This window comes from Streptococcus cristatus (assembly GCF_003943815.1).
Taxonomy (GTDB): domain Bacteria; phylum Bacillota; class Bacilli; order Lactobacillales; family Streptococcaceae; genus Streptococcus; species Streptococcus cristatus_F.
Map to the genome: position 1 here is coordinate 1 of NZ_RJNA01000004.1, position 171170 is coordinate 171170.

Here is a 171170-nt window from a genome sequence, read left to right on the forward strand (position 1 = left end):
TCCTAAAATCCCCGAATAAAAAATGCTGAAAATATTACCAACTAAATACTTTCCTAATCTTAAACTATAAAATTTGTGCCATTCTGAAAATGGTTTCCTTTTCCGCCGAAAATGTTTGTTCATCAGAATTGTATTATTTAACTCAATATGATTGAAACTTTCACGTGGAATTATAGGTAAGTAAATACCGAAATCTTTTGGAAGATTTTCTTTAAAGAAATCATCTGCTGTAGTAGGAGCAACAAAATACATATCATCATTTAACAGTATAAAGTTCTCACTTAACTCTTCGATTCTATGTAAATTCAATTCAATCACATTAGAATTATAAGTCGGAAGATATTCCAGAGGTATATAATCACTATGTTTTACAATTTTTAATTTTGGATTCTTTGTATTCAACCATTCTGGTACATGCCCGTAAGTTATAAAGAAAATTCGGTTAATCCAACCTGCATAGCGTTCAACTGCCCGAAACCAGTACTTGAAATTCTCTGATGGTCTGTAACGATTTGCATTATTTGATTCTGGCCATTGAGCACCAGATTCGTATAACCTCTTTTCTTGTAACCATTCAGGGTCTGTACCATCAACCCAAGTAATCACAAGATCTATTTTATTATTCATATGTTTCTCCAAAGAATTTATTCAATTATCTTATTTACTGCAGATTTTAAATAATATCCTTCTTTAAGCTTTTTCATAATGTTTTTAGCATTAGTGACTAGTTGCAGATATTCATCCTGACTGAGTTTTTCCAGTCTTTCAGATAATTCAAATAGACTATTAACTGCTAAACCAACTCCATTTTTTTCAACAAAGTTTGCTTCTGCTGAATCTTTCCATACAATAACAGGCAATCCCGAAGAAAGATACAAAGATAACTTATGAGGATTATTATATCTTAAATAATTTCCTGTCACTCCATCGCAAGTATCTAAACTTTCTCCATCCCATACTAATCCAAATCCACCATTTAAATGATTAGGAACTTCTTCTGGAGCAAAAGCACCTAAATAAGAAACATTAGAAACATCTTCTGTAGGATGATATCCAATCCCCATCAATTGAAAACGAATCCTAGGAACCTTATCCAACTGATACAAATATGGACTCTTATCAGGTGATAGATTCCCAGCTACTGTAACTGTTTTTGAATATTCAATTGATGATGATACGCTCTTATCATTTAAATAATCAAATATTTCTAAAACAACTAGTCTCTTTTCATCTACTCCATACTTAACAAACCAATCTTTCATTTCTTCATTATGAACAATGATTGAATCAGCAAAAGATAGCATTTCATCAAACTCTTTCTGATAAAATGGATCATCATAAATTCCTCTGATCAATTCAACATCATGAACCAATGAAATTATTTTCACTTGTTTTTCCTTCAATTTTAAAAGACTTGGAGTTCTACCAAAGTGATTTCTGCGATAGGGATGTTGTAATAATAAAACATCTCCTTCAGACAATTTATTTAAAACCTTATTCCACTGTTTATAAAAAGAAAGTTGTCTTATTATTTTAGAAACAGGTGATTTATCCTCAGGCTTATGGCGTACAATTTCTATTTTTTCGAATCCTATTTCCTCCAAAATATTAACACAATCATTAGTGGCTTTACTACCAGCGTGCATGTGTGTCCCATACGATTCAACAATCTGATACTTTTTCATTCATTTCTCCTAAGAGTATATTCTGTAAGGTTAATATTTGAGTTTCAATTTCAAATCCTTTTAATTTAAACATCTTCTCAATCTCAGACTCAGTGGCTCTAGGTTTTTCCAATAACTCAAGTATAGCTTTTGCCCAAACAGTAATCGAGGCATCTAGAGATAGGTAACGGATTGAATCTAATATTTTCAATTCTGTCGTAACTGCATCACTCACCAAAACCGGCAATCCATTCGCTTGAGCTTCTACAGCAGATAGAGGTAACCCCTCAAATATTGAAGGCAAAACAAATAAATCTAAGGAGCTTAACCATCTCTTCATATCCTTCTGACTTCCTGCCAACAAAACTTCATCTTCAATTCCATAAGATTTTATCTTTTCTTTGATTAAATCTACGGTTGAATTTGCACCTGCAACTTTACCAATAATTACTAAGCGAAGATTAGGATTTTTCTTGTAAGCTTCATAAAAAACATCTATTAAGAATGGTTGGTTTTTTTGGATATCTAGTCGGCCGACATTCCCAATAACTCTACAATCATTCCATCCTAACTCTGTTCTAAGATCAAGTCTATCCTTTTCTGAAAATGAAAAGTTATCTACTTCAATAGCATTTTGTATAATTTGCGCACCTGATCGGATTTTATCGATGAACATATAATCCGCAGCTATCCCTGAACAGGCAAAAAAATGAGTAGCTATTTGAGGCAATTTCAAACGATTCAGATTGTGTAAAATTTGTCTTACTTTATTCCCCTTGAACATTGAACTATGACTATGGATGATTCGAGTTTTTATACCATATTTTTTTGCATATTTTAACAGATCGAGATTGGGAATTGCCATCGCATTATACCAAATCGCATCATATTTTTTTCCTTCCGTAGCAAAAAATTCTCTTAATTCTCTCATATATTTAAGAGGATTTTTTCCTTTACGAGGTAAATAATACACTCTTGATCCTTTTGAAATAATCTCGTCTTCAAATACAATCGGTTCTCTAGTTCTTTTAATAAAATCGACTTGAAACTTAGATGGATCAAGATGACGATAATAGTTCATTATAAATGTTTCAGTACCAGCAAGAACAGGAGACATTCCTGTCATTAAAATTTTATAGACCATTACATCTCCTTTGTTAACTCAATAACCAGTTTCTTCGTTTGCGGATATTTCTCAATATCAAATTTTCTTGAAAATAGGTATCCCTTTTGTGCAGCATCTCTCAATTCATGTAAATCTTTTTCACTATCAGTCCATGTATATGGTTTTCCATCCCACCAATTAATATAGCGTAAGTTACCTTGAAACTCTTCTTTATAGCCATGGTTAATTGATGAATCGAACACACTATAGTCTGTTCGTTCTTTATTTAAAATCATTGGTAAAAACACTTCGTCATTGAGAAAAGATTTCCTAAACATCTTCTCAATATCTGCTTCTCTATCTATCAATAATTGCACAATATCGCTTGGTAATGAGACCCACTGACTGGCTTTCATAGGACTAACATTAAATAATTTATACCGATCAACTCTGAGTAGTTTTTGAATCCATACCTCTAAATTACGATAAATCTTGAATGCAAGCTTACCTATGGCACCAGGTAAAGTGCGATAGGTAAAACTCTCAAAAAAGTGATAATATTTAAATCTATTTATATCCTCACCGTTCTCCTCTATATTCATAAAAGTAAGGAAGGAATAATTTGGATAATCATCAAAGAAATTATGGATTCTCTGTTGAGAACTCAATGGTAAGTCTACACCACTTATTAAATGATAAAAATAATAAGATTCTCTCCTAGACGCTGCTTTAAATAAAAGCATTTCAGCTTCAATTTGTGAATATCCACCCCAACTAACTGCAACTCTTTCTGTAAAATAAACATTTGATAGATTGGCACTAGATTCAATAAAACTCTTATGAGAGTCATTAAAATTTGATTTTTTATCAACATGAATAAAAATATCGTTATTTTGATGATCCAATAAAGAAACTAAAAATGCTAGTTGTTTAAATTGACTGTGTGCTAGTATTAGATATGCGTGCTTATGCACCATAATTTTTTATCCTTATCATAGTATTTATTGCATTTGCAAATAAGTTGTACGAAGTTGTAAAAAGTATGATCAGTATTTTTCTACTAACAGGAATGGCCTGTCTTAGTAAAATTTTCTTATTTTTCTTCAATTCGTCTATCATAGACTTTATTTGAACTTTATGTACTATACGAATATTTTTATAATCTAAAGAAAGAGCTATTTCTGTTAAAAGAGCTAGGTCTGCTCTATAACGATTAATTTGAGCCCATTCTTTATACCTATCATTATTACTTGCTTTAGCATACTGGCATACTAAATCCCAACCCTTTAAAACATCAAAATGTTTAGACGTGAATTTAGCTGTCAAACCTGAGTTATTGATAAAATAATTGTATACAATTTTATCAGTAACAACTATTGTTTGAGAATTTAAAATGTATCGGAACGTTGTCGGAACATCTTCTGCAAAGAAACCTAAGGGAAATTCAATTCCTTCGACAACTTTTCTTCTATACAATTTATTCCAAACGTAATATTCAATAGTCTGACTTTCAATCTTAAAATATCGTTTTGCGTATTCTTCTTGTGTTAATAATTCTGAAGTATGGAAACTTTTTTGATGATTCACAACATCTGAAGTCCTATATACCCCACCAACAACCATATCTGCATTTTGTTTTATAGCTTGTTCCAACAAAAATTCGACGGCATCCAATTCTAGCCAATCATCCGAATCTACAAACATGACAAAATCACCTGATATATATTTCAAGCCAGTATTTCGCGCCTCAGACAACCCTGCATTCTTTTGGTGGATAACCTTTGCTCTAATTTCCTTGCTAACAAACTTTTTACAAATTTCCCCTGATCCATCAGTCGAGCCATCATTGACCAAAATAATTTCTATATTTTTATATGTTTGATTCTTTACAGATTCTAGGCAACGTTCTAAATATGATTCAACATTATAAACTGGAATAACCAAACTAACAGTTGGCATAAGAGTTATTTCTCCTTTACATTATTATCTCACTTTCTGAGTATCTATATTTTCTATAGATTAACGAACCGATTAAAATCCAAAAAATATTATAATAGATATTCAATATCAAATCGTCAATCAAAGCATGGAAACTCAGGGAAATTAGAATAATACTTAAGACAATTTGTCCCTTTTTCAAAAGCTTTACTAAAGTTGCAGTCAGTAAAGTTAAAATAATAATTAAAGCTATCAGCCCAAAATGTTGAAGAATCTGAATATATAGATTATCTACATATAAATATGCATCCGTACTACGCTCTCCTTGCATACTCAAACCATTCCCGACCCAAGCAATTCTCTGCCCAAGCATCCCATAACCATATAAACTTAACGAACGATTTGATAAATAAATACGCCCCCCTAGGAATTGATTTGCTTGATGGAAGAAATGATTTAAGAAAGCATTTGAGGTACTTAAGTAATTTTTTGAAATCCAATAACTTAAATAGGCATTAACAAAATAGGTAAGCGTGAAAAGCTTTAATAAAAGACTAATTTTCTCAATAACAGTCGGGATTAGCTTCATGGCTAAATTAGCTAATAGTAACAAACAAGAACTTATAAAAGCCAGTCGTGAATCAGTTTCTAAATATAGGTACATTGAAACTAAAAATAATATGAGAAGACGCTGATACGACACTGTTTCTTGCTTTAAAAAAAAAGATATGGCTATGATATTCAGCATAATTGTCGATGGAAATAGCGAATATCTAAAGCCAAGATAGTGCCGAACTCTAGTTGCTGAAAACTCGATGTAATCAGGAATTAAACCTAGCTTACTACTCAATATCACAAGGAACAACATAGCAATACTAATGATAAAAGCTACTTTGACTACTTTTGAAAAAGGGATATCCCTCAAGCTATATATCAGAGATAACCCTAAGACCATAAACGAAGTATAGCTCGTTACACTCCCTATGATAAAGTAGAGCGTAGCTCCCCCTAGCAAACCCAATAGAGACTCAAAGCTATTACTCCCAGATATAAATTCTTTCAAGAGCATTAACAAAATTATCAAAAAGATCGCAACATTATATAGCATAGGGGATATAAACTGAGCGTAAAGACTTACATTCAATAGCGAAAATAAGAGGAATATAGCTAATGCTACTAGTCCTAAAATTTCCGGCAGTGAATACCTTTTGATAGTGATTTTCATATTCCCTCCTAGAAACTCTGTCCATACTTCTTTCCGAAAAATTTAGCCATTAAGAAAGATTTCCCTTTTTCAAACAAATCTATCTTCTCCATATACATAAATGGCACTTCTTCAGGCGTTATTCCTTTTTTATCTAACCAAACATTAAACAACAGCTCACTAACGCGCCCAAATAAGCGTGACTCAAATGGGGTATAATTCGTTAAGTCCATCTGTTCGTACATAGTATCTAGAATTAAGAAAAGCCACGGTAAATAATCGTCTAATAGTTCTTTTTTCATAATAAACATATTAAACATATAACCGCTTCTCTGTTTCATAACTTTATCGAATGAGGAAAGATATTCTGGACTCTTTTTCTCAATAATTTTCCTAGCAAGATCCAGATGTTCTCCGTTAAGAGTATGGTCATAATGAGAATAAAGAGTTTCAATATAATACTTTCGTTTCTTTGGAACTATTATATCGGATTTCTCTAATAATGTTTCAATGTTAGAACGAGACAAAATGACATCATCCATATTTATATTTTCATTATATGCTTGAGATTTATTTGTAAAGTAACGACGATAATGGACTAAACCTAAGTAATCGTAATCAAGATTCTTCCATGCCCAATAAAGTCCCGTCAACTCACAATAAAATGGGTTTAGAGAGGATATATTATCGCCGGTATTATCACCTATAAAACCAATATCTGGTTTACCCTCGCTCCCAACATGGATTGGAAAGTATAGACTACCGTCTTGAGGCATTTTAACCTCTTTATGTGTTGCCACAATGATTTTTACATCTATCACTCTATTTCGCTCCATCTTTCATTAATACAACTTTAACAGTCTTTAGTAAAATTTTAATATCTGACCAGATAGTCCAATCATCAATATAGGACACATCTAGCTTTACAACATCATCAAAATTCGTGATTTCACTGCGGCCACTGACTTGCCAGAGGCCTGTGATACCTGGTTTGAAACTCAAACGTTTTTTCTGTTCAGGCGTGTATTTCTCATACTCATCCACAGTAGGAGGACGCGTACCGACCAGACTCATATCGCCTTTGAGGACATTCCAAAACTGAGGCAGCTCATCCAGACTTGTCTTGCGGATAAAATGTCCAATCGGCGTGATACGAGGATCATTATCGACCTTAAACATACCATCTGACATCGTATTTTGCGCCATCAGCTCTTTTTTGCGCTCTTCCGCATCCACAGCCATAGAGCGGAATTTATAAAATTTAAAGATACGACCATTCTTTCCAACTCGATCTTGAGAGAAAATAGCTGGACCACCATCTTTTTTGATCTGAGGCACTAGGAAAATAGCGGCTATCCCACAAAGCAGTAAGCCAAATAGGGCACCAACAATGTCCAGAAGTCGTTTCAAAAGGACATGGTAGTAACTATAGAAGCGGGTCGAAAATGTCACGATATTAAAACCAGCCACATTGCGAATGCGCTTCTCTCCATTGGTTGGGAAATCTAGGGCATTGATATTAACATTGACATCGATTCCCATATGCTCAAACTGAGAAATCAAATCTTCCAAGCGATAGAGGTCACTAGGTAGGTTGATAAAAACCTCATCCACTACCGACCGGGTTGCGTACTCAATCATATCTTTTTCCAGCACCACATCAAAAACAGAGCTTGTAAAAGAAGGATCATCCACTACTGTTACTGCCACTATCTGACCAGCAAAGTCTTGTGCTTTTTCAATTTGAGCAAAAAATTTTCCTACCCTAGCGCTTGTAGTAATGACAAAAACTTTCGTACTGTTCTTTGATCTAGCATGAATAGAAGAATAGTAGTTTTTGAACAAAATATTGGCCGCATAAACTAATAGACCATTTAGTAAGATGAAATAAATCAGCCCCCGGCGCGAGATAGAAAAATGTTCCTCCATAATAAAGGAAGCAAAAGTGACAAAGAGGGCATAGAAAGCACTGTATTTTAAAGTTTGGATGAACTCTATAAAGTAACCTCTACGGAAAAAATGATGAAAATAATTACTAATATAAAAAGCAAGAATATGAAGCAAAGAGAGAATAAAGACACTTGTCCTTGTCAAGTCAGAATTAGAAATAAAGCTTACTAAAACAGCTGCTAGCATAGACACTAGCAGTTCCAATACAGCTACTCCTAACTCTTGGATTTCCCTTTGCTTTCTAAACATACATTACTTCTCGCTTTTCTTTTCTTCTCTCAAACGATCTCCATAGTTTCCGTAGGAACCATAGAAACCGTATTTATCTGCTTCGACATTATATTTATTTAAGATTACACCAAGGAAAGGAGTAGAGGACTGCTCCAGCTGGGTCTTAGACTTTTGAACCATTTTCCGTTTCACTACATTACTAGCAACGACTAACATGCTTGCATCACAAAACTTGGAAATAAGAGTCGCATCTATGACCATACCGATAGGAGGAGTATCCACAATAATATAATCATAATGGCGACGGAGAACATCCATCATTACCTCAAACTTTTCGCTCTGCACAAGTGCCGTTGGATTTGGTGAAGCTTGCCCTGAAGTGATAACAAAGAGATTTTCCTCATCCGTTTCACACAAGCCTTGCGATAAGTCTGTATTTCCAGACAAGTACTCTGTTAGACCTGTGATTTTCTCACTACTCCTAAAAACACCACCAAGCATCTTAGAATTTCGAATATCCGCATCAATCAAAAGAGTCTTGTAACCCGCATTAGCAAAGGTCAGGGCCAGATTCGTTGATGTTGTCGTCTTTCCCTCTCCCGGGAAGGTAGAACTCACAGCAATCACCTTGATGTTCTCGCCACTAAGTTGGATATTGGTTCGAAGAGCATTGTAATACTCCTCTACCCTCGAAATAGAAAGTTTTTTCTTTTTTGCTAACTCTAGTATTGGCATTGTATCTCCTAACCTACCTTACTCATATCTGGGATGACACCAAGCAGGGTCATTCCTAGGGTTTCTTCGATATCTTCTGGCTTCTTGACACGGTCATCAAGGATTTCCACGCTCACTACTACAAGCACCATCAAGACACCACCCGCAAGCACTCCAATGATAGTATTGCGACGGATATTTGGAGAAGACGGTGTTTTCGGCGTTTCCGCCTCTTCCAGCGTTGTAACATCAGAGACCTTGGTAACAGCGATGATTTTCTCAGCAGCAACTTCACGCAAGGTATTGGCAATACGGCTTGCTTCTGCTGGATCCGCATGCGTCACTGTAATAGACACAATCCGAGTATCTGTCGGTACAGTCACCGTTACCTTAGACGCCAAGTCAGATGGCGAACCTGACAGTTTTAATTCTTTAATGACGGATGCCAAGACATCTTGTGACAGGATGATTTCCTTGTAGTCCTTTACCAGATAAGAACCAGCCTGCAAGTCTTGGTTTGTCAAGGTAGGATTTTCGCCCTGCTGACGATTGACAACGTAGATACGCGTCGTGCTCTTATAGGTAGGTTTGGCAATAAAAACGCTATAACCTAGGGCTAAAATACCTGTCAATAAGGCAGTTAAGATGATTAAAAATTTCCGTTTCCAAAGTATCTTTAACAAAGACAACACATCGATTTCGATTATTTGATTTTCTTGATTCATGTATTTACTTTCTCCAGAGTTTGATTGATTAAATAAACTCGTTACTTAATAAAATTTCTTGGTTTGTCTTAAAGAGTTCTTCCGCACGCGCTGCTCCATATTTTTTCGCGACAATCTGATAAGCCTTTTGCATATAAGGTGGCCTGTCATCGAGATTGTGCATATCGCTGGCAACGAAATGAACCAAGTCCCGTTCCAGAAAGAACTGAACACGCTTTTTCATAAATTTGTAACGATCACCAAAGAGCTTAGGTTTCAAAACATTTGAACTATTGACCTGCATATAGCAGCCCATATTGATCAATTCACTGACCTTGTCTTCGTCATTTTCCAGACAGTGATAGCGCTCAATATGTGCCACTACAGGAGTCATACCGAGGCGAATGACATTGCCCAAGGCGGAATGAATATCCTTATAGGGTGTATTCATACTAAACTCGATCAAGACATACTTGGTGCCACCTAGACTGGGAAATGTTCCCTCTTCTAGCTTTTTCAAAATATCACTAGTATAGTAAATCTCCGCTCCATATAGCACGGTCAAGTCGTCAGCAACTTGCTTGGCCAACTCCTGCACTTGCTTGAAGTTTGCTGCAATCTTTTCTTCAGGCGTTTCAAACATGCCCTTTCGGCGATGAGAAGTAGAAATAATGGTGCGAACGCCCTGACGATAGCTTTCTTCGAGCAGACGTCGGCTATCCTCTAGTGTTTTAGGACCGTCATCCACATCAAAAATGATATGCGAGTGAATATCAATCATGCTTTACTTTCCTTCCATTACTTCTTGGATCGCCGCTTTGGCCGCTGCCAAGCTATTTTGATCAATTTCCATCATGTAGAGATTAGCTTCTGGCATCGCATGGGAAGGCAGACCTGTATTTCCAGTTCCGGTCAAGGCCTGAGAAGTCACGTTATAACTTCCGCCTGACTCCAGTTGAGTATTGATCAGATTCATCATCGTCTCCAAACTCATATCGGTCTGGACAGAGTCCTGCAACCCTGAAAGAATGGCGTTGTAATTTTTCAGTGCATCTGTCGAAGTCAGTTTCTTAATGACTGCTGCAATAACCTTTTCTTGATTCTTACCACGATCATTATCTCCACCATTTAGAGAATAACGCTCACGGACGAAGCCTAGAGCTTGGTCAGAGTTCAGATGAACCTTACCTACAGGGAAATGGTAATTACCGTGCAGACTAGTAAAGTCTTGGTCGTTCTCAATATCAATCCCACCCAGCAAGTCAATCAACTTGAGGAAGGAAGTGAAATTTAGCCGCACATAGTAGTTTAAATCAATGCCGTAGAGATTTTCCAAGGTATGAACTGAAGCGTCCACTCCGTAAATACCTGCGTGAGTCAGCTTATCCGGCTGATTAAGGCCACCGTCCGCAATTGGAACATAGGCATCGCGTGGTGTCGTCGTCAGCAAGACTTTCTTGGTCTTACGGTTGACTGTCATGATGATATTGACATCAGAGCGTGACACAGAAGAAATTGGTCCATAAGTGTCAATACCACTGACATAGATATTAAAGACCTCTGCATTTGGATCTTGCTTGCCAATGGCTGTATCAATCTTCTTGCTAATCTTGTAAGTATAGATTTTTTTTATTTTTGAAGCATAGTCAGGATCTTCACCACGAATCGTATCTTCAAAGACGCTATTCAGGACCATAGCCTTGGCTTCACCAGAAGTCAACGACTTATAGGCGGCGAGATAAGAAGATGCTGTGTCCACTGTTATCTCATGCCCTTGTGTCTGACTGATATTTTTCATCAGCGCTTGGATATTGTCTTGGTCATTGCCTGACGGTGCTAAGACATTTGTCAACTGCTTGAGGTCCTTAACATCACTATCCGCCGGCACCACGACACTCATTTCATACTCAGAGTAGTTGGAAGTGGAATTAACGCCAGCCGACAAGTCAACCAAACCTTTTACAGCATACATAGACACAGACCCCACAAGCAGGGCTACTATTAGGATAGCACTAGTTGTCTTGCCTGCCTTACCCTTTAAAATCAGGAATCCTGACAAGGCTGCCACTGCTAGGATGAGGACTGCCACTAAGATATTCACATAGCGAAAAGCTAGAAAATGATAGCGAAAAATTGTGAAAATCAAGAAGGCCGCTAACAAAGTATAAACACCCAAGAGGGTGCTATTAACTATTTTTAATCGATTGCTTTTCTTTTTAGATTTCTTTGTTCTCTGATACATTTCCCTTACTACTTTCTGTATGAAATTACTCTATTCTATTGTAGCATAAAAATATGATTTTTTTAAGAAATTCTTAAGAATATTGCATAATTGTAAAAAAATCCTATTCTTTTGTCAACGACTTCAACTTTGAAATCGAATTCAAGCCAAAACACAGAAAAATAAAGCGATACCAAGGCATTGACACTACCTTATTCTGGTAGATAAGATAGATCTCCGCTCATGAAATTCAGAGAGCTACTGGCATATAGTAAGCATATTTGAAAAATTGTAGACAAAATTGAACCAAAAGTCCTATTTTTATGCTGAAAGTTTTGCTCCAATCTAGACGATTATAACAAGCCATCTCGGTCCACTTGCTCATAGGCTTGGAGGCCATCATTGAGCTTGTCCCAGATGACTACCTGTCCTGACTGAAGGGACTTCTGCACATCAATGATGCGCTGATTGGAGGAACCGCGGAACTGCAGCATGAGATTCTTCTTGCTAAGGTCAAAACGGCCGTCCACTAGAATGTCAATCAAACTCAGCAGCTCCAGCTTATCCTCCGTTTCCAGCATCATCTCCTCCCAGGTGTAGCCAGTCCAGGACCAGATATCCTTGTCCGGAAGCTCTCTCCGAATCCGCTTGACCAAGGGCAGGAGAATACCTGTATTGAGAAAAGGCTCGCCCCCTAGGAGGGTAAGCCCCTGCACATAGGGTTCCGCCAAGTCTTTCATAATCTGCTCCTCCAGTTCTTGGGTATAAGGAATGCCAGCGTTGAAGGACCAAGTTGCTGCATTATAGCAGCCCTCACAGTGAAACATACAGCCACTGACATAGAGGGAGTTGCGGACACCTTCGCCATCCACAAAGTTAAAAGCCTTATAGTCAATGATTCGCCCCTTACTCAGCTCCTCACTTTTCCATTCTTGAGGTTTGGGATTGTTCATCTTCATCCTCCAAATCAATCCAGTAGCGCTGACTTCTGTCGATTGTATTTTCGTAAACACCGCCAGCAGAGAGAATGGTGCGACGGCTGGCTTCATTGTCTTCATCGCAGGTAATCAGCACTCGTTCCAGTCCTTGCTTGCGAGCCTCTGCTAGCCCTAGCTCTAGCTGCAACTTGGCCAAGCCCTTTCTGCGTTTGCTGGGCCGGATAGAATAGCCAATATGCCCACCTTCCACAAATAATTTGTCATTCAAGGACAGGCGCAGAGCTAAAAAGCCCAGAGGCAAGCCGGTCTCATCAAAGGATAAAAATTGGATGGCAGGAACCCAACCTGCTGGCAAGTTTGCCACATCTTCCTTCCGTTCTACAATTTTCAGCCAATCCTCATAATCCTTTGCTCGTTTCCAAGTAGAGCCCATGCCGCCGTGCATGTAGGATTTTGCAGCATCAAACTCCGCAATCATCTCTAAAATCGCGTCTTTATCTTCCAAAGTTGGTCGTCGTAACTTCATAAACTATCCTCAATCTACATCAATCCAATAGCGCTCTTTACCAGCTCGAATATCCTCTAACGCTCCGCCATTAGCCAGAATCACTGCCCGACTGGCAGCATTATCACAATCGCAAGTCACTAGGACTCGTTTGATATTTTTACCTTTAGCTACTTGCAAACCTTGCCGCAACTGCTCTTTGGCCAATCCTTTCCCACGCGCAGACGGACGGATACTATAGCCGATATGCCCGCCTTCTTGGAGCAAATGGTCATTGAGCCGCAAACGCAAATTAAGAAAGCCCACTGCCTGACCATCCACAGCAAAAGCGACCAGTTGAATATAAGGCACAAAACCTTCTGGCAAGCCTAGACCTGCTTCAGCTAGCTGAATCGTCTCCAGCCAGTCCTCATAAACAAAATCCGCTCCGCCAAAGAAGCCATCCTGTCGGCTACCAGCCGCTTCAAAGTCAGCCAGCATCTCTAAAATCTTTTCCTTGTCTTCTAGTTTCGGTCGTCTCAGCTCCATAGTTCCTCCTGATACGAAGAGAGTGAGACCGCCTTGCGCCCCACTCTGACTTCTATTATTTCTTGTTTTTTTCTAAAAATTGCTGACGCAGTTTGGCTAATCGCTCTTTTTTGCCATTGCCTCCCCGCGAATGTTTTTCATGGAAACGCTGCACCTGAGCCTTTCCTTTATCATCCAATTGATACTTTCCCATCTTAATTTCCTTCGTACTTAATAGTTGAGCCATTCATGTGCTTGACTCGAGCTGATATTTCCTTGTGGCGGCCATTGACCATCGGACGGGCTTGTGGATTTCCTAAGTAACCGCAGGTCCGCTTGACCACGTCAACCGTCTTGGGATCGCTGTTGCCACAGTTTGGACAGGTGAAGCCCCGCTCGGTTGGCGTAAAATCTCCCTCAAAGTTACACTTGTAACAGCGGTCAATCGGTGTATTAGTTCCCAGATAGCCGACTCGGTGATAGGCATAGTCCCAGACAGCTTCCAGCGCCTTGGGATTTTGCTGCAGCACAGGATATTCACAATAATGGATAAAGCCGCCTGAGGCTCCTACTTCAGGATAAATCTTCTCAAAGTCCAGTTTCTCAAAAGGCGTTGGATTCTTGCGCACATCGTAGTGGAAGGAATTAGTATAGTATTCCTTGTCAGTAATGTCTGGAACGATGCCAAACTTCTCTGCATCCAAACGGCAGAAACGGTCGGTCAGACTTTCAGATGGCGTCGAGTAAACAGAGAAATGATAGTCATACTGCTCGGACCACTCTTCCACCCGACGCTTCATATCTTTGACAATAGCAACTGTAAAATCCTTGGCTTCTGGATTGGTCTCCCAATTACCGCCGTAAAAGACTGCTGCCACTTCATAGAGCCCGATATAACCTAGGGAAACCGTTGCCCGACGGTGAGTAAAGAGCTGGTCTACCTGATCATACTTGCCCAAGCGTTTGCCAAAAGCCCCATACTGATAAAGAATCGGTGCATTGGCTGGACTGGCTTCCTTGGTCCGCTCCACGCGGTAAACCAAAGCATCCTCAGCGATATTCATCCGCTCGTTAAAGATTTCCCAGAATTTATCCAGATCCCCCTCGGACTCAAGCGCAATCCGCGGCAGATTGACAGTAACGACGCCTAGATTCATACGGCCGGAGTTGACTTCCTGACCATTTTCATCCTTCCAGCCTTGTAGGAAAGAACGGCAGCCCATCGGTACCTTGAACGATCCAGTCAAGTCGATAATCTTGTCATAGGAAAGCACATCTGGATACATGCGCTTAGTGGCACACTCCAGAGCCAGTTCTTTGATGTCGTAGTTAGGCGTTCCCGGCTCGAGATTGAGCCCACGCTTCAGGGTGAAAATCAGCTTAGGGAAAATCGCTGTGCGGTGCTCGCTTCCCAACCCCTTGATACGGATATTGAGAATGGCCTTCTGAATTTCCCGCTCAAAACGATTAGTTCCCAGACCAAAGCCCAGCGAAGTAAAAGGAGTCTGACCGTTAGAGGTAAAGAGCGTATTGATCTCATACTCTAGCGACTGCATGGCATCGTAGATGTCCTTCTTGGTCTTCGCCCAGGCGTACTCTTCCTGCTTATCCGGCAAAACCCATTGCTCTGCATCCTTGAGGTGCTTTTGGTAATTAAGCTCAGCATAGGGCGCCAAGACCTCATCAATCCGATCAGCCGAACAACCGCCGTACTGGCTGGAAGCTACATTGGCAATGATTTGCGAGATTTGCGCTGTCGCAGTCTGAATAGACTTGGGACTCTCTACTTCTGCATTGCCAATCTTAAAGCCATTTTTCAACATGCCGTCAAAGTCAATCAGACAGCAGTTCGTCATTGGCGTATAAGGGCTGTAGTCCAAATCATGGTAGTGGATGTCCCCCTTCTGGTGGGCATTGGCCACATGAGGCGGCAGCATCTTAAGTCCAATGGACTTGCCAACAATCCCTGCGGTCAAATCCCGTTGGGTATTGAAAACATCGCTGTCCTTATTAGCATTCTCATTGACCACCGTCCGATCTTTGTTGAGAAGCTTGTCAATGGTAAAGTTGATATCAGTCGCTTTTGAGCGCTCAAAATCCCTTTGGGTGCGGTAAGTGATGTAGTTCTCCGCAATGGCATACTCCTTGGCATTTAAAAGCTCATGCTCAACGATGTTCTGAATCTCATAGATTTTGACATACTTAGCGAAGCGACTAGAAATCTCGGCCACAACACGGTCTGTGATGGTTTCGAGCTTAGCTTCCAGCATAGGCGTCATGGGACCAAGGTCCTGAGCCGCTCGTACCATAGCCTTATAGATCTTAGTCACATCAAAAGCTACTCTCCGGCCGTCTCGCTTCTCAACGTAGATGGTAGGCGCTGTATCAAATTTTGCTTCTCTTAAAATCATCACCAACACTTCCTCTTCTCAATTAATCATCTACCAAACATTATATCACTCCAAAATAAAAAATCAATATGTTGTGGTGAAATTGTTATTTTTTTATTTTACACACAACATATTGATTTAATTACTTGATTTGATAAAGCTTGAAGTGATTGAGTTTTAGGTTCACTTCTTCATAATCTTGAGAAATCTTCTTTTTCACATCCGAAAAGAGTTTCACATCTTTATTGACTAAGATAAACTTTGGACTTGCCTCGTTTAAAGCATTACGCAAGAAAATGCGATTTTCCTCCGTTCCTGTATAAAGCGACGGACTCAGTAGAGAAACAGCGGATAAACGCTGCGATTTTTTATAGAGGCTAGCTGTACTGTCCCAAGCATAAATGCTATCCTTGCTAGTGCTGTTTTCACGAATATGTTGGGCAGCCAGATTTCTCTCTGCTGAAACTCCGTTGGATAGAATATACTCATTTACAAACGGATAAGCTACGAGATAAAGCATCACAAGCAAAGGTAGAAAGAGTTGCTTGCCCAAGTAACGATTCCAGCTAGAAGCCTGGGTAGGCTTACGGTGGCGTCTTTCATGTCCATCCCTGTCTCCACCTGTATCCAGCCACAAAGCCAGTAACAGCAAGGCAAAAGGCAGAGTCGTCAACAATTGATAAGCACCCTTCTCTGGCAGACCCAGAACACCAACAAAGCTGATAGGAAGACCTAGCAAACCAATGAAGCGCATGCCACGTGCAGCAGTTGGTTCTTCTTTGAAAGCAAAAGCCGTCATCAACGCTGTCGCAAAACCTAATCCTAGGAAAAGCAAACCATAATAAAGCAAATGATCGAATATATAGCTGCCATTAAGACGAAAAGCCTCTAGAACATAAGTAGCTTGGCTAATCGCTACACCAAAAGAACCATTCAAAACTGTATAGTAGCCCAGTGGATAAAAGACTAGAGAAAAACCTAATAGACCTGCCAGCAATTGATAAAAGCCACGCGCTTTTCGCTTGTCAGCGATATTGTACAGAAGCAAAAACAGCGTCGTCAATGAGTAAAAGAGCAGACTAAAAGCTGGCTCGATTAGAAAAGCCAAGGCTCCAACCATCCCAAAACGAATAAAAGACTCATCGCGGACACGCCCTTGTAAGTACTTCACAAGATGGTACAAACTCCGAAAGATAAATGGGAAAGCAAAAATAATAGAATAGGTTCCGCCAAATCCCAGTGTCAGTACAAACAAATAGAACAGGATTGTAATCTGGCGAGCTAGACCACTTCTAACCGTTATTTGTGAAATTGTCTGGAAGAGATATATTCCTGCCAAGGTCAAAGCCACTACTTGGAAAAGTAAAAACAATAGCTGACCCAAAAATAAATTCCCCAACCAGCTTACCAAATAGTAGAGAAGACCGCTAGTTCCATAAATATCTGCATAGGCAACTTCTCCCTGAGTCAAGGCCCAGCCAGCATATAGATTTTGCGATTGCAAATTGGTGGCTAAGTTGGTTAGTAGAGGATTGATGATACTGGTCAAACTGACCAAGATACTCCAAAAAAATAGTTGTAAGGAAGGAAGCGGTTCGATTATCTTCTCTAACCGCCGTCTCTCACTCGTATTTTGCCAAGTTTCTGCGGACATAGATACTAAAATTTCCACGTTTTCCTGCTGATTTCTATCGTTCATAAAAGTTCTCCTTGATTTCCATACTCTATAGTATATCAAAAAGCACTCTTTCTGTCAGCCTTATCTTGGCTCCCTTTCTTTTTCTGGCTCTTCTTTGCCAAGCGCTCCAAATCGCGGAATCTTAGGTAAACTAGCCGCTCTTCTGGACAAGAAAGCCGATAAATTATTTTTGCTATTTCCATCTATAATCCTCCTTTGATTCTCTATCCCCTATTTACTATTCGTAAAATAAAGACAGTAATCACAAGAAAGCAGGATTTGTAGCTAATGTCTCAGCAAAAGACAGAAAAAAGGGGCTGGGACAAAAGTCCTAGCCTCTCAATTGTCTTTGGATTGTCAAGCAAGACGCAGGGGTTGAGTGGGCTCTACTACGCTGATTTCATCAGCTTTTACAGCCCTACTCAACTGTGCGGAGGTGGGACAACGAAATCGAATTCTAACGAATGACCGATTTCTGTCCCACTCTCTTTAAAGTAGCGGAGCAAATAATTGCATGATTTCCTTTAGCAAACGCTGGTACCAGCTATTCTGGAGGGTTTCAAGGGAGATTTCTTTGGAAACATCAAACAAATCTTCAAAATCCTGCTTAATATCCGCAATCGTTTCTGTCTGATACATAAGGACGGCATTTTCATAATGATGCACCAGACTACGGTAGTCAAAATTAATAGTTCCGACCACGGCTAACTCATCATCCGAAATAACGTTCTTACTGTGGATAAAACCAGGAGTGTACTCATAAATCTTAACACCAGCCTCCAGCAAGTCTGGATAGGCACCACGAGTGACTATCTGAATCAGCTTCTTATCAGGAATAAATGGCGTCACAATGCGAACGTCCACCCCTCTCATGGCTGCATTTTTGATATCCTCTGTCAAATCATAGTCAATAATCAAATAAGGGGTCGTGATATAGACATAATCGATGGCTTGATTGATAATATTCTGGTAGACGGCCTTACCCACCTGTTCCTTGTAAATTGGCTTAGGCCCGCTCCCGTAAGGAATATAAAGCCCCTTACCTTCCACTCGCTGGCTGTCAAAATGATAACGGTCAAAATCCGTAATTTCCCCGCGATTGATGTACCAATTCATTAGGAAAAGACGTGTCAAAGCCTTCACTGCTCGACCTTCCAAACGGACACCGCCATCTTTCCAATGCCCGAAGCGCACGATATGGTTGATATACTCGTCTGCCAGATTGATTCCGCCCGTATAGCCGACTTGCCCATCCACCACCAAAATCTTGCGGTGGTCACGATTGTTATAGGCTACCGTCATCCGCGGAATCACCTTATTAAACTTATGGGCATCAATTCCCATCTTGCGCAGCCTTTTCGTATAATCTCCTGGTAGAGTCGCCATACAGCCAATATCATCGTAGAGCAGCTTGACTTCAACTCCCTGCTGGACCTTATCTACCAAAATCTCAAGGACACGATTCCACATCAAACCGGGATCAATGATATAAAACTCCAGAAAAATGAATTTCTTGGCCGAACGCAAATCATCCAGCATGGCCTCAAACATCTCTTCACCAAGGAAGAAATACTGCGAAGCCGTGCCATCGTAGACATCAGCATTGTGGTCCATACTCAGCAAGGACTTGACAATGCCAAAGGCTGATTTATTCTCCTGCTTGAGTTCGACTCGCAGGTCATAGCTGTTGTCCTCTCGAAACTTCATTGAGTCCATTTTTTCCAGCTGCTGAATTTCTTTTTTGGAAAGGCGCCGCTCACCAATCATCAGATAAAGCAAGAAGCCAAAAACGGGCACAACTGCAAACAAGAGCCAAGTCACCTTGCTTTCGGGAGGCATATTTCGATTGACAATGGTCAAAATAGTCCCAATGTATAAAGAAACAATGACAAGGGCTGACAACCAATTAGGCACCAAAAGATTAAAATAGAAAAAGGCCGCAAAAACAAGAAATAATTCTAGTAACATGATAATGATGCTGAAACCATACTTGGACATCAGCAAACGAAACTTGCCTAGATCCATCTCAATCCTCCCTCGTCTCATATTTCATCTAGTATAACAATAATTAGCAGCAATTTCAAAACTTTTTAAAAGAAAATAACCTCTAGTCTAAGATTAAAGAAAGCCCTAGCACTCCGATATTTACAAACGCAAAAAGCTGGAGCGTCTGTCCAGCCTTTTGTAGGATATTCCTTTTTGAAAATTATTGCTTGGTGAAGATGATTGTGTCGTCATCATCGTTTTCCTGCGATAAATCTTCCAGAGTCAGTTGTTTTCCCTCTACTCGATAACGCTTAACGTCATCTCCAACGATCATAGTTTGATTAGTTGGATCAACTTGCACCTGTTCAATTTCCTGCTCACCGTCGCGTTCGACTTTGGTCAGGGTTCCTTTATTTCCAGAAACTTCTAGAGTTAGAGCATCGCCTTCATGAGTGGCCTTATAGGTCCCATCTAAGTCACTAGCAGCCGTTTGACTAGAGGTAGAAGCCTCTGAACTACTAGTATTTGCGCTATTGTTTGTATTGCTACTTGCCTTGCTATTTGATGACACTGTCTCAGATGACTGAGAAACAGAGGAACTCGCTTGAGATTGAGCAGCCTGATTGGATGGATTTTGACCAGAATTGCCACAAGCTACCAATACAAAAGCGGTCATAGCCGTAAGGGCTGAAAGAACTAATTTTTTTGAAACCTTCATATCGTTTCTCCTTTCTTTGTTCCACTTCTATTTTACCAAACAGGGCTTTCTATGGTCAACTTATACACTCTGGAGGTAGGCTCGAACCTCTGCAATAAAATAAAGCGAGCCCGTTACAAAAAGAACTTGGTCAGCCGTCTGCTCTTGTTTGAAATTCTCGATAAAGGCTCTATAATCCGCCACATAATCAAAGTCCGCAGCTTCTGCCTGCCCCACAGATTCCCCATAGTCAAAGCTAGTCACCGTCACCTGAACCTCTGGCAGAGTCTCCTGCAAATAGGCCAGCATACCGCTATAATCCTTGCGCTTTAAAGCTCCAAACAACAGGCTGCATGTCTTGCCCTTATGCCCCTTGATAAACTCGACCAGACGCGCCAAAGCTGGTAAATTATGGGCACCGTCCAGATAGATATTCGGACGAATTTCCTCTAGCCGCCCCGCCCAATGGGTCTTCCGCAAAGAAGAAGGAAGCAGAGAAAAAGCAATTTCCCAGCCCATTTGCTTCATAAAAAGCAGAAAGGCCTGCAAAGCCAGCGCTGCATTTTCTTCTTGGTAAGCACCCTGCAGTCCCAAGGTTACATGCGATAAAAGAAGATCTTGATTCTTAAAAGAACCATCAGAAAACGAAAAATCTCGCCCGTATTCATACAAATCCAAGTCCAAACTTGCTGCCCGCTGCTCACAGACCTGACGAGCCTCCTCCGGCAAGGGGCCAATGACTGCTGAACGACCTTTTTTGAAAATGCCAGCTTTCTGCTCCGCAATCGCTGTAAGCGTCCGCCCCAACGTCTCCTGATGATCCAAGCCCACCGATGTGACCACTGCAACTTGCCCATCCAAGACATTGGTCGTATCCAGAAGTCCGCCAATCCCCACCTCGATAAGAGCCAGATCAACCTGCTCCTCTCTGAAATAAAGAAAGGCCAGCAAGGTCAAGATTTCAAAATAAGATAGCTGGTCGTGAGTCTTGACCAATTCTCTCTCCATCTCCTTAATCTGCCACCCCAAGCGAACAAAATCAGCATCCGAAATCGGCAGCCCATTGATACAAATACGGTCATGAACGCTGATCATATGCGGAGATGTAAAGCTAGCTACCTTTTTCCCCTGATCGGCAAATAAATTCCGCATAAAAGCAATAGTAGAGCCCTTGCCATTCGTTCCCGTCACATGAATGACGGGGTAAGCCCCTTCAGGATTCCCCAGCAAATCTACCGCTCTCTGCATCCGTTCCAGACCTGAACGAAAATTTAGGCCAATACGACCATTCAACCATTTTTCAATCTCATTCATCATTTTTCCTACATAAAAAGAGAAGCGAAGCGGACTTCAAATGTGAATCACCACTCGCTTCTCTCTTTTCTATTCTTTGTAAAGAAACTAGCTGTGGCCAAGCCGTGATAAGTTCTCCAACTGGCTGATTTTCTAGTTTCTAGTTGCTATACTCAGGCTAAAAAGGTCTCCCAAACCTTCCTCGCTCTCTGGTTTTCAAGCTCAGGCTAAAAATGTCCCCCGGACCTTCCTCGCTTTCTAGTTTTCAAGCTCGGGCTAAAAAGGTCCCCCGGACCTTTTTACTCCTCCATAAAGCTGTTGAAGACTTCTTCAATCATATCCCACTCTGCATCAGAGTCTTCTGGAATTGGTTCCAATTCGCCTTCTGTGCCGTCTTCATTTTCAGTAAATGAGTAAGCTTGGATTTCAACTTCGCCGTTCTCATCTTCTTCAGCATTCACTGGTACCAAAAGTACGTAATTTTTTCCGAACTCTTCCTTACCATCAATGGTCAGAAGAATTTCAAATAAATTCTCGTTCCCTTGCTCATCTACCAAGGTAATCAATTCAGGCTGTGCCTGTTCGTGGTCATGATTATGATCGTGTGCCATAATTGTTTCCTCAATTCTTTCTAAAAGTTTCTATCTAAATAATTTTGTAAAATTAGCTGAGCCGCCAATTTATCAATCACTTTTTTGCGCTTGCTGCGGCTGACATCTGCCTGTTCAATCAGCATGCGCTCAGCAGCCACTGTCGTCAGACGTTCGTCCTGATACTCGACTGGAATTTGGAAAAGCTGGGCAATCTTCTCACCATAAGCCTTACTCGCTTCCACTCGTGGACCGCTGGTATTGTTCATATTTTTAGGGAGGCCAAGCACAAACTTGTCCACCTTATATTGCTCGACAAGCTCCGTCAAACGCTCAAAACCGAACTGCTCTTTCTCTTCATCAATCTGAATGATTTCAAGTCCCTGAGCGGTGAAGCCAAGTGGATCGCTAATTGCGACTCCCACTGTTTTCGAGCCAACATCTAGTCCCATAATTCTCATCAGAGGTCAATGCCTTGCCCTTTCAGATAATAACGCACCAGTTCCTCTACGATTTCATCGCGTTCGTATTTACGAATCTGATTTCGAGCATTATTATAACGAGGCACATAAGCAGGATCTCCACTCAGCACGTAACCTACGATTTGATTGATTGGATTGTAGCCCTTATCATTGAGTGACTTGTAGACATCGGTCAAAGTCTCGCTAATTTCTTTTTTGTTTGAATCATCAAGATTAAAACGTACAGTTTCGTCTGTAAATCCCACAATTACACCCTCTTTCTTTAAGAATACCATCATTATAGCATAATTACAGCAGTTTCACAAACTTAATCCATGTAAATTTTCTACTTTTTCGACATTTTTTCAACTATTTACCGCTCCTTCCCATCAAAAAACTAGCCCTTTTCAAAGGCTAGTTTTCATCAGAAATATTAGGACGGATTGCTAATTTCCTTGCCCCCTTCATCTTGGAAGGACTTGATAAATTCTTCTGGAGTCTGAGACTTCATTTGGCTAAAGATTGGCCCATAGGTCGGTACTTTAGAAGCCGCATCATAATCAAGATTTGTCGGATCAATAATAAAATCAATATCAACAGTGCCTTTTTCAGTCACTTTAACATTCACTTGAATACCTTTTACTTGTTCAAGTTTATCCACTCCTGAACTTTGCTTGAAGCTCTTGCTCACCTCTTCTTGCAGAGAGGACAAGTCTTGACCAGCCAAGGCAGACTTAGCTTCTTCTGGCAAATTTTGTGAAATAGCAATATTCACTTTTTCATACTTCTTGCCCGCGTAGGTAACTGTCAAGGTCATCGTTTGATCGAGCCCTTGTACCTTTTGATTTAACTGATAAGACTTGGTAACCGATTTATCTTTTGCCTTGCTTTGAACAGACTGATTGCTACCAGCTTTTCCACTATGTGATTGTTGTCCACAAGCCGTCAACACCGCCAAGCTAGCCATTAAAAGTACTACTGATTTTTTCATTTCTTTCTCCTTTTTGGTTTTCTATGATTGACAAGAAGCTTCCTTACTGTTGCTCCTCAGCCCCGTTCATCAATAAATTATTGATATATTCTTCAGGTGGCATCTTTGTCATTTCTTTTAGATTGCTATTTTTAAAATAATTTAAAGTGAGTGCCTTTTCAATATCCAAATTGTCAAAATCATAGGTTGACGTGATTTTCATTTCATTTTCATTAAGAATCTGAACGGTTCCAGTGAAACCAGCAACAGTTTTTGCCTGAGTATAGTCCGTATCCTTTTGCATTGATTCATCCAAGAGTCGCTGAGTCTCCTCCAGCCCCACTTCTTTAATCGCATTTTTGATACTATCATCCGTTGGAGTAATTCTCTCCATAATCACCTTGATAAAACGTTTCCCTTGATAAGTGATAATTTGACTAGATTGAATTCCTTGCTCATCTTTGGGGAAAACTAGCTTTTTGGTGATGACTTCCTGCTTTTCAGCCTGACTGATAATGGGAAGATTAGTTGTAATTTCCTCTTTTTTCCCCTTTGGCTTGTCTGCTTTCTTATGAGCGCAGCCAGTCAATATCACAGCTGCTAAGCCAAAAATTAGTAAAAATTTCTTCACGTTCTGTCCTCCTCAGAGATATTGTATCATAGTTTAACCGCTTGTCAATCATTTTTAGGTAATGAGACAGAAAAAAGGCAGCCTAAAAGGCGCCTTTCCTTATCTAATTATAGAGCTGCTCGTAAGCGAGCTTCTGTATTCTCAACATTGCGCACTGCACGAGGTAAGAAGGCACGGATATCATCTTCCTTGTAACCAACTTGGAGACGCTTGTCATCCACCAAAATCGGACTTTTCAGAATCCGCGGTGTTTCCATGATAATGTCAATAACTTCGTTCACACTCAAATCTTCAATATCAACACCGAGTCCTTTTGCATAACGGTTTTTTGAAGATACAATGCTAGCAATGCCATTTTCAGTTTTTGCTAAAATATCAAGAATTTCTTCTTTGGTAATTCCTTCCTTACCAAGGTTTTGCTCCTTGTAAGTCAATTGATGGGCGTTTAGCCAGGTCTTTGCTTTTTTGCAGCTAGTACAACTTGAAACCGTATAAATTGTGATCATGCAAGTACTCCTTTCGCTACACGATACTACTATCGTAGTATATTATACCACAAAAACCATCGGTCTTGCGACCTATTTTGAAAAATTATTCCTCAATATCAAAGGCATCGTCTAGATCAAGAGTCACTTCTTCTAATTTTTCAAGAGAAGCCTCAGCCTTACCCTTCACTACTTCTGCTGGCTCATCATCTTCAATCAAGCCGTAACGTACACGGACTTGACGGTCGATTTCATCAAAGACTTCTGGATGATCAGCCAAATATTTCTTCGCATTTTCAGAACCTTGACCGATTTTTTCATCATTGTAGGAGTACCAAGCACCCGCTTTTTTGATGATATCCAAGTCAGTTGCAATCTTAATCAGCTCGCCTGTCTTAGAAATACCTTCTCCGTACATGATTTCCACAAAGGCTTCCTTGAATGGTGGAGCCACCTTGTTTTTCACAACCTTGATTTTGGTTTCCTTACCGACATTGGTATCCTTCGCATCACCCGTACCCTTGATTTGGGTATTGCCACGGACATCCAAACGAACAGAAGCGTAGAACTTCAACGCACGTCCACCTGGTGTTGTTTCAGGATTTCCAAACATAACACCAACTTTTTCACGAAGTTGGTTGATAAAGATGGCAATCGTCTTGGTTTTATTGATAGAAGCAGACAATTTGCGCATCGCCTGGCTCATCATTCGAGCCTGCAAGCCGACGTGGCTGTCACCGATATCCCCATCGATTTCCGCACGTGGTACCAGAGCTGCAACTGAGTCAATGACGACCAAATCAACGGCACCAGAGTCAATCAATTTACCAGCAATTTCAAGGCCTTGCTCGCCAGAGTCAGGCTGAGACAGCAGCAACTCATCAATATTGACACCCAGAGCTGCAGCATAGGACGGATCCAAAGCGTGCTCTGCATCGATAAAGGCTGCGATGCCGCCTTCTTTTTGAGCTTGAGCCACTGCGTGAAGGGCAACGGTTGTCTTACCAGAAGACTCTGGGCCGTAAATCTCAATAATCCGTCCCTTAGGATAGCCGCCCGCACCGAGGGCGATGTCCAAAGCCAGAGAGCCTGAACTCATGACTTGAACCTTTTGCTCAGCTCGCTCGCCCAGACGCATAATAGCTCCCTTACCGAAGTCTTTTTCAATGTTTTTTAGGGCATTGTCCAAAGCTTTTTGGCGTTCATCTCCAAATTTCTTTGTAATTTCATCCAAATTTTTCTGTTTTTTTGCCATTTATTTCTCCTATTTTTTTCTAAAATGTCTTTTGGCCATCTGTTCATTATACCAAAAATCAGTCCTTTAATAAAGTTTTTCGTACGAGGTTGAAGGCATGCATAACGGCAATCTTCCGCACATCCCGTCGGCTACGACCAGCAATATTGACCTCAATAATTTCCGTTTCTGATTCACTCGCTAAGCCGATAAAAACCGTTCCAGCTGGATGACCTTCCAGTGAATCTGGACCTGCCACACCTGTCAGACTGACAGCCAAGTCACTCTGAGTCAGCTTTCTAGCCTGCTCTGCCATTTTCCCAGCTGTAAAGGCCGAAACAACGCCGTGCTTCTTCAGCTCTTCCAGCGGAATATTTAACATCCGGCTCTTTTCTTCCATGCTGTAGGTGACAAAGCCACCTGAAAAAATAGCTGAAGCTCCAGCAAAATCAGCCAAGGTCGCTTGAAAGAGGCCAGCTGTCAAACTCTCCGCCGCCGAAATCGTCTTCCCTTGACTCTTGAGCAGATCAAAGGCCACCTGAGCCAAGGAATTGTCATCTCCATAACCATAGAAAATCTCTGACAATGACTGTTCCTCAAAAGTCTTGTGTGCTAAAATTTCCTTTTCCACAGCCTCAAACTTGGTGTCAGCTTCTGCCTGACTCAAGGCCTTGGTGGACAATCGCAAAGTAACTTCCCCTGTCTTTGCATAAGGAGCAATTGTGGGGTCACTCTGCTGCTCAATCATCTCTGACAAAATAGTCACTAGCTGACTCTCGCCGATACCAAAGAAACGCAGCACCCGTGAGTACAATTTCTGACCTGTGGATAAGAGGGGAACCAGCTCATTATTGACCATAGGTTTAAGCTCGCTAGGCGGGCCAGGCAAGACTACATAGGTCACTCCGTCTGCTTCTAACAATCCTCCGACAGCTAAGCCAGTCGCATTTGGTAGCGGAGTCGAGCCTGTCACCAGCTGGGCCTGACGTTCATTGTTGGGCGTTCGGGCATAGTCTGGTCGGCTGGCAAAAAAACGATCCAACTTTTCCACAGCCTCAGGGTCGAACCTCAAATCTCGACCGACAAACTTAGCCAAGGTCTGCTTGGTCAAATCATCCTCTGTTGGCCCCAAACCTCCTGTCAGGATAATTAAATCACTGCGCTCTTTGGCAATTTCTAGGACAGAGAGAAGACGATTTTCATTGTCCCCCACTGCTGTCTGAAAATAGACATCAATTCCTAGACTAGCTAGCTTTTCAGATAAAAATTGGGCATTGGTATTGACAATCTGACCTGTCAGAATCTCGGTGCCCACAGCAATAATTTCTGCTTTCATAGAACCTCCTACCTTACTATTCGGAATTGGCTTTATTTTATCACAAAAAAGAGTAAAAAAGTTGATTTTCTTTTCAGGAAATAAAAAGAGCTGTCAACTTGATTGACAAAGTTGTCAACATCCTGTGGATAACTTTTGAAAATCTGTTTGTTATGGAGAATAACTGGATTGTTAGGCAGATGCTATTGGAAAAGGAACTTTTTCTTTTTATAATAAATATGAAAAGGATGTAAAGAAGAAACTTATTTATTTTACTAGAAAAGAGAGGGAATCATCATGAAAATTTCTCAAGTTCTCAAAGACATTCGTCAACATCATCAGCTCACTCAGGAAGCTTTAGCAGAAAGACTCAAGGTTTCCCGCTCTGCCATTGCCCGCTGGGAAAGCGAAAAAGGTATCCCTGATATTGGAAATCTCATCGCTATCAGTCGGGAATTTGATATCAGTCTGGACACACTCATCAAGGAGGACGAGCGTTTGGAGAAAAAGGTCATCGAAGACAGCAAGGCTAAAAAATGGCATTATTTAGTTATCCTCTACCTTTTTTCCATCTTGGTTTACATTGGTGTCTCTGCTTATTTGCACCATATCTTTATGGCTGGCTTCCTCATCTCCACCCTCTTTATGCTCTTCTACGAACTGCGCATCTTTATCAAGGAAAAGATTTGGATGCAGAATGAGGAGTAATAATATTCACACTGTACAGAAAAGGCTTAGACAACTATCTTGTCTAGGCCTTTTTTTCGTCATTCTTTAACTGACTTTCATAGCGGAGACGGATGGTTGGCTCTCCGCGAAGGCTCAATCCCTCCTTTTCCCACATCAGTGTCATCCCAATTTTTTCTAAAACTCCTTGACTAGCAAGATTGGGCTTAGTCGTGTGGGCAAGAAATATCTTTATCCCCGGCATGTTCTGAGCCAATTCTTTCAAGGCTAAGGCTGCTTCAGTAGCATAGCCTTTTCTGTGGTAGTTAGCATTGACTGTATAGCCTATTTCCGCCGTTTCTTGTTCCGTATCTATTCGAAGGGAGATATTCCCAATTAATTTGCCTTCAGATTTCAACTCGATACCGTAGCGGCCCAAAGGAGCACTTAAATTATATAAAACAAGGCTCTCTCGGCTCTCTTCTATGCTTTGGTGCTCTGGATAATCATATTTTAATAATTCTCCATCTGAAGTATACTCATGATAATCCAACAAATCATCCATGGTCATGGGACGTAGGAGGAGACGCTCCGTCTCCAAGATACGATTCTCCGCTAAATATACTAAAGCTTTATTATCCATCCTTCATTTCCTTTATTAAAAATCTTCAAAATACTTAAAAAGTAGCCACTAGACTTTCGCTTTATTTACTTACCGCTCTACTGCTACATTAAAAAAATTGTTACCACAAAAGCAATGATATTATTGCAACAATGAAGGGCAATTGGATACCAGATATTTTTATCCTTTCTCAGATACAGGAGCGAGAGAAGAAGACCTGCGGCAATATAGGAAATAGCTGTCACCCACTCTGATAAGTCCCAGCTGTGCATATGAAGGGTGGCAAATAGAAAGGTTGTTAACACAATACCGAGCCCGTCAGAGAATTTTGCCAAGAAAGTGCCTAGGAAAAAGCGACGGAAGAAAAACTCTTCAACAATTGGCCCGATAAAGCAACCGATAACCAAGATTAAAAATGGATTTTTCAACAAGGCACCTTGAATATTGGCTTCATTCTGTCCCTGCAGTGGCAAGCCTAGACTGTGTTTAATCAGAGCTGAAAGCAAGTTGCAGGCAATGGACAGGAGGAAAACGAAGACCATATACAAGGAAATCGTTTTTAGAAATTCCTTCTTTTTAGTCAGAATCAAGGCCAGCTGCTCCTTTAATTCTTCACGATAAGCTAAAATTCCCAAGATAAATAAAAGGAAATAAACTGGGTAAATCAACCAATTTATCCCAATCAACTGCAAGCCTCTACCTAGGAATAAGATCGTATAGAGGGTGATAAAAATAAGGAGAAATTTTCTTGTTTTCATTGTTCTACTTCCAATCACAATTATTTTCATGGTCATTGATAAGGCCAGCTGCTTCTAGGAATGAATAGACACAAACTGGACCGACAAATTTGAAGCCTTGCTTTTTCAGCGCCTTGGACATAGTTTCTGACAGCTCTGTCTTAGTAGGGGCTTCCTTGTAGTTCGTAATTTGATTGTCAATCGTTTTGAAATCGACAAAGGACCAGATATAGTCGTTAAAAGAGCCAAACTGCTTTTGAACAGCCAAAAAAGCTTGAGCATTATCCCTGGTCGCATAGATTTTCATCTTATTGCGAACGATATCAGGATTGTCCAAAAGAGCATCCAGATCCGCATCCGTCATCTGGGCAATTTTCTGGGCATCATAGAAATGAAAAGCTTCCCGAAAAGCCTGACGTTTATTGAGAATGGTCTCCCAAGAAAGTCCAGCCTGATAGGTCTCCATGCAAAGCAATTCAAATAATTTTTGATCATCATGGAGGGGCTTGCCCCACTCCTCATCATGATAGGCCACATACAAAGGGTTATTCATTTTTACCCAGCCACAACGTTTGGTCATATCTTCCTCCTATTTCACCAACATCTTAAGGGCAGACTTGATATAGTTTTCCGCCGTATCAGTCGTGCCTTCAAAGAATTTCTTGATTTTCTTAAGTTCCGCGGCTTTGTAGCCCAGAGCCAGCATGACTTCCATGGCTTCTTCCAACTCTTGGTTTTCATTGCTAGCTTGCACTGCAGCCTTGGCAGGAAGTTCGTCACCAGCTACTGCCACTTTGCCCTCCAGATCCAGCACCATCTGCTGGGCTGTTTTCTTACCAATCTTAGGAAACTTGGTCAGGTAGGTGATGTTTTTCTGCTCAATGGCTTGCACTAAACCAGCATTATCATCTGCGGCAATGATAGCCAAGGCAGACACTGGCCCAATACCTGAGACTGAAATCAAGCTGAGAAAGAGTTGCTTCTCCTCCTCGGTCGCAAAGCCGTATAAGAGCTTCGCATCTTCTCTCACCACTTGGTGCACATAGACCTTGGCTTCCTGATTAAGATGTCCTGAGTATGCATAAGGATTGGCCACATGAAGAATATAGCCGATCGAGTTGACTTCCAATACAATGTATTTGGCTGTGATTTTACTGATGATTCCTTTAAAATATTCGTACATAATCTTCCTTCTTTTGGTATCGTTTTGCCCATCTAGTATATCATATTTTCTGTCTGGAAACTGCAAATAGAAGTGCAACCGGTGGTTGACAAAATGTACAGGAAGCTGTATTCTCAAGATATCTAAAAGCTGTTAGGATAGAGTTAGCAAAGAAAAGGAGGCTGCGATCATGAAACTCGCTGATAAATTATTTGAACTAAGAAAAGAAAAAGGCTGGTCACAAGAAAAGCTAGCTGAACAAATCAATGTCTCTCGCCAAAGCATTTCCAAGTGGGAATCTGGCCAAGCGCTGCCAGAGCTGGAAAAAATTGTAGAGCTGAGCAAAATTTTCCAGGTGACGACAGACTATCTGCTTTTAGAAGAAAGCGACAGGCCGGAAAGGAAACCCATCCTCTCAGAAGACGAAAAAGACCACTACTATAAGGAAGTGAAATCTTATGGCTTCTGGCAGGTTCTGTATATTTTTGTATCAGCCCTGGCTATCTTTCTCTTTTTCGCAGGTTCTAGCTTTCCAGCAACATTCAATGCGCTGGTCTGGTTAACCTTCTTCCTCCTAGTTGCATCAGCAATGGCTATTAACAAGGCGCTAAAGATTAAGGAAAAGTATCTGGACAAGGTTATCGGCTTTGATGAGGATTCTAAGAAGGAAGATGCTAAAGATGAAGCTAAAAACTGACAATCCCATACCTGTCAAAACTCGTCTGAAAGAGCTGTTTGGAGACTGGCTCTTCATTTCGGGCTACCTCATTGCTCTTTTTTTACTAGCTATGGGCTTTTACAATCTGGTTCTAGGAGGCATTCCGGCATTCACTGAAGCTCAGAGCCAACTTCTGGCTTTTTCTACCTCAGTCCTGCCTCTAACTATCATCTTTGCTTGGCTAGACTATAGAAAAGGCAGTTTTGGCAAGCGCTGGGCAGGTTTACAGTTGGTTTACAAACATAGGAGCTTTGCTCACAGCCTTTTGCGCTCTGCTATCAAGTTTTTCCCTTGGCAGCTGGGACATATGGGAGCTAGCCGTAGTGCTTATCAAGCAGATACCCTGTCAATTTTCTTGTCAACTTCAGCAGGTATTCTCTTCTTGATCTTTCTGCTGATGGGATTGCTTCGCAAGGACAAACGCCATCCAGCTGATTTGATAGCTGGAACGCAAGTTCAGCTCAAAAATTCAAAACAGCTCTAGTTCCATGACTAGGGCTGTTTGATTTTCTATAGAGTTTAGTATTTCCCCAACTCCCGCAGGCTAGTATGATTTTCCTGAATGCGGCGGAACATTTTTTCCATATCCGACTTGGTAAAATTGACCAAAACCGGCCGGCCGTGTGGGCAGTTGTAAGGATTGTCACACTGGGACAGCTGAAAGAGCAAGTCGCGCGCAGAGTAGTCATCCAGACTGTGATTGGCCTTGATGGAGCGTTTGCAGCTCATCATAATGGCTAGCTCTGCTCGATATTTCTTGATAGAAACTTCCTTGGTCAGGAGAAGCATGTCACACATCTCATAGATGCCAGCCTCAATCTCCTCTTCCTTGAACCAAATGGGATGCTCACGGAGGATAAACTGGTTGGCTCCGTACTCTTCTAAAAAGATGCCAGCATCTTCTAATAGCTCCATCCGCTGCTTGATTCGCAGCATATCGTCCGCTGGAAATTCAAAGATATAGGGCACCAAGAGCTGCTGCTGGCTATTGTCCACATCCCCAATCTTCTCCCGATAATACTCATACTTGACCCGCTCTTGGGCAGCATGCTGGTCAATAATGTAAAGACCACCCTTGCCCTGAGCAAAGAGATAGGTACCATGCATCTGGCCGAAATATTCTAACTCTGGGAAGCTTGACTTCTCTTCCTGTTCCAACTTATCCACAGCCCGCTCCAGACTAGCCTGGTCTAGCTCTGGATGGTCTAGTTGGTCATAGCTAGCCGGCTTTCGCTCTGCAAATTTGACCGAAGTTGATTGTGGCGGTTCTGCTTTTTTGTCAGTATTTGCCTGAAAAGGCTTTGCTGACTCTTCGAAAGATAACTGCTGCTCTGCCACCTGTGACTTGAGGAAGAAGTCATTCTGCTCCTTATCGTAGTAGAGGCGATTTTCTTTAAGTGGGAGGCTGGTCTGTTCGGGCTTAGCTGCGCGCTTAACAGTTGATTTAGCTAGATTTTCCAAAGCATCAGGGATAAGGTCCTGCTCCTTGAGACTGGTCGCAATGGCTTGCGAAATCAAGGTCATGAGTTCGCGCTCTTTAGAAATGCGCACCTCTTGCTTGGTCGGATGGACATTGACATCGGCCAGATAGGGGTCAATCTGAATATTGATGACCGCTAGTGGAAAGCGGCCTACCATAAGCTTGCTGCCGTAGCCGTCCAAAATAGCACGATTAAGCAGGAAATTCTTAATGTAGCGGCCGTTGATGAGAATCGTAATATAATTCCGATTCGCACGAGTCAGTTCAGGCAGGCTGACATAGCCACTCACTTCAAAATCCAAATCTGAAGCAGAGATTTCCACCATTTTCTTGGCTGTTGCCAGACCATAGATGCCTGCAATAGCCTGACGCAGATTGCCACTGCCGGCAGTCCGTGTCATTTCGCGGCCGTCGCTGATAAGGGTGAAAGCCACTTCTGGATGGGCCAGACTAAGTCGATTAATCACATCAACGATATGGGACAGCTCAGCCTGCTGGCTCTTCATATACTTGAGCCGGGCCGGAGTATTGAAGAAGAGATCTTCTATCTTGATTTTCGTTCCCACTGGACTGCTGGTAGGCTCATGCTCTTCGATCTCACCGCCTTGGGCAACTAGCAGGGTCCCGTGCTGGCCAGCTTCCGTCGCTGTCTCAATGGTAAAACGCGAGACAGAAGCAATGGAAGGAATGGCCTCGCCACGGAAACCCAATGTCCGAATCCGAAAGAGATCCGCCTGCTTCTTGATTTTGCTAGTAGCATGACGTCGGAGGGCCAGAGGGACATCTTCGTGGTCTATGCCCTCGCCATTATCCGTTACCTGAATGCTCTTGAGTCCGGCCTCCTCGATTTCGATGGTAATCTGACTGGCACCCGCATCAATTGAATTTTCCACCAGCTCCTTGACCACGCTGCTAGGCCGCTCAATGACCTCACCGGCCGCAATCTGATTGGCTAGAATTTCTGGAAGTTCGATAATTTTTGACATCTTTTTCTCCGTATTTGTTCTGCTATCTATTATAACACATTGGGCCCTTTCTAGCAGAGGGCAGCCTTGTCTTGACCATTCTGCTCACAAGACCAACCAGATAGACTCAAATAGCTGCCACATAGACAAAAGGGCTTGTTTTCGCTGCCATGTTGCGGTTTAATAAAGGTGAAAGGAGGAAGTTATGAAAGTTAAGCTAAGAATCGATTCTCAAGTCACCGAAGACTCCGTCAGCATTGAGGCTCGCCTCATGACAGAAAGCATCCAGGAATTGGTCCACTTTGCTCAACATCTAGGCAAAGAAGACAAGATTCATGTCAAGAAAGAGGACGAAATCTATTTGCTGGATGCTAAGGAAATTCATCGAGTCTATACAGAAAATCGTCAGGTTCAGGTTCGAACAGCAAAAGACGGCTATCGAGCTCAACAAGCTCTTTATCAGTTGCTGCAGGTCCTGCCGGAGTATTTCCTGCAGATTTCTCAGTCGGAGATTATCAACAGCCGACAAATCAGCCACCTCAAGCTGACTCCAAATGGCCTGATTCAAATATTTCTGAAAAACGGCGACCAGACTTACTCGTCCCGCCGTTATCTCAAATCCATCAAAGAAAGGTTGCAATTATGAAAAGTCGTCTTAAAGAACTCTTTTTCGGAGGGATTGGAGGGATTTTCATCGGTCTCTTCTTCTCCATGATTGTTTCTTATTTTTACAATCCAGCTTATCTACCGCTGCACCCTCGCTCTACTACCGGCCACTTCTTTTTGAGCCAGCATGTCCATGTTTCCCTCATCATGCTCTACTGCATGCTTATCTGGTTTATCATGGGAGCTATTTTCAGATGGAGCGGAAGCTTCTTCAAAAGAGACTGGAGCATTCTGCGCTCCATCATCAGCCACTATGGTGTGATGATTCTGACCTTTGCACTTTTGGCTAATCTAGCTGGATTTTTCCCAAGAGAAAAAATACTCAGCCTGACACTGACTGCCGTCGGGGAATTCACCCTCATTTATCTGATTATTTCAGGCGTTATTTACTACCGCACCTACCGCAACATTCAAAAAATCAATAGCGGTTTGTCTAGCAAATCGTGAGAAATAAAAAGAGAGTGGAACAGAAATCGGTAATTCGTTAGAATTCGATTTCGTCGTCCCACCTCCGCACAGTTGAGTAGGGCTGTAAAAGCTGATGAAATCAGCGTAGTAGAGCCCACTCAACCACTGCGTCTTGCTCGACAATCCAAAGACAATTGAGAGGCTAGGACTTTTGTCCCAGCCTCTTTGTTTTTACAACTTCTTCTTGAGCTCGGCCACTGCCGCCATGACTTCTAGTGGAGTCATATTGTAGATGTCCAAGTCTCGTAGTTCAGTCAGGACTGAATTTTCCGTTCCTTCTGCGAAAAGAGACATCTGCTCCGCAACTTGTGACTGCTTCGGTCTGGATGCAGCAGGAAGCTCTGAGCCTAGTCCTGTATCCTGACTCTCCAAATGACTCAAAATGCTATCCGCCCGCTCCAGTAATTTCTCAGGAAGTCCGGCAATCTTCGCCACGTGAATCCCGTAGGACTTGTCAGCCGGACCCGGCTCAATCTTATGCAGGAAAGTCACCTGTCCGTCCCTTTCCAAGGTTGCCACATGGACATTTTCCAAATGCTCCAAGCTGTCCTCTAAGGCTGTCAGCTCATGATAGTGGGTGGCAAAGAGGGTCTTGGCTCCAGTATAATGATGAATATGCTCAATAATAGCCTGAGCCAGCGCCATCCCATCGTAAGTCGCTGTCCCACGGCCCAGCTCATCAAAGAGGATGAGCGAACGCTCGCTGGCCTGTCGAATGGCCCGATTGGCCTCCATCATCTCCACCATAAAAGTGGACTGACCCGACACCAGATCATCCGCAGCACCGATACGAGTGAAAATCGCATCGAATAGCGGCAGACTGGCAGACTGAGCAGGCACATAAGAGCCCATCTGTGCCATAATGACGATAATAGCCAGCTGGCGCATATAAGTTGATTTCCCGCTCATATTCGGCCCGGTAATCAGCTGGATGTCCGTTTCCTGGTCCAGCAGAATACTATTTGGAATATAGCTCTGGGCTCCCATGACCTTTTCCACAACAGGATGGCGGCCTTTTTCAATCTGCAGACGGCGCTCCGCAGTAAAGACAGGGCGCACCAAATGCTGCTGCTCTGCCACCGTAGCAAAGCTCTGCAGGACATCTACAGCTGCCAGGGTTTGTGCCAAGGACTGCAAGCGCTGGATGTATTTGCCAGCTTCCTCGCGAATCCGCATGAAAATCTCGTATTCCAGATTAGCAGATTTTTCACGCGCCTCCAGCATCTCTCCCTCAATCCGAGCCAGCTCCTCCGTTCCGAAACGCTCCGAATTTTTCAGGGTCGCCTTGCGGAAGAAATGACTAGGCACATGAGCCAGCTGAGAATTGGTCACGTGGAAATAGTAACCATCTTTTTTGTTGTAATCAATCTTCAGATTGCTGATGCCGCTGTTGGCACGTTCTTTGACTTCCAGCTCTGCAATCCATCCGGTCCCCTCCCTCAGCACAAGCCGATACTGATCCAAGGTCTCATCAAAACCGGTCTGAATAATATTTCCCTCGGTGATGATATGAGGTGCATCCGGCGAAATAGCCGAGCTAATCAAGCCCGCCAACTCTGGAATAGGATCCAAGCCCTCAATCAAACGAGCTAGATGCTGACTGCCGATTCCTTGCAGGATAGCCTTAATCTGAGGCACATTTCCCAATGTAGCTGCCAGCTGCAGTAAATCTTTAGGATTGGTCTTGCCAAAAGACACCCGACTAGCCAGCCGCTCGATATCGTAGACTCCCTTGAGGCTCTCCGTCAAATCACTCCGCTCAAAGAAATGTTCCAGAAAAACCTCGACGACATTCTGCCGCTGGATAATTCGCGCTTCATCAATCAGCGGACGCTGAATCCAAGAGCGCAGCATACGGCCGCCCATGGCCGTCTTAGTCTCGTCCATCAGCCAATAAAGACTGCCGTGCTTCTTGCCCGAGCGAGCATTTTCTGTCAAATCCAAACTCGCCTTGGTGGCATAGTCCATTTGCAGAAAGTCCTTGATTTCATAATGCTGGGCCTTCTTCAAATGATTGAGCTCTCTCATCTGGGTCCGGTGCACATACTCCAGCAATTTCCCTGCTGCCTGACGCTCCATAGGAGACAGCTCCTCGCCCAGCAGCTGGACATCGTCCAAGGCCGTCTGTACACAGGATAGCAAGAGGTTCATCTGTCCAGCCAAGACTTGCTCCTCAGCTTCTGGCAAGGCATAGCCCAGCACCACTTCCCTAGCTTTCAAATTGCGGATTTCCCCGCAGACCAAGGCAAAGTCCTCTAAACTAGTCACCTGAAACTCACCGGTCACCAAGTCCATATAAGCCAGACCATAGAGCCCCTCTGAGTAATCCAAAGCCACCAGAAAGTTATTCGCAGAGTCCGGCTTAGTAGAGTCCACCACCGTCCCCGGCGTGATAACCTGAACAACCTCCCGCTTAACAACCCCCTTGGCTTCCTTGGGATCTTCCATCTGCTCCGCAATTGCTACCTTATAGCCTGATTCGACCAAAACATCAATATACTGCTGAGCCGAATGATAGGGAACTCCGGCCATGGGAATTGGATTTTCAGCATTTTTATTGCGGCTTGTGAGAGAAATCTCTAAAATCTGGGCCGCATTGACCGCATCATCATAAAACAACTCATAGAAATCCCCCATCCGAAAGAGCAAGAAAGCATCTGGATAGTCCTTTTTGATATCCAAATACTGCTGCATGCCTGGCGATAACTTTTCTACTGCCATCTCTATCCTTTCTAAAAACAAACGAGGTCAGGACTTGCGTCTCAAACCTCTCCGTCAATTCTAAGCTTTTGGCTATTCCATACCTTCTTTGACACTCGTCTCGATTTCTCTAGCCGCTTCCTGATCCCGGCAAATCACGAGCAAGGTATTGGCCCCTGCAACGGTTCCTAAAATCCGACTATCCAATGAACCATCTACCACATTTGCCAAGACCGTCGCTTCGCCCAGTCCTGTACGGAAAACCAGCGTGAACTCCGCTCTAGAAACAGCCTGAACATGACTGGCCAGAAATCCAGCCAGATCCAATTCCTCTGCTTCATGAGCCAGCACATAGTAGACTTGCCCGTCTTTCTTCAGCTTGGTCAAGCCAATCTCTCTTAAATCCCGCGAGAGGGTTGTTTGGGTCACAAATATCCCCTCGTCTTCCAGTCTTTTTTGAATATCCTTTTGTGTTCCTAACTTTTCTTCCTTGATCATCCATTTAATAAGCTGATGACGCTCACTCTTTCTCATACTCGACCTCATTGACTGAATATTTATACTCTCAATTATATCAAAAAATCTATCTTATACCAAAAAAATTGAAGATTCCTCATAAAATATGATAGAATAGTAACAAAAGACCCAAAGGAGCAAATATGGATAATAAACAATTAATCGCTAGCGAGTTGGCCAAAGTTATTGACAGCTTGGACCAAAGCGCTATCTCTAACCTACTAGAGCAACCGAAAAGTTCCGATCTTGGAGACATTGCCTTCCCAGCTTTCTCACTTGCAAAAGTAGAACGCAAGGCTCCTCAAGCTATCGCTGCGGATATTGCTGAAAAGATCGACCCAAGTCATTTTGAAAAAGTTGTCGCAACTGGACCTTATGTCAACTTCTTCCTCAACAAAGCTAAAATCTCTGATCAAGTTATCAAAGAAGTCATCAAGGAAGGCGCTGACTATGGTCAACAGAACGAAGGTCAGGGCGAAAATATTACCATCGACCTTTCCAGTCCCAACATTGCGAAACCTTTCTCTGTCGGTCACTTGCGCTCAACTGTTATCGGAGATGCCTTATCCAATATCTTCCGCAAGATGGGCTACAATACCATCAAGATAAATCACTTAGGTGACTGGGGCAAGCAATTCGGTCTCCTCATGGTTGCCTACAAGAAGTGGGGCAACAAGGAAGCCGTTGAAGCCAACCCAATCGATGAACTCTTGCAACTTTACGTCCGCATCAATGCTGAAATCGAAAACGATCCAGCCTTGGACGACGAAGGCCGCCTCTGGTTCAAGAAATTGGAAGATGGCGATCCAGAAGCAACAGAACTCTGGCAATGGTTCCGTGACGAAAGTCTTGTTGAATTTAACCGCATCTATGAATTGCTCGGCGTTGAATTCGATAGCTTAAACGGAGAAGCCTTCTACAATGACAAGATGGACGAGGCCGTGAAAATTCTGGAAGACAAGAGTCTCCTGAAAGAATCAAAAGGTGCTAGCATTGTGGACTTGGATGATGTCAACCTTCCACCAGCTATGATTAAAAAATCAGACGGTGCTACGCTTTACATTACCCGTGATATTGCCACTGCTATGTACCGTGCACGCACTTACAACTTCGTCAAGAATGTTTATGTCGTTGGTCAAGAACAATCAAACCACTTCCGTCAGCTCAAAGCTGTCCTTAAGAAGATGGGATTTGACTGGAGCGATGATATGATCCACGTGGACTTTGGTCTGGTTACGAAGAATCGCCAAAAACTTTCAACACGTAAAGGAAACATCATCCTTCTGGAACCAACTCTGCAAGAAGCGATCAGCCGGGCAAAAGCTCAAATTGAAGAGAAAAATCCAAATCTGGAAAACAAAGAAGCTGTTGCCCATGCAGTTGGTGTTGGTGCCGTTAAATTCTACGACCTTAAAACTGACCGTCGCAATGGTTACGACTTTGATTTGGAAGCAATGGTTTCCTTTGAGGGTGAAACTGGACCGTATGTACAATATGCCTATGCACGTATCCAGTCTATCCTGCGCAAAGCAGACTTCAAGCCAAGTCTTGATGCCAACTACAACCTCAACGATGCTGAAAGCTGGGAAATTATCAAACTGATCCAAGACTTCGCTCGCGTAGTTAAACGTGCATCTGATAACTTTGAGCCATCTCTGATTGCCAAATACGCGATCAGCCTAGCTCAAGCCTTCAATAAATACTATGCTCACACTCGCATCTTGGATGAAACTCCGAAACGTGACAGCCGTCTAGCTCTCAGCTACACCACTGCTGTTGTACTGAAGGAAGCTCTCCGCATGCTTGGTGTAGAAGCACCAGAAAAAATGTAACCCTACACAAACCTTCCAGTTTTGGGAGGTTTTCTTAGGAAGAGATATTTTATGAATGAAACTGCTTATATTTTAGTTGCCCTTAGCTTGGTCATTCTCTTTTTGTACAACAAAAGAGAAAAGGTAAAGTTGCAGATTTTGCTGCAGCAGGAACTCCTAAAAAGTGATCATTTTAGACAAGAACTCCAAGAAAAAATGGCCACTAGCGAAAACCAAAATGACCTTATCGCTTACATTAACAAAAACTACCGTTTAGGAATTTTATATTCAAAAGAGCTGGTCGAAACTATCGCCGGCGAGCATGCAAGTCAAGAATAGAAACAAAAGCCGTTCGATCAAAAATGTTGATCGAACGGCTTCTTACTTATGCTTTTATTTCGTACAATTCCTCGATAATGCCAGCTATTTTTTTAATATCGCCTAACATACCACGCATTTCAAAATCAGCTAAAACGGGGAAACCAAAACGTTGGCTGTATTGCTTAGCAGTCAGACAGTACTGGTTGTTAAAGTTACGGTTGCCACTTCCGATAACTCCAAAACACTTGCTAGCATTCTGTCCATAAGCTATAAAATCGGCCACATCTGTCGTAAGAATCTCGACATCGCCATTATCTACACCATTGCCACCTTCCAGATAGGTCGGTAGAAAGGTAATGAAAGGGTTGGTCATTTCAAAGAAAGGCCGCCCCTCTTTCACTAAGTCTTTGATATGGATTTTCTCAATCTCTAGACTCGGATGCTGCTCTAACAAATAGTCGCTCAAACGACGGACAAAACTCTCTGTATTGCCACTCAAGCTGATATAAACTAAGGAAACTTTCATGTTTATTTGCTCCATTCCCAAAAAATAACATTTATCCGCTCATCTAGCTTATCAGCAGTAAATGTTATTTGTCAAATCTTATTCTTCTTCAGCTACTTCTACACTCTCAGCTTCCTTTTGCTGCTTTATCAGCTTAAAGATAACGATGGAAAGGAAGATAAGACTAACAACAACAGAGAAGCCAATAGTAAAGTTCAACCCCAGCATCTGAGATGAGAGTAAGGATGGATCTGAAAAAGAAGACGTTGCAATCCCTTTTGCTACCACATAACCGTACGCTGTTCCAATCAAGCCAATAAGAACGTTCGTGATGTAAATAAGATTTGCTTTGAAAATATCTTTCTTAAAAACAAAGAACCAAGCTGCAATCAAAAGAAGCAAGCCAACATAAAAGAAAATATTATTTATTAGCGAACCTGACAGTTCTGCGCTCTTGCTAAAGTAAGCTGCATACTGAGATTTTGCTGGCTCATTGATCCCCTTTAGTAAGGTTTCCACGGCATCATTTGAAGAGGAGAACTTCGAAAGAAGTTCCCACAAAGTACCTACTGTTTCTAACCCCAGTAAGACATAGAGATAAATTGGTTTCTTTTTCATAACAACCTCCTGTAAAGAAATACTTTTTCTTATTATACACCCAAAAGAAAAGACTGACAAGAGACAAGATCTGATACGATTTTAAAAGCTCTATCTACTAGAAAAGCTTATCCTCCAAGGCTACTCACTCTAGTCTTCTAACAAGAGAAAAGCCAAGACAGGACTGTCTAGGCTTTTTCACTTATTTAACAATTAGTTCTCCAAATGCCATACTTCATCATTGTATTGTTGGATTGTACGGTCTGCTGAGAAGAAGCCAGCTTTCGCAATGTTAACGATCACTTTATCCAACCATGCATCGCGATCTTCGTAGTCCGCAAGCATTTGCTCTTTCACCTTGATGTAGTCTTCCAAGTCAAGAAGCGTCATGAACCAGTCTTTGTTGATCAATTCATTGTAAAGACGTTCCAAGCGTTCTTTCTTACCTACTGCAAGAACAGCATCGCTGATGATAAAGTCAACCAACGGTTTGATAGCTGGACGAGCGTAAAATTCGCTTGATTTGTAGGCTGCTTTTGCGTAAAGGTCGATAACTGTTTCTGAATCTTCACCAAAGATGTAGATGTTGTCTTTGCCAACCAACTCAGCAATTTCCACGTTAGCACCGTCCATGGTACCAAGTGTCAAAGCACCGTTAAGCATGAATTTCATGTTACCAGTACCTGAAGCTTCTTTAGAAGCAAGTGAAATTTGCTCAGAAATATCACCAGCTGCAATCAAGAAGCTTGATGCTGTAACGTTATAGTTCTCAACCATAACCACTTGCAAGTGTGGTGCCACTGCTGGGTCATTCGCGATGATTTCTGACAAGCAAAGGATCAAGTGAATGATGTCTTGGGCAATTGTATAAGCAGGAGCTGCCTTACCACCAAAGAAGACAGTGATTGGACGAGCAGGGATGTTACCAGCCTTGATGTCCAAGTATTTGTGGATCACATACAAAGCGTTCATTTGTTGGCGCTTGTACTCGTGCAGACGCTTGATTTGGATATCAAAGATAGAATCTGGATTGATTTCTACACCTTGAGCTTCCTTCAAGTGACGAGCCAATTTACGCTTGTTGTGAGACTTAATGCCTTCCAGCTTTTCTTTCACTTCTTGCTTGCCAGCGAAGTCAAGTAGACCTTCCAACTTAGCAGCATCATGGTGCCAATCGCGACCAAGAAGTTCATCTAAGTAGCTAGACAAACGTGGGTTAGCGTGCATGAGCCAACGACGGAATGTGATACCGTTTGTCTTGTTGTTGAATTTCTCTGGATAAATATCGTAGAAAGCTTTCAACTCAGAGTTCTTCAAGATTTCAGTGTGGAGTGCTGCAACCCCGTTAACGCTGTATCCATAGTGGATATCCATGTGTGCCATGTGAACACGACCGCTCTCGTCAATGATTTGAACAGCTGGATCTTTGTATTCTGCTTTGACACGACGGTCCAATTCTTCGATGATTGGTACCAAGTGAGGAACCACTTCTTGCAAGAATTCAAGAGGCCATTTTTCAAGGGCTTCAGCAAGGATGGTGTGGTTTGTGTAGGCAGTCATGCTACGAACGATTGAGATTGCTTCATCAAGCTCGATACCACGCGCAGTCAAAAGACGGATCAACTCAGGAATAACCAGTGATGGGTGAGTGTCGTTGATTTGTACAACTGCATAGTCTGCAAGGTCATGCAAATTGCTTCCTTTTTCGATCGCTTCGTCGATGATCAATTGTGCACCGTTTGAAACCATGAAGTATTGTTGGAAGATACGGAGCAATTCACCTTGCTTGTCGCTATCATCTGGATAAAGGAAAAGAGTCAAGTTGTGAGCGATATCTGTCTTGTCAAATTCGATTCCCTCTTTGATGATGGAAGAATCAACTGAATCTAAGTCAAACAAACGCAAACGGTTTTTAGTAGCTGTCTTGTAACCAGGCACATCAATATCGTAAAGAGTTGATGTCAAGGTAAAGTGTGCAAATGGCACTTGGTAGCTACGACTTGAGCGAACCAACCAGTTTTGCTCAGTCAACCAGAAATTTGGAATAGTTGTTTGTTCATTGTTTTTAAGGACTTGTTGGAAAAGACCAAAGTGGTAGTTTAGTCCAACACCGTCACCATTGAGACCCAAGGTTGCGATAGAGTCCAAGAAGCAGGCTGCCAAACGGCCCAAACCACCATTACCAAGAGATGGTTCCAATTCTACTTCTTCAACTTCGATCAAGTCTTTACCAGCAGCGGCAAGTTCTTTTTTTACATCGTCGTAAAGACCAAGGTTAATCAAGTTGTTTGACAAGAGTTTACCAATCAGAAACTCAGCAGAGATGTAGTAGAGTTTCTTTTTACCAGTATTAACTGGCTTTTGAGCGCTCGCTAATTTTGTGTAGTTCAAGAGAGCCAAATAAAGCTCTTCATTGCTACAATCAGCAATTTGCTTTTGATAAGTTTTTTGGATATATGTTTGTAAGTTTGACATGATTTCTCCTAGTATTAGAAAGTATTGAAATTTATTGTCTTATGAAAGTAAGTCCGTATTCAGACGACGATAGACCTTAGTCAAATGATAAAGCTGACCTTCTACGATAGGGTTTAGCTCTTCAGCTGTCATCCGCCATGCCCAGTTACCACCAATTGTAGAAGGCAGGTTCATGCGGGCAGAGCCATCTAGCTCTAGCAAATCTTGCATCGTCGCGATAGCCATGTAGCTAACGGAAGCAAAGATTGTACGAAGCATTGCATGTGGCACCGTTTCATATTCTTTGCGGTTGGTGTACTGAGCCATGTATTCACGGGTTGGATCATCAATCTCATCCTTATACCAGCCCAATACAGTATTATTGTCGTGAGTACCAGTGTACATCACAGAATTATGTGGCGCCAAGTGTGGACTATCGATGCTTTCATCATCTGGATTGAAAGCGAATTGCAGAATCTTCATACCTGGGAAGCCAGTTCGTTCACGCAATTCAATGACTTCATCCGTCATGAATCCAAGGTCTTCTGCAATGATGTTCAAATCACCCAAAGCTTCTTTCACTGCGGCAAACAGCTTATAACCTGGACCTTTGACCCAGTGACCAGTAGCCGCTGTGTCAGACTCAGCTGGCACTTCCCAATAAGACTCAAAGCCACGGAAGTGGTCAATCCGAACAATGTCGTAAATCTTGAAGCTTTCGCGCAGGCGCTCAATCCACCAAGCATAGCCATCTTGATCCATGGCATCCCAATTATAAATTGGGTTACCCCACAATTGGCCAGTCTCTGAAAATTCATCTGGTGGGCAGCCAGCAACCTTGACTGGGCGACCTTGCTTATCTGTCTTGAAGAAGTGAGGCTGAGCCCAGACATCTGCACTGTCAGCAGCTACATAGATTGGCATGTCCCCAACGATTTCGATGTGATGGTCATTGGCATATTTCTTGAGTTCTAGCCATTGTTTAAAGAAGAGATATTGAGTTACACGATGGTACTCCAGCTTGTCTGCCAATTTCTCACGATAGCTAGCCAAGCTTTCTGGTTGGCGACGACGAATTGCTTCATCTGGCCATTCTGTCCAAGCTTTCAGATCAAAATGCTCTTTAACAGCCATGTATTCCGCAAAAAGCTCCAACCAAGCTGCATTTTCTGCAACAAAATGACGGAATTTATCAAGATCGCCAACTTTAAGGAAACGAGCAACCGCTTTTTCCAAAAGAGGACGACGTGCTTCAAATACTTTTGCATAATCCACAGCTTTTGGATCATCACCAAAATCAACACCTTTTAGATCTTCTTCTGCCAACAGGCCTTCGTCAATCAAGAAATCCAAATCAATAAAGTGAGTATTCCCTGCAAAGGCTGAGAAAGACTGGTAAGGAGAGTCCCCGTAACTAGTCGTTCCCAAAGGCAAGATTTGCCAATAACGTTGCTTCGTTCTAACTAAGAAATCCACAAAATCATAAGCAGACTGACCAAAAGAACCAATCCCGTACTTGCCTGGCAAAGAGGAAATGTGCATCAATACACCACTTTGTCTCGCTTTCATATGTAACACCTCAAAAATTTTTTCATGCTTGTTTCCTACTTTATTTAGCGAAAACGTTTGCGTCGCTTGAATTATAACCTATTTTTTTTTCAAGTGCAAGCTTTTTAAAAAACTTTTTTATTTATTATACCATAGATTTCCATTTTATTTCATTATATATCATCTAAATTAACATTCTTTCCTTAAAAATTTTTTAAAATTTTCTTAAAAACGCTTGCAAGCGTTTACCTTTTGTGCTAAAATTATTTTAAGTTCGAGAAAACGTTTGCGCTATGCAAGCGTGTTCTTAGATGGTATTATATTTTTATTCTTTAGGAGGAATAATCATGAAAAACAAAATGTTGAAGAGCGTTGCTGTTCTCGGTACTGTTGCTTTAGCAGGTTTTATTTTGACAGCCTGCGGTAGCAAATCTTCTAAAAAAGAAACTGCTGCAAGCAACGAATTGACTGCTTATGTAGACCCAGGCTACAAGAGCTACATGGAAGAAGCTGCCAAAGCTTACGAAAAAGAAACCGGAACAAAGGTCACTATCAAAACTGGTGATGCTCTTACAGGTCTTGATAACCTTTCACTTGACAACCAATCTGGTAAATCTCCAGATGTCATGATGGCACCATACGACCGCGTAGGAAGCCTAGGTGCTGACGGACAACTTTCAGAAGTTGAGTTGGGTAAAGATGCAAAAGCTGACGATACTACTAAATCTTTGGTATCAATCGACGGTACTACTTACGGTGCTCCTGCTGTTATCGAGACCTTAGTAATGTACTATAACAAAGACCTGATCCAAAAAGCTCCTACAACATTTGCTGAACTTGAAGAATTGGCTAAAGATAGCAAGTACGCTTTTGAAGGAGAAGACGGTAAAACAACTGCCTTCCTTGCTGACTGGACAAACTTCTACTACGCTTACGGTCTCCTTTCTGGAAACGGTGCTTATGTCTTCGGTAAAGATGGGACAGATCCTAAAGATGTAGGTTTGGCTAACGAAGGTGCTATCAAAGGAATTGAGTACGCTAAAACTTGGTATGCAAAATGGCCTAAAGGTATGCAAGATACAGAAGGTGCTCCTAACTTGATCCAAACTCAATTCCAAGGTGGAAAAACTGCAGCAATCATCGACGGTCCTTGGAAAGCTGCATCTCTTAAAGAAGCTAAAGTAAACTACGGTGTAGCAACTATCCCAACACTTCCAAACGGCAAAGAATACAAAGCCTTTGGTGGTGGTAAAGCTTGGGTCATCCCTGCTGGTTCTAAGAACGTTGACGGCGCACAAAAATTCGTTAACTTCCTTGCATCAACTGCACAACAAAAAGCTCTTTACGATGCAACAAACGAAGTTCCTGCTAACACAGAAGCACGTGAATACGCTGTAAGCAAGAAAGATGAATTGACAGATGCGGTTGTTAAACAGTTCAAATCTGCAGAACCAATGCCAAACATCTCTGAAATGAGTACTGTTTGGGATCCAGCTAAGAACATGCTCTTCGATGCTGTAAGCGGCAAGAAAGATGCTAAAACTTCAGCTGAAGATGCTGTTAAATTGATCAAAGAAACTATCGATCAGAAATTCGGCAACAAATAAGCAAGTTTAAATAAAGGGGTGGGAATTTTCCCTACCCCTTGTTTGATAGAATAAGGATTTACTCTATCTTCTAATAAGAAAAACTCGGATTAGGACTTGTACTTACTGCAATTCCTCAATCTTTCTCGTATCTAAGGAGACTACAATGACAAAAAAAGATCCCAAACAAGCCATGTTGCGCTCCCTCATTCCAGGGTTGGGGCAAATCTATAATGATCAAAAAGCCAAAGGATACATCTTTCTTGGGGTTACAGTTGCATTTTTAGCTTATTTCGCAGCTATTGCCCTACCAGAAATTGAAAATCTCATCACTCTTGGTGAAGTCCGTGGGGACAACTCACTCTTCATGCTGATCCGCGGTGCCTTCCACCTCATTCTCGTGGTATTTTTCCTGATTTTCTATGGATTTAACTTGAAGGATGCTCGGACGGTTGCTAAACAGTGGAACAACGATTATCCTGTTCATACTACTTTGAAGGAAATGTTTGATGGAATCTATGAAAATGGCTTCCCTTACTTACTCATCATCCCTTCTTATCTGGCAATGACCTTTGCTATCATTTTCCCTGTATTGGTAACACTCTTGATCGCCTTTACCAACTATGATTTCAAACACCTGCCACCAAATAAACTATTGGATTGGGTTGGCTTTACCAACTTTGCTAACATTTGGCAATTGAGCACCTTCCGTGCGGCCTTTGGTTCTGTCTTGACTTGGACTATCATCTGGGCACTGGCAGCCTCTACTTTACAAATCGTAATCGGTATTTTCACTGCTATTATTGCCAACCAACCATTCATCAAAGGAAAACGCATCTTCGGTGTTATCTTCTTGCTTCCTTGGGCAGTTCCAGCCTTTATCACTATCCTGACTTTCTCAAATATGTTCAACGATAGTATCGGGGCCATCAATACTCAGGTTATCCCACTTCTCGGCAAGGTTCTCCCTTTCTTAAATGGACATCTGATTCCATGGAAGACTGATCCGACTTGGACTAAGATTGCCCTTATCATGATGCAAGGTTGGCTTGGATTCCCTTATATCTACGTCCTGACCCTAGGTATCTTGCAGTCTATTCCAAATGACCTTTACGAAGCAGCCTACATTGACGGAGCCAATGCTTGGCAGAAATTCCGCAACATCACTTTCCCAATGATCTTGGCAGTTGCGGCACCAACTTTGATCAGTCAATACACCTTTAACTTTAATAACTTCTCAATCATCTACCTCTTCAATGCAGGTGGTCCTGGTAGTGTCGGTGGAGGAGCCGGTTCAACCGATATCCTTATCTCTTGGATTTATCGTTTGACCACAGGTACAGCACCGCAATATTCAATGGCGGCGGCCGTTACCCTCATCATCTCCATCATCGTCATCTCTATCTCTATGATTGCCTTCAAGAAACTACACGCATTTGATATGGAGGATGTATAAGATGAATAGTTCTGTTAAATTTAAACGTTTTATCAACCACAGTTTGACCTATCTCTACCTTGTAGTGCTTTCCATTATCATTCTCTACCCGCTCTTGATCACGATCATGTCTGCTTTCAAGACGGGGAATGTCGTGGCCTTCAAGCTAGACACAGACATCAACTTCAGTCTGGAAAACTTCTCTCGTCTCTTCTCAGAGACTCTATATGGTACTTGGTACTTTAACACTATTATCATTGCCGTCTTGACAATGATTGTCCAAACCAGTATAGTTGTACTTGCAGGTTATGCATACAGCCGTTACAATTTCATCGCAAGAAAGCAAAGTTTGGTCTTCTTCTTGATTATCCAAATGGTGCCAACTATTGCAGCTCTGACCGCCTTCTTCGTTATGGCGCTGATGCTCAATGCCCTCAACCAAAGCTGGTTCCTCATCTTCCTTTATGTGGGGGGTGGTATTCCAATGAATGCTTGGTTGATGAAAGGATACTTCGATACCGTTCCTATGTCTCTGGATGAGTCAGCTAAATTAGACGGTGCTGGTCATTTCAGACGTTTCTGGCAGATTGTCCTGCCTCTCGTTCGTCCAATGATTGCTGTGCAAGCTCTCTGGGCCTTCATGGGACCTTTCGGAGACTATATCCTCTCTAGCTTCCTTCTTCGTGAAAAAGAATTTTATACGGTTGCAGTTGGTCTTCGTACCTTCGTCAGCGATGTCAAGAATCAAAAAATTGCCTTCTTTGCTGCCGGTGCGATTCTCACTGCCCTTCCAATCTGTATTCTCTTCTTCTTCCTGCAAAAGAATTTTGTATCTGGTTTAACAAGTGGTGGAGACAAGGGATAATCTTGTCCCACCCTGTTTTTGATTTAAAGACAATTATAGTTATATGGCAGCCAATAAGTTCTTTATTGGCCACCACCTGATTATAATTTTAGAAAGAGGCAGCTATGTTACCTTATCCTTTTAATTATTTTTCGAGCTTGATTGGTTTTAGAAAAAACTTCGCCAATCGTCGCATGCTTAGCTGGTTCCAGCTCATCTTTACCAGCATCTTTTTGATTTCTCTGTCTTTGATTCCCGTGGCCATTCAGACAGCGTCTTTGACGAGCTATGCTCTGGATACTTTTGTCGATAAGGCTTTTGACACTCTGGATGAAGACGTGATGATTGACTTTGACCATCATGCCCAGATGAAAGACCATGTGCTGACCACTGAAAATCCTGAAGGCATTCATCACAATACCGCTGGGACTGTCATTATCGGCCATCACGATGAGCTCAAATTAGGCAAGGAGCTGACCCTTTACTTCGACAAAGAAAATCTCAAAATCACTAAAGAAGGAAAAGAACTGGCCAATATCCGCTACCAAGCCATTGACCAGAAGGCTCTGAAAAGCAAAGAAGCACTGACCAAAGCCATTTCTAAAGACTGGTTCCAGCAAAACCGCTTGGTGATCAGCCTCTTTCTAGTCCTTTCCGCAGGCTTCCTCTTTAGCATCAACTTTGCCTTTCTGGCGCTCGGTGCCTCCTTCCTGCTCTATCTGACCAAGAAATCACGGCTATTTTCTTTTAAAACCTTTAAAGAATGCTATCACTTTATCCTCAACTGCTTAGGATTACCAACGATTATCGGCCTTATCTGCGGTTTATTTGGACAAAGCCTGCCTACGATTATCACCGTCCAAAATATCTTGTTTGTTCTTTATTTGGTGATTATTTTCTACAAAACACATTTCCGTGATGAGGATTTCAGAAATTAGGAGGTTATTATGCGCGTTACGATTAAAGAAGTAGCGAAACTAGCGGGTGTGTCTCCCTCGACGGTGACACGCGTCGTACAAAACAAGTCAACCATCAGCGATGAAACTAAAAAGCGGGTTCGCGCTGCTATGAAAGAGCTGGACTATCATCCAAATCTCAACGCTAGAAGTCTGGTCAGTCAGTCTACCCAAGTCATCGGTCTAGTGCTGCCCGATGATTCGGATGTTTTTTACCAAAACCCATTCTTTCCAACTGTCTTGCGGGGGATTTCGCGCATCGCATCTGAACATGACTATGCCATTCAGATTAGCACTGGACAGGACGAGGAACACCGCTTAGAAAATATCAAACAAATGATTTTCGGAAAACGCGTTGATGGTTTGATTTTTCTCTATTCTAAGCCAAACGATCCGCTGGTTGACTTTGCGATTAAAAACCAGTTTCCTTTCTTGATTTTAGGGAAAGCAGTGTCACCATTTGTTTCTTTGGTCGATAATGATAATATCAAGGCTGGCTACGATTCAACCAAATATTTCCTAGATCAAGGTTATAAAAAAATTGCCTTTCTGGCTGGGAATAAAGAGCTTGTCGTATCCCAAGACCGCTTTGCCGGCTACAAACAAGCCTTGGAAGAAGCAGGCATCCCTCTCGATGAAAATATCGTCAAGTTTTCTTTCGGTTTCCTCTTGGAAGATAGCAGCTATAAGATTATGGAAAAGATGCCTATTCAGGAAATTGAGGCCTTTGTGACATCGGATAGTATGGTTGCCGAAGGGGCTCTCCACTATCTCAAAGACATTGACTACCGTTTCCCGATTATCACTTTTGACTCTATCAAGCCACGCATCGACGTGGATGCCTATATTGATATCAATACCCTCGAGTTGGGTAGGGAATCTTTCCGCACCTTGCTCCAAATCATTAAAGATAATAAGGATGACAAGCATACTTGCTATCGCAAAGTCATCTCCCACAGCATTCTTACCCGTTAGTTAAGGAGAAATTTTATGGTTTATCGTATTTTCCAAGCCTACTTAGATGATGAAAATAGCATCACTATCGAATTGGAAAAGTCCTTTGACGCTTATTCTATCCACTTCACTCTAGAGGACAAGCATAGCTCCAGTCCTTTGACCATCAAAAAAATTGAGAATCAAGAACATCAGATTGTCTACACCCTTTCAGTCAATGATCCGATTGATTTGACCGAGTCCTACACAGTCTATGATCAGGATCGCAATCACACCATTCTCCAGTATCGCCACATTGTCCAGAAGCCAATTTTTGATGAATTATTTAGCTACCAAGAAAGAGATCTGGGAGCTAGCTATAGCCCTCAGGCAACAGATTTCAAACTTTGGGCTCCTATTTCAGAAAAAGTCTTGCTGCATCTGGAAGAGCAGGTCATTCCCCTCCAAAGGCAAGATAAGGGTGTCTGGCATACGCAGGTCCTTGGAGACTTAGAAGGCAAGGCCTACTACTATATCCATAAGGTGAACGGAAAATGGGTAGAAGTACATGACCCCTACGCCCTCTCTTCAGATGCCAACTCTGGTCATAGTTATGTCATTGACCGCAAAAAGATTAGCAAACCTATTCAGCGCGCTGCCAGCCAAGTAAAACCAACAGAAGCCGTTATCTATGAAATGAGCGTGCGAGATTTCTCTATGCAAAAGGAAGCTGGTTTTTCACAGCCTGGTAAATTCGCTTCTCTATCCGAATCTCCAACCGTACACGGTCATACTTTTGGTCTCAAATACTTGCAAGATTTAGGCATTACACACGTTCAGCTTATGCCTGTCTATGACTTTGGTAGCGTTGACGAAAAACACCCCGAACTCGTTTATAATTGGGGCTATGATCCCGTCCAGTATAATGTTCCTGAAGGTAGCTTGTCAAGCGACCCACACGATCCCTATAGCCGTATCTTTGAACTACAAGACGCGATTGCAGCTTATCACCAGGCTGATATGAGCGTTATCATGGATGTCGTCTACAATCACGTCTATGAAGCAGATGCCTATGCTTTTGAAAAAATTGTCCCAGGCTACTTCTATCGTCTTGATGAGCAAGGCCTACGGACAAATGGTACCTTCTGCGGAAATGATGTAGCCAGCGAAAAAGCTATGGTGCGCCATTATATCCAACAATCCGTCCAGCAATGGGTTAGCCTCTACGGCTTTGACGGTTTCCGCTTTGACTTGATGGGCATTCTCGACATAACCACCATGACGCAAATCGCTCAAGAACTAAAAACTATCCATCCCAACATCTACCTTTACGGAGAAGGTTGGCAGATGCCTACTGGTCTTGATAGTGACCTTCTGGCTCATCAGTTCAACGCTGAACAACTACCTGCGTATGGATTCTTCAGCGATCATTTCCGTGATACGATCAAGCAAACCATCGTCCAAGGTAGCCGACTGGACAAAGAGCATGCGACCAGCTGGCTAGAAAATGTCCTGACAGCCAATGTCGGCCTGACAGGAGAGCTTCATTTCCTAGCGCCTCATCAGGCGATCAACTATGTAGAATGCCATGACAACGCAACGGTATTTGATTATTTTGATATTCAAAATCCAAATATCAGCCTCCGTCAGCGCCTAGCAAACTCTCGTCTAGCACTGCATATCGTTCTCTTAGCACAAGGGGTTCCTTTTCTCCACAGCGGGCAGGAATTTTATCGGACCAAGAATCTGATTGACAACACCTACAACCTGCCTGATGATGTCAACAAGCTAGACTGGCTACGCTCACTTCACTACACTGAAGACATTGAATTTTTGAAACAACTCATTGCCTTTAGAAAGGCTCATCCGCTTCTGACTCTGACAACTAGCTCTGCTATTCAAAAAGCTTGTCAGGTCAAATGGCTCAGCCCTAGCCTCGTTGAATATAAGATTCAAAAAGATAAACAAGCGCTGACCATTTTGATTAATTTTGGTACTGAAGCAGTAACTTATGAAAATAAAATGAAGCAAAGCATTCACCTTCAGTATCCGCACATTAACGCTAAAAGACCAATCGCCCCGCTAGCAGACTCTTATACAGTTCCTGCTAAGCAAGTCTTGGTTTTGAAATAAAGTAATAACTATAAAAAGGAACAGGTTCATTTTGGATGGAAAAACATCCCGCTGAACTTGCTCCTTTTTTATGTATAGATGGAAGCATTGCGTTTGAGTAAGATCCACTAACAATGCCGATAATCGAGACTACTCTTCTACAAATCTTCCTAAAATATGTACGTTGTCAGATACGGAGACAAAGGCGGTCGGATCCGTCTGTTTCATGATGTACTTAAATTCGCTAAATTCAGCACGCGTAATGACTGTAATCAGCACCGCCTTTTGCTCGTGATTGTAAGTTCCCTCCGCTCCATTGATAATGGTTGCACCACGGTGGAGCTTGTGGTGAATCTTGTTAATCACTTCGTCAGGATGACTGGTGATAATCATGGCCTGCATCCGCTTTTGCTTGGTAAAGACGGCATCCGTCACACGGCTAGATACAAAGATGGTAATCATCGAGTAGAGAGCGTATTCCCAACCGAAAGTCAGACCAGCAATCAGCATAATAATCCCATTGACAATCAGGGAGATACTGCCTACATTACGGCCTGTTTTCTTGCGAATGGTCAAGCTAACAATATCTGTCCCTCCACTTGAAATGCTTGACTTGAGGGCAAAGCCGATCCCTGTCCCCATGACAATTCCCCCGAACAAAGCATTGATAATGGGATTGGTCGTCAATGTCACTTCTGGCACAAAATGGATAAAAAGCGAGCTCATCGAAACAGTGATAAAAGTAAAAACAGTAAACTTATGCCCGATTTGGTACCAAGCCAAAATCATCAGTGGAATATTGATCGCATAAAAAGTAATGGAAACTGGAATGGTAAAGCCGATAAAGCGGCCACTCAAAGCCGAGACAATCTGCGCCAAGCCTGTTGCCCCGCTTGAGTAAACATGCCCTGGCTGAAAGAAGAAATTGACCGCTACTGCTGAGAGAAAGCCATATACCAGAGAGGCTGAAAATTTCTCATCATATTTTTCACGCGAAATACTTTTCAGGACTTCTAGCAACTTGACATGATAGGCAAAGCGATGAAGATAATAGCGAAAAAGTTTCCGCAAACTAGTCTTTTTCATGTGATTCTACTTGTAAACTTAATTCCTCTAATTGTGCAGGAGCAACCAAGCTTGGTGCTTGCGTCATTGGGTCAGAAGCCTTGTTATTCTTAGGAAAAGCAATGACTTCACGGATATTTTCTTCACCGGCCAAAAGCATGACGAAGCGATCCAGACCCAAAGCCAGACCTCCATGTGGTGGGAAACCATAGTCCATGGCTTCTAGAAGGAAGCCGAACTGGTCTTGCGCTTCATCAGCTGAAAAGCCTAAAGCCTTAAACATCCGTTCCTGCAGATCTTTTTGGTTGATCCGTAGGCTACCACCACCTAGTTCATAGCCATTGAGTACGATATCATAGGCAATCGCGCGAACCTTGCTCAGGTCTCCTTCCAGCTCCTGCTCAGAATCCTTTTGAGGCAAAGTGAATGGATGGTGGGCACTCATATAGCGGCCTTCTTCTTCAGACCACTCAAACATTGGCCAATCTACTACCCACAAGTAGTTAAACTTAGCAGGGTCAATCAAACCTAATTCCTTGCCTAAACGGACACGAAGAGCTCCTAGAGCTGCGTTGGCAACATCCAAAGTATCTGCCACAAAGAGAACCAAGTCGTTTTCTTCTAATTGTAAAGCAGTTGTCAACTCACTTGACAAGCCTGTCAAGAACTTGGCAACAGGCCCAGCCAGCTCCCCATCAACTACTTTCACCCAAGCAAGTCCCTTAGCTCCATGCTGCTTAGCTTGCTCTGTCAGCTTATCAATGTCTTTGCGCGAGTACTTGTCAGCAGCATTTTTCACTACAATCGCCTTGACAGCCGGTGCCTCAGAAAACACTTTGAAGTCAACACCCTTGACAAGCTCTGTCAAGTCCTGCAATAACATGTCAAAGCGAGTATCTGGCTTGTCGCTACCATAGAGAGCCATAGCATCGTCATATTTCATCCGTGGGAAAGGCAAGGTCACTTCAATACCCTTGGTTTCCTTCATGACACGGGCAATCAAACCTTCTGTAATGTCTTGGATTTCTTGCTCAGATAGGAAGGAAGTTTCCAAGTCCACCTGTGTAAACTCTGGTTGACGGTCTCCACGTAAGTCCTCGTCTCGGAAACACTTGACAATCTGATAATAACGGTCAAAACCAGCATTCATCAAAAGCTGCTTGGTAATCTGTGGGCTTTGAGGCAGGGCATAGAAATGACCTTGGTTGACCCGGCTCGGTACCAAATAGTCACGCGCTCCTTCAGGCGTTGACTTGGTCAAAAATGGTGTCTCTACATCGATAAATTCCAGCTCATCCAAATAATTGCGGATGGAATGAGTCACTTTGGCACGCAACTTAAGATTTTCTAGCATTTCTGGGCGACGCAGATCCAAATAACGGTAGCGCAAGCGCGTATCATCATTGGCTTCAATCCCATCCTTAATCTCAAAAGGAGTGGTTTTAGCAGTATTCAGTACCATCAGACTGTCCACGTGAAGTTCTACACTTCCTGTGGCCAGCTTGTCATTGGCCTGCTCACGCGCAGCTACCTTACCAGTCACTTCAATGACAAACTCGCTGCGCAGGCTCTCAGCTGTCTTCATGACCTCATCTGAAACACTCTCAGGATTAATAACTAGCTGCATAATACCTTCGCGGTCACGCAGATCAATAAAAATCAAGCCTCCCAAATCGCGACGGCGGGCAACCCAACCTTTCAAAGTAATTTCCTGACCGACATGCTCACTCCGAACACGTCCCGCATACATTGAACGTTTCATCTTTACTCTCCAAAATTTTAATTCTGTTACTATTTTACCACAAAGAGCCTAGGAAAGCCCCCCTACCTGTCCTTTTTCTGAAAAAAATTAAAAGTCTTTATTCTAGTGACCACTTTTATAAAAAAGGTCTGGAATCAATATTCCCAGACCTCCTAATTTTATATAGACTATTCCTTTTTCTTCCCATCCTCATAAAGACTGGGAGCCAGCGTTTTCGTCACCATGGCTGTCAAGAAGCGAAAGGCCCCAGCTGCCAGACCAAAAATCGGCGCCAAAGCACGGAAGAAAAAATCCCCTCGCATAAAATAACAGAGCAGACCCGTTATCACAAATAAGGCCACTCCCTGCACCAGCGCTACAAACCATACTTTTTTCATCATTCCCTCGACTTTCTGTAGACTATTATAGCATAGACGAGATACAAACGATACTTATATCAACAATTTCTTCGATCGTAGTCCCCTATCTTTCACCAAGCCATAAAATCCAACATACACTTCCTCTTCATAGAGTCAGCATAAATCCGCGCCGTACGGAACCTCAAAAATTTCCAGCATAACTGGGGCAATCTTACTATATTATTGCTCCTAAGATTATGCTTTAATTTTACAACTCAAACCTTAAAACGAATAACAGCAATGCAGTCCTAACAATTAATATCTATAATTTCAAGTATTTAGATAAAAATAAATACATTTTTGTATAAATACTAATAATCTACAGATAATTTAAAGCCTAATTGTAACTTGATTTACTGGGTTCAGCTTAGTTTTCCAGCTTTAATAAATTGGTTATTTAAATCTAAAAGTCTATTAACAACCCAATTCTTCGAGGACAGCCTGATAGTTTTCTTGAACTTGATCCAGTCCAACCACCACTTCTTGACGAGTTTCATTATTCTTCACAGTGACTTGGCCGCTTTCGATTTCACTTTCGCCTAAAGTAATGATGGTCTTGGCTCTGAAAGCATCTGCTGACTTGAATTGTGCCTTAAGCTTGCGGTCCAAATAGTCTCGCTCGGCCGCAAATCCTTGATTCCGGAGAGTTTGCACCAATTCCAAAGCGCTGCGATTGGCAGCTTCACCCAAAACAGCAATATAGGCATCCAAGCCTGTCTCAAGTGGCAGAGCTGCTCTCTGTTTTTCTAAAATCAAGAGGAGACGCTCCATTCCCATACCAAAACCAAAGGCAGGGGTTTCTGGCCCACCGAAATAGTCAACCAAGCCATCATAACGGCCACCCGCACAGATAGTCAGTTCGCTACCTGCCACATCAGTCGTAAACTCAAAAATCGTGTGATTGTAGTAGTCCAGTCCGCGTACCATATTGGTGTTAATGACATAGGGAACATCCAAAGACTCTAGCATTGAGCGGACAGCCGCAAAATGCTCCTGGCTCTCCTCGTCCAGAAAGTCCAAAATCGAAGGAGCCTGCGCAACGGCTGCCTTATCTTCTTTTTCCTTCGAATCCAGCACCCGCAGCGGATTTTCCTCCAAACGACGCTGACTATCCTTAGAAAGACTGTCTTTCAGCGGAGTCAAATAATCAATCAGGGCCTGACGATAGGCACCTCGACTTGCTGCATTGCCCAAACTATTCAGCTGCAGCGTCACCTGCCCAATTCCAATTTCCTTGAAGAATTGAGCCGCCATAACAATCGTTTCTGCATCTGTCGCTGGATTTTCAGAGCCGAAGCACTCCACCCCGATTTGGTGAAATTCGCGCAAGCGACCAGCCTGAGGCCGCTCATAGCGGAACATAGAGCCCATATAATAAAGCTTAACTGGCTTTTGAACCTCTGGCGCAAAGAGCTTGTTTTCGACATAAGAACGAACGACTGGCGCAGTTCCTTCTGGCCGTAGCGTAATATGACGGTCCCCTTTATCGTAGAAATCATACATTTCCTTGGTCACGATGTCTGTCGTATCTCCAACAGAACGACTGATGACCTCATAGTGCTCAAAAATCGGTGTCCGAATTTCCGCATAGTTGTATTTTTTAAACGTCTTACGAGCAAACTCCTCCAGATACTGCCATTTAGCAGATTCCTGAGGGAGGATATCCTGAGTTCCTTTAGGTTTTTGTAATTTCATTTTCTAATCCTCTGCAACTATATAATATCTATTATTTTACCATAAATCAGATGTTTTGAGGAGTTAGAGCAGAAAAATTCCCTCCGAGAGACTAAATCCGTTTTCATTCGCCAGAATTTCTTGAAAAATTGTCAGAATTATGAGAAAATAAGACCACCATTCTATAGAGAAAGAAGGATTGAAGATGAGAGACGATATCAAAATCAATGACCGAGCCGCAGCTATCCAAGAAGAATTAATTAAAAAACTCGAAACGATTTACGATCCAGAGGTCGAGCTTGATGTCTACAATCTCGGGCTCATCTATGAAATCAATCTTGACGAGACTGGCCACTGCAAGATTGTCATGACCTTCACAGACACAGCCTGCGACTGTACCGAGACCGTTCCTATTGAAATTGTCGAGTCCCTGAAGCAAATCGAGGGCATCGAAACGGTCTCCGTTGAAGTCACTTGGTCGCCCGCGTGGAAAATCACTCGTATCAGTCGCTTTGGACGGATTGCGCTAGGTATTAGTCCTAGATAAGAAGATAGAAATTCATCCAAATTAATAAACCCGCTAGAAAAACTAGCGGGTTCTTTTGTCATATATAGGCTATTTTTTACCTGTTTCTTCTGGCTTCCAGAAGTCGGTAACAGCACCTTTAGCAGCAGAGGATACCATATGGGCATATTTACCAAGTACACCGCGGCTATAAAGCGGTGGAATAGTTGTTTCTGCTTTACGTTTTTCAAGTTCTTCTTCAGAAACTGCCATGGAAATTTCCTTGGTGTCTTGGTCAACCGTGACCATATCGCCTGTGCGAAGGTAGGCAATCGGGCCACCATCCTGAGCTTCCGGAGCGATATGTCCGACAACGAGACCGTAGGTACCACCTGAGAAGCGACCGTCTGTCAAGAGAGCTACCTTATCTCCTTGGCCTTTCCCTACGATAATAGAAGAAAGTGACAGCATTTCTGGCATACCAGGGCCACCCTTTGGACCAACATAGCGAACCACGACAACATCGCCATCGACTACTTCATCAGCCAGCACCGCATCAATAGCAGCTTCTTCTGAGTCAAAAACCTTAGCAGGTCCGACGTGACGACGCACCTTGACACCTGATACCTTGGCAACCGCGCCATCTGGTGCTAGATTACCATGCAGGATAATCAATGGACCGTCCGCACGTTTTGGATTTTCAAGCGGCATAATGACCTTCTGACCTGGCGTCAAGTCAGCAAAGTCAGCCAAGTTTTCCGCCACCGTCTTACCTGTACAAGTGATGCGATCACCGTGCAGGAAACCGTTAGCCAAAAGATATTTCATAACGGCAGGCACACCACCGACATTGTATAGGTCTTGGAAGACATACTGGCCAGATGGTTTCAAATCCGCCAAATGCGGCACCCGCTCTTGAATAACATTGAAATCATCCAAAGTCAGCTCCACATTGGCCGCATGAGCAATGGCCAACAAGTGCAGAGTGGCATTGGTAGAGCCGCCCAAAGCCATGGTCACTGTGATCGCATCTTCGAAGGCTTCGCGAGTCAGAATGTCAGACGGCTTGAGCCCCATTTCCAGCATTCGGACAACTGCTCGGCCAGCTTCCACGATATCATCCTTCTTATCTTGAGATTCTGCTGGGTGAGAAGAAGAACCTGGCAAGCTCATACCTAGGACTTCAATAGCTGTCGCCATAGTATTAGCTGTGTACATACCGCCACAGCCACCAGGGCCAGGGCAAGCATTACACTCGATGCGGCGCACTTCCTCAGCAGTCAAATCGCCATGGTTCCACTTCCCGATACCTTCAAAGACAGAAACCAAGTCAATGTCTTTGCCATCCAGATTTCCAGGTGCAATGGTTCCTCCGTAAGCGAAAATAGCTGGGATATCCATATTGGCGATGGCAATCATGGAGCCAGGCATATTCTTATCACAGCCCCCGATAGCGACGAAGGCATCCACATTATGTCCGCCCATGGCAGCTTCGATGGAGTCTGCGATGATGTCGCGTGAAGTCAGAGAGAAGCGCATGCCCGGTGTCCCCATGGCAATCCCGTCTGCTACAGTAATCGTACCGAACTGAACAGGCCAAGCACCTTGTTCTTTTACTCCTTCCTTGGCTAGTTTACCAAAATCATGTAGGTGAATATTACAAGGCGTATTTTCTGCCCAAGTCGAAATCACTCCGACAATCGGAGTCTCAAAGTCCTTATCCGTCATCCCTGTCGCACGAAGCATGGCACGGTTAGGAGATTTGACCATACTATCATAAATCTTACTTCTGTGCCGTATATCTAATTTATCTGTCATGTCTTTCCCTTTCATTGTAGTCATCTTTGTGCTTTATTATACCACACTTATGCTCTGTTGGACAGAAGAAAATTTTTAAATTTTCAGAATATTGGAATAATAATCTAAAATATAGATGCAACGGCTAAAAAGCCTTACTATTGTCCAAAAGAAAATCAAAAATTTCTGTCAAGTAACTTTACTTTACAAAAAAGTTTTGTTATACTGTTAAAGTTGATGAAAATCATGAGATTGCATCGAATTACATTCTAAAAGGAGAAACAAACAATGGCAGTACCTGCACGTCGCACTTCAAAAGCGAAGAAAAACAAACGTCGTACACACTACAAAGTAACAGCTCCATCTGTAAACTTTGACGAAACTACTGGGGATTACTCACGTTCTCACCGCGTATCACTTAAAGGATACTACAAAGGACGTAAAATCGCTAAAGCTGCTGCAGCTGAATAATAGAAGGGAGATACCATGCGCGTAAATATTACACTTGAACACAAAGAATCTGGTGAACGCTTGTACCTTACTTCTAAAAACAAACGTAACACTCCAGACCGTCTTCAATTGAAGAAATACTCACCAAAACTTCGCAAACACGTTGTGTTTACAGAAGTGAAGTAAGCATTCAATACGAATCAATACAGAAGAAAGACGCTGATTTCAAGCGTTTTTTCTTTTTGTCAAATTCAGTACATCGCAATATAAATCAAGCGAATCACTACTTTTTTCACTACCTTTATTGAAATGAGAATATCGATTCGGACAATCAAAAGTAAGAGGAGCTTCATTACGAGGTTCCTCTTTTTTTATATGCTTGCTCCAATATCTATTTTATTATTTAACTATAATAAAATAGTACATGAATTAATGTATCCAGCTTTATTTAGCTCGATAAGCTGGAATCTGTTTACTTACGGTATTCCTCTACTTTAGATTCATACTTTTTTAAAAGTTCCCGTGAGTAAACTTTTTCATGTATCGAGCTTCTAACTTCTTTCCAGAGAATAGCCGCAACTTTTAACTTATTAGAATAACAATCGCTCAATTCATCTAAACAAAAGTCTTTTAGAAACTGATTCCATTGGCAAGCCGAACTATCATACTTGGCATAATCTGACTCACCATAATATATTTTAATCATATCTTGAATAGTGAATGTTATATCTTTATCCCTTTTTACTTTTCGCCAAGCCGTCGCCATATTAGCACTAAATTTAAAGGGACTAATGCCTGTTACAGCTGAAAAATAATCTCGAAATTTTTGGTTAAAAGAAAAACCACAGTTAAGTAACGGAGTCTCCAAGGTGATAACTTCGGCTTGACTTTTGTTTCCTTTACTCAAAAATTTTTCTATTTTATTTCCCTTAAAATACTGTTCGATAATATAGTTCAATTCTTGCTTCGTACATCTATACTCTAATCCAAGGGACTTACAAATTTTTGAAAGTTCTTCTCGATACCAGTAGTATCTATTAAATTCTTCAAATGATTTTATATCTCGAAAATCAGGTCTTTTTTCTCCCATATGCATACCTTAATAAATTCAAATTTGTCAGACAATCAATTGACTTGCTAACTTGTAAACCCGTCTTATCACTTTACTTTCTAAGTTCCAGCTATCAAGCTTAATTTTAATCAGCTAAAAATCTATCCGAAGTTTTTATGATATGTGCTGTTTCTTTGACGTCCAAATCATCTGTATACAGCAAATGATTTTTCTCAATATTTTTAACTAAGAACTCATTTCTTGACTGGATAGATAAATCGCCTGTTCTTTCAATTTCTTTTCTAGAAGAATCTCGATCTCTAAGCGTTTCTTCTTCTGCTAGCAAAACGCAGTATTTTAAGTTTATCTGTTTTGCCTTTAAGAATTCTGCGATTTTCTTCAGTTGTTCCTCAAATATGACGTATTCTATGATGACTGTAATGCCTCGGGCCATGAAATTATCGGTCAGACTGATGACATTATCCCAGAATAAATCCATGTAATAACCATCATCCTCCCAAGGAGCTACTAGGCCGCTTTTAATCATCAAGTAGATCATGTCGCCTTCTATCACCGCACTTTTGTCAAAAGAGTAGGCTAATTCTTTGCTGACCGTGCTTTTTCCAACGCCTGGAGGACCAGAAACAATATAAACACAATTTTCCAATTTATACCTCTATCAATTCTAACGATTCTGAGAATAACTTCTCATATTATATCATTATTTCGAAGATATTATTTCTATCGACTTCAAATCCTTCAAAAAAGAGGGCAAAGATGGATAAAATTCGGCGAAAAACTCTTATAAAATTCCAAGAAAACCCTTACTTTTAGAAATCTTCATTTTAATGCAATAAATTTTGACAGATGCTCTACTAGCCTTTATAATAGTATTATTACTAAAATTANGGAGAGTATGTCCATGCCAAATAATGATGAGAACAAAGGTATGTTTCGTAATTTTTTAGGTGGCTTTAAGCGTCTTATAAAAGGAGAAGAGGACGAATCATCCACTTCTGCGGTTCATAACAATGAAGTAAGTAACTCACAAGTCAATGTGAACCCAGAAGATAGAGAAAATTTCCTCATTGAGAAAGCTTTGGAATCGATCCAATACTACGACCGCTTGGATGTTATGAATATCGGTGGAGAAGAAGTAGACGAATCTCCAGCTGTAGAAAGCGAAACTAATCTGGAGCAGGAAAAAATGGCAGCGAAAAGCCAGGCAGCTAGCACGACAGAATCTGCTGAGACAAGCATTTCTTCAGATTCTATGAAAAAGAGGGGCTTGAAGAGCACAGCTGATTCAATATCTCTATCATTAAGTATAGAAAGTAAAAAGGCTTCTCGTAGTTTAGAAGTAACCGAATCACAGACACAAAGTTTGGAAGTTGGGCAATCTGACAGCAAGGAAACGGATACTTCTGCTAGCTTGTCAATTGCGCAAAGTCATGCCTTCGAGCAATCAATCCTTGAAGAAAATAGAGCGTCACTGAGCTTATCAATTTTTGAGTCAGTTTCTCAAAGCATGGCCGCTGAAGAGTCTCTCAGTGCGGACAACGAAGCATCGCTGAGCCTATCTGTAGCAGAGTCAGTTTCGCAAAGCATTGCCATCCAAGAATCGATTAGTGCGGAATTCGAAGCATCTACAAGCTTGTCTATCGCTGAATCTGTGTCTCAAAGTATCGCGATTCAAGAATCTATCAGCGCAGAAATCGAAGCGTCTACCAGCTTATCTATAGCAGAGTCTATTTCTCAGAGCGTTGCCATCCAAGAATCGATTAGTGCGGAATTCGAAGCATCTAACAGTCTATCTGTAGCAGAATCTATTTCGCGAAGTATTGCTATCCAAGAATCCATCAGCGCGGAAATCGAAGCGTCTATCAGCTTGTCCGTAGCCGAATCTATTTCGCAAAGCATCGCGATTCAAGAATCTATCAGCGCGGAATTGGAAACGTCGTTGAGCCTATCCGTTGCTGAGTCTATTTCTCAAAGCCTTGCTATCCAGGAATCCATTAGCGCAGAATTGGAAGCATCTACCAGCTTGTCCGTAGCCGAGTCTATTTCGCAAAGCATTGCTATCCAAGAATCTATCAGCGCGGAAATCGAAGCGTCTAAGAGCCTGTCTGTGGCGGAGTCTATTTCTCAAAGCATTGCTATCCAAGAATCTATCAGCGCAGAAATCGAAGCATCTACCAGCTTATCTATCGCTGAATCTGTATCTCAAAGCATTGCTATCCAAGAATCTATTAGTGCAGAATTGGAAGCATCGCTAAGCTTATCTGTAGCAGAGTCCGTTTCTCAAAGTATCGCGATTCAAGGATCAATCAGCGCGGAAATCGAAGCATCTAAGAGCCTGTCTGTGGCGGAATCGGTGTCACAAAGCATTGCTATCCAAGAATCAATCAGCGCAGAAATCGAAGCATCTACCAGCTTGTCCGTGGCGGAGTCTATATCTCAAAGCATCGCGATTCAAGAATCGATCAGCGCTGAAAGCGAAGCATCTACTAGTCTGTCGATAGCTGAATCTGTGTCTCAAAGCATCGCTATTGAAGAATCAATTAGTGCAGAGAGCGAAGCGTCTAACAGCTTGTCTGTAGAAGAGTCCCAAGTCTTAGATAGAGCTATTGAACAGTCTATTATGACGGAAAACGAAGTGTCTACGAGCTTATCTATCGTAGAGTCTGAAGCACTAAGTAAAGCGATCGAGTTATCAATTAGTGCAGAAAACGAAGCGTCTATCAGCCTGTCTGTAGCGGAATCCCAAGCCTTAAGTCGAGCAATTGAACAGTCTATCAGTGCTGAAAACGAGGCATCGCTAAGCCTATCTGTTACTGAAAATGAAATTCAAAGCATCGCTATTGAACAGTCTATCAGCTTGGAACAAGAACAATCCCTTAGCCTGTCTATCGCGGAATCACAAGCGAAAAGCGTAGCCGTAGAGCAGTCTATCAGCTTGGAACAAGAACAATCCCTTAGCCTGTCTATCGCGGAATCACAATCACAACATGCGGCGGTGGAACAATCCCGCAATCTGGAACAGGAATATTCATACAGTTTAGTAGCTGCGGAATCTAGAGCGAAAAGAGATACTATTGAGCAGTCTACCAGCTTGGAGCAAGAACAATCATTTAGTTTATCTACTGCAGAATCTAAAATCCTCAGCAGAGCTGTTGAACAATCAATCAGCGTCGAACAGGATCATTCATTCAGCATTTACCTTGCCCAATCTGAAGCCCAAAGTAAGATCATTGAGCAGTCTATCAGCTTAGAGCAAGAACAGTCACGCAGCCTGTCTATCGCGGAATCACAGTCACAAAGTATCGCTATTGAGCAATCAATGAGCGTGGAAAGAGAGCGTTCAATCAGTCTATCTATCGCTGAGTCACAATCACAAAGAATGATTATTGAACAATCAATCAGTGCAGAGAGAGCCCATTCGATCAGTCTGTCTGCTGCCGTATATCAATCGCAAAGCATGGCTTCTGAGTTTACTACTGTCACACAGAATCTATCAACCTTAGCCATGATTACTAAGAGACAGAAAAAATAAGCTCAGAACAAACAGCGAATGAATACTGAAAGGAACTAATATGATTAGAAATATTCTATCAAGTAATGGTAAAAGTCTAGGAATCACCGACATTCTACCCCAGTATGGTGAAGGCTATCGTCTCTCTGTCATGGACGGAACAGTTGATTATCGAACAATTCCCTTAGGAGCCTACGATCTATTCAAACAAGGCTATAGCAAACAGGATTATCTGGCAGACATTGAAAAAATTAAAACAATGGGCTTCAATACCTACCAGCTGTCCTTTTCATGGACTCGCCTCTTCCCAACTGGAGAAGAGCGGAGACCCGATGCTAAGGTCCTTGCTTTCTATGAGTCAATTATCGATGCACTGCTAGAGAATGACATCGAACCAATTGTAAGCCTATCTCATTTTGATTTTCCGCTTCATTTGTATGAAAAATACGGCGCATGGAAAAGTCGTCAAATGATTGCCATGTACGAAAAGTATTGCGAAGCCGTTTTGACCCACTTCAAAGAAAAAGTCACTTACTGGATTACCTTTAAAGAAATGAGCGCTCTGTCTTATTTGCCATTCTTAGGCGCTGGGCTACACTTTGACAGCACAGAAAACCAGGAACAACAAATTTGGCTGGCTGCCCACCATCAGCTAATCGCATCCGCAAATGTGGTTAAGCTCGGTCAAACCATCAATCCAACCTTCCAATTTGGTAGCTTGATTACCATCAATAGTGACTCCCACCAAGAAAATCACTCAGCTACCGATGCCTTGGGCCATGAGTTGAACAGACGTAAAAACTACATTTTTACAGATGTGCAGACCAAGGGCCACTATCCAAACCACTTCCTTCGCTACATTGAGCGAAATCAGCTGGATCTGGGCATTACGGAAGAAGATGTCTTCGCCTTAAGAGAAGGCATCGTGGACTTTGTTGCTTTCTCACATTATGCGGCGGAAAATATCCAAGATTTGTTTACCAACAAATATGTCCGCAAAAATGTAGAAACTTGCCTTGCACAACCTGTTCTTCTTCGGATTGCCATGTCTGAGCTATACGAGCGCTACCACAAGCCTCTGTTGGTCATTGAGACTTGTTCTGAGGTCTCTGACCACCAGCAATTAGCTAAGAACATTCAAGACAACGTTCAAGAAATTATTAAATCCGTTGAGATTGACGGGATTGAGTTGCTTGGCTACACGCCATTTAGCTGGAGCGATGTAAACATCTAGGATCCAGTCCCAAGTTCAAAACATAGAAAAAATCTCCCTAAGAAAGTGGATAGCCACTTGCGGGGAGATTTTTAATGTTTTAGAATAGAATCAAATCCTTACTCTTTTCCTTTGCTACCTCTAAAAATCCGATAGCTGGTCTCAGCGACAGGCAGGCCGATGATGGTGTGCATATCGCCTGTAATTGAGCGAATAAAGCGAGGATCCAGCTCCTGAAAACCATAAGCACCTGCCTTGTCTAGCGGACGCTTCTCATGCAGATAGGCCTCGATGATAGGCTCTAATTCTGGGTAATAATCTACAAAGTCCACCTGCGCCACGGTGTAAAAGACTTCTAGAAAATCCTGCATACGTAGGCAGACCGAGGTCACTACATGGTGGCTCTTGCCAAAGTAAGAGCGAAACATCCGACTGGCTTCACCTAAATCCTGTGGTTTATTGTAAATCTGACTATCCACCACGACGATGGTATCAGCCGAAATATAAAGAGTCTCAGTTTCCAAGTCCAAATCGGACTTGGCTTTGGAAATCTCGCAACAAATCTTGGCTGCCTTGGTCAGAAAATCCTGATCATCGATGCTTGCCATACAATGCTCTTCGATAGCTCGCTCGTCCACTTCTACAGCCTGAATCTCTGGATTCAAAAAGCTCAGCAATTCCTTGCGTCTGGGCGACGTAGATAGCAGGACAAAGCAGCGAATCTCTCCTTTTTCACCTTCCCTTTGGTAGTCAAAAACCGTCTTCATGATTGTCCTCCTGTGTCCTTTAATTGAAAGAGTTCTTCCACCCGCAAATCAAAAATCTGAGCGATTTTTAAAGCCATCTCTAGCGAGGGATTGTAACGATTATTTTCTAAGTGCAAGATCGTTTCGCGCCGCATTCCAATACGGTCAGCTAACTCCTGCTGGGTCATGCCTCTGGATTCACGGACAGATTTGAGATTGGTGATAATATTGCTTTCCTTGGCCATTTTTAACCCCTCTTTTCAAATAAAAAGAAGACAAATCCAAAGAGCAAAACCAAGATACCAATCATGATGAAAAATATTCCGGCATTGACTGTGATGGAACCTACATTAGCGCTAAGGCCTGCAAGTACCAGTAAAGTTGCTATACAAATGGCAAACATCAAAGTAGCTGCTTTTGCTAGATTGGCATAGAAACGCTCGTCTGCTCTCTCCTTGACCTTTTTCAAGGCAAAAAATAACAGAAAGAGAAACTGGATAGCGAGGAAGCCTCCCAAGGCAATGTACTTTATAAAGGGCGGATTGGTGCTCGGAGTCCACAACCAAATTCCGACAGTATAGATAGAAGTTGCCGTAAGCGTCAGTAGATTATAAAATTTCATGGTCAGATCATAGACCTGCTTTTCTTGAAACTCTTTCATCTTCTCAGGCCGTGGTTTCATGTGAAACCAAGACCAGATACTTACAAGCTGACCTATACTTACCAAACCGACAATCATCCACTTGGCTGACCAGCTAAGATTACTGGGAGCAAGGAAAACTGTAAAATCAATAAAGAGAGCGGTGGCGATCAACAAAATGAGACCACCCATTTTTTGACTTTTTTTCATGATAGACTCCTTTCGTAGTGTTAGAAATATTTAACACCTTTATGTTATAAATATATCACATAAAAGAATAAAAGACAAGCATTTATGTACTATTTGGGAATTTTTTATTTCCGCAAACAAAAGCCCCAGAATTTTTCTGGGGCTCTAAACTACTCTTTACCAATACAACATTCTTGGTGTTCTTGCAAGCTTTCATCGGTCTGAATGGTCACTTTGGAAATGCCATAAGCTAAAAGCTTTTGGCGTAGGACAATCTGCGTTTCAGGCAGCAAATTTGGGTTTTCCAAACAGATATGAAGCATGGCAAATTTTTCCAAGCCATCCGTCGTCCAGACATTGAGCTGGGTGATGGCTCGCACGTTTTCCAGCACTGCTAATTCCTGATAAAGCTGACCGAGGTCCACATCGCTGGGCACATGGTCTAGGAAAATCTGGATATTTTCCCAAAATTTTGGCAGAGCCTTACTGAGAATAAAGCCTGCGATGACAAGAGAAAGCAGCGGATCTAGGAAATACCAATCGGTGAAGCGCAAAATGAGGGATACGAGGATAACCGCTAGCCAGCCCAAAATATCCTCAAGAAAATGCAGGCTGAGAATGGATTCATTGTGGCTATGCCCATGACTGACCACTCGGCTGGCTACTGTATTGACGACGATGGCGACAATCCCCAAAATCAACATGCCATCATAATTTACCTTCTCAGGAGCAAATAGTTTAGGGACATTTTCCACGATTACCAAGGTTGAACCGACCAGCAAAATCACCGAAGTCAAGAGAGCACCCAGCAGGCTGTAGCGTTTATATCCTAGGGTATAGTTGCGGTCTTCTTTTCTAGTGGAAATCTTTTCAAAAAGAGTCGATAGACCAATAGCTAAAGCATCTCCCGTATCGTGAATTGCATCCGCTAAGACAGCGCTAGAATGAAAGAGAAGCCCAAAGATAAATTCAATAATAGCAAAAGAAAGGTTCAAGAGAAAGGCAATGGTCATATTTCTACTGGATTTCATGTCAACCTCCTTATTTATTTTCCTGAAAAAATACGATTTATGGTATAATCTAATCAATACCGAACACTCTGTTCAATTATATTATCCACTATTATCAGAAAGGAAACAAGAGCCAGTTCATGCCCTTTGTCTCTTAGCAGACAAAAAGCTCTTTTTGTACGGAATTTCCATGGATAGACGAGTAAAAAAATCACGCGCAGCTATTTACCAAGCCTTTATCAGCCTGCTCAATCAGAAAAGCTACGAAAGCATCACTGTTCAGGAAATCATTGATCTAGCAGATGTGGGCCGCTCCACCTTCTATAGCCACTTTGAGACCAAGGAAACCCTACTGGAGGAACTCTGCCAAGATCTCTTTCAGCATACCTTTATTGAGCGTTCTGAAGGACGCGATTTGTTTGAAGCGACAGCCCATATTTTCCATCACTTTCGGAAAAATCAGGATCGGATAGCCACCCTCCTCTTGGCTAAAAATACTTATTTCATCAACCGCTTGAAAATCGAGCTAGAGCGCTATCTCTTTCCCATGATTGAGCAGACATTATTGCAGAAAAAAAGTCATCTGCCGGACAACTTTTTAAAAAATTATGTGACATCAACTTTTGTGGATACGGTCAGCTGGTGGTTGCAGCAACGAAATCAGGTTGACGAAGACACGATTTCTCACTATTTTCTGGACTTGATGGACTAAGCCACAATTCGCCTATCATTTTCTAAAAAGATATGGTATAATCGTTCCTTGACGTACGAAAGGAGATTGACTATTTATGAAAAAAGAACACTCACCATTTTTAATTCCAGGTATAGTGATGATCGGGATAGCACTACGGGCTCCTTTTACTGTTTTGCCTATCGTTCTGACAGATATTGCAGAGGGGCTACAGGTCCCAGTTAGTTCCCTAGGCCTCTTGACTAGCCTGCCCTTGATCATGTTTGCCCTCTGCTCGGTCTTTGCTCCGCGCTTGGCGCAAAAGATGAGCTTGGAAAAACTGTTTGCTCTTGTGTTACTCGTGCTAACTCTAGGCTCACTGATTCGCGTGTTTAATCTTCCCTTACTCTATACGGGGACTATTATTTTAGGAGCAGCTATTGCTGTCTTAAACGTCCTTCTTCCGAGCTTGATTCAGGCCAATCAGCCGCATCGTGTCGGTCTTTTGACGACTCTTTATATCACATCAATGGGGCTGTCGATTACGATTCTGTCTGCTTTGGCTGTTCCCATCGTTCAAATGGGCTCTTGGCAAGGTCTCATTTGGATATCAACCTTGATTTGCTTTGTGATTCTTCTGGTTTGGCTACCCAATGTCAAATATAGCCATCGCTTGGCAGCTAAACAGCAAGGAAAGCAAGAGCAAGGAGCTCTTCTAAAAAATCCAAGAGTCTGGGCCTTAATTTTATTTGGTGGCTTACAGTCACTACTCTTTTATACCAGTATGACTTGGTTGCCAACCTTGGGACAACAAGCTGGCCTTTCTACTGATACGACCGGACTACTAGCAGCGGTCTTTTCTCTGATTAGCCTGCCCTTTTCGATGACAATTCCTAGCTTGACAGCGCGCTTGAAGGCTCGTCAACGTCTGATTATGATTAGCTTGGTTTCTGCGGCAGGTCTGATCGGCATTACCATGCTCTTGATTCGGACAGATGCCTTTGCTTACTGGCTGGTTCTTAATCTCCTCATTGGTATGTCTGTCAGCGCTCTCTTCCCCTATCTCATGGTGACCTTCTCCCTCAAGACCTCTACGCCTGCGCAAACGGCCCAATTATCCGGACTGGCTCAAACTGGAGGATATATCCTAGCCGCCTTCGGCCCTAGCCTCTTTGGCTACAGTTTTGATTTGTTCCATTCTTGGACACCAGCCATCCTCATCCTCCTCGGACTGACCGTTATCATGACCATGAGCCTCTTTTACATAGAAAAATTTGATAAGATTCTATAAAACTTCTGATTCTCCATCAGGAGTTTTTTACTGCCAAATTTCTTGTAATTTCCGAAATTCGCTTGAAATCATCTTTCCTCATCTTACTTGCTTGATTTTTTTGCTTATAACATAACTTTTAAACGACTTTTTTATATTCGACAAAATAACTTACATTTCATTATAAAAACTTGCATATGCTTATTAAATGAATTATAATGAACTTATAAAGTAGCAGAAAGGATGAAAAAGATGTATCAAGAGCAGCGGCTTTCAAAGATGCTGGAACTTTTAGAGGACAAAGGACAACTGGCAGCTAAGGACATGGTGGCTTATTTTCAGGTTTCTAAGGACACTATTCGCCGTGATTTCTCGATTTTGAGCGAGCGAAAACTGGTCCAGCGTACCCATGGCGGGATTATTCCTTTGGAAACTAGTCGGCAAATTCCTTCTTTCAACGATCGTGTAGGCCAACTAAACCAAGAAAAAAAGGCCATTGCTCACAAGGCTCTGGACTTTCTCAAACCCAATCAGGTCAATTTCTTTGATGTATCAACGGTGGTTCTCAAGCTGGCTCAGCAAGTTCAGCAACCGATGACGATTTTTTCTCATTCTTTGGATAATGCCATCATGCTGAGTGGTCAAGAGCAGGTTGCTTTCCATCTTTTAGGTGGAAAGTTCTATCCGAGAAATCGTTTTTACTACGCCCTCAATGAAGCCGAGTTGCTCAGAGAAATTTCTTTTGATCTAGCCTTTATCGGAGCTGCAGGTCTGAAAAATGGCCAAATCAGCTTTGAAGATCAGGAAGATGCCTATCTGAAGAAGCTAGCTCTCAAGCAGGCCAAGACAAAGATTCTGCTGGCCGAGCAGGCTAAAGTTAAGAAAGAATCAACCTATATTTTAGGAAATATCAGCGATTTTGACTACTGGATCACCGATCAAAAACCTAGCCCTGAGCTAGAAGCTCTTCTGGCTGGGAAAGTCACCATTATTTACTAGTTTCATTTTATAGCTTATGGAGGAAGAACCATGACCAAGCACGATATTCGTTTGATTATCAGCGACATTGACGGCACAATTCTCGATGACCAGCACCAAGTAGATCCGCAACTGAGGGAGCAGATTCCCTTGCTGAAAAAAGAAAACATCCCTTTTGTTCTAGCCTCTGCCCGCTCTCCTCTGGGCATGGAGCCAATTGCGCGTGAGCTGGGACTGGGGGATAATCCTCTAGCCTGCTACAATGGTGCACTAGTCATCAAGGGTGATCCGCAAAATTACGAGACCATTATCGAGCATCCATTGGATAAAAAAGAAATTCGCACTTTTCTGGAGTTGGTCAAAACTAAGTTTCCTAGTGTTTCCAGCAATCTCTACTCTGGCAAAGATTGGATTGCTGACCGTTTGGATAGGTGGGTACAAATTGAAGCTGAGATTACAGGTGAGCAGCCTTTTATTCAAAATGTTTTGCTGCCTGTTCTGGATGTGCTCATACCAGTCCATAAGTTGCTGTTGATTGATGAGGCAGCTGTTATCCAGCAACTCCATGCTTACTTACAAACAATGGATTTTCCAAATACAGCCTTCTACCTGTCCAAGGACAACTATTTGGAAGTCACACATAAAGAAGTGTCAAAAGAGCAGGCTCTTCTGGAAGTGGCCAAACACTACCAGATTCCGCTGGAGCAGGTCATGACAATTGGAGATAACTTCAATGACCTTCCGATGCTGCGGCTGGCTGGTCTGGGAGTCGCTATGGGCAATGCCCCTGAAGCAGTTAAAGCCGAGGGAACAGTCGTCACTAAAAGCAACAACCAACATGGGGTCGCCAAAGCTATTGAGGAATATGTTTTACTATAATGCAAAAAAATGGCTCTATAATTTCTGTAGTGGGTAAACCACTGTAAGAGTTATGAAGCCTCTTTTGTTGTAGAAAAAAAAGTCCCATAAGACTTATAATGAAAAGCGACCAAACTATCATTAGAAAGACTCTTATGGAACAGTTAAATTTTATCACAAACTTACTCGGAATAAAAGACCCTAACATCACTATCTTGAATGTTCTAGATGCTGGAACTCATAAAGAAATCATCGCTAAGCTAGATTATTCTGCTCCTGAATGCTCCCACTGTCAAGGACAAATGGCTAAATATGACTTCCAGAAAGAATCCAAAATCCCCTATCTAGAGTGTGCGGGATACAAAACGCTAATTCGGTTAAAGAAACGAAGTTTTCGTTGTAAATTCTGCAGGAAAATGGCTGTCGCAGAAACGTCATTAGTAAAAAAGAATCACCAAATCTCAACGATTATTAACCAGAAAATCATTCAAAAATTGATCGAGAAAGTCCCTATGACGGCTACCTCAGAGAGTCTATCTGTATCTACTTCGACAGTCATTCGTAAATTGAAAGAATTCAAGTTCAAGACTGACCTTAACTGCCTTCCAGAATACATGAGCTGGGATGTGGAAACAGTCAGGGAAGTGACTGTTTCAATCGGCAGATAGAGATGAGCTTCATTGCACAGGATTTCGATTCAAGAAAGATCCTAGCTATCTTAGACGGACGGACCCAAGCAACGATTCGCAATCACTTTCTCCGCTATCCCAGACAGGTCCGAAACCAAGTCAAAGTCATTACCATGGACATGTTTAGCCCCTACTACGATATTGCCAGAAAACTATTTTCAAACGCTAAAATTGTCCTCGACCGCTTTCACATTGTACAGCATCTCAATCGGACTATGGACCGCCTCCGCATCCAAATCATGAATCAGTTTGATAGGAAATCACACGAATATAAAGCACTCAAACGCTACTGGAAACTCATTCAACAGGATAGTCGGAAACTAAGTCACAAACGATTTTATCGTCCAACTTTTCGGTTGCACTTGACCAATAGAGAGATTCTAGAGAAGCTACTTTCTTACTCTCCAGAACTCCGAGAACACTATGAACTCTACCAACTCTTGCTTTTTCATTTTCAAGAGAAACAGGCTGATCATTTCTTTGATCTCATTGAAGATATCATTTCTTGTGTAAATCCCATCTTTCTAACTGTTTTTAAGACCTTTTTGAAAGATAAGGACAAAATCCTGAACGCACTGGAACTTCCCTACTCAAATGTAAAACTAGAAGCTACGAATAACCTCATCAAAATCATCAAGCGCAATGCTTTGGCTTTCGGAACTTTGACAATTTTAAAACTAGAATTCTCATCGCTTTGAACATCAAAAAGGAGAGAACCAATTTGGTCCTCTCTAGGTTGTAACTTTTCAACAACCCACTACAGTTGACAAAGAGCCAAAATAATCACTGTTAATAATATTCTTCAGTTAAAGACATATAGAACATTATCACTGTGCACTATTTCATGATTTTACCACTATTCAAGCCTTTCATAAAGACCAATTCAACTAATGTAATTTTATAAAATAGAACGATTAGTTTTTATACTTTGCTTTTGTCAACCAAAAAGTAATTAGAATAGAAAATACACTTGATCCAATAATAGCAAGAATAATCCAAAACTGATTATTTTCTGGTGAGATGGCAATCGTCTTAGATTCCTTTTTAACTTCAATTGGTTGAGACAAGAAATTCATAACATTTTGATTCGTTATGCCGCCATTTCGAGCATTCTTCATCAATTCTTTAAAGTTATTTGAATAAAGCCGATTCTCTTGAATAACTGTTGCTTCATTTACAATTAATTCATTTGTTGTAGATGCTGTTTTATCAATATTCTCTTTTACAGCCTGAACTTGACTTAAAAGATGTTCAAATTGTGGTTTAATTGTTCCAAGCGCTTCATGATTTTTAGAAGTCTCTTTAGCGCTATTTTGAGTAGTAGTCACTAGAGCCTCAATTGAAGTATAAATTTGATTTGAAGCTTTCTCACTATTTTCCAACGCTACTCCATTAGCAGTTTCCTTATTAACTATGTTTGTGGACTGTTTCGTCTGAAGATCCTTCCAGCTTTGATATTCAGATTCAAGAGAGCCTTTGGCGTTAGTATACCAATCTGACAAAGCAGTTAATCTATCCTTAAAATAGTTATTGGGAAGGTATAAGTTTTCATCTTTATCTTCAGATGCCCCTAGCTTAGGCATGTCTGTCAAACTTTTTTCTTGTTTAGAAATGGTTAAATCAATCTCTTCTAATAATTTCTTACCAGATTCTTTGAAACTCTCAACTTGCGTATCAAGTAATTGACTGGCAATATCGTTGCGACTAATATTCCCATACATTGAGTAAACTGAGGTTGAATCAGGAGAAGCGATATTGACTGTCATATTTCCTAAATTACTAGGTACTCCATAGATTGCCTGCACCATAGAAGAAGCTCGTTCAATTCTCCCTAAATATTGTAAAATCGTCTTCAAATCTTTTTTGACAAGCTCATATTCTTCCTCCTTGTTACTTACATATATAGTTTTAGTAATCGGAATTTTAGTATCACCAATGTGTAAAGTAAAGGAGATGGTATTCTCACCATATTTAGGCGTAAAACTATAAGATATCCTTAACTGATGAGGAGCTGCATCACTAATTTCTTGTGCTCCCCCATCTAAAGTCAGAGATAAGTCAGAAGTATTAGTAGCAATATCTGTAATAAAGACTTGTGCCTTTGGAGTTTCATACTGTACTGTGCCACTTGTTGAAGAAGCTACGGTTTGTCCACTAACAGAGTTTGTTGTAACTGCAGTGCCACTGCTTGCCCCTGAAGCTGTCTGAGATGAGCCGCTAGGAGCTACAGAGGAACTACTTCCAGGTGTTACTGCGGGAGAAGAGGTTTTAATTGTTGGTTGAGGAAGTTGCACCGTGATTGGAATATCACCATTTTTTTGTATCAACTGATCATTTGTTACCTTTACAAATTCGAATGCAGGTGCTTGATTTGTTGTTGCACCATTAATTCGAGCATAATCTGCTAGTAGGCTCATCTGAGCTTTATATGTATTTATTTCGGCATCTGATAATGCATTTATAGTCTTAAGCTTATCAAATAAAGGTTCGTAGCTAGCAGGATCAATATTCGTTCCAGCTAACTCATTATCAATCATATTGGTAAACTCTTTTGGTAAATTATTCTTTCTCAAACTATTATCAATCTGATTAGCTAAGACTTTTTTAGCCTGTGCTATTAAAAATTTATCATCATTTAGTTTATCCTTAGGAAGTTCCTGACCAAAATAGTTATTAGATATGGTTTTCCGCTCTTCTTTAAGCTCTGTGACTCTCTCTTCTAATTCTTTTTTTCTAGCTTCAATATTATTTTTGTAATCACCCACTGTACGATTGTAGTCTTTTACAAGATTAGCAAGCTTATCAAGTTCTGATTCCGATTTCGATTCTTCATTCAATTTCAAGTCCGTTGAATTGTCAAGTGACACAGATAGAGGGCCTAGTTTATTCAGATCTTCTAAAATTTTCTGATTAAATATACTAGCTTGTATATCACTTTCCTTCTGTTGTGCCTTTAATATTTCAAGCATTTCCGAAATGTTCTTTGCATCTACCTCCTTTTTGGCATCAAAGTGACTTTTCACTTCTGTCACTTGCTTATTTAAGTCTGTTCCAGTGGTATCTAGCAGCGATACAACCGAATCAGAAAACTGCTTTTGGGCTTCTTCAAATGAATTATTGTTCTTTTGCAAAGATGTAGTAAAATCTGCAACTCCTACAATAGATTGCATAGCATCGCTTGAATAAGGATAAATAGTCTGAGAAATTTTTGTATATGCACCTGATTGCTCGTTAACAACGTTCTCAACATTTCTTTTGGCATCATCTAGATTATTGATAACGCTAGAGAAATACATTTTAATGACATTCTGATTAATCAGATTGAGATATTCTCCAACTTTAAGCTCAACATTTTTTGCCTTGGCTGAATCTAAATTAGATTTTGTTTTGTACGTAATCTTAGCTTTGCTTGGGTTAAAACTTTCTAATTGAACAATTTTTTCAGAAAACTGCTGCTCAATATAAACAATAACATCTATCGACCCATCTTCAAATCGATTTTCAGCAATATTTCTTGACATAACAGTCCATTGATTGGTCGAATCTTTGGACAAGAGGGTCGTAAAATCGCTTCCGAAGTTATAGCTCTCTCCTTGTAGCTTTCCTCCCATATCTTCGTTAACCAAAGCAATGTTTAGTTTGCGATCATTCACTTTATTAGTTACTGAAACTTCTTGATTTTTAAAATGAATAAAGGTGATTGATGAAACTGTCAACAAGCTAATAAATAAGCTGACAGCAATTATGACTTTTTTCATATTATTCTCCTTTAAATTATACTCTTCTAGTATAGCAATATTAGCATGTTTTTTCAAATACTTATTATCAATTACTTACAAATAATTAACGATCTAAGCGCATTTTATCAGTCTATAAGAAATCCCAAGAGAAAACTCTCGGGATTCCTACTCTATTTTTTAAACTCTTCTACTGTAAATCTGTCATAAGAAATCTTACCAACTTCTTCGTCATAGCGAGACAGAAACTCCTGAAACCGACGGTCAATATAGCCAATAAACAGCACTTCATCTATATCTTCTTTATTGAAAAAGATAATATTTTGATTCACTAAGCCAAGTGGCAGAGTGACAGCTCCAAAGTCAAAATAACCTTGCGTCCCATTTTTTTCTGTAACTGGGCACTGATTGACAATCATAAACGGCTCTGCGCCTTCCTTTACTCGGACAACACTCCCAATCGGTAAAGCAGTACGTTTTGACATTATTCTACTCCTTCTAAATACTTCTTCGCTTCCTGAACATAGAAAAGCTCAAGATTTTCACCAGAGATGCTTTCAAATAGACTACGTGCACGAGGTTCATCGCCTTTTAACTGAGCGTTAAGCGCACCGTAGTAAGCAAACATAATTCGAGACAGTTTGTTTTGAGGTGCTGTTGTATCAAAATAATCATTCACTTCCTGATTGAACACAATATCCTTGATTGCCTCTGCTTGAGAAACCAAGGTTCCTTTAGTATTCTTCCAATCAGATGCTTTCAATAATTTTTCTTCAAAGTGGACTATTGCCCTTTGGTCCTGTAAATGAATAGAGATGAGAAGTTGATAATATGATTGACTCAATACGTAGCTAGGTCTATATTTTAAAGCTATGTTTGTAAGATCAATATTTGATAAATATGATTGTGCTAATAAAAAATTCCCCTTTAAAACAGATATCTCACCGTTTACAAACTCAAAACTAGTTATATATAGCTTCTTGTCCGTCCTACGAGAATGTTCTGCTGCATATTCATAGAATAACTGATATTTCTTTAGGTCAATATCTACTTCTTTCCAATATTTTATTACATTACCTATTAACCTTTTCAAAAAATAGGCATTGAATAAAAATAGCACAGATAAAAATAAGAGGATACGAACTGCAACTATACTTTGTTTTATTAATAACAAGAAGCCTATACTAGCCAAAAATACTGATAATACTGCTGAAAATATTGATATTCTATCAAGAAGCAAAAAGTTTATTTTGATATCATTATTTGCCAACTTCTCGGTTAGTTTTTTCATTTTCTTTCTCCATATTCTGAGTATCGTCATTAGATAATGTGGCAAGACTTGCTATTACAGCTGCAGCCGCTCCCAGAGCTACCTCAGCTGGCGCAAAAAGAACGCCTAACGTTACCACTGTAGCAAAAGCCACACCATAAAACACTACTTCTACATTCTCTGCCACCCACTCAAGCGCATTTCCCATATGATCCACATTCCTCTGTCCAATTTCATCAGTGACTGTCAATGTAGCGAAGTCCTGCTTCACTGTGGCTGTCTCCTTTACATAAGAAACTCGATAGCCATCTTCAGCCTTGTTTCCAACCTCAAAAGAGTGGTTCTTATAACCAAAAGTCATTGATAAACTAGGGTTAAGGTCATTAAAGTCTGAGCCTAACTTGCCTGAGGTATTAAAGCCACTGCTTAAATAAAAATCTCCAAATGCGACTTTGTTACTGTACTCATAATCATACTTGCCTTGAAAAATATCAGTCGTCAAGCCGCCAAAAGCCATATCACCAGTAACACTAGTCTTCCCATTCTTGTATTTTCCCTTAAAAGTGATAACAGAATCCTTTTTAGTTTGCGCCGTAAAACTAATTTTACTCTTAAAATATTGAACCCCTGTGTCATAAACAGTAATTTCTTTCTCAAAAGTAACCTGATGACCTTCAAGAAAGCGAATCAACTCTTTCGGCTTCTTACCGCCATTAGAATATGAAACCAAAGAGATTGAACGACCAAGTGTGTACCTCTAGTAATCACTTGATCCATCTTTCATCATTATAGCCAAAAAGAAGCATTTTTTCTAGCTTTCTTTTGTGTCAACCAAAAAATCCTGAGAGGAGTCTCAGGATTTTTCATCAGCTAGCTCGAACACCTACTAGTATATCAGTATACAAGACCCCATTGATCTTGCTCGAAATATAAAAAATTGGTGTACATTCTTCTAGCTCATTGTCAATTAATAAATTAGTTAAACCATAGAGCGCCTTATCAAAATCAACAGCTTCCTCACCAGTCACTCGTGCTCCCACCATTCGTGGAACTAGAAAATAACTGTTATAGGCAGTCCCCTCTAGTAATTCATCGTCTCCTAGATAATCCTCATAAACTGGAAGATAAACTGTAATGTTGTAAGTACCATCTTCTAATTCTCCTACATGGGGACAAGAATAAAAGGGATTACTCTTAGGAGTGTAACCCGCAGCTACGGCTGTATTAAGCATATCTTGAAAGGCAACTGAAATTTCATCACCAACAATATTGTAATCTACACTTAAGACATTACTTAACATTAAAAATTGATTGGTACCGTATGTAATATCTGCCATCTTACTTCTCCACTGGGATAATCAAATCCACAAACAAATCATCGTAAACAGGGATCAAAACGAGATACAACTTATCTTGCAACTCCCAGCCCTTCTCACGGATATAGTTTTTCATCTCATAAAGTCTCTCATCTAAGCCTTCTGCGAATAGTACGCGCTGACTAATACCATCTATGCTCAAGCTCGGAAGATAAGTTAATTGGCTAGTGGAGGCTGTCTCTGAAATAACCGGAATATACACCGTCACATCTTGTCGTTCCTCATCAAACTGAGTTGGAATCATCTCAAAGATCGTTGGTCCATCCTTATAAATCCCTTCAGTATATGGAAGAAGCTCTGTATGTGCAAATAGTTCTAGTAGCTCATCTGGATGGATCTGAACTTGATCCTTCATCAAGTGTGTCATTTGAATCTGGGTTTCTTTAATCATGTTTCTTTTCCTTTCTAAATCTATCTCTATCAAACTCCTTATCTTGGATCATATCTGAGGACACTTCTATATGCCTGATTGGAGTTGTTTCTTCGACATCATTGCGGTGTTGGTAAGCATAGATAATAATAAACCATGTTGCGTACAGAAATTGTCCAAAGGTCATCGAAAGCAATGATACACCCCATCCCCAAAAATATTCATATCCAATTATCGCTAAAAATATACAGACACACGATATAATAAGCGGAGGAGCGAATACAAAGTTAAGCATAAATTTGCTTGCTTTCTGCGAGATAACTTCTTCAGAGTCCAAATCGACCAAGCAGCTCATGACGACTATTACAATAATGGATTGTATAAGAGGGAGGGATAGCTTTAATCCAATAAAATTATGGTCCCCACTCATAGCACTAAAACCAATAATGATATAAATATGACCAGTCAGATACATGAGATAAGTTCCAAAACTGGTTAAAATCCCTCGCTTAAGATCTAGTAAAAATACTAGATTTAAAACCCAAACAACAATCCCTGTAATAAGCAATGTTTGATACAAAGTGGGATTGTTGAGTACCTCTAATCCTCCTGCAAAAAACGCCAAAAAGGCTATAGGATATAAAATAAAAATCCCATTTAATACTCCCCAAAGAGGAACCGGTCCCTTTATTCTACTTCTTTGAAATTCAAATGTTTTTTTAATTCGTTCCAGTATCATTTAAACCATCCTCTCATGCCTTTTATCAAGCTATTGGCACCTTTTTTAAGATTATCCGTAATATTAAACTTTTTATCAGCCCAGTTTAATACACCTACCGCTACTGCTGATACTCCAATTGCTACTGCTCCAGTTGCCCAAGCAGGGGCTGTTGCAACACCTAATAGACCTAACCCAACACCTGCTAGCGTTGCTCCAACGCTAGCTGCAGCTGTTGCTGCAACAGTTGTCCCTGCCGCCTTGGCCGCATCTATCACAAAACCTGTTGCCACACTTGCTTTAACTTCATTACCTCTAAGACCCTGACGTTTGGCATTCTGAGAATTATCATGTATTTTCGAAAAAGTATCGACGACATCTAAGGCAACACCAACAACTGCTGCTCCTTTTAAGAACTTACCAAACTTAGAAGCTGTTTTAAATCCTTCTTTATAGTTTCTCAACCCCTCCTTAGCAGACTGAACTAAACCTTTTCCTCCTCCTGCTTTGCTAGCATTCCACAAGGCTTTTCCAGCTCCGTTGAAAGTTACTTCTTTGATAAATCCTTCCTTAAACAAGCTACCACTCGTCTTCACAATACTTTTCGTCACCTTCGCAAATTTGTGTCTCATCTTAGTAGTATCAGTAAAGGTTTTGAATACTTTCCTTAGGTCCTCATTGTAACGTGTTTTCCCTAACTTCTCCATCAGGGATTTAAAAGTCTTAGTTATTTCACCATTTTTATATTGCACAATGTTATATTTTTTATTCTTATCCAGAATTTTCCCAAGCTTAAAGTATTCATCTAACAACTTACCAAGTTTTGTTGTCTCTTTGAGAATGATGGTATTTCCTCGTTTATCTCGACTAAAACGATAAGCCACATACAGAGCCGGCAAAATAGATTTCAAATATTTTTTATAACTTTTAGCCTCTTTATATAGATCACCTTTTGTGATATTTTTATAAGAATTAAACAAGGAATCTATTAGGTCTTCATTTGCCGTTACCTTCCCACTGTACTTAGACTCGGCAAGTTGTTTTGCAAGAGCATTTTGATACTTTACATTTTGTGAGTTGCTATGGAGAGCTGTATTAATTTCAGAAACGGAATTTCTAAATTGCGTTTTCTTGTAGTAATTTCTAGACACTCGATTTCCATATGAAATAGGCACATAGCCTGATAAAGTAGCTAACTCACTATTTTGCATATCAATCAGATCAAAAGTATCTGTATTCAGAACAACGTTATTAAACGTCTCCATGTTCTTAATCGTATCATCGAGGCTCTTTTGAGCTTTGGCATAGGTCGTATTGACATCATCCAAGCTAGGATTACTCAGTGAGATAATATCACTAATATCCGAATAAATACTCTGTGTTCGTGTCGAAATCTTACCTAAGCCTTCAATGGGATCTTTCATCCTTTGCTTAACTCGCTCCAGATACTCCGTATTGATAATCGCACTGTCATTGGTCTCACCAACCGTCTCCTTAAAAAGCTTGATAATCCCATCATAGCGACTCACTATACTATCCAAAGCATTGGTATAGTTATCTAGCAAGGGAATCTGGTAATTAGAAACCTTTTGGTTGATTGTGTCCTTAACTCCACCTTTGAGACTATCTGTAGAGACAACTTGGGACAAACTGCTTCTGGCTTTTGTTATCTCGCCCTTGATACTACCCACAGATGTACTCAAGGCCGATTTCTGAGCTTGTACCTCAGATAAATCAATCTTCATTCACTATCTCCTCTACATATACGCTAGAAACAATGCCCTCATTGAAATATTCCCTGCGAAAGGCTTCTTGACAATAGCGCTCATCTGTCATATCTGTATATCCTTCCGATACGACTCGCTTGATGAAGAGATTGCTTACGAATAAGGGAGCCGTATCAAATCGCAGACCAAAAGGCCATGTGTACCCTATGTAATCTATGTAGCTTCCCGTTTCCATCACTACTCTACGACCAGAAAGAACGACAAAAAAGTCCATCTGCTCACTCTCAAAGGCTGCAACCAAATCTTGTGGAAGAAGGTCTCGATCCAACTCTACAACACTACCTAAAGGATAAATACGACTAAAACAAAGATCAACATAAGAAGCATATTGGATAAAGTGACCTCGCGAAAGAACAACCTCTTCTTTGAGACGCTTCACTCGAACTTCGGAACCCTCAAAGAAAAAATCTAGTGGAGCACCAATCATCGGATGGTAGTGATAAGAGTCCTCTCCATTCATAAAAGCCAAATAACACTTGCGAAAGACTTCCGTATGTCCTGAGAGAGTCATAGAAACCGCAAATAAAAATTCTTTAGCCTGTTCAGTCACCTCTATGCGACTAAGAGCTTGCTTAAATAAAGATAGCTGTTCTTCTTTCATTGCATCGTCCCTCCAGCTTGAATAGCACCTGCTTCTCGAGCGTCATCCTGAACTTTATTATTCGCAGCTTGCTCCATCTTAGAAGCATCAGTACGGGTAAAATCTTTCAGTTTAACGATTGATTTATTAAAGTGCTCTAACACCTCATTAAACGTTGTAAAAGGGGTGAGATCTGTTTTTTTGAAAGTCAAATCCTTTATACGACCAATATTTGTCGTTGAGGACGATACACCCTTAGTAATACTATTCCATCTAGCTTTATCTACACCTATCGGTTTCATGTCTACCTCCTATTCCATACAATCATAAATACGAGCCTGCCGATAATAAGAATTAATCGTAGACTGCAAACCTTCCGACTCTGACTTAAGAGAGCGAATCTTGTCATCAATAGCTGTCTTATTATTGCTATGACTAATACAGAAATTAGAGATATGAGTTCCTAGAGCATAAAATTGTGCTTCAAAATCTTCTTGACGACTTCCCTTAAAACTTGTAGAATCCAACGGAATTATCTGACCAAGTGATCTACTTTTATTGCCTATAGATTGAATTTCTGTTGATAATTTACTACTAGCATTTTTTAACTTAGCGATTTTACCATCAATTTCAGTTTTAGCGGCTTGAGCTTCTGCGGCTCTCCTGCGAAATCTTGCAGCTACATCTCTATAATACGAGCTCATCTCATTTCTCCTTTTGCTATCAATATAAAATATCGCTTTTATTTTATCATATTTAAAATAGAATAGCTAGTAAGGTTAGGTAATACAAAAAACATACCCGCTTTTAAAAAGCTAATGGGTATGTTTACATAATCATCTATTAGGCAACTTGATCCGATAAACTTCTCTTCCGACAAAGAAATGAACTTCATCTACTTCCAGAAGTGGCTCATTATAATTCGTTTTCCCTTTGATCATCCCTTGATCTATAAATCTAGTTCCAAAGATACCTGCCGGCATATTTGACCGCAATCGCTTACTGAACTCATCAAATTTATTTTCAATAGTCTTTTGATGACCGTGGAAAATGAAATAAACTCCTGCTTTAGCTGCATTTTTCAGAATAGATTCTAAAGTATTAAATGAGATTAACATTTTCTCGTTAAGAATATGTATATCTGGCATATACACAATCATTGGGATCTTATGTCCTCCATGAAGTCTGCGCTCTATTTCACCAACGATATCCGTAATGACTGCACTAAATTCTTCTGATGTGATAACTGAGTCACAATCAGCCTGATTAGCAAATCGACCCTCTAGATCAAAAACGATGCGTTGAGCTTTTCCTTCCAATTGTTTAAGGGCCTTCATGATAATGACTTCAAGCATTTCTGTCTGCTGAGGCGTATCATCCATAATCACAAAGTAGCCGTGCTCTTCTGGATTAAAGCCAACAATCTTTGTTGTTTCTTTATCATAACCTATTGGAACTTGTACTTGATGCAGCATAGTCTGTGTTTCCTTTGCCTGCTCAAAATCTTCCATTGTAATCTCATTTGGCAACATTGGAATTGGCTCTGGACGTACCCCCGTCCACATATTTGATATCGTCTTAATTTCCTCTTCTAACTGATAGAGGCGCTCAATATCATTGTCACCACCCGTAGGTAAATAGACCTGAATAGCATAAGGGATATCTTCTTTAATTTGAGCACGTCCGAAAATTTCTTGCTGAATGAGGGCCTCGCGACCTACTATTTCTTTAGCAGCCCCTTCATCTACCATGAAGAAGGCCATCCGTGAAGTTATATTGCTTGACATACTAATTTTAAGACTATTCGAACGAAGAACTGTTAAAATCACATAACAGCCTAAACTAGCTCCCTCACGTAGAATTCGATTAACCAAATTTTCAATTGACTCTTCTAAAGGTGTATCCTTTATAGAATCAAATCCATCAAAAATGGTTAAAATTATCGGAAGCTTTTCACCAGATTTCTGCTCATATTGAGAAAGACTTGCTACATTGTAAGCCGCAAATTTCTCCTTGCGAGCTTTCAATTCATGATCAATTCTCTTTAAGAATTTAACTAGTTTTTCTTCTTCATCAAATCTTGTCAAATCAACTATATGCGGTAACTCCTTAAGCGGTAGCAGACCATTCGTACCAAAATCAAACAAATTAACATGGACTTGTTCTGGAGTATTTAGTCGAGCAAGATTCATCACCAAGGTTTGGAGTGCAACAGACTTACCAAAACCAGGGGAACCGTAAAAGACAGTATGACCCATCTTTTCTATGTCAAAGTTAAAATTAGTTTGTCTCTGCTCAGTAGGTATATCCATCTTAGCAAAAGGAACCGCCAAAACTTTTTTATCTGTCCAATGCACATCCGTTTCTGGTGATATAATCCTTGTCTCCAATGGCTCCAGCCAAGGTCTATCTGGCATAGTAATAGAAAAATGACTAGTAAATTCAGAAATATAATTCACAAGTGCATCAAGCTCAGTGATTTCTTCAGACTCTGTAGTTGTATAATCCTCATCAATTGATAAATCCTCAGATAGCAGCTCATATTGTCCTAAATCATTAATCAGCCAAATCCGTTCATCAACCGTCTCTTTTTTATCATCTCCCTGCGGAGCATAGGCTGCACCACTCCAAGCGGATTGGAATAATTCGTATATTTCATTATTTCCAACTTGTAGATAAGCACGTCCTGGTTCTTTGATACTTGCTGCATCTGGTGTTTTTATAATTTCAGACGAATCTGATGCATCTGAAACTTTTAAGGCTAATTTAAAACGCGAGTTAGACCATATTTGGTCATTAACAACACCTGACGGTTTTTGAGTCGCGAGGATAAGGTGAACCCCAAGAGAGCGTCCAATACGAGCAGTTGATACAAGTTCTGTCATAAATTCTGGCTCATGCTGTTTCAACTCTGCAAATTCATCACTGATAAGAAATAGATGTGGTAAAGGCTTGCTTGGAAAAGAATCCTTATCAGCAGCTAACTGTCCTTCTTTATACAATTTAGTATAACCATTGATATGGTTCACTCCAAATTGACTAAACAATCTTTGACGCTTTTGCAGTTCCGCCTTAATAGAGGCTAAAGCACGTGCACTTGAAGCCCCATCTAAATTCGTAATTGCCCCAAGCATATGAGGAAGATTGTTGAAAAGATTGGCCATTCCTCCACCTTTAAAGTCAATGGTAAGGAAGCCAACATCCTCTGGACTGAAATTTACTGCTAAAGATAGAATATAGGATTGAAGAATTTCTGATTTCCCTGAACCCGTGGTTCCGGCCACGAGTCCGTGCGGCCCATGAGCTCGCTCATGAAGGTTCAACTCAACAACATCATCTTTCCCACGCAGTCCTAAAGGAACTGCCAATGTCTTTGAAGTATCAGCCCTTCGCCAATTCGAACCTAAATCTATTTCTTCTACTGTTTTAACCTTATACAGCTCTAAGAAAGAAACAGACTTAGGAATCGTATTTTTTTCAACTTCAAGGTGTTCTAAATTTGCCAATGTCCGAACGCATTGTTCGTAAGTCGGCAAAGCTGAATATGGACAAAATGTCTGAGCGCTGTAATTTCGACCGTCATTGATAATCTGCCCAGCATTCTGATTTTTATATTCAATCAATGTTGTGACTGTTTCAGGCAATAAACGCTGAGCTTCTTTTACCCAAATAACAGTAACACCAAGTTCTGTCAAATCTTTTGCAAGATATTCGTTTAAACTATGCCCTAAAAGATGTGAGTCATCTAAAATGGTTAAAACATAGTGAGGCTTAAATCGTGCATCTTTCTCACCCATCTCTTTTTTTAGCTGAGAGCGCTTTTGGATAATACGATAAAAAGAATTTAAAACTGCATCACGACTTCGAGCATCATGCACAAAACCTCGAATATTTCGTTCCTGCATTTTGAAATGAGGTAAAAAACGCCATTCTGACCAATCTTTCTCATAATCATGCTCATGAACCAAATTAATAAAGTTCACATCTAAATAACTATGAAAAATTGCCAACTGCAAGAGCAAATTATAAATAGCTGTCTTGGTAACTTCTTGATTACCAATCAATCCGACCGTCGCTTGTGCAATATTGACAGTAATAGGAACCTGTCTTTGCATCTGATATTTTTGAAGAACCTTTTGTGCAAATTTAGATGACTCATCTTTACTTTGAATATCAAAATTCGTTTGCAATTGGAGCTGACTTACTTTATTACCAAGCCCAAGAGAAAGTTGCAAAAAATCCTCATTGTAATCTAAGCGTTCGTAAATACGAGAATCATACCGAGCAATCATATCTGCTAAAACTTGAATTTCTGGTTGATTATACCTTAGAATCGCTGCCTCTTCTTGATAATATCGATTTAATTCTGAAACTTGCTTAAGCAAGTATTTTTCATAATCTTCTACCCGAATACGCTCCTGCTCTTTATTATCTTTTCTTTCTTCAAAATACTGGCTCATGGTTGTACCAGCAGTTAGCAGGCTAAACCCACCCATACCAATCATCATCAACGGGTTACCTTTGAAAACAAAACTACTAAAAGCTGTAATTGCGAACATCCCAAGTGCAGGGACAATCGCTCTTACTAATGAATTTTTGGCTGGTTTTATCGGCAAAGGAGGTTGATTAATATGAATTTTTGAACTATAAATGGAGGGATTAATCCGAGGGCTTCTGCGATATGCTGGAAAATCTTGAGGATATTCGCTTGCACACTCTTCAACTAATATTTTCTCTAGATTAAAAATAGGAATTGAGTAGAGAGAAGAAATTTTCCATTGTAACTTTCGCTTTTCAATGAAATGCTGAGCAGTAGCAATCATATCTCCTATTTCAAATGGAAATAACCCACTTTCTTCAATTAGTTTATAATTAAGATAAACTGGCTTATCACCAATTTCAATCTGTACTTGTTTATCGGAGAAAATCAAAACTGTTGAAGAACTAATCTTCAAATCAGCTTCTTCCTGACTACTGCACATGAAAAGCTCTGTCGGAGGAAAAATATAGGTCGTAAAGATTTCTTTTTCAGACTCTAATAAAGTGACTTTTTCCCCACCAAAAACTGTCTCTCCTAACTTTAAGATATCTCCATTTCGATAAACAGTCTGGTTCTCCAATTTATATGCACTACCATTCAGTAAAATAGACTGTGAATCTACTAGATTAGCAGTTAAGAGTTCTCTCGTTTCTATTAGTAACGTGTAGAGGGGATGATACTCTTCGAAAAGTTGATCACCTAGCTGGTGATAGTATACGTTCTTATTTTCTTCCATCAACTACTCACCATTTCCTTTTGATGAAGAAGTATCTTTAGAGTGACTACTGTCATCCGTACTTTTTTCACCAATTTCTGAGGATAATTCCTTTATTTTTTTCTCATATTCACTCAATTTTTTCTGTTTCTCTGAACCATTCATATTTACATTTGACCTGACTGATTCATAAAGATTTGTATAAGCATGCAGAATAAGTTGGGTATCTCCAATATTCTGGGCTACATCCAGTGCCTTTTCAAATTTTCCACGACCCAAATAAATCCAATAATTCAAAATAGTATCATCACTAGATTCCGTAATCGTATTTAATACTGTTTCTTTTTGCTTATCACTCAAACTATCTAAACGAACATAACTAGCTGCTAGAATGTATTTCGCCTCTTTAGGTAATGAATCTACACTATAAGCCTTTAGCGATTCGACTGTCTCAGAAAAATCTTTTCTCATAAAGTTTGATTGTGCCATGATGACTGCAGATTTTAAAGGTCCATCCTTGAACATAGATTGATAAGTTGTGAAACTAAGAACCGCAGAAACAACAGCTAGAACCGACGTAGCAATCAATAGACCTTTCCATTTTTTAGTATTGACCAAAATATTCTCTATCGAACTCTTTTTTGACAATGTATAATATTTTTCAGAAACATACTGATTGATTTCTTCCAAAGTCCTTAAGGGAATAATATCCTGAGCAATTTTATCTTTAACAGCATCTAACCCACTAACAGCCAACTTAAAATCTACTTTTGGCACTAAAATAGATACCATCAATGCTTTGTAGGATGCTAGACAAAATTCTTCATCATATATCCGTGGAGACAATAACTTCTCAATCCCTCGATGAAGCATCTTCACTTTCCCACCTAAAATAACAATATTTTCTGGATGTATATAAGGAATTTTAAAATTATTTTCTCCTAATTCTATAGAAGTCATTTTTTGGGCTAGAGCAAATCGCTCCAATTCTGTCTTTAATGAGAACAACTCCTCTGTAACTGTTTTAAAATATGCAGGTATTTCATAATCTAAACACAGCGAACCATCTTCTTGTCTTATCGCAACACGACAGTATTCTTTGATAGCATCTAGCCGTTCTCTGTCATATCCTGAAGAGGAAACTTGAACAGTAACTTTATTCTCCGCCTTCAAAAAAATTAGCTTATCCCCGTCAAACATATATTACTACCCTTCCTAATTCTTCTTTCTAACCGATAATTTCTAGTATATCTCCATTACTAATAGGATAATTGGCTAAAATATCATTTCCTTCTATATGAATATGTTTATTTTTTACTTTAAACCAAAATTGATCATCAACTGGCAACCCCAGTTTTGTTCTAATCACTCTATTATTCAATATCTTCTTAAAATTTATCCAAGTTAGAGACTTTGAAACTCTAATATCTAATTCTCTCTGTTTATATGCTATTGTTATCTCTACTTTTCCTAAGTCCATGCCATTTCCTTCCTAAAAATATTCCTGCAGTAGTCATAAAAATTAAAAAAATAGCAATCAATATATTAAATATTCCTTTTCCAATTTTTTTATTATTATGTTTAGTTACAGAAAAACCTTCAGCTAATTTATAGTCTGTAAATAGTGATTTTTTTAATTGAAGTGTATCTAATCCATAAATAGAAAAACTTTTCTCTTGCTTAAAAATATTTATTTCTGCTTCTTGCAGTAACTCTTTAGTTGTCCGATTTCTTTCATCCACCGCTTTTTTTGTTCGATTCAAGAACAGGTTAGGTGCATACTTTGATTCGATTAGATTGGCATTATTATTTTCCTGAGTACCATTTGTAATAATATCTGTGTCTAGCTTTAACTTCCCATCATCTGCAAACACTAATTGAGGTAGTAACAAACAACATATAAATAGAATCTGTAATTTTGCTTTTTTTTTCATAACAAAAATAAGCGTCAAGTTTCCCTGACGCCCCTCAATTCTTTTTACAAACCAAAACTTTGCGCATCATGTTGGTCGCGTTCAGCAACAGTTTGAGCATAGTTGTTCAATTGTTGATTAATACTTACTAAAAGTTCTTCAAATTTTTGAACATGAGTATACAATTGATTATATTGTTCGAGGTAAGCATTAAAAGCTTGACCTTTCCACTGTGATGCAATTTCACCGTTTGTTTTATTAACAGTTTGAATTGCTTGTTCAATCTGATCTTTAGCACTAGTATAAATACGTGCTTGTTCTTTTAGCTGTTCTGGGGTTAAACTAATAACTGACATAGGTGTCTCCTTTTGTGTTTTTATTACTTCTTTAATTTATCATATTTATAAGAGTTTGTCAATTTTGAAGTACAAAGTACTGCTAAAAACAGATTCCCATGTTACTTATTAAATAATTAAACTATATCTATTATTTCTTAAGTCTCTTTTCGTAGCTATCCTTAGATAGTAGAATCTATTTACCACTTTATACTTCCAGTAGAAACTTTCTTTTCATTTTATATAAGGCATTAAGGCAATAGTACGCCACATCCTACCTTTTCTCATAAATCAACATCCTTATGGTATCCTATAAAATCTTTACATATTAGGCGCCTTCTAAGCTAACGTAAATAGCATATTTGTCCAACTATTCAGCATATTTGAATTATAAATACTTATTGCAACAATTATCAGGAGATAATTCCATATGAGAAATTACTTATTCTTATAAAGACTATACAATCCATTTAAACTGTCGTCTATTGTCACTACTCTCATTAAATGAATCACAATTTTATCCACATCTATTTTTGCATTTCTATCAAGCGCTATAGCTATAGAACCTATCATCTCTATAACATAGAGGTATTGTGGAGTATTTTAGTATAAACAAAAGATCCTATACGAATTATAGTCTAATTGTGACTATAACACATTAAAAAGAATCATATGGAACTAATTAATTCATTAAGAATCCTCGATAATCCCAATAAGCAGATTTTTTTATTGATGATAATCGTAGGCAAGGCGAGGGCTGCCATCTGGCAAATAAATCGTGCCACACTGGCTAAAACCGTAGCGGCGAATGACTGCCTGCATCGGATGGTTATCCGCATGCGTATCGATACGGAGATAGGAAATTTTCTGCAGGCAAAAGTCAAAACACTGGTGAGCCAGACCCTTTACTTGTCCATTTGAAGCGATACGGTGGATTGTACCGTAAGGCTCTGAAAAACGCCAAGCACCTTCAATCTCTTGGTAGGTCGGATCTGGTCCGATGATGAACGCAAAAGTTCCAACAACTTGACCAGCCTCCTCGAAGACATAGCAGTGACCCGCCCGAATATCTTCCTCTACCAACTGACGATTCGGATAGGAAGCCGGCCACTGACTTGGATTTCCCATAGTCCGCATAAACTCTCTAGCCTGCTCAAAAATTGCTAAAATTGCTGGGATATCTTGCATTTCCGCCAAGCGAATCATGTCTTCTCCTTCCAGCTTGCATTCTTATTTGACAAACTCCTCGTAGTTACCCGTGTAATTAGCCCACTCCTTACTGAAGAATTTTTCATTGATCTGATAATTCGGAGCAGGTTGGGGATTAGACACAAAAGGATCTACAGCCTTGTCGAAGGCCAGCCAGCCATTCCAGCCCATGTGGATCGTGTCCTGCATAAAGTAAGGCTTGTCGCCGTCCTTAGAAAAGTCAGCAATATTCGTAAAGCCTTGACTTTCCAGCTGGAACTTGATCTTCTCAACTGTCCGCTGGTACATCTCTTCACTCAGTCCAGTATAGGCCATCCATTTGGCATTGACCGGTGGAATGACAAAGATAACATTGGTATGGGATTTGGCAAATTGCTCCAAAACCAGCTGCAAATCATTGTACTCGGGAGACTTTTCGTAAGACTGTTTGGATTGGAATCCTTTGAACTTCTTGATTTTTCTAGCCAAACGCTTCTTATAAAAGTCATTATCGATGCCTAAATCATTGTTATTGGTCTGCTTGACAGCATCTGCCGTAGCCAGTTTTTCCAATTCTTCATAGGAGAATTCATCTGGAAGACGGGAAAGCTGAGGTAAAACCTTCGTGTCATAGTTGCCATTATTACCAGCAGCAAACGTGCTGAAAAAAGCATCCTCCCGCTGATAAATCCGGCTCATAGTGTTGATATACTGCTGCTCAAAAGAAGTCAGTTGGCTTCCATCGGCTACTTTCCTGACAATATCCCCCATTGCAATGTTGGGATAGAGCTGCAAAAGTCGCTGGGCTGCATACTGAGCGCCTACGCCACCGTCCTGCCAGCTAAGAAATCCAGCTAGCTGGTCGCTATTGAAATACTGCTGAAAAGCCGCCGCATCATAGCCCTTTTTGGTAAACCATTGGGGAGAAACGACATAGACAGCCGTCTTATTTTCCAGCTCAGAGGTCATCTGCTGCATTCCAAAATATTGGTTGAGCGAAGCTGCCCCCCGCTGCCCTAGAAAATAAGGTCGGTAATTGCGGTCATACTTCTCGGCCAAAACAGCTGGGTGCATACTGTCAAAACGCAGCCATTCGCTGGAGCCAAAGTAGGGCACAAAACGGGTATCTTGATCTGTCAGGGCCGTCATTTTTTTGCTACGGCTTTTGAACGTTTCTGCTGTGAGAGTCACAGCTGCCCGCTTCTCTGCTTCCACATCATGCTTTTTCTCAAGCGGATAGAAGAAAAAGAGCAGGGCGACCATGATCAAGGCGCAGAAGACAGGCCCCAGAATCAGCCAGAGTCGTTTAAGCATTACGAAGCTCCGTTACGCCTTCAACAATTTTATTGGCTGTATTCCAGTCATCGCGGCCAAATTCTGATACTGGCACACGGATGTCAAAACGGTTTTCCAGCTCAACAATCAGCTCTACTGTTCCCATACTGTCCAAAACACCAGCATCAAACAAATCCTCGTCCATCATGTCCGAAACATCTTCCATAAATAATTCGTCAATAATTTCAATTACTTCTGCTTTTACATCCATTATAGTTTCCTCGTTTACATTTTATTTTTTAAACCAAAGGTCATTCAAAAATCCTGAGAAGATCAAGAATGAGAACATGACAACATGGAAAGTGATCACAACCCCCAACGCTTGGGTCCACTTGTTGTCAGGTAGGGCTGGCAGTCCCTTGCTTTTACGCTCTTTATTGATGGTCTTTTTCTTACGAAGCCAAGCGTCATTGACCACCAAGCCCAGACCGTGGAAAAGACCATAGGCAATATAGTACCAGGTCACACCATGCCAGAAGCCCATGACCAACATATTGATCAGATAGGCCACACTGGAAGTCGTATTGCGGTTTTTAAAGACCTTGTTGCGCATGAGCACCATGACCAGCCGCATAAAGACAAAGTCTCGGAACCAGAAGGACAGGCTCATGTGCCAGCGATTCCAAAATTCCTTCAAATCACGTGAAACAAAAGGCTTGTCAAAGTTGATAGGGCTCTTGATGCCCATGAGATTGGAAATAGCTAGCGCAAACATCGAATAACCGGCAAAGTCAAAGAAGAGATCCAGACCAAAGACATACATGACGCCTAGCGTTCCTAGGTTGAAGAAACCGCCAGTATAGAGGGCATAGGTCTTAAGATGCCCTAAAATCATGTGGCCAAAGATATGAGCCAGGACAAACTTATAAAGAAAGCCCAGCATGATATATTTGACCGACTGCTCCAGCATATCTAGAAGCTCATCGCGCTCTGGAATTTGGAGATAATTTTCATTGAAACGCTTAAAACGATCAATGGGGCCACTCGAAAAAGTGGGCATAAAGAGCATAAAGCGGAGGAATTCCCAGAGACTGAAATCAGTCAGCACGCCATCCCTCAGCTCAATAATCATACCAACTGAGCGGAAGGTCAGATAGGAAATTCCCAGAAAGCCAAAGAGTGATTGATGGCCACTGATAGCTGGCTCGACCTTAACCCAGAATAGGGGCAGAACCGCCAATGCTGTATGCAAATAAAATATCCACTTGCTATCCCGCTTTTTGCGGTAGAATTTATAAGAATAAACCCAGACCGTCTGCCAGACGACATAAAAGAGCAGGGCATAAAGCTGCGCCAGACTAGGGCCCGTCAGCATCAAGACGATAAAGGCCAAGCTGACCAAGGCTTCGTAGACTGGGAAGCGTTTTTTAAAGAAAAGTCCGATAAAGATTGGCAAAACAGCCAAGATAAGATAAAGGAAATACTGTGGGTCTCCGTAAGGCTCCAGATGAGGAAGCTGTTTCAAGAAATCCATCATGACTTGTTGACCTCACTAATCAGCCCCTTGATATCAATCTTACCGTTTGGTGTTAGGGGCAGAGATTCCCGATAGAGGAACTTAGACGGCATCATATAAGACATCATGATATCCTGTAGATCCTCCTTGATAGCCTTGGTGATATCGATTTCGCGGTCAAATTGCTCTGCAACACCCTCTTTCAAAATAACGTAGGCCAATAAGTTTTGAACCTTGTGGTCCTTATTATAACGTGGCACTGCCACTGCCGCCTCGATATACTTAGATTTGTTGAGGTTTTGAGATACGTCCTCTAGCTCGATGCGATAGCCGTTAAACTTAATCTGGAAGTCCATACGACCGCCGTAGAGCAAGAGACCTTCATCCGTCATCGTACCCACATCGCCTGTATGATAGGCTGGTAGCCCTTCAAATTCAAAGAAAGCTTCAGCTGTCTTTTCAGGATTGTTGAGATAACCCTTGGATACGGCTGGTCCGCAGACAATGATTTCTCCCTGCTGACCATTCGGCAATTTTTGCCCATTCTCATCGATGACAAAGGTTGGTGAATCCGCCTTGGTATAGCCGATTGGTAGACGCTTGAGGGTCGCTAGCATGTCATCCGTGATGGCAACTGCAGACAGAGCCACAGTTGCTTCGGTCGGGCCATAGGCATTGATAATACGAGCCTCAGGGAAACGCTCCCGCAATTTCTGAGCTGTCTTGACCGTCAACTCCTCCCCATCAAAGTAAAAATGCGTAATGCCTGGCATCTTTTGGCTATTAAAATCTTCCGAAAGCATGGCCATATCCGCAAAGGACGGTGTAGAAGTCCAGATTGCTACAGGCAGGCTGAGAATCGCTTCAAATAGCTGCTTGAAGTCCTGAGTCAGACTAGAAGGCAAGGCATAGAGAGTGCCCCCCAGCGCCAAAGTCGGTGCCCAGTACATAACTGACAAGTCAAAAGAATAAGGCGGTTGCGCCAGCATTTGCGGACGGCTCGGTGTCGCAAATTCCTTGTCTGTAATCATCCAGTTGGTAAAGCTGAGCAGGTTATCATGAGAGATTTGCACACCCTTAGGTTTGCCAGTCGTACCAGAAGTAAATATGATGTAGTAATTATCATCGCCCTTGACAGGATGGCTCATCTCATAGGCAGTCTTTTCTGCGTAAGCCGCTCGAACCTGATCCAGACTGAGAATGGCTGCATCTGTATCAGCCAGCGGAAAATCCGCAATGGCGATAATCAAGCTTGGTTCAGCTACTTCCAAAATAGCAGTCACACGCTCCAAAGCTGAATGACTATCAATAGGAATATAAGCATGACCAGCTTTGGTCAAGGCCACAAAAGTAGCCAGCATTTCATACTCCTGACCACCGTAGACCACGACTGGTGATTTGGGAGCCAGCCCCAAGCTATCAATCTTAGCTGCCAGTGCATCGGAGTCGGCCTTTAGATCTCCGTAAGTATGAACTTGTCCGAGGACATTGTAGACAGGGAAATCTGGCTGCGTCTGAGCAAAGTGCTCAATTGCTTCAATCATATCTGTAATTGCTGTATTTGACATGTGTATAGTACTCTCTTACATTAAAATTCATTGTAGATAAAGCCACCTTGACCTTGACCAAGATAACTAAAGAAATAAAGCAGGGCTACGAAAATCACAAAGTATAGCAATGTCTGCCCTACAAACTTATAAATCGTCTTATATTTCGTCATTTCATTCACTCTTATCTTTTTTTAGATAGACATAGATTATTTTACCATTTTATAGAGAAAGATTTCAATATAAAAGCTATCAATTGTGTAAAGTTCTTGTAAGGAAATAAAGAGAAAAAGAGTTACTTCCCTTATTTTTCAAGAATGAAATCCTTTTCAATATCTATAAGTAAAATTTCTATATATTACTTGACTTTTTGTTCGAAAGGGATTATCCTATATGTAGAAAGTTTATATATAATATTTTTATATATAGGAGGTAGTGCATGTATTTCCCTACATCTTCTACCCTGATAGAATTTCTGATTTTAGCGATTTTAGATAAAGAAGATTCCTACGGCTACGAGATTAGCCAAACCATCAAGCTCATTGCCGATATCAAGGAGTCCACGCTTTATCCTATCCTGAAGAAATTGGAAAAGAGTCAGTATTTAGAGACTTACTCTCAAGAATATCAAGGTCGAAAACGAAAATATTACTCTCTGACCCCAACAGGTCAGAAACAACTGGTCAGCCTCAAAAATGAATGGGAGCTTTATACCAGCATGATTAAGGGCATTATCGAAGGGAGTGTTCGTCATGACAAGAACTGAATATCTAGCTCAACTAGATAACTATTTGAAAAAGTTGCCAGCAAAAGACTATCAAGAAGCCATGGACTACTTCACCGAGTACTTTGACGAGGTCGGTCCAGAGGGAGAGGCAGCAGCTATAGCTGAACTGGGCAATCCTAAGGAAGCGGCTCACGAGATTATCATCAATCTTCTGGACAAGAAAATAGAAGAAGACAGTCAAGAAGCTAGCTCCGTCAAAAATAGTAAGCAGATCGTCCAGATTGCTATTCTGTCCATCTTGGCGGCTCCACTAGCAATTCCTCTATTAATTTTGGCTTTGACTTTGACTTTCACTTTCTTCCTCCTCGTCAGTGTCCTTGCTTTTGTCATGGCCGTCTTTACCTTTGCTATGCTTCTCCTAGGGGCTAGTCTGATTTGGGACAGCCTGACTCTCGGCATGGCTACTTCGATTCCTGCTTTTGCTCTCAGTTTGGGGATGAGCTTCTTAGCCTTGGGGATGGCTGGACTCTTTTATCTCAGCATTGGTCCTATCCTTCGCTTTATCAAACTGAGTTTTGTCAAACTCGCCCAAGCCTTGGCCCGGAAAGGAGGCCATCATGTTTAAAGTAAGAAAAACCGTGTTCAGCATTGCGATTGTTGCCTGTCTGCTGGGTCTAGGCCTCATACTGGCAGGGCTAGCAAGTGGTGGTCTGCAGGATCTGGTGAAGAGCTCAGCCGCTAGCACCAAAATGACCAAGCATGAGGAAACCTATGACAATATCCATTCCTTAAATCTAGAACTCAACAATCGCTCGGTTGTAATTGGAGAATCACCCGATGATAAGGTTCACTTGACCTATTATCAAGGAGATGGCAAAACATCTGAGAAAGTAACCACTAAAACTGAAAACGGAAGTTTATACATTAAGGAATCCAGCTTTTTTATCAACATTAACAGCGGTCTGCGCTCTTTACTAGGCTTGATAAATGGAGATTTGGAAAGGACTCAACAAATCACTCTAAGCCTACCTAAGGGAAGGAACTTGGAGCAGGTCAAGGCCAGTTTGGCTAACGGTAGCCTATCAATCAATGACCTGACAATCAAAAAATTAAAAGCCGATCTCAGCAATGGCTCTATCGAACTCAGTCAGAGCCAAATTAAGAGCGGTAGCATTGAAAGTGCTAACGGTAGCATCGAGCTAGTCCAAACCAGCCTAACCGATACTCAAATCAGTCTCTCCAACGGTAGTATCACTAGTGATAAACTGATCCTCAAGGGCAATATCAACATGTCCAGCGGCAATGGTTCCATCGATCTCCACCTCGCCGAAGAGACCTACAAAGCCATCTCACTGGACCTGCAAACAGATCTAGGTGACATTGAACTGCCCAAGGACATGCAGACCAGCCACGACCAAGAGGACTTCATAGGCGATCGGGTCATTCATACCAATGAACAGGCCCAAGCCAAGCTGACCGCCCGCACCAGCACCGGCAGCATTGAGATTAGTCATTAAAATAGAACGGAGCCTAATTGGTTCCGTTTTTTATGGTCAAAATGGTAAAATAAGATAGAGAGGGGTTTCGAATGCTAAATTATAAATGGATATTTTTTGATATTGGTTCTACTTTAATCAATGAAGAGAAAGCTTATCAAGATAGGATTGAACAAGCAATTGCAGGAACAAATATCACTTATGATGCATTTTATCAGCGGATGCTACTATCATTTAAAGAGGGGCAAAAGGGAGATTTAATAGCATTACAAGAATTTGGCCTAGAACGTCCGAAATGGAACTCTGAACTAGAAACACTTTACCCAGATACAAAAACGGTCTTAGAAATACTACATAATCGCTATAAAATAGGTATTATCGCTAATCAACTACCTGGCTTAGAGGAGCGATTAGAAAAGTTTGCTATCAGACAATGGATTGATCTGATTATCTCGTCAGCTGACTGTGGATTTTCCAAACCTAGTTCTAAAATTTTTCAACTAGCCCTTCAACAAGCTTCATGTTCTGCTTCATCTGCTATTATGATTGGTGACAGACTTGATAATGATATTGCGCCAGCTAAGGCATTAGGCATGAAAACTATTTGGATCAAACAAGGATTTAGTGCATATAGTCCAATCCAGTCACCGTCAGAAGAACCTGATTTTACTGTAAATTCCTTATCGGCCTTGCTAAAAATTCTCTAACTCCACCTTTACTTCCCATAGCCTTTATGTTATGATACTCTATAAAATTTATCACAAGGAGGTCCCTATGAAAAAACTCACACCTGGTATGCACATTCGGGTCGTCAGTCCCTCGTCGTCAATCGAACGCCTTGGTGGCTTTGAAGCCAATCTAGCCGCCAAGGAGCGCTTGGAAAAGCTAGGGTTTACCGTATCTTTTTCAGAGCATTATCTGGAAAATGATATACTAGGCTCTGCCTCCATCGAAAGCCGAGTGGCAGACATTCATGCTGCCTTTTCGGATGACTCAGTTGATGCTATTCTGGCCACCATCGGCGGTTTCAACTGTAATGAGCTTTTGCCCCATCTGGACTTTGAGTTGATTGCTAGAAATCCTAAGATTTTCTGCGGCTACTCAGACACGACAGCCTTGCTCAACGCTATCTATAGCAAGACCGGCATGAAAACTTACATGGGACCATCCTACTCCAGCTTTAAAATGGATGCCCTACAGGACTATCAAACCGAGAGCTGGCTCAAGGCCGTCAGCCAGACTTCTTATGAATTGACTCCCAGTGAAAAATGGGGCGACAATGCTTGGTATCTGCCCGATGCGCCACTGAGTTTCCATGAAACGGAATGGAAAGTCTATCATCACGGACAAGCCCAAGCCACTGTTATCGGCGGTAATCTCTCCACCTTCTCACTTCTGCGTGGAACACCTTATGCGCCAACAGATGAAAACTATGTCCTCTTTGTTGAAGAGGCAGAGGAAGATGATTATGTGGAGTTTGACCGCAATCTTGCCGCCCTCCTTCAGGCCTATCCTAACCCGCAGGCTCTTCTCATCGGCCGCTTTCCAAAAGAATGTCAGATGACAGAGGAACTGCTCCTTTATATCTTGGATAAACATCCTATTCTAAAGACAATTCCTGTCCTCTATGACTTGGACTTTGCTCATACTCAGCCACTCTTTACCATCACCATCGGTGCTCAAGTGACGGTGGATACAGAGAAGATGTCTATCAAAATTGATGAATAAACAAGAGACGACCTCCAAACAAAAGGTCGTTTTTGATATCTAAAAGTCATGAATCATCTCTAAACAGCGCTCCAAATCCACATCCCACTCCAGATGCTCAACTGTCCAAGGAATAAGGATGTCTGGTTCAATCCCCTTGTCTGTCATACCCTGTCCCTTATCAAGTGCTAGAGCGCGTGAAGTTGGAAAGTTCAAACTATAGTCACCATAATCTACCTGACAGCAGTTAGAATAATCTAGTATTCCAAGAGTCGGGCGCCCCAGAACCGTCACCTTAGGAAAACATTTCATCATCTGGACAAAATTGTCTCCCGACGAAGCACAGTAGACATCTGCCAAGACAAAAATCTTCTCAGGATGGCTTCCTCCTTTCACATTAGGAAACATTTCCCTGTCCTCGCCTCCAAATTTAACATAGCCTTTGCCCCGATTGGCCTGCAGGTCTTGCATGATTATCTCCAACAAATCCTTCGTCTCCTGATTAATCCCTTCCTGCTGCACGTAGGCTTCAAAATCTTTCAAACGCAGGTCAACATTCCGCTCTGTGTAGAGAATTTCCATCCCTTCATCAGTCCAGCCCAAGTCAGAATAGACTTGCCCCTCAGAAAGAGCATAGTGGAGCAGGGGAAAATACAGCGAGTCCATCCCGCCAGTATTTTGACGGACATCAATCACCAGACAAGCAGCCCTCTTGATAGTATCTTGTGCTTCCTGATAGAGTTTGTTGATGGCTTTCTCGTTCCTAAAGTCATCCAAACGGAGATAAATAACACCCTTTTCTAACTCTTTCCATTCAAATCGACTCTCTACAGGATTCTGGCTAGGCTCAACTGAAAGGATTTGCTCTACTCCTGCTCGCAAAACAGTCACTTGCCTAGCTTTTGAAATCAACTCGCTCCACTCACGGTAGTTTCGCTCAGGCGTTGAACTGGTAAAATACGCTCGGTGCATCCTATAAAACTCTTCTAGATGCTGTCCATCCAGTTTCACAATTTGATCGCCCGCCTGCAAATTCGTATCTGCATTAGCCTGCTCAACATAAAGTCCTTGGATTGTTGAACGTAGAACAAAACCTTTTGGCTTAGCATATTTCTCCCGAAAAGCTACGTGGCCAATAACTCCGAAGCTAGCTAGATAAGTCTGAACCTGATAAAGAAAATCCTTTTCACTCATATCGTCTGAAATACATTCGCGAAAACCAGTCGGATCCGCACCGACAATATCCTTTTTAGTTGCCGAATCTTGGGTCATAATCGAAACAACATCTTCAAAAATAGCCGTTTTTCTCATCGTATTGCTCCTCTTCATTATTGAGACCAGTATATCATTTTTGTACATTTTATGCCGATTTAAACAAAAAAATCTAAGCACAATCTCTGCTTAGATTTTTTTCTAATCAATGTCCACCGGGACCGCCACCTTGTCCGCCTGGAGCACCGCCACCAGGGCCATCGGCTGTGATTTCGGTTCGGGTTTGCCCATTGACCGTGATAGTCCCGCCCGTATAGGTAGCCTTACCATCAAAGTCAAAGGCAGACACAGTGGACGTGATAGCTAGGTTTCCGCCTGTCATGATGATATCGCCGTTGGAATCAAGGGCGTCTGTATCGCCTTGGCCGACCTCAACCTTGATGTCACCTCCAGTAATCTTAATGAAAATCTCAGCCCCAGTCGCTGTACTAGCCGCATTGATTCCATCATCCGTCGCATAAAGGTCAAGTGTACCGCCATTAATCGTGACATTTGTTCCCTCTAAAGCTTCGACACTGGACTTGACTGTGATGGTGCCACCGTCGATCACTGCTGCATTGCTGGCATGAAGACCGTCATCGCCAGCATTAATCGTAATGGTACCAGACTGAATATAGAGATTTCCGAGCGAGGTGTCCTCGTCATTATCTGCATGGATCGCATCCTCCGTCGCAGTAATATCCAGACTAGCCTCCTTGATGTTGATGGCATCATTGGCTGACAAGCCATTCTTGTAGCCTTTAATCGTATAAGTCCCGCCTGTAATGCGCAGGTCATCATTAGACTCGACCGCGTTACCGTATTTTCCTTCGATGGTCAGACTGCCTGAGCCGTTAAAGGTCAAGTCATCCTTACTGTAAATGGCCGCATCGTAGTCAGTATTGGTGTGATTGGCTGAGTCAAAAATGCTATTCTTGCTGCCTTCAGCTAGGGTAATGAAGGTCTTATCTGCATTTTCTACCACAATCGCTGCATCCGTCCCTGTCATGGTTACACCATCCAAGACGATTTGCACCTTGTCTTGATCGCCAGCCTTGACAACAATCTGAACATTTTCACTGCTGCCAGAGAGGACATAGGTTCCAGCTGCCGTAATGGTCACCGTGGAGCCAGAAACGCTCGCTCCGTCAGCAGAGGTCTTGGCTGTAGAGCCGCTCAAGCTAATCTTGGTCGCTGTCGACTCATCATAAGAAGCATCCTGATCACGATCCGTGAAATAGCTAGATGTATCTGTCTTTGTCGTACTAGTAGCCGTTTGCGTGGTCGCAGCACTAGCACTCGCACTAGTACTGGACTGGCTGGTCAAGCTGCAAGCTCCCAAGGTGACACTCATTAGCGCTAGGGGCACCATTAGTTTTATTTTCTGAAATATTTTTTTCTTGCCTGTTTTCATGATTGGCCTCTTTCCTAGTTATAATTCATTTTCTTTCGTGATATAGCGGCTGATGGCAATCTCTAGATTTCCATTGCGCGTACGTAGGGCATCGATGAGTTCTTTTTCGGTCATTTGACCATTCAGCTGAATGAGGTATTTAATCTTGAACAAACTTCCCATATCAGAGGTTTTGACATTAGCCAGTTCGACATGATTGGCAGCTTTGTTGAAAATATCATCAAAAATGCTTTCATAGTCCAGACTTTCTGGTATGACGATAGTCAGCTGGCGCATGGAATGCTTCATCTGCCCGAAATTGACCACCTCAAGCAGCAGCATGACGAGCGACATGATGAGGGTAAAGACGGTCGCAAAGACCAGATAGCCCATTCCGATGGCAATCCCGATTGTCATGACTAGGAAAATGGACACCAGCTCCTTGGCCCCTCCCGGTGCGGAACGGAAACGAATCAAGCTGAAGGCCCCCATGACGGCAACCCCTGCTCCCAGACTTCCATTGACCAAGAAAATCACAATTGCAATCAAGGTCGGCAAAAGCGCCAAACTCATCACAAAGGATTTGCTGTAAACCGTCTTAAACTGGTAAACCTTGGCAACGACTAAGCCCAAAAGCAAGGACACTCCGATTGCCAGCAGCATCATAGCCGGATCTACGGCCGTATCGGTGAAAATATCATAAAATAAGTGACTAAGCATGATTTACAACTCCTTTATAGTCTGTCGTTTTCTTGTAAGCAACCCCGTATTTGGAAAAGGAACTTGGAAAGACCTGATGGCGATCCAGAATCTCACTCAGCCAGAGCGGATAGGCTCCTGGCACCTTAACTTCCATAATCACATGATGATCCGGCAGAAGATTTTCCCCGTAATGACCATGCAAGAGGCTCAAATCATAATTGCGGTAGGTCAAATCGTGGTCAATGGTAATCCGAACATTGGGATCCTCAATCCCCTTCATAGAATAACGATTGTAGTAAATATACATCATGGGCTGCAGGCCACCGTAGCGCTGACTCAGCCAGTCGATTTCCTCACGAATCTGACAATCCTCAATCTTACTGTGATCGCCCTCCAAGTAAGCCTCGGCAGCGACTAAATCTGTCGAAATGCGGCGTTTGTAGACAATCTTGCGCACTTTTTTCTTGATTTCCAAAAAGACTTGACTGTCTTCTCTCGGCTTTTCATCGTAGGTCCGCACGCGCAATTTTTCTTTAAAATAAGGCTTTTCCAAGGACTCACGAATCATTTGATAGGTCGGGGTGTCGTAGTAAAGATTGTTGATGGTCGAGTAAGCATGCTCATCCTCCACCAGATGGCTTTCAAACTTGGTCAATAAATCAGCCAAAGTTTCTTTGGAAATAATATATTTGGTTTCAAATCGTTGAAATTTGTCTTTAAATGTTTTTTTAGCCATGGGTTTTTCCTCTTTCTTGTAACTAGAGCCATTTTACGGATGAAAACTTAAAGCAAGGCTAAAGAAAACTTAAAGAAAACAAAACATTATTATTTTCATACTGAATAAAATAGACTTGTGGAGAAAATCTATACAATAAAATTCTCTGCTGTTTCACGTGAAACAAAAAAACTTGGTTCTGTTCACAAAACCAAGTTGTTCCTTTCGAAGAGAAAATAGTCTGCGCTCTTCTCTATCTTAAATGATTTTCTTCTTATCAGGACGATAGGCCATTATGCCTAAGGTCATGAAAAGCAGTAAAGTCGCGGTCAAGAAAGCTAGTTGGCCACCGATTTGACCATTCATCGAGATCGTTTCCCGCAGTCCTGACACCGCATAGCTCATCGGTAAGATTGGGTTGAGCTTTTGGAAGATTTCTGCCGTTAGAGGCAGCGGATAAGTACCAGCGCTAGAAGCCAGTTGCAGGAGCAAGAGGATCAAGGAGATAAAGGCCCCGACCTTACTATCCCAAGTGACTAGAGCCGTCACAACTGCCATAAAGGCCATGCTGGCTAAAACAGTCAAGGCCAGCGTCATCCATTCGTAGTTGGCCTCAAGACCAATCAAATGAACCGCTCCATAAACCAAGATGCCAGCCAAAACAGAAATCAAACCATTGACCTCCAGACGAGCCTTGAGCCAAGCTTTGCGAGAAGCTGGAACTTGACCAGAAGGGAGCGTGCCGAAAATAACATTGGTCGAAATCGCTGCTACAAAAAGAGCAACAGAAATCATGTAGGGGGCCATACCAACACCATTTTTACCAACCTGATCTTTATCTGTCTTTTTCAGCTCGACAGGGCCAGCCAAGGCGGCCGCATTGTCCTCTGTCACTGAAAGCTCGGATAATTGCCCCTTGGCACCCGTCAACCCTGTATTTAGAGTCTGAGCACCGATTGATAAATCTCCCAGCCCACTAGTTAAAGTGAGACCACCAGTCGCTAACTGCTGAGAACCATCCGCCATTTGAGTGGCACCCGTAGATAATGTTTGCATCCCTGTGACCAAAGTAGATGATTTATCATTTAATTGAGAGAGGCCTGAGCTGATTTGACCGATTCCTGAAGTCACTTGGTCATTATGGTTCGCTAGATTGGCCGCTCCTTGAGAAAGCTGATCGACACCTGTAGTATAAGCCGCTACTCCCTGAGCTACTTGAGAAAGGCCACCTGTATAAGCCGTAATGCCTTGAGAAAGGGTCGCTGAACCAGTGCTGGCAGAGGACAAGGCGTCATTTACCTGACCCAAGCCACCGTAAAGACCACTAATCATAGCTGAAGCACCTGGCAGGACTTGGTTGGCCGCTGCCGACAGCTGACTTGCCTGACCACTGGCCGTTTGCAAACCTTGCAGATTCGTCTGGATAGCTTGGACTTCCTGTACAATAGTTGCCGCTGCACTACTGCTAGAATCAGCACCACCTGCTAGAGCGGCTTTTAGTTCTTCTTGCTCACTGGCAGAAAGTTTTTGGTAAGCAGCTGTGCCTTCTAAAGCGGCCACGGCTGCAGCCCGATCACTTTGCGCACTACTTGCCAAAGACTGGGCGTTGGTCGCAATCGTCGTGAGAGAAGCCGCAATTGTTTCCGTTGGCAAGCTCGTTCCCGATGTGGCATTTTGAATGGCCGTATTGAGCTGATCTAGACCTGTCGTCAACTGAGCAACCTTTTCTTGATTAGCAGTAACACTGCTATTAACAGATGATTGCAGTTCTGCTAAACCGCTGTTTAAGCGCTCCACACCAGCAACTAATTCCTGTGAATTGCCCGTTAGTTGGTTGGTTCCATTCAGTAATGTTTGTGACTGAGTGGTTAATTGACTGGCACCAGCTGAAAGCTGCCCAACTCCATCTGTATATTCCGTCATCTTGCTAGTAAAAGTCGGCAAGCCGGCATTGATCTGAGCCACTCCGTTTGTGTATGCTACCAGACCAGTCGATAGCGCTGTAGCTCCATCTGAGAAAGTGAGGCTGGACTGAGCTAGGCTTTCCAAGTTAGTAGACAGTTTTTGGCTGCCATTTGCCAGTTCCTGACTGCCTTCGGCCAATTTAGCTGTGCCATCTGCGGCTGTTCCAAGTCCACCTTTTAGCTTATCCATACTCGCAAAAAGGCTTGTCACATAGCTGTTTGTAATCTTCTGACTGACCGATTGCTTCATCGAAGTCATGGCAGAATCACTCATTTTACTAGCGATAAAACTATGACCACTGGATGTTTGGTAGTGGATCGTAACTTGCTTAGGCTGATTGCTCAAGATACTAGCCGCATTGGCTGATAGATCCTTAGGAAGAGTCACCACCATGTAATAGTCGCCCTTTTCCAATCCCTTCTCTGCCTGATCCTTATCCACAAAATGAAAATCCATCGCTACATTTTTCTTCATATCTTGTACCATATCTGAACCAATGGACAAGTCTTTTCCATACAAGCTCGCCTTCTGGTCCTGATTGACCACCGCTACTGGCAAATCAGAAAGTTTGCCATACGGATCCCACATAGAGCTCAAAAAAATCACATTATACAAGGCTGGAATCAAGGCAACCCCCAGCATGACTACAATAATCTTCGGTTTTTTGAAGATCGCTTTCCATTCTTTGAACATCTTTTCTCCTTTTTTATACACATTGTCTAAAAATTTGATATAATAGATTATACACAATAAAAAAATTAAGGCAAGCAGAAAAATCTATTTTTGTACACCTTGTCTAATTTTGTATAATTCAATAACAAAGGAAAAATTGAAATGACAGAAAGTAATAAACGTAAAAAAACCAAGGCCATCATTGAGAAGGCTATGGTTGACTTATTGCATCAGGAGTCTTTTAACCACATCACAACAGTCGAATTGGCGCGAGCCGCCGGTATCAGTCGCAGTAGCTTTTATACTCACTACAAGGATAAATATGATATGATTGAGCGCTATCAGCAAGGGCTCTTTCATCAACTAGAATACATCTTTGAGCACAATCGTGAAGATGTCGCAGTCGCTATCACAGAGGTCTTTCAATTCCTGACCCAAGAGCCTCTTCTGGCTGCTCTCTTGACGGAAAATGGTACTAGAGAAATCCAAAATTTCCTGCGCCATAAGCTCCAATCCTTACTTTCCCAAATCCTACAGGAACGGTTTCGCAATAAAGCTTTCAATCAAATCGAAAAGGAATACGGCATCGTCTACCTCGTTAATGCTTTCTTTGGCGTCTACCAAATGTGGATAGCTAGAGGCAGTAAGGAAAGCCCGGAACAAATGGCTAATCTTCTTTTAAAGATGCTATAAAACTCAACAACTAATAAAGGCTGGGACAAGATATCCCAGCCTCTTTTTGTTAATCGAATAAAAAAGAAGCCGAAATCGGCTTCTGAATAAATTTCCAATAGAAATTAAAGCATTTTGTTATCTTCCTATTAATAGGTACAGAAAAACAGGCCTAAGCCTGCTCAGTTTTTTACCTTGTTTCTACAAAAGTTTATTGCTTACAAATAAGTAGAGAAAATGCAAAGGGTAACTAAAAGGGGAATTAAATCGATGAGTTCAGTAAGCAAGTAAATTGCACCTGTTATAGGTGCTTTTTCTTCTATTACTCTTTTTCTTCAAGGTTTTTATCATCTCTTGCTTTACTCTTCTTAAATACACTAATATAAGCCACAGCACTTGCTAATAAGATACCTAACCCTTGTATATTTTTGTTGTTATAAATAAGGAACATCGAACCTATTACAATTATTATTCCTATTATTCCGGCAAAAATGACACCCAAAAGAGCATCTCTGTTATTGCAGTAACAACTTTTTTCTCTAAATCCATACGGTGTGTAGACTGTTGTTCCGCCATTTTCATTATTCTATCTGCACCGTTAGGAATTGAAGCATTAAACTCCTTTAATAGATGTGGAGGAGGAATTGGCCCTGAATAACTCATGCTTTCAACACGTTGAGCTATCAGTTTATCTGTGACTTCTTCTCGAACATCTGTTGGTTGTTTTTCGATGAATTCTGTAACTTGATGAGCCGTTGTAAGGTTAGATTTAGAATTAGGGTTGGAGCTAGGCTTGTGCTTTGACTTCTTTTTTGAATTGCTCATAAGCCCCCCTGATATCATTACCAATCATAAACCAATCATTAAAAATAGCTTTTTTATCAGCTTCATCACCAGAGCGTGATGTATTGTAAACTCTCTTGTTTCTTGTGGATGCAATATCAAGAACTCTGGATACTCCTGATAAAAAATCATTTTCAGCCACTAGAAAAGTTGTCTTCTTATTCATGATTTGCCTCCTAGTAAAAATATTGTACGAATCAAAATCAATCCATACTATATCGAGTATACACTTTTTAAAAAAATTTGTCACTACTTTAATTCAACTTTCTAAAAAAGATTAAAATATATATACTTACTTATTCGAAAAACTTAATGCTATTATTTGGAAATTAAAAAATTAACTTTCATTATCGCTTATACCTTTTGCAATGTTTTCTATATCAGCTTTTTTATTCTTTAAATGGTAAGCTTTGACCTCCCTATTATTTTCTTTTAACATTCTATGATTTTACAATAGCCTTGTATTTAAAAGTTTTTTAGGCTATAATTAAATTAACGGATAGAGGTTTTCCATCTCCCCTTGAAACAGTTCATTCTGCAGTAGGAGGTGGGACACCTCTATTTTTATTATTGCTAACCTCGGATTATACTTGTGCTAGAAATTTTTTTGAGTTATAATTAGCTTAAGGTAAAGGTGGTCTAACGCCCATGAAGCAGCTTGCTGTGGAGGCGGTGGGTCACCTTTATTTGATTTTAAAATCAAGAAGATGTATAATTAAGTCAAGAAAGAAGCATGGTTTTCCCGCCCAAAAAGCCTTAGAGCTGTGGGAGAGTCATGCTTCTTTTTTATCTCACAAAAGCCCCCAGATTCGTTTCTAAGGGCTTTTAGTTTATCCATAATGATTTATCGTCCAGTCCGAAACAAAGCGAAATATGGACAAATATGGAGCTTAGGGAGCCCCATATGCTCCTAATTCTGTGGTAAGGTTAAATCAATCCCCGTTTACAATACCTGCCAAATGTTCTATAGCTTTTTGCCTTATAATGTATACTGTAGTCTTTGATTTATCTATTTCCTCAGCAACCTCCCAAGCGTCGAGAACATTCAAGTAGAACAGCCTGAGAACAGAACGCTCAAGCGGATTGGCCAGCTTATCGATCAGCCTAGATATTTCCATTCTCTCTTCAGTAAGTCGTTCAATTCTCTGGAGCGTATCCTCTTTTAGCTTCAGAACACTTATAAGGTTATTCTCTGCTGTATTTACCCTGCTTGTTTGTACTCTGGTAGTGCTCAGTTCTTGCTTTTTGATAATACCACTTTCTAAAACCGCAAGCTCTAAATATAAGCCCTCTATCTCTTTGTTTATCCACTTAACGCCTTCTAGTTTTTCTTTTACCTGCTCTGGTGTCATGCCTTAGCCTCCTCTATGATATAATATTTTTATCGGATATATAACAAAGGAGTCAGCCCTGTGCTGGCTTTTTTCGTTTTCTCTATGTTCGCTCTAGCTTCAAATGCTTGCCCGTGAGAAAAAAATGTACAATGACGGGTGAAGCTCATAGAAGCGCGTGGGGAGGGAGATAGCCCCCGTATCTCCTTATGGTTTGATAAGCAATTAAGGGATGTTTTTATCTCTCTTATTTCCTTGTCATTCTGCAAGCAATTAAGGCAAGTTATTTCTTTGCTTATCTGCTTATCATTTTGTAAGCAACAAATCCAAAATAACAGATTTTTAAACCGCTCTTATTTCCTTATCATTTTGTAGGGAGGAAATCCAAATTAAGGAAGCTAAAAAGTCTCCTTAATTCCTTACGTTTTTTCAGGGAGCAAAATCAAAATAAGCGATGTTATTTCCTGTCTTATTTCCTTATCGTTTGACAAGGAGAAAAATGAAAATAAGGAGCTTTTAAATTCGTCTTAACTCCCTGTCATTCTGCAAGCAATTAAGAAGGCTTATTGTCGTCCTTATCTGCTTATCATTTTGTAAGGAGAAAATCCGAAATAAGAGGGGTAAAAACTCCGCTTATCTGCTTGTCATTTCTCAGGGAGTTAAGGAGAGTTATTATTGCTCTTATCTGCTTGATAAATGATAGGGGGATATACCCCACTTTCTCGGGCTTCGCTCGAGGTTCAAGCTATATAATCTTCTCTGTTCGTTCTCTGTTCAAGAGCTATTTTCTCGGAGTTCGCTCGGAGTTCAACACACATAATCCTGCCATTTGTCAGGCATATTTTTTGCCACTACCTCACCAAAACCTCACCATTGGAAAACTCCTGTACCTTTACATTGAAAAAGTTCGATACCTTACCAAAACCTTACCATTCTATGGCTCTAAAAAAGCAGCTATACCTTAGGGTAATCTTAGGGTTCTATCATTAGAAAAAAGCCCTGTACCTTGCTAAAACCTTGCTATTTTGAAGTATGTGACCTTAGCCTAATCTTAACCTATTTGATCTATGCTACCTTGTACTAACCTTGTACTTTTTTTAATACGCAACCTAACCCTTACCTCACCCTTTTTGGGAACGCTCGAATCCGTCAAAAGTCTTGATATAGCTGACTTATTTCAGAGTTTTAGCCGTCTAATATGTAGTATTTGTTTGTTTTGTAAATTACACACTACTACAAATTATCGTGTAATAAACCAAATCTATTGGCTTAAATACTAAAAGGGGATTTCTCCCCTCTGCACACTCGATTAAAGTATTGCGTCCATGTTGTCATCTAGGTAATCAGATTCTAAGAAAGTTATAGCACCCTCAACTCTCTGCATTACAAATCCATGATCAGACATCAATCTCTCATAATTCATCTCATCGACTGCTCTAGCAAACTTATTCAACAAGTCTTTTGTCCGATTGCTATTGTCCGCTGGGATATATTGCGCTAATTCTGCACTGTCTTAAGTTCCATTACCAAAAATACCTCCCAAAGCATTTCGGAAAAGTTCTAACGTTGTGCGATCGTCTTTGTAATGGTCTATTAGTGCTTTTCCAGTGGATACGGCCAATGCGCCACTTTCAAAAAGTTTTACGGCATTTTGCACTGCTACTTGATAACCAGAATCAGTCAAAGCTTTTACTTCCGCTTCGGCTCTCTTAGCCTCTTTATCTGGTAGTAGGTTGTCTGCAATTTTCTTCAGATCGTCATAATAACCAGCATACCAAGCCTCGTATTTGAATTTAAGGGTTTCAAGTTCATTTTCTTTACCCTCTGCACTTAAAAATTGATTATTCTGTATTTCTTCGATTTTTCCATATAAGTTTGAAATAGCACCTTTCAATGCTAACATCTTAGTAATAATTGTTTTCTTGTTCATTCTTTTTTTCCTCTTTCTATTTGTTAATTTCCATATCTAAAAGCACCGTGCCTGCTACGGTATCCCATTTTTAAAACTGTTTTTTCTGCTCGTATCAACCCATAAGGATTTTTGTATCATATCCACTCCTAACACCAAAACAAAAAGGACACTGAAAAAGCTAAATAACTTAATCAGCGCCCTCGGTTGTTCCGATAGACTCTATTTTTTTGTTTCACTTCGTTGCAAGTATGAAAATCTTCCATCTTGAAAATGCAAGGCCACACTCCCAAATGTTGGGGGAGCCTCTGCCTCTATTTTACCATTTTTCTGATACAAAATAAAGCCTTGCTTCAACAGTTCAACTAAATCATCCATACGATCCTCCATTTCATTTTTTCTTGATTTTCATTAACCTAGAGCGCTACGAGCCTCTTCTACTTGATTAAGTTGTAGTACTTGTAGCCCTAAAGCGTTGAAATAACCGACATTTTCAACTATCCAACGCTTTTTGCTACCCTTTTTAGTGTACTTTAGCTCATTTTTAAGCTTTTTGAGTTCCATTTTTGGAAAGCAAACGCTGCGCCCCTGCTTTTATCAATCTTACAAAGTGTAGGCGTTTTTGAATTTTGGGTGCCTACGCCCTCCACCATACAGTCTCAAGGGGTTATCCCTTATGTAGGCATGTAGGCGTTTTATCTCAAAAAAAATATATATAATACATTAGGTAATTAATTATATATACTTTTATAAAATATATATTTTGCCTACATTTACATTATAAAATCAATGATATCAAGGGTTTAGGAGTGTAGGCTTTTTCTTTTCTTTTGCCTACGCTCCTTTACAATCCTTACAGTATCAATAACTTTAGGTGTAGGCTGTTTTCTTTCCTTTTGCCTACACTGCCTACACTTCATTCTTTTACTTTAGCAAATCCACGCTTGATAGTTTTGCCAATTCTCAAAGATTTCCTTGATTCCCAGCCCTCTTTATTTTGCATGATCTTCTTTACCTTGTTTTTATCTTTTGGATTCGGTGAATTGTTCAAATACACCTCTGTAAAGAATAAATTAACTGCCACTTTATCCCGCTCCACTAGTTCACCATACTTCTCTATGTCTAGTGGGATTTCTGTACCATCAGCACCCATATAGTAGCCATGATTTATCATGTCGTGGATGTAATAGCGCCTAGTCCTATCAATCTCTGGGTATTGATACATCCCTTTCGGGTAAGGGGTATCCAAATACCGCTCCAGGTCTTCAGCTAGCTCATCTACAAACTTATAACGGCTTCTAACCTCGTTTACTAGCTTTTCCTGCTCATCTGTCAGAGTCAGCACCTTGTTAGCTCTCCAAGCTGCCACCATAGCACCCCAAAAGTGTCTACGGTCTTTTTCTGTCCACTTCCTATCCTTATATTCGGTATCCTTATGGACTTCAGCAACCAGGAAACGCCTTTCACCTGTAAGGTCGTTTAAGTAATCATGGTCATTAGTTGCCCTGACAATGATAAAACTCTTAGGTAGTCGCCTATCACTGGAAGCATAGGGCGGTCTAAATTCCAGCTTGGTTTCTGTTATGAATTTCTTTAATTCTGAAAAGCTGGCTTTTTTACTGGCCACCATCTCATCATCAAATACACACCAATTTCTTACCATCCTAGCCTTGTCGTCTTTATCTGTGAAAGTTTCAACAGTAGTAAAATACTTATGGGTAAAAAGCCCCTCAAAAAACTGAGTTTTCCCAACTCCCTGGCGTCCAGTCAAGTCTAGAACAAAGTCAAACTTAATAGAGGGATTGAATACCTTAGCAACTGCTCCACGAAAAAACAAGTCCAGGATAATACGATTATAATCATTATCTTCGATATTTAGATAGCACCGTAGAATATCAAACGGATCACGCTGATTCACTAACTCTTTATACTCGCTTTCGCATGATTCTAGATAGTTTTTTAAAGGGTTGTAGCTATGCTCTCCAGCCACCACTTCCAAAATGTCCGCTATGTCGGGCTTTTTATAGTCTATCTTGTACTTGGTAGCAATATAAGCCCTAATCTCTCTGATAATCAGGTCATCGATTGCACCGCTCAAGGTTCTACCATTTAACTTTATAGGTCTAGTCACGTCAATTTCATAAGTAAAGGTATTATACTGTATAGCACCTTTCAACTTACTATCTCCGCTCAAAATCTTCTTGAGATTATCTAGACTCACTGCAAAGCCATCCCCTCGTGGTTTTTTGGCCAAGTCTAAACTATTGTGCCCCTCATTAGTCTCCCTTGCTTCAGTCAAATTCACCATTTCAGAGGATACTTGTTGATGATCATCTTCAATGATTTTATTTACAATTTCATCACTATTCAAAAGCTACCTCCTTATAGAATACCTTTGCTACTTCTAAAAAATAGCCTGCTAAATCTTTCCGCTTAACAATTGCAGAAAACAAGTCCACTGATTGGCTAAAACTGTAGCCATTTACAAATAGAGAACGGACAAAAAGAGAAGTTTCATACCTGGTATATATTCCATTACAAATCAGGTCAAAAATCCAGCCTTTCAACTCCAATCCAAGTCCCTGGCGCCGCTCTGTCAATCTGTTTGCTTCTAATTTTTTTAGAATCGTCAATAATTCTGAACTGGCCAAAGCTATATCCAAGCTCCTGGCCAACTCCCAGCCCTCTAATCGTCCTTTCTCATCTCTGACAGCTACATACAACCCCTTATAATGAAAATCTGTCAGTCCCTCACCGATCGGCTCGTAGTAAATGAGTTTGTAATGTTCTCCATTCTTCCAAACTTGAGTTGGTGCATGTTTTAGAAAACTAAATAAGGGCATTTTTTTAGAGGATATAGTCAACTCAATCATTCTCATTGTCATCCCCCTAATCTACTGCAAGAAAATTGTATATATCGGTCTTGCGGTAATAAATCTTCTTACTGTTCTCAAAAGGCGACTGATAAGGTTTTAAGCCATGTTTTTCCCAATTATTCAACGTTGTGCCACTGATCCTTAGCTTATTTAGTAGATCGGCTCTCGCAATTAAGTCCCAGCCGTCATTATGTTGCTTTTCAAGCTCAAGCCTTTTCTCTAAGTGATCTCCCACTTTCTCCAGCAGCTCAAGCTCTGCCTCTCTTGATAATAGTTGCATATTACACCCCTTTTCTAATTATGAATCTTACCTGCAAGCTGGATATAACGCCCGTAGCAAGGGTTTAAAACCTCGCTTGGTGTTTCTATCGTCTGTTTGCTTTCTCGCTCCATTTGGGCGCTTTTTTTGCGGTCTCGGTGGTTTAGATAAACCAGTAGGACAATCAACNCCACCATGAAGATAACCGCCTGTGTATTGGTTAAATCTAGTTCATTCATGCTATGCCCTCGCTTTGTAATTCTTGATGTAGTCCACTTGGTCGCTTAGTTCCATCTTCAGGAAGTCGTCCACCTCTTCGGTGCTTACTTTTCGATCTACAAAATCAGTAATAAACCGGAAGAGGTTAGGGTGTCTCTCCTTGATTTCAGCCATTTGTTTATCAAATTCTGCTTGTGTCATGTTGTCTAGATCTAGTGTCATTGCATTGCCTCCTCAAACTTCTCTATAAGATGATCTTTACTTACTTTCCGAGTATCATTTTTAGAATTAAAAAGAATATCCTTTAAGGTTATAGTAGCCTCTAAATACTCCTTTTCAGCATGTTCCATATACTCCTGCTGCTCTGCTTCGTTGTCAAAAAAGTGCTTGGCTTGGCGTTTAAAGAACGCTTGTCGCATAGCGTCCATTTCAAAAATACCAGGGTGGAAAAGCATTCCTGTAGTGCTTTTAGTAACTGCCGCGATTTTATGACTTTCATTTAATTCAGGAAGTTCAATCCAAAGTAAGCGGGATAAATCTTCTTTGATGGATTTTGTCTGACTTGCCAATAAAGAAAGCCTTCCTAGGTCGTTTTTTTCGCTAATTTCTCGCATCTCTGCGCTAATTCTGTCTATACGTCTAGTTAAATTCTCGTATGTTGTTTCTATCATGGTGTTTACCTCTGTTTCTTTGTCTATGTAATTGCCCTGCTGGGCTTGTCCTGTTTTGACAGCTTTTTAATGTCTTTCCTGTAATTGCTCATATCCTCACGCTCAGAGTCGCCAATATTTGAAAGCGTGAGAAAATACCAGTTTTAAGAGCTAGCGCTCTCTCGTTTGGGCACAAATCACTATTTTGTGATATAATTAAATAAATACCTAACTAAATCCCATACTTGCTATTTGTGGTTTTAGTTGTTTGTGTGAAAAGCCTTGCTGATTTGGTCGTCGGTCTAGGCTTTTTTGTTGCTTAGATTTCTATAAGTGAAAGGTAGTAAGAAATCTTATAAATCTTCTACTAGCCAGTTCATAACTGCCTCATAGATACGCTTGGGAGCGTCATAGTCCCCATTTTCAACTTTGGTATAGGTTTGTGGTTTAATACCTAATTCCTCAGCTACAGCCTTTTTAGTCTGCTGAGCCTTAGCACGTTTAACACGTACCTTTTCAGCCAACTTAGTTGTAATTAGCATTCGATCCCCCTTTCTAACGGCCTTTTTTGCCGTTGTTTGATAGCAATTATACGACATTAAACTACGTATGTCAACTATTTTTGTTATTTTTTTAATTTTTTATGGCCTTTTTTGCCGTAATAGGTTATAATTTACTCGAAAGGTAGAATCTTACGTATGAATAGAATTAAAGAATTGAGAGAAAATATAGGATTATCTCAAGAAAAATTAGCTAAAAACCTATCAATAAACTTACGAACATTACAACGCTGGGAAAATGATGAGACAGCTATACGAAAGAAAAATGCGGAGAAAATTGCAAATTATTTCAATGTTTCTGTTCCATATTTATTAGGTTATACAGCAGAAATAGACGCCTCCAGTAATTGGGGGAAAATATTATCTATTTCCTCTCGAGATCCTGACTACGAGGCTGTAAAAGCTGGTAAATCAATTTTCCAATCTCTCACCCCTCCAAATAGTGATAAAATCCTTGAGAACAACATATTTGAATACTACGTAAATTTTTATAAAGATGGTAAGACAAAGAACAAACATAATCTATCAGAAGAGGATTTAGAAAAGTTTTTTGGCGAACAACATATTAGTCACTCTTCCTCAAAAAGACTCAACAACTTTTATCAGGCCTTAGCCTTCTTAGAAGCTGAAGAGGCTGCTGTTCTTTCATGCTTTTCTCTTTTATCAAAAGAGAAAAAGGCTGCTGTATATGAAATACTAGCAGGACTAATTACCCCGGACAATAAATAACCCCCTAAAATCCCCTCTAAGCGATTTTACAGCTCAGCTATACAAATTATCATCACACCTAAAACAAACGAAAATAGGGCTATTCTCGTAGCTCTCAGAGCCATATAAAAACAATATTCATAAATACTTGACTAAATCCCATACTTGCTTACTGATGTTAGAAAGGTATGACTATGAATATTACAGAATACAAAAAGAAAAACGGTACTACAGTGTACCGTGCAAGTGTTTATTTAGGCGTTGATAAACTTACAGGGAAAAAAGCTAGGACTACGGTCACGGCCAGCACTAAAAAGGGCGTTAAAATCAAAGCTAGGGAGGCTGTCAATGCTTTTGCAGCTAATGGATATAGCGTAAAGGAAAAGCCAACCATTACAACCTATAGGGAGCTGGTTGCTCTATGGTGGGAGAGTTACAAGAATACAATCAAGCCAAACTCCCAGCAATCCATGGAGGGGATCGTAAGGCTTCATATTTTGCCTGTATTCGGCGATTATAAGCTAGACAAGCTCACTACTCCCATTATCCAGCAACAAGTCAATAAGTGGGCTGACAAGGCCAATAAGGGCGAAAAAGGATCATACGCAAACTATAGCTTTCTTAACAATATAAATCGCCGTATTCTCCAATATGGCGTTACTATGCAAGCGATCCAACACAACCCTGCTAGAGATGTCATTATCCCACGTAAGCAACAAAACAAGGAACATAAGGTAAAGTTTTTCAGCAATCAGGAACTAAAACAGTTTTTAGACTACCTGGAAGATTTGGATCAGTCTAGTTATGAGAATTTCTTTGACTACGTGCTTTATAAAACATTGCTGGCCAGTGGTTGCCGTATTGGTGAGGCTTTAGCTCTTGAGTGGCCTGATATTGACCTTAAAAAAGGCACTATCAGCATATCTAAGACTCTCAATAGATACCAGGAAACAAACACACCTAAATCTAAGGCAGGTCTAAGAGAGATTGACATAGACAAGGCTACAGTTTCCCTACTCAAACAATATAAAAAACGTCAACAAGTCCAGTCATGGCAACTAGGACGGTCTGAGGGGATTGTCTTTACTCCTTTTACCACAAAATACGCTTACGCTTGCTTACTAAGAAAGAGGCTACAAAGTCACTTTAAAGCTGCTGGCGTTCCTGATATTAGTTTCCATGGTTTCAGACATACTCACGCTACAATCATGCTATACGCTGGCATAGAGGCGAAAGATTTACAGTATAGGCTAGGCCACTCTAATATCTCAATGACCTTGAATACTTATGTCCATGCTACCAAAGAGGGAGCTAAAAAAGCCGTCTCAATCTTTGAGGCAGCTATCAGCAATCTATAAATAATAAGGGTGCCCCATTTTTGGGCTACCCTATTACTATACCTAAAATTAGTTATGGGTAACTAAAAGGGTAGTAAAATCAAAAAAAGCACTCTAGGATAGAGGCCTAAAGTGCTTAGTTTCAAGGCTTTACAGCCTATCTTATTCAATAAAATATTACAACATTTTGTTGTAGAATTCAACGACAAGTGCTTCGTTGATTTCTGGGTTGATTTCGTCGCGTTCTGGCAAGCGAGTCAATGAACCTTCCAATTTTTCAGCGTCGAATGATACGAATGCTGGACGTCCAAGAGTAGCTTCTACCGCTTCAAGGATTGCAGGAACTTTCAATGATTTTTCGCGAACTGAGATCACTTGACCTGGAGTTACGCGGTATGATGGGATATCAACGCGTTTGCCGTCAACAAGGATGTGACCGTGGTTTACGAATTGGCGAGCTTGACGACGAGTAGTCGCAAGACCAAGACGGTAAACAACGTTATCCAAACGACGTTCCAAAAGAAGCATGAAGTTGAAACCAAGGATTCCGCCTTTGATTTTTGTAGCTTGTACGAACAAGTTACGGAATTGTTTTTCACCTACACCGTAAGTGAAACGAAGTTTTTGTTTTTCAGCCAATTGCAAACCGTATTCTGACAATTTAGAACGGTTGTTTGGTCCGTGTTGTCCTGGTACGTAGTTACGACGTGCCAATTCTTTACCTGTACCTGTAAGTGAAAGGCCAAGGCGACGAGCTTGTTTCCAAGATGGTCCTGTATAACGTGACATATGTATGTCCTCCTAAAAATAAAAATATTTCGGTGGAAATAGTCACTTAGAAAGCCCTGATTCGTGCAGATGCCCTTCGCCTAAACAGCCAAGGTTACTTGTCATAAGACACCTGTTGACGAGCTTCATGCTTTCCTGCTGCTATTTCACACAAAGGCTATTGTACCACGAATAAAGTCAAAAGTAAAGACTATTCTACAAAAAATCAAGCCCAGAGGCTTGATTAAAGTCATTTTTAAAAAACAAGGCAGCTTACAGCCCCAAAAGCTTCAAAATCTCCTGCTTGTATCGTAGCTTCTGTAGTTCTTTATCCTCACTGTCTGACCAAGTCAGTTGGAGATCTGCTACGATTTGCCCAGGCCGATTTTTCAGAATATAGATGCGGTCACTGAGAGCCAGGGCCTCCTCAATGCTATGGGTAATGAGGAGAGTCGTCAGACCCAGTCTGCGATGAATGTCCAGATACCAGGCGTGTAGCTCCATCTTGGTCAGCTCATCCAAGGCACTAAAGGCCTCGTCTAGAAGAAATAGCTTGTGACCGAACATATAGGTCCGCAACAGAGCCACGCGCTGCCGCATCCCCCCGCTCAGCTCATGTGGATACTTGTCTGCCACATCAAAGAGACTGAACTCCTTCAAAATCTGACTTGCCTGCTCCGCCGCTTCCTTTTTGGATACCTTTCGGATTAGCAGGGGCAAGATGACATTGCCCAGCACCGTCTTGTGCTCCAGCAGCAAGTCCTTCTGCAGCATATAACTTACCCGGCCCTTGGGATTTTCCTGCCCGTCTAGGACAATCCTGCCCGACTGGACCTCCAAAATCCCTGCAATCAGATTAAAGAGGGTCGTTTTCCCAACGCCACTAGGACCCAAAATAGCCACCACCTGGCCAGCTTCCACCTCTAGGCTGATATCTTTCAAAATCTGCTGCTCATCATAAGCGTAGCTTACATTTTCAAGTTTAATTTCTGTCATTATTTTATATAGTCGTTACTAAATCCCTTATTACTCAAGTCATTGTTCACGATGCCATTGTCCTTGGCCCATTTGTAAAAGGCATTCCAGCGGCTAGCCTCAAACTGACCCCACTTGTCCTTATCTGATGCATATTGCTCGGACAAATATTTTTGGGAAGCCAAGACAAAGTCACGCTTGCTTTTCAGCTCCGGAGCATGCTTGATTAAAATATCTGCCGCTTCTTCAGGGTGCTCCATGGCATATTGATAGCCCTTCTTGATGGCTTGAAGAACCTTTTTCGCATCTTCTGGATTCTTCTTGAGATAGTCATTATTAGCAATAATCACTGGAGAATAGTAGTCAAACTCCTTGACATAGTCCTTCATGTAAAAGAAATTCGTGTCCATGCCTTGCGTCTCTGCCATGATGCCGTCCCAGCCATGATAAATCCAGGCTGCATCAAACAAGCCATTTTCAATCGGCGTAATAGAGTTGGAATCGTTGTTGGGAACTTTTTCCACTTCATCAAACTGACCGCCTTGGCTTTCTACCAAAGTTTTGAGCATGCCCAGCTCCACTGGATCATTCCATGTACCGTATTTCTTGCCAGCCAGATCCTTAGGACTTGTAATCCCTGCAGACTTCTTGGAAATAATACCCGAAGTATTGTGTTCTACAATAGCCGCTACAGCTGTGATTTCTGCGCCCTTATCCAGTTTTTTAGCCATGGAGTCCTGGAAGTAAATACCAAAAGGTGCCTTGCCGTTGATAATCAAATCCGAACTGCTATCTTCAGGCGGTAACTTGATATCCACATCCACACCTGCTTTCTTAAAGTAGCCCTTTTCCTGAGCTACATAGAGGCCAGTATGGTTGGTGTTAGGTGACCAGTCTAGGATAAAATCAATCTTTTTATCCTTCTTAGCTGACTCCGAGCCTGACTGACTGCAAGCCGCTAGGCCAAAGATAGACACGGCAGCCAAACCTGCCAGCAACATTTTATAAGTTTTTTTCATTATAATCCTCTTTTCTTTTTTGGAAATAGCAGAGCTGAGCTCTTATTTCCATTTAATAACATATTTTTCACTGACAGCCACCAGCTTCATTCCCAGAAGACTGATGACCGAAACCAATATGATAATAGCAAACATGGTGTCGTACTGGAAAAGTTTCTTGGACTGAATCATGTAAACACCCAAGCCTTCGAAACCGCCCAGCCATTCGGAAACCACGGTCGTGATAAAGGCATAGGAAACACTAACGCGCAAGCCCGTATAGAAATAGGGCAGGCTGGTCGGAATCTTAAAATGCCAGAGAATCTGCCAGCGATTGGCCTGCATAAGCTCAAAGAGCGTCAGAGTATCCCGATCACAATGCCGAAAACCATCCAGAATACTGACGATAATCGGAAAAGTCGTCGTCAGAATAATGAGCACAATCTTGGGCAAAATCCCATAACCCAGCCAGAGAACCAGGATTGGCGCCAAAGCAATGGTCGGAATCGTCTGCACCACGACCATCATGGGGTAAACCAAATCATTGAGCCAGCTCATGCTGTCCATGAACACGGCTAATATACAGGCCAAGACGACACCCAAGACTAACCCCAGCAGGGCTACTTTTAAGGTGGCCCAGCTATGACTTGCTAGAAATCCCGCATCTCTGATAAAGGCCTGACCGATTTCCAGAGGTGTCGGCAGGATAAACTTGGGCAAGAGCTTGAGCCAGCCCATGACCTGCCAGATGACAAGGATTCCCAGCATACCCAAAAGGCTAATCTGCTGCCGCAGGATATTTTTCAAGTTTTTCATCAATACTTAAAATCTTTCCATAGTTTATTTTCACATTAGCAAAAACATTGTCTGCCTGAGTGCCTGCAAGCTCAATCGCCTGCTGCAGAATAGGAAATAAGGTCGCCCATTCCCCTTCTAGAACGGTCTCAAAAGGCGTCACGACCATCTTCACTGGCTGTTTTTGCAAAAACTCAATCACTTCCTCTATGACTGCCAAACGATTCACATCATGTGACAAAGGAAGAATTTGTAAAGCAATGCTGGCTTTCATCTCTTCACCTCCTTACTTTCATGCTTCATCTGAGAATAATGTATGCAGATAGGATTAAAATTCACAAGAAAATAACTTGGTTTTTAAACAAAAAGACAGCGAGCTCCCTTTATAAACACCTTGCTTTCCATACAAAAACACCTTTTCCAATATGGAAAAGGTGTTGCATGCATCAGTAAACTAAAGATTGGTGAATAATTCCCCATTTTAGCAAAACCACAAGGTCTTTACAAATACAATTCCCTACGCTGGCATTACCCAGATCAGGTGCGGTCGAAGCTTACACTTCCTCTCAGACTGTACACAGACTCCCATATATAGGATTATGATAACGCAATCATCAGCAAATGTCAAGATTGGAGCTTGGACTCACTACTTTTCAACGATAAGTGAAGCAAACGATCATCAATTAGCCAAACTCTCCTTTCGCAGCCAACAAAGACTCCATAGCCCTGATATTCTCTGACTCACTTGTGGATAAGATGGTTTCAAAACCCAGTTCAGCTGCCGTATCCAAGTTAGCTTGAATGTCATCAATAAAGACTGACTCTGTCGGATCAAGACTATACTTTTTTAGTAGCTTTTGATAAATCTCTGGCTCTGGCTTGACAACCCCGACTTCTGAGGAGAGGATATAGCCCGACAGCAGTGGAAAGATGGGCAACAAACCAGCTTTTTCAATATGGTAAAAAATCTCGCAAGTAGTTGACAGGATGTAAATGCGATAACCTTGATTAGCCCATAGTCGAATCTTTTTCTGTAAACCACTGTAAACCTCTACAACCTCATACCAATTGTAGAAGATATTCTGAACAACAGGATGGTAGGAGTCATCCAGCTGAACTAGCACTTTATCACAGGCTTCTTTCAAGCTCAGCTCTCCCTTGTCTGTTTGATGCCAGATACCCGACTCAAAAATAGCCTGTCTAAGAAGCTGTCGCCGCTCTTTCTCAGGTTCGAAAGAGGTCAAGATTTTCTCAGAATTCCATTCAATCAAGACATTTCCTAAGTCAAAAACTAAATTTCTTATCAATTCTTTCACCAGCCCTTTCTCTATATGTAGGAGCTTTCGTAAGCTCTAGCTCATGCCTTCGCAGATACACCATTCGGCTGATCTTAACCATCCTTGGTATGGCATATTTAGGTTAAGAAAAATCCCAGAAATGAACTGTTCCTCAAAGTTGGGTTTTACCCAACTCTAGGAAACAATACAAAGTTCTGGAATCACCTATTATTCTTAGTCAAAATAGCGAATTAAATTTTTCTCTGTCAAAATATCTGAGTAAGTATAGGACTCCACATAGGTGTTGGCAATTTCACCCGGCTGCCCCCCTTCATTTTCATACTCAACGATAAATAGAGAAGGATAAACTTCAATCAAACGACCTTGTTTACTTTTTTGGCGCTTACGGCCATTTTCCAAGGTCATCTCTACCATTTGCCCCTCGTGAGCCTTGATGTCCTCCTTGATTTTCTTCATTTTTGCTACATCTGTAAATGCATCACTCATACTATACATCCTCTCTTTTAGAAATACTTGAAAATTTATTATATTCTTTTTGGAAAATTAGCTCAACCGTACCACGCGCTCCGCTCCGGTTTTTCTCAATAATGACTTCAACCTTATTGTTAGGAATGCCTTCCTCTTCCTCACCGGCCCGCTCATAATAGTCATCCCGATAAAGAAAGGCTACGATATCCGCATCCTGCTCGATGGAACCTGACTCCCGAATATCAGACAGCACTGGTCGCTTATCCTGTCGCTGCTCCACGCCACGTGAGAGCTGACTCAGCGCAATAACCGGAACCTTGAGCTCCTTCGCCAAAATCTTAAGCTGGCGGGAAATTTCCGAAACTTCCTGCTGGCGGTTTTCACGACCCGTTCCTGTAATCAGCTGCAGGTAGTCAATCAAAATCAGACCAAGATTCCCTGTCTCCTGAGACAACTTGCGAGCTCGCGAACGAATCTCCGTAATCCGAATCCCCGGCGTGTCATCGATATAAATACTCGCATTAGCCAGATTTGCCGTCGCAATGGTATATTTTTGCCATTCTTCATCCGTCAATTGCCCTGTACGAATGGAGTGAGAATTAATCACTCCCTCTGAGGCCAGCATCCGATCCACAAGACTCTCTGCCCCCATTTCTAGGGAGAAGATAGCCACTGTCTTATCCAGCTTGGTCCCGATATTCTGGGCGATATTGAGGGCAAAGGCCGTCTTTCCGACCGCAGGACGAGCAGCTAGGATGATTAACTCTTCTTCGTGCAAACCAGTCGTCATCTTATCCAGCTCACGGTAACCCGTCGCAATCCCTGTAATATCAGTAGTTTGCTGAGAACGGGCTTCTAGATTAGCAAAGTTAAGATTTAGAATATCTTGAATATTTTTAAACCCACTGCGGCTGGCCGTTTCACTGACATCAATCAGAGCCTTCTCTGCTCCTGCAATGATTTCCTCTGATGGTCTTTCCCCATCATAGGCTTGGTTGATAGATTCTGTCAAGCGTGAAATCAAGCGGCGTAAGATTGCTTTTTCAGAGACGATCTTAGCATAGTACTCTGCATTGGCAGAAGTCGGTACAGAGTTAACGACCTCCACCAGATAGCTCAGTCCGCCAATATTCTGCAAGTCTCCTTGGCTATCCAAAATATTGCGAACGGTGGTCGCATCGATAGCATCCCCACGATCCGCCAAGTCAATCATAGCCTTAAAAATCAGCCGATGAGCATATTTAAAGAAATCTCCAGGCTCAATATATTCACGGACAAAGACCAGTTTGCTCTCATCGATGAAAATGGCCCCTAGTACAGACTGTTCTGCTAAAATATCTTGAGGCTGAGCTCGCAACTCATCAATCTCTGCCATAGGTGAATCCTTCCTTTAATTCTTTTTACCCTTCCGTAACCCGCAGGCGAATCACACTTGTCACATCTTGGTAAATCTTTACAGGAACATCAATCAAACCAATCGAACGAATGGGAGAATCAACCTTGATATTCCGTTTATCAATTTTTAGACCAAATTGCTTTTGTAGTTCATCAGCAATTTTTTTGTTAGTAATCGAACCGAAAGTCCGTCCGTCTGGTCCGACTTTCTCTGTAAAAGCAACAACCGTTGCTTCTTCTTCCAACTTAGCTTTAATGGCTTGTGCTTCTGCCACCATCTCTGCATGAGCCTTTTCCTGAGATTTTTGCTTTCCTCTCAGCTCACCGATAGCTTGTGCATTGGCTTCCTTGGCTAGATTTTTCTTAATCAGGAAATTTTGAGCATAGCCAGTAGGTACTTCCTTGATTTCCCCTTTTTTCCCTTTTCCTTTTACATCCTCTAAAAAAATAACTTTCATTTTATTTCTCCTTTTCTATTGATTCCTCATTATCCATCACTTGATCCATAATCTCTTGATTTAGACGTTGAGTGACTTCAGCAACCGTTTGATCGCTAACTTGCGCTGCTGCTAGATTAAAGTGGCCGCCACCACCCATTTTCTCCATAATCCGCTGAACATTGATCTTACTGCGACTACGAGCTGAAATGGATACGTAACCCTCAGTATTCCTGCTGACCACAAATGTTGCTTCAATGCCCGACATGGCAAGCATGGTGTCAGCTGCCTTACTAATGACGACTGTATCGTAGCTGGCATTTTCAGCACCCGCTGCTACAATCACATTTGGCAAAAGCTTCTTACCTGTCAAAATCAGCTCATTGACTGCTCGATACTCTTCAAAATTCGTCGAAGAAATATCCTGAATGACTACACTATCACTGCCGCGAGCCCGCAAATAACTAGCTACATCAAAGGTTCTACTCGTTACTCTGGAGGTAAAATTCTTGGTGTCTAGCATAATCCCAGCCATGAGCAGGCTGGCTTGAATTTTATTCAGGCGATTTTTCTTGGAATTTTGAAACTGAATCAACTCCGTTACCAATTCACTGGCACTGCTAGCCCCACTTTCGATATAGGCGATGACCGCATTTTCAGGAAAATCCTCATCACGACGGTGATGATCCACCACAATCGTCTGACTAAATCGGTCAAATAATTCCCTTGAAAGCGTTAAGGCCAACTTCGAGTGGTCCACCATTATTAAGAGTGAGCGACTGGTCACTCGGTTTACAGCTTCCGATATCGGCAAAAGATAATCAGCGCCTTCTGATGTCAATTTTTGAATAGAGCGATAGATATCCGAGCCCATCTGTTGGTCATCATACACAACATAGGCTTTCTCAATGATATTGCTAGCAAAAAGCTGCATACCCACCGCGGAACCTAAGGCATCCAAATCAAGATTGCGATGACCAACCACGAAAACCTGATCTACACTCTTGATTTTATCTGAAATAGCTGCCATCATAGCCCTCGTACGCGTGCGTGTACGTTTGACAGATGCAGCCGTTCCACCACCAAAGTAAACTGGATTCTTGGTCTCGTCATTCTCTTTGACAACCGCTTGGTCACCACCTCGGACCTCAGCTAGGTTAAGATTAAGGAGGGCAATCTTACCAATTTCATCATGCTTACCATCCCCGTAAGAAAAGCCCATACTAAGCGTCAGAGGAAGTTTTCGATTCTTGGCTTCTGTCCGAAATTGATCAATGATCGAAAATTTACTATCCATCAGTTGTTCCAAAACCGTATAATCCGTGAAAAGATAATAACGATCCATTCCCACCCGACGGTAGAACATATGAAATTGCTCAGAAAACTCTGCTACAAAGTTAGCTACAAAGCTATTGATATGACTAATATCTGAATCTGATACAGCATCTTCCAAATCATCATAATTATCAACTGAGACAACACCGATAACTGGTCGCGTCGTAACGAGCCCAACTGTTGCTTCATACTCACTTGATGCATCAAAAAAGTACAGGACACTAGAAGCTGAATCAAAGTAAACAGAATACTGGTTATCTCCTACTGTTGCGTAGCTACCCGATTTCGAAGCAGCAAGCTGGATAATTTCCTGAAGGAGATCACTATTTAGCTCCCCATCATCCGTTGTAAAAATCAATTCAGCATAAGGATTGAACCAGTCCACATCTCCACTATTTTCATTGATTTTAATCACACCAACAGGCATTTTATCCAACAAGGAAGCTAAACTTCCCTCTGCTTGATGATTGACATAGCGAATCTGCTCAAGCTCGTCCAATTCAGTCACTCTTTGTTGCTGAATAAATAGCCCAACCAAGAGCGCCAGCACTATGAAAAGAGACACCAGCATAGGCAAACTATCACCAAAAAGGCGTAGAGAAATAGCTAATATGATAAAGGAAGTAAACCCCACTATCGCAAAGTGGCTCGGGGAAAAACGAATTCTTTTCATTAAAAAACCTCTTATTGCGCCATTTTACCATATTTTCTTTAAAAAAGCGAGTTTTCACTGCCTTTGGATACTTGTAAAGCAAGAAAGGCTCAAATCCCAGATCTATTCTCAAATAAACATTCACAATCAATTTACAAGATGTGTAAATATTGTAAATTTTATTAAACAAAAAGTTGACAGTAGTTGTAAATATCCCTCTATATAAAAGAGTTTTTTTGTAAACAGGTATTTACAATTCTGTAAATTATTCAAAAAAACGTACTATCAATAAGATAGCACATTAATATGGCTATGATTTTGCTTTGTTTTTAGAAATGCTTCTAGACTTGCCTTCTAAGTAAACCATCAAAATAGAAATATCTGCTGGATTGACACCCGAAATACGGCTTGCCTGACCAATCGTTTCTGGATTGATTTTCTTGAACTTCTGACGCGCTTCTGTCGCAATCGAGTCAATATCATCCCAGTCAATATTTGCTGGAATCCGCTTTTCTTCCATGCGTTTCATCTTCTCAACCTGATCAAGAGCTTTAGAAATATAGCCTTCGTACTTAATCTCTGTCTCAATTAGCTCGATAATCTTTTCATACAACTCTTCTGCTGCTGGACCAATGAACTGAACCACATCTTGGTAAGACACTTCCGGTCGCCGCATAAATTCTTTGGCTGTCACTGCATCTGTCAGAGCTTTAAAACCAAGCGCTTCTATCTTAGCATTGGTTTCCTTGACAGGTTTCAACTTAATGGATTCCAAGCGCTTCATCTCGTTGTCAAATTGATTCTTTTTAATCTCAAAACGAGCCCAGCGCTCATCATCTACCAGACCAATTTCTCGGCCCATCTCTGTCAAACGCATATCAGCATTGTCATGGCGGAGAATCAAACGGTATTCCGCTCGGCTAGTCAAGAGGCGATAAGGTTCTACAGTCCCCTTGGTCACCAAATCATCAATCATGACTCCAATGTAACCATCACTGCGCTTCAAGATTAACTCCGGCTTCCCTTGGATCTTCAAGGCCGCATTAATCCCAGCGATAATCCCTTGACCAGCGGCTTCTTCATAACCAGAAGTTCCATTGGTCTGACCTGCTGTAAAGAGCCCTGAAATTTTCTTAGTTTCCAAGGTTGCCCGCAACTGGTGAGGCATAATCATATCGTACTCAATGGCATAGCCTGTCCGCATCATCTCAGCATTTTCTAAACCTTTGATAGAGTGAACCAAGTCCTTCTGTACATCTTCTGGCAGACTGGTTGACAGCCCCTGCACATAAACTTCTTCCGTATCACGACCCTCAGGCTCTAAGAAAAGCTGGTGGCGTTCCTTATCCGCAAAACGGACGATCTTATCCTCAATAGACGGACAATAACGTGGCCCCACTCCCTTAACGATACCTGAAAACATAGGAGCACGGTGCAGGTTATTTTGGATGATTTCGTGACTTTCCGCATTGGTATAAGTCAACCAGCAAGGCACTTGATCTTTCACATAGTCCTCATCACGAGAGGTGTATGAAAAATGATTGGCCTTTTCGTCTCCTGGCTGAATCTCGGTCACATCATAATTGATCGATGATGCCTTAACACGTGGAGGTGTTCCTGTTTTAAAACGACCAATTTCAAAACCTAGATCACGCAGATTATCTGCTAAAGGAATGGCTGCCAAGCTATGGTTTGGACCAGATGAATACTTGAGATCACCAATAATAATTTCTCCCCGCAAGGCTGTTCCAGTTGTAACAATGACAGCTTTAGCTGCATATTCCTGTTGCGTCGCTGTCTTAACCCCAATGACCTTACCATCTTCAACCAGAATTTCATTAATCATGGTTTGCCGCAAAGTCAAATTTTCTTGATTTTCAACAGTCTTCCGCATTTCTTTAGAATAGAGCTCTTTATCCGCTTGCGCCCGAAGAGCCCGAACAGCGGGTCCTTTACCAGTATTGAGCATCTTCATCTGGATATAGCTCTTGTCAATATTCTTGGCCATCTCTCCGCCCAAAGCATCTACTTCACGGACAACAATGCCTTTTGCAGACCCTCCGATAGATGGATTGCAGGGCATAAAAGCCAGCATCTCAATATTGATAGTTGCTAGCAAAACTTTACAACCCATGCGACTGGCAGCCAGCGATGCCTCAACTCCAGCGTGCCCCGCTCCAATCACGATAACATCATAACTTTCAGTAAAATTGTGTGTCATTTCTTTTTCCTTCATTTTTTCACCAAAAAAGGCCAAGTCTCTAGAAGTGCAGGACAAAAAAGCCTGCAACATCCATGAGCTTTGACCATCATAGGTATTGCTTATCTTATTTTAGCAAATTATGCTGAATTGTCAATCTAAATGTACTGCAAGACTTGACCATTCTTATAAGCTCTGTCAATCAAGCCACCACCTAAACACTCATCTCCATCATAGAAAACGACTGCTTGGCCTGGAGTCACCGCCCTTTGTGGTTGATCGAAGTTGACAACAGCCTTGTCACCCTTTACAGTAACTGTCACCTTGGAATCAGGCTGACGATAACGGAACTTAGCTGTACATTCCATAGTAAATTCTTCCGGCATTTCTTTCGTGAAATGAACCTGACTAGCGTCAAGGCTGGTTGACATTAAATGGTCATGATAGAATCCTTGGCCAACATAAAGAATATTTTGGCTAAGGTTTTTTCCGACCACAAACCAAGGCTCGTTGTCACCGCCCTGCTGGCCACCAATTCCAAGACCACCTCGCTGGCCAATGGTATAGTACATTAGTCCTGCATGCTGGCCCATATCTCGGCCATCCATTGTCATCATGCGACCAGGCTGAGCTGGTAAATATTGACTCAGAAATTCTTTAAAATTCTTCTCACCAATGAAGCAAATACCGGTCGAGTCTTTTTTCTTAGCAGTGGCTAAGCCAGCTCTTTCAGCAATTGCTCGAACTTCTGGCTTTTCTAAATGCCCCAGAGGAAACATGGTCTTTTGTAATTGTTCCTGTGATAGCTGGCTCAAGAAGTAGGTCTGATCCTTATTGTTGTCCTTGCCACGTAACATATGGACTAGGCCATCTTGGTCTCTCTTCACCTGAGCATAGTGACCCGTTGCTACGTAATCTGCACCCAGTGTCAAGGCATAGTCAAGGAAGGCTTTAAACTTGATTTCCTTGTTACACATAACATCTGGGTTCGGAGTCCGACCAGCTCGGTATTCCGCCAAGAAGTATTCAAAAACGCGATCCCAGTAATCTTTTTCAAAGTTGACAGAGTAGTAAGGAATGCCAATCTGATCTGCAACAGCTGCTACATCCTTGTAGTCTTCTGTGGCCGTGCAGACACCAAATTCATCTGTGTCGTCCCAGTTTTTCATGAAGATGCCAATCACATCGTAACCTTGCTCTTTCAAGAGCAAGGCAGTTACTGATGAATCAACACCTCCGCTCATACCAACAACGACACGAATCTTAGAGTTATCACTCATTGTGTTCTCCCATCTTTTCGTTATTTCACGATTGAAGGTCGTGCTGTGCTTTCAACGATTGAAGGTCGCTTGAGCAAGGTCTATTATAGCATGATTTAGCACGGAGAACAACGAATAACCTTTGGCCAATCTGAAGAGCTTTATAAGTTGTCAAGTAAATTTACAGTATTGTAAACATCTTGATAAAAAATATCATATTCCAAGCAAAAATGTACTAATAATTATAAAAAAGGGACTAGAATATAAACTCCAATCCCTGTAAATATAATTTTTCCTAAAGTTTTAATACCAGCCATTTGCTAACCAGAAATTTTTAGCAGCCGACCATGAGCCATAGCGACCTGCTACATAAGCATCCGCTGTCTTCTCTTGATTTTCTGGTGATAAATCTCCATTTAGATAGGTGATGGTCAACTGATAGCGACCATAGTATTGCCCATTTTGCGCTGTATAACTGCCGCTGGATTCTTTTTGAGCAATCCACTCCTTAGCCTCTGCATCCTCAGCACTCAAGCCAGAACTTGGGTTTACAGTAGATTGCTCAGCCTTATCTGATTTTTCAACAGTCATTTGCTCAGATACATCATCGTCCAGTTCTAAAACCTGGCCAACACTAATCAGATTGATATTGCTGATCTTGTTTTTTTGCGCAATCTTGTCAACAGTCGTCTGATGAGAAGCAGCAATCGCGGACAAGGTGTCACCTGACTTGACAGTATAACTTTCTGCATTGGCTACAATTGGAAGCAAAGCAGTAGCTCCTGCCATCAAACTGAGCAAGCCTGCTTTCATCATTCTATTTTTAAAATACAAATTCATGTTTAGAATTCTCCTTTTCTGTGATATATCTATCCTAAAGCAAAAGTATTACAGAACTTTATTACTTTGATGAATTATATTACAGACTATTGAAGAACTTGTAAAAACAGACATATATTCTAAAGCTTTTTTGATGATGTAAAGGCTATGCTGAACTATCTCTATGTTTTTTTCTCCATTTAAATCGAACCCTATCATAGAAGAAAAATAAAACTATTCCTAAAATGAAAGCTGCAGTTCCTTCCTTTAATCCTCTTGGAACAAATGATAAAGTAACTCTACCTGCTCCTCTGTTCACATCAAGTTTCATAAAACTATTCTGCGCACGTTTTAACGGAACCTTCTTGCCATCTACACTAGCTGTCCAGCCCTTATCGTAAGGAATGGTGAAAAAGAGAGAACTATCTCTATCCGCGTGATAATCAACCGTTACCGTATTGGATTTTGTCGTCACAGAAACTTCTTGTTCTTTCAATTTACTTATGAGTTGCTGATATTTGTTAACATCCACAGAGAAGAACTCTGGTTGGTTAAAAGAAACATTTCGATTCTCTGGAAAAGAAAATTGAATAGAAACCGTCTGTGCTTCCTTAAAGTAACCAATATTCAAAAATGGAAAAACATTATGGGTTGGGTAACGATTCGTGATTCCATTTACAGTGATATTGACATCCGTCTGATTATCGTTTGAAAAATCAAGATCTGCAAGGTTGACATAGACTTGACTACCTGCAGGCACCTCAATTGTGTAAGTGACGCTAGCATAGCTTAATTGAGCGTCATTTTCGATGCTTGCAGTTACTTTCCCTTCAGTTTCTTCCTCATTAGCAGCTATAGAAATTCGCTCATAATATTTATGATTCAAACCCGATAATTGATTTAAAAAGGCTGTCTGATTGTCAAGTGTTAAATTAGTGAACTTGACATCTTTGTAAATATCATTGGTTAAGAAAGCCAAGCCCAAAGCATAATTATTTTCATACAATGTCATTGATCGCTCAGTCTTCTCTGCAGAAAAACCAAATTTCTGTGGGTCTTTTTCAGACAAATTATACTTTACAGCAAAAAGGCTATCCATCAAAATGCTATTATTTTGATAGCGGAGATTAAGATTAGTTCCTGCTGATTTAAAACCTAATTTATCTAAAGTCGAGCTTGCTTGCGTATTTCTGACTGATGAGAATTGAGAAATTCCATTATAATTAAATTTCATACTGTCATTCCCAGTCTGAGGATCAAGCCTCTCTGTTCGAAAGAAATCTTTGTTTTCTTTCTTACTATACTTGACAAGACTGTCAATCTCGTTCATCTTTTTCGAATAGGATGAACGACTTGCAAAGACCCATTCTTTTGCAATTCCATCAACCTGATAATAAGCGTTTAAAGTAAGCTCAAAAACCACAAAAAACAGTAAAGATAGTGTAAACATCCTTTGCCTAACGTGACAACGAATAAAAGCAAAACTGATTAAGAGATAGGCAAAGAAAAACTCTAAAGTAAAAATGTAATTTTCGGGACCAAGAAAATCATAGTGTTTTCTATAATGCAAAGTGGCTAGAAAACCAAAAGAAATGAGTAGAAAGCTAAGGAATACTTGTCGCCATTTTACTTCCTCCAAACGATTGAGCGTTTCTGCAGCCATCAAAATGATAAGAAGAGAAAAGAGCCAAGAATAGCGATGTAAAAACATATTTGGAGCATGCATTCCTTGCCAAAGCAAATCCAAATACTGCAGTCGAAAACTCACTATAAAAATGCCAATCAAGAAAATGTAGGCCAGTTTTACACGAAGCTTAATGCTTTTTATCGTAAAAAATAAGACACTTAAAATGAAAGGGAATAGACCAACATAAATCATAGGAATGGATCCATACTTAGTCGTATCAAAACTTCCTACAAAATTTTTAGCAAAAATATCTAGATACCAACTTTTCTCAGTAAACAAGTCTTCAACCTTTGTCAAGGTCTCACCATGTGAACTCAGATCTAGATAAGTCGGCAAAATCATAATTAAACTAGTAAGGCCTGCTAATATTGACACGATAGCAAAATCAGGAAAAGACCGAATCCTAGCCTTAAAGTCCCAAGAAAGCTGAACGAAGTACCAAAGAACTAAAAACAAGGCCATCATATAACCAAAATAATAGTTTTGGATAAAGAGAATTGACAAGCTTGTAAAGTATAAAACTCTCCCTTGTCCATTCATCAACTTGTGTAAACCAAAGATGATAAGGGGTACTAATATAAATACATCTAACCAAGTTTTTATTTCTAGTTGACTGACTGAGAAACTCATCAAGGCAAAGGAAGTTGACAGAATCAAGATTAGTGTTTCTGGAATTTTTTTAAAGATCCCTTTAATACTAATACAAGTTGTCAAGCCAATCAAACCAAACTTGTTAAGAGTAAACAAGTAGACCGCATCCGGCATTGATTTTAAATCGAAAAAGTAGACGAAGGGGGAAAGGAAACTTCCTAGATAATAGCTGGAGAGAGCATAAAAATTTTGCCCTAATCCACTTGAAAATGTGTAAAAAAGACTATCCGTTCCATGAAGGATATTCCTCAATGTCGTATCAAATACGACATACTGATGGAAGCCGTCTCCAAGTAACGGCGAAGTATCGCTTCCCCAGTAAATACCTTGACTCAGATAAACGAAACACATAATGAGAAAAGGTAAGGTGAAGGAAGCTAAATAAAGCCAATTTTTCTTAAAAAAATATCTGATTTTTTCCATGTTTCTTATAGAGAAAGAGGCCGAAACGTTGTTTCATGCCTCTGTAAACTTCTGTCAACTTATGTTGACAACTTATTAATCTTTCCAAAGCTCTTTGACTTTTGCCTGAACTTCTTGATTTTCCAAAAATTCATCATAAGTTTCGTCAATGCGGTCAATCACACCATTTTTTGAGAGAACGATGATATGGTTGGCCAAGGTTTGAATAAACTCATGGTCATGGCTGGCAAAAATGATCGACTCTTTAAAGTTCTTCAAACCATCATTAAGACTAGAAATAGATTCCAAATCCAAGTGATTGGTTGGATCGTCCAAAACCAAAACATTTGACTTGAGAAGCATCAGTTTAGACAGCATAACCCGAACTTTTTCTCCACCTGACAAGACGTTGACAGACTTGTTAACTTCATCGCCAGAGAAGAGCATCCGACCCAAGAAACCGCGAAGGAAGGTATTATCATCCTCTTCCTTGCTCGCAAATTGACGGAGCCAATCAAGAATAGATTCACCGCCCGCAAAGTCGCGAGAATTATCTTTCGGCAAATAAGAACGACTGGTTGTAACGCCCCACTTGACAGTTCCTTCATAGTCAATATCTCCCATCAAGGCACGAATCAAGGCAGTTGTCTGGATATCATTTTGTCCAATCAAAGCTGTCTTATCTCCAGGGCGCAGGATAAAGCTGATATTGTCAAGAATAGTCTCGCCATCAATCTTGACAGAAAGATTTTCTACTGTCAAGAGATCGTTTCCGATTTCACGCTCAGCTTTAAAGCTGATAAATGGATATTTTCGACTTGACGGAACAATTTCTTCCAATTCAATCTTATCCAGCATCTTTTTACGAGAGGTTGCCTGTTTAGACTTAGAAGCATTGGCTGAGAAGCGAGCCACAAACTCTTGCAATTGCTTGATTTTTTCTTCCGCCTTAGCATTTCGGTCAGCGAGCAACTTAGCTGCCAATTCACTTGATTCTTTCCAGAAATCATAGTTTCCGACATAAAGTTTGATCTTACCAAAATCAAGGTCAGCCATATGCGTACAAACTTTATTTAAGAAGTGACGGTCGTGGGATACGACAATAACTGTATTCTCAAAATCAATCAAGAAATCTTCCAACCAAGTGATAGACTGGATATCCAAACCATTGGTCGGCTCGTCTAGAAGCAAGACATCAGGTTTACCAAAAAGAGCCTTGGCAAGAAGAACCTTAACCTTGTCGCCGTTCGACAATTCACTCATATTTTGATAATGCAAGTCTTCTGGAATATTGAGGTTTTGTAGCAATTGAGATGCTTCACTTTCAGCTTCCCAGCCACCAAGTTCAGCAAATTCTCCTTCCAGCTCAGCTGCTCGAACCCCATCCTCGTCAGAGAAGTCAGGCTTCATATAAATAGCATCTTTCTCTTTCATAATGCTGTAAAGGTGCTCGTTCCCCATGATAACAACATCAATGACCCGCTCATCCTCATAGTCAAAGTGATTTTGACGCAAAACAGAGAGTCGCTCATCTGGCCCTAAAGAAATATGGCCTGTCGTTGGCTCAATATCCCCAGCTAAAATCTTCAAGAAGGTAGACTTACCCGCACCATTCGCTCCAATCAAACCATAGGTGTTTCCTTCTGTAAATTTAATATTTACTTCATCAAATAATTTTCGATCACTGAAACGCAGTGATACATCAGATACTGTAAGCAATGATTTTCTCCTATATATGTAGTCTCCTCCATTTTACTAGAAAATTCTTCTTTTTTCAAATTATTATAGGACAAAAAACTATTTTAAGTGATAAATATGCCGTAAATCTTGTAAATATACTGTAAACATGTTGTCAAGTAATTGCTTTTTAAGCTGCGTTTCTTCTTTTTTCTTCTAGCTTCTTCCGCATTTTCTTTGAAAATGATATAATGAGAACAACACTAATTGAGGAGCAAGCAATGTCAAAACCCATTATTTTAACCGGAGACCGTCCGACTGGAAAATTACATATTGGTCATTATGTCGGAAGTCTACGTAACCGTGTCCTTTTACAAAATCAAGACAAGTATGAGATGTTTATTTTTCTGGCGGATCAACAAGCTCTGACAGACCATGCAAAAGATCCACAAACAATTGTAGAATCAATTGGCAATGTAGCCTTAGACTATCTGGCAGCTGGACTGGATCCCAAAAAAGCAACTATTTTCATCCAGAGTCAAATTCCAGAGTTGGCAGAACTGTCAATGTATTACATGAATTTGGTGTCTTTAGCTCGTTTAGAGCGCAATCCGACTGTCAAGACAGAAATTGCTCAGAAAGGTTTTGGAGAAAGTATCCCAACTGGCTTTTTGGTTTATCCTATCTCTCAAGCAGCTGACATTACAGCCTTTAAGGCCAATTATGTACCTGTCGGAAATGATCAAAAACCAATGATTGAGCAGACACGTGAAATTGTTCGTTCCTTCAATCATGCCTATGACTGTGAGGTTTTGGTGGAGCCAGAAGGCATCTATCCAGAAAATGAAGCGGCTGGTCGTCTGCCAGGGCTTGATGGCAATGCTAAAATGTCAAAATCATTAAACAATGGGATTTATCTAGCGGATGATATGGATACTCTCAAGAAAAAGGTCATGAGCATGTATACCGATCCCGACCACATCAAGGTTGAAGATCCAGGAAAAATCGAAGGTAATATGGTTTTCCATTATCTGGATGTTTTTGGTCAGCCAGAAGATGCTGCTGAAATTGCGGCTATGAAAGAACACTACCAGCGCGGTGGTCTGGGTGATGTCAAAACTAAACGCTATCTCTTAGAGATTTTGGAGCGGGAATTAGGACCAATCAGAGAGCGTCGTCTCGAGTTTGCAAAAGACATGGGCCAAGTCTATGACATGCTGAAAGAAGGCAGTGATCGTGCTCGACAAGTTGCTGGACAAACCCTGTCAGAAGTCAAAAATGCAATGGGAATTAATTACTTTAAATAACGAACAATAATATCAGATTACATCAAAAACCATCATCTTTTGCCTGAAAAAGAGATGGTTTTTAATTTTTGCATAATAATCATTGACAAATACCTATAGAATGGTATGATATTAACAATAAAAAGACGAGCCCTGCTCAATATATAAGAAAAGAGGAAACTGTGGATGTCTAACTGGGACACTAAATTTTTGAAAAAGGGTTTTACCTTTGATGACGTATTGCTTATTCCAGCTGAAAGTCACGTGTTGCCAAACGATGCTGATTTAAGTACAAAACTTGCTGAGAATTTAAAATTAAATATCCCAATTATTACTGCGGCTATGGATACAGTTACCGAAAGCCAAATGGCGATTGCCATTGCCCGTGCCGGCGGTCTAGGTGTCATCCACAAAAATATGTCTATTGCACAGCAAGCTGATGAGGTTCGTAAGGTAAAACGTTCTGAAAATGGTGTCATTATCGATCCATTCTTCCTTACTCCTAATCATACGATTGCTGAAGCAGATGAATTGATGGGTCGATACCGCATCAGTGGTGTGCCAGTGGTTGAAACGATGGAAAATCGTAAATTAGTCGGTATCTTGACTAACCGTGATTTACGCTTTATTTCAGATTATAATCAACCAATTTCCAACCACATGACCAGTGAAAATCTTGTTACAGCTCCAGTCGGAACTGATCTGGCAACAGCTGAAAGAATTCTGCAAGAACACCGGATTGAAAAACTACCTTTAGTGGATGAAAACGGTCGACTTTCTGGCCTCATCACCATTAAAGATATTGAAAAAGTGATTGAATTTCCAAATGCAGCAAAAGATGAATTTGGTCGTCTGCTAGTTGCTGGTGCGGTAGGTGTCACTTCAGATACATTTGAACGTGCAGAGGCCCTCTTTGAAGCAGGAGCAGATGCCATTGTTATTGATACAGCACACGGTCATTCAGCTGGCGTTCTACGTAAAATTGCTGAAATTCATGCACACTTCCCAGACCGCACCTTGATTGCTGGAAATATTGCAACTGCTGAAGGAGCACGCGCCCTTTATGAAGCAGGTGTTGATGTGGTTAAGGTCGGAATCGGACCAGGATCTATCTGTACAACTCGTGTCATTGCTGGTGTCGGAGTTCCTCAAGTTACAGCTATTTACGATGCAGCTGCAGTTGCGCGTGAGTATGGAAAAACCATCATTGCTGATGGAGGCATCAAGTACTCAGGTGATATCGTCAAAGCCCTTGCCGCAGGTGGAAATGCAGTCATGCTTGGATCCATGTTTGCTGGAACAGACGAAGCACCAGGTGAAACTGAAATCTTCCAAGGACGTAAATTTAAAACTTACCGTGGAATGGGCTCTATCGCAGCTATGAAGAAGGGGTCCAGCGACCGCTATTTCCAAGGTTCTGTCAATGAAGCGAATAAACTGGTTCCTGAAGGAATTGAAGGCCGTGTAGCCTATAAGGGAGCAGCTGCAGATATTGTCTTCCAAATGTTGGGCGGTATCCGTTCTGGTATGGGATATGTCGGTGCAGCTAACTTGCAAGAACTTCATGAAAATGCTCAGTTTATTGAGATGAGTGGTGCTGGTTTGAAAGAAAGTCACCCTCACGATGTACAAATCACCAATGAAGCTCCAAACTACTCTGTCCAATAGAATTATAAAGAAAAACAACCTTGTCAAAGAATTGACAAGGTTGTTTTTATAGTTTACAAAATTGTAAATCAAATTTACAACTATTTTACTTATTTGTAAAACTAAGGTTCTCTTCTTTCTTTATTACACCCTGACTTATCTGAAAAACATTAATATCATCTGGTAGATTTTGCAAGTGATCAAGGCTGGTTGTCGTAATGAATGTCTGGATGTTTTGAGAGATAGTTTCTAGTAATTTTAATTGACGCATGTTGTCAAGTTCGCTCATTACATCGTCAAGCAATAATATTGGAGTATCTTTTGTAAGACTTTCTATTAGTTTAATTTCAGCTAACTTGAGAGATAGGACAACGCTACGATGCTGGCCCTGGCTACCAAATCCGGCATCCATATCATTGATAAAAAAGTTGATATCGTCTCGATGAGGTCCGACACCTGTATTCTTTTTGAAAAGATCGCGTCTACGACTTTCTGATAAGGCTGATCGAAAAGAAGCTTCCAAATTTTCGAGACATGAAAACGGAACAGAGGATAAATACTTGATTGTCAACTTCTCTTTCCCTTGAGAAATATCGCTATGGCTTTCCTGAGCAAAATCTTCTAGCTTTTCAATAAAGTCTAAGCGATGTTGCATGACACGACAACCAAAATCAATCAGTTGCTCATCTAAAACAGAGAGAAAGGTTTCATCTATCTTATCATTGGCCTTAAGATAAGCATTTCTTTGCTTGAGCACATGATTATAACTAGATAAGTCAGCAAGGTAGATGGGCTTGATTTGCCCAAGCTCAATATCAATAAATTTTCGGCGCAGAGCAGGGGCGCCTTTAATGAGCTGTAAATCTTCTGGAGCAAACAAGACAACGTTGACAACCCCTATATAATCTGATAATTTCCCTTGTTTTAAATGATTTATCTTGGTGATTCTCCCCTTTGGTGTCAACTCGATGTCAAGTGGGATTTTACCCGTTGTTTTTTCAATGATTCCTGAAATTTGAAGATTCTTCTCTTGAAAATGAATCAAATCCTTATCGGTTCGGGTTCGGTGACTGCGAGTAAGGGCTAAAAAATAGATGGCTTCTAGAATATTGGTTTTCCCCTGTGCATTTTGCCCCAGAAAGATATTAAGGCCAGGATCAAAATCAACCTCTGCAGCTTGGTAATTACGAAAATGTTTAATTTTCAGCGTTTTTAACCACATAGCTTAGGTTCCTGGAAAGCGAACAGGTGCTTTTTTATTTTTCTGATCGGGCTTTCTTTTCTTCTGTTCTTTTTTTGCTGGTTGAGATTTTTTCAAGTCCTTATTCATGGCTTTAACCAAGTCTGCCACTCTTTTTTTCTCTGCTTGCTCCTCTTGGTGTTCAAGGATTTCCTCCTGACTTGGAGCAAGGAGGACAATTTCCAGCTCTTGGTCTGGGAGAGAAATGACATCTCCAATTCTAAGTTTTTTCCCTCGTCTATTTTCTAGTTCGCCGTTAAAAAAGACCTGATTATCTGCTAAAAAGGACTTGATTGCTCCACCACTTTGAATAATACCGACTTCTTTTAAGAGAGCCTGTAGAGTAATGTATTCGTCAAATAATTTATATTCCATATTTCACCTCAATCCTTGTCATTATATCATAATTTAAGCAGAAACTGTTCCGTGGTAGTCTCATTCAAGGACAAGTTTTACTAGAAAAATAGAAAACGCTTTAATCACTAAAATTGCCGATCCTTACAAAGCATTAAACAGCATTTCGTGTTATAATAGAAGTCTATATTATTCGGTATGAGGAGCGCAATGGAAATCATAAAAGGAGTACATCTTCACTTCATTCAATCAGAAAAATTTAAAACTAATAAAATTAAAGTGCGATTTTCAGCTCCTATGTCTGAAAAAACAATAGCTGGGCGGGTTCTTACGGCCAGTATGCTAGAGACTTCAAATGCTCTTTATCCAACATCGCAAGCCTTTCGAGAAAAATTAGCGAATTTATACGGTGCTAATTACTCGACAAGCCTTTCACGACGGGGATTAGTGCATTATCTAGATATCAATCTTTCTTTCGTGCGGGATCAATTTTTGAGCCGAAAAAATATGTTGGCAGATGAAATACTAGATTTTTTGAAGGCTAGTCTCTTTTTTCCCCTGTCAAATGGAAAGGCTTTTGATACTAAAACCTTTGAAATTGAAAAGAGAAATGTTTTAACAGACTTGGAAGCTGAAATTGAGAATCATTTCTACCATGCTCACAGAGAGTTAAATAATTTATTTTACGATTTACCAGAAATGCGGATTCCACGCGTGGCAACAATCGAGCTAGTAGAAAAAGAAACAGCTGAAACTAGTTTTGCTGCTTTTCAGCAAATGCTAAATCAGGATCAAATCGATTTTTTCTTCATCGGTGATTTTAATGAGATTGCTGTCCGTGAGAAAATCCAAGAATTCCAGTTTTCTGAACGAGAGCAGCCTTTACAGCTTAGCTATCAGCAAAACTATTCAAATATAACTAGAGAAAAGCTGGAGCAGCGAGATGTGCATCAGTCGATTGTTGAACTGGCCTACCATTTTTCTAGTCAATATGGGGATCGCAGCCACTTACCACTGATTGTTTTGAATGGCTTATTAGGAGGATTTGCCCACTCCAAACTCTTTGTCAATGTTCGGGAAAAAGAGAGTTTGGCCTACACCATTTCTAGCAATTTTGATATTTTTTCTGGTTTGATGCGAATCTATGCTGGAATTGACCGAGCAAATCGGACAAAGACCATCGCTTTAATCAACCGCCAAATTCTCGATTTGAAGCGGGGGCATTTCACAGATGAAGAGCTTGAACAAACCAAGAATATGCTAAAAAATTCAATACTTCTGGCTCAGGATCGACAAAACACTTTGATTGAGCGTGCTTACATGTCCTCTGTTCTAGGGAAAAAATTTCTATCACTAGAGGCTTGGCTGAAAGCATTAGAAAATGTCAGCAAAGCTGATCTTATAGAGGCAGCCCAGCAGTTGAAATTACAGGCGATTTACTTTATGGAAGGGAAATAATGCAGAATCCAGGTCTAGAAAAAATTAATTATATAGCCGTGGGAGAAAGCATCTATCGGGCGGTGCTAGCAAATGGATTGCAGGTTTACCTACTCCCTAAGAATGATTTTAATGAAACCTACGGCATCATCTCAACCCATTTTGGCTCTGTTGATACTAAGGTTGTTTCACGTGAAACAAAGCAAGTCTCTCATTATCCAGCAGGGATTGCGCATTTTTTGGAGCACAAATTATTCGAGCGTGAAAACGGCGAGGATTTACTGCTAGAATTTACCAAGTTTGGCGCAGAAAGTAATGCCTTTACAAGCTTTACACGGACTAGCTATCTGTTTTCTACGACAAACTGTGTAGCAGAAAATCTGAAGCTGTTGCAGGAACTCGTTTCCCAAGCCAATTTTTCAGAAGCATCTGTTCAGCGTGAGCAAGGAATTATCCAGCAAGAAATCGAAATGTACCAAGACGATCCAGATTATCGGCTCTTCTTTGGTGCTTTGAGTAATCTCTACCCTCAAACTCCACTAGCAGAAGATATCGCCGGAACGACAGAGTCAATCATGGATATTAATGTGGAAGATCTGACAGAGAACTTTGAGCTTTTCTACCGTCCGTCCAATATGACTTTATTTGTCATTGGTAATTTTGATTTGGAGTCTACTTTTGAAGATATTGTCCAAACACAAGAGACCTTATCTCCTCAATTATTAACTGAAACGATTGAAAAAGAGTCTATCATCTTACAGCCAGTAATTCCAACCGCTACTAGTCGGATGGAAGTTGCCAGTCCTAAGTTGGCAATCGGTATTCGTGGAAAAGATGCGATACAGGATACGGAGCTTTATCGCTATAAAATTGCCCTGAAATTGCTTTTTGCTATGATGTTTGGTTGGACTTCCAAGCGTTTCCAGACCCTGTATGAAAATGGCAAGATTGACAATTCGCTCACTCTTGAAGTAGAGGTGGAAAAGGATTTCCACTTTGTCATCCTAACTATGGACACACAGGAACCCGTAGGAATTTCTCATCAATTCCGCTCAGCCATCCGGAAATTTGCTCAAGATCCAGATGTCACAGAAACACATCTAGATACGATTAAAAGTGAAATGTTTGGAGATCTGCTACATGGTCTGAATTCTCTTGAATACATGGCAACCCAGTATGAACCGCATTTAAAAGGGGAGAATCTTTTTGATTTACCTAAGATTTTACAGGATATCACTTTAAATGACGTCTTAAAAGTCGGACATCGCTTTATTGACCAGTGTGATATGACAGATTTTACTATTTTCCCAAAATAGTTCCAAGTTTATTTCAAAATTTTGTTAGAATAATGTCTAAGAGAAAAGGACTATCCTTATGAGAAAAAAAACGATAGGAGAAGTACTCAGACTTGCTCGAGTAAACCAGAAACTTACTTTAGCAGATCTAGCCAAAAAAACAGATATAAAAACTGACTACCTAAAGGCTCTTGAAAACAATCAATACGAGAAATTTCCAAATGCCTTTTACGTCCGTAGCCTGCTACGAAAATACGCTTGGGCTCTGGATTTAGATGAGCAGATTCTATTGGATGCATACGACACAGATAATACTGTCGTTTATGACGAAATTGAATTAGCTGAAAACGAAGAATTTCGAAGCAGAAAATATAAAAATCGTTCCTTTTCGCTTCCGCTCTTTTATTTCCTAGTAGTTGCCCTATCTATCATTATTTTTGTCACCTATTACGTTTGGCAATATGCAAATACAACTACTCCGCAGTTTGCCAGCTCCGATAGTTACAGCCTCGTCTCGAGCTCAAGTATCGAAGATAGTTCAACTCCACCTGAGACTTCCACAACAGACTCTAGCTCAACAAAAGAAAAGCTGGAAGTCACTGGAGAAGGAAACTATTTAACTGTAAAATATCGTGGCGAGTCGCAAACTACTCAGTTAACAATCTCAGCAAGCAATACCTCAAGCTGGATTAGTGTGACAAATACAGACCTTGCAGCAGGTACAACCCTTACTCCAACCCAATCAAGCCAAACAGTGACACTCTCTCCCAATACAACTTATACAATTACTCTAGGAGTTGTGAAAGGCGTCACTGTCACTGTCGGCAGTCAGAAAATAGACCTATCTACCTTGACCAGCGACAGTGCTATAATCACCCTTACAATTGAATCATAAAGGAAGAATGATGAAAAAAGAAAATATCCCCAACGCTTTAACCCTTGCCAGAATTGCCTTAATCCCAATCTTTATTTTGATTTTAACTTTTGGTCATTCGCCAGCCATGCATATCCTAGCTGGAATCATTTTCGCCCTTGCCAGCGTCACAGACTATCTGGATGGCTATCTGGCTCGCAAGTGGCAGGTCGTGACCAATTTTGGGAAATTTGCCGATCCCATGGCCGATAAACTGCTGGTTATGTCCGCTTTTATCATGCTGATTGAAATGAAAATGGCTCCTGCTTGGGTAGTAGCTATCATCATTTGCCGAGAGCTGGCTGTCACTGGTTTGAGGCTCCTCTTGGTAGAAACTGGCGGAACAGTTCTAGCGGCTGCTATGCCAGGCAAAATCAAGACTTTCACGCAGATGTTTGCCATCCTCTTTCTTCTGCTCCATTGGACTTTAATCGGTCAGATTCTCCTTTACATAGCCCTGATTTTCACTATTTATTCTGGCTATGATTATTTCAAGGGCAGTGCCTATCTCTTTAAAGATACATTTAAATAATATGGAAAATATCATTGAAGTAAAAAATCTTAGTTATCGCTATGACCATAAGTCTGAAGATTATATTTTAAAAGATGTCTCGTTTCACGTGAAACAAGGAGAATGGTTATCTATTGTCGGCCACAATGGCAGCGGAAAATCGACTACGGTTCGTTTGATTGACGGTCTTTTAGAAGCCGAGAGTGGCGATATCCTCATTTCTGGAGATAAATTGACGGCTGATAATGTCTGGGAAAAACGTCGCCAAATCGGCATGGTCTTTCAGAATCCTGATAACCAGTTTGTAGGAGCAACTGTTGAAGACGACGTTGCATTTGGTCTGGAAAATCAAGGCATGAATTATCCCATGATGGTGAAACGCGTCCATGAAGCTCTGGAACTAGTCGGCATGCAGAATTTTAAAGAGAGAGAACCTGCTCGACTTTCTGGCGGACAGAAGCAAAGAGTCGCTATTGCTGGCGTAGTCGCGCTCCAGCCAGATATTATCATCTTGGATGAAGCAACCAGTATGTTAGACCCAGAAGGCCGACTGGAACTGATTCGGACTGTCAAGAAAATTAAAGATAAGAATCATTTAACAGTCATCTCCATTACCCACGATTTGGACGAGATTTCGCTTAGTGACCGTGTCCTTGTTATGAAAAATGGTCAAGTTGAGTCAACCGCTACACCAAGAGAACTCTTTTCCAGACCTGATTTGGAAGACTTGGGCTTGGATCAACCCTTTGTCAACCAGGTCAAAGCTGCCATGATTCAAACTGGGCTAACTCTGCCAGAAACCTATTTAACTGAAAAAGAATTGCAGGAACAATTATGGGAATTACTCTAAATAAAGTCAGTTATACCTATCAGGCTGGAACTCCATTTGAGGGTCCAGCGCTTTTTGAAGTTGATTTGGAAATCAAAGATGGTAGCTATACGGCTTTGATTGGGCACACTGGTAGCGGAAAATCAACCATTTTACAGCTCTTGAATGGCTTGCTGACTCCTAGCGAGGGTCGCGTACAAGTCAATCATGTCACCATCACTTCAAATTCCGTCAACAAGGACATTAAACAAGTTCGTAAACAGGTTGGTTTGGTGTTTCAATTTGCTGAAAGTCAGGTTTTTGATGAGACTGTTTTGAAAGACGTAGCCTTTGGTCCGCAAAATTTTGGTGTCTCTAAAGAAGAAGCCGAGACTTTAGCACGTGAAAAATTAAGCCTTGTCGGTATTTCTGAAGAATTGTTTAGCCGCAGTCCTTTTGAACTTTCTGGCGGGCAGATGAGAAGGGTCGCCATTGCTGGAATCCTAGCAATGGAGCCTGATATCTTGGTTCTGGATGAGCCAACGGCTGGACTTGATCCAGCAGGGCGCAAGGAATTGATGGAACTCTTTAAGAAACTGCATCAAGCTGGAATGACCATTGTTCTTGTAACCCATTTAATGGATGATGTTGCTAACTTTGCCGATACGGTCTATGTGTTAGAGAAGGGCCACGTCGTCAAAAGCGGTCAGCCTGCTCAGGTTTTTCAAGATATCGATTTTATGGAAAAGATTCAGCTAGGGGTTCCTAAAATCACAAAATTTGCCCAGGAATTAGCTGAAAAAGGAATGAAATTTTCTCATTATCCAATTACGATTGAGGAATTTAAGGAGATGCTGCATGGATAAGTTGATTTTAGGACGGTATATCCCAGGAAATTCAGTCATCCATCGATTGGATCCGCGCAGTAAATTGGTGGCCATGTTCTTCTTTATTTTATTAATTTTCTGGGCTAACAATCTCATCACTAATTTGCTGCTGTTTGTTTTCGTTTTTACTCTGATTTTTCTCTCAAAAGTTCCTTTGACATTCTTTTTAAAGGGCATTCAATCAATGGTTTTCATTATTGCCTTTACCACCCTCTTCCAGCTCTTTCTGACGGGGGGAGGCAAGGTACTTTTCCAATTTGGTTTCATTAAAATTACAGAATTTGGTCTTTCTCAAGCGGGTATCATCTTTAGCCGTTTTGTTTTGATTATCTTTTTCTCAACCCTTCTGACCTTAACCACAACACCACTTAGCCTTTCAGATGCAGTGGAAGCTCTACTGAAACCACTCAAATTCTTTAAAGTTCCTACGCATGAAATTGGCCTCATGCTTTCTATGAGCCTGCGTTTCGTACCAACTTTAATGGATGACACTACGAGAATTATGAACGCTCAGAGGGCTCGAGGAGTTGATTTTGGCGAAGGAACGATTGTTCAAAAGGTTAAATCAATCATTCCAATCTTAATTCCCTTATTTGCTTCTAGTTTCAAACGGGCAGACGCCTTAGCTATCGCAATGGAAGCGCGTGGCTATAGTGGTGGTGAAGGAAGAAGCCGCTATCGACAACTTTCTTGGAAAATGATTGACAATCTGGCTATTCTCTCTATTTTCCTGATTGGTATCTTGCTCTTTATCTTAAAAAAATAAAGAATAGTATAAGTTTGATAGCAATATTTTTGTTAGAGATCTAATGAAATACACTAAAAATCCTTTTAAAATAATATTTTTATGTGTAAATCTCAATATTTTTGTAATATTCGTACTTAAAATGTAATCTTTTAGTAATATTTAATGTGTATGATAGTATTATAACTAAAGGAGAAAACTTTTAAAATGAGTATGAAAGTGAAAAAATTGACTCTAGCAGGAACGATTGCTACAGCAACACTATTTGCATCAACTATTGTTGCTAGTGCTGAATCTTATACAGTAAAAGCTGGAGATACCCTATCAGAAATCGCTGAAAGTAAAAAAACAACTGTTGAACGTTTGGTAGAATTAAACAAAATTTCAAATCCAGATTTTATCATGACTGGACAAGTTTTGGAATTAGGTGATTTGAAAGATGTTGCAAAACAAACAACATCAGCACCTGCTGTCTCACCAGCGACACCAGCAATCCCAGCTCCAGTAACTCCAGCTGCCCCAGTAGCTACGGAAACTCCAGTAACGACAGAAACTCCTGCAGTTACTGCAACTTCAGACTACTCTGCCTATTCATCAGACGTCGTACTCGCAAATGGTAATACTCCAGGTGCTGTAGGTTCTTACGCAGCTGCTCGTATGGCTGAAATGACAGGAGTGTCTGCATCTACATGGGAAAATATTATTGCTCGTGAATCTAACGGACAAGTCGATGCTTACAACCCATCAGGAGCAAGTGGTCTTTTCCAAACAATGCCAGGTTGGGGATCTACTGCAACTGTTGAAGATCAAATTCAAGCAGCTTACCGTGCTTACAGTGCACAAGGACTATCTGCTTGGGCTTACTAAAATAATAAAAAATGACTAAACATATTTAGTCATTTTTTATTACTCAAAGATACTATTTATTCTCCAAAAATTTCTTTTGAAAGTCTGCGGCCAGTAGGAGTTGTAGCTAGCCCTCCTTCAGCTGTTTCCCTGAAGGCAGTAGGCAGGCTAGAGCCTACTTGGTACATAGCATCAATGACTTCGTCAACAGGGATTTTAGACTCGATTCCGGCCAAAGCCATATCCGCTGCGATAAAGGCGTAGCTAGCTCCCATGGCATTTCGCTTGACACAAGGAACTTCTACCAAACCAGCTACTGGGTCACAAATCAAGCCCAGCATATTTTTGATGACAAAACAGATAGCTTGACTAGCCTGAAAAGCAGAACCTCCAGCAGCTAAAACCAGAGCAGCTGCACTCATCGCAGAAGCGGAGCCAACCTCGGCTTGACAGCCTCCTTCTGCACCGGAAATAGAAGCGTTATTGGCAATAACCAAGCCAAAAGCGCCAGCAGCCAGCAAAAAGTCTAATTGCTGCTCCTCTGTTAAATCTAATTTTTCAATCGCTGATGTAAGGACTGCTGGCAGACAGCCAGCGCTACCAGCTGTTGGTGTAGCACAAACCAAGCCCATTTTAGCGTTGTGTTCATTGACAGCAATGGCATTTTTTGCAGCAGTCAGCACAGTATAATTTGACAAAGCCTTCCCCGACTGGATATAGTGGTGCAGCTTGGCTGCATCTCCACCAGTCAATCCGCTGCGAGACTTACTCTCATCAAGCCCAAGAAGGACTGAAGCTTTCATCACTTCAAGATTTCGGCTCATCAGACGTAAAACTTCGTCTCTTTCCCGACCTGTCAATTCATACTCGGTCGCAATCATTAATTCAGCGACATTGCCATTAAAGTCTAAATCAGCTTGCTCAACCAACTCTTTTATTGAATAAAACATCTCTTCTCCTATTTAAAGAAATTGACATTGTGAAGATGGGGAATTTTCCGAATCTCTTCGATAGCCTCTTCGCAACTACGACTATCCACCTCAATGATCATAATCGCTTTCTCACCCGCTTTTTCTCTAGTCACCGTCATTTGAGCAATATTGATATTGTAGCGTGATAGAGCCTCCGTGACATGGGCAATCATACCTGGAACATCTTGGTGGACGATGATAATGGTTGGCGTATTCATGCTGAGAGAGACTGAGAAGCCATTTAACTCGGTCACCTGAATATTTCCACCACCGATAGATACACCCGTTACACTGATGGTCTTATAGTCATTCTTAACCGTGATTTTTGTCGTATTTGGATGAGGAGCATTGCTATCTTTCTGGATAGTCCAGACGATCTTGATACCGCGTTTATGAGCAATTTCAAGGCTGTTAGGAATTTCAGGATCATCCGTATCCATTCCTAAAATACCTGCTACCAAGGCCAAATCTGTACCATGTCCGCGATAAGTCTTTGCAAAGGAATTAAAAAGCTGAAATTCAACCTCGGTCGGTGTGTCATCAAAAATCGAAGATACGATCTTGCCGATACGCACAGCACCTGCAGTGTGACTGCTGGAAGGGCCAATCATGACAGGCCCGATAATGTCAAAAACAGATTGAAATTTTAATGATTTCATAAGAAACCTCTTGAACATATTTTCTAAAATTATTATATCAAACTTATCAAAGTTCTGCCTCATATCACACAAAAAAAGAGGACAATTGTCCTCTTTTCATTCTTGGTAATTCGCATACCTGAAACTCTTTTACTCCGCCAGTAGGACTCGAACCTACGACATCATGATTAACAGTCATGCGCTACTACCAACTGAGCTATGGCGGATAGTATAGTCCGTACGGGATTCGAACCCGTGTTACCGCCGTGAAAAGGCGGTGTCTTAACCCCTTGACCAACGGACCATCTATGTTCTTTTCAGAACATATTCTATTATACCAGGTTTTGAATCTTTGTCAACAGTTTTTTTATTTATTTTTTAAAATTTCTTTTAAATGTTTTGTTCTTAGCCTGGAAACAGGGCAACGGCGGCCTTCATAAAATATAATTTCCTTGGTTTTCTTATCATAATCGCAGATATTATCGATATTGACTAAGAAAGATTTATGGGAAGCAAAAAAACGTTGGGTTTTCTCATCCTGATCTTGAACACTGGCAATTGTTCCATAAAATTCCTTTATAAAGTTTTTTCCGACCATCCGTAACTTATGAGAGGAGCTTGAGGTTTCAATATACAAAATATCATTAAATGGCACGCGCACATCATTGCCTCGATAGCTGTATTCAAAATAATCAACCATGTTAGTGTTTGTAATTAAGGTATTTTTCGTATAAATGATACAATCTTTTATACGTTTTTTAAACGAATCATCGTTAATATCTTTATCAATAAAGTCAAGAGCAGATACCTTATATTTGAAGGTCATGGTCGCAAACTCTGATTTTGAAGTTACAAAGACAATAATGGCGTATGGATTATGATGACGAATAAAACGAGCGACCTCCAATCCTTTGGTCTCTTCCCCTTTAATATCTATATCCAGAAAATAAATCTGATTGACATCTTCATTTTCGACGTAGTCCTTAAATTCCTGAATTTTTCCTGTGATTTTGACCTGGATATCAAGCCCCATTTCTTCAGCAATCTCTGCTAAAGTTTTTTCCATGCGGAGTTGGTGGGCTAAGGTATCTTCTAATGCTAAGATTCTCATAAACTATTCCTTCTTTTAATTGTTAATACTTGGGTGAAATCATACTTACTTATTTCTGTATCGAGCATGATATATTCATAATTCTCTAAAATTTCTTTTAGATTATTTAAACCTAGGCCTCTTCGACAACCTTTCGTTGAGAACTCTGGTTCATAAATTTCTTCTAAATCTAATTTTCTTTGCTTGCGGGAATTTTTTACAACAAAAATGATTTCTGTATCGAGTTGAACTAAAGTCACATGAATCATTTTTTCATAGCTTTCGATTGCGCCCTCAACAGCATTGTTTAGTAATATACTAGCCATTCTTACCACATCTAATAGCTTAATCGGTAATGTCTCAACAGGATCTTTGACTTCGAATGTCAAATCAATCTGGTGTTCACGCGCCTTGAATAAAGTCTCCGTCATAACGCTTCGGAGAGCTGAGTCGCCAACATTGTTCAAATCAAAATAAGTGTATTTATCCGAGCGTAATTTTAAATTTGCATCAACTAAGACTTCTTGATATATTTTTTCAATTTCCTTGATATCTTGAGTATTGATGGCCGTCTGAAAGCTAGTCAGCATGCCGGCATAATCATGACGAAAGCCACGAATTTCATTATAAAGAGAAACAATTTCATCTGTATACTGCTGCAGCTGCAACTGTTCCAATTCTCTTTGTCGAATCTCCTCTTCTTTTTCATACTTTTCCCGAATCGCCTTTAAATAGAAAAGAGTCGTCATAAAGATCAAGAAACAAATAGTCGCTAGCATACTGCTAAAACTATTAAAATGATCGTCTTCACTTAACCAATGAGAAACATTCAATATGAGAATCGTTAGAAAATAATAAATATTAATCTTTTGAACTGTCTTTTTAAAGGAAGAGTCTTTAAAATCTCTCAGTTGAAATTCAAAATAATCAATAGATTTTAGCATAAACAAAACAGAGATACTGTTTATCGTGATATAAAAGATAGCCCAATTATCTTTTACAAATGAATCCCCTGTAATTGAGGAAATAATGACGGAAAAAAAGGTAGTAGAAGACTGAACTGTTAAATAAAGGAGAAGAGATAGAAATATAGAGAAAAGAGTTGATAACTTCTCTTTTTTATAAAAATATCTGTAGAAAAAAAGAGGATAAATCAGTAGTAAAATAAAATACAGAACATGCCTTGACAAAGAAAATATAGATTCTAAATTTAATATGAGTAATGGTAATAAAATTAAGACTATAGCACACAGAAAAGTAAAGTAAAAACTAGATTTTACTTTATTGATCTTTTCATATATAACAATAGTGAAATATACTTCAATGGCGGCTTGCAATATCCAAAAAAATAATTCAAACATCATTCCATCTCCTAAGTTATCGATGTTATTTTTTCTTAAATTTAATTTTTAAGAAGATATTTCTTAAATCTCCTCCAAGAACTTCTTTAAGTTCTTTTTCATTCAAGGCTGGGAATTGAGCGATTGTTTTAAAGTTTTTCTGAGTATTTTTCATAATAGATTCTCCTAAAAATTTTTTCGTAAGTGTTACCTTACAAGATCTATTATAAATAAAATTTCAAATAATCTGTCATCTTTCCCTGAAATGTCATTTTTTATTCCTGAAATGTCGTTTTCTCAAAAATATAACAAAAAAACACGAAATTTTTCGTGTCTGAATAGTGTATATTATGATCCCAGCAGGATTCGAACCTGCGACCGTTCGCTTAGAAGGCGAATGCTCTATCCAGCTGAGCTATGAGACCGATACCTTTTCATTCTATCAGAAAAATCTAGTATCGTCAAGATTTACTTATGGTAGGGACTCCCTTGTTGAATCATGAAAGCCCGGTAAATCTGCTCTACCAAAACAAGGCGCATCAGTTGATGGGGCAGGGTCAATTTTCCAAAACTCATCAGTAGATTAGCTCTTTTTTTGACAGCAGGAGACAGACCCAAGCTGCCACCAATCACAAATGTAATATCAGAAAAGCCACGAACTGTGATGTCGTTCAAGATCGAACTAAACTCTTCTGAAGGAAATTGCTTTCCTTCAATAGCTAGAGCAACCACGAATTCTCGTTCAGAGATTTTTGTTAAGATCCGATTTCCCTCTTTTTCGAGGATTTGCTGATTTTCTAGCTCACTGGCCTTATCTGGTGTTTTTTCGTCTGCTAATTCTACAATTTCTAACTTAGAAAATCGACTCAGGCGTTTGGCATATTCAGCAATTCCATCCTTGAGGTATTTTTCTTTTAATTTTCCAACGGTTACAAGCTTTATTTTCATATTTCCATTCTATCATATCCACATGGATTTCACACTTTATTCACATCAGTTTTTTATGGAAAACTTGTTGAATCTATGTATTTTCTAACCTCTATCAACATTTTTTATAAGTTTTCCACAAGTTGTGGAAAACTTGTGGATTTTAAGTTATAATTAAGAATAGATTTCTATAATTTCATCAATTGTAATCAAGGAGGAAAATATGAAAAACGCTTCAAATTTCTTTAAAAAATCTTTGTTGCTTTTTATTGTTTTAGTTGTAGGATTTATTGGCGGAAGCCTAGGAAATTTAGCCACCGCATTTGTTAATAATAAAATGGCTAATCTTGGTTCTTCAAATTCAAAGACTACTGTATCAACGTCTTATAAAAACACAACCGACACCACAAAGGCTGTAAAAAAAGTGCAAAACGCAGTTGTATCGGTGATTACTTATACCGGTTCTAATCAAGAAGAAGTGATCAATAATGAATCAACCAGTGATCCTCAAGTAGCTAGTGAGGGATCAGGTGTCATTTATAAGAAGGAAGGAAAATATGCCTACCTTGTTACCAATACTCACGTGCTTAATGGAGCAAAAAATCCCGATATTCTACTAGCAGATGGTAGTAAGGTTCCTGGTGAAGTGGTAGGATCAGATGTTTATTCTGATATTTCTGTAGTAAGAATTAGCTCTGAAAAGGTGAAAGATGTAGCTGAATTTGGAGATTCCAACTCCCTGACAGTAGGAGAAACTGCTATTGCCATCGGAAGTCCTCTCGGAACAGAATACGCTAACTCTGTTACACAGGGAATCATCTCTAGTTTGGGTAGAAATGTAACCTTGCAATCTGAAGACGGCCAAAATATTTCGACTACTGCCTTGCAAACAGATGCTGCTATCAACCCTGGTAACTCTGGTGGCCCACTCATCAATATCCAAGGGCAAGTTATTGGTATTACGTCCAGCAAAATCTCTCACAATGGTCAAACTGCTGTAGAAGGCATGGGCTTTGCAATTCCATCAAACGATGTTGTCAATATCATCAAGCAATTAGAGAAAACTGGAACAGTCACTCGTCCTGCTCTGGGTATCCAAATGCTTGATTTATCTAATATCGCCACTTCTGACTTAGCAAAATTACGTCTACCTTCATCTGTAAAATCAGGTATCCTTGTCCGCTCTGTACAAGAAGGAATGCCTGCTGAAAATAAACTTCAGAAATACGACGTCATCACAAAAGTTGACGATAAGGATGTTGAGTCAACCAGTGATTTACAATCTGCTCTCTACAGACACTCTCTGGGGGATGAGTTGAAAGTAACTTACTTTAGGGATGGTAAAGAAGCTACTACAATCATCAAACTGACCAAATCAACCCAAGACTTAAGTGACAACTAATCCTTTACATAATTGTCAACACACCTTTACACGATCGTAAAGGTGTGTTATGCTATATACAAATGGAAAATTATCAATACATACCACTAAAAGACATTCGAACCAATCCTTATCAGCCTAGAAAGAGTTTTTCTCAAGAAAAAATAAATGAATTGGCAGCTTCTATTAAAGAGAATGGAATTATCCAGCCCATTATTTTGAGAAAATCTTCCTTATTTGGTTACGAAATTTTAGCAGGTGAAAGACGATTCCGAGCTGCTAAGATTGCTGGCTTAGAAAAGATTCCTGCCCTCATTAAAGACCTATCTGACGATGACATGATGAAGCAAGCCATCATCGAGAATTTGCAGAGAGAAGATCTCAATCCAATCGAAGAAGCGGAATCCTATCAGCATCTGATTGAGAAAGGATTAACCCATGAAGAAATTGCAAAAATCATGGGAAAATCTCGGCCTTACATCAGTAATCTTGTCCGCCTGTTACAGCTGCCAGCTTTTATGATGGACGCTGTCAAAGAGGAAATGATTTCGCAAGGGCATGCTCGTCTCCTCATTCCACTCAAAAAGGAAGAACAAGTCTTTTGGCTGGACAAAATCATTCAAGATAATTTATCCGTTCGTGCTCTTGAACTTTCATTACAAAAGACCAAAAAGTCAAAGACTAAGAAGAACAAAGAAATTTTCGCCCATTCAGAAGAAGAAAAACTGAAAAAAATCCTTGGCCTCAATGTCACTATTCAATTGAAAACTCCTTCAAAAGGAAAGATCATTATTCCTTTTGAAAATGAGGAAGAGTACCAAAGAATTATAAACAGCCTGAAATAGGGCTGTTATTTTCTTTTTTCAAACTAACAGACTTTTCCACCTTTAAAAGCGGCCTAAATCTTTGAAAAATAAGGATTTTGCTTGTAATCCACAATCTGTGGATAAGTCTTATGAACATTGTTAATTTTTCTCCACAAGTTGTGGAAAACTTGATCATTTTATGTTAAAATGAGAGTCGACATATAGAATAATTTTTTGAAAAGGAGGAGGCAATGACCAAAGAGCAAGAATTTTGGCGAAGAATTTTAGAACTTTCAGCTGCTCAACTAAAACAGACAACCTATGATTTTTTTGTTGCAGAAGCAAAATTGATAGCCATTGAAAATAATCAGGCCACTATCTTTCTTGATAGCCCAGTCAAACAGCTGTTTTGGGAGCAAAACTTGGTAGGCGTTATTCTTACAGCTGGCTTTGAAATTTTTAACGATCAAATCACAGCCAAATACGTCTTTGAAGAAGCAGGACATGACCTTGTTTCCAAATATCAGCTGGAGGAACAGGCTGAAAAAACTCCATTTCGACCAACTTTACCGCCCATTGATACTGGATTAAAAGCTAAATATACCTTTGATAATTTTGTACAAGGGGATGGAAATATCTGGGCCAAAGCAGCAGCCTTGGCTGTGTCTGAAAACCTAGCGACTACTTATAATCCCCTATTTATCTATGGCGGTCCAGGTCTAGGAAAAACTCACTTACTAAATGCTATCGGCAATCAAATTTTGGAAAATATTCCTGATGCGCGTGTGAAATATATTCCAGCAGAAACCTTTATCAATGACTTTCTGGAGCATCTGAGGCTCGGTGACATGGATAATTTCAAAAAAATCTATCGGAGCTTGGATTTGCTCTTGATTGATGATATCCAGTCTCTTGGCGGAAAAAAAGTCTCTACCCAAGAAGAATTTTTTAATACTTTTAACGCCCTTCATGGCGATAACAAGCAGATTGTGCTGACCAGCGACCGCAGTCCAGATCATCTTGATAATTTGGAAGAACGCTTGGTCACGCGCTTCAAATGGGGGCTCACTCAAAATATTACACCACCTGATTTTGAAACGCGGATTGCCATCCTCCGAAACAAAATAGAAAATCTGGACTACATTTTCCCTAATGATACTTTGGAGTACCTCGCCGGACAATTTGATTCGAATGTCCGTGACCTAGAAGGGGCACTCAATGATATCACGCTCATTGCAAGAGTCCGCAATCTCAAGGAAATTACGATTGACATCGCTGCTGAAGCTATTCGAGCTCGCAAGCAGGACTCTAGTCAGGTAACAGTCATTCCGATTGAAAAGATCCAGTCTGAGGTCGGCAATTTCTATGGCGTTAGTGTCAAGGAAATGAAGGGAAGTCGTCGAGTCCAAAATATCGTTTTGGCTAGACAAGTGGCCATGTATCTAGCCCGCGAACTAACAGACAATAGCCTACCAAAAATCGGACGAGAATTTGGCGGCAAAGACCATACAACAGTCATTCACGCGCATGGAAAAATCAAAAACCGACTCGAAACTGACGATAGCCTGCGACTTGAAATCGAAAATATCAAAAACAAGATAAAATAAGGGTGTGGAAAAGATTTAGCTAATCTGAAGTTTTTTCCACAGGTTGTGAACAAGTCTTAAAACTTGATTTTAGATACTTTGCTCCATTTTTCCACAGCTTCCACAAGAACTACTATTACTATTAACTTAATAATCATAAATAATAAAAGGAGTCCCTATGATTCACTTCTCTATTAACAAAAATTTATTCCTACAAGCTTTGAATACAACGAAGAGAGCTATCAGTACCAAAAACGCTATTCCAATTTTATCAACTGTTAAAATTGATGTAACGAAAGAAGGCATTACCTTGATTGGTTCCAATGGTCAAATTTCCATTGAAAACTTCATTTCAGTTCAAAATGAGAATGCTGGGCTCTTGATTACTTCACCAGGTTCGATCCTCCTCGAAGCAAATTTCTTTATCAATGTCATTTCTAGCTTGCCAGATATCGTACTTGATTTTAAAGAGATTGAACAAAAACAAATCGTCCTCACCAGCGGCAAGTCAGAAATTACGCTAAAAGGAAAAGATGCTGATCAATATCCACGTATCCAAGAAGTCTCTACCAGCAATCCTTTGGTTTTAGAAACAAAAGTCCTCAAAAACATCATCAATGAAACAGCTTTTGCTGCTAGCACGCAAGAAAGTCGTCCTATTTTGACAGGGGTTCATTTTGTCTTGACAGATAACCAATCCCTCAAAACAGTTGCGACAGACTCTCACCGAATGAGCCAAAAGAAAATTACTTTGGACAAGAAGGGAGATGACTTCGATGTGGTAATTCCTAGCCGTTCTCTGCGTGAATTTACAGCTGTTTTCACAGACGAAATTGAAACAGTAGAGGTTTTCTTTGCCAATAACCAACTTCTCTTTAGAAGTGAAAATATCAGCTTCTATACACGCCTGTTGGAAGGAAACTATCCTGACACAGACCGCCTGATTCCGACAGAATTTTCAAGCGTTGTGACCTTTAATACCAATAATTTACGTCATGCCATGGAACGGTCTCGTCTTCTGTCCAATGCGACTCAAAATGGAACCGTGAAATTAGAAATTGTGAAGGGCATTGTCAGCGCCCATGTACATTCACCAGAAGTTGGGCGCGTAAATGAAGAAATTGATACAGAAAGTGTGTCAGGAGAAGATTTGACCATCAGCTTCAATCCCACCTATCTGATCGAAGCGCTAAAGGCAGTCGACAGCGAGAAGGTGACCATCAGCTTTATTTCAGCTGTTCGGCCTTTCACCTTGGTTCCAAGTGAAGATGCTGAAAACTTTATCCAGCTGATCACGCCAGTCCGTACCAATTAGAAGATAAGATTTAAGACAAGGTTGACTCGATCCGCCTTGTCTTATTTTTATAATTTGCATGCCAGCTGATTCTAAACTTGTGGTATAATACAGCTAGGGTTGAGAAAAGCGTCAATCTGTATTTTTAATAGAATAAAAAATAGATTGTCAAAAGGAGAGAAGATGTACGAACTTGGAACTTTTGTAGAAATGAAAAAGCCCCATGCCTGTACAATTAAGTCAACGGGCAAGAAGGCCAATCGTTGGGAAGTCATCCGCATGGGAGCAGATATAAAGATTCGCTGTAGCAACTGCGAACACGTTGTCATGATGAGCAGATATGATTTTGAAAGAAAAATGAAGAAGGTTATCGAATAGTCCATATTTTAGACTTAGCTTGATTTTGAATAAGATACCTCATCAACAAAGAACGAGATTGGGACAGAAATCGGTAATTCGTTAGAATTCGATTTCGTCGTCCCACCTCCGCACAGTTGAGTAGGGCTGTAAAAGCTGATGAAATCAGCNTAGTAGAGCCCACTCAACCACTGCGTCTTGCTCGACAATCCAAAGACAATTGAGAGGCTGGGACAAAAGTCCCAGCCTCGTTTTTCTGCTTTTATTTAAGATCCTCAAATTTGCCATCTTTGACTTCTTTATAACCAGAAGCTTCGAGGGATTTTACCGTTTCTTTATAACTGATATAATTAGCTTTTTGGTCTCCATCTGTTTGGATAAGCTGTTTGCTTTTCAGTTCTGAAATATCTGCCTTGCTAAAATCCATTGTCATCTTTTGCGTCAAATGATCGTCTTTATATTCGATTTTATTAGTAAGTCCTTTAATATTTTCCAGGGTTTTCATGTAGCCCCCAATTTGCTCTTTGGCGGTATCTTTTGTCAATCCGATAGGCTCATAATAGAAAACATTGCTGGTTTCATTGTTCAGCAAATCATCGCCCTTGTACTCAAGAGTGATCCGACTGTCTTGCTTGGTTTTTTGGTCAATCAACTGAAAATAGGCTTTTTTAGGACTGCTACTGCAGGCAGCTAAAACAAGTAAAGTAAACATCGTCAAGAAAGAAAGAACAAAGGTTTTAATTGTCATTTTTTTCATGGCTAACTCCTTTTATCAAAATATTAACTACATTATATCATTTTTTGTAGAAAATATTTTTTAATTCTATCCAGAAAGCAGGAAATTTTTCATTCAAATCCGCTGTTTAGGATAAGGATTTATGGTATAATGGTTTGGATTGAAAAGATGAATGGAGAAGATACGAATGGCTTTAACAGCAGGGATTGTTGGACTGCCTAATGTAGGTAAGTCAACTTTATTTAATGCAATTACAAAAGCAGGGGCAGAAGCTGCCAACTACCCTTTTGCGACCATTGATCCAAATGTCGGTCGGGTAGAGGTGCCAGATGCTCGTTTGGACAAATTAACAGAATTGATTAAACCTCAAAAGAAGATTCCAACTACATTTGAGTTTACAGATATTGCAGGTATTGTAAAGGGAGCTTCGAAAGGTGAAGGGCTGGGAAATAAATTCTTGGCCAATATCCGCGAAGTGGATGCTATCGTCCATGTAGTCCGTGCCTTTGATGATGAAAATGTCATGCGGGAACAGGGTCGTGAGTCTGACTTTGTCGACCCTATGGCTGATATTGAGACCATCAATCTGGAGCTTATTTTGGCCGATCTAGAAAGTATCAACAAACGCTATGCGCGTGTTGAGAAGATGGCTCGTACCCAGAAGGACAAGGACTCAGTAGCAGAATTTAATGTTCTACAAAAGATCAAGCCAGTTCTGGAAGACGGTCTGTCAGCTCGAACAGTTGAGTTTACAGAAGAAGAGCAAAAAATCGTCAAAGGTCTCTTTCTCTTAACGATTAAGCCAGTGCTTTATGTGGCCAATGTCAGTGAAGATGAGGTGGCTGATCCAGAAAATATTGACTATGTGAAGCAGATTCGTGAATTTGCAGCTACAGAAAATGCTGAGGTTGTTGTCATCTCAGCGCGTGCAGAGGAAGAAATTTCTGAACTAGATGATGAAGACAAGGCAGAATTTTTGGAAGCTATTGGCTTGACAGAGTCAGGTGTAGACAAATTGACACGTGCAGCCTATCATCTGTTGGGGCTTGGAACCTACTTTACCGCTGGTGAAAAGGAAGTCCGAGCTTGGACCTTCAAGCGTGGTATGAAAGCCCCTCAAGCAGCTGGTATCATTCATTCAGACTTTGAGAAAGGTTTCATCCGTGCAGTGACGATGTCTTATGATGATTTGGTAAAATATGGATCTGAAAAGGCTGTAAAAGAAGCTGGACGTTTGCGTGAAGAAGGAAAAGAATATATCGTTCAAGATGGCGATATTATGGAATTCCGCTTTAACGTGTAAATTAAGTGTAAATTTAAAATACATAGGTTGGAAAGAAATTTCCAGCCCTTTTGGCTTTTATAAAGGAGTAAAATGACAAAATTAATTGTTGGATTGGGAAATCCAGGTGATAAATATTTTGAGACCAAACATAATGTAGGTTTTATGTTGGTTGACAAGATGTGTAAAGAATTAAATCTAAAGTTTACAGCAGATAAGATTTTTCAAGCAGACATTGCTTCAACTTTCTTGAATGGGGAAAAAGTCTATTTTGTAAAACCAACTACTTTTATGAATGAAAGTGGGAAAGCAGTCCATGCCCTGCTCACTTACTACGGCTTGGATATAGATGACTTACTCGTTATTTATGATGATCTAGATATGGAAGTTGGGAAAATTCGTCTTCGTACCAAAGGTTCAGCTGGCGGGCACAATGGTATTAAGTCCATCATTAAACATATTGGAACACAGGAATTCAAGCGAGTGAAAATTGGCATTGGAAGACCTAAAAATAATATGTCAGTTATTCATCATGTTTTAGGAAAATTTGATGAGGAAGATTATATCAGTATTTTAAATACATTAGATAAAGTTGACAGTGCTGTAAATCATTATTTACAAACTGAGAATTTTGAGCAGACCATGCAACAATACAATGGATAATACAATGACACTACTTGATCTATTTGGTCGAAATCGACAAATTGTAGACTGGAAGCAACAATTACAAAAGAAGACCCGTCAGTTAGTGATGGGACTTTCAGCTTCAACAAAAGCTTTGGCGATTGCCAGTAGCTTAGAAGAGCAGGAGAAAATCCTAGTCATCACTTCGAGTCAAAATGAAGCAGAGCGGCTGGCTAGTGATTTACTTTCTTTATTGGGAGAAGAAACGGTTTATACTTTCCTGGCAGATGATACCCCTTTGGCTGAGTTTGTTTTTTCATCGCAAGAAAAAATCTTTGCCAGATTAGAAGCCATGAAATTTTTATCAGACAAAGAGAAAAATGGGATTCTAATCATCAATGTTGCAGCTAGTCGTTTATTCTTGCCCCAGCCTGATATTTTTAAACAATCTGAGCTTATTCTTTCTGTTACTGAAGAATACAACCTTGACAACCTAGTCAAGTCTTTGTCAAGTAATGGTTATAAAAAGGTTTCTCAGGTTCTCAGTCAAGGAGAGTACAGTCTGAGAGGGGATATTCTAGATATTTTTGAACGCTCGGCTCAATATCCTTATCGGATAGAGTTTTTTGGAGATGAGATTGATGGCATAAGGATTTTCAATCCTGAAAATCAACTTTCTCTTGAAAATGTGGAACAGATTTTGATAGAGCCTGTTACAGATCTTCTATTTACAGAAGAAGATTATGCAAGAGGACAGAAAAATCTAGAAGTGTCTCTCTCTACGGTTCTTGATCCTTCCTTAAAATCCTATTTAGAAGAAGTATTGAGCTCTGTTAGAGAGCACTTTCATCATGCAGACATTCGCAAATTTCTTTCCTTTTTTTATAAGAAAGAATGGACTATTTTAGACTACCTACCAACTCACACTCCTATATTTTTTGATGATTTTCAAAAGATAATGGACAAGCATGCACAGTTTGAATTAGAAGTTGCGAATATCTTGACAGATGATTTACAAAATAGTAAAGCACTGTCAAATCAACAATACTTTGCAAATAATTATCAGGACTATCGTAAATATAAACCTGCTACATTTTTTTCTAATTTCCATAAAGGCTTAGGAAATCTAAAATTTGATGCACTTTATCAATTTAATCAATATCCAATGCAGGAATTCTTTAGTCAGTTTCCTCTCTTAAAAGAAGAAATCAATCGCTTTAGGAAATCGGACTATACGGTAGTCTTGCAGGCAAATTCGTCCTCAAGTTTACAAAGTTTACATAAAACTTTACAGGATTATGAGATTCATTTAGATTACATCAAGGAAAAAGACATCCATGAAAAAGCTGTCCAGCTCATAGAAGGAAATCTAGTTCAAGGATTTAATTTTGTCGATGAAAAAATCGTTTTGATTACTGAGCATGAGATGATTCAGAAAAAAATCAAACGTAGGATTCGTCGTCAAAATATTTCTAATGCTGAAAGATTGAAAGACTATAATGAACTGGAAAAAGGCGATTATGTGGTTCATAATATCCACGGTATTGGTCGCTATTTAGGAATTGAAACGATTGAGGTTTCAGGAGTTCATCGGGATTATTTGACGATTCAGTATCAAAATGCAGATCGTATCTCCATTCCGGTGGATCAAATCAACCTTCTGTCTAAATATGTAGCTAGTGATGGAAAAGCACCTAAAATTAATAAGTTAAATGATGGGCGTTTCCAAAAAACGAAGCAAAAAGTACAACATCAGGTTGAAGACATTGCCGATGACCTTATTAAATTATATGCAGAGCGTAGTCAATTAAAAGGTTTTCAATTTTCTAGTGACGACCAGCATCAAGTAGAGTTTGATAATGCCTTTCCGTATGTGGAAACAGATGATCAGCTCAGAAGCATTCAGGAAATCAAGAAGGATATGGAGAGCGACCGTCCAATGGATCGACTCTTGGTTGGCGATGTTGGTTTTGGGAAGACAGAAGTGGCTATGAGGGCTGCTTTTAAGGCTGTCAACGATCATAAACAGGTGGCTATCTTGGTTCCGACCACTGTTTTAGCTCAGCAACACTACACAAACTTTAAAGAACGTTTCAACGATTTTGCCGTGAATGTCGATGTTCTCAGTCGTTTTAGAAGTAAAGGGGAACAAAAAGAGACTCTAGAAAAATTGGAAAAAGGGCAGATTGATATTATTATCGGTACCCATCGCCTTCTATCAGCAGATGTAAAATTCTCCGATTTGGGGCTATTGGTGATAGATGAAGAGCAGCGCTTCGGTGTCAAGCATAAGGAAAAGTTAAAGGAACTAAAAAAGAAGGTTGATGTTCTGACCTTGACGGCTACCCCTATTCCACGAACCCTTCATATGTCGATGCTAGGGATTCGAGATTTATCGGTCATTGAAACACCACCGACAAATCGTTATCCAGTTCAAACCTATGTTTTAGAAAATAATAAGACAGTTATTCGGGATGCAGTTTTACGTGAAATAGACCGAGGCGGACAAGTTTACTACCTTTACAATAAAGTTGACACCATTGAGCAAAAAGTTTCAGAATTAAAAGAGTTGATTCCAGAGGCTTCAATTGGTTATGTTCATGGACAGATGACAGAGGTGCGTTTAGAAAATACCCTTTTAGACTTTGTGAATGGCGAATACGATATTTTAGTTACAACAACGATCATCGAAACTGGTGTCGATATTCCAAATGCAAATACTCTCTTTATCGAAAATGCTGACCATATGGGGCTGTCAACCTTGTATCAACTTCGTGGTCGAGTTGGCCGCAGCAATCGAATCGCTTATGCTTATCTTATGTACCGACCAGATAAATCTCTGACTGAAGTTTCAGAAAAAAGACTAGAAGCCATTAAAGGATTTACTGAGTTAGGATCTGGATTCAAGATTGCGATGAGGGATTTGTCTATCCGCGGAGCAGGAAATATTTTAGGAAGTTCACAGTCAGGTTTCATTGATTCTGTAGGATTTGAAATGTATTCTCAGCTTTTAGAAGAAGCCATTGCCAAGAAGCAAGGTAAGGAAACCAAGCGTCAAAAAAGCAACGCTGAAATCAATCTTCAAATTGATGCCTATCTTCCAAGTGATTATATTTCTGATGAGCGTCAGAAAATCGAGGTTTACAAGAGAATTCGTGAAATTGACAATCGTGTAAACTATGAACATCTACAAGATGAATTGATCGATCGCTTTGGAGAATATCCAGATGTAGTGGCTTACCTACTAGAGATTGGTTTAGTCAAATCCTATCTTGATCAAGCCTTTGTGGCACTTGTTGATCGAAAGCATGAATCTGTCATCATTCGTTTTGAAAAAATTTCTCAGCAAATCTATCTGACCCAAGATTATTTTGAAGCTTTGTCAGCGACAAATCTAAAGGCTCGAATTGGAGAGCAGAAAGGCTTGATTGAAGTCGTTTTTGATGTTCGGAAGAAAAAAGATTTCGAGATTTTGGAAAACTTGCTGAACTTTGGTGAAAAACTGGTAGAAATCAAGAATCGAAAAGCTGAATAAACATTACAATTCGGTAAAATTTCAGCTTTTTGGCTTTGTTTCTTTCAAAAGAATGATAGAATATTAAGAGAAAATCGAGGAAAAGACTATGAGATTAGACAAATATTTAAAGGTATCACGCATTATCAAGCGGCGTCCAGTAGCTAAAGAGGTAGCAGATAAAGGTCGTATCAAGGTAAATNGAATCCTGGCAAAAAGTTCGACAGATTTGAAAATCAATGATCAAATTGAAGTTCGTTTTGGCAATAAGCTGTTAACAGTGCGGGTGCTAGAAATGAAAGACAGCACTAAAAAAGAAGATGCTGCTAAAATGTATGAAATTATCAGTGAGACAAGGATTGAAGAAAATGTCTAGAAATATTGTTCAAATAAATAATCGCTTTATCCAAGATGAAAATCAGCGTCGCAGATACCTCGATGAGGAACGTCGGAAGCGAAATCGTTTTATGGGATGGGTTCTAATTTTAGTCATGCTACTTTTTATTCTTCCAGCCTATAATTTATATCAAAGTTACGAAACTTTACTTAATCGTCGTGCTCAATATGCACAACTACAAAAAAAATATGAAAAATTAGGTGAAGAAAAGAGCTATCAGTCTGATATCGCAACCAAGTTGAAAGATGACAGCTATGCTGCCAAATATGCTCGTGCCAAGTATTCTTTTTCAAAAGAAGGAGAATACATTTACACAACACCAGATTTATTACCACAATAATCATGGAAAATTTACTTCAAAATATAGAGAAATTTTTATCTTTTTCGGATGAAAAACTAGCAGAATTATCCGAAAAGAATCAAGCTTTAAAACTTCAAGAAACGAAAAAGGAAAGGGGAGGTCATGCGTAAGTTACTTTTGCTGATATTTTTACTGCCAGCCTTATGGAGCAGTCAAACAGCAATCAGTACTGAAAAGGAACTTGTTTTAGACGAAGAAGAAAAGTATCAGCTTACAGGTACAGCTTATGGCCGTTATCATACGAGTATCCCTACACATCCTAATGTTTATGAAGAAACGCCTACTTTTACAGATGCTACTTTGACTAAGGTAGCTGGGAAACTTTTGCCAGATCAGCCACTAGAGCTGACAGAGTTGCACGTGAATGCAGCTGGGATTCCTATCTTTAAATTAAAGAATGGCCAGTTTGTAATTGCAGATAAGAATAGTATTTATGAGGATACGGTTCAGTCTATCACAGATGTCAAACAAGAAAGATGGCTGGCCCCTAACTATGTGCTCTACGATACTATCCCGATCAATTCTTCTAAAAAGATTGCAGCTAAACTACCTGCTTATAGCAAAGTAAAGGTGGTACAAATTGCTCAAACAGCTAAGGGAGAATACGCTAAAATTGAAGGTCAAGGTTGGGTTTCTGTTGATTTTCTTTCCCAAGAAGATAATCGAATGGAACAGGTTCAGGAGCTTCTAAATTCTAAGTACAAAAAAGATGACTTTTCTATTTATGTAAAACAGCTAGAAACGGGCAAAGAAGCAGGCATTAATCCAGATCAACAAATGTACTCAGCCAGTGTAACGAAAATTCCTTATCTTTATTATGCTCAGGAGCAACTGAACAATCATAGCCTTTCCTTGGATAAAAAGTTAAAATATACAGCGGCTGTCAATGATTTTGCAGGTGCCTACGACCCTGAGGGAAGCGGTAGTATTTCCAAATCAGCAAATGATAAGGAATATTCTGTGCAGGACTTAATCAATGGAGTAGCAAAAGAGTCGGATAATGTGGCCCACAATATCCTTGCCTACTATACAAGCAATCAATCTGATAGCCAGTTTCAAAATACTATTGAAAAAATTGCGGGTAAAAAGTGGGATGTGGAAAGCAGACAAGCTTCGGCTCGAATGGCAGGCAATGTTATGGAAGCCATTTATAAGCAAAATGGCATGATCGTCGATGCCTTGTCTCAAACAAATTATGATAATCAGCGAATTTCTAAAAACATCAATGTAAAAGTTGCTCATAAAATTGGTGATGCTTACGACTTCAAGCATGATGTCGCTATTGTGTATACGGATTCGCCATTTATCATTGCTATTCTTACGAATAATTCGGATTACGATACAATTTCTAAAATCGCGGATGATGTGTACGGAGTTCTGAAATGATCGATCAGAAGTTTCGAAAACAAATGCAGGAAAAGCGGTATTTTCAAAATCATCGAAAAGTGTTGGTAGCAGTTTCTGGTGGCTTGGATTCGATGACCTTGTTCCATCTTTTGTACAAAAACAGGGAAGAGCTAGAGATTGAGCTGGGCATAGTGCATGTCAACCACAAGCAACGACCAGAGTCAAATATGGAAGAAAAAGAGCTGTCAAATTTTGCCCAGCAACTTGGTGTGAAATTTTTCAGCTCAAATTTTTCAGGTGATTTTTCTGAGGAAAAAGCTCGGCGATTTCGCTATTGTTTTTTTGAAGAAATCATGTTGGCAAAAGGCTACACGGCCTTGGTAACGGCTCACCATGCTGATGATCAGGCCGAGACGGTGTTTATGAGGTTATTAAGAGGGGCAAGGCTGCGCCACTTGTCTGGAATGACAGAGGTTCAACCTTTTGCAAATGGCGAATTAATCCGACCTCTACTTTATTTTCATAAGAAAGATTTCCCTGATATTTTGCATTTTGAAGATAAGAGCAATCTTCAAAATGACTATCTCAGAAATCGGATCCGTAATCTTTATCTTCCAAGTCTTGAAAAGGAAAATCCACGCTTTAAGGATTCTCTGATTTCTTTAGGGAAAGAAGTTGAGAACTTACAGACAGCTCTGTCTCATCTGACGCAAGATTTGGATATTACAAATCTTGAAGTGTTTGAGCAGCAAATTCCAGAAGTGCAAAATTTTCTCCTGCAGGAATATTTAAAGAAATTTCCTTCATTAAATATAAATAAAAAGCAATTTGAAGAAATCTTAGGAATCTTACGAACCAAGGCTAATTACATCCACCCTTTAAAGGATGAATATGAGTTGGTGAAAGATTATAAACATTTTGAAATCAGAAAAATCAGTCGTAGGTCTGATTTGAAAGTGGGCTCAATTCTGTTAGAATGTGGTAATCAACTTCAATTTGGAGACTATCAATTCTCATTTGGCACTCCTTTGGAGGGTGAAAATATTCAAGCGATTGCAGTTTCACGTGAAACACCACTTCTTTTACGTCACAGGAAAACAGGTGATTGTCTTCGTTTGAAAGGACATCACAAAAAACTTCGTCGGCTATTCATTGATCAAAAAATTCCATTTGAAGAACGCGAAAAAGCGATTATTGTGGAGCAAAATCAGCAGATCTTGGCAATTGTAAATATCGCTATCAGTGATTTGAGTAAGGAATTAAAAAGTGATATAATGAGTACTGTGCTTTATATTCAGAAAATTAGATAGGTAAAATTATGCTAGAACAAGATATTAAAAAAGTATTGGTTTCTCATGAGGAAATCGTAGCAGCAGCAAAAAAATTGGGCCAACAGCTGACAGTAGACTATCAAGGTAAAAAGCCTATTTTTGTAGGAATTTTGAAGGGTTCGGTTCCTTTTATGGCCGAATTGATCAAACACGTGGATACAGATATTGAATTAGATTTTATGCTGGTGTCTAGTTACCATGGCGGTACAACTAGTAGTGGCGTGATTAATATTATCAAAGATATTGATCAAGATATTACGGGTCGTGATATTCTTTTTGTTGAAGATATTATCGATACTGGCCAAACTTTGAAGAATTTGTGTAATTTGTTCAAAGAAAGAAATGCAGCTTCTGTAAAAATTGCTACGTTGTTGGATAAGCCAGAAGGACGCATTGTTGACATTGAGGCAGACTACACTTGCTTTACAATTCCAAATGAATTTGTAGTAGGTTACGGACTAGATTATGATGAGTATTATCGCAATCTTCCTTATGTAGGTGTCTTGAAAGAAGAAGTTTATACAAAATAAAGGTTTACTAGATATAAATGAAAAATAAACAAAATAATGGTTTTATAAAAAATCCTTTTCTCTATATTTTAATTATTGTAGTCCTTGTTACAGGTTTTCAGTATTTCTTTACAGGAAGTGCGACAGGCCGTAGCCAGCAAATTAACTACAGCCAATTAGTAAAAGAAATCCAAAATAATAATGTTACAGAGATGAGCTACCAGCCAAATGGTAGTATTATCGAGGTATCAGGTACTTATAAAAAACCTAAAGAATCAAAAGATACGACAGGAATCCTGTTTTTCAGTCCGGAAATCTCAAAAGTTAGCAGATTTACTAGTGTTGTTTTGCCATCAGATACAACAGTTTCTGATTTGCAAAAGCTAGCTGCTGAGCATGAGACAGAAGTGACTATTAAGCGTGAAAGCTCCAGTGGAATGTGGATTAATCTTTTGATTTCCTTGGTTCCATTTATCATCATCGCCTTCATCTTTATGTCTATGATGAATCAAGGCGGTGGCGGTGCTCGTGGCGCTATGAATTTTGGACGTAACAAAGCTCGTGCGGCCAATAAAGAAGATATCAAAGTACGCTTCTCAGATGTCGCTGGTGCAGAAGAGGAAAAACAAGAACTTGTTGAAGTTGTTGAATTCCTGAAAGATCCAAAACGTTATACTAAGCTGGGTGCTCGTATTCCGGCAGGTGTTCTTTTGGAAGGCCCTCCGGGGACTGGTAAGACCTTGCTTGCCAAGGCAGTTGCTGGTGAAGCAGGTGTTCCTTTCTTCAGCATCTCAGGTTCTGACTTTGTTGAAATGTTCGTAGGTGTCGGAGCAAGCCGTGTTCGTTCTCTATTTGAAGATGCGAAAAAAGCGGCTCCTGCTATTATCTTCATCGATGAAATTGATGCCGTCGGTCGTCAGCGTGGTGTTGGACTTGGCGGTGGTAACGATGAGCGGGAGCAAACTCTTAATCAGCTCTTGATTGAAATGGATGGTTTTGAAGGCAATGAAGGAATCATTATCATTGCGGCTACTAACCGTTCGGATGTTCTTGATCCAGCTCTTCTACGTCCAGGTCGTTTTGACAGAAAAGTTTTAGTTGGTCGCCCTGATGTGAAAGGTCGGGAAGCTATTCTTCGCGTTCATGCTAAGAATAAACCGCTGGCTAAGAACGTTGATTTGAAACTAGTTGCTCAGCAGACACCTGGCTTTGTTGGTGCTGATTTGGAAAACGTCTTGAATGAAGCAGCTCTAGTTGCAGCGCGTCGTAACAAAAAAGTCATCGATGCCGATGATATTGATGAAGCTGAAGACAGAGTAATCGCAGGACCATCTAAGAAAGATAAAACCGTTTCAGAGCGTGATCGTCAGATTGTCGCTTACCATGAAGCGGGGCATACGATTGTCGGACTTGTTTTGTCCAATGCGCGTGTCGTACACAAGGTAACCATTGTGCCTCGTGGTCGTGCTGGCGGATATATGATTGCCCTCCCTAAAGAAGACCAAATGCTTCTGTCTAAAGAAGACATGAAAGAGCAATTGGCTGGTCTCATGGGTGGTCGTGTAGCTGAAGAGATCATCTTTAATGTGCAAACAACAGGGGCTTCAAATGACTTTGAACAAGCTACACAAATGGCGCGTGCAATGGTCACTGAATACGGTATGAGTGAAAAACTTGGCCCAGTCCAATACGAAGGTAACCATGCTATGTTTGGTGCACAAAGTCCTCAAAAATCAATTTCAGAACAAACAGCCTATGAGATTGATGAGGAAGTTCGTTCATTACTAAATGAAGCACGAAACAAAGCAGCTGAGATTATTCAAGCAAATCGTGAAACCCATAAATTGATTGCAGAAGCATTACTTAAATATGAAACGCTTGATAGCACCCAAATTAAATCTCTCTATGAAACAGGTCATATGCCAGAAGAATCTGAAAAAGATTTGGAACGAGAAGCGCATGCCCTTTCCTATGATGAAATAAAATCCAAAATGGAAGAAAATTAAGAGATGCTTTTCTTATTAAATAGCTTGATTACTAATTGTGTAATCAAGCTATTTTTTTATTCTTTAAAGCCTAACATGTCTTAAAAAGTCCCTGAGATGTCTCAAATTTTTTTGTTAGGAACCAGTTAGAGCATAAAATAGACAGGATGGAGGAATGCCCCCTGAAGGAAGATTTTTTCTTGTAGAATCATATTATCAAAGAAAAAGGAGATAACATGAACTTCAAGGAACGCTATGAGAAAGTGCAGTGGATCGTCCGTCGCTGTGCACGGGATTATTATGTACATTTATGGGAGAGTAGTGACTGGGAACAAGAGGG

Annotated in this window: 170 protein-coding genes, 3 tRNA genes and 2 pseudogenes; 57 read left to right on the plus strand and 118 right to left on the minus strand. The window is 40.6% G+C overall.

All coding sequences use genetic code 11. From position 1 onward, the window contains the following. From D8872_RS03145 to D8872_RS03285, 30 genes are all read right to left on the minus strand, one after another. On the minus strand, nucleotides 1–627 hold a 627-nt coding region (locus tag D8872_RS03145; protein ID WP_185761374.1), incomplete at its 3' end, for a stealth family protein. Between the two features lie 17 nt (nucleotides 628–644). Next, the gene (locus D8872_RS03150) at nucleotides 645–1685 is read right to left on the minus strand and encodes a sugar transferase (protein ID WP_125389911.1); all 1041 of its coding nucleotides are present in this window, start codon (nucleotides 1683–1685) and stop codon (nucleotides 645–647) included. Then, nucleotides 1663–2808, minus strand: coding sequence for a glycosyltransferase family 1 protein (locus tag D8872_RS03155; RefSeq protein ID WP_125389912.1), 1146 nt, complete (start codon nucleotides 2806–2808; stop codon nucleotides 1663–1665). Before D8872_RS03155 ends, D8872_RS03150 begins: the two co-directional genes overlap by 23 nt. Beyond that, nucleotides 2808–3746, minus strand: coding sequence for a beta-1,6-N-acetylglucosaminyltransferase (locus D8872_RS03160; RefSeq protein ID WP_125389913.1), 939 nt, complete (start codon nucleotides 3744–3746; stop codon nucleotides 2808–2810). Before D8872_RS03160 ends, D8872_RS03155 begins: the two co-directional genes overlap by 1 nt. Continuing rightward, complete coding sequence (locus D8872_RS03165; protein WP_125389914.1) at nucleotides 3736–4728, minus strand: glycosyltransferase family 2 protein; 993 nt, start codon at nucleotides 4726–4728, stop codon at nucleotides 3736–3738. The genes D8872_RS03160 and D8872_RS03165 overlap by 11 nt, the downstream gene beginning before the upstream one ends. Before the next feature lie 16 nt (nucleotides 4729–4744). Continuing rightward, complete coding sequence (locus tag D8872_RS03170; protein ID WP_125389915.1) at nucleotides 4745–5932, minus strand: polymerase; 1188 nt, start codon at nucleotides 5930–5932, stop codon at nucleotides 4745–4747. A gap of 8 nt (nucleotides 5933–5940) precedes the next feature. Next, a complete protein-coding gene (locus D8872_RS03175; RefSeq protein ID WP_185761375.1) occupies nucleotides 5941–6747 on the minus strand; it encodes a DUF4422 domain-containing protein in 807 nt (268 codons plus the stop codon). Next, nucleotides 6734–8110 carry a sugar transferase gene (locus D8872_RS03180; RefSeq protein ID WP_125389917.1) on the minus strand — a complete coding sequence of 459 codons (1377 nt, stop codon included), beginning with the start codon at nucleotides 8108–8110 and terminating at the stop codon, nucleotides 6734–6736. Before D8872_RS03180 ends, D8872_RS03175 begins: the two co-directional genes overlap by 14 nt. Nucleotides 8111–8113: 3 nt before the next feature. After that, nucleotides 8114–8827, minus strand: a complete 714-nt coding sequence (locus D8872_RS03185) for a tyrosine-protein kinase (protein WP_125379076.1) — start codon at nucleotides 8825–8827, stop codon at nucleotides 8114–8116. An 8-nt stretch (nucleotides 8828–8835) separates the two neighbouring features. Beyond that, nucleotides 8836–9531, minus strand: coding sequence for a CspC family polysaccharide chain length determinant protein (locus D8872_RS03190; RefSeq protein WP_125389918.1), 696 nt, complete (start codon nucleotides 9529–9531; stop codon nucleotides 8836–8838). 28 nt (nucleotides 9532–9559) lie between these two features. Continuing rightward, the gene (gene cps4B, locus D8872_RS03195) at nucleotides 9560–10291 is read right to left on the minus strand and encodes a capsular polysaccharide biosynthesis protein Cps4B (RefSeq protein WP_125389919.1); all 732 of its coding nucleotides are present in this window, start codon (nucleotides 10289–10291) and stop codon (nucleotides 9560–9562) included. Nucleotides 10292–10294: 3 nt separating this feature from the next. After that, nucleotides 10295–11752 carry an LCP family glycopolymer transferase CpsA gene (gene cpsA / locus D8872_RS03200; RefSeq protein WP_125389920.1) on the minus strand — a complete coding sequence of 486 codons (1458 nt, stop codon included), beginning with the start codon at nucleotides 11750–11752 and terminating at the stop codon, nucleotides 10295–10297. Between the two features lie 332 nt (nucleotides 11753–12084). Continuing rightward, nucleotides 12085–12684 carry an anaerobic ribonucleoside-triphosphate reductase activating protein gene (gene nrdG / locus D8872_RS03205; RefSeq protein ID WP_185761376.1) on the minus strand — a complete coding sequence of 200 codons (600 nt, stop codon included), beginning with the start codon at nucleotides 12682–12684 and terminating at the stop codon, nucleotides 12085–12087. After that, the gene (locus D8872_RS03210) at nucleotides 12650–13195 is read right to left on the minus strand and encodes a GNAT family N-acetyltransferase (RefSeq protein ID WP_125389922.1); all 546 of its coding nucleotides are present in this window, start codon (nucleotides 13193–13195) and stop codon (nucleotides 12650–12652) included. Before D8872_RS03210 ends, nrdG begins: the two co-directional genes overlap by 35 nt. Before the next feature lie 9 nt (nucleotides 13196–13204). Beyond that, nucleotides 13205–13702 carry a GNAT family N-acetyltransferase gene (locus D8872_RS03215; protein WP_125389923.1) on the minus strand — a complete coding sequence of 166 codons (498 nt, stop codon included), beginning with the start codon at nucleotides 13700–13702 and terminating at the stop codon, nucleotides 13205–13207. 55 nt (nucleotides 13703–13757) lie between these two features. Beyond that, on the minus strand, nucleotides 13758–13895 hold the full coding sequence (locus D8872_RS03220) for a hypothetical protein (protein ID WP_005592063.1): 138 nt from the start codon (nucleotides 13893–13895) through the stop codon (nucleotides 13758–13760). A gap of 1 nt (nucleotide 13896) precedes the next feature. Continuing rightward, nucleotides 13897–16092: an anaerobic ribonucleoside-triphosphate reductase gene (nrdD, locus tag D8872_RS03225; RefSeq protein WP_125390035.1), complete on the minus strand. Its 2196-nt coding sequence runs from the start codon at nucleotides 16090–16092 to the stop codon at nucleotides 13897–13899. Between the two features lie 121 nt (nucleotides 16093–16213). Then, the gene (locus D8872_RS03230) at nucleotides 16214–17770 is read right to left on the minus strand and encodes a heme transporter CcmD (RefSeq protein WP_125389924.1); all 1557 of its coding nucleotides are present in this window, start codon (nucleotides 17768–17770) and stop codon (nucleotides 16214–16216) included. Nucleotides 17771–17805: 35 nt separating this feature from the next. Then, nucleotides 17806–17952, minus strand: a complete 147-nt coding sequence (locus tag D8872_RS10805; protein WP_185761377.1) for a hypothetical protein — start codon at nucleotides 17950–17952, stop codon at nucleotides 17806–17808. A 286-nt stretch (nucleotides 17953–18238) separates the two neighbouring features. Further along, a complete protein-coding gene (gene cls, locus D8872_RS03235) occupies nucleotides 18239–19774 on the minus strand; it encodes a cardiolipin synthase (RefSeq protein ID WP_125389925.1) in 1536 nt (511 codons plus the stop codon). Nucleotides 19775–19955: 181 nt separating this feature from the next. Then, nucleotides 19956–20453: an SP_0198 family lipoprotein gene (locus D8872_RS03240; protein WP_125389926.1), complete on the minus strand. Its 498-nt coding sequence runs from the start codon at nucleotides 20451–20453 to the stop codon at nucleotides 19956–19958. A gap of 60 nt (nucleotides 20454–20513) precedes the next feature. Further along, complete coding sequence (locus D8872_RS03245; protein WP_125390036.1) at nucleotides 20514–21746, minus strand: bifunctional folylpolyglutamate synthase/dihydrofolate synthase; 1233 nt, start codon at nucleotides 21744–21746, stop codon at nucleotides 20514–20516. A gap of 278 nt (nucleotides 21747–22024) precedes the next feature. Beyond that, on the minus strand, nucleotides 22025–22336 hold the full coding sequence (locus tag D8872_RS03250) for a DUF1292 domain-containing protein (RefSeq protein ID WP_005591498.1): 312 nt from the start codon (nucleotides 22334–22336) through the stop codon (nucleotides 22025–22027). A gap of 20 nt (nucleotides 22337–22356) precedes the next feature. Beyond that, nucleotides 22357–22776, minus strand: a complete 420-nt coding sequence (gene ruvX / locus D8872_RS03255) for a Holliday junction resolvase RuvX (RefSeq protein ID WP_005591497.1) — start codon at nucleotides 22774–22776, stop codon at nucleotides 22357–22359. Continuing rightward, nucleotides 22776–23042 (minus strand): IreB family regulatory phosphoprotein, encoded by a 267-nt coding sequence (locus D8872_RS03260; protein WP_005592119.1) that lies wholly within the window; start codon nucleotides 23040–23042, stop codon nucleotides 22776–22778. Before D8872_RS03260 ends, ruvX begins: the two co-directional genes overlap by 1 nt. A 167-nt stretch (nucleotides 23043–23209) precedes the next feature. Continuing rightward, the gene (locus D8872_RS03265; protein ID WP_045500214.1) at nucleotides 23210–23767 is read right to left on the minus strand and encodes an SP0191 family lipoprotein; all 558 of its coding nucleotides are present in this window, start codon (nucleotides 23765–23767) and stop codon (nucleotides 23210–23212) included. A gap of 43 nt (nucleotides 23768–23810) precedes the next feature. Then, complete coding sequence (locus D8872_RS03270) at nucleotides 23811–24377, minus strand: SP0191 family lipoprotein (protein WP_005591494.1); 567 nt, start codon at nucleotides 24375–24377, stop codon at nucleotides 23811–23813. Between the two features lie 107 nt (nucleotides 24378–24484). Further along, nucleotides 24485–24883 carry a transcriptional regulator Spx gene (gene spx, locus D8872_RS03275; RefSeq protein ID WP_005591493.1) on the minus strand — a complete coding sequence of 133 codons (399 nt, stop codon included), beginning with the start codon at nucleotides 24881–24883 and terminating at the stop codon, nucleotides 24485–24487. 85 nt (nucleotides 24884–24968) lie between these two features. Further along, nucleotides 24969–26117 carry a recombinase RecA gene (recA, locus tag D8872_RS03280; protein ID WP_125389927.1) on the minus strand — a complete coding sequence of 383 codons (1149 nt, stop codon included), beginning with the start codon at nucleotides 26115–26117 and terminating at the stop codon, nucleotides 24969–24971. Between the two features lie 58 nt (nucleotides 26118–26175). After that, nucleotides 26176–27432: a competence/damage-inducible protein A gene (locus tag D8872_RS03285; RefSeq protein WP_185761378.1), complete on the minus strand. Its 1257-nt coding sequence runs from the start codon at nucleotides 27430–27432 to the stop codon at nucleotides 26176–26178. A gap of 276 nt (nucleotides 27433–27708) precedes the next feature. Here D8872_RS03285 and D8872_RS03295 point away from each other — a divergent pair, with 276 nt between their 5' ends. Further along, a complete protein-coding gene (locus D8872_RS03295) occupies nucleotides 27709–28119 on the plus strand; it encodes a helix-turn-helix domain-containing protein (RefSeq protein ID WP_125389929.1) in 411 nt (136 codons plus the stop codon). Between the two features lie 43 nt (nucleotides 28120–28162). On the opposite strand, the gene D8872_RS03300 is transcribed toward D8872_RS03295, so the two are convergent. The 4 genes from D8872_RS03300 to ruvA all read right to left on the minus strand — a co-directional run bounded on the left by D8872_RS03300 (nucleotide 28163) and on the right by ruvA (nucleotide 30619). Continuing rightward, entirely contained in the window at nucleotides 28163–28720 is a 558-nt protein-coding gene (locus D8872_RS03300; RefSeq protein WP_125389930.1) for a GNAT family N-acetyltransferase, read from the minus strand. Between the two features lie 83 nt (nucleotides 28721–28803). Beyond that, a complete protein-coding gene (locus D8872_RS03305) occupies nucleotides 28804–29457 on the minus strand; it encodes a CPBP family glutamic-type intramembrane protease (protein WP_125389931.1) in 654 nt (217 codons plus the stop codon). 4 nt (nucleotides 29458–29461) lie between these two features. Then, entirely contained in the window at nucleotides 29462–30016 is a 555-nt protein-coding gene (locus D8872_RS03310; protein ID WP_125389932.1) for a DNA-3-methyladenine glycosylase I, read from the minus strand. A gap of 9 nt (nucleotides 30017–30025) precedes the next feature. Then, nucleotides 30026–30619 (minus strand): Holliday junction branch migration protein RuvA, encoded by a 594-nt coding sequence (gene ruvA, locus D8872_RS03315; protein WP_125389933.1) that lies wholly within the window; start codon nucleotides 30617–30619, stop codon nucleotides 30026–30028. A gap of 169 nt (nucleotides 30620–30788) precedes the next feature. Between ruvA and D8872_RS03320 the strand changes: the two genes are divergently transcribed. Beyond that, complete coding sequence (locus tag D8872_RS03320) at nucleotides 30789–31295, plus strand: helix-turn-helix domain-containing protein (RefSeq protein ID WP_125389934.1); 507 nt, start codon at nucleotides 30789–30791, stop codon at nucleotides 31293–31295. Beyond that, nucleotides 31279–31800: an RDD family protein gene (locus D8872_RS03325; RefSeq protein ID WP_185761379.1), complete on the plus strand. Its 522-nt coding sequence runs from the start codon at nucleotides 31279–31281 to the stop codon at nucleotides 31798–31800. The genes D8872_RS03320 and D8872_RS03325 overlap by 17 nt, the downstream gene beginning before the upstream one ends. 35 nt (nucleotides 31801–31835) lie before the next feature. On the opposite strand, the gene mutL is transcribed toward D8872_RS03325, so the two are convergent. Next, nucleotides 31836–33782 carry a DNA mismatch repair endonuclease MutL gene (mutL, locus tag D8872_RS03330; RefSeq protein ID WP_125389935.1) on the minus strand — a complete coding sequence of 649 codons (1947 nt, stop codon included), beginning with the start codon at nucleotides 33780–33782 and terminating at the stop codon, nucleotides 31836–31838. A 184-nt stretch (nucleotides 33783–33966) separates the two neighbouring features. Here mutL and D8872_RS03335 point away from each other — a divergent pair, with 184 nt between their 5' ends. Beyond that, the gene (locus tag D8872_RS03335) at nucleotides 33967–34407 is read left to right on the plus strand and encodes a LytTR family DNA-binding domain-containing protein (RefSeq protein WP_045500179.1); all 441 of its coding nucleotides are present in this window, start codon (nucleotides 33967–33969) and stop codon (nucleotides 34405–34407) included. Next, a complete protein-coding gene (locus tag D8872_RS03340; protein WP_125389936.1) occupies nucleotides 34404–34874 on the plus strand; it encodes a DUF3021 family protein in 471 nt (156 codons plus the stop codon). The genes D8872_RS03335 and D8872_RS03340 overlap by 4 nt, the downstream gene beginning before the upstream one ends. A gap of 192 nt (nucleotides 34875–35066) precedes the next feature. Here D8872_RS03340 and mutS read toward each other — a convergent pair whose 3' ends face one another. Both mutS and argR read right to left on the minus strand, forming a co-directional pair. Then, on the minus strand, nucleotides 35067–37616 hold the full coding sequence (gene mutS / locus D8872_RS03350) for a DNA mismatch repair protein MutS (protein WP_125389937.1): 2550 nt from the start codon (nucleotides 37614–37616) through the stop codon (nucleotides 35067–35069). Between the two features lie 72 nt (nucleotides 37617–37688). Then, nucleotides 37689–38129, minus strand: a complete 441-nt coding sequence (gene argR, locus D8872_RS03355; RefSeq protein WP_045500171.1) for an arginine repressor — start codon at nucleotides 38127–38129, stop codon at nucleotides 37689–37691. 125 nt (nucleotides 38130–38254) lie between these two features. Between argR and argS the strand changes: the two genes are divergently transcribed. Beyond that, nucleotides 38255–39943, plus strand: coding sequence for an arginine--tRNA ligase (gene argS / locus D8872_RS03360; protein WP_125389938.1), 1689 nt, complete (start codon nucleotides 38255–38257; stop codon nucleotides 39941–39943). A gap of 51 nt (nucleotides 39944–39994) precedes the next feature. Then, nucleotides 39995–40261: a MarR family transcriptional regulator gene (locus D8872_RS03365; protein ID WP_125387173.1), complete on the plus strand. Its 267-nt coding sequence runs from the start codon at nucleotides 39995–39997 to the stop codon at nucleotides 40259–40261. A gap of 46 nt (nucleotides 40262–40307) precedes the next feature. Here D8872_RS03365 and nrdI read toward each other — a convergent pair whose 3' ends face one another. From nrdI to malQ, 4 genes are all read right to left on the minus strand, one after another. Further along, nucleotides 40308–40784: a class Ib ribonucleoside-diphosphate reductase assembly flavoprotein NrdI gene (gene nrdI / locus D8872_RS03370; RefSeq protein ID WP_376739486.1), complete on the minus strand. Its 477-nt coding sequence runs from the start codon at nucleotides 40782–40784 to the stop codon at nucleotides 40308–40310. Between the two features lie 63 nt (nucleotides 40785–40847). Continuing rightward, the gene (locus D8872_RS03375; RefSeq protein ID WP_125389940.1) at nucleotides 40848–41366 is read right to left on the minus strand and encodes an ABC transporter permease; all 519 of its coding nucleotides are present in this window, start codon (nucleotides 41364–41366) and stop codon (nucleotides 40848–40850) included. A 192-nt stretch (nucleotides 41367–41558) separates the two neighbouring features. Then, the gene (gene glgP, locus D8872_RS03380) at nucleotides 41559–43820 is read right to left on the minus strand and encodes a glycogen/starch/alpha-glucan family phosphorylase (RefSeq protein WP_125389941.1); all 2262 of its coding nucleotides are present in this window, start codon (nucleotides 43818–43820) and stop codon (nucleotides 41559–41561) included. A 39-nt stretch (nucleotides 43821–43859) separates the two neighbouring features. Continuing rightward, nucleotides 43860–45377, minus strand: coding sequence for a 4-alpha-glucanotransferase (gene malQ, locus D8872_RS03385; protein ID WP_260470224.1), 1518 nt, complete (start codon nucleotides 45375–45377; stop codon nucleotides 43860–43862). 317 nt (nucleotides 45378–45694) lie between these two features. Between malQ and D8872_RS03390 the strand changes: the two genes are divergently transcribed. The 6 genes from D8872_RS03390 (at nucleotide 45695) to pulA (ending at nucleotide 53234) form a co-directional block, all read left to right on the plus strand. Further along, nucleotides 45695–46954: an extracellular solute-binding protein gene (locus tag D8872_RS03390; protein WP_005591470.1), complete on the plus strand. Its 1260-nt coding sequence runs from the start codon at nucleotides 45695–45697 to the stop codon at nucleotides 46952–46954. 145 nt (nucleotides 46955–47099) lie between these two features. After that, the gene (locus D8872_RS03395; protein WP_125389942.1) at nucleotides 47100–48389 is read left to right on the plus strand and encodes a carbohydrate ABC transporter permease; all 1290 of its coding nucleotides are present in this window, start codon (nucleotides 47100–47102) and stop codon (nucleotides 48387–48389) included. A gap of 1 nt (nucleotide 48390) precedes the next feature. Next, entirely contained in the window at nucleotides 48391–49233 is an 843-nt protein-coding gene (locus tag D8872_RS03400; RefSeq protein WP_005592080.1) for a sugar ABC transporter permease, read from the plus strand. Between the two features lie 104 nt (nucleotides 49234–49337). Beyond that, nucleotides 49338–50150, plus strand: coding sequence for a DUF1189 family protein (locus tag D8872_RS03405; RefSeq protein WP_125389943.1), 813 nt, complete (start codon nucleotides 49338–49340; stop codon nucleotides 50148–50150). 9 nt (nucleotides 50151–50159) lie between these two features. Beyond that, entirely contained in the window at nucleotides 50160–51143 is a 984-nt protein-coding gene (locus tag D8872_RS03410; protein WP_125389944.1) for a LacI family DNA-binding transcriptional regulator, read from the plus strand. A 15-nt stretch (nucleotides 51144–51158) separates the two neighbouring features. Further along, nucleotides 51159–53234 (plus strand): type I pullulanase, encoded by a 2076-nt coding sequence (pulA, locus tag D8872_RS03415; protein WP_125389945.1) that lies wholly within the window; start codon nucleotides 51159–51161, stop codon nucleotides 53232–53234. Nucleotides 53235–53363: 129 nt separating this feature from the next. Here the strand turns inward: pulA and D8872_RS03420 are convergent, their stop codons facing one another. From D8872_RS03420 to hisS, 4 genes are all read right to left on the minus strand, one after another. Continuing rightward, the gene (locus tag D8872_RS03420; RefSeq protein WP_125389946.1) at nucleotides 53364–54299 is read right to left on the minus strand and encodes a YitT family protein; all 936 of its coding nucleotides are present in this window, start codon (nucleotides 54297–54299) and stop codon (nucleotides 53364–53366) included. Next, a complete protein-coding gene (gene aspS, locus D8872_RS03425; RefSeq protein ID WP_125389947.1) occupies nucleotides 54286–56040 on the minus strand; it encodes an aspartate--tRNA ligase in 1755 nt (584 codons plus the stop codon). Before aspS ends, D8872_RS03420 begins: the two co-directional genes overlap by 14 nt. Nucleotides 56041–56207: 167 nt before the next feature. Beyond that, nucleotides 56208–56420 carry a hypothetical protein gene (locus D8872_RS03430; protein ID WP_125370801.1) on the minus strand — a complete coding sequence of 71 codons (213 nt, stop codon included), beginning with the start codon at nucleotides 56418–56420 and terminating at the stop codon, nucleotides 56208–56210. A 432-nt stretch (nucleotides 56421–56852) separates the two neighbouring features. Next, the gene (gene hisS, locus D8872_RS03435; RefSeq protein WP_125389948.1) at nucleotides 56853–58133 is read right to left on the minus strand and encodes a histidine--tRNA ligase; all 1281 of its coding nucleotides are present in this window, start codon (nucleotides 58131–58133) and stop codon (nucleotides 56853–56855) included. 184 nt (nucleotides 58134–58317) lie between these two features. Between hisS and D8872_RS03440 the strand changes: the two genes are divergently transcribed. Further along, nucleotides 58318–58659 (plus strand): metal-sulfur cluster assembly factor, encoded by a 342-nt coding sequence (locus tag D8872_RS03440; protein ID WP_005591447.1) that lies wholly within the window; start codon nucleotides 58318–58320, stop codon nucleotides 58657–58659. A gap of 69 nt (nucleotides 58660–58728) precedes the next feature. Here D8872_RS03440 and ilvD read toward each other — a convergent pair whose 3' ends face one another. Next, complete coding sequence (gene ilvD, locus D8872_RS03445) at nucleotides 58729–60450, minus strand: dihydroxy-acid dehydratase (RefSeq protein WP_376739488.1); 1722 nt, start codon at nucleotides 60448–60450, stop codon at nucleotides 58729–58731. Nucleotides 60451–60702: 252 nt separating this feature from the next. On the opposite strand from ilvD, the gene rpmF reads away from it, so the two are divergent. Both rpmF and rpmG read left to right on the plus strand, forming a co-directional pair. Beyond that, nucleotides 60703–60885, plus strand: coding sequence for a 50S ribosomal protein L32 (rpmF, locus tag D8872_RS03450; RefSeq protein ID WP_000290416.1), 183 nt, complete (start codon nucleotides 60703–60705; stop codon nucleotides 60883–60885). A gap of 15 nt (nucleotides 60886–60900) precedes the next feature. Continuing rightward, nucleotides 60901–61050 (plus strand): 50S ribosomal protein L33, encoded by a 150-nt coding sequence (rpmG, locus tag D8872_RS03455; protein ID WP_001265622.1) that lies wholly within the window; start codon nucleotides 60901–60903, stop codon nucleotides 61048–61050. Nucleotides 61051–61336: 286 nt separating this feature from the next. On the opposite strand, the gene D8872_RS03460 is transcribed toward rpmG, so the two are convergent. Then, nucleotides 61337–61954 (minus strand): SAP domain-containing protein, encoded by a 618-nt coding sequence (locus D8872_RS03460; RefSeq protein ID WP_125389949.1) that lies wholly within the window; start codon nucleotides 61952–61954, stop codon nucleotides 61337–61339. A gap of 106 nt (nucleotides 61955–62060) precedes the next feature. Beyond that, nucleotides 62061–62582, minus strand: coding sequence for an AAA family ATPase (locus tag D8872_RS03470; RefSeq protein ID WP_125389950.1), 522 nt, complete (start codon nucleotides 62580–62582; stop codon nucleotides 62061–62063). A gap of 255 nt (nucleotides 62583–62837) precedes the next feature. Between D8872_RS03470 and D8872_RS03475 the strand changes: the two genes are divergently transcribed. Together D8872_RS03475 and D8872_RS03480 are read left to right on the plus strand one after the other, a co-directional pair. Next, nucleotides 62838–65468: a serine-rich family protein gene (locus D8872_RS03475; protein ID WP_125389951.1), complete on the plus strand. Its 2631-nt coding sequence runs from the start codon at nucleotides 62838–62840 to the stop codon at nucleotides 65466–65468. A gap of 40 nt (nucleotides 65469–65508) precedes the next feature. Then, complete coding sequence (locus tag D8872_RS03480) at nucleotides 65509–66681, plus strand: family 1 glycosylhydrolase (RefSeq protein WP_125389952.1); 1173 nt, start codon at nucleotides 65509–65511, stop codon at nucleotides 66679–66681. 98 nt (nucleotides 66682–66779) lie between these two features. Here D8872_RS03480 and D8872_RS03485 read toward each other — a convergent pair whose 3' ends face one another. The 4 genes from D8872_RS03485 to D8872_RS03500 form a co-directional block, all read right to left on the minus strand. Continuing rightward, nucleotides 66780–67427 (minus strand): Maf family protein, encoded by a 648-nt coding sequence (locus tag D8872_RS03485; RefSeq protein WP_125389953.1) that lies wholly within the window; start codon nucleotides 67425–67427, stop codon nucleotides 66780–66782. Then, complete coding sequence (locus D8872_RS03490; RefSeq protein ID WP_125389954.1) at nucleotides 67424–67651, minus strand: helix-turn-helix transcriptional regulator; 228 nt, start codon at nucleotides 67649–67651, stop codon at nucleotides 67424–67426. Before D8872_RS03490 ends, D8872_RS03485 begins: the two co-directional genes overlap by 4 nt. Before the next feature lie 2 nt (nucleotides 67652–67653). After that, complete coding sequence (locus D8872_RS03495) at nucleotides 67654–68256, minus strand: DUF3796 domain-containing protein (RefSeq protein ID WP_125389955.1); 603 nt, start codon at nucleotides 68254–68256, stop codon at nucleotides 67654–67656. Nucleotides 68257–68405: 149 nt separating this feature from the next. Further along, the gene (locus D8872_RS03500) at nucleotides 68406–69266 is read right to left on the minus strand and encodes a cation diffusion facilitator family transporter (RefSeq protein ID WP_125389956.1); all 861 of its coding nucleotides are present in this window, start codon (nucleotides 69264–69266) and stop codon (nucleotides 68406–68408) included. A 169-nt stretch (nucleotides 69267–69435) separates the two neighbouring features. Here D8872_RS03500 and D8872_RS03505 point away from each other — a divergent pair, with 169 nt between their 5' ends. The 5 genes and pseudogenes from D8872_RS03505 (at nucleotide 69436) to D8872_RS03525 (ending at nucleotide 74452) form a co-directional block, all read left to right on the plus strand. Further along, the gene (locus D8872_RS03505) at nucleotides 69436–69957 is read left to right on the plus strand and encodes a TetR/AcrR family transcriptional regulator (RefSeq protein WP_125389957.1); all 522 of its coding nucleotides are present in this window, start codon (nucleotides 69436–69438) and stop codon (nucleotides 69955–69957) included. A gap of 76 nt (nucleotides 69958–70033) precedes the next feature. Beyond that, nucleotides 70034–71206 carry a CynX/NimT family MFS transporter gene (locus tag D8872_RS03510; RefSeq protein WP_125389958.1) on the plus strand — a complete coding sequence of 391 codons (1173 nt, stop codon included), beginning with the start codon at nucleotides 70034–70036 and terminating at the stop codon, nucleotides 71204–71206. 231 nt (nucleotides 71207–71437) lie between these two features. Then, entirely contained in the window at nucleotides 71438–72184 is a 747-nt protein-coding gene (locus tag D8872_RS03515; protein ID WP_125390039.1) for a DeoR/GlpR family DNA-binding transcription regulator, read from the plus strand. 30 nt (nucleotides 72185–72214) lie between these two features. Next, entirely contained in the window at nucleotides 72215–73042 is an 828-nt protein-coding gene (locus D8872_RS03520; RefSeq protein WP_125389959.1) for a Cof-type HAD-IIB family hydrolase, read from the plus strand. Nucleotides 73043–73176: 134 nt separating this feature from the next. Then, nucleotides 73177–74452 (plus strand): annotated as a pseudogene (locus D8872_RS03525) (ISL3 family transposase). 172 nt (nucleotides 74453–74624) lie between these two features. On the opposite strand, the gene esaA reads toward D8872_RS03525, so the two are convergent. The 22 genes from esaA to D8872_RS03635 all read right to left on the minus strand — a co-directional run bounded on the left by esaA (nucleotide 74625) and on the right by D8872_RS03635 (nucleotide 96750). Next, nucleotides 74625–77468, minus strand: coding sequence for a type VII secretion protein EsaA (gene esaA / locus D8872_RS03530; RefSeq protein WP_125389960.1), 2844 nt, complete (start codon nucleotides 77466–77468; stop codon nucleotides 74625–74627). Between the two features lie 152 nt (nucleotides 77469–77620). Continuing rightward, nucleotides 77621–77932 carry a DUF4176 domain-containing protein gene (locus tag D8872_RS03535; RefSeq protein WP_125389961.1) on the minus strand — a complete coding sequence of 104 codons (312 nt, stop codon included), beginning with the start codon at nucleotides 77930–77932 and terminating at the stop codon, nucleotides 77621–77623. After that, the gene (locus D8872_RS03540) at nucleotides 77932–78738 is read right to left on the minus strand and encodes a hypothetical protein (RefSeq protein WP_260471666.1); all 807 of its coding nucleotides are present in this window, start codon (nucleotides 78736–78738) and stop codon (nucleotides 77932–77934) included. The genes D8872_RS03535 and D8872_RS03540 overlap by 1 nt, the downstream gene beginning before the upstream one ends. After that, nucleotides 78707–79408 (minus strand): hypothetical protein, encoded by a 702-nt coding sequence (locus D8872_RS03545; RefSeq protein WP_185761380.1) that lies wholly within the window; start codon nucleotides 79406–79408, stop codon nucleotides 78707–78709. The genes D8872_RS03540 and D8872_RS03545 overlap by 32 nt, the downstream gene beginning before the upstream one ends. A gap of 175 nt (nucleotides 79409–79583) precedes the next feature. Further along, nucleotides 79584–80054, minus strand: a complete 471-nt coding sequence (locus tag D8872_RS03550; protein ID WP_125389963.1) for a DUF5085 family protein — start codon at nucleotides 80052–80054, stop codon at nucleotides 79584–79586. Between the two features lies 1 nt (nucleotide 80055). Then, the gene (locus tag D8872_RS03555) at nucleotides 80056–80484 is read right to left on the minus strand and encodes a hypothetical protein (protein ID WP_125389964.1); all 429 of its coding nucleotides are present in this window, start codon (nucleotides 80482–80484) and stop codon (nucleotides 80056–80058) included. Further along, nucleotides 80477–81202, minus strand: a complete 726-nt coding sequence (locus tag D8872_RS03560; RefSeq protein WP_125389965.1) for an oligosaccharide translocation protein RFT1 — start codon at nucleotides 81200–81202, stop codon at nucleotides 80477–80479. Before D8872_RS03560 ends, D8872_RS03555 begins: the two co-directional genes overlap by 8 nt. Continuing rightward, complete coding sequence (locus D8872_RS03565) at nucleotides 81199–82926, minus strand: T7SS effector LXG polymorphic toxin (RefSeq protein WP_125389966.1); 1728 nt, start codon at nucleotides 82924–82926, stop codon at nucleotides 81199–81201. Before D8872_RS03565 ends, D8872_RS03560 begins: the two co-directional genes overlap by 4 nt. After that, entirely contained in the window at nucleotides 82916–83569 is a 654-nt protein-coding gene (locus tag D8872_RS03570; protein WP_125389967.1) for a DUF4176 domain-containing protein, read from the minus strand. The genes D8872_RS03565 and D8872_RS03570 overlap by 11 nt, the downstream gene beginning before the upstream one ends. After that, entirely contained in the window at nucleotides 83566–83850 is a 285-nt protein-coding gene (locus tag D8872_RS03575; RefSeq protein ID WP_125389968.1) for a variable surface protein mvspG, read from the minus strand. Before D8872_RS03575 ends, D8872_RS03570 begins: the two co-directional genes overlap by 4 nt. 9 nt (nucleotides 83851–83859) lie before the next feature. Next, nucleotides 83860–84252, minus strand: coding sequence for a YwqH-like family protein (locus D8872_RS03580; protein ID WP_061421945.1), 393 nt, complete (start codon nucleotides 84250–84252; stop codon nucleotides 83860–83862). Nucleotides 84253–84384: 132 nt separating this feature from the next. After that, entirely contained in the window at nucleotides 84385–88824 is a 4440-nt protein-coding gene (gene essC, locus D8872_RS03585) for a type VII secretion protein EssC (protein WP_125389969.1), read from the minus strand. A 3-nt stretch (nucleotides 88825–88827) separates the two neighbouring features. Beyond that, nucleotides 88828–90003 carry a type VII secretion protein EssB gene (essB, locus tag D8872_RS03590; RefSeq protein ID WP_125389970.1) on the minus strand — a complete coding sequence of 392 codons (1176 nt, stop codon included), beginning with the start codon at nucleotides 90001–90003 and terminating at the stop codon, nucleotides 88828–88830. A gap of 28 nt (nucleotides 90004–90031) precedes the next feature. After that, entirely contained in the window at nucleotides 90032–90283 is a 252-nt protein-coding gene (locus tag D8872_RS03595; protein ID WP_125389971.1) for an EsaB/YukD family protein, read from the minus strand. Next, nucleotides 90246–90755, minus strand: a complete 510-nt coding sequence (locus tag D8872_RS03600) for a type VII secretion EssA family protein (RefSeq protein WP_260471667.1) — start codon at nucleotides 90753–90755, stop codon at nucleotides 90246–90248. The genes D8872_RS03595 and D8872_RS03600 overlap by 38 nt, the downstream gene beginning before the upstream one ends. Before the next feature lie 26 nt (nucleotides 90756–90781). After that, nucleotides 90782–91072 (minus strand): WXG100 family type VII secretion target, encoded by a 291-nt coding sequence (locus D8872_RS03605; protein ID WP_061421940.1) that lies wholly within the window; start codon nucleotides 91070–91072, stop codon nucleotides 90782–90784. 705 nt (nucleotides 91073–91777) lie between these two features. Continuing rightward, on the minus strand, nucleotides 91778–92257 hold the full coding sequence (locus D8872_RS03610) for a GNAT family N-acetyltransferase (RefSeq protein ID WP_125389973.1): 480 nt from the start codon (nucleotides 92255–92257) through the stop codon (nucleotides 91778–91780). Between the two features lie 24 nt (nucleotides 92258–92281). Then, a complete protein-coding gene (dltD, locus tag D8872_RS03615) occupies nucleotides 92282–93553 on the minus strand; it encodes a D-alanyl-lipoteichoic acid biosynthesis protein DltD (RefSeq protein WP_125389974.1) in 1272 nt (423 codons plus the stop codon). Next, nucleotides 93546–93785: a D-alanine--poly(phosphoribitol) ligase subunit DltC gene (dltC, locus tag D8872_RS03620; RefSeq protein ID WP_005591431.1), complete on the minus strand. Its 240-nt coding sequence runs from the start codon at nucleotides 93783–93785 to the stop codon at nucleotides 93546–93548. The genes dltD and dltC overlap by 8 nt, the downstream gene beginning before the upstream one ends. A gap of 21 nt (nucleotides 93786–93806) precedes the next feature. Next, the gene (gene dltB / locus D8872_RS03625; protein ID WP_125389975.1) at nucleotides 93807–95051 is read right to left on the minus strand and encodes a D-alanyl-lipoteichoic acid biosynthesis protein DltB; all 1245 of its coding nucleotides are present in this window, start codon (nucleotides 95049–95051) and stop codon (nucleotides 93807–93809) included. Next, complete coding sequence (gene dltA, locus D8872_RS03630) at nucleotides 95048–96598, minus strand: D-alanine--poly(phosphoribitol) ligase subunit DltA (protein ID WP_125389976.1); 1551 nt, start codon at nucleotides 96596–96598, stop codon at nucleotides 95048–95050. The genes dltB and dltA overlap by 4 nt, the downstream gene beginning before the upstream one ends. A gap of 20 nt (nucleotides 96599–96618) precedes the next feature. Continuing rightward, complete coding sequence (locus tag D8872_RS03635; RefSeq protein WP_005591428.1) at nucleotides 96619–96750, minus strand: teichoic acid D-Ala incorporation-associated protein DltX; 132 nt, start codon at nucleotides 96748–96750, stop codon at nucleotides 96619–96621. A gap of 266 nt (nucleotides 96751–97016) precedes the next feature. On the opposite strand from D8872_RS03635, the gene D8872_RS03640 reads away from it, so the two are divergent. The 5 genes from D8872_RS03640 to D8872_RS03660 all read left to right on the plus strand — a co-directional run bounded on the left by D8872_RS03640 (nucleotide 97017) and on the right by D8872_RS03660 (nucleotide 100528). After that, nucleotides 97017–97343: a PadR family transcriptional regulator gene (locus D8872_RS03640; protein WP_005591427.1), complete on the plus strand. Its 327-nt coding sequence runs from the start codon at nucleotides 97017–97019 to the stop codon at nucleotides 97341–97343. Continuing rightward, complete coding sequence (locus tag D8872_RS03645) at nucleotides 97330–97929, plus strand: DUF1700 domain-containing protein (protein ID WP_125389977.1); 600 nt, start codon at nucleotides 97330–97332, stop codon at nucleotides 97927–97929. The genes D8872_RS03640 and D8872_RS03645 overlap by 14 nt, the downstream gene beginning before the upstream one ends. Continuing rightward, nucleotides 97922–98821: a DUF4097 family beta strand repeat-containing protein gene (locus tag D8872_RS03650; RefSeq protein WP_125389978.1), complete on the plus strand. Its 900-nt coding sequence runs from the start codon at nucleotides 97922–97924 to the stop codon at nucleotides 98819–98821. The genes D8872_RS03645 and D8872_RS03650 overlap by 8 nt, the downstream gene beginning before the upstream one ends. 71 nt (nucleotides 98822–98892) lie before the next feature. Beyond that, on the plus strand, nucleotides 98893–99507 hold the full coding sequence (locus D8872_RS03655) for an HAD family hydrolase (protein WP_125389979.1): 615 nt from the start codon (nucleotides 98893–98895) through the stop codon (nucleotides 99505–99507). 67 nt (nucleotides 99508–99574) lie between these two features. Then, on the plus strand, nucleotides 99575–100528 hold the full coding sequence (locus tag D8872_RS03660) for a S66 family peptidase (protein ID WP_125389980.1): 954 nt from the start codon (nucleotides 99575–99577) through the stop codon (nucleotides 100526–100528). A 39-nt stretch (nucleotides 100529–100567) separates the two neighbouring features. Here D8872_RS03660 and D8872_RS03665 read toward each other — a convergent pair whose 3' ends face one another. The 5 genes from D8872_RS03665 to D8872_RS03685 form a co-directional block, all read right to left on the minus strand. Beyond that, on the minus strand, nucleotides 100568–101818 hold the full coding sequence (locus tag D8872_RS03665) for a S41 family peptidase (RefSeq protein WP_125389981.1): 1251 nt from the start codon (nucleotides 101816–101818) through the stop codon (nucleotides 100568–100570). 106 nt (nucleotides 101819–101924) lie between these two features. After that, nucleotides 101925–103172: a carbohydrate-binding domain-containing protein gene (locus D8872_RS03670; protein WP_125389982.1), complete on the minus strand. Its 1248-nt coding sequence runs from the start codon at nucleotides 103170–103172 to the stop codon at nucleotides 101925–101927. An 18-nt stretch (nucleotides 103173–103190) separates the two neighbouring features. After that, nucleotides 103191–103871, minus strand: a complete 681-nt coding sequence (locus D8872_RS03675) for a DUF4956 domain-containing protein (RefSeq protein ID WP_125389983.1) — start codon at nucleotides 103869–103871, stop codon at nucleotides 103191–103193. Beyond that, nucleotides 103864–104589 (minus strand): polyphosphate polymerase domain-containing protein, encoded by a 726-nt coding sequence (locus D8872_RS03680; protein ID WP_125389984.1) that lies wholly within the window; start codon nucleotides 104587–104589, stop codon nucleotides 103864–103866. The genes D8872_RS03675 and D8872_RS03680 overlap by 8 nt, the downstream gene beginning before the upstream one ends. Before the next feature lie 237 nt (nucleotides 104590–104826). Beyond that, complete coding sequence (locus tag D8872_RS03685; RefSeq protein ID WP_125389985.1) at nucleotides 104827–107226, minus strand: YhgE/Pip domain-containing protein; 2400 nt, start codon at nucleotides 107224–107226, stop codon at nucleotides 104827–104829. A gap of 141 nt (nucleotides 107227–107367) precedes the next feature. Here D8872_RS03685 and D8872_RS03690 point away from each other — a divergent pair, with 141 nt between their 5' ends. Next, nucleotides 107368–107898, plus strand: a complete 531-nt coding sequence (locus D8872_RS03690) for a TetR/AcrR family transcriptional regulator (protein ID WP_125389986.1) — start codon at nucleotides 107368–107370, stop codon at nucleotides 107896–107898. 456 nt (nucleotides 107899–108354) lie between these two features. On the opposite strand, the gene D8872_RS03700 is transcribed toward D8872_RS03690, so the two are convergent. From D8872_RS03700 to D8872_RS03760, 12 genes are all read right to left on the minus strand, one after another. Then, nucleotides 108355–108702: a DUF2335 domain-containing protein gene (locus D8872_RS03700; protein ID WP_185761381.1), complete on the minus strand. Its 348-nt coding sequence runs from the start codon at nucleotides 108700–108702 to the stop codon at nucleotides 108355–108357. Then, entirely contained in the window at nucleotides 108665–108886 is a 222-nt protein-coding gene (locus D8872_RS03705) for a hypothetical protein (protein ID WP_125389989.1), read from the minus strand. The genes D8872_RS03700 and D8872_RS03705 overlap by 38 nt, the downstream gene beginning before the upstream one ends. Nucleotides 108887–109652: 766 nt before the next feature. Then, complete coding sequence (locus tag D8872_RS03710) at nucleotides 109653–110072, minus strand: DUF1492 domain-containing protein (RefSeq protein ID WP_125389990.1); 420 nt, start codon at nucleotides 110070–110072, stop codon at nucleotides 109653–109655. Between the two features lie 1492 nt (nucleotides 110073–111564). Beyond that, entirely contained in the window at nucleotides 111565–111981 is a 417-nt protein-coding gene (locus D8872_RS03725; protein WP_260471668.1) for a hypothetical protein, read from the minus strand. Between the two features lie 201 nt (nucleotides 111982–112182). Continuing rightward, nucleotides 112183–112338, minus strand: coding sequence for a hypothetical protein (locus D8872_RS10810; protein WP_164993748.1), 156 nt, complete (start codon nucleotides 112336–112338; stop codon nucleotides 112183–112185). Nucleotides 112339–112876: 538 nt separating this feature from the next. Next, nucleotides 112877–114331: a virulence-associated E family protein gene (locus D8872_RS03730; protein WP_125389991.1), complete on the minus strand. Its 1455-nt coding sequence runs from the start codon at nucleotides 114329–114331 to the stop codon at nucleotides 112877–112879. Continuing rightward, complete coding sequence (locus tag D8872_RS03735) at nucleotides 114324–114839, minus strand: hypothetical protein (protein WP_125389992.1); 516 nt, start codon at nucleotides 114837–114839, stop codon at nucleotides 114324–114326. Before D8872_RS03735 ends, D8872_RS03730 begins: the two co-directional genes overlap by 8 nt. 10 nt (nucleotides 114840–114849) lie before the next feature. Beyond that, the gene (locus tag D8872_RS03740) at nucleotides 114850–115116 is read right to left on the minus strand and encodes a DNA-binding protein (protein ID WP_125389993.1); all 267 of its coding nucleotides are present in this window, start codon (nucleotides 115114–115116) and stop codon (nucleotides 114850–114852) included. 14 nt (nucleotides 115117–115130) lie between these two features. Further along, a complete protein-coding gene (locus D8872_RS03745) occupies nucleotides 115131–115334 on the minus strand; it encodes a hypothetical protein (protein WP_125389994.1) in 204 nt (67 codons plus the stop codon). Nucleotide 115335: 1 nt separating this feature from the next. Then, on the minus strand, nucleotides 115336–115536 hold the full coding sequence (locus D8872_RS03750) for a hypothetical protein (protein WP_125389995.1): 201 nt from the start codon (nucleotides 115534–115536) through the stop codon (nucleotides 115336–115338). Next, nucleotides 115533–115985, minus strand: a complete 453-nt coding sequence (locus D8872_RS03755; RefSeq protein ID WP_125389996.1) for a hypothetical protein — start codon at nucleotides 115983–115985, stop codon at nucleotides 115533–115535. Before D8872_RS03755 ends, D8872_RS03750 begins: the two co-directional genes overlap by 4 nt. 332 nt (nucleotides 115986–116317) lie before the next feature. Further along, nucleotides 116318–116506 carry a helix-turn-helix domain-containing protein gene (locus D8872_RS03760; RefSeq protein ID WP_125389997.1) on the minus strand — a complete coding sequence of 63 codons (189 nt, stop codon included), beginning with the start codon at nucleotides 116504–116506 and terminating at the stop codon, nucleotides 116318–116320. Nucleotides 116507–116662: 156 nt separating this feature from the next. Between D8872_RS03760 and D8872_RS03765 the strand changes: the two genes are divergently transcribed. Both D8872_RS03765 and D8872_RS03770 read left to right on the plus strand, forming a co-directional pair. Further along, a complete protein-coding gene (locus D8872_RS03765; protein WP_125389998.1) occupies nucleotides 116663–117253 on the plus strand; it encodes a helix-turn-helix domain-containing protein in 591 nt (196 codons plus the stop codon). A 173-nt stretch (nucleotides 117254–117426) separates the two neighbouring features. Next, nucleotides 117427–118590 carry a tyrosine-type recombinase/integrase gene (locus D8872_RS03770; protein ID WP_125389999.1) on the plus strand — a complete coding sequence of 388 codons (1164 nt, stop codon included), beginning with the start codon at nucleotides 117427–117429 and terminating at the stop codon, nucleotides 118588–118590. 156 nt (nucleotides 118591–118746) lie between these two features. Here D8872_RS03770 and rpsD read toward each other — a convergent pair whose 3' ends face one another. The 15 genes from rpsD to D8872_RS03845 form a co-directional block, all read right to left on the minus strand. Then, nucleotides 118747–119358 (minus strand): 30S ribosomal protein S4, encoded by a 612-nt coding sequence (rpsD, locus tag D8872_RS03775; protein WP_000092756.1) that lies wholly within the window; start codon nucleotides 119356–119358, stop codon nucleotides 118747–118749. A 252-nt stretch (nucleotides 119359–119610) separates the two neighbouring features. Next, the gene (locus D8872_RS03780) at nucleotides 119611–120333 is read right to left on the minus strand and encodes an ABC transporter ATP-binding protein (protein WP_125390000.1); all 723 of its coding nucleotides are present in this window, start codon (nucleotides 120331–120333) and stop codon (nucleotides 119611–119613) included. Next, nucleotides 120333–121331, minus strand: coding sequence for an ABC transporter substrate-binding protein (locus tag D8872_RS03785; protein WP_185761382.1), 999 nt, complete (start codon nucleotides 121329–121331; stop codon nucleotides 120333–120335). Before D8872_RS03785 ends, D8872_RS03780 begins: the two co-directional genes overlap by 1 nt. Before the next feature lie 42 nt (nucleotides 121332–121373). Beyond that, on the minus strand, nucleotides 121374–122126 hold the full coding sequence (locus D8872_RS03790) for an ABC transporter permease (RefSeq protein WP_125390002.1): 753 nt from the start codon (nucleotides 122124–122126) through the stop codon (nucleotides 121374–121376). Further along, a complete protein-coding gene (locus D8872_RS03795) occupies nucleotides 122089–122379 on the minus strand; it encodes a thiamine-binding protein (RefSeq protein ID WP_061909895.1) in 291 nt (96 codons plus the stop codon). Before D8872_RS03795 ends, D8872_RS03790 begins: the two co-directional genes overlap by 38 nt. Before the next feature lie 409 nt (nucleotides 122380–122788). Further along, complete coding sequence (locus tag D8872_RS03800; RefSeq protein WP_185761383.1) at nucleotides 122789–123412, minus strand: HAD family hydrolase; 624 nt, start codon at nucleotides 123410–123412, stop codon at nucleotides 122789–122791. Nucleotides 123413–123616: 204 nt separating this feature from the next. Then, nucleotides 123617–123889, minus strand: a complete 273-nt coding sequence (locus D8872_RS03805) for a Veg family protein (protein WP_005592064.1) — start codon at nucleotides 123887–123889, stop codon at nucleotides 123617–123619. Nucleotide 123890: 1 nt separating this feature from the next. Beyond that, the gene (dnaB, locus tag D8872_RS03810; protein ID WP_005592121.1) at nucleotides 123891–125246 is read right to left on the minus strand and encodes a replicative DNA helicase; all 1356 of its coding nucleotides are present in this window, start codon (nucleotides 125244–125246) and stop codon (nucleotides 123891–123893) included. Nucleotides 125247–125271: 25 nt separating this feature from the next. Continuing rightward, nucleotides 125272–125724 carry a 50S ribosomal protein L9 gene (gene rplI, locus D8872_RS03815; protein WP_005591407.1) on the minus strand — a complete coding sequence of 151 codons (453 nt, stop codon included), beginning with the start codon at nucleotides 125722–125724 and terminating at the stop codon, nucleotides 125272–125274. A gap of 1 nt (nucleotide 125725) precedes the next feature. Then, nucleotides 125726–127711, minus strand: coding sequence for a DHH family phosphoesterase (locus D8872_RS03820; RefSeq protein ID WP_185761384.1), 1986 nt, complete (start codon nucleotides 127709–127711; stop codon nucleotides 125726–125728). Nucleotides 127712–128000: 289 nt separating this feature from the next. Continuing rightward, the gene (mnmG, locus tag D8872_RS03825) at nucleotides 128001–129911 is read right to left on the minus strand and encodes a tRNA uridine-5-carboxymethylaminomethyl(34) synthesis enzyme MnmG (protein ID WP_125390004.1); all 1911 of its coding nucleotides are present in this window, start codon (nucleotides 129909–129911) and stop codon (nucleotides 128001–128003) included. A 137-nt stretch (nucleotides 129912–130048) separates the two neighbouring features. Beyond that, nucleotides 130049–131170 carry a tRNA 2-thiouridine(34) synthase MnmA gene (mnmA, locus tag D8872_RS03830; RefSeq protein WP_125390005.1) on the minus strand — a complete coding sequence of 374 codons (1122 nt, stop codon included), beginning with the start codon at nucleotides 131168–131170 and terminating at the stop codon, nucleotides 130049–130051. A gap of 282 nt (nucleotides 131171–131452) precedes the next feature. Beyond that, nucleotides 131453–131989 (minus strand): aggregation-promoting factor, encoded by a 537-nt coding sequence (apf, locus tag D8872_RS03835; protein WP_125390006.1) that lies wholly within the window; start codon nucleotides 131987–131989, stop codon nucleotides 131453–131455. 145 nt (nucleotides 131990–132134) lie between these two features. Beyond that, nucleotides 132135–134729 (minus strand): YfhO family protein, encoded by a 2595-nt coding sequence (locus D8872_RS03840; RefSeq protein ID WP_125390007.1) that lies wholly within the window; start codon nucleotides 134727–134729, stop codon nucleotides 132135–132137. A 75-nt stretch (nucleotides 134730–134804) separates the two neighbouring features. Then, nucleotides 134805–136427 carry an ATP-binding cassette domain-containing protein gene (locus D8872_RS03845; RefSeq protein WP_125390008.1) on the minus strand — a complete coding sequence of 541 codons (1623 nt, stop codon included), beginning with the start codon at nucleotides 136425–136427 and terminating at the stop codon, nucleotides 134805–134807. 239 nt (nucleotides 136428–136666) lie between these two features. Between D8872_RS03845 and trpS the strand changes: the two genes are divergently transcribed. Both trpS and guaB read left to right on the plus strand, forming a co-directional pair. After that, nucleotides 136667–137692: a tryptophan--tRNA ligase gene (trpS, locus tag D8872_RS03850; protein ID WP_125390009.1), complete on the plus strand. Its 1026-nt coding sequence runs from the start codon at nucleotides 136667–136669 to the stop codon at nucleotides 137690–137692. 165 nt (nucleotides 137693–137857) lie between these two features. Further along, nucleotides 137858–139339 (plus strand): IMP dehydrogenase, encoded by a 1482-nt coding sequence (gene guaB, locus D8872_RS03855; RefSeq protein ID WP_125390010.1) that lies wholly within the window; start codon nucleotides 137858–137860, stop codon nucleotides 139337–139339. 85 nt (nucleotides 139340–139424) lie between these two features. On the opposite strand, the gene recF is transcribed toward guaB, so the two are convergent. After that, nucleotides 139425–140540: a DNA replication/repair protein RecF gene (gene recF, locus D8872_RS03860; RefSeq protein WP_125390011.1), complete on the minus strand. Its 1116-nt coding sequence runs from the start codon at nucleotides 140538–140540 to the stop codon at nucleotides 139425–139427. Between the two features lie 3 nt (nucleotides 140541–140543). Beyond that, nucleotides 140544–140933, minus strand: a complete 390-nt coding sequence (gene yaaA, locus D8872_RS03865; RefSeq protein WP_125390012.1) for a S4 domain-containing protein YaaA — start codon at nucleotides 140931–140933, stop codon at nucleotides 140544–140546. A gap of 189 nt (nucleotides 140934–141122) precedes the next feature. Between yaaA and yfmF the strand changes: the two genes are divergently transcribed. From yfmF to D8872_RS10980, 8 genes are all read left to right on the plus strand, one after another. Continuing rightward, nucleotides 141123–142370: an EF-P 5-aminopentanol modification-associated protein YfmF gene (gene yfmF, locus D8872_RS03870; RefSeq protein WP_312023915.1), complete on the plus strand. Its 1248-nt coding sequence runs from the start codon at nucleotides 141123–141125 to the stop codon at nucleotides 142368–142370. Continuing rightward, on the plus strand, nucleotides 142370–143665 hold the full coding sequence (yfmH, locus tag D8872_RS03875) for an EF-P 5-aminopentanol modification-associated protein YfmH (RefSeq protein WP_125390014.1): 1296 nt from the start codon (nucleotides 142370–142372) through the stop codon (nucleotides 143663–143665). Before yfmF ends, yfmH begins: the two co-directional genes overlap by 1 nt. 58 nt (nucleotides 143666–143723) lie before the next feature. Continuing rightward, a complete protein-coding gene (gene rodZ / locus D8872_RS03880; protein WP_125390015.1) occupies nucleotides 143724–144539 on the plus strand; it encodes a cytoskeleton protein RodZ in 816 nt (271 codons plus the stop codon). Nucleotides 144540–144549: 10 nt separating this feature from the next. Continuing rightward, nucleotides 144550–145089, plus strand: coding sequence for a CDP-diacylglycerol--glycerol-3-phosphate 3-phosphatidyltransferase (gene pgsA / locus D8872_RS03885; RefSeq protein ID WP_125390042.1), 540 nt, complete (start codon nucleotides 144550–144552; stop codon nucleotides 145087–145089). Nucleotide 145090: 1 nt separating this feature from the next. Beyond that, on the plus strand, nucleotides 145091–145918 hold the full coding sequence (locus D8872_RS03890; protein WP_185761385.1) for an energy-coupling factor ABC transporter ATP-binding protein: 828 nt from the start codon (nucleotides 145091–145093) through the stop codon (nucleotides 145916–145918). After that, nucleotides 145903–146742, plus strand: a complete 840-nt coding sequence (locus tag D8872_RS03895) for an energy-coupling factor ABC transporter ATP-binding protein (protein WP_125390017.1) — start codon at nucleotides 145903–145905, stop codon at nucleotides 146740–146742. The genes D8872_RS03890 and D8872_RS03895 overlap by 16 nt, the downstream gene beginning before the upstream one ends. Then, nucleotides 146735–147529, plus strand: a complete 795-nt coding sequence (locus D8872_RS03900; protein WP_125390018.1) for an energy-coupling factor transporter transmembrane component T family protein — start codon at nucleotides 146735–146737, stop codon at nucleotides 147527–147529. The genes D8872_RS03895 and D8872_RS03900 overlap by 8 nt, the downstream gene beginning before the upstream one ends. A gap of 186 nt (nucleotides 147530–147715) precedes the next feature. Next, complete coding sequence (locus D8872_RS10980; protein WP_125390019.1) at nucleotides 147716–148375, plus strand: LysM peptidoglycan-binding domain-containing protein; 660 nt, start codon at nucleotides 147716–147718, stop codon at nucleotides 148373–148375. A gap of 56 nt (nucleotides 148376–148431) precedes the next feature. On the opposite strand, the gene sdaAA is transcribed toward D8872_RS10980, so the two are convergent. From sdaAA to rlmH, 9 genes are all read right to left on the minus strand, one after another. Continuing rightward, the gene (gene sdaAA, locus D8872_RS03910) at nucleotides 148432–149304 is read right to left on the minus strand and encodes an L-serine ammonia-lyase, iron-sulfur-dependent, subunit alpha (protein WP_125390020.1); all 873 of its coding nucleotides are present in this window, start codon (nucleotides 149302–149304) and stop codon (nucleotides 148432–148434) included. An 8-nt stretch (nucleotides 149305–149312) separates the two neighbouring features. Continuing rightward, nucleotides 149313–149984 carry an L-serine ammonia-lyase, iron-sulfur-dependent subunit beta gene (sdaAB, locus tag D8872_RS03915; RefSeq protein ID WP_125390021.1) on the minus strand — a complete coding sequence of 224 codons (672 nt, stop codon included), beginning with the start codon at nucleotides 149982–149984 and terminating at the stop codon, nucleotides 149313–149315. A gap of 132 nt (nucleotides 149985–150116) precedes the next feature. Then, nucleotides 150117–150190 (minus strand) — tRNA-Asn (locus D8872_RS03920). Between the two features lie 5 nt (nucleotides 150191–150195). Next, a tRNA-Glu gene (locus D8872_RS03925) sits at nucleotides 150196–150267 on the minus strand. A 63-nt stretch (nucleotides 150268–150330) separates the two neighbouring features. Then, the gene (comE, locus tag D8872_RS03930) at nucleotides 150331–151074 is read right to left on the minus strand and encodes a competence system response regulator transcription factor ComE (protein WP_125390022.1); all 744 of its coding nucleotides are present in this window, start codon (nucleotides 151072–151074) and stop codon (nucleotides 150331–150333) included. Further along, complete coding sequence (locus D8872_RS03935) at nucleotides 151071–152417, minus strand: GHKL domain-containing protein (RefSeq protein WP_376739487.1); 1347 nt, start codon at nucleotides 152415–152417, stop codon at nucleotides 151071–151073. Before D8872_RS03935 ends, comE begins: the two co-directional genes overlap by 4 nt. A 22-nt stretch (nucleotides 152418–152439) precedes the next feature. After that, complete coding sequence (locus D8872_RS03940; RefSeq protein WP_125390023.1) at nucleotides 152440–152568, minus strand: ComC/BlpC family leader-containing pheromone/bacteriocin; 129 nt, start codon at nucleotides 152566–152568, stop codon at nucleotides 152440–152442. Between the two features lie 176 nt (nucleotides 152569–152744). Beyond that, nucleotides 152745–152818, minus strand: a tRNA-Arg gene (locus D8872_RS03945). Nucleotides 152819–152861: 43 nt separating this feature from the next. Further along, nucleotides 152862–153341: a 23S rRNA (pseudouridine(1915)-N(3))-methyltransferase RlmH gene (gene rlmH / locus D8872_RS03950; protein WP_125390024.1), complete on the minus strand. Its 480-nt coding sequence runs from the start codon at nucleotides 153339–153341 to the stop codon at nucleotides 152862–152864. Between the two features lie 202 nt (nucleotides 153342–153543). Here rlmH and htrA point away from each other — a divergent pair, with 202 nt between their 5' ends. The 5 genes from htrA to D8872_RS03975 all read left to right on the plus strand — a co-directional run bounded on the left by htrA (nucleotide 153544) and on the right by D8872_RS03975 (nucleotide 158765). Further along, nucleotides 153544–154722: a serine protease HtrA gene (gene htrA, locus D8872_RS03955; RefSeq protein WP_125390025.1), complete on the plus strand. Its 1179-nt coding sequence runs from the start codon at nucleotides 153544–153546 to the stop codon at nucleotides 154720–154722. Nucleotides 154723–154784: 62 nt separating this feature from the next. Continuing rightward, the gene (locus D8872_RS03960) at nucleotides 154785–155546 is read left to right on the plus strand and encodes a ParB/RepB/Spo0J family partition protein (RefSeq protein WP_125390026.1); all 762 of its coding nucleotides are present in this window, start codon (nucleotides 154785–154787) and stop codon (nucleotides 155544–155546) included. A 212-nt stretch (nucleotides 155547–155758) separates the two neighbouring features. Continuing rightward, complete coding sequence (dnaA, locus tag D8872_RS03965) at nucleotides 155759–157114, plus strand: chromosomal replication initiator protein DnaA (RefSeq protein ID WP_125390027.1); 1356 nt, start codon at nucleotides 155759–155761, stop codon at nucleotides 157112–157114. A 157-nt stretch (nucleotides 157115–157271) separates the two neighbouring features. After that, a complete protein-coding gene (gene dnaN, locus D8872_RS03970) occupies nucleotides 157272–158408 on the plus strand; it encodes a DNA polymerase III subunit beta (RefSeq protein ID WP_015604157.1) in 1137 nt (378 codons plus the stop codon). 162 nt (nucleotides 158409–158570) lie between these two features. After that, nucleotides 158571–158765 (plus strand): DUF951 domain-containing protein, encoded by a 195-nt coding sequence (locus D8872_RS03975; protein WP_015604158.1) that lies wholly within the window; start codon nucleotides 158571–158573, stop codon nucleotides 158763–158765. Nucleotides 158766–159006: 241 nt separating this feature from the next. Here the strand turns inward: D8872_RS03975 and D8872_RS03985 are convergent, their stop codons facing one another. Further along, nucleotides 159007–159501, minus strand: coding sequence for a DUF1307 domain-containing protein (locus D8872_RS03985; protein ID WP_125390028.1), 495 nt, complete (start codon nucleotides 159499–159501; stop codon nucleotides 159007–159009). 166 nt (nucleotides 159502–159667) lie between these two features. Between D8872_RS03985 and ychF the strand changes: the two genes are divergently transcribed. The 11 genes and pseudogenes from ychF to D8872_RS10990 form a co-directional block, all read left to right on the plus strand. After that, on the plus strand, nucleotides 159668–160783 hold the full coding sequence (ychF, locus tag D8872_RS03990; protein ID WP_125390029.1) for a redox-regulated ATPase YchF: 1116 nt from the start codon (nucleotides 159668–159670) through the stop codon (nucleotides 160781–160783). A 72-nt stretch (nucleotides 160784–160855) separates the two neighbouring features. Further along, complete coding sequence (gene pth, locus D8872_RS03995; protein ID WP_125390030.1) at nucleotides 160856–161425, plus strand: aminoacyl-tRNA hydrolase; 570 nt, start codon at nucleotides 160856–160858, stop codon at nucleotides 161423–161425. Continuing rightward, the gene (mfd, locus tag D8872_RS04000) at nucleotides 161418–164921 is read left to right on the plus strand and encodes a transcription-repair coupling factor (protein WP_125390031.1); all 3504 of its coding nucleotides are present in this window, start codon (nucleotides 161418–161420) and stop codon (nucleotides 164919–164921) included. Before pth ends, mfd begins: the two co-directional genes overlap by 8 nt. Before the next feature lie 88 nt (nucleotides 164922–165009). Next, nucleotides 165010–165276, plus strand: coding sequence for an RNA-binding S4 domain-containing protein (locus tag D8872_RS04005; protein ID WP_125390032.1), 267 nt, complete (start codon nucleotides 165010–165012; stop codon nucleotides 165274–165276). Further along, entirely contained in the window at nucleotides 165269–165637 is a 369-nt protein-coding gene (locus D8872_RS04010; RefSeq protein WP_045499867.1) for an FtsB family cell division protein, read from the plus strand. The genes D8872_RS04005 and D8872_RS04010 overlap by 8 nt, the downstream gene beginning before the upstream one ends. A 2-nt stretch (nucleotides 165638–165639) precedes the next feature. Then, on the plus strand, nucleotides 165640–165768 hold the full coding sequence (locus tag D8872_RS10985) for an SP_0009 family protein (protein WP_125372373.1): 129 nt from the start codon (nucleotides 165640–165642) through the stop codon (nucleotides 165766–165768). Then, nucleotides 165761–167044: a serine hydrolase gene (locus D8872_RS04020; RefSeq protein ID WP_125390033.1), complete on the plus strand. Its 1284-nt coding sequence runs from the start codon at nucleotides 165761–165763 to the stop codon at nucleotides 167042–167044. The genes D8872_RS10985 and D8872_RS04020 overlap by 8 nt, the downstream gene beginning before the upstream one ends. Continuing rightward, entirely contained in the window at nucleotides 167041–168315 is a 1275-nt protein-coding gene (gene tilS, locus D8872_RS04025; RefSeq protein ID WP_125390034.1) for a tRNA lysidine(34) synthetase TilS, read from the plus strand. Before D8872_RS04020 ends, tilS begins: the two co-directional genes overlap by 4 nt. An 8-nt stretch (nucleotides 168316–168323) precedes the next feature. Then, complete coding sequence (gene hpt / locus D8872_RS04030; protein WP_045499858.1) at nucleotides 168324–168866, plus strand: hypoxanthine phosphoribosyltransferase; 543 nt, start codon at nucleotides 168324–168326, stop codon at nucleotides 168864–168866. Between the two features lie 17 nt (nucleotides 168867–168883). Then, nucleotides 168884–170851 carry an ATP-dependent zinc metalloprotease FtsH gene (ftsH, locus tag D8872_RS04035; protein WP_048765822.1) on the plus strand — a complete coding sequence of 656 codons (1968 nt, stop codon included), beginning with the start codon at nucleotides 168884–168886 and terminating at the stop codon, nucleotides 170849–170851. A 215-nt stretch (nucleotides 170852–171066) separates the two neighbouring features. Continuing rightward, nucleotides 171067–171170: pseudogene (locus tag D8872_RS10990) on the plus strand (sigma-70 family RNA polymerase sigma factor); the annotation flags it as partial.

What these genes read in the sequence shown, in the direction of transcription:
- D8872_RS03690 (WP_125389986.1), top strand. Translation starts at nt 107,368, where the DNA reads ATGACAGAAAGTAATAAACGTAAAAAAACCAAGGCCATCATTGAGAAG.
- D8872_RS03580 (WP_061421945.1), bottom strand. Translation starts at nt 84,252, where the DNA reads ATGAGCTCGTATTATAGAGATGTAGCTGCAAGATTTCGCAGGAGAGCC.
- D8872_RS03505 (WP_125389957.1), top strand. Translation starts at nt 69,436, where the DNA reads ATGGATAGACGAGTAAAAAAATCACGCGCAGCTATTTACCAAGCCTTT.
- D8872_RS03735 (WP_125389992.1), bottom strand. Translation starts at nt 114,839, where the DNA reads ATGAGAATGATTGAGTTGACTATATCCTCTAAAAAAATGCCCTTATTT.
- D8872_RS03210 (WP_125389922.1), bottom strand. Translation starts at nt 13,195, where the DNA reads ATGAAGTTACGACGACCAACTTTGGAAGATAAAGACGCGATTTTAGAG.
- D8872_RS03180 (WP_125389917.1), bottom strand. Translation starts at nt 8,110, where the DNA reads ATGTTTAGAAAGCAAAGGGAAATCCAAGAGTTAGGAGTAGCTGTATTG.
- D8872_RS03185 (WP_125379076.1), bottom strand. Translation starts at nt 8,827, where the DNA reads ATGCCAATACTAGAGTTAGCAAAAAAGAAAAAACTTTCTATTTCGAGG.
- pth (WP_125390030.1), top strand. Translation starts at nt 160,856, where the DNA reads ATGACAAAATTAATTGTTGGATTGGGAAATCCAGGTGATAAATATTTT.
- nrdI (WP_376739486.1), bottom strand. Translation starts at nt 40,784, where the DNA reads ATGGAGCAAATAAACATGAAAGTTTCCTTAGTTTATATCAGCTTGAGT.
- D8872_RS03340 (WP_125389936.1), top strand. Translation starts at nt 34,404, where the DNA reads ATGAAAAGTCGTCTTAAAGAACTCTTTTTCGGAGGGATTGGAGGGATT.
- cpsA (WP_125389920.1), bottom strand. Translation starts at nt 11,752, where the DNA reads ATGTATCAGAGAACAAAGAAATCTAAAAAGAAAAGCAATCGATTAAAA.
- D8872_RS03215 (WP_125389923.1), bottom strand. Translation starts at nt 13,702, where the DNA reads ATGGAGCTGAGACGACCGAAACTAGAAGACAAGGAAAAGATTTTAGAG.
- D8872_RS03265 (WP_045500214.1), bottom strand. Translation starts at nt 23,767, where the DNA reads ATGAAAAAATCAGTAGTACTTTTAATGGCTAGCTTGGCGGTGTTGACG.
- D8872_RS03365 (WP_125387173.1), top strand. Translation starts at nt 39,995, where the DNA reads ATGAATGAAACTGCTTATATTTTAGTTGCCCTTAGCTTGGTCATTCTC.
- D8872_RS03515 (WP_125390039.1), top strand. Translation starts at nt 71,438, where the DNA reads ATGTATCAAGAGCAGCGGCTTTCAAAGATGCTGGAACTTTTAGAGGAC.
- D8872_RS03645 (WP_125389977.1), top strand. Translation starts at nt 97,330, where the DNA reads ATGACAAGAACTGAATATCTAGCTCAACTAGATAACTATTTGAAAAAG.
- D8872_RS10985 (WP_125372373.1), top strand. Translation starts at nt 165,640, where the DNA reads ATGGAAAATTTACTTCAAAATATAGAGAAATTTTTATCTTTTTCGGAT.
- D8872_RS03790 (WP_125390002.1), bottom strand. Translation starts at nt 122,126, where the DNA reads ATGAAAAACTTGAAAAATATCCTGCGGCAGCAGATTAGCCTTTTGGGT.
- D8872_RS03190 (WP_125389918.1), bottom strand. Translation starts at nt 9,531, where the DNA reads ATGAATCAAGAAAATCAAATAATCGAAATCGATGTGTTGTCTTTGTTA.
- D8872_RS03700 (WP_185761381.1), bottom strand. Translation starts at nt 108,702, where the DNA reads ATGAGCAATTCAAAAAAGAAGTCAAAGCACAAGCCTAGCTCCAACCCT.
- D8872_RS03900 (WP_125390018.1), top strand. Translation starts at nt 146,735, where the DNA reads ATGGATAAGTTGATTTTAGGACGGTATATCCCAGGAAATTCAGTCATC.
- ilvD (WP_376739488.1), bottom strand. Translation starts at nt 60,450, where the DNA reads ATGAAAGGGAAAGACATGACAGATAAATTAGATATACGGCACAGAAGT.
- cps4B (WP_125389919.1), bottom strand. Translation starts at nt 10,291, where the DNA reads ATGATTGATATTCACTCGCATATCATTTTTGATGTGGATGACGGTCCT.
- pulA (WP_125389945.1), top strand. Translation starts at nt 51,159, where the DNA reads ATGGTTTATCGTATTTTCCAAGCCTACTTAGATGATGAAAATAGCATC.
- spx (WP_005591493.1), bottom strand. Translation starts at nt 24,883, where the DNA reads ATGATCACAATTTATACGGTTTCAAGTTGTACTAGCTGCAAAAAAGCA.
- dnaB (WP_005592121.1), bottom strand. Translation starts at nt 125,246, where the DNA reads ATGGCAGAGATTGATGAGTTGCGAGCTCAGCCTCAAGATATTTTAGCA.
- essC (WP_125389969.1), bottom strand. Translation starts at nt 88,824, where the DNA reads ATGGAAGAAAATAAGAACGTATACTATCACCAGCTAGGTGATCAACTT.
- rpsD (WP_000092756.1), bottom strand. Translation starts at nt 119,358, where the DNA reads ATGTCACGTTATACAGGACCATCTTGGAAACAAGCTCGTCGCCTTGGC.
- D8872_RS03770 (WP_125389999.1), top strand. Translation starts at nt 117,427, where the DNA reads ATGAATATTACAGAATACAAAAAGAAAAACGGTACTACAGTGTACCGT.
- ftsH (WP_048765822.1), top strand. Translation starts at nt 168,884, where the DNA reads ATGAAAAATAAACAAAATAATGGTTTTATAAAAAATCCTTTTCTCTAT.
- aspS (WP_125389947.1), bottom strand. Translation starts at nt 56,040, where the DNA reads ATGAAACGTTCAATGTATGCGGGACGTGTTCGGAGTGAGCATGTCGGT.
- rplI (WP_005591407.1), bottom strand. Translation starts at nt 125,724, where the DNA reads ATGAAAGTTATTTTTTTAGAGGATGTAAAAGGAAAAGGGAAAAAAGGG.
- D8872_RS03725 (WP_260471668.1), bottom strand. Translation starts at nt 111,981, where the DNA reads ATGAACAAGAAAACAATTATTACTAAGATGTTAGCATTGAAAGGTGCT.
- D8872_RS03170 (WP_125389915.1), bottom strand. Translation starts at nt 5,932, where the DNA reads ATGAAAATCACTATCAAAAGGTATTCACTGCCGGAAATTTTAGGACTA.
- D8872_RS03610 (WP_125389973.1), bottom strand. Translation starts at nt 92,257, where the DNA reads ATGATTCGCTTGGCGGAAATGCAAGATATCCCAGCAATTTTAGCAATT.
- argR (WP_045500171.1), bottom strand. Translation starts at nt 38,129, where the DNA reads ATGAGAAAGAGTGAGCGTCATCAGCTTATTAAATGGATGATCAAGGAA.
- D8872_RS03250 (WP_005591498.1), bottom strand. Translation starts at nt 22,336, where the DNA reads ATGGCACACGATCATAATCATGACCACGAACAGGCACAGCCTGAATTG.
- D8872_RS03660 (WP_125389980.1), top strand. Translation starts at nt 99,575, where the DNA reads ATGAAAAAACTCACACCTGGTATGCACATTCGGGTCGTCAGTCCCTCG.
- D8872_RS03765 (WP_125389998.1), top strand. Translation starts at nt 116,663, where the DNA reads ATGAATAGAATTAAAGAATTGAGAGAAAATATAGGATTATCTCAAGAA.
- D8872_RS03550 (WP_125389963.1), bottom strand. Translation starts at nt 80,054, where the DNA reads ATGGCAGATATTACATACGGTACCAATCAATTTTTAATGTTAAGTAAT.
- D8872_RS03460 (WP_125389949.1), bottom strand. Translation starts at nt 61,954, where the DNA reads ATGGGAGAAAAAAGACCTGATTTTCGAGATATAAAATCATTTGAAGAA.
- rpmF (WP_000290416.1), top strand. Translation starts at nt 60,703, where the DNA reads ATGGCAGTACCTGCACGTCGCACTTCAAAAGCGAAGAAAAACAAACGT.
- nrdD (WP_125390035.1), bottom strand. Translation starts at nt 16,092, where the DNA reads ATGATTTTAAGAGAAGCAAAATTTGATACAGCGCCTACCATCTACGTT.
- D8872_RS03890 (WP_185761385.1), top strand. Translation starts at nt 145,091, where the DNA reads ATGGAAAATATCATTGAAGTAAAAAATCTTAGTTATCGCTATGACCAT.
- D8872_RS03395 (WP_125389942.1), top strand. Translation starts at nt 47,100, where the DNA reads ATGACAAAAAAAGATCCCAAACAAGCCATGTTGCGCTCCCTCATTCCA.
- pgsA (WP_125390042.1), top strand. Translation starts at nt 144,550, where the DNA reads ATGAAAAAAGAAAATATCCCCAACGCTTTAACCCTTGCCAGAATTGCC.
- D8872_RS03840 (WP_125390007.1), bottom strand. Translation starts at nt 134,729, where the DNA reads ATGGAAAAAATCAGATATTTTTTTAAGAAAAATTGGCTTTATTTAGCT.
- D8872_RS03640 (WP_005591427.1), top strand. Translation starts at nt 97,017, where the DNA reads ATGTATTTCCCTACATCTTCTACCCTGATAGAATTTCTGATTTTAGCG.
- trpS (WP_125390009.1), top strand. Translation starts at nt 136,667, where the DNA reads ATGTCAAAACCCATTATTTTAACCGGAGACCGTCCGACTGGAAAATTA.
- D8872_RS03780 (WP_125390000.1), bottom strand. Translation starts at nt 120,333, where the DNA reads ATGACAGAAATTAAACTTGAAAATGTAAGCTACGCTTATGATGAGCAG.
- D8872_RS10805 (WP_185761377.1), bottom strand. Translation starts at nt 17,952, where the DNA reads ATGGAAATAGCAAAAATAATTTATCGGCTTTCTTGTCCAGAAGAGCGG.
- glgP (WP_125389941.1), bottom strand. Translation starts at nt 43,820, where the DNA reads ATGTCAAACTTACAAACATATATCCAAAAAACTTATCAAAAGCAAATT.
- tilS (WP_125390034.1), top strand. Translation starts at nt 167,041, where the DNA reads ATGATCGATCAGAAGTTTCGAAAACAAATGCAGGAAAAGCGGTATTTT.
- D8872_RS03165 (WP_125389914.1), bottom strand. Translation starts at nt 4,728, where the DNA reads ATGCCAACTGTTAGTTTGGTTATTCCAGTTTATAATGTTGAATCATAT.
- htrA (WP_125390025.1), top strand. Translation starts at nt 153,544, where the DNA reads ATGAAAAACGCTTCAAATTTCTTTAAAAAATCTTTGTTGCTTTTTATT.
- mfd (WP_125390031.1), top strand. Translation starts at nt 161,418, where the DNA reads ATGGATAATACAATGACACTACTTGATCTATTTGGTCGAAATCGACAA.
- comE (WP_125390022.1), bottom strand. Translation starts at nt 151,074, where the DNA reads ATGAGAATCTTAGCATTAGAAGATACCTTAGCCCACCAACTCCGCATG.
- D8872_RS03895 (WP_125390017.1), top strand. Translation starts at nt 145,903, where the DNA reads ATGGGAATTACTCTAAATAAAGTCAGTTATACCTATCAGGCTGGAACT.
- D8872_RS03295 (WP_125389929.1), top strand. Translation starts at nt 27,709, where the DNA reads ATGAAAATTTCTCAAGTTCTCAAAGACATTCGTCAACATCATCAGCTC.
- D8872_RS03785 (WP_185761382.1), bottom strand. Translation starts at nt 121,331, where the DNA reads ATGAAAAAAACTTATAAAATGTTGCTGGCAGGTTTGGCTGCCGTGTCT.
- dnaA (WP_125390027.1), top strand. Translation starts at nt 155,759, where the DNA reads ATGACCAAAGAGCAAGAATTTTGGCGAAGAATTTTAGAACTTTCAGCT.
- D8872_RS03595 (WP_125389971.1), bottom strand. Translation starts at nt 90,283, where the DNA reads ATGGACTTAGGAAAAGTAGAGATAACAATAGCATATAAACAGAGAGAA.
- D8872_RS03410 (WP_125389944.1), top strand. Translation starts at nt 50,160, where the DNA reads ATGCGCGTTACGATTAAAGAAGTAGCGAAACTAGCGGGTGTGTCTCCC.
- apf (WP_125390006.1), bottom strand. Translation starts at nt 131,989, where the DNA reads ATGAATTTGTATTTTAAAAATAGAATGATGAAAGCAGGCTTGCTCAGT.
- D8872_RS03565 (WP_125389966.1), bottom strand. Translation starts at nt 82,926, where the DNA reads ATGAAGATTGATTTATCTGAGGTACAAGCTCAGAAATCGGCCTTGAGT.
- D8872_RS03485 (WP_125389953.1), bottom strand. Translation starts at nt 67,427, where the DNA reads ATGAAGACGGTTTTTGACTACCAAAGGGAAGGTGAAAAAGGAGAGATT.
- yfmH (WP_125390014.1), top strand. Translation starts at nt 142,370, where the DNA reads ATGCAGAATCCAGGTCTAGAAAAAATTAATTATATAGCCGTGGGAGAA.
- D8872_RS03940 (WP_125390023.1), bottom strand. Translation starts at nt 152,568, where the DNA reads ATGAAAAATACTCAGAAAAACTTTAAAACAATCGCTCAATTCCCAGCC.
- D8872_RS03230 (WP_125389924.1), bottom strand. Translation starts at nt 17,770, where the DNA reads ATGAACGATAGAAATCAGCAGGAAAACGTGGAAATTTTAGTATCTATG.
- D8872_RS03510 (WP_125389958.1), top strand. Translation starts at nt 70,034, where the DNA reads ATGAAAAAAGAACACTCACCATTTTTAATTCCAGGTATAGTGATGATC.
- D8872_RS03375 (WP_125389940.1), bottom strand. Translation starts at nt 41,366, where the DNA reads ATGAAAAAGAAACCAATTTATCTCTATGTCTTACTGGGGTTAGAAACA.
- D8872_RS03150 (WP_125389911.1), bottom strand. Translation starts at nt 1,685, where the DNA reads ATGAAAAAGTATCAGATTGTTGAATCGTATGGGACACACATGCACGCT.
- D8872_RS10980 (WP_125390019.1), top strand. Translation starts at nt 147,716, where the DNA reads ATGAGTATGAAAGTGAAAAAATTGACTCTAGCAGGAACGATTGCTACA.
- dltA (WP_125389976.1), bottom strand. Translation starts at nt 96,598, where the DNA reads ATGTCAAATACAGCAATTACAGATATGATTGAAGCAATTGAGCACTTT.
- D8872_RS03160 (WP_125389913.1), bottom strand. Translation starts at nt 3,746, where the DNA reads ATGGTGCATAAGCACGCATATCTAATACTAGCACACAGTCAATTTAAA.
- guaB (WP_125390010.1), top strand. Translation starts at nt 137,858, where the DNA reads ATGTCTAACTGGGACACTAAATTTTTGAAAAAGGGTTTTACCTTTGAT.
- D8872_RS03710 (WP_125389990.1), bottom strand. Translation starts at nt 110,072, where the DNA reads ATGACACCAGAGCAGGTAAAAGAAAAACTAGAAGGCGTTAAGTGGATA.
- D8872_RS03320 (WP_125389934.1), top strand. Translation starts at nt 30,789, where the DNA reads ATGAAACTCGCTGATAAATTATTTGAACTAAGAAAAGAAAAAGGCTGG.
- D8872_RS03705 (WP_125389989.1), bottom strand. Translation starts at nt 108,886, where the DNA reads ATGAATAAGAAGACAACTTTTCTAGTGGCTGAAAATGATTTTTTATCA.
- D8872_RS03175 (WP_185761375.1), bottom strand. Translation starts at nt 6,747, where the DNA reads ATGGAGCGAAATAGAGTGATAGATGTAAAAATCATTGTGGCAACACAT.
- dltD (WP_125389974.1), bottom strand. Translation starts at nt 93,553, where the DNA reads ATGCTTAAACGACTCTGGCTGATTCTGGGGCCTGTCTTCTGCGCCTTG.
- D8872_RS03540 (WP_260471666.1), bottom strand. Translation starts at nt 78,738, where the DNA reads ATGAAAAAACTAACCGAGAAGTTGGCAAATAATGATATCAAAATAAAC.
- hisS (WP_125389948.1), bottom strand. Translation starts at nt 58,133, where the DNA reads ATGAAATTACAAAAACCTAAAGGAACTCAGGATATCCTCCCTCAGGAA.
- D8872_RS03245 (WP_125390036.1), bottom strand. Translation starts at nt 21,746, where the DNA reads ATGAATGAGATTGAAAAATGGTTGAATGGTCGTATTGGCCTAAATTTT.
- D8872_RS03535 (WP_125389961.1), bottom strand. Translation starts at nt 77,932, where the DNA reads ATGTCAAAACGTACTGCTTTACCGATTGGGAGTGTTGTCCGAGTAAAG.
- D8872_RS03670 (WP_125389982.1), bottom strand. Translation starts at nt 103,172, where the DNA reads ATGAAAACAGGCAAGAAAAAAATATTTCAGAAAATAAAACTAATGGTG.
- D8872_RS03305 (WP_125389931.1), bottom strand. Translation starts at nt 29,457, where the DNA reads ATGAAAACAAGAAAATTTCTCCTTATTTTTATCACCCTCTATACGATC.
- dnaN (WP_015604157.1), top strand. Translation starts at nt 157,272, where the DNA reads ATGATTCACTTCTCTATTAACAAAAATTTATTCCTACAAGCTTTGAAT.
- mnmA (WP_125390005.1), bottom strand. Translation starts at nt 131,170, where the DNA reads ATGAGTGATAACTCTAAGATTCGTGTCGTTGTTGGTATGAGCGGAGGT.
- argS (WP_125389938.1), top strand. Translation starts at nt 38,255, where the DNA reads ATGGATAATAAACAATTAATCGCTAGCGAGTTGGCCAAAGTTATTGAC.
- D8872_RS03480 (WP_125389952.1), top strand. Translation starts at nt 65,509, where the DNA reads ATGATTAGAAATATTCTATCAAGTAATGGTAAAAGTCTAGGAATCACC.
- D8872_RS03795 (WP_061909895.1), bottom strand. Translation starts at nt 122,379, where the DNA reads ATGAAAGCCAGCATTGCTTTACAAATTCTTCCTTTGTCACATGATGTG.
- D8872_RS03440 (WP_005591447.1), top strand. Translation starts at nt 58,318, where the DNA reads ATGAGAGACGATATCAAAATCAATGACCGAGCCGCAGCTATCCAAGAA.
- D8872_RS03960 (WP_125390026.1), top strand. Translation starts at nt 154,785, where the DNA reads ATGGAAAATTATCAATACATACCACTAAAAGACATTCGAACCAATCCT.
- D8872_RS03750 (WP_125389995.1), bottom strand. Translation starts at nt 115,536, where the DNA reads ATGACACTAGATCTAGACAACATGACACAAGCAGAATTTGATAAACAA.
- D8872_RS03675 (WP_125389983.1), bottom strand. Translation starts at nt 103,871, where the DNA reads ATGCTTAGTCACTTATTTTATGATATTTTCACCGATACGGCCGTAGAT.
- D8872_RS03500 (WP_125389956.1), bottom strand. Translation starts at nt 69,266, where the DNA reads ATGAAATCCAGTAGAAATATGACCATTGCCTTTCTCTTGAACCTTTCT.
- D8872_RS03400 (WP_005592080.1), top strand. Translation starts at nt 48,391, where the DNA reads ATGAATAGTTCTGTTAAATTTAAACGTTTTATCAACCACAGTTTGACC.
- D8872_RS03665 (WP_125389981.1), bottom strand. Translation starts at nt 101,818, where the DNA reads ATGAGAAAAACGGCTATTTTTGAAGATGTTGTTTCGATTATGACCCAA.
- D8872_RS03155 (WP_125389912.1), bottom strand. Translation starts at nt 2,808, where the DNA reads ATGGTCTATAAAATTTTAATGACAGGAATGTCTCCTGTTCTTGCTGGT.
- sdaAA (WP_125390020.1), bottom strand. Translation starts at nt 149,304, where the DNA reads ATGTTTTATTCAATAAAAGAGTTGGTTGAGCAAGCTGATTTAGACTTT.
- D8872_RS03390 (WP_005591470.1), top strand. Translation starts at nt 45,695, where the DNA reads ATGAAAAACAAAATGTTGAAGAGCGTTGCTGTTCTCGGTACTGTTGCT.
- D8872_RS03220 (WP_005592063.1), bottom strand. Translation starts at nt 13,895, where the DNA reads ATGGGAAAGTATCAATTGGATGATAAAGGAAAGGCTCAGGTGCAGCGT.
- ychF (WP_125390029.1), top strand. Translation starts at nt 159,668, where the DNA reads ATGGCTTTAACAGCAGGGATTGTTGGACTGCCTAATGTAGGTAAGTCA.
- D8872_RS03570 (WP_125389967.1), bottom strand. Translation starts at nt 83,569, where the DNA reads ATGAAAGAAGAACAGCTATCTTTATTTAAGCAAGCTCTTAGTCGCATA.
- D8872_RS03560 (WP_125389965.1), bottom strand. Translation starts at nt 81,202, where the DNA reads ATGATACTGGAACGAATTAAAAAAACATTTGAATTTCAAAGAAGTAGA.
- D8872_RS03820 (WP_185761384.1), bottom strand. Translation starts at nt 127,711, where the DNA reads ATGAAAAGAATTCGTTTTTCCCCGAGCCACTTTGCGATAGTGGGGTTT.
- esaA (WP_125389960.1), bottom strand. Translation starts at nt 77,468, where the DNA reads ATGAAAAAAGTCATAATTGCTGTCAGCTTATTTATTAGCTTGTTGACA.
- D8872_RS03555 (WP_125389964.1), bottom strand. Translation starts at nt 80,484, where the DNA reads ATGATTAAAGAAACCCAGATTCAAATGACACACTTGATGAAGGATCAA.
- D8872_RS03310 (WP_125389932.1), bottom strand. Translation starts at nt 30,016, where the DNA reads ATGACCAAACGTTGTGGCTGGGTAAAAATGAATAACCCTTTGTATGTG.
- D8872_RS03405 (WP_125389943.1), top strand. Translation starts at nt 49,338, where the DNA reads ATGTTACCTTATCCTTTTAATTATTTTTCGAGCTTGATTGGTTTTAGA.
- rodZ (WP_125390015.1), top strand. Translation starts at nt 143,724, where the DNA reads ATGAGAAAAAAAACGATAGGAGAAGTACTCAGACTTGCTCGAGTAAAC.
- D8872_RS03430 (WP_125370801.1), bottom strand. Translation starts at nt 56,420, where the DNA reads ATGATGAAAAAAGTATGGTTTGTAGCGCTGGTGCAGGGAGTGGCCTTA.
- rlmH (WP_125390024.1), bottom strand. Translation starts at nt 153,341, where the DNA reads ATGAAAATAAAGCTTGTAACCGTTGGAAAATTAAAAGAAAAATACCTC.
- rpmG (WP_001265622.1), top strand. Translation starts at nt 60,901, where the DNA reads ATGCGCGTAAATATTACACTTGAACACAAAGAATCTGGTGAACGCTTG.
- D8872_RS03420 (WP_125389946.1), bottom strand. Translation starts at nt 54,299, where the DNA reads ATGAAAAAGACTAGTTTGCGGAAACTTTTTCGCTATTATCTTCATCGC.
- D8872_RS03240 (WP_125389926.1), bottom strand. Translation starts at nt 20,453, where the DNA reads ATGAAGGTTTCAAAAAAATTAGTTCTTTCAGCCCTTACGGCTATGACC.
- dltB (WP_125389975.1), bottom strand. Translation starts at nt 95,051, where the DNA reads ATGATGGATTTCTTGAAACAGCTTCCTCATCTGGAGCCTTACGGAGAC.
- essB (WP_125389970.1), bottom strand. Translation starts at nt 90,003, where the DNA reads ATGTTTGACGGGGATAAGCTAATTTTTTTGAAGGCGGAGAATAAAGTT.
- ruvA (WP_125389933.1), bottom strand. Translation starts at nt 30,619, where the DNA reads ATGTACGAATATTTTAAAGGAATCATCAGTAAAATCACAGCCAAATAC.
- cls (WP_125389925.1), bottom strand. Translation starts at nt 19,774, where the DNA reads ATGGATCTAGGCAAGTTTCGTTTGCTGATGTCCAAGTATGGTTTCAGC.
- mutL (WP_125389935.1), bottom strand. Translation starts at nt 33,782, where the DNA reads ATGTCAAAAATTATCGAACTTCCAGAAATTCTAGCCAATCAGATTGCG.
- recA (WP_125389927.1), bottom strand. Translation starts at nt 26,117, where the DNA reads ATGGCAAAAAAACAGAAAAATTTGGATGAAATTACAAAGAAATTTGGA.
- D8872_RS03635 (WP_005591428.1), bottom strand. Translation starts at nt 96,750, where the DNA reads ATGACGAAATATAAGACGATTTATAAGTTTGTAGGGCAGACATTGCTA.
- hpt (WP_045499858.1), top strand. Translation starts at nt 168,324, where the DNA reads ATGCTAGAACAAGATATTAAAAAAGTATTGGTTTCTCATGAGGAAATC.
- mutS (WP_125389937.1), bottom strand. Translation starts at nt 37,616, where the DNA reads ATGGCAGTAGAAAAGTTATCGCCAGGCATGCAGCAGTATTTGGATATC.
- D8872_RS03755 (WP_125389996.1), bottom strand. Translation starts at nt 115,985, where the DNA reads ATGATAGAAACAACATACGAGAATTTAACTAGACGTATAGACAGAATT.
- D8872_RS03335 (WP_045500179.1), top strand. Translation starts at nt 33,967, where the DNA reads ATGAAAGTTAAGCTAAGAATCGATTCTCAAGTCACCGAAGACTCCGTC.
- ruvX (WP_005591497.1), bottom strand. Translation starts at nt 22,776, where the DNA reads ATGAGAATTATGGGACTAGATGTTGGCTCGAAAACAGTGGGAGTCGCA.
- D8872_RS03325 (WP_185761379.1), top strand. Translation starts at nt 31,279, where the DNA reads ATGAAGCTAAAAACTGACAATCCCATACCTGTCAAAACTCGTCTGAAA.
- D8872_RS03680 (WP_125389984.1), bottom strand. Translation starts at nt 104,589, where the DNA reads ATGGCTAAAAAAACATTTAAAGACAAATTTCAACGATTTGAAACCAAA.
- recF (WP_125390011.1), bottom strand. Translation starts at nt 140,540, where the DNA reads ATGTGGTTAAAAACGCTGAAAATTAAACATTTTCGTAATTACCAAGCT.
- D8872_RS03975 (WP_015604158.1), top strand. Translation starts at nt 158,571, where the DNA reads ATGTACGAACTTGGAACTTTTGTAGAAATGAAAAAGCCCCATGCCTGT.
- D8872_RS03520 (WP_125389959.1), top strand. Translation starts at nt 72,215, where the DNA reads ATGACCAAGCACGATATTCGTTTGATTATCAGCGACATTGACGGCACA.
- D8872_RS03490 (WP_125389954.1), bottom strand. Translation starts at nt 67,651, where the DNA reads ATGGCCAAGGAAAGCAATATTATCACCAATCTCAAATCTGTCCGTGAA.
- D8872_RS03655 (WP_125389979.1), top strand. Translation starts at nt 98,893, where the DNA reads ATGCTAAATTATAAATGGATATTTTTTGATATTGGTTCTACTTTAATC.
- D8872_RS04010 (WP_045499867.1), top strand. Translation starts at nt 165,269, where the DNA reads ATGTCTAGAAATATTGTTCAAATAAATAATCGCTTTATCCAAGATGAA.
- D8872_RS03760 (WP_125389997.1), bottom strand. Translation starts at nt 116,506, where the DNA reads ATGCTAATTACAACTAAGTTGGCTGAAAAGGTACGTGTTAAACGTGCT.
- D8872_RS03495 (WP_125389955.1), bottom strand. Translation starts at nt 68,256, where the DNA reads ATGAAAAAAAGTCAAAAAATGGGTGGTCTCATTTTGTTGATCGCCACC.
- nrdG (WP_185761376.1), bottom strand. Translation starts at nt 12,684, where the DNA reads ATGAACAATCCCAAACCTCAAGAATGGAAAAGTGAGGAGCTGAGTAAG.
- D8872_RS03605 (WP_061421940.1), bottom strand. Translation starts at nt 91,072, where the DNA reads ATGTCAGTTATTAGTTTAACCCCAGAACAGCTAAAAGAACAAGCACGT.
- dltC (WP_005591431.1), bottom strand. Translation starts at nt 93,785, where the DNA reads ATGGATGTAAAAGCAGAAGTAATTGAAATTATTGACGAATTATTTATG.
- yaaA (WP_125390012.1), bottom strand. Translation starts at nt 140,933, where the DNA reads ATGGAATATAAATTATTTGACGAATACATTACTCTACAGGCTCTCTTA.
- yfmF (WP_312023915.1), top strand. Translation starts at nt 141,123, where the DNA reads ATGGAAATCATAAAAGGAGTACATCTTCACTTCATTCAATCAGAAAAA.
- mnmG (WP_125390004.1), bottom strand. Translation starts at nt 129,911, where the DNA reads ATGACACACAATTTTACTGAAAGTTATGATGTTATCGTGATTGGAGCG.
- D8872_RS03985 (WP_125390028.1), bottom strand. Translation starts at nt 159,501, where the DNA reads ATGAAAAAAATGACAATTAAAACCTTTGTTCTTTCTTTCTTGACGATG.
- D8872_RS03575 (WP_125389968.1), bottom strand. Translation starts at nt 83,850, where the DNA reads ATGAAACCGATAGGTGTAGATAAAGCTAGATGGAATAGTATTACTAAG.
- D8872_RS03475 (WP_125389951.1), top strand. Translation starts at nt 62,838, where the DNA reads ATGCCAAATAATGATGAGAACAAAGGTATGTTTCGTAATTTTTTAGGT.
- sdaAB (WP_125390021.1), bottom strand. Translation starts at nt 149,984, where the DNA reads ATGAAATCATTAAAATTTCAATCTGTTTTTGACATTATCGGGCCTGTC.
- D8872_RS03300 (WP_125389930.1), bottom strand. Translation starts at nt 28,720, where the DNA reads ATGGATAATAAAGCTTTAGTATATTTAGCGGAGAATCGTATCTTGGAG.
- D8872_RS03805 (WP_005592064.1), bottom strand. Translation starts at nt 123,889, where the DNA reads ATGAGTGATGCATTTACAGATGTAGCAAAAATGAAGAAAATCAAGGAG.
- D8872_RS10810 (WP_164993748.1), bottom strand. Translation starts at nt 112,338, where the DNA reads ATGGATGATTTAGTTGAACTGTTGAAGCAAGGCTTTATTTTGTATCAG.
- D8872_RS03685 (WP_125389985.1), bottom strand. Translation starts at nt 107,226, where the DNA reads ATGTTCAAAGAATGGAAAGCGATCTTCAAAAAACCGAAGATTATTGTA.
- D8872_RS04020 (WP_125390033.1), top strand. Translation starts at nt 165,761, where the DNA reads ATGCGTAAGTTACTTTTGCTGATATTTTTACTGCCAGCCTTATGGAGC.
- D8872_RS03650 (WP_125389978.1), top strand. Translation starts at nt 97,922, where the DNA reads ATGTTTAAAGTAAGAAAAACCGTGTTCAGCATTGCGATTGTTGCCTGT.
- D8872_RS03285 (WP_185761378.1), bottom strand. Translation starts at nt 27,432, where the DNA reads ATGAAAGCAGAAATTATTGCTGTGGGCACCGAGATTCTGACAGGTCAG.
- D8872_RS03740 (WP_125389993.1), bottom strand. Translation starts at nt 115,116, where the DNA reads ATGCAACTATTATCAAGAGAGGCAGAGCTTGAGCTGCTGGAGAAAGTG.
- D8872_RS03935 (WP_376739487.1), bottom strand. Translation starts at nt 152,417, where the DNA reads ATGATGTTTGAATTATTTTTTTGGATATTGCAAGCCGCCATTGAAGTA.